We start from the raw sequence: 190,821 nt of genomic DNA, 5'->3' as shown, positions 1-190,821 counted from the left end.
CGATGGGCAGCCAAACGGAAAAGGGGAGGAGCACTGGGACGAGGTGAGGGTGGAAGTGAGGCCTATGAATGGGACAGAGTTAAAACAAGTAGGCTTTGAATGCAACGATCCTGAATTTCACTGGGAGGACATAGAGTACAAGGCCATGTTAGTGTGCAGGGCGTTTATCTATAATCCTGCGCAGGAAGCTGTCTCTTTGAACTCAGTTAGCGTCAAGGAGTGGCATACCGACAACTCAGAGTTCATGAGCTCTCTTGATTCCTCATGGACGGTTGAGTATCCAGAGGTAATACAGGGTTCTAAAACTGCTACGATAGTCTTCAAAAATACAGCGCACACAGGACTCATAACTCTTGAAAAAGACCTGTTTGGAGCTCATGTCTTGATATCGCTGAGGTACGTAATATCTCCACAGAATGGAAACGACATTATATTCACGGGCACTGACACAGTAAACATAAAGCAGGATAATAAGGACGTGACAGTAGACGTTGGGACTAACTTGGCCCTTATAGGGCTTGATGTTAAGGCCGGAATAACCATAATAAGGCTGGTGCGCAGTAGAGAAACAATGAAGGCCCTCAAAAGCGCTTGGCCCTACGTGGTGAGCTTCTTCAGGTGGGCATGGCCAAAACTCGATAGCTGACGGGGTGATGGAAGATGTTAAGTGAAAAGCTCTTAGTCCTCCTCTTTTTCGTCTTTTCCATTATTTACGGGAGGTTTATTTACGTAGGAAAAACAATAAAAGGCATTAGAGTATCTCTCACGTTTCTCTTAACTCTGTACATAGCAGGAAAAGTGCTTTTGGAGTCCGATACTGGTTTTTGGGGTTTACTGGTGCCCGTTTTGGTGTTCTACCTGACGGCCATCAGTTACTATTCGTACCTCGAAGTTACAGGACGCCTAGATTCATTTCTTGAGGGGAGAAAAAAGAGAAAGTGGGGCTTAAGTGATGCCCTTGCCCTTGTGGTCCTCATTTTACTGTTCGAAGTCATTCCACTTGTGGCAGTATACTTAGCTACCCGGAGCCTTTTTCTATCTATCGTAGTGGGATTTGGGTCTGGCCTTTTCCTCTTCACTCTGCCTGAGATTGATAGAGGCCTCTTTAGGCAGGTTTTTAACATTTACACAATTATTACAGTCATAATAGCTGTGACGCTTGCCTTGGGGGTATACGTATAAGGGTGGGGGAAATATGAGAGTTAAAAGCTTAGACTTGTAGTTTGCCTTTATTTTTTATCTAAAAGGTAGAATCAGGGATATCGCAGTGCTAGACGACTACTCAACTGAGGCTGGAGAGCATGGGTGGATCGTTTATCTTTATGAAAAGATAGCCAACAATAGGTTTGTGCGGAGGGACAGTGCAGATGGGATTGTTGAGGTAAGTGAGGAAAATGAAGTGATATTGGGTAAGCTTGTTGTGGGAAATAGGGAAGGTAGTGAAGTAACGTTTGATGTTTATTGTGGAGAACAGGGGGCAGGAGATCGTTTATTATCCAGTTGTTAGGGTTTATTATTCCTATGAAGCCCCAGATAGAGAATTCGGCAAGCCAATACTTGTCTTTGAGAGACAACCTAAGGAGTTGTTTCCGGGAGAAACTTACAAGGATTGGTTTAAAATGACACTAACAAACCCAGGAAAGCATCATTTCACCCTTTATGTCAATGGTAAGTGGGAAGACGAGGAGACGATAACAACAACATCAAAGGCAAACATAGAGGCATGGATGGAATGTGCTCCAGAATTAGTTAGTGAGGACGTGGATTCAGTGACCTGCAAGGTTAACGTTAAGAATTCCGGCAGTGCTTCAGCGGAGGTTTGGGTAACAAATATTTATTTTGCTGGAGGGGAAGTATATGACAGGAGTAGCGATAACAATCTAGTAAATCCAAATCCGAGCAGTCTAAGCTTAGACCCCAGCTCTTCAGGAGCATTCACGTTCACAATTCCAATTAATGATGAATTGCAGGAGAGGATTCCGGTGGATTTAAGTAACATAAACCCCGGAACACCAATAGCAATCAAGGCATACATAAACCAACTAAAAGAACCAGTAATGAGCGTGATAGAAATGAACCCAATAGATCTTGGAGATTTTTCATTGCCAGAAAAAGAAATCGCAAGTGGTATTGGGGGTGGAATAGCAGGAGCTTTAACATACCTTATAACGAATGAAGGAGCTACCCTCGCAGAAGCTCTTACAGCTGCTGGAATGGGGGCTTTGAGTGCATATGTTTCTTTAGGCTCCATTCTTGGATTTTGGATTTACTTAGCCTATGAAGGTACCAAGCCGGTACCTTCAAGCGATCTTGGAGACAATAATTTAATAGTGGGTGATGAGTCATGAGGCTTAAAATCCCTAAAACTCTTCTTAAGTGGCTTATTATCCTTTATATTTTTGTATGGTTTATTGCAATGATAAATACAGACGGATTCAGAAATACAAGTATCCCTGAAGTATTATTTAGGGTCCACTTTATCTTCCTCATATTTGCTGGACTGATAATAGTTGCATATCTGCTAACACCAGTTGATTAAGAAGGCAGATTTAATTTCAAACTTTAATTTCAAAACAAGCGAACGCTCAAAACTACACTAACAATTTACAAGTTATTTCTGGATAATTATGATGGGAAGCCAAACGGGAAGAGCGAAGAACGCTGGAGTAAAGTTCACAATTCCAATTAATCCTAGAACACCAATAGCAATCAAAGCGTACTTAAACCAGCTGGAGGAGCCAGTGATGTATGTTGTGCACATTAATCAGATGAATCGACTAAAAGAACCCTCTCAGTGAGGATTATACCTAACGTCTTCTTGCCATTAATCTTTATTTTGGCTTTATGAAATTGGCTTATTGGTTGGAGATTCCAAGTAACCCAGGAGATCGCAATATTAATATTTCTATTATCAGTAGATAACTTCAACCCCAAAATATATATAAAATCTAAAGTCATCAATATAGTAAGCTACTTAATTACGACAAATAGTCCCAAGGACGGCATGGGGGAGTTATCATGAAAATTCGTCGGTGCTACGAATTCTCCTTTCGTTGTATTCTGCAGACTTATGCCATTTCCGTCCTCCTTCTATCTCCTTATAGATTTCGAGGGATTGTCGGGTCTAGCTATCCTCGCACTCTTGCTCATATTATTCATAGTAACCATACTCTTCATGTACCTCTGGGCATTGCTATATCCCGCGGAGGATTTCATTGCTCTAGAAAGGGAAGAAAGAAGGAGGTAATAGACTATGAACCTTGAAGAACTTCCCGTCTTCCTTTTACTTCTTATTCCAATGTTACTATTAGTTTTCGTGCTAGTGTACTTTGCTACATTTAGTATCCTTGAGGAGAAAAAGCTTAACTCTTTATTAAATACATACCTCAGTTTGCCCTATTTTCTCCTATTCTGGACTACGACAATGAAAGAAACAAAAAGTAGCCTATTTGGTTGGCTTATGATCTTTGGATTTATATTACTTACCGAGAACTTTAGACCTATTCACTTGGTCAATGGATTAACTCTTGGAGCACTAATGCACTTAACATTTTCATCTAAAATAGTCCTAGTGAACTTAGCATTATATCTGATTGTACAGCTTACGGCCAAGTGGAGAGAGAATGTAATGACTTACGTTCTATTATTCTGGGGTGGGATGTTACTGGCATTCATAGGTTCGCGTATCCAAATCTTGGGAGTTTTAGCTTTTGGCACCATACATCTCCTTGGAGCGTTAAAGCTCGTAAGGGCAGTAAATCACCAAGTTTAGTTTAAGACATCCTAAACGGATGAAGATGTTTAAAAACTTTAACATATAAGCTTCAAACATGGAAGACGTAGCCAGACCGGAAGAGAGCATGAGAAGAAAAATCCCCATATCCCTTGTGACTATTAGAAAAGCTAGGTTATTCGATATTCCTTATATAATGGAAATTGAGCGGCTGTCGTTTAGGGAAAAATACCCTAGAGGATTGTTCCTCACTTTCATGGAGGCAAATCCTGAAACTTTCTTAGTTGCCGAATACAATGCCAAGGTCATTGGTTACGTAATGGAGTACCTCAAGCCCGACATGGAAGGGCACATAATGAGCATAGCCGTTCATCCTGATTATAGGGGAAACGGGATTGGGAAGGCTTTGATGGTAGCCGTTATCGACAGGCTCTTTAAAAGGGGGGCAAGGTGGATTGGGCTCGAGGTTAGGGTTAGCAATGAGAGGGCGATAAACCTCTACAGAAAGCTTGGCTTTAAGATAGTTAAGAGGATTATAAGCTATTATTCGGACGGCGAGGATGCCTATTACATGATCCTAAGGCCGGAAGATTGGGAAAGGGTGAGAATGGCATGAAAAAGGTCATAGAGTTCTTCTTAAGCGGGGACAGAGTCTACAGCGAGAGGGAAAAGGCCATCAATCAGCTACATCATAACAGGGGGTATGGAGAGCTAAAGGGGAATAGGCTTTTTCTCTCCTTAATTGAGGCAGCCTACCTAACGGAGAGAGGTTGGATAAAAGTTCTCGACGGAAATAAAGAATTGAACTTCCAAGATCTAGTTGAGCTTGGAAGGAGAAAAGATGAAGATTTTGACATTAAGTACCTTGTCTACAAGGACCTTAGGGACAGGGGGTACATAGTTAAGTCAGCGTTGAAGTTTGGCTCCCACTTCAGGGTTTACAGGAAGAATGCAGAACATTCCGACTGGTTGATATGGGTTGTAAGGGAGAATCAAAAGCTTTCTCCTAATGACATCACGGCAAGGGCTAGGGTGGCTCACGGAGTAAGAAAAAGCATGATAATGGCCATTGTCGATGAGGATAATGACGTTGTTTATTACAAAGTTGAATGGACAAAGTTTTAATTTTAACAATAAGAGAAAAAAGAAGGTGTCACTTCAAGAAGCCGGTCTTCTTTCCTAAGTCCTCAAAGGCGTCAATTACAAGCTTCAGATCCTCCTTTGAGTGGGCCGCTGATGGCTCTAGCCTTATCCTTGCGGTTCCAAGTGGGACGGTTGGATAGACTATGGCCTGGGCGAAGATGTTGTACTCTTCGAACAGCCTCCTTGAGAATTCCTGGGCTAGCTTCTCATCGTACAGCATTACTGGGGTTATTGGGTGCTTGGTGTTACCCAAGTCATAGCCGAGATCCCTAAGTCCCTTCTGGAGGTAGTGCGTGTTGTCCCAGAGCTTCTTGACGAGCTCATCGCTCTTTTGGAGAATCTCAACGGCTGCAATTGCAGCTGCAACGTCTGGTGGGTTCATAGCGCTTGAGAACAGGAATGGCCTTGCCCTCTGCTTTAGGTACTCAATCGCCTCCTCGGGCCCCGCAACGTAGCCACCGATAACTCCAAAGGCCTTGCTCAGCGTACCCATCTCGAAGTCTACCCTATCATGAAGGTTGAAGTGGTCCACTATACCCCTTCCGTGGTCTCCTAAAACTCCTTCACCGTGAGCGTCATCAACGTACACTATAGCGTCGTACTGCTCGGCCAATTCAACTATCTCCGGGAGTGGAGCGAGGTCACCGTCCATTGAGAACACTCCGTCCGTGACAATTATCTTCTTCTTTTTGTCCTTGTTCTCCTCAAGCTTCTTCTTCAAATCTTCCATGTCAAGGTGCTTGTAAATAACCTTAGGAGCACCGCTCAGCCTCATTCCGTCGATAATGCTAGCGTGGTTTAGCTCTTCACTGATAAAGACTCCATCCTCTCCCTTCTTGAGGAGGGCGCTAATTGCTCCAAGGTTTGCATTGTAACCGCTCTGGAAGAGGATCGCAGCTTCCCTCTTCTTGAATTTTGCCAGCTTTTCTTCAAGCTCAACGTGGAGCTCCATGGTTCCGGCTATCGTTCTTACCGCACCTGCTCCAACACCATAGTCGAGAATGGCCCTTATTGCGGCCTCCTTAATCTTTGGATGTGCTGCTAAGCCGAGGTAGTTGTTTGAACACATGTTCAAAACTCTCTTCCCGTTCACAACGATCCACGGACCTTGGGCGCTTTGAAGGACTCTAATGGTTACATAAAGGCCCTTCTTCTTTAGTTCCTCAAGTTCTTCCCTAATCCAGTCGAGCTTGCCCATGAGGATCACCAGCTGATATTTTACATTTTATGCATATAAAAGTTTTCGACAAAATTTCAGATTTCAGAAGGTTTTTATTTTGGGTTTGGATAGAGGCAGAGGGAGATAAAGATGATAGAGAGGGTAAAGGGAACGAGGGATTTTCTTCCGGAAGAGATGGCGAAGAGAAGATGGGTGTTCGAAAGAATAAGGGAAGTTTTCGAGAGATATAACTTTAAGGAGGTTCTAACTCCAGTAATGGAGTACACTAAATTGTTTGAACTCAGGAGTGGGGAAGAGGTAGTGAAGCAGCTGTATGCGTTCAAGGATAAGGGAGGGAGGAATGTCTCTCTAAGGCCGGACATGACATCAAGCGTTGCTAGACTTTACGTCAACCAATTTCAGAATGCTCCAAAGCCCATAAAGTGGTACTATATAGCCAACATGTTCCGATATGAAGAGCCTCAGAGCGGTCGCTACAGGGAGTTTTGGCAAGCTGGGGTTGAGCTTATAGGGAGCGATAGGGTTGAGGCAGATGCCGAGGTGATTTCTCTCTTCGTCGAGAGCTACCTCTCCGTTGGTTTGAAAGACTTTACAGTGAACATTGGAGATAGAGTTTTGCTTGACGAGTTCGCAAAGATGCTCGGGGTTAAGGATGACATAGGCCTAATGAGGATAATAGATAAGAAGGACAAGCTCACCCAGGAAGAGTTCATAGATGAGCTCAAGAAGTTTGGGCTTGACGATGCTGAAGTTGAGAAAGTTCTCTCGCTTGTGGAGATAAGGGGCAGACCAGATGAAGTTTTACCGAAGGCCGAGGAGTTGTTTAAGAGCGAAAAGGCCCAGGATGAGATAAAAAAATTGTACGAGCTTGTTGATATCCTAAATGCTTATGGGGTTTCATCCTGGGTTGTGATAGATCTTGGGATTGCAAGAGGATTTGATTACTACACGAGTGTCGTCTTTGAGGCTATTGCACCCAATGAGCTTGGAATAGGATCTATTGGTGGGGGAGGAAGGTACGACAACTTAATCGAGGTGTTCGGTGGGAGGCCTACCCCGGCGACTGGCTTTGCGATAGGTGTTGAGAGGCTTATTCCGATCTTAGAATGGAAGGGGGTAATTCCCGAAATAGATCTCTCACCGGACGTGTATGTCGTTTCAGTAGGAGACACAAAGAGAGAGGCAATTTCGATAGCTTCAAGGCTTAGAAGAGAAGGTGTTAAGGTTGAAGTAGAACTCATGGGGAGGAAGCTGAGGAAGGCCCTCGACTACGCAAACAGGATTAAAGCTAAGATAACAATAATCGTTGGAAGGAAGGACTTGGAAAGGGGGGTTATAACGATTAGAGATATGGAAAGTGGAGAGCAGAGGGAGGTAAAAGTTGAAGAAGTTGCCAAGGAGGTTAAAAGGTTTTTAAAGGTCTGACTAACTTACCCAGTGTGATGAGCGCCATCCGATGCTGAAGGGTGATGACCGGATTCCTGGCTGACCTTATTTTTCTTTCCATTTGGAGGTATTTGAAACAGTGAAAAGGTAATCAAGATCATTGGAAATTAGCCGAACATGATTAACTTCGTTTAATAGGGGGGAAAGAGCCTTCATGGGTTTATTTGGACTTGGTTAAGGTTTTCATGGACATAAAGATTTGTTTTAGGTACTTAGTTGGGCTGTTTAAAGAGTTAAAAATCCCAGTCATAACCCTTAACAAAGGAAGCTAACCTTCTATGCCTTTATAGTTCCCTTAGAGAGCCTGTTCATGGAGCTTGTCTATGGGGTTTGTTAATGGCCTTAATTATGAATTTACTAAAGAAAAGAGAGGGGAGTTTCTGTACAACAGTTACTTCAAAGGAAAGCTCAGCTACTTAATCCAAGCGAGAGGGTACAGAGACGCGTTACAAAATGATGCAAGGAGATTTTAAAGCAGAGAACCGTAAGGGAGTATAGAAGGGCTCTGGCCATGCTTTTGATAAAATGAAAAGGTTAATATAAGTTAAACTAAGAGCAAATGTCCCTTTTGTATGACCCGTTAGCAGGTCCTCTAAGACCCTGGGGAAGCTAGAGCTGAGCGCGATAAAGAAAGGCTTTATTTCTCCTTTAGACATCTTTCAAGGGTTTCAAGTATCTCTTCCTCGGATTTAAATTTCATAACTATGAGTAGCAATTTTTTTGTTGTCTCGTTCCTCCTTATGGCCTTCTTTATTTTTTCTTTTATCCTTTGGGCTTCCTGGGTTTCCTCAGTTATTTCACTTAGAGCCCTCAGGAGGTTTTTGCGTGTTTCTTCTATATCTCGTAAAATGTTCTCGTAGAATGCAGAGCTTCTCCACTCTCCAAAGTTTTTGGTTGTAATAAAGTACGCCTTTCTGTCTCCGGGCTTTTTTATTCTCTGAACTAGACCAACTCCCTCGAGAACCTTCATAGCTGAGCTCACGTGCGATAGTGAGTATCCGGTCATCTCGGCTATCTCACTCAAGCTGAGAGGCTTATCGGATAAGAAGAGGGCTCCATAAATGTACCCAATGAGCTCGCTCTGCCCAAGCCTCCTCGCGGTGTTAGCGAACGTTTCCATAATTATCTTCTTGGCCTCCTCAATACCCACAAGTGACCACCATAACACTTTTAAATTTCTGAAATTATAAAACTTTCGAAAATTTCCAAAAGTTTGGTGGTTAACATGCTGAGGAAGATCGCGAGGGTGATAGTTGCGTACAGGCACTCGCTCGCGATAATAACATTATTCCTTCTAATTCTATCGGCTTATGGCTTAACTCAGCTTAGGTTTGAGAGTGATCTTTCTAAGCAACTTCCTGAAGATTTGGAGGCCGTGAAAAGCTATTTCATCTTGCAGAATGAGTTTGGAACTGGGGATTCTGCTCTTATATACGTAAAGATAAAGTCCACTGAAGAAGTTTCGGACATAAGGGATCCTAAGTTAATAGAGGCAATGTACAATTTGGAACAGGAGCTGAAGCAGAGGGAGTACGTTACTGATACTTTCAGCATCGCTGACCTCTGCGTTCAAATCCTGGGAAGGCTCCCAAAGAACAGGGAGGAGGTAAACTTTGTTCTCAATGTTCTTCCTGAAAATGCTAGAAAAGGGCTAGTGAGTGGAGATTACTCCTCAACAATTATCATAGTTAACATAAACAGGGAGAGAAACCAGAAAGCCCTCGTCAGAGTCTACAACGACATGGAGGGATATGTAAAGAGGTCAAACTTTCCCCATGGAGTAGATGTGGTTCTCACTGGGGATCTCGGGATAACGTACAAAGTTCTTGAAATGCTTCAAAATGACATGAATAGGACGATGGCCGTTGCTGGAATAATAGTAGTACTAATTTTGTTGTACTTCTATAAATCCCCAATTAGAATGCTTGTCCCACTGATTCCTTTAATATTTGGTGTTGTAATGACTTTGGGCTTCATGGGTCTCTTGGGGATTCCTCTGGATATCGCCACTAGCACAGTCGGTGCTATGATAATAGGTATGGGTATTGATTACGGTGTTCACATCACGAACAGATACTATGAGGAGAGGGCCAAGGGAGAACCTCCAGAAATAGCTGCGGAGGAGGCTATAGCTGAGACCGGAAAGGCCTTGTTGGGTGCGGCCCTCACGACCATAGCTGGATTTCTTGCATTATCAATTTCAACGCTTCCATCACTCAAGAGGCTCAGCATAACCCTAGTTATGGGTCTTGGCCTTACCGCTTTAAATGCCGTCATAGTAACACCAGCTCTTGCGATACTTGAGGAGGACTTCAGGAGGGTGGTTCTGAAGAAGGAGGAGATAATATCCATAGGTGGAGGAGAAGGAAAAATAGCCTTCATCTTTAGCAAGTGGGGAGGGTGCATTAAGAGGTTTCCCTGGGGTGCTTTACTGGTAGCCTTAATAATTTCTGGAGTCTCATTTTATGGGCTAACAAAAGTCACAACAGAGGTCAGGCTCGAAAAAATGATTCCAATGGATCTTCCCGAGATAAAGGCTCTTGCAGACATAAGATCGGAATTTGGGGGTCAAGACGAAGTCAACATTTTAATAAGGGCTGAGGATGTAAGGGATCCTACCCTCGTCAGGGCAATATTGCGATTCGAACGAGAAGTTAAGGCGGACTCCCATACGAATAATGTCTTCTCTGCGGAAAGCATAGCCGATGAGGTGTTGCAAAAGTATGGCTACATACCCCAGGACAAAGAGAAGATAAGCGAGGCATTGAAAGATTCTTCCCTAGTTTCTTCGGATTACTCGATGACGATTGTGAAATTTAAAGGTAACTTCATGGGTGTAACGCAGAGGAAGTTTAACAGAATAATGGAATATTTTGAGGAACAAATAAAGCAGGCTAACTTCCCACCAAGCACCAGGGTTGAACTTGCCGGGAGTGCGTATTTGAATTACGTTCTTGGTGATCTTGTGGACAAGGAGATCGGAAGGATATCGACAATAGGAACCATTATAGTTGTTCTCGTTGTATTTCTCATCTTTAGAAGGCCCACAGTTGCAGTAGCCATGATAATGCCAATGTTCCTTGGAGCTTTATGGACGATAGGATACATGGGACTAGCAGGAATCCCGTTCTCTCAAACCTTAGCTGGTGTTGTATCTATGATAGTGGGGCTTGGGGTTGATTATGGGATGCACATAACTCACAGATTCTTAGAAGAGTTAAGGGAGGGTAATAAAACGCCGATAATAACTGCGATGGAGAGCGTTGGTCCTGGCATTTTGGTGGGTGCGTTGACAACCGCGGGTGGATTCCTCGCTTTGTTAACTGCCCAACTTACTGCGATTCATGACTTTGGTAAAGTTCTTGCGGTTGGAATATTCGCTTCAATGTTTTCCGCTTATCTCGTAACTCCAGCTATATTGCAACTTGAATTTGGTAGAAAACTAGGGAGGGATGAAAGATGAAAGAGGGTAAGCTAATTGCTATTTTGATGATAATAGCCATGCTAATTACCCCGGGTTGGGCTCAAGGTCCTGAGCTACTGTTCGAGGGGTACGTGGATAAAGGAGACTATCTCTTGGTTGGTCCACTCACGGTTATTGTGAAGGACGTTGTATACGATATCAATGACAGAGAGTGGAAAGTTTTGTTTATAGTCCTCGATGAAGACATGAACCCGATTGGTCCAAATTTAACGAAGATATACGTGCCAGATCCTGGAAAAGTTCAGCAACTCCTTGCAAATCAAACTTTCCTAAGAGCCATGGCGGAGACCTTGGGTTATGATCCAGATAACCCAATCGAATATGTCAAGTTTTTGAGATGGTTGTCCTCTGCATCCCAAATGGAAGTTTGGAACGCTATAGTTAAAACTATTGAAGAGCATCCAGAGCTAGGGATCTCGCTAAATGACATAGCTAAGCCAATATTAGTACCAAACGCTAGGCCTGTGGGTGTAAATGAGACAGTAAAGATTGAGTATCATGGCGAAACTCTCTACATCACTCCCCTCTTCGTTTACCCGAATGGGGCCAAAATTAGCATAAGTGGCCCGATAAAATGGAGAGTCTCTATGGTTCAGGGTTTACTCCTTTCAAAAATAGAAGTTAAAGGAACGGTACGTCCAGGTGAAATATTCTATGTGAACGTTCACCTAAAGAATATAGGATCCAGACGAGTAAGATTCGTGACCGTGATGCTATCTCCAACTCCCCTAATCCCAGAGGTCACTAGCAGGGAGGAAAGTGCTGTTTCAGTGCTACCTCAAACACTTGCTCAGACTGGAGTGGCTCAGGGTAGCCTATATCCATTGGGAACTACGATGAAATTTATTGACTACATTGAACCTGGGGAGGATAAGGTGATAACATTTAGCTACAAGGCGAACGAGAACGCTAGGCCTGGAGACTATCCCCTGTACTTAACCGTAGTTTACTTCTCCTATACAACAGGGGAGAACTTGGAACAGAGGGTGCTCTATGATTCCACGGCAGTTACGATAGCAAGGGATTACGAGGCAACGTTTATCGTTGAGAATCAATCAATCCCCAAGGTAGTTTATCCTGGGGAAGACTTCACAGTAAAAGTTGTGCTCAAAAACTCAGGTTCTGATACTGCGAAAGATGTTTTGGGCACCCTAATCCTTGAAGATATAAAGGGAAGGCCATTTGCTCCAGTATCATCAAATTCATTTTACGCTAAATTCGTTGAAAGTGGCGAGACTATTGTTAAGGAGTTCAAATTACACGTTGATGAATCAGTGAAAACAGGTACTTACATTTTCAAATTAAGGGTTACATATTACTCCGGAAATACTAATGAGCAGATAACTCAAGAATTTACGTTCTCTACTACGGTTATAAGGCGTAGGGCTGCTTTTATAGAGATTGAGAATGTCACGATAGAGCCAAAAAAAGTGGAGCCGGGAATGACCTTTAGAGTTACGTTAACGCTAAAGAACGTAGGAGAAGGTTATGCTAAGGGATTAAGAGTTAAAATAATACCTGTAGAAGTTTTAATTAGGAGGGAAATTCAGAAAATTGATTTATCTCAGCTATCCTCACTTCCCATATCTCAGAGCCAACAGATCTTGGAGAATTTACAGTCAGCAATAAACCAATTAATAGGGGAAATTGCCATTGAAAGAATGCCAGCATTCTTACCCGTCGGAGAAGACAACGTCAAATATGACGGAATTATTCTTCCAAATCAGACAATTCAACTGAGTTTCGTGCTCAAGGCTAATGACAGATTAGAGAATAATGTTTATCCTCTCAAGGTATCTTTAGCTTACCTGTCTTCTCCCGATGATATGGAATTCTCTGATGAACGAATAATTGGTATAGATGTTACTGGCGCTGAAATGATCGTAATTAGTGGGGTTTCTACGTCTCCATCAAGAGTATTACCTGGAAATTCAGATGTTGAGGTGGCATTCACTGTAGAAAACATTGGAAGTGGGGAAGCTAGGTACGTGTTGGTTAAGCCTATGCCATCGTATCCTTTCAAGTTGAGCAAAACCAGTGACCAGATTATAAACGTTGGCACCCTTAAGCAAGGTGACTCTGCGAAAGCATCTTTTAAAGTGGATATTGATAAGGATGCAAAACCTGGGACGTATCAAATACCAGTCGTTGTAGTGTATAAAGATCCTAGTGGGGAGTTTAAAGAACTGAACCTCTCTATCCCTATTATTATTGAGGAGAAGCCGAATATAGTGGTAGAGAGGGTTGAATTTAAGCCTGAGCCAGTTCAGGGAAAGGACGTGAATATCTACGTCACTGTAAAGAACATTGGGGGAGAGAAAGCAGAAAGTGTTGTTATTGAGGGGTTTGTTAAACCGTCTCAGCCATTTACCCTAGTTAAGAGGACGGACTATGTGGGCACCCTTGAACCGAATCAAACTGGCGAGGGTGTAATTACACTAACCGTAGATAAAGATGCTATACCAAAGGTATACAACGTACTCATTAGAATAAGAGCCGTGGGCGACAGGGATAAGGGAGATGATAATGTCTACATATTTGAACATACACTAAAGATTCCAGTGAAAGAGAACGTTGAAGGGAAAGAGGGATTAAAGAAACTTGCAATTGGGGCTGGGGTACTGGCAATTCTTGTTACCTTATTAACGTATCTCAGGATGAAAAAGTCCAGCTCTTGACTTTTTCTCTTAATTTTATGCCTGCCAAAATGCTTATTCCAATGTTTAATAAAATTAAAACTATGCCAAGTACTATATCCCCTGGATTCCTCTTTATTAAAGGATTTGAGTATTTTGTTATTAAGTCGATGACTTTCCAAAACGCAGGGAGCATTAATATGCCGGAAGTATAGTACCATATGTGGGGATTTTTCCGTAAATATCCTTGGATTGTTTTTCCGGCAAGTATTATTCCAAAGCCAAGGATAAAGTATGGATTGACGGCGTTAAGGTAAATAAGTAGAGCTATCAAATCACTGCTTGGTATCCCCCCTATCATTTTCGTTGATATAGTTTCAAGTGTAAGGTAGACGTTTATGGCTCCCCCAAGTATTACTATTAAACCTGTAATAACTCCAATGAATGTTATAAATCCTCTGCTTATCAATTCTAATGGCCTTATTTTCATGCCCTTTATGAAGAAGTATCCTCCTACAATAAGCATCACAACGCCAGTAACCGCTGAGGAAACTATTTGGGCGCTCGGTGGGTACTTCAGGGATATTAGCTTAGCTATGCCGTAGAGAAGAACTATAAGTCCCGGGATTCCCAAGACAACTTTTGACGCTTCCGGATCGTTCATAATCTCTTTTAGATACCTGACTATAATGTACCAGGTAGTCTCTATTCCTGGACTTTGCTTGACAACGACTCTCCTTGTACTCACTATTGGAACTTTTGATGTTATGAGAGGAAATATTTGTTCGTCTTCAGCGCCATCAGTTACAGGAATGACGCCGTCAGCTGGAAATATCTTGAGAACTTCATCTAGTTGTCGACTTAGCTCTATATCACTCCTGACACCCACGTTATGGTGACCGGTAATTAAAGCCACTTCTACATCTTTAAATTCCTTGCTTTCTTTAAGCTCATCATAGAGTTTTATCGCAGCAAATAAAGTGTTTGCATCACTATCTTCAGGATCAGCCAGGCTAAGCTTTATTGCTGCATCCAAACATTTATCTCTCCCAATAACTGGGCCCTTAACACCAGCTTTCACACCGAAATCATTATCTCTGTCAATAGCCAGAACTAAGACCTTCATTCCCTCACCTTCTCCATAACCGATTTGACTTTATCCTCCATATGCCTATCCTTATCCCTCCTGTCGTCTATCTTGATGTAAGTGACTACCCTTTTAATGCCGAGCTTGAACATGAGCTCATGTGCTTCTCTAACAACTTCCAGCCCATCTTTGAAGTCGTCAACCTCAATTATTGTCCCCATTGGAGTTAGTTGATATTTTACCCCTTTCTTATCAAGTAACTTAATAGCTTGGGCTATATACTTGCTAACACTAACCTCACCGAGGGGAATTAGCGAGAATTCTATGATTACTGCCATTTGCCCTCCCCAGGTTATTTACCACCTAATTGATTTAAAAATTGTGCTCTAAATCTTTAAATTTTAGACGAACCTAACTTTTAGGGGATGTGTAATGTTCAAAATCGACAGGTTGAGATTCGGAACCGCTGGAATACCATTGTCAACTCCAAAACCCTCAACGATCGCTGGAATTGAGCAGGTTAGGCAGTTGGGGTTGGATGCCATGGAGCTTGAATTCGTGAGAGGAATCAACATAAAGCCCGAACTTGCGAAGAAGATTAGGTACATTGCTAAAAAGAATGACATTGTTTTAACTGCCCACGCTCCCTATTACATAAACCTCAACGCTAGGGAGAAAGAGAAAGTCGAGGCGAGCAAAAGGAGAATAATTCAGAGCGCCGAGAGGCTTTATGAGGCTGGGGGATGGAGCTTAGTTTTCCACGCGGGTTATTATTTAAAGCAACCTCCAGAGCAGGTCTATAACAACATAAAATCCGCGCTGGAAGATATAGTTGAGGAGCTAAAATCAAGGGGAATAAAGGTTTGGATAAGGCCGGAGCTAACGGGTAAGCCCACACAATTTGGAAATCTTAAAGAGCTAATAAAACTGAGTCAGGAAGTTGATATGGTTCTGCCCGCGATAGATTTTGCCCATGCCCACGCTAGAAACAGGGGAGGGTGCAACTCTGAGGAAGAGTGGAGGGAGATGTTAACCCTAATAGAGAACGAGCTCGGAAAGGAAGCCTTAAGGAATATGCACATTCACATAAGTGGAATCGAATACGGGGAGAAAGGGGAGAAGAGGCACCTCAACCTGCGGGAAAGTGATCTAAGATGGGAGGATCTTCTAAGGATTCTGAAGGAGTTCAACGTTAGGGGGGTAGTAATTAGTGAAAGTCCGAACATCGAGGGTGATGCAATTTTAATGAAGAAGAAGTGGGAGGAGCTAAAAGTTTAAAAGTATTTGTCAGCCACTAACCCACGAGATTTCTCCCGAAGAAAATCCGAAGAGGGGGGAGTGTGAATGAACCCATTTCATGACCTCGAGCCTGGGCCAGATGTTCCAGAAGTTGTATATGCTCTAATAGAGATACCAAAGGGAAGCAGAAACAAGTACGAGCTTGATAAGAAGACAGGACTTTTAAAGCTCGACAGAGTGCTCTACAGTCCATTCTTCTACCCGGTGGACTATGGGATAATTCCAAGGACTTGGTATGAAGATGATGATCCGTTTGACATAATGGTCATAATGAGGGAGCCAACCTACCCACTAACGATCATAGAGGCAAGACCCATTGGGTTGTTCAAGATGATAGACAGTGGGGACAAAGACTACAAGGTTCTCGCAGTTCCAGTTGAGGATCCATATTTCAAGGACTGGAAGGACATTGATGACGTTCCGAAGGCATTCTTGGACGAGATAGCACACTTCTTCAAGAGGTACAAGGAGCTCCAGGGCAAGGAGATCATCGTTGAGGGATGGGAAGGGGCAGAGGCCGCAAAGAAAGAAATTCTAAGGGCAATTGAAATGTACAAGGAGAAATTCGGAAAGAAGGAGTAATTTCCCCTTTTATTAAACTTTCTTGGAGGAATACGATATGTACAAAATAGTTACGGTCAAGGATGTCGTGAGAATCCCTCCTAGGATGTTTACAATGGATCCAAAGGAGGCGGCAATGATAGTTCTGAGGGATACATACGAAGGCAAGTACGACAGAGATGAAGGGGTCATACTTTCAATAGTGGAAGTGAAAGAAGTGGGAGATGGGATAATAGTTCCTGGGGATGGAGCAACGTACCATGAGGTTGTTTTTGACGTCCTCGTCTGGGAGCCAAAACTTCACGAGGTCGTTGAAGGGACCGTTGTGGATGTTGTTCCATTTGGGGCATTTATTAGAATAGGCCCAATGGACGGCTTAGTCCACATAAGCCAGTTAATGGATGATTACGTGGTTTACGACGAGAGGAACAAACAGTTCGTAGGAAAAGAGAAGAAGTACCTTCTCAAGCTTGGGGATGCTGTTAGAGCGAGGATAATCGCGGTCAGTCCAAAGAGCAGGATAATTAGAGAAAACAGAATAGGACTAACAATGAGACAGCCAGGACTGGGGAAGTTCGAGTGGATAGAAAAGGAAAAGAGAAAGGAGAAGGAGGGTAAAAAGTGAGCGAGAAAGCTTGCAGGAATTGTCACTATATAACAACCGAAGATAGATGCCCAGTTTGTGGTAGTAGGGATTTAAGTGAAGAATGGTTTGATTTGGTAATAATAGTAGATGTGGAGAACAGTGAGATAGCAAAGAGGTTAGGTGCAAAGGTTCCAGGAAAATATGCAATAAGGGTGCGCTGATGATAGTTTTTAGGCTTCCTGAGAGCTTAAGGTACGAATTAAAAAGACCAATGGGTAAGTTAATAGAAGGCGAAATTCCAAGACCATATTTAGAAGTTAGAAGGCTAGTTTCAAACCCTCTAATTACTGTTGGAGATGTCGTTACTGAGAATACCCTAAAAGTCGGTCTCTCGCCCAACTTAGCTATATACGACCACAAAACTGAGAGAAGAGAGTATCACCCTGAAATAAATTCCGATGCAATTATTTTAACCGTTAAAAATCCGCCCGGAAGTATTACGTTACCCCTCTTACGAGTTATTAAAAAAGCGTATGAGTTAATTAGTAGGGGAAAAAGTGTGCATATAATAGTCAACGGCGAGGAGGATCTCGCCACAATTCCCGCAGTTTTGTACGCTCCATATGGGTCGACAATAATATATGGTCAACCCAAACAAGGCATAGTGCTTATAAAGGTAACACGTGAATGCAAACGCAGGTGCGCGGAGATAATGAGAAGGATGGAGGTGGTGAGGAATGGAGATTAGAATAACTGAGGTTAAGGAGAACAAGCTTATCGGAAGGAAAGAGATATACTTCGAGATTTACCACCCAGGAGAACCCACGCCGAGCAGAAAGGATGTTAAGGGCAAGCTTGTAGCGATGCTTGATTTGAACCCCGAAACGACCGTCATTCAGTACATAAGGAGCTACTTTGGAAGCTACAAGTCAAAGGGTTATGCAAAGTATTATTACGACAAGGAGAGGATGTTTTATATAGAGCCCGAGTACATCCTTGTGAGGGACGGAATAATAGAGAAGAAGGAGGGTGAGTGAAATGGGACAGAAGTGGAAGCTCTACATAGTTAAGGACGGAAAAGTCATAAGGAAGAACAAGTTCTGCCCTAGGTGCGGCCCTGGGGTCTTCATGGCTGATCACGGTGACAGGTGGGCCTGTGGCAAGTGTGGCTATACTGAGTGGAAGAAGTGAAGGTGACCTCTATTGGGGCTTTTCTCCAATCTAATTCTTAGGAGGTTTAAGGGTATTGCTCCAAGATATGAGGAGATAGTTAGGGCATATAGGGAATTCCTTCTTACGGAGGAGGAATTTGTAATACCTAAAATTGAGAGAATTTTGATTGCCCTTGATAGATACTCTGAACACCTAAATAAGGCCATTTTGGAGTACTTGTCTTCTTACCCCGGGGCTGAAATATTAATCCTCTACGTAATTGACCGAGAGGTGTGCAGATTAATAAGGGAAACAATTGGGGAGCGTGAAGCTGAGCTTTTTAGAAAAAGGGAGCTTGAGCAAGGTCATAAAGTTTTGAAAAACATAAAAAAGCTGATATTAGAAGTTGATGGAAGTTTTAGCATCCAATCAAAACTTAAAACAGGTAATAAAGCTGAAATCATCGAGAAAATCGCAGATCAATTTGATATTATTATAATATCAAGGCAGTACGGTGCGGAAACCACAAAAACTCATCCTGTGAGTCCAATCGTTCTTAGAATCCTTCAGAATGTTAAAATCCCTGTACTACTATATTAGGAGGTTAAATCCATGACTACACAAGAAATAATTGCCCTTGGGATATTTATAGCTGTTTACATTGCAATAATTAGTGAGAGAATTCATAGAACAGTCGCTGCAATGTTTGGAGCTTCAATAGTCCTCCTTGCGAGAATAGTCCCCTGGGAGAAAGTTCCTAACTATCTCGATTTGAACACTATCCTCTTGCTTGCAGGGATGATGATTATAGTTAACATTAGTAGAGAGAGCGGTCTTTTTGAATATATAGCAATAAAAACCGCCAAACTATCGAAGGGGGACCCAATGAAAGTCCTCCTTCTTTTCTCCGTGGTTACGGCCCTTGTAAGTGCTTTCCTTGATAACGTTACAACCGTTCTTCTCCTCACTCCAATGCTCCTGTATATAACTAGACAGATGAGGGTGAATCCCGTCCCCTATTTACTTGCCGAGATCTTCGCTTCAAACATAGGTGGAGCGGCGACCTTAATTGGGGATCCACCAAACATAATGATAGGATCGGCCGCAAAGCTCAGCTTTAACGAGTTCATAAAGAATATGACTCCCATAGCTACGGTGGATCTTGCTTTGATGGTTGTCCTGATATACCTCCTTTACAGGAAGGAGCTCAAGAAATCTGAAGTCTCTCTTGTGATTTCAGACCTCCGTGAAGAGGATGCAATAAGGGATAAAAGACTCTTTAAAAAGTCAGTGGTGGTAATTTGCTTAGTTATGTTGTTATTCTTCCTCCATGATATTGTAGGAGTTGAGCCTGCTGTAATTGCACTTTCTGGTGCATCTCTGCTCCTCTTATGGAGTAAGGAAGCTCCAGAAAAGGCATTAGAAAAAATTGAGTGGCCAACTCTCTTCTTCTTCGCTGGTCTGTTCATAATAGTTGGTTCCCTTGAGGAAACTGGTTTTATTGCTCAGATAGGAAAGTGGATAGCTGGGCAGATACACTCTGAGATTGAAGCAATATTATTAATTTCATGGCTTTCGGCGTTCTTAAGTGCAATAATTGACAACATTCCCTTTACGGCAACTATGATACCAATAATAAAAAGTATGGGATCTATGCTAAACATTTATCCCTTATGGTGGGCCTTAAGCTTAGGGGCATGTCTTGGGGGAAATGGAACTGCAATAGGTGCTAGTGCAAACGTAGTTGTCCTGGGTATAGCGTACAGGGAAGGTATAAAGATAACATTTAAGGACTTCCTTAAGGTTGGTATGGTAATAATGACAATAACAGTGGGAGTCGGATCTCTCATCCTTATAGCAAGGTATGGGTGATGATATGAGGATTTTAGTCCTTATTGATGGGAGTAAGTGGAGCCAGAAAGCGGCATTATATGCCTATTCAGTAGCTAAAAGAAAAAACGCCAAGGTGACATTATTTTCTGTCTTAGATAGGAAAGAGGCAAAGGCCCTGGCATTTCACCTAAGCATGAGAAGTGAGAGTTTGGAGAATATAAAAGAGTTTGAGGAAACCATATGGAGGGATATGAAGAAGAGCGTTAAAGAGGTAATAACGACACTCCTTGAAGTTGGGCAGAGGGAAGGCATAAACTGTTCCTTTAAGATAGTGGAGGGCCGGGCAAAAGATAAAGTTCTGGAAGAAGCTAACTCAGGAAACTATGATATGGTCGTGATGGGAGCACATGGGAAGAGTGGAAAGACAAGGATAGGTTCACTGCTCGAAGATGTCGTTGGTCAGATAAGAATCCCCGTTATGATAGTCCGCTAGCGCATATTTTCAACATAAAGGAATAGGCACTTAAGGTACTCAGTATCTTTGGAGGCCATTAAGATTGGATGATCTGGAGCTTGAGTTCTGTAAGGCTCAAGCATCTTGAGGAACTTCCCAGCCTTTGCACCCGCAGCAATTATCATATCCTTAAACATCTGTAAATCAACGTGTTGGGAGCATGAACACGTTACTAGAATTCCTCCGTCCTTAACGAGGTTCAGCCCAGCGAAGTTTACGTTGAAGTACGCCCTTAGCCCTGCCTTCAAATCTTTCTCGTGCTGAACGAAGGCAGGAGGATCGAGGATCACTATGTCAAACTTTTCTCCTCTCTTCTGGAGCTTCTCCATTTCCTCAAAGGCACTTCCAACGATGAACTTTACCCTGTCTTCAACTCCATTCAGCTTTGCATTTTCCTTAGCGGTTTCTATAGCCCTTGGTGACTTGTCTATAGCTATAACTTCCTCCGCTCCAGCTATAGCGGCGTGAATTGCGAACCCCCCAGTGTACGTGAAAACGTCGAGAACCCTGTCCCCAGGCCTCACCCACTTTTCTAACGCTAACCTGTTTTCCCTCTGGTCGAGGAAAAATCCAGTTTTCTGACCGCGCATATCAACTATGAACTTTGCCCTGCCCTCCTCTATTATGGTCCTGTACTTCTCCTTCCCCAGGAGAACCCTCTCGATCTCTGGCAGGCCCTCCCTTCTCCTGCTCCTCCCTGTGTTCTTCTCGAACACGGTTTCTATTTCGGGCTCGACTTCCATTATAGCTTCGGCAACGTCGAGCTTGAACCTCTCCATTCCAGCGCTTGATATTTGAAGGGAAGCTATGTCATTGAACCTGTCAACTATTAGTCCGGGCAGATAGTCAGCCTCTCCATAAACCATCCTGTAGACGTTGGTGTACCTGAGAACCTTCTTCCTGTACTCGTTTGCCTTCCTTATTCTCTCTCTAAAGAGATCTTTGTTTATCTCTACATCCTTTTCCTTCGTAACTATCCTCACCATTATGTTGGAGTGAGGATTAGCGAAGCCTTTTCCCAGGAACTTCCCGCCCCTCGTGTAAACCTCAACTATATCCCCAGGCTTTATCTCGCCCTCAACTCTCACGACTCCCTTCTTAAAAACTATCATCGCACCTTTCCCTATGGCCCTCGCTGCTTGAGCATCAACTACAACCTTTGCCATCTCAACCCCCAAGGTGGAATAGAAAAGGGGATTTAAAAGGCTCACCTAACCTCGCGTCATCACCGCTCAGCAAGGAGAACGACGATCATCGCCTAAATTTCCTCTTTAACGGTAACAAATGATACCATTGTTACAGTCTGTCCTACCCCTTTTATCTCCCTGAGCTTATCAATGACTATCTTACCAATTTCCTCAGCGTTAGATGCCCTAACCTTCAGGAGAAGATCCCATTCCCCTGCTATTATATGCACTTCATAAACACCAGGGATCTTGGCTATTTGTTCAGCGACTTCTCTCTGGGTTAGACCCGAGTCGGGGTCATATCTAATTAAGATGAATGCAGTAGTTCCTAAATTTAATTTCTTATAATTTGGCTTTATTGTGAACTTGTCTATTACCCCTTCTTCAACGAGTCTTTTTATTCTATAATGGACGGTTGTTCTTGGTATCCCCAACTTTTTACTTAACGTTGCAATATTTTCTCGCGAGTTATTTTTAAGCTCTTCAAGTAGCCTCTTATCTATTTTGTCTAAGATTTCAGCCATTATCATCACCTTTCCACCTTATTGACGTATGTTCAGTATTTAAGGTTTTCTTTTAGCCATCTATGAAATTCCTTTAAAGCTTTTCCCCTATGGGAGATAGCATTTTTCTCATCCGTTGTCATTTCGGCAAAGGTTTTATTATAGCCATCAGGAGTAAATATTGGGTCGTACCCAAATCCGTGAGTCCCTTTTTTCTCTTCTGATATTACCCCATGGACAACACCAGTGAACATGTGGATATCTCCATCGTAATAGCCAATAACACTCTTAAAATATGCTCTTCTATTTTTGGCATTTTCCATAAGCTTAAGTATCCCCTCTAATCCTATTGTCTTATAGGTATAGGCCGAGTATACTCCAGGGAAGCCGTTCAGTGCTTCTATGAATAGCCCTGAATCCTCTATAAAGAAATATTTTGGAACTCTATCTTTTAGCCATTCTATGCCAAATTTCACGACCTCTTCAAGAGAGTCCGCTTGAATTTCGGGATAAGTGATCTTCAATTGCTTGACCTTTATACCTAAAGGTTCTAAGAAGGCCTTGGCCTCTTTGACCTTTCCTCTGTTTGATGTTACAAAAAATATTTTCATAGGGGGCCCTCAGTCTATTTTATATCCGATTTTCTCAACGAGCTCTCTTCTTTCTTTCTTCTGTTCTTCTGTTTCTATCTTATTAGCTGCTTTTCCATCAACAACTCCAATTACAGCTCTTCCTAGCTCGGTCTCGGCCACTATTACCTGGAATGGATTTTCACTAGCCCCATAGACCATTGCAACTGCTGGATGGTTCTTTATAGTGTTAAGGACATTTATTGGGTAAGCATTCTTCATAAGTATTACGAAGACATGGCCTGCCCCTATCTTCATGGCATTCTTTGCTGCTAGCTTTTCGAGTTCTGGATCGTTTCCAGTGTACCTTGTAAGCTGGGGCTTAGCTTCATTCATTGCAATACCAAACTTTATCCCAGGAACTGTAGTTAAAAGGTCTCTAGCCAAGTCATCTACTGTGAATATCGAGAAGTTACCTTGACCTATAATCACCTCCACGCCTTCTGGCTTCTCTATATCAATGACTTCAATCCTCACCATTGAGCATCCCCACCTAAATTTTCTACATCCAGCTAAAAAACTATTCTGTTTTCAAACTACTATTTAAAAAAATAGATATTTGTTCCTTGCTTCTCTTACTGAAACCATAATTGTTTTTAGGTTTAAGTAATAAATTCTACCGATGTCATATGGCCTCCATTGATCAAACTGAGCTTGAGTGGCTACTAGATATCCTTAATAAATATCCCAGGGAAAGCCTTAGAAAAATCTCAGAAAGGGAGGGCATAGAATATCATCGTTTAAAGAGAACATATGACAAGTACTATGGGAAATATGTGTTTGTCAGTGCAGTATATGACATCATAAAGCTTGGCCTTAAGAGTTACGTAGCTTTTCTCTCTGTGCCAAAAGTTGAACTTTCAAGTAAAGCTCTTGAGCTACTGAAGAATCCATTTGTTGCGCATATAACTCCAATATTTGGATTTAAAAATGGGATACAGGCGATACTGCATATTCCAGTAGAGCAGGAAAAGTACATACCGGAGATGCTATCTAAGTATTCCAACGATTTCGAATTCTATGAAGTATGGTCAAGAGAAAGGGAGGAAAAAGTAAAATTCGGGAAATGGAGTTATTCATATGAGTATGCTATTCTCATGGATATCTTAAAGGTGGATGCGAGAACACCGATGAAAGAGCTTGAAGCATTAATAGGGAGGAAAAGGCCGACAATAAAATTCATGCTCAATAAGTTAATCAAAGATGGAATCATAGTAGGATTCTATGCCTATGCGGAACATCTTGAGCCTGTATACGATAGATCCTTTATAGGAATTACTACCAATGTAGATATCAATGAGTTCCTGGGCAGATTTAGAGACATTGAGATAAAGGTAGGGGTTTTAAGACCGAAGGGGTACTATCTGGAGTGGTTCTTCTCATCTAAGGATGATATGGGTAGCAAAATTCTGGAATTTAGTCCATATGTAGAGAAACTGGCAATAGGGTATCTGGACATGTTTAGAGACTTAAACAATGAGCACCTAAAGACAAGATTTTCAAGAATGGTAAGAAAAGATGGTAAGGGATACAGATCAATTCTGGAATTTTAGGCCTTCATTTCCTTAAGTATCTTCTGGAATTCAGAATAATTAGTTACAACTTTTACACCATCAAGTGTCTCGAAGTAGACCTTCTTAATCTTTATTTTCTTTGCTTCGGTATACTTCATCTCTGGTGGCTCATATTCACCGGGCTCGACTATTTCATCCTCTATTACGTACGTTTTTAATTCTGGCTCTCCCACGTACTTCCAAACCTCATAAAACACTCTAGGCTCGAGGTGTATTTCCCCCTCGAGTTCGATGTAATCTGCCCCAATGTCTTCCAAGAACTCCTTAACTACTTCAGAATTCATGCAGAACCACCTCCAATATTATTTAGTTTAGGACGTTAAATACCTATCGCAATCCAAAAACTTTAAATTGAGTATTCTCCTTTTAACCCCCATGCTTGGTGGTGGCTTTTGGTTCATCTGAATTCAACAAACTGTTCTCTTCTTGTTTAGCTACGAATTTGGGAGGTGGTTCTAATGCCAGAGGAGTTTAAAGTTACACCCTGGGACGTAGAAGGGATTGTAGACTACGATAAGTTGATTGAACAGTTTGGAACGAGTCCACTAACCGACGATCTCCTTGAGAGAACTGCAAGGCTAACAAAGAGCGACCTGCCAATATTCTTCAGGAGAAGATTCTTCTTCTCACACAGAGATTATGATAAAGTCTTAGATGACTACGAAAGTGGAAAAGGTTTCTTTCTATATACTGGTAGAGGTCCAAGCGGCCCCATGCATATAGGCCATATAATACCCTTCTTCGCCACCAAGTGGTTGCAAGAGAAGTTTGACGTCAACTTATACATCCAGATAACGGACGATGAGAAGTTCCTGTTCAAGGAGAAACTCACCTTTGAGGACACGAAGAGATGGGCATATGAGAACATACTCGACATCATCGCGGTAGGCTTTGATCCGGACAGAACCTTCATCTTCCAGAACAGTGAATTTACGAAGATATACGAGATGGCAATTCCAATAGCTAAAAAGATAAACTTCTCAATGGCAAGGGCAGTGTTTGGATTTACGGAGCAGAGCAAGATAGGAATGATATTCTTCCCGGCAATACAGGCGGCACCCACTTTCTTCGAGAAGAGGAGGTGCCTTATTCCAGCGGCAATAGATCAAGATCCATACTGGAGGCTTCAAAGGGACTTTGCCGAGAGCCTCGGCTATTACAAGACCGCAGCCTTGCATTCAAAGTTTTTCCCGCCCTTGACTGGGCTTAAGGGAAAGATGAGCGCATCTAAACCCGAAACCGCAATATATCTTACAGATGACCCTGAGGAAGCAGGAAAGAAGATTTGGAAGTTTGCATTGACGGGAGGTCAGCCAACACTTAAGGAGCAGAGGGAGAAAGGGGGCAATCCTGAAAAGTGTGTGGTGTTTAAGTGGCTTGAGATATTTTTTGAGGAGGATGACAAGAAGCTCATGGAGCGCTATCATGCATGTAAAAACGGAGAGTTAACCTGCGGAGAGTGCAAGAGATATTTAATTCAGAAAGTCCAAGAGTTCCTAAAGGAGCACCAGAAAAAAAGGAAAAAGGCGGAAAAGCTAGTTGAAAAGTTTAAATATACGGGCAAGTTGGCCCAAGAGCAATGGAACAAGGCAATTCCAGAACCACTCAGAAAGTAGAAAAACTTTTTAGCATATCCCAAATAGTCAACATTGGGGGTTTAGTTACCTTGAGTAAATGACTGGGGGTGATATCAATGACAGACGTCGAGGAGAGGATCAATCAGATCATTCAAGTTCTCAGGGAGCAGGTTGTTCAAGATACGGTTGTTCCAAGGAACATTAGAAGAGCTGCTGAGCAGGCTATTGAAGCTCTCATGAATAAAGAGAAGGAGCCCGCAGTTAGGGCGGCCGATGCAATAGCAATACTTGAGGAGATTAGTGAAGATCCAAACATGCCTCTCCACACAAGGACAATAATCTGGGAAGTCCTTGGAGCTTTAGAGCAGATAAAGTGATCCTTCTTCTTTTCTCCTTATATAATAGTTGAATTTATATAGATGGCATCTCCTCTCTTCTCTGGGAGGAATATGAAAGGGCTAATAGTGAGACAACCCTACGCAAAGTGGATAGTGGAAGGTAAAAAGGTGTGGGAGATTAGGAAAACCCCTACAAGAATCAGGGGAAGAATAGTCATAATCTCCGAGAAAAAGGCCCTTGGCACCGTTGAGCTTGTCGAGGTTCTTGGCCCATTTACCCCCGAGGAACTTGCCGATCATGAAAGTAAACATCTCGCAAGCTACGACTTTTTAAAAAGGTACTCGAATGGGAAAAAACTTTATGCATGGGTCTTTGCAAATCCAGTAAAGTTCGACCCTCCCCGTGAAGTTGAGATTCCCAATGGTGCTCAAATTTGGGTTAATTTAAAGAACTGGAGGTGATCGAATGTTTGTAGTTGGAAGTGGAGCTTTCCATTTAAGGGAGGAGCTCTCGAAGAAAGCGGAAGTAGTTGAGGTTGAGATAAAGAAGTTTCCAGATGGCGAAAAGTACGTGAGGATTCTTGGAGAAGGGGAAGAGGCTATAGTAGTTCAGTCAGCGTACTATCCCCAGGATGAGCATCTGATTGAGGCACTTCTTTTGGGAGATGCCTTAAAGGAGAGGGGATTTAAGAGACTGAAGCTCATAGTTCCTTACTTAGCCTACTCAAGACAGGACAGAGTTACTAAGGAGGGGGAGCCGATAAGCGTTAGGGCAGTTATGAAGATGCTCGGGCTTTACTACGAAGAGCTTTACGTTTTTGACATTCACAATCCTAAAACCCTCGAGTTCTTCCCAGGGAAAGCTCACAACGTTTCTCCTGCAAGGGTGATAGCTGAATACTTTAAGGACAAGCTTGGGGATGGAATTGTCATGGCTCCAGACAGGGGTGCCTTGGAGAGAGCTAGAAGTGTAGCTGACATCTTAGGCCTAGAATATGGCCACTTTGAAAAGAAGAGGATTTCTCCAACTGAAGTTCAAATGACACCTGTGGATGTTAACGTTAAGGGAAAGAACGTGCTTATAGTTGATGACATAATAAGCACAGGAGGAACAATGATAAAGGCTGCAAACCTTCTGAGGAAGCTTGGAGCGAAGAAGATATTTGTTGCCGCTACCCATGGAGTGTTCGCAGAGGGTGCCATTGAGAGGGTCAGTAAGGCAGTTGATGAGCTTGCTGTAACGAACACTATACCAACTCCTGTCTCGAAAATAAGCATAGTGCCTGAAATACTCAACGTATGATTTTTGTATTTCTTGTAATCTAATTTATAATGGTGAAGTTAATGAAGGCCATTATCTTGGCAGCAGGGAAAGGGGAAAGACTAAGGCCGCTAACTGATGATAGACCGAAGGTTGTTCTTAAGGTTGCAAATAAGCCGATTATAGAGTATGTAATTGAAAGCCTTGATCCTTTCGTCGATGAGTTTATAATCATAGTTCGCTATATGAAAGAAAAAATTATTGAGGTGCTGGGAGATGAGTTTCATGGAAAGCCAATAACGTACGTTGACCAAGTTGAGGGAGAAGGAACGGCAAGGGCTATATATTCTGCTAGAGAGTATATTGAGGATGGCGAGGCTTTCTTTGCTGTGAATGGAGACATATATTTTGAGGAGGATGCCGTAAGGGGTTTACTGCATGTATTCAGGAAGAAGAATGCAGATGCAGCATTAGTCGTGAAAGCTTTTGATGACTTAAGTCAATTTGGCCTAGTTGAAGTTGGGGAGTCTTTTGTAACAAGAATAAAAGAAAAACCGGGCAAAGTAAGTGGATTTGCTAACCTTGGAATTTACTTATTTAAGGATGATGTTTTTGAGTTTATAGAAAAGACGGAAGTCAGTGAAAGAGGTGAGTACGAAATAACGGATACACTAAATCTAATGCTAAATTCAGGAAAGAAGGTTGCATATTATGAGTACAAGGGATATTGGAACGATATAGGAAGACCTTGGAATCTACTTGAAGTCAACGAATATATCCTAAAGACCAAGCTAAAACATAATATTAAAGGACAAGTTGAGGAGGGAGCTGTAATAGTTCCCCCCGTTGAAATTGGTGAAGGAACTATTGTTAGGTCTGGAAGCTATATAATCGGGCCTGTGAAAATAGGAAGGAATTCAAGGATCGGACCAAATTGCTTTATAAGACCTTACACCAGCATAGGGGATAACTGCCATATAGGTAATGCAGTAGAAGTAAAGAACTCTATAATAATGGACAACTCTAACGCTCCCCACTTAAACTATGTTGGAGACTCAATAATTGGGGAAAACACTAATTTAGGGGCAGGAACGATAACGGCTAACCTTAGACATGATAACAAAACGATAAAAGTTGAAATTAAAGGAAAACTTGAAGATTCTGGTAGAAGGAAACTTGGGGCAATTATCGGGCATAACGTCAAGGTGGGGATAAACGTTAGCATTTACCCAGGAAGGAAAATTGGAAGCAACACATTTATTGGTCCTGGGGTTATAGTTGATAAGAACGTTCCTTCAAATGTCCTTGTTGTTGTTAAACAGGAAAAAACGGTGATAGAAAGATGAATTTTATTCCTTACCTAAACTTCTTCTCAAGGCTAATACTTTTCATAGTTGCAGTCTATAAAGCTACAAAGACCCGGGAGAAAGGGTGGGTGATCCTATCAATATCGTTTTTCATATCTATTATGGATATTGAAAATTATATTCTAAGACCTCTTGGAATAACGATTAACCCTAATATCTACCCGATAGTTAGCAAGATTCCCAATTTCTATATTGGGATATTGACACTTGGAGCGGCCTTTACACTAAAGCATGGGAGTATAAAACCAAAACATATCCTCATAGTAGGGATGACCCTCATAATATCATACATATGGATCTTTGCTATGGCCATTGGAGTATTCCATGGGAACTTTACACTTGCTTCTCTGTGTCCCTCATGGATACTAGGAGGATCCCTGCTATACCTATCTTTTGTTCTCTGTGAGTACGTTATTGAAAAGAAGAGTCTCCAGATTCTTTTTCCTCTGGGTTTATGTGGAGTGGGTGCATTAAACCTCACATATCCATTTACAAGGGGGATAGAATGGTTTTATCCACTGGCATTCTTTAGCGCTGCGATATTTAGGGTTATGGCAGCTATTGGAGCTTTGAAGATGATAATATTCTCCCCAAAAGTTCCGGAGAGGAGAACAGTCAAAACCCTAGAACCCGGAGCATATTGGACTGAAGATGAAAGGAAGGCCTTGGAGATAGCATCTAAGATGAACACTGTCATGATAACAAGGAGGTATCCGGCAAAAAATAATGGAAATACCCTCATTTATTGGATAACAAAAGTTAAAGAAGGAAAGGTAAAGGAGAACACCTATGCAATATCCCCAACCAAGATAGATATACTGACGGATCTTATAGCAAGGGCATTCAAGGTTGGATATAATTTATTGTACATAGATGCCGTAGAGTTCCTAATTTTGGAAAATGGCTTTAAAGCTACCGCAAAGTTCCTGTACACCGTAAAGGACATTGCAATAGGAAATAATGGAAGCATTCTTCTTGTTTTGAATCCTAAAGTTCTGCAGGAGAACCAACTAAAAATAATAGAAAGGGAATTCAAGAAGATTTAGAGATCTTTTAGATACAGTCCATACTTTACAAGAGCATACACAGCATCAACGCCATCTTCAACGGTTTCGAATACTGGAACTCCTTTTTCTTCTATTCTTCTTGCCATTTTCTCTGAAAATTCTCCACCCGGAGCAACGAATACAATTGGTTTATTGTACTTCTGCACTTTCTCCATTACCTCAACTATCCCTTCATCTAGAGCTGGACTCTGGAACAGTGCTATGACTACGAGAACATCAACGTTTGGATCTTCTAGGGCATATCTTATTGCAAGCTCGTATCTACTAGATGGAGCATCCCCTATCACGTCAATTGGGTTCTTGTAGCTCATATGTTCTGGCAACTTTCCTTCTTCAATGGCTTTCTTAAATTTCTCTCTTGTTTCTTCGCTAAGCTCGGCCAGCTTTAGACCAGCCTCAAGGAGTCCATCACTCATAATGACTCCAGCTCCACCGCCATTAGTCACTATGGCGACTCTGTCTCCCTGGGCAGGTTTCTGCATTGCCAGGGCTTTAGCGTAGTTAAAGAGCTGTCTCATACTCTTTGCTGAGAGGACTCCGCTCTGTTCAAATGCTGCTTCATATATTTTATAACTTCCAGCGAGAGAGCCCGTATGAGATGCAGCGGCCTTTGCTCCTGCCTCTGTTCTTCCAGCCTTAAGGATTATCACAGGTTTAACTCTGGTTGTTTCCCTTGCTGCATTAAAAAACTTCTTTCCATCTTTAACTCCTTCTATGTAGGCTGTTATAACCTTAGTCTTTGGATCGTCTTTCAGGTAAAGCATGAAGTCACTTTCATCCAAATCGGCCATATTTCCTAAGCTAATGAACTTGCTCATTCCAACCTCGTGCCTAGCAGCCCAGTCCAATATTGCAGCCCCAAATGCTCCGCTTTGGCTCATGAAAGCTATTGGTCCAAATTTTGGTCTTGCCTGCCTTTCAGGGGGATTAAAGTTACAGTCGAAGCCATTCTCTAAATTAGTGACTCCAAGGCAATTGGGACCAACGATCCTTATTCCCCACTTTCTTGCTCTCTTTATAAGGTCTTCTTCTAGATCTACTCTTCCTGCTTCCTTAAATCCTGCGGAAATGACCACGGCACCCTTGACTCCCTTTTCTCCACACTCATCAATTACATCAGGAACGAACTTTGCTGGAACCGCTATTACTGCAACATCAACTTCGTCGGGAACATCTTTTATGCTCTTATATACTTTGAATTTCTTTCCATTGATTTCAATTTCGCCACCTTTGATGTTCACCGCGTAGACTTTTCCGTTAAAGTTGGCGACTATTGATCTCATTATTGCATTTCCTATCTTCCCTGGAACGTGTGAAGCTCCTATAACTGCAACGCTCTTAGGGTAAAATAGGAAATCGAGCTTTCTTGCCATATCAATCACCTAACGAAGGGGAGATGCTTTACATATATAAAACTTTCCAACTTGGATTAAATATCCAATAATTTAAGTAATTCCCTTGACTCCTCCACGTACTTATGAGAATATAGGAAAGTTAGGAAATTTAAAAAATGGATTAGGGTTATTTCATCCAGATCAACCTTGGCTATCTTCTCTATTAGGGGCTGTGAGTCAATTTCTATAGCGTTAAACACATTTTTGAGGATACTCGAAAACTTTTCTTTGTCTTTAATCTTAATCCCTACTCTTTCAAGAACACTGATAAGTTTTGCCGTTTCTCTAATCAAATAAGTCCTTCTGAACTCTTCAACATCCTTACTAGGCCCTACTCTAACTAGAAAAAGCAAGGCTACCCTTCCATAAACTGTTTCGTTTCCTAATTTTTCCACCTCTTCAACGAGGCCAGCTTCTTCAAGGGCTTTTATGTGTCGATATATCGTTGATCTATCCTTACCAAGAGCCTGGGCAATTTCAGATATCGTCATAGGATGATTCCGAAGAAGGCCAAGGATTTTCATTCTTGTTTGATCTGAAAGAGCCTTCAATTGTTTTGGATCTGAAATTATCATCACGTCTTTCCTACACATTAGTACTCCTCCAACTTGTCTTGAGGAGTCTCACCTTCCTCAACTATCCTCTTACCGGCAGCAACCATGTCGATGCTATGAACTACTCCCCCAAATTCCTCTATCGTTCTAACGATCTCGTCATAATTAAGGTTGTCTCCAACTATTGTTATCTTAACGTTTTCAGTCTCTTTGTCAATTTCTACAAGTGTAATGTTAACTCCTTCGACCCCTTCTAGCTCACTTAGTCCTAGTGCCAATTCTGTGACGAGGGGTTGATGGGGTTTGAGAACATCCAAGACAAGTAATCTTATACCTTTCGCCATTCCCCTCTCTCACCTTTTTAAGATACGACTTAGTCTTTTAAGTAATTCTATATATTCCTCATCCCTACCTAACTCGGCCATTGCAAGCCATTCAACCGCATGTATTATGTCCTCATTCGAGAAGTCTCTAAGTTCCTCTTCTTTCTGCTCCATCTCTTTAGAGATTTTGACTTTGACTTCGTGCTCTTTCATGAGCATCTTGTCCATTATATCAAGAAGTTCTTCGTCGTTAAATTTGTATCCAAGTCTTTTAAAAATATCGAGCTTTGTCTTCAGCCTTGATCTTGCAAAATACCGGAGTTCCTCATCACCCAAGTAGAGATTTATATAGAACACGTCTGCAGTTCTCCCATAGTATTTCTCAACCAAGTTTCCTTTCATTTCTGTTCTCTTCACTTCAACAAGCCCAGCTTCCTTCAACTTCTCGATATGATGATATATAGTTTGGGGTGTTTTTCCAAGAATTTCGCTGAGTTGAGAGATTGTCATCTCTTTATTCCTAAGTAGTTGAAGTATCTTTCTCCTGGTGTCTTCGAGCGTGACCTTAATGACTTCTGGGTCTGTGATGACTTTCACTCTCTTGCTCATCTTGGCTCCCTCCAATTTTAACGTTCTGATTTATGTTTACATGAGCCGTTAAAACTTTTTCTCCTCAGCATCTGATATTTTGGGAAATTATTCAGATAGACTTCTAATCGTTCTGACATTCAGACTACTAAATTTTTATCTATTTGGATCAAATTTTCATTTTCAGGCTAAAAGCTTACTTTTTCTTTTGAAAGCCTCGCCGTTCACGGCGGGGATGCAGGGATTCTAAAACAAGCCTTTTAGCAGGAAAGCGACACTCTTTTAGGGCTTAAAAATCCATGCCATACTTTGAAATGAAGTGGTTAGTGATTTTTGGGTTCTAACTTTAAGGGTTATGGCATCTCAGCTTTAGTTAATGAGCCCTTAAGGGAGTAATGAGTAACTGACCTCCTCCCCTTTGTGGGGGTTCCCGTAGCTCCGCACGGTCGCCCGTGATTCATCGGGCAGGCTGGCGTCATCGGGCACGGCCAGAGTGCCCTCACTACTAGGTGAAAATGCATAAAAAACCTTACGTAGCGGGCTTTCCTCCCCTTAAAGGCTTCCGGCCCACGAAGAAGGTGAGGCGCATGTTATAGAATTGGCGGGCCCGGCGGGATTCGAACCCGCGACCTCCGGCTTAGAAGGCCGGCGCCCTATCCTGCTAGGCTACGGGCCCACACTCGGAGTTAAGTTATGGACTCAGTTTATAAATTTTGCTTGAGCATCCTAATCCAAATCCCACTTCTCCCAACCTTCTTAAATCCGAACTTCTCGTAAAGCTTCATTGCTCCATAATTCTTCTCACCAACCCAAAGCTCTATTGTGTCATTAAACTTCCTTAAGAAATCCAAACAGGTAATCAACAGCCTTTTCCCAATTCCCTTGCCCTGGTAGGATTTATCAACGACGAACTCATGAATTGCTCCTACGATTTTTCCTTCGTACTTGCTAAACCAATCCTTGTCGCAAACAATAAATCCGACTATCTTATCTCCAATTTTGGCGACAAAGAAGCCATCAGGGGCCCTTTTCCAGCACCATAAGATGTAATTCCTGGCGTAATCTTCACCCTCACCACCGTACTCCTCAAGCCCCTTGTACCCTTCCATATAAACTCTTATTAATTCATTTAGTGTTTTCTCGTCGAGTGACTTTAGCCTCTCTATCTTGATTTCGCTCATCGAAAGGGTGTAATCCCGGGATTTTAAAAAGGTATGGTGGTCAAAATGCTTGAAGATATCTTGGAAAAGTACTTTGATGAAATACCTCCCTCAGTAATTAGGGCATGGAAGTTTGCCAAGGAAATGCTTGGAGAAGGAAGCCATGGGCTTTCACACACTTTAAGGGTTCTAAAGCTCTCTCTGTACATTGGAAGTCAGGAGGGAGCGGATTTAGAAGTCTTAGCACTGGCTAGCTTATTACATGATGTCGCTAGGCCACTGGAAGATAAAGGAGCTATTGAAGACCATGCAAAGGAGAGCGCAAAGATTGCTGGCGAAGTTCTTAAGGGACATCCGAAGGTTAGGGAAGTTGTCCACGCGATAGAGGCTCACCGCTTTTCAAATAAAATTAGACCCAAGACGTTAGAGGCAAAGATCCTTAGTGACGCCGACAAGATTGACGCCCTGGGAGCTGTCGGTGTCGCTAGGGTTTTCATGTACTCAGGGGAACATGGGAGGAGTATAGAGGATTCAATAAAGCACTTCAAAGAGAAAATCCTTAAGCTTAAGGACTTGATGTACACGGACACTGGAAAGAGGATAGCTCAGGAGAGGCACAAGTTTGTCGAGATGTTCCTTAAGCAATTAGAAAAAGAGCTTAGTGAATTTTGAATTCGACGATCCCCCTCAGGAGATCAAGAATTTTTGAATGTATGCCCATAGGGAGACCATCTACGCTGACTTCCCTCTTCTTGCTTATCCCGTCTATGGCTCCAGCGTTGACAAGGGCCTTAACGACTTCAACTTCGTCATAATCCTTAAGGAGATTGACACCCTCCCTTATCGACAGATTGGCAACTAGGCCGTAAGCCCCCCAGTTAGAGACGCCTGCAACTATTAGTTCGGTAGTCTTGACCGTTGAGTAGTACTTCCCTTCGAGGTTTAAGTTGCCCATACCGATCTCATTGCCTCCATCTCCAATTCCTATCGTTGGGACTGTAGCTCCAATGAAGAGCTCATCGTACGGCCTGACCTTAATCTCCATCCCGGAAAAGGAGTAGTACTTGCCATCACGCGCCCTTCCTGGAGTTTCAACGCTAACTAGACAAGAAAATTCCTTCCTTGGAATTTCAGTGGTAACGTCTGAGTAGAACTCTTTCAGTGCATCTGCAATTGTATCTTCCGTGAGTATCGTTGCCTTCTTGCCCACTTCATTTAGTGCCAAAGCTAAGGCAAGAGCCCCAGGGGGGCCATCCGTCTCGGGAATCATTGAGGGAGGGATTGGAAAATCGGCAACTATCAGCACGTCCTTTGAGGAGAGTAGTATATCGGTTGCGTTGTCCATGTACTTCGGCCTAAGGGCCTTGTACCTGAAGTACAGCTCCTGAACTCCTCTGCCCCCTATGTCTGTGGCTATTAGATGATCAATCACTTTCCTCGACCTCGTAAACAACTATTTTAACCCTCTTCCCCTTAATCGCCTCCTTCAGCTCCCACCATAGCCTTGTGGGGTTTTCCTCTCTGTGCACGAGCACGTCATTCCTAGCTGTTTCTACCCTCCTTTCCTTATATTCGACAAATACCCCTTCCCTTTCAAATATCTTCTTCATTTTCAAGCACCTCCAGAGCTCTCTTCAGTTCACTTATTGATCTTATCTCAACGTGGGGAACATTAAAACCATTCTCACCCCTTTGATTTATCCATACCCCCTTCATGCCTACGGCTCTGGCCCCTAGTATGTCCTGCTCCAAGTTGTCACCAACCATGACTGCATCTCCTGGTCTTACTCCTGCCCTTTCGAGGGCCATTATGAATATCCTAGGGTTAGGCTTTATGGCATTTGCATCGTCCCTCGTAACGACTACATCGAAGTAGTCAAGTATCCCGGTAACTTCCAACTTTTTCCTCTGGTATCTCGGCCCGCTGGTTATCACCCCAAGAATGTACTTCTCTGCCAAGTCCTCAAGTAACTCTTTGACCCCAGGGTATAACTCTACCTTGTGGGGATACTCCTCAATAAGATCTTCAAACCTGTATGGGATGTCAAATTTACGGAAGAAGAAATTCCAGTCGTGCCAGTCGTACGTTCCCTTCCTCACCTCTATCTCCCTGAGAAAGATCTCTCTCGCTTTGTAGACTGGAATTCCGAGCTTTCTGCTTATCTCCCAGTATACCCTGGGGAGTATCGTCATTATTAGGGGCCACTCCGTTAGCAAGGTTCCATCGATATCAAAAAACACGGCCTTCACCATTTTCTCACCAAAAGCGCCAGTACTTCCATTCCCCTTATGGTTCTATCCATTTTAACTCCCCATATTATATCTTTCTCCCTCAAAATATCCTGGAACTTCTGAAGAACCTTTGTTACGTCTTCAAGGGATGTCTCTTCACTTGCGAGGATGTTGATTAATCCCCTCTCCCAGATCCCCCAGTGCCAGTTAAAGTCTACGGAGGTTAACAGCCTCAATATCCCGATATTGCACCCTTTAACTATCTGCATGAAGTCAGCTAAGTCAACGTTAACCAGCATTTGGTTGTTGAGGTACTCATACAGCTTTGTAAACATCTGACCTATTGAAGTGGAAGCCTCAAAGTAAGCCTGCCAGATTGGTTTCTCTTCTCTTTCCCTTAAAAATTCCCAGAAAGAATCGTAGAACACTGTCTCAAAATTTCTAGCCCACCATGGCTTATTCTCAAAAACTAGCTCTTTCCCAGGGGATAGAACGTATGCAAGCTTGAATAAATCAGAGGGGGAATTATCAAGGATATGCGTTAATATCTCCATATTAATGGGCTTATTGTCAAAGATCACCCATACGTGAGTTCCCTTTTCTATCCTCCACATTATTTCCTCGAGCTTTTTTAAGAATATCTGCTTGTGGAATAGGTACGAAGTTGGATCGAGGAACAGCTTCCTTGCATTTCCGTACTTTATTCCCCAAACTACCTTCATTCCATTATTCCCAATACCAATAAATACGGGTTTCATCCTCCCTCCTCCAAAGTAAAAAGAAGGAAAATTACTCGAGAGTTGCGTGCTTCTTCCTCATCTCCTTCTCAGTCTTCTGGAAGGTTGCCATCAATAGAGCGATGATACCATCGAGGAATATCATCGTTGAGTCCTCAAATAGCGTTCCCATTGGGGCGGTCCACTTGTACTGGGTAAGCATCTGCCTTGCTATGTAGTCTGTCGGTAAATCAGTCTTCGTCCTCCCAGGAATTTCAACAACGACATCAGCGAGTTTGCCTAGTGTTGAGTCCTTATAGGAAGTTATCGCAACAACCTTCCCTCCCTGTTGCTTTGCTATTTCAGCTGCATCCACTATGGTCTTGGTCTCACCGGAACCGCTGATTGCTATCAAAAGGTCTCCAGGCTCAAAGGCTGGGGTTATAGTTTCACCAACAACGTAAACGTTAAAGTCAAGGTGCATCAGCCTCATGGCAAATGCCTTACCAACTAGGCCGCTCCTCCCAGCCCCATAGATGAATATCTTGTTTGCCCCGATCATAGCGTCTACTAGCCCTCTTACCTCCTCAAGTTTCAGCTTATCGGCGACCTCTTCAACGTGCTCGGTTATGTCCTTCATGGCTTTCCTTATCGTCTTCATGTACTCATCCCAGAATAAGTCGATTATTCTCCTTGTGACTTCTTCAGGATCCTTGGCCTTGGTTATCGCGCTTCCCACGATGATTATTGTCGCTCCAAGCTCAATAACCTTTGGAATTGTCTCTAAATTTAATCCGCCTGCAACCGCAACTGGAACTTTAACGGCTTTTACGACCTTCTCTAGATCTTCAAGCGGTGATTTACCCTGGGCCTGCTCGTCTATTCCAGTGTGAACTAGGATATAGTGAACTCCCATCTTTTCAAGTTCCTTGGCCCTCTTAACCTTATCCTTGACTCCTATAAGGTCAACCATGACCTTTACCCCGTACTTCCTCGCAACCGCAAGGGCATCCTTTATAGTCTTATCATCGGCAACTCCAAGTATTGAAACAACATCTGCCCCATGTCTTGCGGCCATTTCAACCTCAAGTGCGCCGGTGTCCATTGTTTTTAAGTCCGCAACAATCTTCCTGTCTGGGAACCTTCTCTTCAAGAGCTCAACGGCCCTCATTCCCTCCTTCTTTATAAGGGGAGTTCCAACCTCGAGCCAGTGAGCACCGCCACGAGCAGCTTTTTCTGCGATAGAAATGGCCTGCTCTATGTCGGTTAAATCGAGAGCAACTTGGAGGATCATCCCTCACACCCGCTGATGAGTAGGGAAACCCTCTTTTAAACTTTATACTAATTATAGTTTGATGAAGATGAGGGTAATTAGGAAAATTTATTGGAGCAAAGACTTCGACAGTAGCCATTTCCTTGTTCTGCCTTACGAAAGTAAATGCCTTCGGATCCATGGGCACACGTACAAGGTCGAGGTGGAGATCGAGGGTGAGGTCAACGAGAATGGGATGATATTTGACTTCAATCACCTCTCAGAATTAGCCAAATTGCTAGATCATAGGCTGATAGTTAGCGAAAAGTGGATTAAAGAAAACGGGGAGACCATTATTATCGAAAAAAACGGTAAAAAGCTTGAACTACCAAAGAGTGAAGTCGTTGTTATTGACAAGTCAAATGTCACCGCAGAGTACCTAGCAGAGTGGTTCGCCGAGAAAATTTTAGAAAAAGCCGGTAAAAACATTAGGGAAATTAAGGTAAAAGTGTGGGAAGATCCGAGGAGCTACGCCGAGATCACTCTAGAACTTCAAGGATCTTAGCCTTTACTATTCCCTTTCCGCCCGTTGGCTCAACGAGGGTTGCTCCACAGACCAAGCACCTAACCCTAGTTGCGGGGTGGCTGAAGACTATCTGCTCATTGCCGCAGTCAATGCACTTAACCCTGAGGAATCTTGACCTTGGCATTGGAATAATGTTCTTGGGCAACGCCATGGCATCACACCTCCACGAGCTCGAACCTCTTTACCCTGAAGCCCTTACCTCTCGTATGGGCCTTTCCGCAGACAGTGCACCTGAACCTTAAATCAAGCTTCTTCACTGGCTTCTCTCTTCCCTCTGGTTTTGGTCTTGGGAATCCTCCGTAGCCCTTAAGGATTCTCCTGAACCTCCTCTGGCCAGCACTAAGCTCGCTCCTTGGCCTCTTCTTTACCTTCTCGACCTTGTGAATGGTGTGCCTCTTACAAAACGGGCAGTAGGTTCTTATTTGCTTTGGATACTTCATCTCCTCCACCTCCTCACGGGGCCCGGTGGGCTCCTTTCTCGGACACCCCCGAGCCATGCCCAGTGATCATGCAATCATGGGTGAAGAGTGTGAGTTTAAAAACCTTTACCAAATTTCTCGTGATGATAATCTTAGCCTCTGCAAGTCCAAGGAGGAGGGAAATCCTTGAGAAGTTCTTCGACATAAAGGTTGTTCCAAGTAATGTGAATGAAGAAAGTCACATCAAAACACCAGAGAAAAGAGTGGTTGAGATAGCTAGAAGGAAGGCGCTCTCTGTATCCCTAAAGTACCCTAACGGGACAATAGTTGCCGCTGACACAGTAGTAGTTTTTGAAAATAATATCCTGGGAAAGCCCAGAGATGAAAGTGAAGCTCGAAAAATGCTTAGAATGCTAAGTGGAAGGGTGCACAAAGTTATCACGGGCTATTGCATAATTCACAGAGGAAAGAGCATAGAGAGTTATGAAGTCACGGAAGTGAAGTTCAGGGAGTTAGACGAGGAACTCATCGAGTGGTACATCAAAACGGGCGAATGGAGGGACAAGGCTGGGGCTTATGGGATTCAGGGCTATGCCTCGGTATTCGTTGAGCGGATCAAAGGGGACTACTATAATGTTGTCGGTTTGCCAATTAAAGTAGTTGTTGAACTGATGAAGCTCGGCATCAAACCAAAGACATGATTTTTAAGGCTTAACGGAATATCACCTCTGGTGATTGCCATGGAGAATCCTTACGAGATTACCGCAGTTGTAGCAAGGGAAATACTTGACAGCAGGGGAAACCCAACCGTTGAAGTTGATGTTTACACTAACGTCGGCATGGGAAGAGCTGCGGTGCCAAGCGGAGCGTCAACTGGAACCCACGAGGCCATTGAGCTAAGGGATGGTGGAAAGAGATATCATGGAAAGGGTGTTAGGAGGGCAGTGGAGAACGTGAACAAGATCATTGCCCCTGAGCTTATTGGAATGGATGTGAGGTGGCAGAGGGAAATTGACACCCTCCTCCTAGAGCTCGATGGAACCGAGAACAAGAGCAACCTTGGAGCGAACGCAATCCTCGCGGTTTCTTTGGCGGTGGCAAAGGCCGCAGCTGACTCCCTAGACCTTCCGCTGTACAGGTACATAGGCGGCGCAAACGCCTACGTTTTACCGGTTCCACTAAGTAACGTCATAAATGGTGGAGTTCACGCTGGAAACGAGCTCGACTTCCAAGAGTTTATGATAATGCCCATTGGCGCTGATTCATTCAGGGAGGCAATAAGGTGGGTATCCGAGACTTACCACGTCCTCAAGAAGGTAATCATGGAGAAGTACGGCAAGAACGCAGTTAACGTTGGTGACGAGGGAGGATTTGCCCCCCCGATGAAGGAAGTGACCGAGCCCTTGGACGTTCTCGTAGAGGCCATTGAGGAGGCAGGATACAAGCCTGGGGATGAAATAGCCTTGGCCCTAGATGCGGCATCAAGCGAGTTCTTTAACGCCGAGATTGGCAAGTACGTTGTTGGGGGTAAGGAGTACACGAGGGAAGAGCTCCTCGAACTCTACAAGGAGCTGACTTCAACATATCCGATAGTCTCAATTGAAGATCCATTCCACGAGGAGGACTGGGAAGGTTTCGTCATGATAACCAAGGAGCTCGGAAAGAAGGTGCAGATAGTAGGTGACGATCTCTTCGTTACAAATCCAAAGAGGCTCGTCAAGGGAATCCAGATGGGTGCAGCTAACGCACTTCTGCTGAAGGTTAACCAGATAGGAACCCTAAGCGAGGCCATTGATGCAGCCTACACTGCATTCAGGGCAGGCTACGGGGTTGTAGTTTCTCACAGATCTGGAGAGACTGAGGATTCAACGATAGCTGATCTCGCAGTTGCCCTAAACGCGGGTCAGATCAAGACCGGAGCTCCTGCAAGGAGTGATAGGAACGCGAAGTACAATCAGCTCATAAGAATCGAAGAGGAGCTCGAGGGAGTCGCAATCTATGCCGGGAAGAAGTTCAGAAAGGTTTTCTTCTGAATGTTTTTTAAACCCTCTTTTCTTTTCAACTTCCATGCTTCCAAAGGCAGAAACCTTCATCGAGAAGTTCAGGCTTGAATCAAGCTTGAGGGCTCTTGAGAGGGTGAAAGATGAGTTACCCCAGGAAGCCTATCTCCGGCTAAAGCACCTTGCCGAGTCCAGGCTTTATGGAAAAGACTTCTCGCGGGAACCTTTGAAATTTAGGATTGCCGTTGCCTACTCTGGAGGAAGTGACAGCTCAGCAACCGTTAAGGTACTTAGCTGGGCTGGATTTAAGGTGATTCCAATTACAGCAAGGCTACCCCAGATGGGAGAGAAAACCCTTGGAAGGGTGAGATCCCAGGGAGCAGTTCTAGTGGAAGTCCCAGGATACATGGAAGAAATGAGAAGGCTCATGGAGAAGAGGGCTCCAATCTGCGGCAGATGTCACTCAATGGTCATGAGCGCTGTTGAACGGAAAGCTAGAGAGCTGGGCATAAAAGTTGTCGCAAGTGGAGACATGCTGAGCGTTGGTAGCGGCTCCATCTATAAAAAAGATGGCATGATCGTGCTTAATCTGCCGGCTTTTTTGGCACTAAACAAGGCACAACTCTTGGAGATCCTTGGTTGGAAGGAGTACGAGCTCAAGTTTGGTTGCCCCCTATGGAGGGAAGCCGTGAAGAGGGCTCCGATAATGAAGAGGTTTGCAATCCAGAGAATACTGAGGGAGTTGAGAGCAGGTGTTTTGACTGAGGAAATGGCAAAAGAACTTATAATGGACGTTCTTAGGGCTTAAACGAACCTTGCAGGTCTTAATGTTTTCACGCTGATTTCCTTCCTAATCGTGACCCTGAAGCCCTCCTTGGCAACGTACGTTTTAATCCCCGTGATGTTCTGAATGAACTCGGCCTCCTTATAGGGGCCCGCGAAGTGCATTTTCATCCCTGCGTGAGTCATTATCAATACTTCAGGTTTTTCCTTCATGGCCTTCAGCATGTAAATTATATCCTCAGTGCATAGGTGATAGGGGATTCTCATGTCCCTGGGCCTCGTAACTGAGGCTATTAAAACCCTGGCCCCTTCGTGCCACTCGACGAGCTCGTCGAAGTACTGGGTGTCTGGAATGTAAGATATATCCCCGTAAGCCGTCTTCAAGCGAAATCCTATCGTCGTCGGATCGCTATGTATGGAGGGGGTAATTATCATTTCCTCCTGCCCTATCTTGAACCTGTCCCCAGGATTTGGGGTGTGAACCTCCTCGAGGGCGTCGAGGTGATACTTGCTTAATGCGGGAGTGTGGTTCTCATCCCCATGAACAACGCTTCTTGAGCCAATTAAAATCCCCCTCTTCTTGGTAACTCCATAAGTCATTCCCTCAACTAAAACCTCAGCATCGTTGCAGTGATCGGTGTGCCTGTGGGAGATGAAGAGAACGTCGATCTTCCTGGGATCTATCTTGTACCTCCACATCCTAACTAACGCTCCAGGCCCAGGATCAACGTAAATATTCTTACTCGCCCTTATAAAGAAACCCCCGGTAGCCCTTGCCTGTGTTATCGTGACGAATCTTCCGCCACCGCCGCCAAGAAAGGTTATCTCTATCATCTCACACCTCCCCCATAACATCACCTAATCAATTTTTAAGCGTTCTTAAAGGCTTAAATACGTGAATTTAGCGTAAGTTATTGAGGGATTAGGTATGATACTTGACGCTGACTATATCACCGAGGATGGAAAACCGATTATAAGAATTTTCAAGAAAGAGAACGGCGAGTTTAAGGTTGAATATGACAGGAACTTTAGGCCCTACATCTACGCCCTCCTTAGGGATGACTCCCAAATCGATGATGTGAAGAAGATAACCGCCGAGAGGCATGGGAAGATAGTGAGAATTATAGATGCCGAAAAGGTAAGGAAGAAGTTCCTGGGGAGGCCAATTGAAGTATGGAAGCTGTACTTTGAACACCCCCAGGATGTTCCCGCAATAAGGGATAAGATAAGGGAGCATCCCGCAGTTGTTGACATCTTTGAGTACGACATTCCGTTCGCGAAGAGGTACCTAATAGACAAGGGACTAATTCCAATGGAAGGCGATGAAGAGCTCAAGTTGCTCGCATTTGACATAGAAACCCTCTATCACGAGGGGGAGGAGTTCGCGAAGGGGCCCATTATAATGATAAGCTATGCTGATAAGGAAGAAGCCAAAGTCATAACGTGGAAAAAGATCGATCTCCCGTACGTCGAGGTAGTTTCCAGCGAGAGGGAGATGATAAAGCGGTTCCTCAAGGTGATAAGGGAGAAGGATCCCGATGTTATAATAACCTATAACGGCGATTCTTTCGACCTCCCCTACCTAGTCAAGAGGGCCGAAAAGCTCGGGATAAAGCTACCCCTGGGGAGGGACGGCAGTGAGCCAAAGATGCAGAGGCTTGGGGACATGACAGCGGTGGAGATAAAGGGAAGGATACACTTCGACCTCTACCACGTGATCAGGAGAACGATAAACCTGCCAACGTACACCCTCGAGGCAGTTTATGAGGCAATATTCGGAAAGCCAAAGGAGAAAGTTTACGCTCATGAGATAGCGGAGGCTTGGGAGACTGGAAAGGGACTGGAGAGAGTTGCAAAATACTCAATGGAGGATGCAAAGGTAACGTACGAGCTCGGTAGGGAGTTCTTCCCAATGGAGGCTCAGCTTTCAAGGTTAGTCGGCCAGCCCCTGTGGGATGTTTCTAGGTCTTCAACCGGCAACTTGGTGGAGTGGTACCTCCTCAGGAAGGCCTACGAGAGGAATGAGTTGGCCCCAAACAAGCCGGATGAGAGGGAGTACGAGAGGAGGCTAAGGGAGAGCTACGCTGGGGGATACGTTAAGGAGCCGGAGAAGGGACTCTGGGAAGGGTTAGTATCCCTAGATTTCAGGAGCCTGTACCCCTCGATAATAATCACCCATAACGTCTCACCGGATACGCTGAACAGGGAAGGGTGCAGGGAATATGATGTAGCTCCAGAGGTCAAGCACAAGTTCTGCAAGGACTTCCCGGGATTTATCCCCAGCCTGCTCAAGAGGTTGTTGGATGAGAGGCAAGAAATAAAAAGGAAGATGAAAGCTTCTAAAGACCCAATCGAGAAGAAGATGCTTGATTACAGGCAACGGGCAATCAAAATCCTGGCAAATTCATATTACGGATATTATGGGTACGCAAAAGCCCGTTGGTACTGTAAGGAGTGCGCAGAGAGCGTTACGGCCTGGGGAAGGGAGTATATAGAGTTCGTAAGGAAGGAGCTGGAGGAAAAGTTCGGGTTCAAAGTCCTATACATAGACACAGATGGGCTCTACGCCACAATTCCTGGGGCAAAACCCGAGGAGATAAAGAAGAAAGCCCTAGAGTTCGTAGATTATATAAACGCCAAGCTCCCAGGGCTGTTGGAGCTTGAGTACGAGGGCTTCTACGTCAGAGGATTCTTCGTGACGAAAAAGAAGTATGCGTTGATAGATGAGGAAGGGAAGATAATCACTAGGGGGCTTGAAATAGTCAGGAGGGACTGGAGCGAAATAGCCAAAGAAACCCAAGCAAAAGTTCTCGAGGCTATCCTAAAGCACGGTAACGTTGAGGAGGCCGTAAGGATAGTTAAGGAGGTAACTGAAAAGCTGAGCAAGTACGAGACACCTCCAGAAAAGCTAGTCATTTACGAGCAGATCACGAGGCCCCTCCATGAATACAAGGCTATAGGCCCGCACGTTGCCGTGGCAAAAAGGTTAGCCGCTAGAGGAGTAAAGGTGAGGCCCGGCATGGTTATAGGATACATAGTTCTAAGGGGAGACGGGCCAATAAGCAAGAGGGCTATCCTTGCAGAGGAGTTCGATCCCAGGAAGCATAAGTATGACGCTGAGTATTACATAGAAAACCAAGTTTTACCTGCCGTTCTTAGAATATTAGAGGCCTTTGGGTACAGGAAAGAAGATCTCAGGTGGCAGAAGACCAAACAGACAGGTCTTACGACATGGCTTAACGTCAAGAAGAAGTAATGTTTATATACTCGTAATGCGAGTATTAAGTGGGTGATGAAATGGCAGTATTGAGCATAAGGATTCCGGATGAGCTGAAGGAGAAGATGAAGGAGTTCGACATAAACTGGAGCGAGGAGATCAGGAAGTTCATAAAAGAGAGGATAGAGTACGAGGAAAGGAAGAGAACCCTTGAGAAAGCTCTAGAACTCCTAAAGAATACTCCAGGATCAGTCGAGAGAGGATTTTCAGCAAGGGCAGTGAGGGAGGATCGTGATAGTAATTGATGCCTCTATCCTGGTCAAACTCATCTTAAAAGAGGAAGGGTGGGAGCAAATAGAACTCACTCCAAATACGGTAACTCTAGATTATGCTTTCGTTGAGTGCATAAACGCTATATGGAAGGCCGTTAGGCTAAACAGAATCCCAAGGGAGAGCATCACCGAGAGACTGGAAGTTCTTAAGCTGGTCAGGAATTCAATCATAGTCGCCAAGGTTGATGATTTCTTCGAAAGGGGGCTAGAGATAGCGCTTGAGGAAGGAATAGCAGTGTATGATGCCTTTTACATAGCCCTAGCTGAGTCCTTGGAGGCAAGGTTAGTTACGGCAGATGAGAAGCAGTACAATGCAGCTAAAAACTACGTTCCTGCGAAGCTCGTATGAACCTGTAGATATCGACCTTGATCCTTTCAAGCCTTTTTCTGTGGAAGAAGAACTGTGCAGGGATCTCGATTTCAGTTGTTATCCTATGACTCATTACAAAATTATTTTCCTGGGAGAATCTCTCTATAAACTTCCTAACCTCGGGCTTTGCTAGGTGGATTGAGTACACCACGTTAGATACTTCAAATGCCTTCAATAGGAAAGGCTTGTCAGCATGCTTCCGCTGGCTTCCAAAGGGGGGATTCATAACTACGGTATCGACCTTTTCGCTGAACTCGTTAACGTCCCCAACGATCACCTTAACGTTATCAAAACCTTTAACGTTCTCCTTAAGCACCTCAACCGCCTCAGGATCAACTTCAACTGCATAAACCTTCTTGGCACCGAGCAATAAAGCGCCAACAGTCAAAACTCCAGTTCCGGCTCCTAAGTCAGCAACAACCTTGCCTTCAATATCTCCCAGGGAATATGCAAGCCAGAGGAGTTCTGATGCCGCATTTCCTGGAGTTCTGTACTGCTCCAGCCAGGGCTTTGGATTTTGAAAGCCCTTCAGCTTTGATAAAATAATGGCTAGTTCTTTCTTCCTCATCACCGCGCAATAATTTTTGATCGTTTAAGTCTTTTCTTGAATTATTTCAATAAATTAACTAAAATTTTGCCGTTATTACTATTTTAACTGCGTAATCTTCTTAACTGTGAAGTTCTTCTTTCATAGGTGGGGGTGGTTGAATGGCAAAGATAGTCCTCAGCACGGATGAAACATTAACGAGCACGTATCACGACGTTCCACTCTTGGACTTTCTAGGGTGTGCACCCTATGATAAGCTACCGAAGTGGGTGTTCAGGTTACTGGACAGCCAGTTGCCAGATAACAATGGAGTACTAACCCAAGCTCCCTACGGACTCAGGAAAATTGAGGCCGCTCTGCTGAGGTGTTTTTCAAGGGATGAGGTTGTAGTGGCTCACCCTAGGAAGATAGAGCAGTTCATTGACGAAAACACTGAGATGGTAGCTCTTTATGAGATGGATCCCCTTGGCCTGGGCCCAGTAACAATGATGTTCACAAATGGAGGACAGTGGAGGAGCTACACAAGTGTCAAGTTCAAAGAGCTCGTGACCAGAATAAATTCGCTCAGGGATAAGAAGAACCTCAAGTTCAAGTTGGTTGTTGGGGGGCCAGGATCATGGCAACTTGAAACTAGAAGGGATGAGAGGGAGAGACTAAGAGTAGACCACGTGGTCATTGGCGAGGCAGAGCACGTAATATGTGACATAATTCAGGCGATAATCGAGGGTTCCGCTGATGAAACGATATTCATTAGGGGATGGCCTAAGGTTGAGGAGATACCAACTATAGTTGGCCCTTCTTATAAGGGATTAGTTGAGGTAATGAGGGGATGCGGAAGGGGATGCAGGTTCTGTGAACCAAACCTTAGGGTTGCACGTTTCATTCCGCTGGAAAAGATAGAGGAGGAGATAAAGCTGAACATAAATGCGGGAATTGACCATGCATGGCTACACAGTGAGGATATATTTTTGTATAAGGTCGAGGATAGGAAAAACTTCTACCCAAACGCCGAAGCAGTAATCGAGCTGTTTGAAATGGCTAGGAAATATACCAAGCACGTCAACCCAACCCACGGAACGGTAGCTGGAGCCTTAGCGGTTCCAGGAATGATAGAAGAAATCTCAAGGATAGTTGAGGCCAATGACACTCATTGGGTAGGTATACAGGTTGGAATGGAAACGGCCGATCCAGAGATTATTGGAAAGCTTATGAACAACAAGATGAAGCCCTTCTCACCCGAGGAGTGGCCGTGGGTTCTGCTTAATGGAACCTACGTTTTCAACAAGAACTACTGGTTCCCGGCTTACACTACAATTCTGGGGCTTCCTGGGGACAATGATGACGCTGAGATTATGACTGCTCAACTGATAATTACAATGGAGAAGGAGTTGGAAGAGAAACTCGGAAACAGGGCCCACTTTACTGTCACGCCTTTAGCCTTCGTTCCTATGGGCGTTCTGAAGGGTGAAGAATTTTACAGAGTAGATGATATGATAACCTACGGCCAGTTCCTTCACCTTTATTACGCATGGAAGCACATGGCGAGGGAGGTTCTGAAAGGCCTACCCAAGGTCATGAAGGATAACCTATTCCTAGTTCCATTTTATCCACTGGCAATGGTGGGAGTTAAGGTAGTTATTAGGCAGATAGAGAAGTGGGGCAGGAAGAGGGGATTTGAAGTCAAGAAGCTCGAGCCCCTAGATATAAGGATAGAGGTTGAAGAGCACAGATGGAGCTACAAGCCGATCTTAGCCGAGGCGTACTAAGACTATCATTGCCTGCCGTTCTCCCGTCCTGTATCGTTGTGATACAGGGCGGGTCATCACGGCGATGCCCGGGCCCCCTCACGGCAGAAACTCCACCCCCGTCGCCGGAGGCTTCATCGCACTACCGTTGACGGAAACCCGAGCTCCATCCACAACCACACACAATGAGACTAATAAAGGTTTCTGCCTCTCCGCGGGAAGCTCATGAGGAGCCCGCTTTATTCTTATATTCTTGTATTCTTATATTCTTACCCTAAGGCTTATATTCTTACCCTAAGGACTTGGGGGATTCTCAAAAAGGAATAAACTTAAATCATGCCAAGCCTTCTCTTAGCCTCATCGCTCATCCTATCTGGTGTCCATGGTGGATCGAAAGTAAGCTCAACCTCAACATCTTTAACCCCAGGGATCTCCAGGACTTTCTCTTCAACGGCCCTTAGGATCCACAGGGTTAGGGGGCATCCTGGGGTGGTCATTGTCATTTTTATGTATACTGTGTTATTAGGATTTACCCTTACCTCGTATATCAGGCCTAAATTGACAACATCAATCCCAATCTCGGGATCAATGACTTCCTTAAGCTTCTCTAGAATCATCTCTTCGGTTAATTTAACATCCTCTTCACTCTTTTTCTCTCTCACAAACCCAATCTCGACTTGCTTAACCCCCTCGAGCTCCTTTATTCTGTTGTAAACTTTCAAAAGCGTTGCATCATCAATCTTCTCCTTAAAAGTTATTTTAACGGTTTCATTCTCAACTTCTAAGTTTTCAATTATCTCATTCTTTCCTATAATCTCTTCGACGACTTTCTCCACTCCTTCTTTCGTTACCAAATCTCCACACCCGGTGGTAGTTTTGATAAACAGATTTAAACCTTTTGGGTCAGAATTGTTCCATCAATTCTTTTACACTTGCCTAGTTGATAAACTGACAAAATGGATTCAAAAAATATGTATTTTAAGCCAATAAATTTAATAATGTCAAAATGCACACGTTTAAACAAGGGTGAGAAAAATGGAGAACGCTCTCAAGAAGCTTAAAAACTTCCTTGAGAAAGAGCAGTTCGAAAAAATTGAAAGAATAGATAACCCTTATCTCCACGAATTCTTGGCGGAGTGGATTGAATGGCTCCAACCGAGCAAGATATTTGTTTGCACCGATTCACCTGAAGATGAAGAGTACGTCCGTTGGAAGGCCCTCTATTATGGAGAGGAAAAGATGCTTGAAATGCCTAGGCACACCGTCCATTACGACAACTACTACGACCAGGCGAGGGATAAGGCAAATACTAAGCTCTTGGTTCCCAAAGGAGTAACATTGCCGTTCCTTAACACTATGGACAGGGAGGAAGGCCTTAGGGAAATCAGGGAAATAATGAAAGGGATAATGAGGGGCAAAGAACTCTTTATATGCTTTTTTGTACTCGGCCCAAAGAATTCTGTCTTTACGATTCCTGCAGTTCAGTTAACCGATTCGGCTTACGTCGCACACTCTGAATTCCTATTGTACAGGAAGGGTTATGAGGAGTTTGTAAGGATGGGGCCAACAAGAAACTTCCTCAAGTTCGTTCATTCTGCTGGAGAGCTCGATGAGAGGAAGACGAGCAAGAACCTTGACAAAAGAAGGATATACATTGACTTGGTAGATGAAACCGTTTACTCAGCGAACACTCAGTATGGTGGAAACACTATAGGGTTGAAGAAATTGGCATTCAGACTTACAATTCAAAGGGCCGTTAGAGAAGGCTGGCTAAGTGAGCACATGTTCCTGATGAGAGTTAATGGACCGAATGGAAGGAAAACCTACTTTACAGGAGCTTACCCAAGCATGTGTGGAAAAACATCAACGGCAATGATACCATGGGAGAACATAGTTGGTGATGACCTCGTTTTCATAAAGAATCTAGATGGGAGGGCTAGGGCAGTAAACGTTGAAATTGGTGTCTTCGGAATAATTGAGGGAGTAAACGAAAAGGATGACCCAATTATATGGAAAGTCCTTCATTCTCCAGTCGAGATTATATTCTCTAATGTCCTTGTCAAGGACGGCAGGCCTTACTGGAATGGAATGGGAATTCCAATTCCTGATGAGGGAGAGAACCACAGCGGAAAGTGGTGGCGTGGGAAGAAGGATAAGGAGGGCAAGGAGATACCTCCAAGTCACAAGAACGCTAGGTTTACGGTTAGGCTTGAGGCCTTTCCAAACCTTGACAGAGAGGCTTTGGAAAACCCATGTGGGGTTGAGGTTGGCGGAATGATATTTGGTGGAAGAGATCCAGATACGTGGCCTCCGGTTAGGGAGGCGTTTAACTGGCAACACGGTGTAATAACGATGGGAGCCTCACTTGAGAGCGAAACCACAGCAGCAACCCTGGGCAAAGAAGGAGTCAGAGCCTTTAACCCAATGTCAATCCTTGACTTTTTGAGTGTGCACATAGGTGATTACATCAGGAACTACCTAGAGTTTGGGAGGAAGCTAAAGAAGACTCCAAAGATATTTGCAGTAAACTACTTCCTCAGAGAGAACGGTCAATGGCTAAACGAGAAGCTTGATAAGGCGGTATGGCTCAAGTGGATGGAGCTCAGAGTTCACGGTGACGTAGAGGCTATTGAAACTCCAATAGGATACATTCCAAAGTACGATGACCTTAAGGTTCTCTTTAAGCAGGTATTAAACAAGGAGTACAGTAAAGAAGATTATGAGAAGCAGTTTAAGATAAGGGTTCCCGAGTTGCTCGCCAAGATAGAGAGGATATGGAAGATCTACGAACCTTTAGACAATATCCCGGAGGAGCTCTTTAAGGAGCTTGAAAAGGAAAAGGAAAGATTGCTGAAAGCAAGGGAGAAATACGGGGATTATATAAGTCCTTTCATATTACTCAAGAGTTAAAAATCTTGAGCTTGCGATGAGTATCCCTAAACTAATGACTATCGGGGCAGTATCCTTAAGGTCTGCTCCTAGCATAACAGATATTCCCAGCATCGTGCCCACAGCAAGGGACATCAGCCCTATCTTGGCAAGGGCTTTTCTTTCTCCCCCTTTTGCATGAACCCCCATTCCCACTAATATCCCTGAATAATAAAGTGGCCTATAAATAATTCCCGCAATTAGTAGGGCTATAATAATTATGTCCTTGTGAGATGGTCTGTACTCTGTTAGTATTTCGTATAAAGCAAAAATTGAAGGTATAACAAACATAAAAATACCTTCGAGGATCTCTGTGCTTATTGTTCCCATCGCAACTATGGAGTATACTACATATATGAGTAATTTTATATCCTTATTTTTAACGAGATAGCTAGGGATTAGAAGTAAAGGAGCGGGATTTTTTAACATCAGACCTGCTACTAATAAGGCTGCGAGACCTATCATTTTATCACCCTAAGGACTTCTTTTCCATAGTCACTTGGCCCTAGGTCTATCGTTGGGACAAGGGCGTTAAATTTTTTAATTAAGTTTTCTCTCTCTTTCATTCTCCTGTAAAGCTTTCTTAGTGTCTCCTCATTGAGCTCTCCTTGATAAAATAAAACAGGATTTGGGGATAAGATTATTATTCTGTGCTTCTTCCTAATTATTGATAATAAGGCATAAAGTCGTGATGTTTGACTTGTTAGGTCAGAAATTATAATTATATATGAAGGAGTTTTTATTTCAAGGAGGGCCTCCCATATTCCTTTTCTTTTTCTGAAGGATTTCCTAAGGAAATTTAGAGCTTTTGTGCTTACCTTTTTTATCTCTGCCCTTAAGCTAAGAATGCCTCTTTCCCTCTTGTATTTTATTTCCATTCTTATCTTGTTAAGATGACCTTCCCCCCTTCCTGGGGGGATCCTCTTATATCCTCCTTCCCAGTATTTTATAAGGCCAACATAATATCCGTTCCGAATTAACATTGTTGCTATGTATAATGCTAGGGCTGATGCATAGTCAATTTTTCCTTTTCTCATTTCTCTACTTTGGTCTAAAATTATGTAGACCTCACTCTCCTTTTCTTTCAAAAATTCCCTTATTATGAGCTTCTTTAGTCTAGCTGAGGCCTTCCAGTCAATCTTCTTGATATCATCCCCAGGAATATACTCCCTGAGGCCGTAAAACTCAAGGCTCTCGGTTCCTATAACTCCTTTCTTGTACCTTTCCTTTAATCTAAGTCTATACTCTTCTTTTGCAGCTTCTCTTATTGAGTCTACTGAAGGAACGACTTCAACTCTAACTCCTGAAAATATCTTTTCTTGAACTTGTAAACCCAAGAAATCCTCTACCTTTACTTTAAGATGGAGCTCGTATATTCCCTTTCTTTTTGGTCTAATTTTAATTTTTACATCCTTCTGTCCTTTTACTCTTACTCGTATTTTTTCGCTAACTACAGACTCCCCCTCAAATTCTGCATTTACTATTCCTTTCCCCCTGAAGAAAACAGGAATTTCGATATCTTTACCCTCCTCTATGGATACTGAGTTATTACAAATCCTGACTTCAATATTCGGATTGAATGTTAGCTTTGAATAATACATATATAAAAATAATGTAAATGCGAAAATTGCTGGCGGTATATCCCCCACAAGGTAAGAGTGAAAGATTCCCAGGAATATAAGCGTCCAGATATAAAGCTCTCTCTTCATATGGGCACCTCTACCTTTTCTAATATTTCCCTCACAATAGTTTCTCCCTTCACACCTTCTACTTCATATTCTGCTTTAACCATTAATCTATGTGCGAGAACGGGAATTGCCAAGCTCTTCACGTCATCTGGAATAACGTAGTCTCTTCCCTCAAGAAATGCTTTTGCCTTAGATGCGTAGAGGAGATGCTCCGATGCTCTGGGAGATGCTCCAATTAAGAGTCTTTCATCTGTTCTCGTTCTTGTAACTATCTCATAGAGGTATCTCAGCACGTCATCACTAACTTTTACATTTTTAGTCTCTTCTATAGCAGTTATTATTTGAGCCTTTGTAAACACTGTCTTGACTTCACTGAATTCTCCTCTGTCCTTCCTTCTAAGCATTTCAAGTTCTTCCTCTTTATCTGGATATCCCACCTTGATCTCCATCATAAACCTATCAATCTGAGCCTCGGGTAAATTATACACTCCCTCAAATTCTAGTGGATTTTTTGTTGCTATAACCAAGAAAGGTCTGTCAAGCTTGTACGTTTTTCCTTCAATTGTAACTTGTCTCTCTTGCATTGCCTCTAAAAGTGCAGACTGTGTTTTTGGTTGAGCTCTATTTATTTCATCTGCTAACACGATATTCGCAAAGATTGGGCCTTTCTTTATTTTCCAAAGCCCGTCGATTTGATCATAGTACACCGTTCCTAATATATCAGCGGGTAACAGATCTGGTGTTAACTGGATCCTTGAAAATTTTAGGCCAAGGGCCTGAGCAAAGCTCTTGGCTATTGTAGTTTTTGCGACTCCGGGAATTCCTTCGATTATTACGTGCCCCTCCGCTAGTAATGCTATTGTTAGTAGCTCTATAACGTCATCTTTTCCTACAACTGCCTTGTGTATTTCCTTTTTGAGGATGCTTAGGAGTTTTCTTCCGTCCATTTTGACCACCTACTAATTTCACTCATTATCCTATTTAGCACTCTACCATCATATCCTTCTCCTTCAAGCTTCTTTATAACATCCTGAATGCTTTTCTCTTCCTCTTTAAACAGTCTTTCTAAGATTTTTAGCGCGGCTTTAAGGATTTCCTCAAGTGTCCTAAGGGCAAGTCCACTTTCTATAGATAAAACAAGGACTCCAACAAGGGCTGTAACGTAGAAGGCTTTTTTCCTATCTAGGGATCTCCTGATTACTAAGGTTCCCGCTTGATAGAAATTCATGTTTGAATGGTGAGCCTCGTCTATATATACGGGATACTTTACATACAAGGATATGAAAACATTTATGAATTTTGCATTAAATTTTATCATATCGTTTATAAAGGCACTGGGATCTGAGAATAAGATTATTCTACCTTTTTCATATTTAAACTCTGTCATTATTGGGTATTCTCTAAAGTTCCTCCCAAGAAGTGTTATTCTGCTTGTAAACATGGATCCATTAGTTCCAATAATCACGGAGGGCATATTTAGTACAACTTTACTTACGTTGGCACTTATGTTTGGATCTTTGATTTTCACTATCACAGGAAAGTAAGAACTTTTAATATAAAACACCTCTTTTGGTGTTTTTGGTGAGAATCTTATAGAGAGATTAAGCCCTTTCAATATCTGGTTACCTGTCCCAAAGTCATCAATTAATATAAGGGTTCCACCATTCTTTAGGAACTTCTGAATTTCTACAATTTCCAACTGAGAATAACTCATATCAGGGCCTATTATAATTAGTGTTCCTTTCTTGTCTTCAAGCTTATAGGAGTTAAATGGAGAAAAAACGGGAATAACATCTCCTTTTTTATACAGGAGTTTTGCAAATTCGGAGCATCCATTCCACCCAGTGTTAAATATGCTGAATTCTGCATTTGTAAGAAATATGGGGATTGATACTGGCATTATTAACATCGCTATCCCAATTGCGAGTAGGGTGAAGTAAAATGCTCTCTTCATAGTTTTTCACCTATTATAATTGTCAATATTGTTCTAGCTATTGACCTGAAGAATCTTGTAATCTCGATACTTGTGGGGATCTTCATGCCGTAAACTGTTTTTTCGTGGACTTCGGTGGCATCTTTGAACTCTCTTCTAACTTCATCATCAATTTTAGCTAACAGCTCTCTTGGAGTAGTGCTTCTTTTTAGTTTGTACCTTTCTATAAGCTTAAGGTAGGTTTTCCTGTACCACTCTCTGAGGCTCTTTCTTTCTTCATTTTCTTTTTTCTTTGCTATTTCAGGTATCTCATGCTCCTTAATCACTATTCCCATTTTCTTTTTACCTTTTTGAGGCCTCAAATAAAGTAAAAGGCCAAGAAGAGTTATTATTGCCATACCTGCTATTTCCTCATATTTTACCACATAGACGCTAACAGTTAAAACATTACTTTCGGCGGGGGCGTACAGGAAATTTCCGGGGAACTTTGCCACTATCTCATGCTTTCCTGGGGAGGATAGCCGAAGTGTCATCTTAAACTTATGCAGAGCTGTAAATTTCTTGACTTCTTTCCCATCGACGAGTATTGAAATGTTAATTCCTGGAACGCTAGTATTTCCTGTTATCTCTATTAGCTCCCCGACTCTAGCTTTACTGGGCCCTTCTATCCTTATTTGAACAGGCATTTTGAGTACATTAACTTTTGTACTCCTGGAGCATTTTTCATGGACATTATCTCCTGGATAAAAAATGGTTACTGGGTAGGTTCCGGGGTTCTGAAAAGTGTAGTGTATGGAGAATTCTCCTTTTTCATTCGTTTTAATTTGGATATTGTTTGCATATATTATCGCGTTGGGAATAGGAAATCCAAGAGCATCTCTTAGTACTCCATTGAGTACTATCGTTGAATTCGGATAACCTGAGGGGGAATTCACGATGATTGAACATGGTATCTTAGATACATTGATTAATACAGTGTTTGACTTTTTGCCTTTTGCAGTTAAATAGACCCTATAAGAACCAATTTTAGTAAATTTATAAGTTATAGAGAAGTTTCCAGGCACCTGGACGGAGTAATTCCCAATGTGAAGAGTCACTTCTGGGAAGATGGAGTATCCATATATAGTCACGTTTTCAAATATGTAGGGATTTTTCTTAGAAACGTACACGGCAAGTGTTGTGTTATCTCTTGTTATTTTACTTGATACTATTTTTAGGTAATATCTAAGTAGCCTCTCAATATCGTCAAGGGCATCTTCGACTTTTGAGGTATCTAAAGCTTTAGTATTGTTGTTTACTATAAATTTCATATTCTTGATGCTCTTAATGGTCTCATTAGCGTCTCTCAGGTTATTAAATGCAAATTCCAGGGATAGCTTAGCTTTGGTATACATTCCAAGGTTATAGAATTTTTTAAAATCATTAATACCTTTGATTATATTCCCTACCTCCTTTGAGAGCTGTACGAAGGGAGGTAGGTACATAGTTAATGTTATGTTAACCCCTCTCGCTCTATAGAATTCCTCCTCTTCTTTTGTCCAATTAATTATCAGTTGAAGTTTACTATATTGGGTCTGATTTAAATCTTTAAGAGCTGAGGCTGAGATATCTAAGATTGTCGAGAAAAACTCATACAACGCGGAATCATCTCTAAGGGCACTTTCAAATTTTACCTGTCTAATTTGAGCTAGTGTTGGGGTTATAAGGAGTAAGACTATTGCCAGTGAAGTAAGGACTTTCCTCATCGCTCTCACTAACATATAACCCTTTTAAATATTTGGGGGTTAGTGATCTTGGGTCTGACGATGAAGAGGGTTTTAATCTCTGGGTTGGCGATCATTGGAATTGGAATATTTGTGACTATAATTTCAGTGATTATGGGCACAGACACCCTTAACATTGGACTAGCTGCTTTGATAATTGGCGCCGTTGTTCTAGCCTTTAAATCTGAGGAGTACGTTCGAAGGGATACTTTAGATCTCGTTGTTACTTCGGTTCAGGAAAGCTTGAAAAAAATGATTAACGATCTTGGATTAGAGGGAAATGCTGTTTACATACCGCCTTATGAAAATTTACCGGAAGGTGGCATCTTTATTCCCTTAGTTCAAGATTATAGAATAGACCTAGGTAAGTTAAGTGAGGATTCTGTGTTCTTAACTGAAGTAAGTAGTGAACGTGAGATGGGCTTATTAATAAAGCCTCCTGGGGGTAAAATTGTTGAAAAATTTGAGGAGCACTTAGAGGGGGAAATAACTAGTGTTTCAGAAGTTGAAAGTGTTAGCACTGCGGTTCTTAGATTCCTAGAACTTGCTGAAAGTATCCATATAGAAGATGCCGGTGATACATTTTACGTCTATGTGAAGCCTAGAAATATGGAATTTTGCAAGAGGCAAGTTAAGAACTGTAATCAAGTTGCATGTCCAATATGCTCTTCAGTTCTCTTGGGGTTGGCAAAGGGCAGTGGGCAACTACTTGAAAGTGAGAGGTTTGAGATTGTTGGTGAGAGAGTTAGAATTACCGTGAAAAAACTTGGAGGGATTAGCGAATGGATGTGAGTGACTACATTCTATCTTTTATTTCAGTTTGGATCGTTCTATCTGCCCTCTTGACGTCTAAGGTGGATGTTTTTCTAACACTGTCCTTGATAGGAATTCTGGTAGCAATAACTGTTGGTGGGGAATACATGTCAAAAAAACAAAAGGATAATATCACTCCAATAGTGGAAGTTCTCCTTGCAACATTTGTCGTGATTGTCCTAAAGAAAGTATATGAAGTGCTTAGCGGGTGATACCATGAGGGTCAAGTATAGATATATGACAATCCTAGGTATAGTTTTAGCTTTAGTAGTTAGACTGGTTCCTTTAAGGATGAAATATATGTACGGTTACGATCCTTATTTCCACTTAAAGTACATCCTGTATTGCATGGAGAAAGGCCAGTGGGTGAACTTTTTCCCCTATGCCCTTGGCCCATGGGGGATGAAGGTAAAGCTCTTTCACCCTCTTGGCCTCTGGGCAACTCCAGCCTACCTTTCTAAAATACTTCCAGGCTCCATTGATTTTGCTTTTAAAGTAACCCCTGTAATATTTGGAGTTCTAACGATTGTATTCTTTACGTACGCCCTAAGTAGGGTTTATGGGTATAAGACGGCAGCACTGTTTTCACTTCTCTTTGCTTTTAACTTCGGACACATTATGCGATCTATGGCCAATTACTATAGAGGCGACAACTATATGTTGTTCTGGTACTCAGTTACGTTTTTCGGTTTTTCCCTTTTAATATCATCTAGAAACACATGGGAAAGGATTATCGCTTATTCCTTAATTTTTATATCTCCCGCCTTGGCCTCAGTTTTTTGGCAGGCGTATTATCCGATTTTCATTTTAGTACTTGCGAATGCAGTATTCCTATTAATTGGTTCGTTTTTGTTATCAAAAGATGATATGTTGCCCCATGCTTTTATTTCGATAAGCCTCATCTTACCCTCTATAATCTTGGCAAGTGTTCTGGGTGAGAAAGTTGGCTTCGGAATGCTTGGGGAAAATAAGGGAACGGGAAATTACCTATCAAAGAAGTTTGGGCTGGAATTTGGATTCTTGCATGACATATTCCTTTATTATCTCTTCAAAATTGTCCTCTTGGTACTCCTTCTGGCTGTAATCGTACTTCTTGCCTCAAGATTCCTCAAAGACGTAAAGACGAGGGCAATAACGCTAACGGTTTTAGTCGTGGTTGGTGGTTTAATACTATATTCTAAGTACTACTCAATATTTTCAACCCTTTTAAACAAAATATTTTTAACCTCTCCAATTTCCGAGACCCAGAGGACTACATTAAGAGACTTCTGGATAGCATATGGTCCTCAGTTTGCGTTGGCTTTCCTATATCCGCTTAGGTTTAGGAGACTAAACGTATTTACCCTGTTGACATTGGGAACGGTATTAGTACTAGTTCCCATGGCTATTATTTGGACGAGATTTCTTTTCCTAGCCTCAGTTGCAATATCCTTAATGGCTGCCCTTGGTCTCTCTTCTCTTAAGTTAAGTAAAAGTAAAAGGAAAATTGCCATCATAACATTAGCGACTGTAATTTTAATTTCTTCAGTGCATGGAATGTATGAAACGCTTAACCTCAAGCCGGAAATGAATAAATATTGGGAAGATGCTCTTTCGTGGCTGGGAGAGAATTCTAATGTAAACGACATAGTTCTAGTGTGGTGGGATTATGGCCATTGGGTAACCTATTACTCTACAAGGGCCCCCGTAGCCCAGGGAAGCCCAAGCAGGTTTGTTGCGAGGTACTACTTGGGGTTAGTCAATAATAAGAGCCTAATGAATATTGGTGTGGATTACGTGATAGTATCGTACAATATCTTATATAAGTTCCAAGCCGTGGTTAAAACTGCAAATGTAACAGGTTACAGGCTTCTTCTCCTGTATAGATCTGAGAAGTATACTTTTACAAGAGGGGACATAACCATTGTCGCAGTGCCATCTCGTAATGGTTGGGATGTTCGTATTACTGCAAATGGAATAGTGGGGCGGCCAAGGGAAGCGTACGTTGAAATGGGGGACAGAATTTATAGGATTGAATACAATTCTAATGCTGACTTGTACGCTTACGTGAACTTTAACTATGGTTACGCTGTGTTAGCTGATTCAAAGACTTTTAACACTCCTATGGTTAAGATGATGGCGACTAACTCTTATCCTGGGTATAAGTTGGTTTATTCTGACGGTGGTATGGTGAAGATATTTAAGTTCATCCATCCAAACGTTGTCGTTGAAGGCTCTAATGGACGCATTGTACTTAGATTCCTTGATCCGAAGGGAGTCAAGCTGGGGCTATATGGTTATCTTGACAACGGGACTTTAGTCTATAAAGGAACATTTAACGTTAAGAATAAGGACAGCTTTTTCATGCCTCAAGATCTCAATAATAGCGTTGTGGTACGATATGTCTACTTTGGGAAGAATGTTTTTGATAGGGGGATATTTAGAATAGATGACATAGCAAGGGAAACTCAATAGAACAGGATTTTCATATGAAGATTTTTCACCGGCATCTCCCTTAGACTTTGTCTATCTCTTGGCCAAATATTATTTTTCATTTTTGACTTATATTCAAAGATAGGGATAGCAAGATATAATAGCTAAGCCTCCAACTTTTTGGGTGCTGATGATATTACAGTGATTACTACCTTTTAAAAACAAAATGACAGGGGTGTGCCTATGGCAGTTGAAAAAGTGATGAAACGTGATGGCAGAATAGTTCCCTTCGATGAGTCACGTATAAGGTGGGCTGTACAAAGGGCAATGTGGGAAGTTGGAGTCAGAGATGAGAAGAAGCTCGATGAGGTCGTGAAGAATATAGTCAAGAGGATCAACGAGCTCTATGATGGAAAAATACCACACATAGAGAATATTCAGGATATAGTTGAACTGGAGTTAATGCGTGCAGGACTCTTTGAAGTTGCAAAGGCTTACATCCTTTATAGAAAGAAGAAGGCTGAAATAAGGGAGGAAAAGAAGAGGATCCTCAACAAGAAGGAGCTGGATGAGATAGACAAAAGGTTCTCAATAAACGCCCTTAGGGTTCTAGCATCGAGGTACCTAATGAGGGATGAGAACGGGAACATAGTGGAGAGCCCCAGGGAATTATTTGAGAGGGTTGCAATCCTCGCGGTAATTCCTGATCTCCTGTACGATGAGAGGGTTTTCGACAAGGACGGTAATTATGAGCAGGACTTAAAGAGGGTTGAATACTATCTCGAGAACTTCGAGAAGTTCGATAGGAAGTATTCTATCGGGAAGTACAAGCTGAACAAGTACCATTTCGAGAGGATGGTCAACCTCTACAGGGAGCTCGCGGAGAAGGGCAAGATGAAGGTTTCTATTGACGAGTTCCTGGGAATGCTTGAAAGGGGAGAGTTCGACAAGTACGAGAGGGAGATAGAGGAGTACTTCAGACTGATGACAAACCAAGTCTTCATGCCCAACACTCCCGCGTTAATTAACTCGGGAAGACCCCTTGGGATGCTTTCAGCCTGCTTTGTCGTGCCGATAGAGGATGACATGGAGAGCATAATGAAAGCTGCTCACGACGTTGCGATGATTCAGAAGGCTGGTGGCGGTACTGGAATGAACTTCTCCAAGCTCAGGCCTGAGGGTGATATAGTTGGAACTACAACTGGGGCAGCATGTTTTACTGGCGATACCAGGATACTGACCGACAGGGGATTCATTCCTATCGAGGAACTCGTGAAAACTAACTCTACTCCAAAGATAATTACCCATAAGGGAGTCAAGAGAGTAGTGGAGAAATACGACAATGGGGAGATGGAGGTCTTTAGGATTATTACTGAAGATGGATATGAAGTTAAAGTCACCAAGGAGCACAAGTTCTTAGTCTTTGATGAAGATGGTAATCCAGTCCTTAAACCTTTAATGGAACTTAAAGAGGGCGACTATATCTACATCCTAGCGCCTGATGAGTTTGATGCTCCATATGTAGAGGTCAACACGAACGTTGAGCTAAAAAGCAATGGTCACGATGTTAAGCTACCAAATATCCTCGATGAGAAGCTGGCGTATCTAATTGGAATAATCTATGCAGACGGTCATATAAGGCATTACTATGAGAACGGTAGAAGGAAGAACTCGAAGATTGAAATATACCTAAACACGAGCGAAGAAGAAATTAAAGAAAAAGTAAAAAGGTACTTCGTGGAGATCTTTGGTATTGAGCCAAAGGAGTTTGTTAGAGAAGATCAGCATAAGGTAACACTTGTAATACCTTCTACAAAGATTGTAAAGTTCCTTGAGGCAAATGGGCTTAGCAAAGACAAATCAGAGAACATAGGGGTTCCCGAATTAATCTTCCGGAGCAAGCCAAGCGTCATGGCAGCATTCTTGGCTGGGTTCTTTGATGGAGATGGAACCATAGACCACCACTATAGGATTGCCATTAAGTCTATTTCAGAGCGTTTCATTAAGGAGGCTCAGCTTCTCTTCATGGCACTTGGAATTGTTACGAGCATACAAGAATATGAGCCTAAGGAGAATGGTCACAGAAAGGTATACACCCTCAGAATCCAGACTAGGGATATGAAGCTAAAGGCTTTTGAAAAACTTACTGAGTCCGTTAAGCTTGCAAAAATCAGAGAAAAAGCAGTAGCAGAGCTGGGAGAGAGTGGAAAGAACAAGAAGTACTCCTTCCCGTTTAATGCCATATACAAAATTAAAAGACCCGAAATTCGGGCTAAGATTCAAAATACCTACAAACTCCTTTCGTACAACTCTAAAGTTACACACAGAGCATTCATAAGGAGAGTACTTGAGCTAAAGGATGAGCTTGGCCTTGATGAGGAGGAAGTCGAGTACTTTACAATGCTATCAAAGCTCTACCCAGTAAGGATATCCAAAATAGAACCTCTTGGAGTCCAGAGAGTTTACGATATCCAAGTTGAGGATGTCCACCTTCTCACAGGGAACGGCATTTATACGTCCAATAGTGGCCCTGTTTCGTTCATGCACCTCATAGATGCCGTTAGTGACGTAATCAAACAAGGAGGAGTTCGCAGGGGCGCAAATATGGGCATTCTGGAGATTTGGCACCCAGATATCGAAAAGTTCATCCACGCTAAGGAAAAGAACATTGGGACGAACGTTTTAGCTAACTTCAACATAAGCGTTGGCATCTGGCAGGACTTCTGGGAGGCCCTTAAGGAGGGCAAAAAGTACCCCCTAATAAACCCCAGGACTGGGGAGGTCGTTAGGGAGGTAGATCCAAAGTCCCTGTTTGAGGAGCTAGCGTTCATGGCCTGGAGCAAGGCTGACCCAGGAGTTATATTCTTTGACGTGGTAAACAGGAGAAACGTGCTTAAGGAGGCTAAAGGTGGACCGATAAGGGCTACTAACCCGTGTGTCGTCGGAAGCACTAGAGTGCTCACAGAGAAGGGAGAAATTGCAATCGAGGAATTATTTACCTTGGCCAAGAATGAAAACATTGAAAGATTGGAGGTCATTGACAAAGGGGCCTTAGGAAGGGACGGGGAGGAAGTAGCGTATCTGAGCCCTATTAAGATTATAGCATCAAATGGAAGGCCAGTCGAGGCTTATGTATGGAAAGTTGGAGTTAAGCCAACAATAAAGATAGTGCTCGAGGATGGGAGGGAGCTCATAGGAGATGAAGATCACGAGGTTAAAGTTAACGGTAATTATGTAAAGCTCAAGGAATTAAAGGAAGGAGACTGTGTTGAAATTTACGGCGGTGAATGCAGAAAGGTCATTAGCGTTGAGAAAGCGGGAGAGCAGATGGTCTATACTCTTACCATGAAGGAAGTCCACGAATATGTAGCCAACGGAATAATAAGCAAGAACTGTGGAGAAGAGCCTCTCTACGAGTACGAATCCTGTAATCTCGCGAGCATAAACCTCGCGAAGTTCGTTAAGTACGATGAAAACGGAAAGCCGTACTTCGACTGGGATGAGTACGCTTACGTCATTCAAAAAGTTGCGAAGTACCTTGACAACTCTATCGATGTTAACAAGTTCCCTCTCCCAGAGATCGATTACAACACCAAGCTCACGAGGAGAATCGGCGTTGGAATAATGGGCCTAGCCGATGCATTGTTCAAACTCGGCATACCCTATAACAGCGAAGAAGGCTTCAAGTTCATGCGCAAGGTTACCGAGTACTTAACCTTCTACGCTTACAAGTACTCAATTGAGGCAGCAAAGAAGAGGGGGACCTTCCCACTCTACGAGAAGTCTGCTTATCCAAGGGGCGAACTCCCAGTCGAGGGTTACTACCACCCGGAGATCTGGAACTTACCTTGGGACAAGCTGGTTGAGGAGATAAAGAAGTACGGCGTTAGAAATGCAATGGTAACAACCTGCCCGCCGACAGGCTCAGTTTCGATGATTGCAGATACCTCAAGCGGAATTGAGCCAGTGTACGCTTTAGTCTACAAGAAATCAGTTACCGTGGGAGAGTTCTACTACGTCGATCCCGTTTTCGAGGCCGAGCTTAAGAGGAGGGGCCTCTACAGTGAAGAACTTTTGAAGAAGATCAGCGACAACTACGGCTCAGTGCAGGGAATAGAGGAGATTCCCGAGGATATGCGGAAAGTATTTGTCACGGCCTTAGATATTCACTGGCTCGATCACATCTTGGCCCAAGCGAGCATCCAGATGTGGCTTACGGATTCCGCAAGCAAAACGATCAACATGATAAATGAAGCCACGGTTGAGGACGTAAAAGCTGCGTACCTCTTCGCGTACTTCCTTGGTTGCAAGGGTGTAACCGTTTACAGGGATGGTTCACTCTCCGTCCAGGTGTATAGCGTTGAGGGTGAGAAGAAGAGGAGGTTCAAGCCGAAGCCTAGTGAATATGCAAAGAAGATCCTCCTCCAGATAGTGGAGAAGGAGCCATGGATAAAGAACTTTGTGAACATAGACAACATACTCAACGGCAGGAGCGAGCAGTTGACTTTCTCACTCCAGCTGAATAAGCCAGTCTCGAGTAAGGTGGAGCAGAGGCAGGCTAAGCCCCAGGAGATTCCAGAGGAGAAGATAAAGGAGTTATTGGGGGTAGTCTACTGTCCAGTGTGTTACGAGAAGGAAGGAAAGCTGGTTGAGCTGAAGATGGAAAGCGGCTGTGCAACCTGTCCAGTCTGCGGATGGAGCAAGTGCGTTATTTCCTGACTCCTTATTTCTTCTCGATATTTTTGTTAGGGGAGTTCTCAAAGGTTGAGGTATGTTTTAAGGGCTGAAGTTCCTGAGGAGTTTTAATATCACCGGTTCTTCGGAGTCCAATTAGTTTTAAAGTTTTTGCCCTGAGTTGCGTATTTTGAGTTGTTATGCCTTTCAAGTATAAAAATATTTAAAACACGAACTTGATGAACTAACATGAACATTCCAGAGATGCTCTCCTTAATCTTCTTGGGCTATTTACTTAAGCGAGCGATAAAGAGTGAGAGGTTCTTCTATATTCTGAGGAGACTTATAAACGAAGTTTTCTTCGCTTTATTCGTCTTTGGAAACGTCGCTAGTAAGGATCTCTCTTACCTGCTAAAGATAAAGATAGTTTTCCTTTACGTTTTCTTGATTATAGGGATAAGCCTCTCAACATCTTTTCTTTATTCGAAATTATTCGTCAAGGATGAAAAATGGAGAGGTGCCTTAATAGTCCTCTCCTCCTATCCAAATACTGCCGCATTGGGGTTCCCAATAGCGAGCCTTTTCTTGGACGATATAACCCCTGCAATCCTATACTCCACAACGAACTCCCTGATAATCCTCCCCATAGTCACTTTTGTAGCGGCACATTACTCTACCGGTGGCGCCTCAATAAGGAAGAGCTTCAAGAAAACCTTGAGGTTTCCCCCAACGGTCGCTAACTTATTGGCTCTAACTTTGGTAATAGCCGGAATAAGGTTGCCGGACTGGTTTATTAATCCAATAAAGACCATTGGATGGACTAACATCCCTCTCCTCCTCGTGTACTTTGGCTCTAGGATATCCCTGGGTAAGTTCTCTGTGAGGAAGTTAATAGAGGTTGCAACTTTTAGGAGCTTGATCCCCTTTGTATTCGTCTACGCAACCCTGCATGGTTACCCCAGGGAGATATTCTATGCGATATTGGTTGAATCTTCGATGCCTCCGGCTATAGCGGCTAACGCGATCTTAGCCCAATACGAGCTCAAGGCTGAAGAGGCTATAAGCGTGACCTTCGTGTGGACGCTAATAGTTATGGCTTTCTTCTCCATATTGGCTTGGAGGTGGTGAGATGGAGAGAAAGAAGGTTTACAGACTGCTCCTCGTTTTGGTTTTGATCCTTACCGTTGTGTACACCTTAAGCGTCTTAGGCTACCTTCCCTACTTTCTAGCCTACTACATCGTGGTATTCTTCATAATCCTGTTTCTAGCCTTAAGATGGCATGAGAGGCTTAAGGGCTGGAGATGAGAATGGGTACTACCTTAGTCTCTATATTATATTTAGTTTGGTCATTAGATGGGCTTGGATTTCCGTCAAGGGTAGTACGGCGAAGTGCTGGTGAACGGGCTGCAGCGAGGAACCCTAACTATAGAGCTTTGGAAATAACCTCCCTCACAACTGGATCAATTATCCTGTATCTTCCTTCTTCCTTTTTTACCCATCCCATCTTCTCGAGATTCCTAAGAAGGCTGGCAAGTCGTGAGTTTGGAACTTCTCCAGCCCTAACCTCGATGTATTCCTTTATTAGTTCCCACCTGTCTAGGCCTAGGGATATTGCCTTAAGGATTAAGGAGTATCTTGGGCTTTTCTTTTCTAGCTCTTTTATCTCCCCCAGGATCATTGCCTCGGCTTTTCTTAGCACTTTCTCCATAGCCTCCTTGAAGTTTTTAGTGTGAATGTAGCTATAGCCGAATTCAACGAGCCAGCCGGGGATTCCATCAAGGAATTCAACTGCCTTTTCTATTTCCCCTTCACTAATCCTCACTTCTGCTTCCTCAAATCCACTCTTCAAGAACTCCTTGGACAGATCCCTCGAGAAAGGCTCAACTGTGACCTCTTCGTAAGCCCTTCCGTAAAGTGGAGAGGTATAGTCGTCTATTCTCAGGAAGTCGTGAAGCAGGCCTACTTCCGAGCCTGAGAATATGAAGGAGAGGTTCTCAAGGTTGTCGTAGGCGTATGCAACTAACGCTAGAAACTCTTTACCGCCTCTTGCTCCATAAAACCTTAAGTATTGGGCTTCATCTATTGCAATTACTGCCCCTATTTCATTAAGGCCTAGAAGTACGTCAGTAAGGGATGATTCTCTGCTCAGCTTTATCTCAAGCCCCGATACTTTAACCCCTTCTATCCTTTTAAGAATCTCTGCCAACTCTTTTCTCCATTTGGGCTTTGTTGCATTTAAACTCCTCTCTATGGCCTTTTTTAATGAACTGCTGCTTATCCAGCCTCCAGATTCAAAGTATAGTTCTCTTACATCTATGTAAATGCCATTTAGTTCGTTTAAGGCAACTCTGAGGATCGACGATTTTCCAATTCTCCTGATCCCTAAAAGCAGAGTTAGGGGATACTTTTTAGTTGCTTCAATTAACTCTTCCAGCTCCTCCTCTCTGTCAAACAGCTCCTCTCTTCTTGTCTTCGGTCTTGGATCAAATAACATGTAATGCCCCCGTTACTTAGTAACGGTGCCATTACTTAAATAAATTTGGTGAAAGCTAAATCACGTCAAACCTCAGCCAATAGTATCTCTCATCTTCCTCGATGCTTATTGGCTTCAGCTCGAAGCTCCTCGTGTATAGTGGAGACTTAGTAACCACCGTATGGAACTCCCCGTACTCTCCTAGCGGATCTATTCCTGGGTTCTTGGCTAGGAACTCTTCGAGATCTCTTTCACTTCTGAATGTGTACCCCAGGAGCTCCCTTGGGAGTTTTCTCTTATCCACGGCTATTATCGAGTATTCAAATCCCTCTTTCAGGATTTCCTTGGCCAGCTCATGGGTGTCCATTCCAAAAAGTGGCTCCACTAGCTTTAGCCCAGCCTCCCTTGCTATTCCCTCAAGCCACCTGTAGTGATCCTCTATCTTCACGTCTCCTGCTATTATCGCCTCCACAGAGAGGGCCTTAAGGTTCTCGATGAGCTTTTCCGTCCCTTGGCTCATGTCGAATGTTAGCATAGCTTTCCCCATTGAATTGGCTAGCCTCCTCAGCGAGTGTAAGTTCTCATAATGGGGAGATAGTCCAATGGTCGTCTTCAATACCAGCAGGTAAATAACGTCATATCCAAGCTTTTGTGCTAGATAGATAGCATAGAGGCCGTCCTTTCCTCCTGAGAACAGGGCTATCGCCTTCATGCTTGCATGCTCGATGTTGCTACTTATAGCGGTTTTCTTTTAGGATTTGGCATGCTATTAAATGTCTCTAAATATTCAAATAATTTTAACCCTTTTGCAGAAAAATTTTTAATACTTTAACCCGCAGTATTAATAGACACTCTTTCCTGTTATCCATACCCTCAAATTTATGGGGGATGGTTAATGTACGAGGTTACGTTTGAATTGGAGAATATTACTCCCCTTTTCATGCACGGTGCCGATCAGAGCACGGCAGAATTTCGAGCTACCAGCGTGAAGGGAGTAATGAGATGGTGGTTCAGAGCCTTGGCTGGAAATTACTTTGGAGATAACATCCCTGGGCTGAAGAGAGCTGAGTGCAGAATTTTTGGGTGTGCTGAAAGTGAGGGAAGGAAAAGCCTCGTCACTGTAGTAGCTTCAGCATCTGGTCGTCCGAATAGTTATATTGATAAAACTTCTAATAGCTGGAAAAGTGCCATCGCATGGTCTGAGTACGTAGACTACTTCTTCTTTTCGATGCTCGACAAAAAGAAAGACAGGGAATCTAATACGATAAAAATTAAAAGTAAATCAAGTTTCTTCCCGCCACAATCAAAATTCCGAGTTATTCTTAGATCACCAGATAGACGAGCGTTGGGACTTGCAGAGGCCTCTCTACTATTAGCAATACACCTTGGTGGTTTTGGCCTCAGGGCAAGAAGAGGGGCTGGTAGCCTAAAGATCTCGAAAGTTTCGGGAGATTGCAGTTTTGATGATTGCAACTCTTACGTTGTTGAGACTCCTGATGAGCTAAGAGATATTATTGATACGATATTGGAATTTAGTGAGCAGGCACTCGCGGGGCTTGGAGATGAATTATCTCGTACGCCCATTGAAGGGTATCCTAAATATCCTATACTTCACCCTAAGTATGCTGCTATCTTTGTGCTTGACAATGAATGTCCAACAGATTGGATAGGGGCCTTAGATAATTTTGGGAGATGGTATCTTGGCAGGAAGGTAGGTAGAAAATTTGTGGGTGGTTTCAGATTCAAGTTTGCTGATTATAATCTATCCCATGATCTTAATAGGGGTACAAGAGGCTCCTCAAGCAAGGAAAAAAGATATTACCTGGGGTTGCCTCTTATCTATGCAAACTATAAAGTTACCGTTGAGGGCGTGAGAGGAGCCCTCAGTAATTGCCCCAAGAGAAGTGATCGGCTTATAAGAAGAAGGGCTTCTGGTTATTGGTTATCTCTGTCTCAGTTTGGAGACGCAGTATACCCAGTGGTAACTGTCTTTGCTTATCAGCTGTATCCAGAATATCAAGGAAGGTTCTGCTTTAGGAAGAAAATTGATAGGCAGAGGGATAGAGTTGGACTAATAACTCTTGAGAATCCGATTTCTCATAGAACCGAAGATAACGAGGCTGTTGTTAATTTCTATAGGGAGAAGTTCATTGGTGATAAAGGTTTAGCTGGATATAAGGTCTGGCCTGGGAGGGTTTAATATGGGAAGACCTTGGGAAGTTTATTCAGATGCATTCCTAGAAGTTGCTCCTTCAAGGATCCTTGGCTCTCTATTGGGCCTCAATGACCTGCCGGAGGAGTGGAAGAAGCTTTCGAGCTATTCCCCTAAGGATTCTCGCACTTTAACTAAGTTCGTTCTCAAGCACCCAATAAGTGCCAAAGAGAAGGAATTAGTTCACCTATCTAAGTTCTGGAGAAACTCCTCACAAAAGGAAAAAGAGGAATTTTTGAATGCACTTAGGAAAGCTGAAGAGGATGTTGCCAATAAGCTGAAAAACGCTGGTTCCATGGAGGAGTTCGCGAAGTTGTGGAATAATCTGCCCAAGATGCTTAAAGATGCCTACGAGAAGGAACTGAAGCAGTTAAACCTAAATCCCGAAATTGCAGAAGAAATAGTTAATCTCCCGGCAGACCCCTTTGTTCCAGATCATGACTGGCTCAGCAGACTTGACATCTACGCCCAGCTAAAGGCTGGAAATGGGGAAGTAACCCTGGTAAGGTTTAAACTCTCCCCCGTTCAGGGATTCATAGGCAACGCGAGAACCGAGAGGGATCTGTGGGCGGGCAGTCACATACTAAGCTTCCTCACGTACCTAGCTATATCCAGGCTCTGGAGGAAGTTTGGCCCAAATGCCATTATAGTTCCCCACCTTAGAGGCCAGCCGTTCTTTGAGCATGAGCTTAAGATACTGAAAGATAAACAGAGGGACAAGCTGGACATAGCTAACATGCCCAACAAAGTCCTTGCAATAGTCCCGGGAACTGTCGATGTAAAGGGACTAGAAGAAGACATCAGGTGCGAGATTAAGGGGTTCCTTGAGAAGTTGTTCCAGGCAGCTTGGAGCTTTTATGGCCTTGGCAACATTTTCGAGGATGATCCAGTTTATAATGAAATCGTTCACAATTACTTCTCAATAACGGTTGAAGCGTTTCCGCTTTCTAAGACTCTCGGCATTGAAAGTGCCCTAAGGAAGTACCTGAGCATTATTGAGGAAAAGGATGACGTTCACTACTACTCTGAGGTTTTTGCAGTTCTCGATCAGCTGACTGATTTTAAGTCCGCAGAGCACTTCCCGCCTGAGCAGCCTAAGGGCTTTAAGTGCACGCTCTGTGGAGAGAACTTGGCGGTGGGGGGCAGAGATAGAGATAAAGTCAAACACAACTGGAATACTCTGCGAAATAAGCTCAGGGCCAGGAGAATATATGACCTCAAAGAAAACGAGAGGCTATGCCCCCTATGTCTCGTTAAGAGGTTTTATCCGAGGTTCTACTCCCTCTGGAAGGTGGATTACTCGTGGGTTAAACAAACCGCAGAAGGTATCTCTGAGGGAGTAATGAAGCGGAGCGGCCAGCAGGGGCCAAAGGGCTTTATGTCTGTCAGTGAAGTTGCGATGAGAAGAATTACAAAGGAATCTCTAGACCGGTTCAATAAAGACGGGCTGTTCGTGGTAGATGACTCTGGATCAAAGGTTAGGCCTGTAACGTGGTATGACATTTTCCTCCACCAGCTCTTTTACACGGGCGCTAGAAGCGAGTGGAGGGGAGGAGTGAAGCCTCCGAAGTTTGGTGGAAGTAGGAAACAAGAGTTCGAAGGCATCCTTGGTCAGCTTGCAGGCTACTTAAGGCCCCTGTTCCAGGGGCTTGAGCCGGACTGTGAGGTTTTATACAAGGATAACTTAAGGAGTGAAGATGCTGTTGCGAAGGTCTTTGGCGTTCACAGGTACTCGTTGCCATCTGGAATTAACCTTGAGGGCATGAATGCTGAGGTGTCTAAGCTTGAAGATCTGGTGGGTGAGCCCCCTAAGTACCATTCCCTGCTTAAGATGGATGGAGACAACATGGGCAAACTCCTGAGCGGTACAAAGAGCGTTAAAGACGTTGGCGAGTACATGATTAATGGTAACAGGTTGGGTGTTAGGAGGCCCTCAACGCCAACCGTTCACGTGGCAATAACCCGCTCCCTCAGCAACTTTGCGGTGAATCACGTTCCGAAGATGTCAAAGGATTATGGTGCTGAGCTGCTGTATGCTGGTGGCGATGATGTCTTTGCCGTCGCTCCGACGGATACGGTGTTCTCACTAGCTTATGAAATCCAGAAGAAGTTCCGTGAGGACTGGAATGGATTTGAGTACCTCCAAGGAAGCACTAGGAGCATGAGCGCTGGGATTTTGATAACCTACTATAAGGAGCCCCTCTATATAGCGGTGAGAAGGGTTGCAGAGCTTGAGCATTTTGCAAAGGAAAGCGGTAGAAACGCGGTTGCAATAGGATACAGGAAGCACAGCGGTACTTACTATTGGGTTGTAGCAAACTGGAGCGTCTTCTCTGGGGAACACCTGAGGAATTTCCTTAGAGAGATGAGAAGTGGCAAGATAAGCAGGAAGTTGCTTTATGAGCTGGATACTAAGCTATGGCCGAACGATCCCCTGGCGGTTCTGAATTTAGTCAAATACGAACTGTCGAGGCATTCAAGTTATGGGGAGAATGAAAAAGAAGCCTTAGTTGATAGGTTTGCTGAGTTCCTGTGGGTCGTGAGGAACATAAGGGTGAAAGTTTCAGATGGGGATGTTCCTGGGGTAAATGTAGGGGTAGTTAACGATCTCGTGGCTGAGGTTATAGTGGATGACCCTGAGAACCCCAACAACGATTCCTTTGAGAAAATAAAACAGGTAGCAGAAGCCGTATGGCATGGACATGATATTAAAAATTCATGGTTCATCGAGTTGCAGAACAAATTGATCCAGAAATTTGGTGAAGAACGGGCCAAGATGATAACTGGACTTGTTCTCAAGAAGCAGGTTTGGGGAGCTTCGGTTCTCCTCAAGATTCTCTTGGAGGCGGGGTGGGCCCTATGGTAATGGAGATCCTCCCAAATGACGTTCTAATGTTTAGGGAAAGCAGGGAGTTCTCCGCCGGCGAGTACCATGTTGCCGTGACTAGGGAACCACTACCTCACACGATAGCGGGGGCAATAATGGCAAACCTCTACCTAAAAGGAGGAGTGGACTTAATAAACTACAACAGTGATTTAAAGCGGTGGAAGCCTGGTTTCTCGATTCTCGGTGTTTTCTTCGCTAAAGGCGGTAAACCGCTATTTCCCCTTCCCAAAGATCTTGTAGCTATTGATAACGGCGTAGTTTATCCCCTCAAGCCCAGGGAAGTTTTTGGGAGAGTTATAGTAGTTGCGGGAAGTGAAGGTAATGAAACCCTCAGATTTAAGCCCGCTGGAGGCTTTCTTACATTGGATGATCTTAACAACTATTTAACTGGAAAGGGTGGCCCATTCACTCCTGTGCCTTCAGGAGATGTATACGTATTGGAGGAGCGGATAGGGATTGGCATCGATAGGGACAGGAGGGTCGTGGTGGAGGGCCTGCTGTACCGTACTGTAAACTTGAGGGTCAGGGAGGGAGTTTCGCTCAAAGTGTACTTTGAAAGGGGTGAAGACAAAGTTAAGGAGATCATCGGGGAGAAAGGCATGCTTAGGCTGGGAGGTGAGTCTAAGTTTGCCACGTACAGGTTCAATGGAGATGAGTTTCCAGTAAGGCTGAATGATGAGAAGAGTTCTCTTATCCGTCTGTACTTTGCGACGCCCCTAATACCTAGAGGCGGAATTGAGGGAGTTTTAAATGAATTAAAAATCGAGGGAAGAATTCTAAAGGTATTTACGGGAAGGAAAATTGCCGTAACTGGCTGGGACATGAAGGCTAAAATGCCCAAGGAGACTCTCTACGCGTATCCAGCTGGAACCGTGGTCTGGGTTGAGGCTGATGGGCCCGTGGAGATTGGGGAGCCCCTGAAGGCGGGCTTAATGAAGGAGTTTGGTTACGGACTAGTTCTTCCTGGGGTGATGGGTTAATGGGCGTGTATCATGTTTCTGGCCTGGGTCTTAGCCCAGGAGCCCTAACAATGCCCCTTACGTGTGTGTACATCCTCCAGGCGGCGGCAAGGTTTGGACATGAGGAGGCAAGAAAGTTCTTTGAGCTCTCCGGAGAGGCCCCCAGAAAGGGAAGCTATGAGAAGCACAAGGGTGAGCCTGAGGCTATAATAGTTCTGGACTCTAAGGAAGCTATACAAGGTGGGCTACCCCTTAGGTACGAATCTCGCTGGTTCAAGATGCAGTCTAATGGTAAGGAGCCGATTGAAAAGCCTATCGTGAAGTACATATGCAAGCTTCTCTCGCACCTAAACGGCATCCTGGAGAGGCAGGGACTCGATGGTATAAGTCCCCCTAAGTACCTATATTTAGTTACCGTTGACTATCAGGACTTTGAGAATGCCTTAGATACTGCTGGAGCTCTACTCCTTGGGTTTGAGAGGAAAGAGGTATGGGTTAACTTGATCGGAGGCTCGAACCAACTAAATTTAGCGTTGATGATAGCCGGTGATTACACGATGATTCCAGCCAGATACTATTACGTCTTTCAGAATTCGATGAGGCTGGAACCAGAGTGGCTAGAGAAGCTCCCCAGGAAAAGGGAAGACTTCATGAGATCTGCGGATGTAATACTGAATCGTTGGTACGATCTGCCTCCCCTAAACCTGGGCTACGGGGATATTCTGAGGAGGTTAATTGATGAATTTAGCTACAGGCAAGTGATCTCAAGAAGTGAGCTGGAGCAGATAATAGCGGACGCTGGTTATGGGAGGCCCAGCGAGTTCATTCCAAAGCTCATCAGCACCAGATACATCGTCCCCCTCGGAAAAGACGTCTTCGGTTCAGGAGGAATGCTTGAACGCGTGAAGACGCTGTTTGAAAAAATCGAGGAGCACAGGGAGAATCTGAGGAATATGGACATCAAGAGGTACCTCGGAGATAAAATGAAGGAGGTCGAGTTTTCATGCTGAAATTTAAAACAGTTGAGCTCGAAGAATTCACGGTAGTTCATTTCGAAATAGATGAAGTTCTTGAGCCTAAGGAGCTGAAGTCTCTTAATCCGCCGAAAGTTAAGGCAAATAAGGGGGTAGTTCTCAGCGGAAGGGGCCCAATATGGCTCTACGCCTTTCTCGTTCACCACTATCACCCAGTCGCTTGGGTCGGCACTTATGATCCTAGGATTGGAGTTGTAGTTGTTGAATCACATGTTCCTGGGGTTGAGCCTGGTGACGTTTACCAACTCAACATAGAGGAGGTGCTCTAGATGTATGAGAAGACATTAGTTCTCGGGTTGTATTCCATAACTCCTGTCCACGCTGGAAGCGGGGCTGAACTGAGTGTTGTTGATCTGCCAATTCAGAGGGAACGCCACACCGGCTTCCCAACGATCTGGGGCCAGAGCCTTAAGGGAGCATTGAGGAGTGCATTTGAGAGGGAGGGCAAGAATAAAGGAGTGATATACTCTATTTTTGGGCCAGATACGGATAAGGCAAGCGAACACGCAGGTGCAATTTCAGTAGGAGATGCGAGGATATTGCTATTTCCGGTGAGGAGTGCCAGGGGCGTCTTTGCCTACGTCACGTGTCCCATGGTTCTGAAGAGGTTTAGGAGGGATATGGAATTCGCTGGAAGGAATGATATTGCAAACTTTGAGGTTCCCAGCGTTGAAGATAAAGAAGCAGTTGTGCCTCAAGGCTCGATACTTACGATAAACAGGAACAATGAAACTCTGGTTGTGCTGGAAGATCTCCTCTTAACGGCTAAAGAGAATGAGCTCTCACAGATTATCAATGCGATAGAGAAAATTATTCCAGACGGCGTAGATGATCTAGGGAAGAGGCTTGTAGTAGTCAGCGACAACGTATTCACGGCCTTCGTCAAGTTCTCCACGGAAATACTCGCTAGAATAGCTATAGACCAAAGCAGGGGCACAGTTAAGGAGGGCGGTCTTTGGTACGAGGAATTCCTACCGGCGGATACCCTGCTGTACTCGATAATAGCGATATCAAAGCCCAAAGGCGGTTCATTAAATGATGCTGAGGCGGTTAAGAGTGAACTTCAGGGCTTCTTGGAGAGCAAGACTTACCTCCAAGTTGGTGGAGATGAGACTGTTGGAAAGGGCTTCATGAAAATAAAGGTTCTCTGAGGTGGTGTCAATGGACATCAGGACGCTCGAGCAGCAGAGGGCAGAGTTTGCTTACAATAAAGTCCTGGAGGTAAGCAAAAAGAGCGAAGATATTCAGAAGAAGTATAGGTCATACGTCAGAAGTGCACCCACCCTGATATTAACCAACGGTCTGGGCCAAACCTTGGCCTTTTACCTTTCAAAAATCGGAAACTCCGATGGCAACTACGAAAAGATAGATCCTGGCAACCTAGAAAAGGCTGACCAGAAGGCTCACGCCTACCTCTACAAGCACATAGCGGAGTGGCTTGATAAGAAAATAATTCACAGCGAGAATCCCATTGAATACTACATTAGGGCAAGCTCGACAGAAGTCTTGATGATGACTGAAGAGGTCATTGCCCTCCTCAAGTGGATGAGGCGTTTTGCCGATGCTATGCTTAAAGGGGACGAGCGAGGTGAAGGATAGTGACTCCAATTTACTTCCTTCCTAGGAACCTTCTTTCAGTCCTTAGGGATAGGAAGGGCAGAATTACTCCGCAAACTGTAGACAATCTTTCCCTCCTTCTCGATAGATTTGCCCCTTTTGTAAAGGGAGGTAAAGAGAAAACTGCAAAAACTGGTGGAAAGGTTCTAAAGGATGTGCTTGGGGAGATAGAAATTCCGGAATCCCTGGTCAGAACTTACAGAGTTTTTTACAACAGATACAAAGAAGGGCTTTTGAAGTCGATTAAGGCTGAATGGGTAGTTTTAACAACTAAGTCAAGGCTGGTCGTTGGCCTTGGGGACGAGAGCATCTACGAAACGAGCATAAGGCTTCTGAGAAACTATGGCGTTCCATATATCCCTGGGTCTGCAATAAAAGGCGTAACAAGAGCTTGGTCAATTGAAATGCTTGCAGAATTGCTTGAAGGTGCTGATGGATTTAGTAAGGATTTCTTTGAGAGGGCAGGTGAAGTTCAAGAATTGCTCTCTAAGGGGGACGCAGATGGATTTCCAGATAAAGCCAAAGTTCCCAGTCACGCAAGTGAAGAACTTAATGAATTTCTTAGTGCTTTTGGTGTCCGTGCTGATCCTGGGAGCGATGTTGACCTTAGGAAGATAGTCAAAGATCTTGTTGATATATTTGGAACCCAGGACAAGGAAGGCAGTATCGTGTTCTTTGATGCCCTACCAGACCCAGATAACTTAAAAAGCATATTTGAATGGGACATAATGAATCCCCACTATGGGCCATATTATCAGCAGAATGACAAGCCTCCAGGGGATTGGTATGATCCTGTTCCTGTGATATTCCTTACAGTGAAGAGTGGAGTTGAGTTCCTGTTTGCTGTTGCACAGTCATCAACAGCCAAGAAGGATCTCAAGAGAGTTGCACAGGAGTTAATGGTTGGAGCATTAAAGTACCATGGTGTTGGTGCAAAAACTAGCCTTGGATACGGTCGTTTTAAATTTAAGAATACCGCTAGGAGAGGACAGTGAATCTTGGTATGATACTTAGCTAAGCCCTTTGTTAAGTATTTTATCAACAAGAAGTACGAGAAAGTTTGATGATCTCTCTGTCTAATGAAGAAGAATATTGATGGTAGCCCCGCCGGGATTCGAACCCGGGTCGCGGGATCCAAAGTCCCGCATGCTTGGCCGCTACACCACGGGGCTACTCCCAATTTAAACCTTCCACCTAGCTTTTTAAACTTAATCTTTTCCAAATCGGAATAATTATTGTCAATAAATGACATGATGGTATTTAATTAACTACGATAAATTTAAATTCTCCACGTGGTACTTTTGGAGTGGTGGTTCCCATGATAGGTGCAGGTGGTATTGCCCTCATAATCCTGGGGATTTTCTTGCTGATAATGCTCTTGCTGAGCGTTAAGGTGATAAGACCTTACCAGAAAGGCCTAGTAGAAAGGCTAGGAAAGTTCAACAGGATCCTTGACCCTGGGATACACTTCATAATTCCCTTCATGGAGAGGGTAAAGATTGTGGATATGAGGGAGCACGTTATCGATGTTCCTCCCCAAGAAGTCATATGTAAGGACAACGTTGTAGTGACCGTAGATGCCGTTGTTTACTATCAGATCCTTGACCCCGTTAAGGCAGTTTACAACGTTAGCGACTTCTTAATGGCAATAGTTAAGCTTGCCCAGACAAATCTGAGGGCGATTATAGGTGAGATGGAGCTCGATGAAACCTTAAGCGGTAGGGATATAATCAACGCTCGTCTTCGCGAGGAGCTTGATAAGATAACGGATCGTTGGGGCGTTAAGATCACGAGGGTTGAGATACAGAGGATAGATCCGCCAAAGGACATTCAGGAGGCAATGGCAAAACAGATGACTGCCGAGAGAGAAAAGAGGGCAATGATTTTACTTGCGGAAGGTAAGAAGGAAGCTGCCATTAGGGAGGCCGAAGGGCAGAAGCAGGCCGCAATATTAAAGGCCGAGGGTGAGAAGCAGAGGCAGATACTCATTGCAGAGGGTCAAGCCGAGGCCATAAGGAAAGTCTTAGAGGCCTTGAAGCTTGCCGATGAGAAGTATCTAGCTTTACAATACATAGAAAAGCTTCCAGAGCTTGCTAAGTATGGAAACTTGATAGTTCCATATGAAACTGAAGCCTTAATAGGCCTTCTAAGGATACTTCAAAAGCTAAAGGAGGAACCTCCGAAATTGCCTCAAAAAGAATCTGAAAAAGGGAAACAGAAAGAATGAAGATGTCGAGAACTTAAGAAGCTGATGGGGTGATGCTATGCCCATCTTTCCAATTTTACTTTTAGTCCTTGGCTTGCTGGTCATAATCCTAGATATGATGGTTGCAGCGTTTATAACTCCCATAGGAATAGCGTTCGCCGTCCTTGGCCTGCTGCTAATGTTTGGAGTTAACTTTTACGTGTCGTTTATAATATCGCTGATATCGGCAGTGGTCTCTTATATGCTCTTTGCCCGCTTCATTAAAAAGGAAACCAAGGACTTAGGGAAGGAGAAGTACACTTTTGAGCTTAGGGGCAAGGTGGGTAAGGTCGTTAAGGTGGCAAAGGATCACTACCTTGTCGAGCTTGAGGGTGACACCTGGATCGCATATAGCGACGACAATTTGACGGTTGGAGACGAAGTTGAGGTGGTTGAAGTTGACGGCCTAAAGCTCAAGGTCAGAAAGAGAACTCCTCAGCGATAAACTCTTCCACCACCCTCTCGAACTCATTTACTGGAGCAAACTTAAATCCGCATTTATCGCACACTAAAATGCCTTTCTCTTCTCTCAGGGGAGAGAAGCAGATAGGGCACCTGTATTCTTCCCTATAAAGCTTATCAAAAATTTCATCGACCATTATCAACAATTTTAAGTCTTCCTGCCATTCTTCATAGAGGCTTCCCCAGTATGGTATCGAGATTGGTACTTTGTCCTCTATTATAAGGGGGTTTATGCCTAAGCTCCTTACCCCCTTGGGTAGCCTTTGCGCTGGCTCTATTGAAACTACCTCTTGATCATAAACTTCTATTCCCTCAACCCTGATTGTAACTCCCCTACTTATCCTACCTCTTAAGGGAAACACTTGGAGGAAGATTCTATCTTCCTCTATATCCCAGCTTGCCGTAATTCCCGTATTGCCTTTAATGTAAAACATTGTGAAGTACCTCTCGTCTTCTTCCTCGGAGGAAAAAGAAAAGCCAAGCTTGCCAAGCGCTCTTCTTATGAAGTTTGGTTTGGGGAACTTGTCGTAGTGTAAGATATACTCACCAATCCACCCTGCAAGGGCCATGGAGTAACCTACATAAACCTGCCTCTGAACTCTCAAGTATGCTATCCCAGGGATGAGCTTCATCACTTGGAGTTCTCACCCAGGTATATACACTTTTCCCTGAATCAGTAGGTAAAGGAAGTAGGCGTATATCCCTAATAGTACTGTAGCGGTTTTCCTTCCGACTTTGTGATTTCTAAATAAGGAAACCGTTAGGACGAGCATTACAATTAACGTTATTGGCATTACAACCCTTGTTATTGATTTATCGACAATTATAGGCCTTATAACTGAGGCTATTCCAATAACCATGAGTATATCAAGGATGTTTGCACCGATTATGTTGCCGACGCTCACGTTGGGTATCTTTTTAAGGGTCGCCGTAAGTGAGTTCGCCAACTCAGGAAGTGATGTTCCTATGGAAACCAAAGTCACACCTATTACGACTTCGGGAATTCCCATAACCCTTGCAATTTTCACCGCACTATCCACAACTAATTCAGCCCCAGCTATTACCATTCCTCCTGAGAGGAATAGGATAAGTATCTCTTTAGCTACGCTACCATTGCCCCCTTCTATCTCCTCTAGGGTAATATGCTTCTTGTACAGGTATCCCAGGAAGAGTAAGTACAGAATTATTAGGGTCATGCCATCAATCCTAGATATTACCCCATCCGCCATTAGGAGCCAGGCGTAGAGTGAAACGCCTAGCATTATAAGGGAGTTTTCACTGGCAATTTTATCCACTTTAAGAGGCATTATCATTGCAGAAACCGCAAGAATTAGAGCTATGTTTGCTAGGGCACTTCCTACGGCGTTTCCCAGGGCTATTCCGCTGTTGCCCTTATATGAGGAGATGGCTGAAACCGTAACTTCTGGTAAAGTGGTCGCTATGCTAGCCAAGACTAAAGCTATTAAAAACTCGCTAATCCCAAACGCCCTGGCTATTCTTGTTGCGGCTTCAACAAATATATCACTCCCCTTTATGAGAAGGATAAGCCCGACTACAAATATCACTATCTCAATCATTTTACCTCCCACTTTCGGTTTCATGGGTGGAATTTTAAAAGTTGGCGTGGCCTAGGGCTCAAAATTAATTACACCAAGCTCTAGCTTACCTGGAGAATGTTGATTACTACGGGGAACTTCCCTAAATACATTCAAATCCCTAAGTCTTTCAGTATCTTTTCTATGTCCTTTAACTTGTCTTCTTCTTTCTCTTCCTCAATTTCAATGTTTCCTAGGGTTGTTATGAGCTCCTGCACTTGCTTTTCAAGCCTTTTAAGTTCTTCGAATTGTTTCCTTAATTTCTCATAGAACTCTTTCTCTATTGGCGTAACTGGAATTGGACTCTCTATTTTTTCCGCTATTCTATCTAATTGACCTGTAAGCTCATATATTGCCTTGTGCACCCTTATAAAGCTTTTCTCTGGGCTTAATTCCTTTCCATCTTCGTTCATTGGTAGTTTTAACCTCTTTATTCCAACTATGACGGATGTTATAGTGGAGTATACTTCATCCTCCGGAACCGAAATTACTGCAAGCTTTCTTAGTTCCTTAAGCAGTTCTATTAGGGTTTCTTTCAGCTTTTCAAACTCTTCAACACCCTTTCCAGTTAGTACATAGACTTTAGCTAGGTCTCTTAGGGATAAGAGAGCTCTTTTTGCCTGTAATAGACCTTCTTGGATTCTTTCGGGTGGAAGGTCTATAGTTAGGGTGAGGAGATCAAGGAACTCTTTGAGTTCCTGCTCTTTTCTTTCTTCAAGCGTCTGCTCAAACTTCTCGATTTCCTCCTGTAGCTCTTTGAGAACCTCTTCTTTGAGGGAGTCTTTAACTTGTTCTCTCAATATTTCTGGATCTAACTCTCTCAACTTTTCCATGATCTCATCAAACTTAGAAGGGAGGGGCTCTAAGGCAAGGACTTTTGATCTCAATTCCCTATATTCTTTCTCAAGGGAGGAAATCTTTTCTTGCACACCTTTGAGCTTCCATGATATTAATTCATCGACAGATTTCTCTTCTTTCTTACTTTCTTCAATTATCTTATCCTTGAACTTTTTTAATTCATCCTGAACCCAGGATTTTATCTTGCTAATTTCGTTTTCTTGCTCATTTATTAAGTCTTTGACCTCAAAGTACTTAGAAGTGACCTTGTTTGTAATGCTGTTAACGTAATAAATGAGGAATCCGGAGATGCCAATGAAAAGTACAACTAAGGCAATGTACCCTAGCATTTTAGTCCTCCAAGCTCTATAGTTGGTGCACTTAAATTAAAATTTTGCTAAATGCTCTCTCCAAGTAACTTGTCTAAGTCAAGCATTATGAGTAGTCTTTCGCCATTGTTTATCTTTGCGATTCCCTTAATGAACCTCATATCAACCTTGGATGCCAGTGTTTTTGGTGGTTGCTCTATCTGATCCTCAGTTAGCGTTAGTACATCAGAAACCGCGTCAACGATTACTCCTACAATTTCCCCGTTAACTTCAGCGATTATTATCTTCTTGTTACTTAGATCCCCTTCGTCGTAGTAACCTAGGAGCTTCTTGAGATTTATCACAGTTGTTATCTGTCCTCTGAGGTTAATTACTCCCTCAACGAAGTCTGGAGCGTTTGGAACTCTGGTTATGGGCATCATTTCTTTTATTTCCCTAACCTTAGAAATTTCCAAGCAGAACTCTTCGTTCCCTAATCTAAATGCAACAACTTGAATTTCGGTCACTTTCCACCACCCCTCAATATCTCTATCTCCTCAATAGCCTTATCAAGCTCTTCCTTTAGCTTTTCTGCTCTATCTCTTATTGTATCTAAGGATTGTAGGGAGGATTTTATTGTCTCAACAAGCTGAGTTGCAAAGTTCAGGTTATCGGAAACGTCCTTTGATATCGAATCTATTTTCTCAACGAGCATCTGGACTGAATTGGCTTGTTCGTCTATTCCCTCAGACAATTCCTTGACCATGTTTGCGGTTTCGTTGGCTCTTCTAGCTATATCGTCAAAGGCCGCTATTAGCTCTTGGATTGCGTCTTTAACTTCCTGGGTTACCCTTGCGTTTTCCTGTATTGACTCTATAACCCTCTTTATATTTTCCTGCATTTCCCTTATGAGATCCCTTATCTGCTCTGCTGATCTCTTTGATCTATCAGCCAGTTCCCTTATATTCTCAGCAACTACTGCGAATCCTTTTCCAGCTTCTCCAGCTCTTGCAGCTTCTATTGCCGCATTCAACGCTAAAAGGTTTGTTTGCCCTGCTATAGACGTTATTACATAAACTATCTCATCTATCTTCTTTGAATAATCGGCAAGGATGTTAATTGCCTGTCCCATTTCCTCGCTTACCTCACTTATCCTTGCAACCTTTAAGGCTGCATTATCCGATATTTCCTTACCTTTTTCGGCCATTGATGCTGATTCTAGTGCGAACTCTGAAAGTTGCTGAGCCTGAACGTTCATTTCTTCTATTCCGGCAGAAAGCGTTTGGATATAATCATTTACCTCTGCAATTTTCGTGCTCTCATTCTCTAGCCTTGAGACTAGCTCGTTGGTGGTTTCTAGGTCTCCCACTTGGATTGATTCAAAATCTTTCTCGAGATCTCCTGCAGTTCTTTTTGCCTCTCTTACATGCCTTTCAATTCTTTCTATTGCCTCTGCAGTTTTTCTTGGAACGTATACTGGTCTTCTAACCTTCCGTTTGATCTCTTCAAGGACTTTAATGTCTTCATCTAATAATCCTAAGGGAGGTTTTGGGTCTTTTCCCTCAAGGACTTGTTTCAGGTATTCTATAATTTCCCTAGCTAAGTATCCTTCCCTATCCTTTTTTCCTGGGTTGACTAGGAAGATTCCGGTAAGTGGTATAAAAAACAATCCCAACCCTCTCGCCTCCTTGGAAAGTTTTTAATTGATAACTACCAATATTGGAGCAAGCGTAATTCCAGCAACTACGACTATATTTGGCCAAAATCTGATAAAAAGTTTTCGTTATGCTACATTCCTAGATCTGTATAGTTCTCTTCCTCCATTTAGCAGTTAGAAAGACCTACAAGGGTACCTACACAACTACATGCATAAAAATATTTTTATTAAAGATCAACGAGTATTGTATAAGGAACGAGAACCTCTTTAAGCTCTTGGATATCCCTCAACAACTCGGAGAGGGGCTGGTGATGCAATCTCAGAAAGGATATGAGCTAATTAAAGCTGAAATTTTCAAGCGGTTAGGAGTTAGTATGGAGGCTTATAAAGATTCCTACCTCCAAAGGAGGATTAGGGCTAGGATGAGGAAGCTTGGAATTACTGACTACATGGAATACTACAAATTGTTAAAAACTAACAAGGATGAATTCGAGGAACTCTTGTTCACTATAGCGATAAACGTTACCGAATTTTTCAGAGATCCAATCGTTTGGAAAACTTTCCAAAATAAGATACTTCCAGAGCTAATAGATTTCAAGAAAAAGTATGGATCGAGATCAATAAAGATATGGAGTGCCGCTTGCTCAACCGGTCAAGAGCCCTACTCTATTGCCATGACGTTGTATGAGGTCCTGGGTCAGAACCTTGGCGGGTTTAGAGTTTCAATACTTGCAACCGATATAGACAAAGAGGCACTTCAGGCCGCTATGCGAGGGGAGTACCCCGTGGATGCCGTTGAGAAGCAGGTTCCCAAGCATATGATCCTCAAGTACTTCGATAGAATAAGTGAGGAGAGGTATAGGATAAAACCGTTTGTGAAAAGGCTCGTGACCTTTAGATGGCTCAACTTACTTTCATCCCCTTATCCAAAGGGCTTTGACGTGATATTCATTCGGAACGTGTTAATTTATATGAACAGGGGGGCTCAAGAGGAGATATTCAAAAAATTATATGATTCCCTCGAGGATCATGGTTACCTAATCCTTGGCAAAACCGAGACTATCTTGGGAGATGCTACAAAGCTGTTTAAGCTTTACGATCTCGTCGCTAGGGTGTATAAGAAGAATTTGGAGGTGAAAGGGCATGGCTAGGATATTAATAGTTGACGATGCAGCCTTTATGAGAATGCTCCTAAAGAAAATACTGACCCAGGCAGGACACGAGATTGTGGGAGAAGCAAGCAATGGAAAGGAGGCAGTTGAAAAGTACAAGCAGTTAAAGCCTGATCTAGTGACTATGGACATAGTTATGCCTGAAATGGACGGAATAACGGCAGTAAAGGAGATCATGAAGATCGATCCAAACGCGAAGATAATCATGATCACCGCAGTTGGACAGGAAGCTAAGGTCATGGAGGCCCTGAAGAGCGGGGCCAAGGGATACATAGTCAAGCCCTTCCAAGCTCAGAAGGTTATAGAGGAAGTTAACAGGGTGTTATCATCGTAATAACGGTGGTAGTATGCCCCTGCTTAACAAGAAAATCAGGGTGTTAGTCGTAGATGACTCAGCGTTCATGAGAAAGATACTCAAGGACATCATAAACTCCGACCCAGAGCTTGAAGTTTGCTGTGAAGCAAGGGATGGTGTTGAGGCAATTGAGATGGTCCAGAAGCACAGGCCTGACGTAATAACCTTGGACATCGAAATGCCCAGGATGAACGGTCTTGATGCCCTCAGGATAATCATGAAGAAGTACCCCACTCCTGTAATTATGATCAGTGCATTAACCCAGGAAGGGGCTGAGGCAACAATTAAAGCCCTAGAATATGGGGCGATTGATTTCATCCCCAAGCCTTCCTCCTCAATATCCATAAACATGCGTGAAATGAAAGATGAGATCATAGCAAAGATCAAAGAGGCAGCAAAGGTTCCAAGGAGGTTCCTTGAGCTTAAGAGGATAAGACTGCTGAGGGCCCAGAAAGTCAAGAGAGCTAAGCCCTCAGTGCCGGCAAGAATAGCGGTTGCAATTGCAGCATCAACAGGGGGTCCTCAGTCCCTCTTAAGGATCTTCCCTAAGTTCCCTGAAGACTTGAAGGCCGGAATACTACTTGTGCAGCACATGCCCCCAGGGTTCACCAGATCTTTCGCGAAGAGGCTTGACAATGTTTCTAAGATTGACGTCAAGGAGGCCGAGGAGGGAGATGTGGTTGAGGAGGGGAAGGCTTACGTAGCTCCTGGAGATTACCACATGGAGGTAACTTTGCGAAATGGAAAGCCCGTGATAACCCTGAACAAGAAGCCCAAGATTCATGGAGTTAGACCTGCAGCGGATCCCATGATGATTACCGCAGCTCAAGTGTTTGGCAGAAGGACAGTTGGAGTCGTGATGACTGGGATGGGGAGGGATGGGGCCCAGGGAATTGTGGAAATAAAGAAGAGGGGTGGAATAACGATAGCTCAAGATAAGGAGACATCGATAATCTTCGGAATGCCCAAAGCTGCTATAGAAACTGGAATGGTTGATTACGTAGTCCCCTTGGATAAAATCCCCGAGACAGTGGTTATGGCCGTGAACAAGATACGAGGGGGTGGTGTCGTTGGAAGACCTTTCACAGTATCTAGATGAATTCCTAGCGGATGCGAGAGACAGGATTGACAGTCTTAGCAATGCAATCCTTACCTTAGAGAAAATAGTTAAGGAGGGGGGTAACGAGGAGGAGAAAATGGAGCTAATAAACCAGATATTCAGGGATGCCCACACACTTAAGGGTACCGCTGCTACCATGGGCTTCATGAAGTTGAGTGAGACAGCTCACAAGATGGAGAATCTCTTTGACGCGATAAGGAATGGTCAGGTTGAGCTTACACCCGAGCTAGTTGACCTTGTTCTTGAGTTCCTTGATGTAATTGAGACAATGGTTGATAATATTGAGGAGACAGGTAGCGAGGGAGATGTTGACGTTTCAGATTTGTTTGCGAGAGCTGACGAGTTTATGAGTGGTGGGGTTACCGGCGAGAAAGTAGAAAAGAAGGAGGAGACACAAAAAGAGAGAGAGGAGAAGAGAGTTGAAGAAGTCGAGGAGAAACGTGAGGAAAAGCTCCCTACAGGAGGGAAGGTATACCACATCAAGGTTTACTTCCAGAAGGATGCCCCACTCAAGGGAGTGAGAGCATTTCTGATACTCTCTGACTTAGAGGAGAGGGGAGAAGTTCTTTGGACGAACCCTGAGAGGAGGGTCATCGAGGAGGGGAATGCAAATCAAGATGTCATAGAATTTAAGGTCTCAACAGAAGTCCCTAAGGAAGAGCTTGAGAATGTAATAAAGAGACATCCAGAGGTCGAGAAAGTCGAGATACTTGAGGAGGGTGAGGAGAGAGTAGAGGAAGGAGTTGGGAGGGAGTACATAATTAGAGTCTACTTTCAGCCTGACGCTCCCCTTAAGGGCCCAAGAGGATTCTTAATTCTCCAGGATCTTGAGAAAATAGGGACAGTAATTGAGGCTAACCCAAGTAGACAGGATATAGAGAATGGCAACTTTATTGAAAACAAGTACTTCGAAGTGAAACTTAGAACCCAAGAGAACGTTGAGAAGATAAGGGAGATCTTGAAGAAACATCCTGATGTTGTGAACTTTGATATATCTTCTGGAAAAGAAAAAGTGGAGGAGAAGAAAGAAAAAGAAGAAAAGAAACCTGCAGTAGCTCCTCAACCACCTAAGCAACCGAAGAAGCCACAGAGAATAGAGACTCCTAAGGTTAAAGTCTCGAAGATAATAAAAATCGATGTAAGTCACTTAGATAAGCTGATGAACTTAGTTGGTGAGCTTGTAATCACGAAGGGTAGACTGGAGCAGATAGCCGAAAGGCTTGGTGATAGGGAACTTCTTGAGACCCTTTCCACCCTATCAAGGCTTCTTACTGAGCTGCAGGACGAGATAATGACGATGAGGCTAACACCAATAGCAGAAGTCTTCAATAAATTCCCCAGGATGGTCCGTGAGCTGGCAAGGAAGATGGGTAAGGAAGTTGAGTTCATAATGGAAGGTGCCGACATAGAAGTTGACAGAACGATCTTGGAAAAGCTTGGAGATGCTCTAGTTCACCTACTTAGGAATGCCATTGACCACGGTATAGAACCCCCGGAGGAGAGGGTAGCTAAAGGCAAACCAAGGACTGGTAGAGTTGAGTTGATAGCAAAGAGGGAAAGGAATCACGTAGTTATAATTGTAAGGGACGATGGTAGAGGTATAGACCCTGAGAAGGTCAAGAGAAAGGCAATAGAAAGGGGCTTGATTTCTCCAGAGGAAGCTGCAAGCTTGAGTGACGAGGAGGCAATTAACTTAATCTTTCTCCCTGGGTTCAGCACTGCTGACAAAGTCACTGATGTTTCTGGAAGGGGAGTCGGGATGGACGTCGTTAAGGAAGTCGTGAAGTCGATGAACGGTACAATTAGCGTTCAAACGGAAGTTGGAAAGGGAACTACATTTATCCTCAAGTTGCCAATAAGCATGGCGATAATCCAGGCACTTCTAATTAGGGTACAAAATGAGGTCTATGCAATACCAATCAATAACATTCTTGAGACAATTGAAGTCGATCCCTCAATTCTCAAGACTATTGGGGGTAGGCACGTTATAGTCCTGAGAGGTGAGATAATTCCAGTTGTAATGCTGCATGAACTCTTCGGCCTTCCGATACCTGAAGTTGAGAGATTCCCCGCTATAATCGTTGACTATGGGGCACAGAAGGTTGCAATAGGGGTCGATGAGTTGCTCCACAAGAGGGACATCGTAATCAAGAACTTAGGAAAGTTCCTATCAAATATCAGGGGCTTTGCAGGAGCTACAATACTCGGAGATGGAAGTGTAGTTCTCATCATAGACATTGGCGGTCTCCTTGGAGGTGGATATCATGGCTGAAAACTTTGAGGAGTACATTAAGAATTTAGATGAATTCGCCAAAAGTGCATTAGTCGAAACCTTCAACATAGGAGCTTCCCACGCTGCAACTGCATTAAGTCAAATGACGGGGAAAGAGGTCGACGTCTCAGTCCCAAACTTAAGGATAGTGGCCATAAAAACCGTTCCAGAGGTAGTTGGTGAGGACGTTAAGGTTGCGGTATATATAGAACTTGGCAAGGACTTCAGTAGCCATGCCTTCTTCATAGCTGACTATGATGATGCCCTAAAGATGTTCGACATGATGATAGGTAATCCCCCAGGCACTACAAAGGAAATGGATGAAATGGTAAAATCTTCATTCATGGAGATGGGGAATATCTTAATCTCAGCTTTTGCCAATGCCCTCAGTGAATTCCTCGGGATTACGATTGAACAAAGCCCCCCTAACTTGGCAATAGACTTCCTCCCCGCTATTTTGGACGTTGCCTTGGCAGACATAGGGAAGTATTGCGACTACACGATAATCCTCGAAACTAAGATCACGATAAGTGGTGTGGAATTTGAGGAGCATTTTCTCCTTTTCCCGAAGCCTGAAGATATGAAGAGGATCCTTGAGAAGCTGATGGGGGGGATTGGCATGAAGAAGAGCGAGTGGTATAAGGACATATTCAGAGAGGCCTCAAACATAGCGATCTCCCATGCCCTAACGGCATTATCACAGATGATTGGCGGGCCAATAGAAGTGAAGCCCCCCGAAGTGGAAATAGTATCAAGAGTTGAATTCCTCAAAAGATTGGCAGAGAGAGGAGTTTCAAACAGCTTCACAGTCATGTTTGATATTACTGAGGGTCTTTCGGGTTTAGCCATACTCCAATTCCCCAAGCAGAGTGCACTAAACATAAGTGCCGTCTTAATGGGCATGGAACCTGGGAGCGTTACGGAACTCGATGATATGGGCAAATCAGCGCTAATGGAAGTAGGTAATATTCTGATATCCGTGTACACAGATATTCTTTCAAATCTCATGGGTGAGTCTGTCTCTTTAAGTCCCCCAAAGCCTGCTGAATCACTTTATGATATAGAGAAGGAATTAGGGAGGCCTGATTTAAGGGATGTTGAGAGTATTATAGTCTTCAAATCTAGCTTTCACAAGCAGGATATTGGCGTTGAGAGCTACTTCTACATTGTACCAACTCCAGAATCCTTCACTAAGCTCGTGAAGAAACTAGAAAGCCAGGTAATCGAAGAGGTTGAGAAGCAATGATGCAGGAGATTAAGGTTGGGATTGGAGATTATGCGGTAGGAAAAGGTAGGGGGATAATAAGCACGTACGGGTTAGGTAGCTGTGTAGGAATTACCCTGTACGATAAGGTGACTAAGGTTGGTGGATTGCTCCACGCTCTCCTCCCTGAGGCCTCCAGATATGGAGGGAGAGGTAATCCAGCGAAGTACGTTGATACTGGGCTACAATTACTACTTAAAGATGTTCTTAAGCTCGGAGCTTCAAAATTCAGACTTGAAGCTAAGCTCTTTGGAGGGGCTCACATGTTTGAGAACGTTAGGAGTGAAGAATTAAAGATCGGAGAAAAGAACATTGAAGTTGCAAAGCGAGAGCTAAAGAGGCTCGGAATAAGGCTTGTGGCTGAAGATACGGGAGGAAAGGGGGGTAGAACAATCTATCTAGATTTATCCACAGGAAAGGTTCGAATGAGAAAAGTCTTGGAAGGTAAGGTTATCGAGAAAGTCTACTAGGAGGTGGAAAAATGGAATTCAAGAAGAAAATTATAGGAACCGTTGTTATAGGAATGCTTCTTTTAGCTGTGATATCGGGAATCTTGATGGTGTACAATTCAAAGAAGGCAGCGAAGAGCGCAGCTGAGGATATACTTCCAATAATGCAGGGGTTTGCACAAAAGGAAGTTATTGCGCAGGCTAACAGCGTTAGTGGACAGTTTGATGCATTCTTTGAGGAGATCATGGCTTTGGGCAGGGTAGCTCAGGGGGCAGTAATAAGCTCGATTGATGAGATGTACTCAATATATAGGGTGAAGTTCGGTGACCCAGGATATGAGCGCTTTCTCAAAGCGTTTCTACTAAAAAAGTTTGAAGTAATTCAGAAGGCTGAGCCTAGGGTGTACTATGTGTACTTCGGGGACATTAACGGCAACATGTATATGTATCCGGAGGAAGAGCTTCCTGAAGGGTATGACCCGAGGGTTAGACCTTGGTATAAGCAGGCAAGCGAGGAGGGACACGCTGTATTCACTGATCCTTATCCGGATGCAACAACTGGAAAATGGGTTATAACGTATGCTATTCCAATATACCAAGATGGCAAATTGATTGGAGTAGTTGGTCTAGATGTTTTCATCGACACCTTGGTAGAGGCAATAAAACAGTCTAAAGTTGGTAAGACTGGATACGCATTTATTCTTAATGAGGATGGTCTTACAATAGCGCATCCAAATGAAGATTACATAATGAAACTAAACGTAAACGACAACCCTCAACTGAAGCCAATAGCAGAGTTTCTTAAGAGTGGGAAGGAAGAAGGTCTTATAACATACGAATGGCAAGGAGCAAAAGTAATAGCAGCAGCTAGAAAAATAAAAGGGCCGGGCTGGTATGTATTTGTTAGAGTCCCGGAGGCAGAAATCACAGGGCCTATCATTGAGGCAATCTCTCTAATGGAGAAGGACTTGGAGAGGAGCTCGTTTACGACTGTTATAATATCAGTGATCCTTGCAATAGCGTTTGTAGTGGTAATTTATAAGGTCATTTCATCATCCCTAGGACCCTTAGTGAGCTTAGCTTATGTAGCTCAGGCATTGGCTGAGGGTAGGCTGAGTGAAGTCAGAGAGAGACTTGCCAAGATAAGGTATTTAGAGAATGACGAGATAGGAGCCCTCATAAGGGCGTTTGAGGCTGTAGGCAAAGATATGATCGGTGCTTTGCAGGCGATAAGCAAGAGGCTTGAGAGATTAGCTGAGGGTGACTTGAGCAACGGTCTAAGTGTTGAAGTCAAGGGTGAGCTTAGGGAGATAATAGAGGACGTTAAGACTGTAACCAAGAAGCTCAAGGAGACTGTGGGTACTCTCGTTGAAATGACGAACGAACTCGAGAAGAAGGCGAACGTTCTTGCCCAGGTAGCTAATGACGTTACCGAGGCTATTAACCAAGTCACGGAGGCCATTCAGCAGGTTAGCACAGAGGCCCAGAGGCAACAGGAGACGATCAACGAGATTACAGAGGGTGTTAGGTTAATGTCCCAAGTTAGCGAAGAAAATGTCAGGGCAATGGATGAGTTCGAGGCCGCGGTTAATGAAGTTGTTAACATAGCCAACGAAGGAAGTAAGAAGGGTGATGAGGCATTGCAGAGAATCACGGACATTCAAGAGATGATGAGTGCCATAGAAGAGTCGGTAAGCAAGGTCGCGGAGATGAGTAGAAACATTGAGGAGATCACTAACGTCATCACGAATATAGCAGAGCAGACTAACCTACTTGCATTGAACGCAGCAATTGAAGCTGCAAGGGCTGGAGAAGCTGGAAGGGGATTTGCAGTTGTTGCCCAAGAGATTAGAAAGCTAGCTGAAGAGAGCAAGCAGGCTGCTGACAATATTAAGAACATAATTGACCAAATAACGGATGAGATAAGAGAGGCCGTTGAAACCACTAAGAAGGGAGTGCAGGTTATAGGAGAGTCCTCTGACACTCTTAAGGATTCTATAAGCTACCTCAGCCACATAGCCGAACTACTACAGGAAACAAGTGAAAGGATGAGCAATGTTAAATCTCAGGTCCTCAGAACCCAAGAAGAAATTGAAAAGGCCCTTAGGGCCCTTGAAAACCTCGCTGCGAGTGCTGAAGAGACTACAGCTAGCGCTGAAGAGGTTAGTTCTGCAATGGAGGAGCAGACTGCTGCCATTGAAGAGCTAAGAAGGGCATCCCAGGATCTTAAGGATATTGTTGAGAGGGTGGAGAAGGTTATATCTAAGTTCAAGCTTTAGTCCTCTTTCATCAAAATTTTTAGGGGGTGAGGGTTATGGACGTCCTGACAATAATCCTCATGGTGATTGTGGTTGTAGTGGCAGTGCTACTTTCGTCAATGATAGTCTCTAGTATGCTCTCGAAGCAAATGAGGACAATTCAGGCAATGATAGCCACTAGCACTTTAGAAACTCCAACAAAAGAAGTAACGCAGGTTAAAACCTCAGAGGACAGGAAGGCCGAGGAAAGCTTTGAGAAAGAAAGGAAGAAAGTATTCCAGGGAGTTAATGAGGAGGAGATACTCAAGAAGCTTAAGCAGGTTATAAATGAAAAGGTGCAGAACGTCCTTAACGAAGCCAAAAAGAAGAAAGAGAGGCTACTTATGCTACTTGACGTTGCGAGGGGTTATGCCTTGGGGTTCATAAGTGAGGAAGAGTACAATGCCTTCCTGATGAAGGTTCTCTCTGAGCTGGATGAGTTTAAGAGGCTATGGCTAGCAAGATTTCCATCCCAAAATGATAGGGATAAGTTGAATCAGATGATAGGGTACGTTGCCAGAACGAAGTTGCCAATTGAAGTTAGAGAGAAAGGCAAAGAGGGAAAAATAAAACTTTCTCCTGATGAGGCTCTCATAAGGATAACCTCAAACATCAATAGTGCCCTCTCTATATTGGATGACCTTATAAGGAAGAGGGGTGAGAACCCAGCCGTGACGCCACTTGAAATCCAACTTAGTCAAGAAGTTGAGAAGTTAAGAAAGAAAGTTGAACAGTTAGAAGCGAGGCTCCAAGAGCTAGAGGCCCTCTAATGGGGGCACACCAATGGCGATAGCAGAAACTAGAGTTAAAGTGGCTATTCAGTCATCTTGGAAGAGCTTGAGGGGGGTTAGTTGGAGGGATGCTATTGCTCAGCTGGACTCGGATAGGTTAGTTATTAAGTACCTAAGGATGGGAGAGGTAGTTGGTGAGGATAGCTTTCCATTCTCAGCTCTTAGTGACATTAGCGTGAGGATTCCAGATGAAGTTAAACTGAACCCTGAGAAGGAGCATTTTGGAATAAAATTTTACATCCCAACGAGGGGTGAGATACTCCTCATACTGACGATAGAGGAGAATCTCCTGATATATGATGAGAAAAAGTTCCTTGACTTTATCCACAAGATATTTGAGACTTTAATCAATGGAAAGCCCGCCATGATACAACTTGCGAGAATCGTTGGTGGAGCTATAAACATGGAATCTAAGTGGCAGAAGGGTTGGCTTAGAGTAGTTAAAGTAAAATCTGCGAGAACTCAAAAGACTGAGAGGAGTGTTGTGGTCATAACCGAGGATAAGAAACCGATCTCAATATTCTCGGATATTGAAGACATAGAAGTAGAGGAAGTTGATATGGATGGTAGAAAGGTCAAGGCCTGGAAAATAAGGCACTACTATATAAATCAGAGTGTTACCTCCTACTTATATATCCCAGAAAAGCAGACCCAACTCTTCGTCCTGAGGTATTTATTAAAGTATAACCCAGGAACAATGGAGTTCATAATGAAAATAGCTGATGACTTTCCAGCTTTAAAAGCGGAGTTTCAGGAGTTCATGGAGAGGGAGTTAAGGGAGTTAGAGGCCCTGGATGAAATGGAGAAGCAGATACTTGTTGCATTGTACTCTGGTATAGATCCCCTTGAGCTACATCAATTCCTAGGTGTTAGTGAGAAGGAGATTGAGGAAATATATGACAGGATGATAGATAAGGGGCTCCTGAAAATTGTGATGATAAGGAAAGTGGTTGATTTAACTAATGAGGGAAGGAGGCTTGTGAATAAGTTGCTTAAGTACGGACTTGTTTCAATGTGAGGAGTAGGTTCATTATCGTGGGTGTTGTTATTTCTATAGTCCTCTTTATTATCCCCACTATAGGCATTTTCTCAACCCTAAAGATACCCGCCCCTTCCCTGGGCTCTGCTTTAACGACGGTTGTTGCTATTCTCTCTAGTTCTGGGAGTGGATCCAACGGTAGCCTTTTCGTTACACTAGTGTCCATAATATATATCACAATAGTATTTTCGTGTCCTAATGACTTCTGAATTTCCACAATTATTTGATAAAAGTCATTATACTTCGAGAGGAGAGCCATTAACCTTTCGCATCCTACGACTAAGACGATAATTTCCTTTTTCTTCTCCCTTAGATAATCTTCAAGAACTTCCCTATATCTCTTCACGTAGAGTATATGTTCTCCTGCTATGCCAACCCTTTTTATTACCTTTCCAATGTTAATCGTTCCTCCAACTTTTACAACTGGGATATCACTAAATGCATCCTTAAATCCAAATATCCTAAGGTGCTCCGACAGCACGTGTAGCGTGTCAAGCATGTCGACTATAACCAGTTCCTTCCCTCTGAGCTCCGAATATTTCTTTAGCAATATTGCAAAGAATTCTGGACCATAGGAGCTTGATTCTGCTTTCATAACCACTATTTCTCCCGGATTAAGGTTATCAAGTAAATTAAAGAGCTCATTCATTGACTCCATAAGAATCCCCGAAAAACCTAAAGGTAAAAGATATATTTAAGTTTTCTCAATAATTGCAATAACTATTGAATTCACATTCGTTCCCGTGGGTCCAGTGAATAACAGAGCTCCAACTCTCTTGAGGGCTTCATACGCATTATGAGAGAATAAATATTCTTCAACGTCAATTCCTTCGCTTCTTAGCTTTTCATAAGTTTTCCCATCCACTATCCCCCCAGCGGCGTCCGTCGGCCCGTCGGTTCCATCCGTATCAAAGGCAACCAACGTGACATTGAGCCCCCTTATTTTTCTTGATGCACTAAGTGCTATCTCCTGGTTTGGGCCCCCCTTACCGCTTTCTCCCTTAATTGTCACTGTCGTCTCCCCTCCGAATACTAAAACCACCGGCGGTCTAAATGGTCTTCCCCTCTCAGCTATCTCCTTCGCTATTGAAGCTATGAAAATACCTACCTCCCTAGCTTCACCTTCTAGAACAGTGGTTAGTATGTAGGCATCAAAACCTTTCTCCCTGGCTTTCTTGACTATTGCCTCGCAGGATTTAGAATTACTAGCTATTAGGAAGTTATAAATATTTGGAAGATCTTCTTTTAGTGTTTCATCAATCTCCCCCTTTATGCCTTTTTCTATAACAGCTCTGACGCTCTCTGGCACTTTCTCCCATATTCCATATAGATCAAGAATTCTCTTCGCATCTTTGAAAGTTGTTGGATCTTTAACCGTTGGTCCAGATGCTATTGCCTCCAGGTTATCTCCCACGACATCCGATATTATCAGGGCGATCCCTATTCCTTTAATTCTCTTTGCAAGCTTTCCACCTTTAACTTTGGAGATATGCTTCCTAACCGTGTTTATCTCATGTATTGTTGCCCCACTCGTTATTAAGAGCTCATTTGTTCTCTTTAGATCTTCAAGCGTTATTCCATCTTCCGGAAGCTCAAATAGGGCTGAGCCCCCTCCCGAGATTAATACAAAAATAATGTCATCTTCGCTTGTCTTCTCTAAGATCCTCAAGGCTTCTTCTGCTCCTTTAATTGAGTTTTCATCCGGGACAGGATGGCCAGCTTCTATCACCCTGATTTTCTTTAAGGGTCTTCCATAGCCATACTTGGTTACAGCTACTCCGTCTTCAACTCCAACGATTTCTTCTATGGCCCTTGCCATCTCGCAAGCGGCTTTTCCAAAGGCTATAACATAAATGCCTCCTTTAACTAAGAACTCTTTTCCATCCACTATTATTTTATTCCCCTGAACTTTTACGACTCTTTTCACGGCTTTGTATGGATCCGCTGCATTTATTGCTTCTTTAACGAGCTCTAGGGCAAATTCCTTCATAATGTCACCTCCTAATCTACGAATGCCTTCCCTCCAATTAGCTCCCTGATTTCACTCGTTGCATCTGAGTAAACCCTTTTGAAAGTGACCCTCCACATACCATTGTTCAGCTCTTCTATATCCACGATCTCTATATTTAATCCAAGTTTCTCAAAGTGAGTGACCATTTTATAGGCCGTTTCGATTTTCTTAACCCTAATTTTGAATATTTCTGCAATATCATCCCCCTGTTCTACATCTAATATGCTTTCAACCAGAGGCTGAAGTAGAGCCATTCCCAAGTCTTCGGCGAGCTTTCTCAACTCCTCGCCTTTGATTCTCTTCTCTGCCACGTAGAAGGCGAGCCTAGAAATCCTACTTGTGAAATATCCTGGAGATAGTTCATAAAAAACCCTGGCCCCGATCCTTACATCGTTGATGTTTGCAAATGGTGTAACGTATTTGACTATCTTCTTCATGTCGGGACTTTTCATGACTATGCCTTCCCTTCCTTCCCTGCTTAGCTTTTCTATTAGCTCGTGCAACTCTCCTAAGTCATTTCGCGTGAACTTTCCGAACACTTCCACATGTGGAATTCCGTATTCTTCTGCGAGCCTTAATCTTTCCTCTACAGGTAAACTCTTTCCGGTGATCTTCTCTTGAATGTCGAACAGGAAAAATTTTATGTCCTCCTTAACATAGGGGGGTCCCTCAACGAGATATGGACTCTCCGGCCCGGCCATTTCTCCAACAAGAACTAGGTTCGGATGATCTTTGAAGAACTCCTGGGGCACGAAATCTGTAATTCTTTCTGTTGTAAATGGACATATGAAGCCACCTCTGGTTATTGCAACTATCCTATCCATTACTTTGGCAACCCTCACATTGTAACCATCAACTTTCTCTTCCACGTAGAATTCCCTATTTCTAAACGCTCTCCTTATTCCTTCCTCCAAGTTTACAACCCTCTTTATGTGTGGGAATCCGAGAATTATCTCTTCTTCATTGAAAACAACGGTACCTCTTCTGAGTTTCCCCGCTGAATCTTTAAATCTTAAATATCTAATCCCCTCGAACTCATCTTCGACTATACCTCCCTTTGTCTCTAAAGTTTCTATCCTATCCTGCGGGACTCCAAGCTTCAAAAGGATCTCCTTAAATTTGGTACTAACCACATATCTCCACCAGGTAAAGTTATCCTTCAAGGTATTTTAACTTAAACTATAAACTGCAAAAGTTTTATTAATATAGCTAGGTTTATAAATAAGGAGAATTTGTAGGAGGTGCTAAAATGTTTGAGGAGATAAACGATTTTGAAACAGCGTTTAGGAAGTTGCTTGATGATGTTCTTGACTTTGATATCCAAAATCTTCTAAAGGATGTAAAAAAGGTTCTCTGTATAGAACCCCATCCGGACGACTGTGCCATAGGAATGGGCGGAACAATTAAGAGGTTAGCAGACAGGGGAGTTGAGGTAATTTACCTCTGCATGACCGATGGTTACATGGGGACTACTGATGAAACAATGACGGGACACGAGCTGGCTCAAATTAGGAGAAAGGAGGAAGAAGAGAGTGCTAAAATATTGGGCGTGAAAAAGATTTATTGGCTAAACTACAGGGATACTGAACTTCCATATACGAGGGAGGTTAGGAAGGATATAGTTAGAATCATTAGGAAAGAGAAACCTGATGGGGTGTTCCTTCCAGATCCCTGGTTACCATATGAGGCTCACCCTGATCATAGAACAACTGGTTTCTTGGCTTTAGATGCAGTGGCTTTCTCTCAGCTCCCGAACTTCTCAAATATAGATCTTGACATGGGGTTAAGGCCTCATTCAGTATCATTTGTAGCCCTTTACTACACCCACAAACCCAATTACTTCGTTGATATTACCGACATCATGGATCTAAAGCTCAAGGCCATTAGGGTTCATAGAAGTCAGTTCCCCGAGGATATTTGGGAAATTTGGGAGCCCTTCCTTAGAACGGTGGCCCTCTATTATGGACAAAAGGCAGGTGTCAAGTATGCAGAAGGGTTCAGAATAATGCCCAGCCTATTCTATCACATCACACCCTTCGCTGAGCTCATATGAGCTCCTTTTCTACCATTAATTCTACCTCTTTTAGGAATTTCTCCAGTGGCATTGTATCAAGCCCAAACCTTCTAATCGGATCGTACCTCTTTGCATCATCTGCTATTAAAAGGCTGCCCGTTTGGATCGCAGTTGCCGCTGTTAATATATCCTCAATATCCATGATTATTCCTTTTCTGAGTAAGTTTGCCTCGATTTGGGCTGCTTTAATTATTATGTCCTCAGTTAGTGGGATTATTGTATATATATCTTTTAATATGTCAAATTCAAGCTCGATGTTCTTCTTAAGGTATGCTCTCGCCGTTAAATACCTGTATATTGTGATTATTGAAATGTTGACGTTGAACTTTGCTAGGGTTATCTCAAGTAACCTTTTCCTGCTCTTTGAGTGCATCTTCAGAAGAGCAGCGCTATCAAAAGTAATTTCAGGGGGCAACGGCATGTTTCAACTCTCCTTCTTCTTTTTAATGATATTAATTAAGGTTTCAGCTTCATCATCACTCATTACGACCTTGTCCACCTTTTTATCGAGTTCAACCAAATGCCATGTTTCTATTAGCTTTTGTAGTACTTCATCGTACGACCTTGCTTCAAGTTTATCCTTGAGCATTTTAATTTTCTTCCAAGTACTCTCGTCAACGGCTATCGTCTTCATTCTATCCCCTCCCTAACGACTTTCTTATAAGTTTCAACGCTCCTTCTTCTTGGTATCCTCTCCTTTGTTATCAAGTCAACTTCGTAAAGCCCGAATCTTATCTTAAATCCCATCGCCCACTCGTAATTATCCGTCAAGGCCCAATGGAAGTATCCGCCGACTTTTATTCCGTTCTCGATGAGGTTTTTGACTTCTCCAATATGATCCACTATATATCTTGGCCTCAGGATGTCCTTAGAGTCGGCAATCCCATTTTCCGTTATGAAGATGTTCTTGCAGTATTCGTATGCCTCTGCCGTGGAATCATATAGGCCTTGAGGAAATACTTCCCATCCAAAGTCGCTTGTTGGGTTATTATCTGGGGAGACGCTGTTTGGATTCCCTGAATATCCATAGCCTTCGGCTCCAACGAATGTAACAAGTGGCAATTCTTCGTACTTAGGTTCCACGTACCTTACGACTTCCCTTGTGTAGTAGTTGTTCCCTATCCAATCGTTCCTCTTTAAGTGTGCTACCTTGACGTATTCCCCGGATATCTCAATGTCAAGTCTTCCTCTGTTTACGGCCTCTAAGAATATCCTATTGTGGAAGAGGTCATAATTCTCAGCGGCTTTTTGGTCTTTCGGGTTGTTTGGATCGAGGGGATAGGCTGGTATTATATTTAGAATTATCCCAACGGGTTTCTTGGAGAACTTCTTAATAGAATCATAGGCTCTCGCATGCGCTATTACTTGATTCAGGATTACCTTTTTTGCTGCCGTTGGGTTGAGTATTCCTGGGGGCCATCCAACGTATGGGCCCAAATATCCTAATTCGGCCGTTACCATAGGTTCGTCAAAAGTTGCCCAATAATCTACGTACTCATCGAACTTCCAAGCAATATAAGCGACGAACTTAGCGAACTCTATTATTGCTCTCTCATCTACCCATCCCTTAGCTCTGGCCTTCTCTATATTTGCCCTGACCTCGAGGGGATCGTGAAGCCATATTGGATTAGTCTGATGATTCAAAGTAACGAATGTTGTGAATCCTAACTTCTTTAGGTTTCTAAGGACGTCTAAATAGTGTTGAACTTCCCTCTTATTTGCTAATTCATCAAGTTGTTGCAGGTGCTCTCTCTTTATCTTAACCTTCTTTATGAATCCATAACCATCTTGTTCAACACTTACTTCAACGTTAAAGGTGGGGCAGGGAAATATTCTGCTCCATTCTATCGTCAATTGGTAGGCGTTTAAACCAAGATCCTTGGCGAGTCTATGATCGATTTCGTATAAATCGTAATTGTTAATCCCCTCTTCAGGTAGATCTCCACTAACTAATTCATTTTTAATGTTGTAAGGGTCACGAACCCATGCCCACCAGTCACTTCTTGAGTCTATATTCCTCCTATAGGGATCTCCCATCTCAAATTGAAATGCCGATTGGACTACGCCCCAATAGAATTCCATCGTCTCTCCCCAAGTTCATTTTATAGATCCTTTAGTTTTTATAATTTTCCACATGTGGAACTTCATCAAGGAGTCTTTGTCTTTTTAATGATAGAGGCGATTATATCAGAGCAAATGTAAAAATAAGTCCACTACTGCTTTAAATTTTCCACCAAAAACCTTATATATATTGGCCATATTTTACAAATTTGAAATGAATTATAATGGGGTGGTCTGCTATGAAAAAGTACATAGCCACAATATTGATTGCCCTGTTCTTCCTTAGTACCATTGGAGTAGTTGCCGCCCAGGAAGAACTTCCAAGGGAACAAACCTTGTACACGGCTAACTCCGCTCCACCAACAAATGCAAATCCAATTCAGGGAAGCAACATAATCCCAATGGCTGGTTTGGTCTTTGAGCCATTGTTCATGCTCAACTTCATGAAGACCGAACTCGTTCCATGGCTTGCTGAATACGGAAAGTGGGTCAAGCCAAACGTTTTTGAGGTCAAACTTAGGGAGGGCACTAAGTGGCAGGATGGAAAGCCACTTACAGCTGAAGATGTCAAGTTCTCATTTGAGTACTACCAAAAGGTAGGGCTTAAAGACTGGTCAAAATATGGTCTCCAGGAAATAAAGGTTCTTGACATGAGAACCGTTCAGTTCATATTCAAGAGCACTCCAAACGTCTGGGCTTGGAGAAATGAGCTCTACAGCGTCCTAATTCTCCCGGAGCATATATTCAAGAACATCGACCCACAGAAGGTTAAGACTATGACATTCCTTGGTGATGAGCAGAAGTACCTTGTCGGTTCAGGTGCCTACAAGCTCTACAAGGTTGTACAGCAACAGAAGGCAATTTTCGTGAGGAACGATGAGTGGTGGGGTGCAAAGTACTTTGGCCTTCCAGCTCCAAAGTACATCGTCCAGCTGTACGTTGGCTCAAACGACCAGGCTGCAAACATGTTCCTCAAGGGTGACCTTGACGTAGGTACCTACTACGTCGATATAGTCGAGCTCAAGAAGAAGAACCCGAACATAGTTAGTTGGCTTGACAGGCCACCGTACTTCCCACCTGTCGTTCCAGTTATAATGTACTTCAACACCAAGCACAAGCCACTTGACGACCCACTCGTCAGGAAGGCCATAGCCGAGGCAATCTGTCCAGCACAGATCGTCAAGCAGGGACCAATAAGCGACCTCCCAGACCAGACCCCACTCGGTAACGTCATGAAGCCATGGAAGGAGAAGATTGGAGTTAACCAGCTAATCAAGGAGTACGGATGGAAGTACTGTGACCCAGTTGATGCAGCAAAGCTCCTCGACGAGGCTGGAATTAAGGACACCGATGGAGATGGCTGGAGGGAGTACAACGGTAAGGATCTCGTCCTAACGTTCGCTGCATGTGGTCCATGTAGTGACTGGATGCAGGCGGTAGAGATCGTAGTCAACCAGCTCAAGGCTATCGGAATTAAGGTTGACGTTAAGAAGTACGACTGGGCTACAATGGTCAGCAAGCAACAGGCTGGAGAGTTCGACTTAACAATGCACTGGGCTGGAACATTCAAGCCAGATCCCTATAGTGTCTACTACGATTTAATGTACTATAAGGATGAGAATAACAAGGGTGGGGCAAACTTCGGTAACTACTACAACCCAGAGGCTAATAAGTTACTGGACGAACTTGCAAAGACATCTGATGAGGCTAAGCAGGTTGAGCTCCTCAGGGAGCTAACCAAGATCTGGCTTAAGGACGTTCCAGCAGTTCCACTCTACATGGGTACCTTATTCTATGAAGCAAACACCCAGTACTGGGCTAACTGGCCAAACGAGGAGAATCCATACGGTGTTCCAATCTTCTGGCCAGGCTTCGGTACCTGGGGTACAGCACTTGCATTCCTTGGTGTCAGGCCGGCTAAGGCCGTTGGTCCAGGGACAACCACCGTAGTCCAGACCCAGACTGTCGAGAAGACACAGACAGTAGAAAAGACTCAGACCGTCGAGAAGACCGTTACAGTTACGGCTTCACCAACCGAGACTAAGGGCGGCATCTGTGGTCCAGCGGCTATCCTTACCTTAGCGGCAGTTCCACTCATCTTGAGAAGGAGGAGACTCTGAGCTTTCTCTTATTTTTTTATTGATAAAATCGAGGAGGGGGAAGAAATGGGATTTAAGCAGTACCTAAAGAGGAAAATTCTCATTTATTTTTTAACGTTCATATTTGCTGTAACCCTGAACTGGTTGTTGCCTAGATTAATGCCCGGTAACCCTATAGAGATCATGATAAACTCCGCCCTGGGCTTATCCCCCCAGGAGAGGGAAACTCTGTTACAATTTTATGAAGAGCTGTACGGATTAAATAAGCCACTTTACGTTCAGTTCATAAGCTTTTGGAAATCCCTGCTAACCGGTAACCTTGGGTATAGCATACTTTACAGAGCCCCGGTTTCGGATTTAATCAAGCACGCGCTTCCATATGACATAGCGATCCTATTCCCCGCTATAGTTCTGAGTTGGATCATAGGCAATTGGCTCGGTGCATTGGCAGGGAAGAACAAGAAGTACGACAGGTACGTGATGCCCCTCTTTTACTTCTTGGCGAGCATACCGTACTTCTGGTTTGCCATGCTCCTCGTGTACGTAATCGGAGTTAAGCTCGGCTGGTTGCCATATCAGGGAGCCTATAGCCCGGACTTAGTTCCGAGATTTTCTTTAACGTTCATTGTAGATTTCTTGAAGCATTGGATACTCCCGTTCCTAAGTCTGTTCATAGTCATGATCGGTAGCTGGGCCATAGGGATGAGAAACATGATAATCTATGAGCTTGAGGCTGACTACGTCAGGTACCTCGAGGCCCTAGGTGCAAGTGAAAAACTAATGACTAAGCACGCCTACAGGAACGCAATCCTCCCCCAGATAACCGGACTCGCCTTGCAGTTGGGCCTAATGGTTGCTGGGGCAATTGCAACTGAAATAGTCTTCAACTACCCTGGAGTTGGAGTTCTGCTGATGCGTGCGGCTTTAAGTCAGGACTACTTCCTCTTACAGGGTGGATTTCTGATGATCGTCATTGCCGTCCTAGTGGCCAACTTCGTGATAGACATAGTCTACGCCCTCATTGATCCGCGTGTTAGGGTTAGCTACACGGAGGGATGAAGATGGAACTCATAAAGCTCGCATTCAAGAACAACAAGTTCAAATTTGGATTCGGTCTTATCGTGTTTTTCATACTCTTCGGCTTAATTGGGCCTCTGTTCACGCCTTTTGCTAGCGATGGCCTGTACTACGAACAAGTGGGTAAAATCAAGCTTGCATCGTATTCAACAAAGACCCTCCCTCCAATGACCAGGGAGAACATAACAACGTACACTGGGAAGACCGTTGAAGTCCTTCACATCCTGGGAACGGATAAGGAAGGGAGGGACGTCTATACGGAGCTCGTTTATGGCTTGAGGACGTCACTGTGGATAGCATTCCTTGCGGCAATAATTGGAACAACCCTGGGAATAACGATAGGTTTCGTCTCCGGTTACAAGGGTGGACTCGTAGATGAGCTATTGATGATGTTCGTCAACATAATGCTCGTCATTCCTTCAATCGTTCTGCTGATCTTGGTTGCAGCGTACCTTGAAGCAAGAAGCCCAGCGGTTCAGGCCCTGATTATAGGTCTAACGAACTGGCCCTGGGTAGCGAGGTCAGTAAGGGCCCAAACTCTCTCCCTGAAAAACAGGGAATTCGTCAACCTCTCAAAGCTTGCAGGTCTCTCAGATCTCAGGATAATCTTCGAAGAGATAATGCCCAACATGATATCGTACATAGTCATGGTTGGTATTCTCCAGATCAGTGGAGCTATCCTAGCCTCTGCAACCCTTGACTTCATAGGTTTAGGCCCAACGACAATGATCTCTCTGGGAACAATTCTGCAGAAGGCAATAATGCACAACGCCCTCCAGTTCGGCTGGTGGTGGTGGTTCATTCCACCGGGGTTAATTATCACCCTGATAATCACGGCATTGTTCTTCATCAACCTCGGAATGGAAGAAGTGTTCAATCCTCGTTTGAGGGGTGAGTGATATGGTTTTGCTTGATGTTAGGGGTCTTCGTGTTTACTACTCTACCCCGTTGGGTTTTGTGAAAGCAGTGGATGGTGTTTCGTTTGAGGTTAAAGAGGGTGAGGTTTTTGGCATTGCTGGTGAATCCGGTTGTGGTAAGTCAACCCTAGTCCACTCCCTAATCCTGAGAAAACCTCCAATGAGACACATTTCAGGGGAAGCAATATTCAAGGGCAGGGATTTAATGAAACTTTCTAGGGAGGAGGCAAGGAGAATCCAGTATACCGAACTCTCCATCATCCCACAGTATGCAATGAACGCGTTAAACCCCACGAAGAGGATTAGGGATATTGTCTGGGATCTTGCTAGGGAGCATGGGTATACTGACAGGGGGGAGGTCGAGAAACTCTTGAGGGAGAGGCTTGCTATGGTTAAACTCTCGCCTAGGGTTGCTGACATGTACCCCGTAGAATTGTCTGGTGGAATGAGGCAGAGGGCAACAATGGTCGTCTCCACACTATTAAACCCAGATTTATTAATTGCCGATGAAATAACATCAGCCTTGGACGTTACAACCCAGAGGGTTGTGATTGAGTTATTACACTACTTCATGCAAGAGGGCATTGTAAAGTCAATTATCTTCGTTACCCATGACCTAGCACTTCTAAAGCAGATTGCTGATACTGTGATGATAATGTACGCTGGGAAGGTCGTGGAGATTGGGCCAATGGAGGAGGTGATTGACGATCCAGCCCATCCATACACGCAAATGCTGCTAAACTCTCTGCCAAGGATGGGTGTTCATTACAAGAGGCAAAAACTCCATGGGATCAGTGGTTATCCAATAAGCCTCCTCAACCCGCCAAAGGGTTGTAGATTCTATACACGGTGTCCTTATGCTATGGATATCTGCCCAGAAAAAGAGCCTAAGATGATTAGGGTTGGTGAAAACCACTATGCTGCTTGTCACATGCTTGGGGGTGGTTAGTGTGGAGCTTGTGAAGGTTGAACACTTGACTAAAATCTTTACCTCTGGCCTTATTGGTGGTTTTGAGGTTAGGGCTGTTGATGATGTTTCCTTCACTATTAATGAGGGTGAAATCGTCGCATTAGTGGGGGAGAGTGGTAGTGGTAAGACTACTATAGGAAAACTTATCTTGAGGTTGATCCAGCCAACTTCGGGTAGGATTTACTTTAAGGGTGAAGACATTTTAAAGTTTGACAAGAGGAGGCTCAAGAATTATTATTACAAGCAAGTACAAGCAGTATTCCAGGATCCCTTTGCCTCGTTTAATCCATTACACAAGGTTGATCGTGCCTTTGACTTGGTCTTTAGGACTTTTTTGAGGGGTGTTTCGGGGGATGAGCGGAAAGAACTGGTGGAGAGGGCTTTGGAGGGTGTTGGTCTTAATCCTGGGGAGGTTTTGGGTAAGTATCCTCACCAGTTGAGTGGTGGGCAGTTACAGAGGATCTTAATTGCTAGAGCGCTTTTGGTTAGGCCTTCCCTGTTGATTGCTGATGAGGCTGTGTCAATGCTTGATGCTTCGACGAGGATTGATATTCTGAACCTCTTAGGGGAATTTAGGGATAAGTATGGTACGTCAGTCTTGTTCATCACGCATGATTTGGGCTTGGGTTATTACATTAGTGATAAGGCTATCATAATGTATAGGGGGACGGTGGTAGAGTGGGGGGATACTGAGAGGGTGTTTCGTAATCCTTTGCACCCTTATACGCGGATGTTGTTGGAGAGTGTTCCTGATTTGAGTGTGAAGTGGGAGTTTAGGGGGATTGAGCCTGAAAGAGAAGAGGGGAGAGTGTATGAGATTAAGGGTTGTAGGTATGCTCCTAGGTGTTCTAAGGTTATGGACAAGTGCTTCAAACTAAGACCCCCAATGGTTGAAGCCGAAAAGAATCATTGGGTAGCATGCTGGCTCTATGCAAAGGCTTGAATCAGGAGGTGGTTAAAATGCATGCCACGTTAAGGGAAATTAGAAAGACTCCTGAAGGAATACTCAAGGCCCAGGAAGCATTTGAAAGGATAAAGGAAGAAGTAACACTGCCCAGGAACATCCTCTATACTGGCTGTGGCTCCTCTCACTTCCTATCTCAATTGCTGGCAATGGCAACGAACGCCTTGGGGGGCAAGGGAATAGCCCTTCCGTGCTCTGAGCTGATGTACTCAAGGAATTACTATGCAATAAACTCCCCAGAGCTTATCGTCGCGATATCAAGGTCTGGGGAAACAACGGAAGTTCTAAAGGCTATGGATGTCCTCAACGTTAAAAAACTGGGTCTAACGGCCTACGAGAGCACTCTCTCCAAGAAAGCTGACTATGCTTTGATCGTGGACACGCCTGAAGACAGCGTTGTTATGACTCACTCATTCACCGCTTTTTACTTTTCGTACCTCCAGCTGTTAAGGGAATCTTACGGCCTTCAGGTGTTCAATGCCAAAGAAGTCTCGAAGTTAACTAGAGATGTCTTGAAGAATGAGGGGTACATTAGGAAGCTCGTTGATGAATTTGAATTCTCCAATGTTATATTCCTGGGTTCGGGAATTCTTTACCCCGTGGCCCTTGAGGCAATGCTGAAGATGAAGGAGATGGCAATATTCTGGAGTGAAGCCTACCCAATGTTCGAGGTGAGACACGGATTCAAGTCCATAGCCGACGACAACTCCCTTGTCGTCATGCTCGTTAGCGATCCCTTTGAGTGGCATGAAAAACTCGTGCGGGAGTTCCAGGGTCAAGGGGCCAAGGTCATGGTGGTAAGCGAGAAAGAGCTGGGCTCGGAATATTATCTCCAAGTGCCTAAGGTGGATGAACTCTTAATGCCTGTCGTTACCCTGCCGATAATTCAGCTTTTGGCCTATTATAAGGCCGTTAAGAGGGGGATGAACCCCGATAATCCAAGGTTTTTGGAGAAAGTTGTTAGGTGGTGATTCGTATGCAGGTTACCCATAACGGTAAGCTATACCTCTTAGATGGGAAAGAAATAGTGATTTATGGGGGAACCCTTCACTTCTTTAGAGTTCCCAGGGGCGTCTGGCGAGATAGGTTGGAGAAGATGAAGAGGCACGGCCTTAATACCGTTGACACGTACGTTGCATGGAATTGGCATGAGCCCGAAGAGGACAAATTTGACTTCACTGGGGAGACGCATCCCCAGAGAGATCTGGTTGGCTTTCTTGAGCTTGCCCAGAACCTTGGTTTTTATGTCATTATAAGGCCTGGCCCCTATATCTGCGCTGAATGGAAGAACGGTGGTATTCCACAGTGGCTCATTAACAAACATCCTGAAATACTTGCTAGAAGCCCGAACGGTCCCTTACCTAGGGACATTTACTATCCGCCGATCACCTACCTTCATCCAACGTACCTAGAGCATGTGATGAACTGGTACGAGCATGTGCTTCCAATAATAAGGGATTATTTATACACGAGAGGAGGGCCGATAATTAACGTCACGATAGATGATGAGCCCTCGTACTGGGAGACGATATTCCAGGCGTTCCTCACGGATTACAACGATGTTGTAGTTAAGGAAAACGGTCTCTGGCATAGGTGGCTTAAGGAGAATTTCACCTTGGATCAGCTTGAGGAGAGGTACAAGGTTAAGCTTTCGGACTATGTAGAGATAGCTCCACCTAAGGCCTTCTCTGAGCCCCTGCCAAAGATATTAGACTGGCACCACTTCAAGATATGGATGGTCAACGAGTACGTAAAAACACTGTACCATAAGATTAAGGGGTACGTCGATGTCCCGATTAGCATACTTGATCCCTACCTTCTTTTAGCCGCTTGGAGGCACTTCTACAACTACGTAAAGAAGAATAAGCTTGATATCCACCTCTGGACAGAGTTCTGGTATTCGTTTTACAGGAGCTTTGACTTTAAGGAGGACAAGCTTGGGCACATCTACTACAAGGTTGGAATCTACAGATACTACGTTGACAAGCTAGGTACTCCCCCATTGAGCATTGAGACCCAATCTTCATTGGCAAACGTTATAGAGAAGGATGAGGCCGAGCTCCTCTACGGCCTGTTGCCTTCCCTAGGAATCCACAACATAAACTACTACCTCTACGTCGGCGGTGAAAATCCGAGGGGTTATGAATCTCACAACGGAGTTACTTGGGACGTTTACTCTCCAATTAGCTTGGATGGAAGTGAGAGGCAGCACGTAGAGCCAATAAAGTGGATTGGAAAGTTCCTTAAGGCCAACAAGGACTTTGCATATTCACCATTCCATGCAAAGGTTGCCTTCGCAATGTACGAGCCTTATGAGGCCCTAAACCTCTGGGGTTATAGGCCTGAGAACTTCAAAGAGAGCGTTAACCTAAATGAGTATCTCTTCGGCGAGAGAGGCCTCCTCACGTTACTCGCAATGAGCAACGTCCCCTTTGACGTAATCGACTTAGACAATACCACAGTTGATGAGATGCTCAAGTACGAGCAGATCTGGGTTTACAGCCTCGACTTCATGGCCAGGGAAGCCCAGGACAAGCTTGCGGAGTACGTTGAGAAGGGTGGGAACTTAGTTATCATGCCAATGCTACCGTACTTGGACGAGAACATGAACGAGTACAGGAAGCTTGAGGAGTTCTTGGGAGTTAAGGTTGGAGGGGAGGTTGCAAGGGACAACTACAGGTTAATCCCCTTCGTAAGCGTTGACGCCGAAGGAATAGAGAGGATGATCGTTAGGAACGTCGTTAGGGAGGTCAAGGGAGGGGAGCCAATAGCTTGGGTTGGGGATAAGGTCGTAGGTGCCCTCGTCAAGAAGGGGAAAGGTTCCGCTGTGATCCTGGGTTTCAGGCTTCAGTACTACTCAAGCTATCATGACATGCACAGGAAGTTCGTTGACAAGATCCTAGAGTTGCAGGGAGTTGAGAGGGACTTTAAAGTTACGGATAGGGATATCATAGTCATTCCAAGGGGTAACTACCTTGCAGTTATCAATCCGAGGGGCCACACCGTTAAGGGCAGGATAAGCTACAACGGCATCGAGTTTCCCAAGCTTACGGAGCTTGAGATGAGGAATAGGGGCGTGCTTTTCCTTCCCGTGAACGTTAAGCACGGTAATTACGAGATCGTCTACTCAACCGCTACGGTCGTTGGTTACGAAGATGACAAGATAACGTTCAGGAACCACCTAAGCGACACTTCCGAAGTCGCCATTAAAGCGGAGGTTGTGGGTATAGAAAGCGGGGAGGTGCTAAAGGAGAAGAGGGAAGATGGCATCACAACGATAGTCATTAGGCACTCCGGCGAATTTACCCTTCTCCTTCGCTAACCTCTTTCCTTCCAGTTAGCCATGCTTCATAAAATCTTTTCCATTCTTCCTCAAACTCCCTCTTCACTCCCCATCTTCTCCTGAAGGCATTTAACAGGACGGTTATGTCCCTCTTTAGCAGATTTAAGCTTTCGGGATTTGCGCAACTTAAGTATTGGGCCCAATCTATTATCAGGATATCATTATCGTCGGTTAGCACAACGTTGAACTCACTCATATCCCCGTGGACTATCCCGAACCTGACTATCTTTTCATACTCATCAAGAACTTTCCCCAGGATTTCACTTGCTTCCTCTCTCGTAAGGTCGGTATCCCTTAGATCCGCAAGTTCAACTCCGCTGATGAACTCCATAACTATTGCATGTCTGTTCCAAGCTATCGGCTTTGGAACCTTCGCGAATGGGCTTAATAGGACGAGGGCCTCGTGCTCCTTCTTTGCTATCAACCTTGAAACGTACAGCCAGCTCTTATGATGCTTATCCGCGAATACATCACTGTGGTAGCCTGCTTTCCTTGCGCTCGTCCTCTCCCCTATCCGGTTGAACTTAACAGCAACCTTCTCTCCGGAGGGAGTTAGGGCAACGTATACGTCTGCATCCTTTCCAACCCCTATCTGGGTGGTTGATATGGCCTCGATGACGCCCTTCTTTGCGAAGGCCCTAATGGCGAGTGCATCGTATCCATGTATCGTTAGTTGATAACCTATGTACCCCATGTCGCTCCTCCTAATTACTAGTCCCCAATTGTCCAGCCTCCCAAGTCTATGGCTTGCGCTTTCTACGTCCATCCTGGCAAACTTGGCGATTTCCTCTAGGGGAACCCATTTATAATACCTCATCTTAAGCTCTATACCCCTGAGTAACCTGAAGTCTATGTCCTTAAGCTTTGGATAAGCTTCAAGGGCTAAGAGTTTGCTGACCATCGGTACTACCTCGGTCGGGATGTTTTAAACCTCTCCCTTTATCCAGAAATATTTATTAGTTTAAAATGTTACAGTTTCCCTTTGACTTAGGAGGAACACGTAAGGTGGGTAGGTATGGACGTGTTAACCATTGTTAGAATAATAACGATATTGGTAAGGGTGGCCGGTGCATTTTGGTTGATACGCTTATACCGCCAAGTTGGAAGGAAATCAGCTGTTGTTCTTGCTCTTGGGTTGCTTGCGTATTCTTTCCACACCCTAAGCGACATACTTGAGGCCACTTTAATGAATGAGATATCGATAGCCATAACATCTACCTTATTTATGCTGATGGCAAGCGTAATTACAATAGAGGAGGAGGGAGAGTTCCCATCATTCTTCACGTTTGCATTGTTCTCTCTAACTCCGCTTATATTGATTATTTACACAATAATAGTTGGAGAGATCTTTGATTCAAAGATGCTCACGATCTTAGGCGTTGTTTATGGAATCTCGGGATTCTTCATCTTTTTCTCTGGTGTCATAATATGGAGGTTAAAGGAGATATTTGGGAGGAAGATGCTCGTGCTTTCAGGCTCCCTGGCCTTGATAGGACTTCATCAAATGGACTATCCCTTCTTAAGGCCAATTCCTTGGTTCGCCCCGATAGGGTTTACTATAGCCACGGTACTAACTCTAACGCTCTTGTATGGGATTGTTGCCGTCTTTAAAAGCGAAATTTATTTCCGCCGTCATCCTCCTACAACATCTGAGCTTAAGGAGGGGTCTTTTCTTGTTAGCTCTGACTATTTTAACAAAGCAATGATGCCAAAGCTCCAAGAGTTTCCGGTATTAGCATTTGTGAGGAATATTCAGGGTTCCGACGCTTGGTATAAGTACTTCGTGACCAGGGCTGTATCCAATTATGAAAAGGACATAAGCCCTACGGATCTCCCTAGAATGCTTGAACTTTCAAAGAGATATCTACAAGCGTCTAAAGGAGGGGTCATCGTTATTGATTGTCCCGAGTACCTTGCCCTGTACAATGGCTTTGAGGCTTTACTTAAATTCCTGGCGACCCTGAGGGATATGGTTGTTGTTTATAAAGGAACGCTGATAGTAATAACGGAGAGAGGGGTGTGGGAAGATAGGCAATGGGTATTGTTGACGAAAATACTTCAGGAAAAATCCCTCTAAATTTTACGCGAATATGGAGAAAATTAAATTTTCCCGTTATGTCAGTAAGCTTTTAATGTTTGCATTGTGAGAAAGGAAAATGATGATAAGAAACTGGAAGGTAGTTGGGTTAATCCTGGCGATTGTCATCTTGACATTGTCACTCGTCGGCCTAAACCACTCTAACGTTCCATCCGGGGGAGGAGAATGTCAAGCGTACGTAGTCTTAGTAAGTGAGGATGGGTATTTTGAACTCGCGAATTTTAATTTATCCCTTGGAAATATTAGTGTAACTCCCTTTGACGTGAATACCCCCCTTCTTTTAAGCTCACCTGCCTGCAATGTTACTGTCTCCGGAACTGGAGTTGGATGGAGCGGAGTAAGGTTTGAGATAGTAGGAAAATTATCCTTCCATCCTAAGGCAGTTACATTTATCAAGCTTCACCATTATCCTGGCAGATTTGTCGTGTTGGAAGAGGGTCACGTTCCGTTATCAACTCTTCCCAAGACATTTTTTACCGATTGTAATAAGTTGGAGGAGATAATAGATACTTACGGTAATGATGTGGTAAAGGATTTCTTCAGGAAGAATAAAGTCCTGAGGGAGAAGTACCTTGGCTTGTGGCTTAAAACTGGTAACCTTACGTATTTACAGGCTTACAGGGATCTCTCCTACCACTTAGATATGCTAGTTTTCTTGTACAGGCTGGGTAAATTAGATGAGAGGAGTTTTAGGTACATTTCGCTGGGACTCATAGCAACTACATACTACTATGAAGCCTTCCAAAGGCCTGGGCATAAGGACATGTCTATGGTCTTCTCCAATTGGTCTCCCTACTATGGGACGATAAAAGTTGTGAATGGCCCGATAAATTTAACCCTTCCGTTTGTTTATTACAGGGCGAGAGGATTTAATTTATATCCCGTCTCTGCGGTTCATTGGGCAGAAGAAAGCTGGAAAAGAGGGAAAATAGATGTTATGCTCTCTATATTAAACGATATAATTCCGTTCATACGGGAAAGAGAGTACCGTGGAGTTAAGTACGCCTATCTCCCCATTTACTTCCACTTTCAGAACTCAAGCGTCCCCTGGATTTCTGGATACTCCCAGGGAGTTGCCTGTGGTATGTACGCCATTGCTTATAATGTTACAAAGGACGAAAGGTACCTTAGGCTTGCAACCCTGTTCTTTAACTCGTTTAAGGTGCCGCTTGAGCATGGGGGCTTTGTAACCGAAACTAAGTTTGGGCCATGGATACTTGAGTATCCCTACTATCCCGAACAACTGGTTCTTAACGGTCATATCATCTCGGCACGGGGGGTTTATTATTACTATATGGTAACGAAAAATCCGAAGGCATTAGAACTTTTCTTGACCTACGTGGAGTCAGTTAAAAGAGCTCTACCCTACTTCGATACTGGGAGTTGGAGCAGATACGCCATCATTTATAATTCTTCAAGTGTTTTCTATCACAGGCTCCATATAAGACTCCTTTACTGGCTCTACAGGGTAACTGGGGATGAAACGTTCTTAGAGTACGCGAAAAAGTGGAATGATTACCTAGTTAAAAGAGGGTTAAAGCCGGAGAATCTTGTATAACTTTTCCCTCAACTCTTCAATGGATCCCTCATTCACTATTATGAAATCCGCGATTTCCTTGAGCTTTGATGTCTGATATAACTTCTCCTCCCATTCGTCAAACCTTAATAAGTCTTCAAGTGTCTCTATAGCTTTGTCCTTCTTTGCGTTCCTCCTTTTCAGCCTTTCAAACCTTATCTCAGGCCTAGCTTCGACGTATATGAGTACCCCTTTCATCTCTTTGATTTTCTTTACCTCCCCTATGGATCTAACTCCATCTATTGCTATGTTCTTGCAGTGCCTTAGCTTATCAACGGCAAGCCTGATTAGTACATCCTCTCCGTGCTTCTCCTTTAGTATCCTACCCAACTCAATTAAGTTTTCCCTCGTTGGCTCTCCCTTGAACTCCACTTCGGGAACCCAGGAATAATCTTTAGTGTTACCCGTGAGTATGTCTATTAAGGGTTCACTACAGCTTATCCTACAAAAACCACGCTCTTCAAGTAACCTCGCTACTGTGGTTTTGCCAGCGGCAATTTTACCGGCTATACCCACTATCATCTCTTCCAACCCCATCTAATTATCCTCGCCCCATCCGTTGCTTCCATAAGCCCTTCGGAGACCATTTCAACTACGTACTCAAGTAAATCAACTTTATCGAATACTGCGGGCCTTGACTCCCCGAAGAGGTACTTAAGTTCAAAGTACCCTATTCTCAGGAACTTTATCGGGTTAATGAGGATAGCCTTTTGAACCTTTGCGGGGGACTTAAACTCCGATAAAATTACCTCTCCCTCCTGGGCTAAATTAGTCAGGAATTCCTCGTTTGGAAAGAACACCTCCCTGATGGGTCTATCTACGGGGATGAAGTTCAGCTTTGGGAAGGAGTATCTAACGCCATAGATATCTCCTTTGACTCCAAATGAGTTGGCAAAACCTAGGAGGGCTTGAGCGTTGAAAGTCAAGAACACTATTCCATTAACAGTTTTCTTAGATTTGGGCCACTTCCTGGGGGGAAAGTTGAATTCAGCCTTTATAAAAGGGATAAGGAAGTCGAGGCCATGTTCCTCGGCAAAGTTTAGACTTTTTTCAAGTTGCATTCTCTTAAGTATTAAGTCCAGGGTCGTGTAAACGCTAACCATCTTCACGCCCAGGATCTCCTTAAGCTTGCCTATAACTAGGCTACTCCCGATTATGACGCTCTTGTCCGTTCTGTCGTGGGCTATTATGAACAGCTTGTCCTCTTCCCTGTCGTACCTCACCTCATCTATCTCAAAGGGAGTAACCGGCAGTCCATGCTCCCTTCTTATTTGAATGACTAACTCCTCAATCTCCTCCTTGCTGAACATCTCATGGCACCTCAAAGCCGAGCCCTTTTAGTATCATCCTTAATGCGAGAATCACCATTACCACGGCAAAGGCATTCTTTAAGCTCTTAGCCTTAATTCTCTTCGCTATCCTAGCTCCAAGCTGAGCTCCAACTATTAACCCAGGAACTAGAAGGGGGAGCCATTGTACTTCAACGTTGCCAAGGAGGTAGTGCTTTATTGCGCTACTCGTCGATGTAAAAACTATCGTGAAGCTTGATGTGGCAACGGCGTAGTGTATGGGCATTCCGAGCCAAGTTAAGAATGGAACGTTTATTATCCCTCCTCCAACTCCCAAAAGTCCACTCACTACCCCGGCAAAGAAGCCTCCTAGGGGAATTACTTTTTCGTTTACCTTAACGTCCCTAATTCTAATTTGAGTTGGTTCTACGGGCTTCTTCTTGTAAATTCTGTAGGCCACGGGAATGAGGGCGAGCCCAAAGATGACCTTCAGTTGCCTCGCCGGGATGAAGGAGGTAAGCCAGGCCCCTATGTATGCACCTACTATTGCGGTGCTTGCAAGTAATAGGCCTGCCTTATAGTGTATCCTTCGCTGCTTATGGTAGGCGTAGGAGGAGCTTAATGCGGTAAACACTATGCTCGCGCTTGAAGTCCCTATTGCGTGGTGAATTTCAACCCCGACTATGTTCAATATTGGAACTAGGAGGAAACCCCCACCGAGGCCGAATAAAGCTGCAAGGGCTCCAACGAGAATTCCAACTCCAAAGTAGCCCAGGTACTCAATCATTAGTGGCCCTCCTAGAGTTCGAAGGTTATCGCCTCTATGAGCTTTATCAGCGCTTCAAGATCCCTTAAGTGAAGCATCTCAACCTCGCTGTGAAGGTACTTTATTGGAACGCTTAAAGCGAGAACCTTTGCCTTGTGCTGGAACGCTGAGGCATCTGTTCCTCCCCCTGTAACGCCGATCTGTATTGGAATATCGTTCTTCTCAGCTATCTCAAGCACATTTTTGACTAGATCCCTGGAGTAGATTGCAGAATTATCAACGGCCCTTATAACCGGCCCCTTGCCGAGAGCAACATCACCCGTCAATTCATTACAGCAGGCGAAGGAGTCTATTGCGAAGGCGTACCTGGGGCTGTAAGTGTTCGCTAGGAACTTCGCGCCTTTAAGCCCTACCTCCTCCTGAACAGTAAAGGCAAAGATGACCTTCTTTTCAAGCTCGTGGTCTACGAGGTCTTTTATTGCCTCAATTAATGCAACAACCCCAAATCTATCGTCGAGGGATCTTGTTGAAACGTACTTGCCGTTCAAGACCGCGAAGTGTTTCTTGAACACCGCGTAGTCGAGGGGCTTAATTCCTAGGGCATCAACTTCTTCCCTGCTCTCAGCTCCAACGTCAATAACCAGATCGTGCCAGGGCTTAACCCCTTTATCTCCCTTGATGTTTAGGTGGGGAGGGATTGCCCCAATAACTCCATCCACCTTTCCATCTTCGGTTATAACATCTACATGCCTTCCGTACAACAGCCTGTCATCTATGCCTCCGATCTTCCTGAACCTTAGCTTTCCATCCTGGGTTACACCCGTGATTAAGAGGCCTATCTCATCCATGTGCGCCATGAAGAGTATCTCCTCCTCTCCTTCCCCAAGCTCCACTATCAGGTTTCCAATTCCATCGATCTTGTAATCGGCGAAATCTTTTAGCTCCTCTATAATTACCTCCCTAACCTTTTCTTCGTAGCCTGAGATTCCTGGGGTTTGGGTCAGCTTTTTCAACAACTCTATCATCTTCATCCCTCCAGCATCTTAACCTCCTCTATGGACCTGACCTTAACAACATCCCTATTCACTAAATCTTCGGGAATTTCTCCCCTAAGGATAGCGAGAAGGTTTTTAACTGCTTGAAATCCCATATCCTCCAACGCTTCCTTTGCCAGCCCGGCGTAGTGCGGTGTTAAGACGGTTTCCCATTCGTACTCAAATAGTTCGTGCTCCTTAACTGGTTCCTCCTCGAATACGTCAGTTGCATAGCCTTTCAGCTTTCCCTCCCTCAATGCTTTCGTTAGTGCTTCCTCATCAACTAAGGCTCCTCTTCCAATGTTGACGAGGTACTTTCCCTTTAGCTTCTCGATTCTCTCGGCGTTTATTATATGGTACGTCTCCTTGGTGAGCGGTAAAGCTAGGATTACTATGTCAACTTCCTCTAAGAGATCATCTAAAGGTAGATACTTCACGCCTTCCCTTTCAACTTCCTCCTTCCTGTGCCTCGACCAGTAATACAGGTCAACTCCGAAGGGGATCAGCCTTTTGGCTATGGCCCTTCCGATGGCTCCCATTCCAACTATCCCAACTTTCTTGCCGTAGAGCGTTTCTATTTCCTTGAACCCGCTCCAGACTACCCTGTGGCTCTCCCACTTTCCTTTCCTGATGAATTTATCGGCGTAGTGTATCTTTCTCATGAGGTTTATGAGGAGGCCAACGGTGAACTCCGCCACGGCCTCGCTGAGAACCCCGGAAACCTTGGTTACGTATATTCCCCTTCTCGTTGCTTCCTCAACGTCGACGTTGTCGTAACCCGCGGAGTGGCAGCTTATAACCTTCAGCTTCTCAGCCCTCTCCAAAACCCTCTTTGTGACCCTGTTGAGGGGCGAAACTATTATCCCATCGTACTCCTTTATCCTCTCGGCGAGCTCATCCTCGCTGGGGTAAAGGAGAACGTCAACGTCAGCGTACCTCTTCAACTCCTCAAGTGGTCTACTTTTCATCTTGAAAAGAACGGCTACCTTAGGCCTCATGAAACCACCGTTAAGATACTCATCGAAAAGAGATATAAGAAGGTTTTGATGAAGGAATTTTGGGTGGTTCTATGGGCGTTGAGGAGCACAAAAAGGAGGCCCCCAGGACGTTTAAGTTCGGAGTAATAACGGTCAGCGATAAGGGAGCTAGGGGAGAAAGGGAGGACAGGGCGGGACCATTAATCGTGGAGGAGCTCTCTAAGCTCGGTGAAAACGTCCACTACAAGATAGTCCCAGATGACAAGCTTGAGATTCTGGTAGCCTTGTTTGAGGCTGTGAACAAGGGAGCAGATGTCGTCGTGACGACAGGAGGAACTGGAATAACGTCTACAGATGTAACGATAGAGGCCATAAGACCTCTATTCGACAAGGAGCTTAGCTTTGGCGAGATATTCAGACTGAAGAGCTATGAGGAGATAGGGAGTGCCGCAATCCTGACGAGGGCCACTGCAGGCATTATTAGGGGCAGGAACAGGATTGTCGTAGTGTTTGCCCTCCCAGGGAGCGTTAACGCGGTGAAGACCGGGCTGGAGATAATAAAGAGTGAGGCCTTCCACGTCCTCAAGCATGCCCGCGAGTGATTTTTCGAAACTTCTTTATATATAATCATGGTTATATATAATGGTGATTAGATGGAGTTCATTGACAGGGAGCTTGAGCTGAAGTTGCTTGAGAAGGAATGGGGGAATAAGCCCTCGTTCGTTGTAGTATATGGAAGGAGAAGGGTCGGGAAGACGAGGCTACTCCAAGAATTTGCAAAAGGTAAGGATGCATTTTTCTTTACTTTTCCTCAGGCCGTTAAGGAGGTTCAAATTAGGGAGTTCCTTAGAGAGCTCTCCGCCTTCCTGGGAGATGAGACGGTACTGGAAATGAAACCGGATAGCTGGTTACCCGTCCTTAAGTATATGGCCAAGGAAGTCGACGATGTATTGATAGTTCTCGATGAGTTCACGTACGCGATAAAATCTGACAGGACAATTTTAAGCCACCTCCAGCAGGTTTGGGATCACTATCTAAGCAACAAGGAGGTTATGCTCGTCCTCTCTGGCTCCCTCCTCGGCATGCTGTGGGATGACGTCCTCTCATATGCCTCTCCCCTTTACGGGCGGAGGACGAGGAGTATTCACTTAAAGCCCCTGAACTACGTTAATTCACTTAAATTCTTTGAGGACAATTTCTATGGTGTTGAAGCCTACATGCTGGTCGGCGGAATTCCTTCCTATCTGAGGTTAGCCTCCCGATATTCCTCACTTGAGGAGTTCGTTAGAGAGGAATTCTTGAGTGATTACGGCTTCTTCTACGATGAGCCCTACATCATCCTGGGGGAGGAACTTAGGGAGCTTAGGGTTTACTTTTCAATTCTAAGGGCGATCGCTGAAGGGAACAGGAGGCTTGAGGAGATCGCCAACTATCTTGGGCTTCCCGCTAGGAGCGTTTATCCCTACATTGACACCTTGATGAGGCTCGGTCTCGTTGAGAAGGAAACTCCCATCCTGGGTAGCAGGAGGGTTAGCCTGTACAGAATAGCCGATCCTGTGTTGCTGACTTGGTTCACCTTAACGTACCCGCAACTTGAGGAGATATCCCAGGGAACTGCAAGCCTTGCGAATCTGTACAAGGTTCTCTCGAGGAGGTTTGAAGACTTAGCCAGGGAGTTTTTGATATTAAAAAGGCCCATAGATTTTGAGAGAATTGGAAGGTGGTGGTTCAAGGGGGAGGAGATAGATATCCTCGCGTTGGACAAAAATGTTGCCTATCTAATTGAGGTTAAGTGGTCGGATTTAAGGGAGAGGGACGCTAAGAAAGTCCTGTCTTCTTTAAAGGAGAAAGCCAAGAAAGTCAAGTTTGAGGGTGACATTAGGCTTGGGCTGATTGCGAGGAGCGTGGAGAAGAAGGATGAGCTTAAGAGCGAGGGCTTCCTTGTTTGGGATCTCTCTGATATAGTTGCCTCTCGATAGCCTTGAGAACATCTTCTAAGGAGAGTTCTGTAGATGGATAGATATTTTCAGAGGATTCAATATGTTTATGATGTGGGAATGTTTTCTATTTGTTTATGATGTGGAGCGTTATCCCATCGAATTAACATCTTATTTCCCTTTTGCCATTGAAATGAGTATTTGTAGTCATCTTCTGATACAAACTCCCTAATGTATAGGACACTTCCATCAATGAGTTCTGCTCTAATTTTAAAGAAGTAATAATTTTAAAGAAGTAAAAGGTCTCTCCATCTTTATAATCTAAAATCTCCATAGTTAGTTACTATGCGACTCTTTTCAAGTAATTCTAACTCTCTGAGCATTTTGTATCTCCTCAAGTCTTCTTTGTAATTCCTCAAGTTTCTTACTATATGCTTTCCATTCTATGTAGTCGTCCCATGTCTCAAATGATTCTTCTCTTGAGTTTTCAAGCCATTTTTCAAATTCCTCAAGTGTCATTCCATATTTATTTTCAAATGCTCGTATTTTTCCCTAATTGGGGCTAGCTCTGATATTATCCTCAATCTCTCATAGAATAGGATGTCTTTCTTTGAGACTTTTATCTCTTCCACTATCTAATCCCCCATAACTCTATTTGTCCATTTATTCAAAATACTTTTTGTTAGGCTTTGATGAAGTTAATGCTTTTAAAGCGTGAGCTGGGTTTTGTTGGGCAAGAATGGACCTTGAAAGGATCGCAAGAAATTTGGAAAAGGGTAGAGTGATAGTTTGTTGAATGTTCCAAATTGACATTAAGCTAACAGCATATTTATATACTCCTTGACACTATAGTATCAAATATGATCGAAGAACTTGCAGTCCTCCAGAACCCATGGTGGAAAGATAAAGACGCAATATATGAAGATGAAAAAGTAAAATCCGCAACATCCAAAGATCCAAAAATAATATTTGAGCCCTTAACGGAAAATGCCGTGATTATAGGACCAAGACAAGTAGGAAAAACCACGTACATGAAGCTCGCTATTATGCAACTGATAAGCAGGGGAGTAGATCCCAGGAACATCCTGTATTTCTCTTGTGATCTGCTTAAAGATTACCGGGAAATCGTTGAACTGATAACATGGTTCCTGAGAAGGAGGAGAGGGCATGCCTTTGTGTTTTTGGATGAAGTAACTTTCTTGAATGATTGGGATAGGGCTATTAAATTCCTGCTGGATTCTCCCCTATCCCCCCGGATGACCCTTCAAGTTACCGGTTCCACTTCTGCAGGCCTTAAAAGGGAGAGCTTCCCTGGGCGGAACATAAGAATAGTTGAGTTTCTTCCCCTTAGCTTTTCGGATGTAGTAGATCTACTTTATCCAGAGCTTAGGGAAATTCCATTGCCCCATCCCAATCCAACAACCTCCAAAGACTTCTACGAGAATGCTGAGGAGTTGTATCCTTACTTCGATGAGCTGATGAGGGCCTTTGAGGTCTACCTTGAAGTCGGGGGATATCCTGGTTCTATAAAGGGCAAGAACCTGAAGGATGCAGTAAGGGAATCAATTTTCTTGGACGTGCTTAAACTTGGCAGGAGTGAGAGGATAGCACTTTCAATAATCCTTGGCCTTCTTAGGAGGTATGGAGACAGAATAACCCTTAACTCGCTAGCAAAGGAGCTTGAAATAGGTTCCCATGTAACGATCAGGGACTACCTTGAGCTCTTTGAGGAGTTAATGATTGGGAGGAACTACTTCCAAGTCCGGCCAGAGAACTTCACTCCGCTATTCAGGAAGGAGAGGAAGTTCTACTTCATTGATCCTCTTGTAGTCTTCTCTCTTTCAGAGATGTTTGGAATAGCAATCCCTACTTCAAAGATCGTTAAGGGCATAGTTGGTGAGCATTTGAGCCGGGCCTATCCAACGTACTATCTGGTAGCACGCAAGGAAGTTGATTTCGTAACCAAGTATTTTGGTGTCGAAGTTAAGTGGCAGTCCACCGTTACTCCCTCTGACTTCCCCAGGGTTCCAATCAGGGAGAAAATCCTCCTGTCTAAGCATGATTTGGCTTTCCATGAGCCCAGGAACCTCGCCGTGATTCCTCTCCCTCTGTTTCTCTACCAGATCCGAAAGTCCCATATATCAATTAGGTCAACCTAACTCAGGTGGTGAAGGTGAAGGAGAAAATATTAATCCTCATGCTAATCTTTGTCCTCCTTACCCCGGTAACTGCTCAGGAAAAGCCTCTCGTAGTGACAAGCCTCTCCCCACTGGCTTCAATAATTAAGGAGGCCCTTGGCGACAGTGTCGATGTGATCTACCTTGTTCCTCCAGGAGTCGAGCCTCACCAGTACCAGCTTTCGCCCGATCAAATTAAGTTGCTCAAGAGGGCAGCCGTTATCGTAACAACGGGGCACCTTCCAGCCGAGATGAAGATAGTCGAGCTCAAAAAGGAAGGAGAGATCCCTGGGGTAGTCCTCACAATTGAAGATTACAGGAAGTACGGCTTTCACTATCTACCCGAGAGGTGGTACACTGGCAAGAACAATCCCCACGGAATATGGCTCGATCCCGTGAATGCCTTGGCAATGGCCGAGGCCACCGCAGATGCCTTAAACCTTCACCCGAGGAGCTTGGACGAGTTCAAGCTTAAACTCAAGGCAATAATGGATGCCTACGCCGGCGTCCTCAACGGGACGAAGGCCGTTATAGAGCTCCCCTCCCAGCAGTATGCATTGGAGTGGCTTGGCGCTGAGGTCATCTCCTCAATAAAACCTGAAGCAGAGGTTCCGGCGAAGAGCGTTGATGAGCTTTCCTCGGTTAAGGCGGATATCGTAGTCTATGACCAAGGCACTCCAGAAACCTTAAAGAACGCCGCTTTCAAGCTCTCGGAGAGGCTTGGAGTTCCCGTCGCAAACGTAACCGTCCTGTGGGTTGACAAGCCCTACACCCAAGTTCTCACCGAGAACGCTAAATCTATAATAAGCGCGCTAACTAAGGAGAAGAAAGTCGTTATTAGGGAAACTTCCTACGGCTACCAGTATTCGATCCTCGCCTTGATAATAGGTCTCGTTGTGGGGATTTCAGTTGGCGTTGTTTTGAGAAGGTGCCCCGTGCTCTAACCTTTTATACCTCCACGTTAATTCTTGAAGGGGGATAAAATGGAGATAGGTGTCGTCGGTAAGCCAAACGTTGGGAAGTCAACTTTCTTCTCGGCGGCAACGCTGGTTGATGTTGACATAGCGAATTATCCATTCACTACTATAGATGCAAACGTTGGGGTTACGTACGCCATAGCGGATCACCCATGTAAAGAGCTGAACTGCACTCCAAATCCCCAGAACTACGAGTACAGGGATGGGAAAGCACTCATTCCAGTAAAGATGATAGATGTTGCCGGTTTAGTCCCTGGGGCCCACGAGGGCAGGGGACTCGGTAACAAGTTCCTTGATGACCTGAGGATGGCTTCAGCCTTAATCCACGTCGTCGACGCCACCGGGAAGACCGATGCAGAGGGACAGCCCACGGATTACCACGATCCCGTTGAGGACATAGAGTTCCTTGAGAAGGAGATAGACTACTGGATCTATGGGATACTCAGCAAAGGATGGGATAAGTTCGCTAAGAGGATAAAGCTTCAGAAGATGAAGCTTGAGACGGCTATAGCTGAGCATTTGAGCGGAATAGGAGTTACGGAAAATGATGTTTGGGAGGCCATGCACAGGCTCGGCCTGAGCGATGACCCAACTAAGTGGGGTGAGGAAGACCTCCTTTCGTTTGCGAGTGAAATAAGGAAGATAAACAAGCCCATGATAATAGCTGCAAATAAAGCTGATGCCGCGAGCGATGAGCAGATTGAGAGGCTGAAAAAGGAAGGGGAGAAGAGAGGCTACATAGTGGTTCCAACTTCTGCTGCAGCTGAACTTACATTAAGAAAAGCCGCAAAGGCGGGTTTCATTGACTACATCCCTGGGAGCCCCGATTTTAAGATTCTAAAGCCAATGAGCGGCAAGCAGGAGAGGGCCCTTAAGATGATCAAGGAGAAGGTGCTAGACAGGTTCGGCTCTACTGGGGTTCAGGAGGTCATTAACAGGGCTGTCTTTGAGCTCCTCCAGCTAATCCCAGTTTATCCGGTTCAAGATGAGAATAAGCTGACCGATCAGTTCGGTAACGTTCTGCCCCACGTGTTCCTGATGGAGAAGGGTTCAACGCCCAGGGATTTAGCGTTTAAGGTTCACACAGATCTTGGCAAGGGCTTCCTCTATGCGATAAACGCAAGGACGAAGAGGAGGATTGGGGAGGACTATGAGCTGCAGTTCAACGATATAATCAAGATAGTTGCAGTAACTCGCTGAACTCGTAAGCATTCTCGACCTTCCCCTTTATCCTTTTGGCTATTAGATAATAGTGCTTCCTTCTCCTGTTCTTTATGGCTTCGCCTTTCTTTTTGAGGAGTTCAAGTTCTTTTTCTGCCTCTCTTCTGTCTAGTTCTTCCCATTTAACTTCGAAGAATGCGATGTCATCCTTCCCTAAAGCCACTACATCTATTTCGAAGGGGCTACCATCGGGGAACTTCCCCCAAAACTTTCCCGTTCTTATAACTTCAAAGCTTACTATCCTGGGGACAAAAACCTCAACGAGCTCCTCAAACCTCTTTCCAATGAAGGCCATAACTTCCCCCCTATCAAACTTTAGCTCGCCCCTCTCTACCTTGGATGAGTTCCTGTAAAGAAACCTAAACCACGCGTTGATAAGATTCTGGGAGATATAGTACCTATACCTTCCCTTTCCAAACACGTCCTTCCTCTTGTACACCAGCTCGTAGTCCTTCTCCAGGGCGTGGAGGTACTTGGTTAGGTTGGTGCTTTTGGTTGATAAGTAAGAGGAGATCTCTCCCAGGGTTATATGTCCCTCACTTATCGCCTGAAGGATGCTGAAGTACATCTTGTACTCCTTTCCAAACTCCTCCTTGAGCATCATCATGACCTCTGGGTACATTGGGTAGGGATCCTCGAAGAACATGAGCCTTATAAATTCCTCAACTTCAACCCCAAACCTTTCGAATGTCTCATAGTACTTTGGCACGCCTCCAAAGAATGCCCACATTGTGACGGCCTCTTCAACTCCATATCCCAGGTCGTTCATTATTTCAAGGACTGTTTCAAAGCTTAACTCCCTGAGTTTTATCACGTAGTCGAACCTTCCGTAGAGTGGAGATTTATAGTCCTCAAGTAGCTTTTTGCTCATGCTGATAAGGGAGCCAGCGACTACTACCTTTGAATTCCTGTATTTGTCGAGTAGCCTTTGAAGGTCGTACAGGAAGCTTGGATTTACCTTTAGAATGTTCTGGAATTCGTCTATGAATATTGTTTCCCCCTCTCTCATGAGGAACTCAACGATGTCTCTCATTGATCTCAGCTCTGGGATGTACCTTCTCTCCCTGATTTCCCTTATCCAGTCATCGCAGATAAGGGCTTCATTCTTCTCGGCTGGGACAAATAACGTAATTGGATTAAGGGCCTCTTCCACGAGCCTGGTCTTTCCTACCCTCCTCCTTCCAATAACAGCGACTCTCAAGGCCCTCCTTAATAGTTTGATCTCCTTCTCCCTATCGTAGAACTTCATAATTTATACCCGCTAGGTATAATACCTGACAAGTATAAAAATTTCACTGCCCCAGAAATGAAACTAAAAGGGGGTCACTTCTTAACGGAGAAGCTCATTGCCTGCTTCCGCTGAAGATCCTGAGCCTTCTTTGCAACCTCTCCGACCTTCTTTTCGAGCTCCGCTAGGGCTTCCTGGGTCTTTCTTATGGCTTCATCGTACTCCCTAATCCTCTCCTCGAGGAATGCAATAGCATCGTCGATGTTCTTCTCTACCGCGTACCCGCTACCAACGCTAACTATCGCATTGTTCTTGTCAACTATAACGCCTTTCAGGAAGGAGCCGGCCCCTATGGGAACCAAGATTTCCGGCCTTTCCTCCTCAACCTTCTTCAAGTTTTCAAGGGTTTCCTTAACCGTCAGAACCTCGGCCCTAGCTAAGTTCAAAAGCTCAAGGTTTTGAGCTAATAGTTGAGCCTGGGCTTGCAACACTTGGTATTCGTAAGCTAGCTTTTCCAACTCTTTCTGGCTCATCATCCTCACCAAAAATAATGTTAGAGCTCGAGGCTGAGCCTCCTAACTACGATGTCTTCGGCTTCCTCGGGCTTTATCTCCTTGATCTCCTTGATGTATATCTTGTTCCTCTTGACCTTGTGCTTGCTTCCTATGTCGGAGTAGACGAGCTCCTTTACGTGCTCCTCCTTAACTGCCCTGTACTCCTTGGTGAACTTGAACTTCTTTCCGTTCTTCTCAAAGTACCCGAGGACGCGGAAGACCTTAACATTCATTGGCCTCACCTCCTCAGATTAAGCCAAGGGCTTCCTCAATCTTAACTATTTCGGGACCAGTCGTGAGGTGACCAACGACGACACCATTTGAGTTCGCCAACATGCATGAGCCGACGTAGGGAACACCCATGTTTGCGGTTCCAACGTACACATCAACCTTAAAGAGTTCGCTTAACCACTTTAGCTCCTCATCGCTTGCCTCGGGGTGAACTAATCCGCCCTTGTTAGTTACAACCCCGGCGCTTCCAACAGCATGCAGGCCAGCTATAACTCCCCTCTCAACCTCAACCCCCAGGATGTCTCCTATCTTCTTCGCCTCTTCCCTCGAGAACTTGGTGCTAACGAGGGCAGCCTTATCATTAGCTAAGACTAGGTTTCCAAGTGCTGTATATTTGGTCTCGAATGGGACTATCTCAGTGTCAATTCCGTACTCCTTAAACTTCCCCCTTATCTCCTCAAGCTCGGTATCCCAGATGTACCAGGGGACAATTATCGCGTTCGAGTTGCCGGCCGCGAGGATTCCAATAATTCTTGACTTCATAATGCTCGCTTCAATGACGGGAACTTTCAAAACTTCCCTGATAACATCTAACTTCTTCTCCTGAAGGCCTTCCCTAATCAACACTACTCTATCGGTTGCTACTCCAAATACGCCCAAATATGGGGAGTTTTCAAAATCAAGTCTCTCTATGTGCATCCCTTCCCCTCCAAATTAAAGGGGGAAAATCAGGCAAGGGTAACGTAGGCTATCCTGACCTTGCCCTCTTCCCTCTCTTCCTCCTCAACCTTAACTTTGACCCTGAGCTTGCTTGGGGGCTTTTCAATTCCCCTCTCCCATATCTTCTCGTTGACCTTTGGGTCGATGATGACTTCTTGGGCCTTTGCGTGCCTTGCCACGAACTCCCTAACGAACTTTACTGCCCTCGGTGCCCTCTTCCACCTTGGTACTATCTTCTTTACCTTCCTAATCGGGACGGTGAATATAACCTCCTGACCAGCCTCAATAGGCATTTTTCTCACCTCACTCCTTCAGCTTTGTTCTCCTCCAGTACCTCCTCTTTGGATGAGTGAGAACTCTCCTGTTGGTTTTAACTATAACCCAAACTGGAACTCTCCTATTCTGCTTAAGGGCCTTCGCGAGCCTGAGCTTCTTTGCGAGTGGCTTGTTCCTCGCCATTTTGATCCCTCCATAATTAGAATGCCTGTTCACCTTAGCGGAGGGTGACTTAAAAGTATTTCGCAATGTTCATGTTTAAAAGTAGACCAAAGAAAAGCCTTTGGGAGTTAAGGATGATAGGGATAATCTTCGATATGGATGGGGTTTTGTACAGGGGCAACAAGCCGATACCTGGAGCCAAGGAAGTTGTGGAGTTCTTGAAAGAAAAAAATGTACCCTTTCTTTTCCTCACAAATAATTCAACGAAAACGCCGGAGATGTACAGAGAAAAATTGGCTAAGATGGGAATAGAGGTCTCTGCGGATAGAATTGTTACATCCGGCTTGGCCACTAGGCTATACATGGAGAGGCACTTTACCCCAGGAAAGGTGTTTGTTATCGGTGGTGAGGGCTTAGTTAAGGAGATGGATGAGCTTGGCTGGGGTCTCGTTACGGTGGAAGATGCCCGAAAGGGGGAATGGAGGGAAGTTAAGTACGTGGTAGTTGGCCTCGATCCTGGGCTAACATACGAGAAGCTCAAGTACGGAACCCTTGCGATAAGGAATGGAGCTAAGTTCATAGGGACGAACCCTGACACGACGTTCCCGGGGGAAGAAGGTATTTATCCTGGGGCAGGCTCAATAATTGCCGCTTTGAGGGCCTCCACCGAGAGGGAACCCCTGATAATCGGCAAGCCCAACGAGCCCATGTACGAGATAGTCAGGGAGAAGCTCGGGGTGGAGGAGATCTGGATGGTTGGGGATAGGCTCGACACGGATATAGCCTTCGCCAAGAGGTTTGGTATGAAGGCCATAATGGTTCTAACTGGAGTTCATACCCTGAACGACATTGAAAAGCTCAACATAAAGCCTGATTTAGTCTTGGACAGCGTTGCAAGGTTAATTGATTATCTGAAGGTGATAGAATGAGGGACGAGCTCGTGGCAATAGAGAGGAAGCTCTACAATCTGTACAAGCTTGGTGAGATGTTCGCGAGTCAGGAGGATCCCTCTCTTGTAGATACTTTCCAACTCTTGGCTGAGGAAAGCCTTAAGCATCAGAAAATCCTATCCACGGTTAATCTTAACTTAAAGGGGGAGCTAGTGTTTCCCGAAATAAAAGATAGGCCATCTTCCCTTGAAGAGCTTATGAGGGAGGCTATAATTGCCGAGGAGCTGTTAGCTAGAATGTACCTGGAACTCTCGGCCCAAGAAGAAGGTAGCGTTAAGGATATTCTAAGGATCATGGGTGAGGAGTGTTTGAGACACTCTTACAGGCTCAAGCTGATGTACGCGAAATGACAACTCCCGTTCCCCAAAGCTTTAATACGTTTTATGGATTTAAAATAGTGGTGGTCGTCATGGGTGTCGAGAAGGTTCCTAAGTACGACATTCCAGTTAAGAAGGTTGAATACGTATTCATCGAGCTTGACAAAATGAAGCCACACGAGCAGCTCGTTCAGAGGGAGCTTGAGGACTTCATAGAGAGCGTTACCGGTAGTGGCATATTCTGGAAGCCAATGCTTCTGGCTAAGATCCCAGGAACCGATGAGTACTTGATAGTTGACGGTCACCATCGTTGGGCCGGCCTCCAGAAGCTTGGTGCAAAGAGGGCCCCCTCGGTAATTCTTGACTACTTCGATGAGGGGGTTAAGGTCTACACATGGTATCCGGCATTCAAGGGAGACGTTAACAAGGTCATAGAGAGGCTAAAGGCTGAGGGCCTGGAGGTAATTGAGGATCCAGAGGCTGAAGAAGAGGCTGAGAGGGGAGAGATAGCCTTTGCCCTCGTCGGCGAGAAGAGCTATGCGATCCCAGGGAAGCTTGAGGAGCAGAAGAAGGTGAGCAAGGTTTTGGACGAGATGGATCAGGCGAAGGAGATAGAGCTCGTCTACTACGGCCTTAAAGAAGACGCCAAAGCGGATATGGAGAAGGGGGAGATAGATTACGTCTTCATTAGGAAGGCCCCAACGAAGGAAGAGGTCATGGAGCTCGTAAAGAAGGGTGAAGTGTTCTCACCCAAGACAACGAGGCACGTCCTTCCATTCATTCCCGACAAGATCGACGTTAAGCTCGAGGATCTCTTCTGAGCGAAAGCCGTATATCCTCCTTTCCTTACATTTTCTTAGGTGGAACGTCATGAAGGTTTCTAAGCTTGCAGTCAAGATTCTGGAGAACGAGAGCGTGGTGTACTATGACCCAATATATCATGGAAGGACCCTGAAAGTGATAGGGATAGACGATGATCCCGTCGAGGTCATGGAATATCTCTTGGCCCAGTACAAGGAGAAAGGTTACTCTATAGTTGTTTTTGACACCTCGGGCCACTTCCCAACTGGGCTCTTCGAGAGCGTCCTTAGAATAGAAGAGGGGAACCCGGCTGGATTGGATCCGTTAAAGATGGCGAGGATGGGAATGATAAAAGATCCATACTCGGCCGTTACCATAGTCCAGACGATTTACGAGCTTGATTCCGCCTCAACCGATAAGCTCTACGCTGACTTTGTGACCGGGAAAGTTAGCTCGATAGCGGATGCAGTCAAGGCCAAGAAGAACTACAGCGAGGTAATCTTAGAGGGCTACACCGATCTTGACGAGATGCTCTTTTCTGGAGATCCGGTTAAGATTCCTGAGAGTGGACTTATAGACCTCAGCGGGCTGAACAGCGTGACGCTAACCGGAATGGCCTTTCTAATCCTAGCCGCGGCAATGGAGGGGAGGAGGAGAGTCGTTTACGGTCTTTACGACGTTGCCGTTTTGACTTTCACTGGGGCCGGCAACGCTGGGTTGCCCCTCCTGACGAGGCCTGCGAGGAGAAGGGTTGCGATATTGGGGACGAGGTATCCTTTGGATCAAGTTCTCTCAATCCCTGGGCCTACCTTACTCCTGTACAACGATCCTGACGTTCAGTCGGCAATATACGAGAGCCAAGGTGTTCCAACTGGTCTAAGGACGTTCATAGACAAGGGAGAAGGGGCCTACATCTGGAGGTCTCCGGAGACGATAAACGTAGAGTTCGGTAAGGTTCTTAAGTTGCAACCTTAACATAGGCTGGGGGTGTTGAAATGCAGAACGTTCCTCCCCAGGTTCAGGCCATGCTTGGCCAGCTTGAAAGCTATCAGCAGCAACTTCAGCTTGTGATCCAGCAGAAGCAAAAGGTTCAGGCTGATTTGACGGAGGCAAAGAAGGCTTTGGAAGAGATAGAGAAGCTGCCAGATGATGCTATCATATACAAGACAGTTGGAACTTTAATAGTTAAGACGACAAAGGATAAGGCCATTCAAGAGCTCAAGGAGAAGCTTGATACCCTTAATGTCAGGCTCAACGCCCTCAACAGGCAAGAGCAAAAGATCAACGAGAGAGTTAAGGAGCTAACCCAGAAGATCCAGGCAGCTCTGAGACCGCCAACTGCTGGCTGATTTCTTTTATTTTTGGTGATCCTGATGAGGAAAGTTGTCCACATAGGCCTTCCGAAGTTAAGTGAGGAAGAGCTGATTGAAGTAGGTAGCATAGCCCAGGAGGTCATTATTGATTATATATTTGATCATCTTGCGAAGAGCGAAGTTAGAGACATGGAAGTTACGGCGAGGATAAACCAGGGTGAAACCCTCGATTTGGAGATAGAGGTTTTCATTGAAGTCCCGATATTCATCAAGGTTGACGTTGATTCCTTGATTGAGGAGGCCATAGACAAGGCTTATGAGGCCGTTGAGAGGTACCTAAGGAGGAAATCAAATGAAAGGAGAGAGGAAGCTAAAGAACTTCCTGAAGAACTTGGGGAGAGATGAGAGAATAATACTTTTATGCCACCACAACGCCGATCCCGATTCTTTGGGCTCCGCAATAGCGTTCTCAAACTTCCTCCTCTCCCTGGGATTTACCCGAGTTAGGATTGGTGTTGCCCAGAGTGTGGCGAGCTATTCTAGGCGTTTAATGGCTTTCTCTAAGGTTCCAATAGAGAAGAACCCCATGATAGATGAAAGGGTCGTGTTCATCTTCGACACATCGTCCCTTGAGCAACTCGAGCCGATCGAAATTCCCGCCTCCTCCACGATAGTTGTCATCGATCATCACGTCGAGAAGGAGAATCCCATTCCTGCGGACATAGCGGTCGTTGACCCAATGAGAACTTCTACGGCCGAGATAGTTTGGGAGCTCTTCAAGAAGTTCAGCTACAGGGACGAGGACTCTGCAAGAGTTCTCCTTGCTGGAATAATCTCGGATACATCGAACTTTAGGTATGCAAACGCCAAGACCTTCAAGACCGTGTACGAGATACTAAACCTATACAACTTCTCGATACCTGAGATCTCCCAACTTGTCGCTCCGGTTAGCGATGAGAACACCGAGCAGGCGAAGAGGATGGCTATCCTCAAAGCTTGTCAGAGGATGGAGATCCACAAGGTTGGGAGGTTCGTCGTTGTGACGTCTAGGGTTTCCGCATATGAAGCCTTGGCCTGTAAGGTCTTCCTCCAGTTGGGAGCCGACGTTGCCATAGTCGGGAGCGAGAAAGGTGGGGTTAGAATTTCTGCGAGGGCCAAGGATTACCTCGTTAAGAGGGGACTTCACCTCGGCAAAATTATGGAGAAGGTTGGGCCAATAATTGAGGGTTCCGGCGGAGGGCACGCTGGGGCCGCGGGAGCTAATGGCAAAAAGAACTTAAACGAGGCGATAAAATTCTTGGTTAAGGAGATTGAGAAGTTTCTAAGGAGTCTATCTTAGCTAGCTTCACCTTTAGAACATCCCTGTAGTACTTGAATCCTTCATCATCAACTATGTGGAACTCAAACGGATGATTGTCGGGAAGTTCGGCGAGCTCTTCAATTTTCTCCTTGATATCGTTTTCATCTGGAAGTTCCTTGACCTTTATTAGAACATCAACGTCGCTCCCCGCGGTGAATTTTCCAGTTAGGACGCTTCCGAAAATATATATCTCACACTCTCCAAAAATCTCCCTGCATGCCCTCTCTATGGCGGGGAGGTACTTGCGGTAGTTTTTAATCATGATGTACCTTTCCCTTCCCCTCTTTATCATCTTCTTCACTAATTCTTCTCTCGAATTCATCAGCAAGAGCCTCCACGAATTTAATGACGTCCTTTGCGAGCTTTAATAACTCTTCCGCCTCCTCCTTCTCATAAACCCTGGGCTCGTACCTCGCGAGGATGTACGCTGATTCTAGCTCCTTTAAAATACTCCTGTTTTCTTTTATGAACTCGCTTATTTTATCCTGAGCTTCTATTGCCTCGCCGGGAAACCCAAGTAGCTCCCTCAATGAATGCGTCTTGGGCTTGATGTTTGAATACTTCACCAATAGGGCTTTGAGGTACAGCTGAAGCCCCTGCTCAGCCAAGAACACCGCGCTATCATATTTTTCCCTGGCTAGTGCAACTTCTGCAAGTTCAAGGAACTCGGCGGATTTATTTAACAGCACTTCGACTTCATCGTAATGCATTCCACCACCTAAAATTTCCTATGCCAAATAACGTTTTTAACGTTCCCTTCGAAATTCCTCGGGGTGAGGTTATGGCGAAGTGTCCGGTTTGCGGTTCGCCCCTTGACTGGAGGGAGCTCATCGATCAAATGCTAACCCTTGAAAACTTCAGCGAACTACTCAAGAACAAGAATGAGTTCATTAATGCCTTGGAGAACTTTGCATTTAAATGTCCCCGTTGCGGCGAAGAGTTTTACGGTAAGTTCCTGCCCAGGGATGAGGCCGAGAAGGTCTTTGAGTTGCTGAACGACTTTAAGGGTTCGATAGACTGGGAGAACAGGAAGGTAAGGATAAGGCTGAATCAGCTGTTGGCTTTGGATAAGATGCTTGAAGAGTGGGATAAAAGGGTTAAAGAAAGGAAGCTTTAAGGGGATTTGTCCTAAGATCCACTATAACGTACTCCCTGCCAGCCTCGTTTAGGGCTATTCTAAGAAGTGATGTTTTGCCCAGTCTCCTAATCCCGGTTATAACTATTAAGGACCTGTTCTCATCTATTAGGCTTAGTATATCCTCGATCTCCCTCTCCCTATCGTACAAAAGGAGACTTTAAGGTGTGGCGCCCCGGCGGGGATTTGAACCCCGGACCTCGAGGTCCGCAGCCTCGCGCCCTGTCCAGGCTAGGCCACCGGGGCATCCCAGGGTTACCTAAAAGCTTCCCGCTTATAAACCTAATGACCTTCAGCTCAAGCCTCCCTTGGGGCCTTATAACTCCCCTGACGGGATCGATGAAAATCACGTTTTCCCTGGCGAGCGTGAGCATGTCCTCAGTCAACTCGTCATACTCTAAAACTTCCCTTTCGCCGAGGTCAATTAAATAGATGGATCATTTAACTTTCTCACCACGGGCTTTACCTGATTTAGCCTCACCATGAACTGCTCCCTGCAGTACTCTTCTATGTCCCTTCCGGCCCTCTTCTCGTTAATAGCTTCAACTAAATAAACTGGTTTTCCCCCGAAGTATTCAATAACGATTCTTGACTCTTCCTCGGTTAGCCCATTGCTGAGGAGGAATGCCAAAGCGGTTTCCTCGTCGAAGTCATCAACTAGGAAGTACTTCGCCCTCCCGTGGAGTGAAGCATTCGTATAGACATCAGTGAGGAAAAGGCCGTCCGAAGTTGAAACTATCACGTGGGCAAGTGGAGCTCCTTGGTTAGGTGAACGAAGAAGTTGAACAGCTCATATATTAGTGGCCCATTAACTTTCAGATCCTTCAACACCTGAAGCTCATCGAAGACTATTATTGGGAGTCTACCCTTCCTTCTCAATTTGCCCAGGAAATCTGTTATGTGGTCGAAAGCATCCCTGGGACTTTCAATTGTTTCCCAGATTTTCTTTGGCACTGGAATTCCAAAGATAACTTCCATGGAAGCTAACACAATGGACAACACATCTTTTGACTTCGTGCGTGAGAAAAGCAGATCTTTGAAATCATAAAATCTTAATATGGGTCTTGATCTGAGGTTAACATAGATTCCAATTCCTTCCTCTCCCAGGGATTCGAGGAATTTCAAGAGTAAAGTAGTCTTTCCCGAGTTTATGGGCTCATAAATGAAGAGGATCCGGTTTGGCTCAGAGTTCAGCAGGCTCCTTAAGTACGAGAGCTCTTTCTCCCTGTCCCATTTGTATTTAGGACTGTTTACAAAAAAGTTGTGGTGCGGTGGCCGGGATTTGAACCCGGGTCTCCACCTTGGCAGGGTGGCGTCCTAGGCCAGGCTAGACTACCACCGCACGGGCCGTTATTTAGTCATCATTAGTCGGTTTATAAGGGTTTCGCCGTGGACAACCAAAACGGAGCTTTTATACGATTTTATGAAACTAAGCTTTAGCTTTCCTAAAATATCCTTTTGAGTTCTGTTTTATCAAAATCTTTGTCGTTGGAAATTATACTTTCACATCCTGTCCTAATTGCCACGAGAGAGATGCAGAGAGTCTTCCAAATCTAGCTTATACTTTTTTGCAATGCTCAGGGCGTTCACAAAGTCTTGCTTGAGAAGGGGCTCTATTCTTAAATTCTGAATCTCAAGAAGTGGTGTCAATGTTTTTTCTAAAAATTCTCTATCTCTCAACGACTTATTAACCAAACCAGAAATTATTACCGCAACTTCATAAAGCGTTAATGATGATGTTATGTACTCTCCTCCTCTTTCCATCCTCTTTATCCACATTTTTGCCTTCTTTCCAAATTCTGGATGAGAAGTGAGCCAATAAATAAAAACATTCACATCGTACATACTTTAGTCTCTTAACCATTTTCTTATTACCTCCTTCTTTAAAAATTCGTCTATGTCATCAGGATACTCCTCAACCTTGAATATTCCAAAATATTTATCAGCAATAGATTCAAGGGGCTTTATTATTATCGCGTTTTTATTGTAAACTTCAAGCTCCACATAGGAACCCTCAGTTATCCCTATTTTTTCCCGCATCATTACAATCCCCCTCTTTATATATACTTTATAATGCTTTCCCAGTAGAATCCCACCTCGTCAAGAGGAACTTCCAAAGCGGGATTATATTCACAACAAAGGAGCCAACCTTTATCTCTCCCTCTTCATCCAGCGTCACTATCGTCAAGTTCCTACATCCTAGGTTCTTCCCAGCTTTTATTAGGGCCGAAACTTCCCTCTCGTAGCTCTCCTCCAAGCTCAAGGTCACCTGAATTAACTCCACGACTTTTTTGGTCTAGTTAACTGAACCAACTAAAGTGCAGACACGAAGAGTTGCCAGGGATAGAAAGCAATCCTATCCCCGACCTCGTACTTCCTTCCCACCACTATTCCCTTCTCAGCCCCAACCCTTTCCATAGTCCTCTCCACTTGACCCTTCTTCTCCTTCCCGAGCCCAACTTCAACGACTATCTTCTCATTCCCCAGCTCGAGCACGAAGTTGGCAGCTCCTTTGCTTGGCTCATAGCTTAGCCTGCCGTTCCTCTCCCTTGCGATGAGGTAGAGGTAAAAGGCTACGACATCCTCGAGGAGAGAAGCGAAGACTCCCTCCCTATTTATATTTATCCTGTAGAGCAGGGCGGACTTTATGGGAACCGTTAGGAACTTAACCTTGGGGCTTTTGCGGGTGGCCTTGGATATTGGGCCATGAATCGGGATCTTCTGAACGATGCCTGCTTTCTCAAGGGCATCGACGAGCTTTATAACCGTCCCCTTAGCCAAGCCCAAGGTCTTTGAGAGCTTTTCATAGCTGAACCTTTCTCCCTTCGGGTTCGCGAGTAGGTAGAGCAGGTTGAAAGCCTTGTCGAGAGTTTCAGCATCAAAGTCATAGACCTCCCTGAGGTCACGATAGATGACCCTGTCGAGCATCGTCACGAGCCTCTCGTAGACCGCCCACTCCTCCATTTCAAGGGATAGGGGCATCGAGCCAACCTTCACATACTCGACCACATCATCCAAAACAGCTAGAGGCACCTCCTTCAGCTTGAGGATTTTGGGCATGAGCTCAGGGAGAGAGTTGCCCGTTTTAAGCCGATGATACTCCCTGAAAGTCATTGGGAAGAGTTCCCTGTGGAGGGCCCTTCTAGCCAGGTCGGGACTCTCCTTAAGCTTTATGGCGGAAGATCCCGTTGCAATTACGAGGAATCTCTTTTCATCGTGAAGTAGCTTAAGCTTCAGATCTCGTGCTGGACTTCATCAACAAGCAATATTATCGCCTTTTCCGGCTTTACAATCCTTTTATACGTCTCCAAAACCTCTAAAAGATCTAAACCGAAGGTCTGAAGCCGATCCAATGATAAGTAAAGGACGTGATTCTGGGGCATCTTTGAGGTCGCATAGAAGTAGAGCTGGGCTAGAAGAGTAGTTTTACCGACGCCCCTAACACCAAGAAGCAATATGGTGTCGGATTTTCCTCTCTCGATGTACGAGTCAACCCTCGATATTAACCAACGGTACAGATCCCTCTTTTCGGGTTTGTTGTAGGGTTGGAGGAGTAATGGTTGGGTTAACAGGTGTTCCACAATTATAGTCATCTGGATGAACCATAAGCCCACCTATTTGGTCATTAGGATGACCAGCTTATAAATAGTTGGTGCCCATAGAATACTCCTTTTGAACCTATTCCGTTTCGACTGGCACATTCATTAAAGATCAAAGAAAAGTTGTGGTGCGGTGGCCGGGATTTGAACCCGGGTCTCCACCTTGGCAGGGTGGCGTCCTAGGCCAGGCTAGACTACCACCGCACAAGCCGATACATACTCACCAACACCCATTTTATAAGACTTTCGTCAGAAATTCTTAATCCCTGGGGCCTTTGGCCAATGATTAGTTTCCCAATTTGAAACCTCTGATAACACTTTCCTTATAATTCCTTCAATATCTTCCGGTGAAAAATCTCGACCAAGGTCTATAGTTGGCCACTCCAGATTAATCTTCCTAATAACGATCTCATTTCCCCTTAGCTCTACTCTGAGATACTCTCCCTCTCTTATCCTCAGGGCATTTCTAATTTTAGAAGGTATCGTTATTCGATAGTTCTTTGTGACTTTTACGAGCGGCATTTGAAGACCCTCCTCTCTAAAGCCACACCGTATCTTCCCCGCGGTAGTTCATCTTAACCACGAGCAACTTGAAGGGCTCATCGCTTTCGTTAATTACCCAATGAACCGCCTCTGGGGTGACGAGGTAAATTTCCCCAGGCTTTGCTTCAAATTCTTCTTCCCCTATTCCCAGCCTCGCTGTTCCGGAGATTATGTAGAAGAGCTCGTACTGAAACTTGTGGTAGTGCTTCCCAACCTCAGCCTTAGACTTTATCTCAACTATCTGAGCATAATTGCCCTCTGGAAGTTTGCCCTCAAACAGTGGTATCTTAACGTAGCTTCCCCTGTCAATCTTCTTCTCGATCTTGGCCTTCACCTTGGATCCCCTCTACCTTATCCTTGACAAATTTAATAACCATTTCAGCTAAAGGGATAGCCCTCTTCGCATCGGACTCATCAAAAGCCTCATAAGGAACTCCCCCAGGGAGCCCATTTGGATACCTGGTGGGGATATAATACTTATCCAGGACACCTGCCTTGCATATTCTCTTAAATTCCTCGTCGTACTTCATAGCCCTCTTGCAGAGATCCGACACGGAATTCCCAGGCACGACCTCTTCCCCCATATAGTAAAGGTAAGCTTTTAGTGCTTTCTCAGCGGCCTGCTGAGCCAAGAAGCACGCTAAGTTGTACCTTTTTCCATGGAACACGAATTTTGCATCTTCAAGATCCCTCACTGCCTGCCCCAACTACCTTTCAGCCTCTTCCCTGGGATCCCTTCTCATAAACGACGATACCCTCCCTTAATGCCCTCTTAATAAAGGGACTCTCTTTCATGGCCTCAACTCCTCTGGAGCAACTGCAACTTCAACGATTTCATAGTACTCATCCAACCTGTCAAGGAACCTCTCCTCAGTTTCCTTCACTATTATCAAGTAAGGTCACTTGTCTCCCTAACTTCCCCTCTTGCAAGGGAACCAAAGAGCATGACTAACCTAACGGATTCATCCTCCTGAACTTTCCTTAGTATCCTATCTAAGCTCTTTCTCCCTGTTCATCCCTTCAAGAACGCCTCCACGAGGTTTCTTGTTTCATTCAACGCTTCCAAGGGAATCCCCTTGGGTAAACCACCTACTTCACCCTTCACATCCTTGAGGACTCCCTGCCCTGCCCCCAGGAACATTCCCTCACTCACTATCCCGAAGAAGCTCCTCGGGGGCAATAACGCAACGGCAACCCTGTTCCCTTCCTTCACGGTGAGATCGTTGGTAACGACGGTTACAGCCCTCTCCCCGATGTTCACGTTGGTGACGAGTAGCTTATCCGCATTAGGATGCTTTCCCACGCTCATCACCTCGCCAACAACTATATCGACGGCAATTACTGGATCGTTGATTTTTCCAAGCTTTAACCTCCTGTCTAGCCCCAGGATCGTGTTGAGGAAGAACCTTATCTTCGCAACCTGCTCCTCAACTTTTTCCCTCTCGTCCTTGCTGGCCTGGCTTACGAACTTGTGGTGCCAGTCTTCTCCGCCCAGAGCTTCAATTATTCCCTGGGCCTTCTCCTTGAGGGCCTTCATCTGGGGGGTGTCAACCAACTCCTGGGGGTCGAGGTAGCTGTACCTCATGGCCTGTATCTCGGGGATCATTTCCTTAGCGAGCTTAACGGCCTTCTTCTTGTCCCACTGTCCCCTGAACTTTGCCCCCTCTATAGTCCTCAAGAACAGCTCAACGGCCTTCTCAGCGACCAGCAACCTGTAATCCTTACTGGTGTCCCACATGATGCTCCCCCTTCCTACTTCCCTGGCGAACTTAAAAACCTATATAAAAACGTGAAGCTGACTACATATTTAGGTGTCTTCAATGGGAGCGGAAAAAGGTGAAAGGATTTGGATATTGGTAACACCCGATAAATGTAGTGGTTGCAGACTCTGTGAGATAGCCTGTTCAATAGAGCATGAAGGTATAATATGGCCAGAAGCCTCACGAATAAGGATATATGAGATCTTACCGGGAGTAACCATTCCACACACATGCGTTCAATGCCCTGATTATCCCTGCGTCGACGCATGTAACTTCGGTGCTCTAAAAGTGGATGAGAAAACAGGGGCAGTTATCGTTGAAGAAGATAAGTGCACGGAGTGTGGCGCTTGTGTCCTTGCTTGTCCTGGGAACGTCCCAAGGATCCCGAAAGGAAAGGGGAGTGTTGTAATTTGCGACCTGTGTGGTGGGGAACCCAAGTGTGTTGAAGTCTGCCACGAGGCTGGGCACGACGCCCTAACACTTGTCAGAGGGGAATACAGGTCAATATACAGGACCTTTGCTAAAGATCCCATAGAAAAAGGCCTCGAATTGGCAAGAAAGATGTATGGAAAAGAGCTCCTAGGGTGAGAACCATGTACGGATATGCGGGAAAACTTCTCGATATAGACCTTAGCACAGGAAAAGTAAGAACAGTTGAGCTAAATGATGATATGGTAAAGTTCTATGGAGGTAGGGGGCTAGGGACGTATTTGCTATGGAAGGAACTTGGCAGAGAATGGGAAAAAGTTGATCCTCTGGGAAAAGAGAACCTGCTTCTCATACTTACTGGCCCTTTAACCGGGTATTATCCTGGAATAAAAATCGCGGTGGTTTCAAAATCACCCGAGAGTAACGGCGTTGTTGGTAGCGTTCTAAGTAGTGAGGTTGGAGTAGAACTTAAAGCTAGTGGATACGATGGAATAATAATTCGTGGCAAAGCCGAGGAACCAGTTTATTTACTCATAAACGACGACAATGTAGAAATTAGGGATGCATCAAGATATTGGGGAATGGGTGGAATCGAGCTATACAAGACGCTGGTAAAAGAAATCCACGAGGAGTTAAAGGAGAGATCTAAGCTTCGTGGTATACCAAAGGAACCAGCTGTTATGTATATTGGAAAGGGAGGAGAGAACAAAGTTAGATTCGCTTCCATAATGAGTAAATGGGTACACGCTGCTGGATACGGAGGATTTGGGGCGGTCATGGGAAGCAAAAATCTAAAGGCAATAGTCGTAAAGGGAAACGGGCCACTACCAAAAGTATACGACAGTGAGAAATTAAAATCCATGCTTAGAGAGATACAGAGGGAGCTCTTAACCCTAACGACTTTTAGGCAGTGGGGAACTGGAGCGGGAGGTTACAGTGTTGGTAGGGACAGGTCGAGTCAGCCAATAAGGAACTGGCAGGAGGAGTATCATGACGATGAGAGGATAAGTGTTCTGAATTTTGAACTCAAAGCATGGATAAAGAAGTATTGGGCAGATTACGGTTGCCCAGTGAACTGCATGAAGATATCATACCTCAGGTACGGGGAGTACAAAGGAGCGATAACGGATGCTCCCGATTATGAATTGATGGCTTACCTGGGGACTAACCTTGGAATTTTTGAGCCGGAAAAGATAATTTACCTATCATACTTGGTAGATGATCTTGGCCTGGATGGTATAAACGCCGGAAATGTCTTAGGATTCGTCGCAGAACTTTACCAACGCGGAATCTTAACTGACGAAGATTTGGGAGTTAAGGTGAATTGGGGAGACGAAAAGGCCTTTGCAGAACTACTAAAACTGATAGCTGAAAGAAAGGGTATTGGAGATGTCTTGGCTGAAGGTACCTACCGCGCAGCCCTTAAGATTTCTAAGGAGAAGGGAATCGACGTGACGAGGTATGCAATTCAAGTCAAGGGGATTGGAGTAGGGGCTCACGGAATTAGGAGCAACCTAGATTACACGAAGGACATAAGCTACGCTGTATCGGTTCAGGGTGGGGATCACACATCAACGGCAAGTTTACCACCGAAAAGCTACGAAGGAGAACTCATAAATGCCTTCTATGATTCAGCGGTAATTTGCATGTTCACGACAAAACCAGGATTTGAGAAGATTCTTGAGTTTGGAAATGCAGTTACAGGATTTGACGTTACTCCAGAGAAGTGGATTAATGAGATGGGATTAAGGATAATCCATCTCCAAAGAATACTCTTGCTATTGGGAGGGCCTGATGTATATTGGGATCCAAGGAAAGATGATGAGAACCCACCAAGGTTCTATGAGCCCCTGCCCACTGGGCCCATGAAAGGTAGGGCGCCAAACAGAGAAGACGTTAAGAGAAAAGTCCTCGAGTACTATAGGCAAATCGGCTATGATGAATACGGGATTCCTAGGGAAGATATTTTGGAAAGCCTAGGACTAGGGGAGGCGAAACGGGAGATTAAAAGGATAAGGAAGAGACTTGGAGTATAAGACTACCGTGGAAGCTCAGGTTTCTAAACCACAACAAGCTGACCTCCTTTTTGTCCTGAAGGGTGAGGGTTCCTTTTGGGCGTCATGACCTTTAGGGCTTTCATTGGTTTGCCCACCTTTGTTTCAGCCCGCGGGCCCGGCCTAAAGTTACCCCTACCGCAAAACGGCTCGGGGTTATCGCCAAGAGGCCACTCCAGAAGTTTAAACTGCCGAGATCTTGAGAGGACGCCTACCAGCATCCCAACGGGGAGGGACACGAGTGAAACCCCCTCATCTCATCGGCTTTGATAACCTCTCCGAGGCCCTATTGCAAGAGTTCAAAGAAAGGTTTCGATCTATAAATCTCAATTACTGCATCCCTGCCCTAAAGGGCGAGGCTTTCAAAGAAAAAGGTACAGGGATGACATACGGAAGCCATGCAGTTTACGTCAGGCGCCAAGTAATCACGAGGATGCTTGAGGAGTCATCTAAGCTCGTTTTGAAAGAGTTAAACTCCTTCCTAGCGAAAAGGTGTGGATAAAGGAAGAGTACATGGAGCTATTAAGGGCCATAGCCCAGGGTAAGGGCACATGGGATGAGCTCAAAGAGACCTTGAGAATAGGGGATTCGACACTCGCTAAGCTGTTGAACAACCTTACAAAGGCCTCCTTCATAGAAAAAGTTGGAGAGAGGTATAGAATTCAAGACCCAGTTCTTAAGTTCAGCCTGTTATCGCGATGGCCCTAACCGGACTTCCAGAACCTCTCTCAATCTTCAGGGGCAGTCCTATGAAAAGGAATTCCTTCCCTACGAGCTTGTCAAGGTTAACGAGATTCTCGTATATGGGCACGCCCGCCAAGAGGAGGATCCTGTGAACGTCCTCGCTTCCTATGCTCATGGCGTCGGTTCCAACCGCCTTCACCTTACCCCTAATAAGCTTTTCTGCAGCCTCTCTCGAGAGCTCCCTACCCCCGGTGAGGAACAGGACTATCTTCCCACTAACTTTATCTGGAACCTCCTCGGGCTTAATGGAACCATCTCCTTTCCGTACATCGACGACAATGCCAATTCCCATGAACCTTTCGAGGGGAACCTTATCTATGGTTCTCCCTCCCTTAATAAAATGGGCTGGTGCATCAACGTGGGTTCCGGAGTGCTCCCCCATCTTTATAACGTTCATGTAGAAGCCATTACCCTCTATCTCAGACCAAGGAGTAATCTCGATTTCGGGGTCTCCGGGAAAGGTGGGGGTTTCTTTTCCAAGCCGCATAGTTAGATCGACTATACCCATACATTATTTGTTCCACACTTTAGTTTATAAGTATGATGTCCTTTGATCAACACCTTTAAATAGGGGAAGCCCCTTCCCTATGGAATGGGATGTCCATGTTCTTTAAGGTGAGGCCCATAACGAAAATTGAGGAGTTGCATGGGGAGGGGCATAGGAGAGTTGTCAAGCTGTTAAAGGAAAACGTTGAGGCAGGGATCTTCACAGCCCTTTTGGGGCCAAGAAGGGTTGGAAAAACGAGCATTTTGAGAGTTTTCCTCAACGAGTATGATTATAAGTTTCTCTACTATGATCTCTCCCCCTTCATCGGGAGGTTTGGTGTGAGCTACCTTGAGCTAACTCCTGCTATAATCAACGTTGATCCCAAGGATCTCTCCTATCGTGCCCAGCTCAGCCTTGGAATAGTGAGGCTGGATGTAAAGCCTGAGAGCTCCATTAGGTTCCAGAATGAGCTGATAAACCTTCTTAGGGAGCTGAATAGTAAGTACGAGAACGTCCTTCTTGTTATAGATGAGGCCCAGGTAATGCCAAGGATAAGGGGCCTTAATATGCTTGGGGTTCTTCAGCTGATAAGTAACACTCTCGATAACGTGACCGTCATAATGACGGGCTCAATGCCCGGGCTCCTTGAGAAGGTTCTGAACCCTTCAGCCTCCCAGCCAATGTTCTCAAGGTACGTTGATAAGATACACGTCGAGAGGTGGACACTTGAGGAGAGCGTTGAATACCTCAAGAGGGGATTTAAGGAAGAGGGGGTTCCATTTTCGGAACCTGAGCTTGAAGAAGCCGCCGAAGAGCTTTCAAACGTTCCAGGGTTTTTAGCTTACTATGGAATAGCCAGAGTTAGGGGCCTAAGTCATGAGAAAGCCTTGGAGGAGGCTTCGGAGCACGCCGTTAGGGTTTGGGAGAAAGACCTCGAGGCATTCCTAACGGTCTATAACAGCAGAGCTTACGTGACTATTTTGTCGCTCATAGCAAGCTCGAAGTTTGGAATCAGCAGGAGGGAAATCCTGAATGAAGTTCGGAGGAGGGAAGATATCAGCGAGAGGAGCGTCACGAGGATACTCCACAATCTTGTCATGTCGGGAATGGTCGTCCGGAGAAGCGGGAAGTACTTCATCCCGGAGAGACCATTGGCGAAGGCAATTCTTAGGGTAGCAGGGAGGCATAGGTCATAGGTTTTAAACCTTGAGACCTAAGCTTACAGGGTGGTAGTATGGACTGCACGAAGGATTACTGCGTTAAGGACATAAAGCTTGCCCCCGAGGGCTGGAAGAAGATTGACTGGGTCTCAAGGTTCATGCCGGTTCTCCAGCTCATAAGGAGGGACTTCGAGAAGAGAAAGCCGTTCAAAGGGGTAAGGATTGCCGCAACGTTGCACCTCGAGATGAAGACTGCCTTTCTCCTGCTAACGCTTAAGGCCGGGGGAGCGGAAGTTTCTGCCACTGCCAGCAACCCCTTGAGCACCCAGGATGACGTTGTCGCAGCGTTGGCGGAGGCCGGGGTTAAAGTTTACGCGATAAGGGGTGAGAGCAGGGAGGAATATTACGAGAACATGCACAGGGCCTTGGACATTAGGCCGAACATAATCATAGACGATGGGGCTGACATGATAAGCCTAGTCCACAGGGAGAGGCAGGAGTTGATAGAGGAAATATGGGGGGCAAGCGAGGAAACGACCACTGGAGTGATAAGGCTGAGGGCGATGGAGAGGGATGGCGTGCTGAGGTTCCCGGTTATTGCTGTGAACGATTCGTACACAAAGTACCTCTTCGACAACCGCTACGGGACGGGGCAATCTACCTGGGACGGGATAATAAGGACTACTAACCTTTTAGTTGCCGGAAAGAACGTTGTTGTAGTCGGCTACGGCTGGTGCGGCAGGGGAATCGCCATGAGGGCGAGGGGCCTTGGTGCAACCGTTATAGTGGTCGAGGTGGATCCAATTAGGGCATTGGAGGCTAGGATGGACGGATTTTTGGTTATGGACATGAAGGATGCAGCAAAGGTTGGGGATATATTCATAACCGCAACCGGGAACATAAAGTGCATAAGAAAAGAGCACTTCGAGCTGATGAAGGATGGAGTAATCCTCGCCAACGCCGGCCACTTTGACGTTGAAATCTGGAAGCCCGACCTCGAGGAATTGGCCGTTGAGATAAATAATCCGAGGCCGAACATAACCGAGTACAAGCTTAAGGACGGGAGGAGGTTATACCTCCTTGCCGAGGGTAGGCTTGTCAACCTCGTCGCCGCCGACGGTCATCCGGCGGAGATAATGGACATGAGCTTTGCCCTGCAGGCTAAAGCGGCCGAGTACATAAAGGAGAACCACGAAAGGCTGGAGCCAAGGGTTTACGTACTCCCCAGGGAGATAGACGAGATGGTGGCCAGGATAAAGCTGGAATCTATGGGGATAAAGATAGAGGAGCTCACCGAGGAGCAGAGGAAGTACTTGGGGAGCTGGGAGCACGGGACTTGAGTGATCTTATCGCGAGCAGCTCAAGCCTGCCCTGGGGGGAGAGGGTTCCTTTGAGGGGATCGTAGAAGAGGACGTTTTCCCTTATTAACTTCCTCTCCTCCTCCCCCAACTCGTCAACTTCCACCTCCTCCCTCTCGAGGAACTTATCTAGTATTTTGTAGTCCTTGAACTTCCTTATTTCCCTAATCCTGAGCCTCAGCTTTAGCTCGCACCACTCCCTAACCTTCCCCCTCCTCTTCGCTCCCTCTATTAGATAGCCCGGCTTCCCTCCGAAGTACTCCCATAGGAGTTCAGCTTCCTCCCCGCTAACGCCAAGCGTCCTTAGGAGCTCCATTGATGCTTCCCTTGAGAGATCGTAGACCGGGAAGTACTCCGCCCTTCCCGTTAGCTTTGCATTTCCATACACTTCCCCAATGAAGAGGCTGTCCGAGGTTACCACGAAAACGTGGGCTAAGTGAATCTCCTTCGTCAAGTGGATTAAAAAGTTGAAGAGCTGGTATATCAGGGGACCATCAACCTTCAAGTCCTTTATCACCTGGATCTCATCAAAAACCAAGACTGGCCTTTTGCCAGATTCAATTATTTCAAGCATGAGGTCTTTCAGGTAGGAGAACGCGTTTATCGGTTCTTTTTCTTTTAATATTACCTCCAAGATCTCTTGAGGAATCGGTATTCCGGTGTTGATCTTGGCCAGTCCCTTTACGATTTCTTTAATTGTTTTCTTGATTCCCCCGTACTCGGTAGAGAATAAAACCCTCGAGAACTCTTCGTAAGAGCTGACTGGGGTTGCCCTAAAATTTACGTAAAAGCCAACGTGATCCTGGGGCAGCCTCTTCAGGAATTCGAGCATTAAAGCTGTCTTCCCGGAGTTCATCGGGCCGTAGACGAAGTTTATGACGTTGGGCTCGAACCTAATTAACTTAAGGAGCTCTCCAAGTTCCTCCTCCCTATCAATGAACATTCGACCACCAAACATTTATTTTTTGAAGCTCGGATTTTAAGGTTAGGGGTGTGGGAAGTGGAGGAAGAGTTGGACATAAGGGAGTCATTGGCGAACAGCGAGGACCTCGATAAAATACTGATAATGGCCAAGTACGATGAGGAGGTTTTGAATGAGCTTATAGGATTGTTGGATGATGACCTCTGGACCGTTGCTAAGAACGCCCTCTCCATAATCTTGGTAATAGCCAAGAGCAAGCCTGAATTGTACGAGCCCCTGATAAAGAAGCTGTTTGCCATGATAAAGAAGAGCGAGGCGATCCCGCTAACCCAGGAAATCGCTAAAGCCTTTGGGCAGATAGCCAAGGAGAGGCCCGAGCTCATAAGGTCAATGATCCCAGTCCTCTTCGCCAACTACAGGATAGGGGATGCGAAGACGAAGATAAATGTGAGCTACGCCCTTGAGGAGATAGCTAGGGCCAATCCCGAGCTCATGGGGGTAATAGCGAGGGACTTCGCCGAGATGCTTACCTCAAAGAGGAGGGAGGACAAGCTTGCCGCGTTGAACTTCATAGAGGCAATGGGCGAGAACAATTTCAAGTTCGTCAGCCCCTACCTCCCGAGGATAATAAGCCTGCTACACGACAGGGACGAGATAGTTAGGGCGAGCGCGGTTGAGGTTCTGGTTCACCTGGCGACGTTAAACGATAAGCTCAGGAAGGTCATAATACGCAGGCTAGAAGAGTTCCAGGATCAGAGCAAGTTAGTCATGAAGGCCGTCAGGGAAGGGCTTTCAAGGCTCACCCTTCTTGAGAGGTCTCGGCCTCAATGATCCCCTCTTCAACTAGCGTCTTCACCGCCTGAGTAATCCTCTCAATCTCTTTCTTTAACCTCTCGTTCTCCCTCTTCAACTCCTCGTTCTCCTTCATTAAGCTCTTGACTGTCTTAGCTAGTTCCTCGACCTTTGACCTGGGTATGTAGTTCCTCTCTATTATCCTGAGGGCCTCCCTCGGATCGTAGCTCCCGGTCATCTTCGCCAGCCTCGCCCTTATCTCCCTCAGCTCCTCGGCGAGCTTCCCGTACTCCTCGACCTTCCTCTCTATGGCCTCCACCTCCTTGACCCCCTCCTGAAGCTTCGTCAGCTTCTCCCTTAGATCCTTGATTATCCTCTCCCTCGCCTCGAGCTTCCTCCTAAGCTCGACGTTCTCCCTGACGAGGGAGTCGTACTTCCCTATTATCTCCCTTACTACCTCAGGATTTACAGAGTTCATCCTCTCCTCGAACTCCCTCATCTTCTCCTCGACTATCTCCTCCACCTTCTCCTCTATCTTCTCCCTGAGCCTCTTCTCTATACTTTCAGCAACCTCCAGCGGGTAGGAGAGCATCCTCTCCTCCATCTCCGTTATCCTCGGAAGGACCCTCTCGAGGTTCGAAACCACCAGCGTCCTCCTGTCGAGTTCGTCAATTGCCTCCTTTAAGGATTCGATTTCCTTCTCCACCCTCTTGAAGTTGTTGTCCGTATCGGTTTTTAGTGCATCAAGCTTTGAGAAGAGGGAGTAGATCTTCTCCCTGACATCATCCATGTCCTGGTTTATCTCCCTCTTCATGGCGACCAAAGCTGATAGGGCTAGGATCGAGTAGTCCCCAAGCCTCTCCGAGTCAGCTAGTGCACTCTTAACGCTCTCCCACTCCTTTAGCTCCTTCAACCCCTCAACTACCTCCGGGTAGTGCTCTTGAAAGAAGGTCCAGTTTGCCCTCTCCTCCTTCTTACCGCCGAACATAACCTCTCCCATTGTAGATAGGCCAATGTTCTATTTAAGGCTTCCTGGGGCATCTAGGGATCATCCCGTAGATTGTTGATATATTCTGCAATTGTGAAATATTCAATAATGTTGCGAAACCTTTATTAATTCTGCAGTCATTATAGTACGGGGGTAAAGATAACTCAACAACGTAACACGGTGATGCCCAGTGCCGCCAGTGATAGACCCCCACGTTCTCAGGTCTTTGCACAGGAGCGAGCTCAGGAGGAGGATACTCCAGTACCTGTACGAGATTTATCCCTCCGCGACTTATCTGAGCGAGATAGCTAGGGTAGTTGGCTCCGATCCCTCCAACGTTAGAGGTGCCCTCGTTGGTTTGGGCAATCGTTATAACGGTGAGAGCTCCCTCGTCTACTTGGGACTGGTTGAGGAGATAGTTAATAACGGCTTCAAGTACTACCGATTAACCGAGTACGGGAAAAAAGTGGTTGAGATGCTCAAGGACTACCAGGCCTACTACAGGAAGTTCATGTGAGGTGGTAGCATGGGGAGGACTGAAGAGCTAATCAAGGTCATCGATACCAACATAAACCACATGATCAGCCTAAGCGTCCTCCACTTGGCCCAGCTCGGAATAAAGTACGGGATATTCAAGATAGTCGCCGGGAGGCCGAGCTATTCCGAGCTGCTCTCCCAGGTAAGCGTTCCGAACAAGTCCCTCCTGAAGAGGCTGGTCGACCACCTGGAGGCCCTCGGGATAATTGAGGAGACCCCCGGTAGGTTAGTCCTCAACGGCTTCTCCTACGAGCTGAAGTTTCCGAAAGAGGAGTACATGCTTCTCCTCCCGGACTGGATCCCGATATTCGAGGAGATCTACAAGATGGTCGACTTCGCGCTGATTTCTCCAGATCATCCCTACGTGCTTATGGACTTCGATAAGGACGCTGACTTCTGGGACATGAGGCTGTCATCATCCTTCCACTCCGCGTACAGGGAGCTCGTGCTCAGGCTGACCGGGCTTAAAGAGGGGAGCTACGTCCTCGACCTCGGCTGCGGCTCGGTTTCACCGGCCTACTTCGGAAGGTTCATAGGTGAGGACGGGAGGTACCTCGGTGTTGATTATTCGCCGGCTTTGCTTGAGATTGCAAGGGCAAGGGTAGAGAAGATGAACCTTCCCGTTGAGTTGAAGGAGATGGATGTAGGCTTGATAAAGCCGAGGACATCATATGATGTGGCTATAATGACGTTTACCATGGAGTACTTAACCAACAGGAGGGAAGTCCTGAGGAAGGTCATGGAGAGCCTGAACCCGGGAGGGAAGCTCGTAGTTGTGGACGCCTTCAGGGACGAGTTCAAGAACGTTGAGGCGTTGGAGTTCTTCGAGGGGCTAAACGATTCCTTCGTTGGCTTCCCGAGCAGGGCTGAGGTTAAGGAGTACATCCTTGGGGAGGGCTTTGATGTAAGCTTTGAAGAGCACGGCAAATCGGTTCTCGTGGTCAAGAAGCTTTAGGGCTTTCTTTTTTGTTGTGTACCTACATATGCACCTACATATGCACTTCAATTTTTACAAGCACTTCCACACACAAAAAATCGCTTTATATCCAGCTATTTTTAGAGATTATTGAAAAAACTCCAAGGGGGTGTGTGGTAGTGGCAAGAAGGGGTGCAGTGGGTATAGGGACCTTGATCGTATTTATTGCCATGGTGTTGGTGGCTGCAGTAGCTGCAGCAGTACTCATCAACACGAGCGGATTCCTCCAGAGCAGGGCTTCAACTACTGGACTTCAGACAACCAAGCAAGTTGCTAACGCACTAGATATTGTGGGTGTTTATGGAGGTTTCAATGACGGGAACCTTAGCAATATCACGATTTACGTGAAAGTCGTACCTGGTTCAGACCCAATAGACTTGAACGCCACTAGGATCCTTCTCAATGGAAAGCCAGTTGGCAAGAGCTTTGCGATTATTAGCACTAATGGAACAGCAACAAGTGAGACAGGGACTCTTAGACCTGGGGAGCTGGGGAAGATTGTAATTACTGATGTAAATGACCTTAAGAAGGGCACCTATGTAAGTGGTGAGATTGTGCCACAGTATGGCTCACCAGTGCACTTTGGGTTCTACTATCCAAATTCAACATCCCTCAATGGTACAGTTAGGCTTCAGTGATTTTTCAGTAGCCCTTTAACTTCTTCTTTCCCTATATAACTTTTTCATTATTGTTTAACGTCCTCATGGAAAAGCGTTCTCAGAGGTGGTAGCAGATGAGGAGGGGAGCGATAGGCATTGGCACGCTCATAGTCTTCATAGCAATGGTGCTAGTGGCTGCAGTAGCCGCAGGAGTTATCATTGGAACAGCGGGATATCTCCAGCAAAAGGCTCAGGCCACTGGTAGGCAGACGACCCAGGAAGTCGCTAGCGGAATCAAAATCTTGGATGTCTATGGGTACGTCAACTCCTCAACTCCAAGTAACGGCACGATAACAAAGCTAGCAATTTTCGTTGCACCGAACTCGGGAAGCAATGGAATCGACTTAAGCAAGGTTAAGATAGTGTTAACGGACGGGAAGAAGCTTGTAGTTTACAACTATAGTGGGAAGCTGTACAACGGGACTATAACTGACCTGTTTAGCATAACCAAGGTCTGGGAAAACGCCACTAACACGTCCTTCGCCGTCGTCGTTATCCAAGATGGAGGTAACAAGATGACAGAGGATCACCCAGCGCTTGAGTGGGGGGATGTAGTTGCGTTGTGCCTATCTACTGAAATATTCACGGATCAGAAGACGGGCGAGAATGGTATTGGCTCTAGTGTTAGGCTTATAGGGAAAGTAATTCCCGAAGTAGGTGCCGCTGGCGTGATAGACCTCGTAACACCCTCAACGTTTAACTCAAATGTAATATTACTGCAGTGAGGTGGTAGCAGATGAGGAGGGGAGCGATAGGCATTGGCACGCTCATAGTCTTCATAGCAATGGTGCTAGTGGCTGCAGTAGCCGCAGGAGTTCTCATCTCAACGGCAGGAAATTTGCAACAGAGGGCCTTAAGCGTTGGCAGGGAGACAACTATTGACGTTTCAAGTGGTATTAGGTTGATCTCAATTTGGGGATATGCTCCAGAAAACTCAACATCAAAAAAAATCAGGAGTAACATAACTAAACTTGTTATATATGTCAGCCTAAATGCTGGTAGTGAACCAGTAAATTTGAACCAGACAAGGATAATACTAACTGTTAAGGACCAGATGGCAGTGCTTTCCTATGGGGGGCCTGACGTCTTCAACTCATCAACTAGCGGAGCAAGCAATATCTTTACCCTAGGTATATGGAATCAGTTATCAAATACGACATTTGGGGTTGTGGTTCTACTGGACACAGACAAGAGCATGACTTCAAACGAGAATTCACCATCATTGACAACGGGCGATTTAGCAGCATTGCTAGTAAATACTGGAAAGGTATTCTCAAAATACAATGGAATCCCGCCATCTGTTAGGGTTATAGGGAAGATAATACCGCCGCACGGTGCGGCAACGGTGATAGACTTCCTAACTCCACCAACGTACTCAAGCACTGCAATAGAGCTACAGTGAGGTGGGGCCTATGGCCCTCGAGTTCCTTTCGTCTTTGTTCAAGAAGAAAAAGAAGGAGGAGCAGAGAACTGAAGAGACATTTGAAGAGGTTACAGTCGAGGAGCTAGAGGAGAGGGTTGAGAACAGGGAGCAGGAGGAGCAGATAAGCCAGATAATGGAGAGGCTCAACGAGATCGAGAACGACCTACCTAGGGTGAAGATAAGCATCGACAACGTAAAGAAGCAGATCCAGGAGCTCAGGGAGGAGATAGAGAGGCTCGACAAGACGATAAAGGACATCATGATGCTGTACGAAGTAGTTTCCCAGGAGATAAACCCCTTCAAGGAGCAGCTGAGCCAGGAGTCATCGCTCAGCAGTGAGATACAGGAGCTCAAGAAGCAGATTGACGAGCTAAAGATGGAGCTCGCCAAGGTCAAGAACGACATAAAGGTGCTCGCGGGTTATGGTGTTGATATAGACTCGATCTTGTATGATGTCCTCGCGGAGGTGTGATGTATGGAGGTCGGTTACGTCACGGATGCAGAGATCAATGCAAAGCTATCTGAACTTAAGGGCAAGGTTCCCAGCGTCGTCATTGAAGAGCTGAGGGAGAAGCTCATGGCAAAGAAAGATTCCTTAACCCCACAGCAGCTTGACGAGATAGTCAAGAGGGTCCTTGATGCCTACGGAAGCCAGGCTGCAAAGTACGAGCAGATAAGCAAGAGGGTTGACGAGCTCGGCAAGAAGCTTAGCGACCTGAGTTCCCAGCTCGCAAGGCTTGTTGAGGCTTTGGAAGAGAAGAAGTTTGCCGTCCACGAGAGGAAGGCCGAGGCGGTTGCCGAGAAGGCAGCTGAGGTCAGCGAGAAGATAGAGAAGATTGAGGAGCTGCTCGAGGAGAAGCCAAAGGAAGAGAAAGTCCCCAAGGAGATAACCGAGAAGATTGAGGAGTTGCATGAAAAGTTGGAGAAGCTTGAGGCCAAGATCGCTGGGGAGAAGCTTGAGGAGGCGAAAGCAAAAGTTGAGGAGCTCGAGGAGAAGATTGAGAAGGGGGAGGAGGTCAAGCCCGAGGAAGTTGAGGAGTTGCATGAAAAGTTAGAGGAGCTTGAGGCTGAAGCCGAAAAGCCCGCTGAAGAGGAGGTCAAGGTTGAGGAAGTTAAGCCTGAGGAAGTTGTTATAGAGGAAGAAGCCAAGCCTGAAGAAGTTGTTGAAAAAGAAGAAGTTGTTGAGGAAGTTAAGCCCGAAGAAGTTGAAGAGGTAACCCCTGAAGAAGTTGTTGAAGAAGTTGAGGAGGCTCCTGCTCATCCTGAAAAAGTTGAGGAGGGTGGTGTTGAGATGGCCGAAAAGATGAAGATCCCGGAGGACATTGCGAGCATTCTCTTCGAGGAAGAGCCCAAGAAGGCAAGGCTCGAGGAGATACCTGAGGATGTGGTTTCCATAATGATAGCACTGAAGTGGCTCGGCTTCCTCATAGACAGGGTCGGCATGCAGAACCTTGAAAAGGTCCTCGAGTTCTACTACGACATCGGCTGGATAAGCGAGAAAGTCCTCAACCAGCTCTTGAGGTTTGCAAGGGGAACGAGGCCGCACCACAGGGATCCAGAGTGGAAGCCGGCTGAGAAGCTCACCGTTCAGGACCACCTGATAAGCCTGCTGTTCATAGAGAGGCTTAGGGGCCTGAGGATTACGAGGGACGTCCTCGACAAGCTTGAAAGAGAGGTCAAGATGCTAGAAAAAACCTTGGATGAGTTCTACGGTGTCTGACCGGAGGGGTTACTATTGGGGTTCAGCGTTTCAGCGAGTGCAGCGATAGTCTTTATATCTTTTTTAATCGCGGTAGGAACCCTTTACACGGCATGGGACAACACCTACAGTGAAGTCCAGGCTGCCAGGGAGTTTTGGTATTCCCTCAAGCTTTCCCAGCTAAATTTTAAGATTGGGGATGTTTCGATTTCCCCCTCTACAAATAATAGTAATGTTGACCTTACCTTCAAATTCCTGGGTCAGACTATTCCTGGGAGGGTTGATGTCTTACACAACGGGACTTACGTTGGTTTCGCTGATCTCAACTATCTGATCCCCGGCAACGATTACACCGTTACAATACCCGGTGGTGCCGATATGAGTGGTAGCTCAAATCAGGTCGTCTTGGCCTTTGATAACGGTTGCACCTTACTTGTCACCTATCACTATAATGGAACCGAGTACGTTGTCGACTCAGCCTCAACCCAGTGCCCAGTGGAGGTGAGCTGAATGGCTGCAGGTGGGCCAGCGAGTGAGCTAATCATGTTCATCGTTGCAGTGATTGTGGCAGGGAGCGTTGCGGGGGCCCTGGCTTACGTCACCAACGACATAGCCAACAGCATGAAGGTGAGGGGGGTTGAGCTCGCCGATAACCTTAGAATCGACTTCGCGATAATCAACGATCCCAACGCGGTAGTTGAAGAAGGGACAGGTCCTTATTATTACACGTTTTACATCAAGAACATAGGCCAAGAGCCAATCCCATTCAACGCCGAGTCAATTCAGGTTTTTATAGACGGTAACCTGATCCCCTCCTCAAACCTCACCTTTACTGATACGGCTGGAAATGCGATAACCAGCCTTCAGCCCTACCAAGTGGGCGTCATCAAGGTTACCCTTGGAAAGGCATTGAATACCACAGTCCCACACAGGATCCAGGTGGTGCTTGAGAACGGTAAGAAGAGGGTCCTGATATTCAGGGTCAAGAGTTAAAATCAGCAACTGGGGGTGATCATCTTGGTCGAGGAGCTACTAAGGATCGACCTAAAGGGCGATGAGCTTCACAGGAGGCTTGGCGGTGGCATTCCCGCGGGTACAATAATGCTCATTGAGGGGGACAGGGGGACGGGTAAATCAATCTTCTCCCAGAGGCTCCTTTACGGCTTCCTGATGAATGGGTACACCGCAAGTTACATCTCCTCCCAGTACACGACCGTGGAGTACGTGAAGCAGATGATGTCCATTAACTATGATGTTATCCCTTTCCTCATAAGAAAAAAGCTCGTTTTCGTCTCGCTCTACCCTTTACTTAGTGGGGTGAGCGAGGAGAGGAAATTTCTGAGCAGGTTGTTGGGCGAGCCGAGGTTATGGGAGCAGGATATTGTCGTTATAGATTCATTCTCATCTGTGCTCTCTCGAGAGCAGGAGGTTAGGAGCGTCAGGAACTTTCTCATGTACATAAAGAGGCTCTCAAGCCTGGGGAAGGTCATAGTCCTCACGGCAAACCCAGAAGAGCTCCCCAGGGATGTGTTATTTCTCCTCGAGGAGGCATCAACCCTACTTATGCGCCTCAACGTTAGGGTCTTTGGTGGTGACCTGAAGAATTCGGCGACGATAGTGAAGTACAACAACGCCAAGGGTGTATTCCAAAAGATTATACCCTTCAGGGTGGAACCTAAGGTGGGGCTCGTGGTTGAGATTGCGGCTGTGGTGTGAAGCGAGAGGGGGTGGTGAGGATGGCTGAGGCTGTTTCCCAAACATTGGAGGATGCAATGAGGAGGAACCCCCACCTTAGGAAGTACGTGGAGCAGTTTAGAAAGAAGTACGGTAAAGTTCCCGAGTTTCACGTTCAACTAAGTAGGGACATGAAGGAGATTCCCTACCCAAACATAATTTATCCAGTTGGTGATCCAATATTCATCCACATCTATGGTGACCCTCAGACCGAGAAGCAGTACATAGTTATCGAGCCCAGGATAGAGACGAGGGAGGAGGAAGAGAAGTACAGGATGATAAAGGATAGAATCCTTGAGCTCGCCCCTAATAGGGACATTCCCGAGGAGCAGGAGGAGTTTGAGAGGTTTCTTGACTCGATTTTTGAGGAGGCTGTTCTCTCCCTTGTTAAGGGTAGGAAGGGGATCACGATAACTAAGGAGGAGATGGAGAAGTTCCGCTACCTAATCAAGAGGGACATCATTGGAATCGGCCCCCTCGAGCCCTTAGCTAGAGACCCCTACATCGAGGATATCCACATAATAGGCGCCCACTATGTATCATTAGTCCACAAGATATTCGAGCACCTGCCGACGAACATAAAATGGAAGGACAACGTTGAACTGGCTGACTACCTCAAGAACCTCTCCGAGAGGATTGGAAGGCCTGTGAGCGATAGAAATCCTATCGTCGATGGTGCCCTTCCCGATGGGTCGCGTATAAACATAATCTACTCCCCAGACATTTCACTGAAGGGTCCAAGCGCGACGATAAGAAAATTCGCAGCAACGCCACTGAGCATTACCCAGCTAGTTGCCTGGGGAACGATGAGTGCCGAGATTGCGGCATACCTCTGGCTCGCCATAGAGTACGGCATGAGCATATTCGTGTGCGGTGAGACTGCTTCGGGTAAGACTACAACCCTCAATGCCATAATCCCGTTCATAAAGCCCGGCTCGAAGGTGTTTACAGCCGAGGATACTCCCGAGGTTCAAGTACCCCATCCAACATGGCAGAGGCTCGTGACGAGGGAGAGGGGGCCCGAGGAGAGCAGGGTAACGCTGTTTGATCTGCTTAAGGCAGCATTAAGATCGAGGCCGAACTACATCATCGTCGGTGAGATCAGAGGTGTCGAGGGTGCAATTGCATTCCAGGCCATGCAGACAGGCCACCCTGTCATGAGCACCTTCCACGCCGGTGACATTAAGAAGATGATCCAGCGTTTTACCGGTTCTCCAATAAACGTCCCGATAACCTTCATAGACAACCTCAACATCGCCCTATTCCAGCAGGCAGTGTACGTTAAGGGCAAGTTCCTCAGGAGGGTTCTTACGGTTGTTGAGATTGAAGGTTACTATGAGGAGCTCGGTGGAGTCGCAACTAGGAACGTCTTCGAGTGGGATCCAGTAAATGACAAGCACATATTCAGGGGCATGAACAACTCCTACATCCTCGAGAGGAAGATAGCCGAGATTGCCGGTTACGAGGATCCGAAGGATATCTACGACGAGCTCTTCCTTAGGGCGAGGATAATCCAGAGGATGGTTGAGCTGAAGATATTCAACTACTGGGACGTGTACAGGGAGATCAAGGCCTTCTACCAGAAGGGTATCGAGGGCCTGAGCTTCAGACTGTGAGGTGATGCCATGCCCAAGGAGAGGGTCAGCATATTCGTCAAAGCGGACGTTGACCCCAAGGAATATATAAAGAAAATTTTGATTCCGGGGTTAGCTGGCTCTGCTGTAATATTCATAGTTATAAGCATCTTCAACAGGCTGATAGCTCTACCCACGGGCTTGAGGCTGTTCATGTACCTCATCCCCATAATCTTGGCACTGTACGTCGTTGCCTATCCCTACTTGATGGCCGACTCCAAGAGGATAAGCATAAACTCCAAACTGCCCTTCTTCATAACGTACTTCGCGGTTCTCTCGACGAGCGAGATAGGTAGGAGTGACCTGCTTAGGGTTCTAGCGAGTGACCCAAAGCTTGGGGCAATAGCTAGTGAGTTGAAGAAGGTGTACATTATAGTTGACAAGCTCCACCGCTCGATGCCCGAGGCATTTAGATTCCTCGCGAGGAGAACCCCAAGCAGAGTTTTTGCTGATTTCCTTGATAGGCTCGCATATTCTCTTGATAGCGGTGTCGAGCTTAAGGACTATTTATTCCAAGAGCAGCAAACGGTCATGGACGACTTCCAGACATTTTACGAGGGTGCGCTCTACGACCTTGACATATTCAAGGAGATATACGAGTCGATCATAATCTCGGTGGTATTCGCGGCGGCCTTCATAATCATCGGCCCCATCATCACAGGACAAAATATAGGGAGGCTTGCCCTCTACCTAATCTTCCTGATCTTAGCTGCAGAGATAGGAACGCTACTCGTCATAAAGTACAGGATGCCAGAGGATCCCATATGGGCCGAGGTTAGGGTCAAGACCCCGAGGCAGGAGAAGATAAAGAGGGCTTTAGTTACATCCATTGCTCTCGTTCCCGTGGTTTTCCTAGTTTATATGGCATTCATAAGGCCGAGGTTCTCCCTTCCAACTCCGTTCGTTATAGCCCTAACATTAACTCCCCTGATGTACGTTGGCAACGTCGTTAGGAAGGAGGAGGCCTCGATATTCAGGAAGGATGAGAACTTCCCAGCTTTCATAAGGAGCTTTGCATCCTCCCTTGCGGCAAGTGGCGCATCCCCATTACTCGTCCTCAAGTACCTTAGCGCTCACGACTTCGGAACTCTAACTGAAGACATAAGGGCCCTCTACAGGAGGTTGGCCGTTAGGGTCGACTCCCAGAGGGCCTGGGACTTCTTCATAGCTGAAACCGGTAGCTGGCTCATTGGAATATTCTCAGAGATATTCAGGGAGAGCCTGAGGCTCGGTGCTGAACCGGACTACGTTGGTAAGGTCATAAGCAGGAACTTCGAGAGGCTCGTTCGTCTTAGGAGGAAAAGGCAGCAGAGCGTTTCAAGCTTCATCGGAATAATACTCGGTTTAACCGGTGCATTCGCCTTCGCCTTAGCTGCATCGTTCCAGGTTGCGGTGTCAATTAACGATCTCTTCAGCAAGCTTCAGGTACCAACCGAATACATCGGGGAGATAATCCACATTATTCCCCCATCAGGAATGCAACTACTCACGATCTCCATGTTGGTCATAATGGTAGCCCACTCCCTGCTTTCGGCCATGGCCATAAAGATTGCGGATGGGGGGCACATACTCGGCTCCCTGTACTACTTCGTGATCCTGCTTTGGGTCTTTGCTACTGGAATGTACGTAGGTCAGGAGTTGATGGCGAGGTTCATGCAGCTTGGTAGCAGTAGGTTAGCTTTGCTATTGATGGGGTGATGGGCGATGAGGAAAGTGCTTGCGGTACTGTTGATGCTAACTTTCCTTCCCCAGGTTCTTGCATCTTCATTCGTGGGCTGGGTGAGCCTGGGAGAGGGGGTAAAGTTTGGGAACGTTACCTTAGGATTCGTGGACGTTGACATGGGCGGGGAGGTTTACGTTCAGGAAGAGTTTAACGGATCCATAAGCTCCTACTCCATCCCGCTCGGTGGGCTCTACAAATTTGCCCACTCCAACGTCACCGTCCTTAGGGTCTTCTTTAGTGAACCTCCAATGCTGTACGTGAACATGACCTTTCCCCCAATTTTCGTTGGCGAGAAAGTTGAGGTTGGCAACTTAACTTTGAAGGTTGAGGATGTTGATGTGGACTCTTTTGAGGTTCTTGCCTCGTACAATGGTGAGGAGAAGACGTTTAAGGATTCAAAGTTTGACTTCGCCAATTATTCGATAACGATAACCCCGAGGCCCCTCTTGTTCAGGGGAGAGGTTAAGGTGGGGGACAACGTAACCTATGAAAACCTCAGGCTTGAGATCAAGGGAATAAACATGACCCTTGTAAACAATAAGACCTCGAGCGTCATCTCCGTAGAGTACGGTGGGAAGGAGTACAAGATCGAAGAGGGAGAGAGCGAGGTAATTGGTAAGTTCATAGTGAAGTACATCGGCTTCAGGTGCATCATGGTCAACAACATGTGCGATCCGAGGATATCCATCGAGGTCTACCTGAGGGCCCTTCAGATCAACGTTTCCTATGACCCATCGAGGGAATTCACGGTTTATGAAGGCAAAGATTACGCCCTTGGTCCCTACATAGTTAGGGTGAACGGCATAGCCGATGGCGTAGCGTACATCTCCATCCTCAATTCCTGCCACGACGAGCTTAAGGACGGAGTAGTCAGGGCGAGCTCCCAGTGGATAAGCCCGGTAACGTACGATGGGATAAGTGTAGGCCTTTTGAACACGAGCGAGGATTCAAGCGGTAAGAAGGCCACCTTCATAACCTTCTACAACCCAAGGGAGAAGCCGAGGTACCTTGCCCTGCTAAACGTAACCATCATTCCCCAGGAGAACTTTACCGCACTCGTTCCTGGGGTTGTCAATGTAATAATTAAGAACGTGGGGACAAGTCCAGTTTATAATGCCCTCCTAACGTTTTCCCCAGGGAAGGACTTTAAGGTTCTTGGTGGTGACGAGGTTTACATAGACAAGCTGGAACCAGGAAAGGAAAAGACGCTTAAATTCAAGGTCGTTGCGTTAAGGAACGGAACGATTTCCCTAGGTAAAGCAGATGTTGTAGCCCCAATCCCCTATCCTTTGGCCTGCGGTGGCCTTAAGGTGATTAGCTTCTCCTCAAACGAGCCCCTCGTCAGCGTTAGTCCCGTAAACGTCAACTTCGTCGTGACTTCCCCAAGGGAAGTTCCTGCTGGAGTTCCTTTCGAAGTAAACGTGTCACTGGAGGCCCCAGCGGGCTTCCTGGGGAACTTAACCTTGGAGCTTCCCGATGGCGTTGGCTTAATATCGCAGGGGGAGGTCTTGGGAGGGGAAGTCAAGGTTCCGGTAGTTAAAGGGAACTCCACACTAAAGCTCGTGGCCGTTACCCCAGGTAACTACACGCTAGTCGGAAAGCTTGAGGCATTCGGCAGGCCGATAGATGAAGTCAAGCTTAAAATCAGGGTTCTTAAGTCAAGCGGTGGGGTTTCCGTAGTTACAAGCACGGAAACGGTGACAAATGAGGTTACTAAGACAATAACGATGAGCGTTGGCAACATCACGAAGACCGTGACTCAGACGATAATCACGACGAAGCAGATTCCAGTAACCTTCACCGCAACGACAACGGTTAAGGAGGTGGTAACAAAGTGGAGCTGGCTGACCCTAATAATAGGAATAGCGATAGGGGCGGGGATCATAATCCTCATTGCCTGGATTCAGGCTCAGCGCTCTTGAGGCTCCACCACTCGTATATAACGCTCCCATCTATCACCCCGTAAACGTCGACCCCGTCAAGTGTGTAGTGAATAATTGGGCTTCCAATTATCTTCGCTATTTTCTTAAGGCTCTTCTCGTCGTTGACGAGAACCCTTGAGCTTATTCCTTTTGGCATGCCCTCTATTGCATTTATCTTCCTCTTCGGCTTAGGCCTCCACAGCACAAGGAGGGCTATCCCCGAAACTAGTGCCAATATGGGGAACACAACCCTCGCGGTCGAAACGTTCATGCCAAGCAGCTTATTGTTCACGGTACTCGTCTCTACTATGTTCCTCTTCTTCTCAAGCTCCGTGTTCTTGATGTACGTCAGTCCGCTAGTGTCCTCGACTATCGGCATCTCTTGGACGAACTCTCCCTCCTTCGTCCTGACCTTAGCAGTAACCTTGACCTCGTACAGTATCCTTGGAAGCTGTAGTGCCTCGGCGAGTTCTCTCCTTCTCTCTCCAACTTCCGTCAAATTTATGCTGAAACCTTGGCTGAAGGTTCCGTTAAGCAACTTCCCCTTGGTCGAGAACAGCGTCTCGTTCACGAGGTATATCCTGTCCTTCCCCTTGGTTACGTAGTACGAGGCGGTGCCCACGAGGTAATAGGAACCGCTTTCGCTTGGCTCTATCGAATATGTGTAGTTCCCATGTATTGCCTCGAGTATCTTCGTTGGGTAGTACTCAAGGCTCGCAACCCTTCCGTACACCGTGTCGTTGGCTAAGTACCCTGAGTGCTTGAGCTCCCCCCTTTGAACCACCTGTTCGATTAAAGTTGTTTTCTCGTATCCCTCCTTCATCAGGTAGGATGCGAAGCTCATCAGGAGGAATGCTACGAATATGCCTCCTATCAAGTACTCTTTCCTAATCATCCTTTACAACCCCTTCTATGATGGTGGCAGTGAGGAATGCAGCATCCTTTTATCTTCGCTCCTCCTCCGTCCCACTTTGCCTTGATATAGTAAAATAAACACACGTCAATCATCTTCTCATCCCTCGGTAGCAGAGTGAAATCCCTGGGCATTATGCAGGGAAGGCAGAAGACCCTGAAGTCAACTGGAACGTTCATGTTGTTCGTTATGATTATACTCCCATTCTCTAGGCATTCAACGTCTATCAGCGGATCCTCTCCGATCTTCACGAGAACTTCCCTTTCCGCGGTGTAACTCCTAAACGTGGATGATGATCCTGAAATAGATAATGCGGCGAGTGCTATGAGTAACAACCCAAATATCTTCCTAATCATCTCTTAGATCTCCTAACCATTATTACCTCGGGCTCCCCGAGGAGTGGTTTTATCGCGAGCATGCCGAAGAACACTATCAACCCCTCAACGATGAGTGGCAGGTGCGGGTCTATGGAGTAAAGTCCCTCCACTATCGAGGGGGGAAGTATGGGATAGTAGGAGTATATGTTTATCCTCTCCGTGTATATCCTTGTTTCCTCGGGAACCTCTATCCTGATTGGAACCGAGACTTCTTCGTGCCCGCCCAAAATGAACGTTGTTCTCTTCAGAACCTTCCCTTCAGCTATTATGAGCATTGGAATGTACGTGGGGTTACTCACGGTAACGTTCTTCTCTACCACGCTCCCTGGGAGATACCAGCCCTCTCTTTGGCCTCCAGCCAACGTGGAGGCATAGGTTACGTCAATTCCTCCCCAGCTCATCGAGCCGACGAAGATTATGGCCATAGCCAATAAGCCCACAAGTCCAACGTACAACTGTTCCGTCGTGATTATAACCCTCTTCCTCCTCCTCTTAACCTCGGAGGAGTCTGAGAGTATTGAAAGCAAACCCGCAGCACCAAGGAGGGCCATTCCAAGTGGCGAGTTTACGTGCTTTCCAAGCCCCGGAATCTTTACCGGTTTTCCTCCTACAGTTATCACCTTCCCAATAACTTGATCCCTCGGAACTGGCGGGTTTTTGCCGTCTTGCTGATCCGTGGCAACGTTGTTATCTCCCTTGGTTATGTAACCCTCTTCGGTTATCGCGTACACCCTGTGAACCGTCCACTTGCCCGAAAGGTTGAAGACTATTATATCACCGACGTCCCCCTTGGATAGGGGGTTTATGAAGAAGACATCCCACCTCTTAAGGGTGGGGTACATGCTATCGGAATAAACGTACGAAACGAACACGGGCCTCCCCAAGAAGAAGCCAACTATTGAGGGAATTATTAGGGTAAGGATGACAATTGAGAATAAAATTTCGGAGGCCCTCATAGCTTAAACCACCAAGATTTAAAAAGAAGGGACGGAAGTCCCTTCATTGAGTGCATTCACCCGCTACCGCGGTCACGTCAATTTGCACTTGGTGACCTCCAAGTCCCTGTCCCGTTGTGTTGAAGATCATTCCTATCTTTACTGGGTCTCCGTGGTACACTGTAACCCTGATAGTTCCTGCCGGTCCTGCTGTTGGGTTGTCATATGAGCCCGCAAACAACTTAACTCCATTGTCGGCCTTTAGAGTTACACAAATTGGGTAGTCTTCGTTTTCATTTTCCCACAGTTCGTTGCTAACTTCAAACATTTCCTCAAACACGTAGATACTGTCCGTGCTAAGGCCTGCTCCGTACCCTGGGTAGTCAGGATGGTTTGACGAAATTTCCACAGTTAGCTTTCCGTTGTTCAGGTAGACATAGGGTTGCAGTGGTGTTAAGTCAATAAGCTCGGTGTCATCCGACACTATGGCTACTGTAGCATCCCTACTTGCTTCAAAGTACCTGAAGTTGGCTCCAGCGCCAACCGCTAACATTAGCCCTGCGAAGAACAGGGCAAACCCAAATAACTTATTCATTTTTCATACCTCCTTCATGGCACCGGCTGCCCGCACTTGCCCGCTAAGTAAGCAGGCTCAGTGCCAAGCCTGTATGCCTTAATAACTATATTTCCGGTCCAAAAGTCTCCGGGGCTGTCTCCATCGGCTGAAAGGTCAATTCCTATCTTTACCATGTTGTTGTGAGGAACGACAAAGCAAATCCAGTCCCTAGCTGAGTCGCTGGCTGTCGCAGGGTTGCCATCATCCACTGAATAAACGCCCCCATCTGCTCCGTACAGCTCTATGTTGCTGTTGGTGGACTTAATTTCCACGACAATATCCACGTCCTCCCAAAGGTGGTTGCTGACTCCGAAAACCTCGTCGAAGTTGTACTCTGCACTTGGGCTAATTCCGTCTCCGTACCCTGGGTAGTTGGGATTGTTCGCTGAGAAGTCAATTACTAACTTTCCAGTGGTTTCGTTGATGTACGAGTACGGCTGGATTGGTGTTAGGTCAATTAGCTCGGTGTCATCAGTTACTACGTCCCAATGGACGCTTCTGCTTGCGTTGTAGTCCCTAAAACTGGCCCCGGCCCCAAGAACGAGGCCAAATATGGCCACTAGACCAAATATGGCTAGTCCAAATTTATTCACTTTCTCCATCTCCACTCGTTCTGGGTCTCATGGTGAGACCCAATCATGGATTTTGACGACCTAGTATATAGGTAGTTCCGAATTAAGATGTTGGTAATGGGTAATTACCATTGTTCAGAAGCTTTAATCCAGTGGAAAATTGCCACTCCAAGAAGGAGGAGGGATATTATGACTCCCTCGCTACTATTCCTAAGTAGGGAAGCTATCAGGGCAACCCCCGAGAAGGTTACATAAAGAAGGGGCCAGGTGATTGAGGTTTTCTTGATCTTCATGTACCTATCAACTTCCTGGGGTACATCTAGTAGCTCAACGGTGCCCCTATTAACCTTGACTATCCCTTCCCTTTCCATCCTGGGAAGGTGGGTCTGAACCAGGCTTACGTAAATACTCTTCCTGTGCCTCCTTGTGTTATTTCCTTCCAAGTTGGCTATGTAATCAACTATCTCTCCAATCTCGGCCTTTCCATGATTTTTTCTTAAACATTCAACAACCCACATTCTTCTATCATTTCCTAGAATGGTCTTAGAAGGTTGGGCTTGGGTGAAAAATATTGGAGGTATCATAATATCTCACCTTTCATTCAACTTCTTCCTTCCCTTATATTAACCTTTTGGAGACACTTCCAGTTTTTATCTTTCTCAATAGCACCGTAAAGTTTAAAAATCCCGATTATCGAGAGAAAAATGGCCATAGCCCCGTGGTGTAGCGGCCAAGCATGCGGGACTCTGGATCCCGCGACCGGGGTTCGAATCCCCGCGGGGCTACCATCTTCTTTTCCTACTCTGATAAAGTTTATAAGGCATATCCATCCTTCTCATAATTGAGCAAGAGCGGGGGTTGCCGAGCCTGGTCAAAGGCGGGGGACTCAAGATCCCCTCCCGTAGGGGTTCCGGGGTTCAAATCCCCGCCCCCGCACCAACTTCCCAATTTTCTCCACGAATTGTTTAGCTAACCTTAATGCATCCTCAGCTTCATCTTTTGTAGGCGAGTAGCTGACGTCGTACTGGTCGGCATGTCTAATTTCTCTCATTCTGTCAAGCAAGTCTACCCATTCTTGTTCTAGTTTTCCCGTTTTCACATAGAATTCCTCAAGGAACCTGGCCACACAGAAGTGGCTCTTTTCTCTCCACCCATCTTTGAAAAGTAAAGCCCTCGCAGAATGAAACATGGCAAGGTATGACGCAATTAATGAAGTTCTGTATGAACCAATTTTAAATTCATTTCAGCTTCCACAAGCCACTCTCCGGCCCTTTTTAGACTGAGAAAAGCTTTTTCAGTTGAAGGAGGAACTCTTCTCAGAAGTCCTTTCTCTACACAAACTTTAAAGTTGTCCAAGGTTTTCCCCCCATATTATTATCGACCCATAGATCAAGCTATAGTAAAAAATTGGATCTTCTTTTTTTAGTCTTTCGATTTTTTTCGGCGTAAGGACAAGCAAATCAACCTCCCTTTTTAAAGTGTCCCTGAGCTTCCTTTGGAACTTTGCTACCCTTATCATATCTTCTCCTTGGGTGTATATCCAGATATCTACATCACTACCTTCTTTATTCTCTCCCCTTGAGAAACTTCCGTATATGCCTAAACCCTCTATCCACTCTTCTCTTAGTTGCGAAAGTTTTGGGTATAGGGTTAAGAAGTTTAGAAATCTCTTGAGTTCCCTTGTTTTTGGGTTCAGGATTACTTTGAAATACCTCCCCTCTTTTTTTACAATACCTTCCTTTTCTAACATATGGAGAAGCTTTGATACAAGACCTTTACTAACTCCGAGCTTTTTTGCCGTTTCCTCTACCCTAATGGTATCTCGTTCGAGAATGTACCTCAAGATTTCAACTCGCTCCTTTGTTGAAATTAGCTTGTACATATTGGGTGAATTTCGTTCACAATTTATGAACTTTTCTTTCACATTTTGTGAACGAATTGTTCACGAATCGTGAACGTGCATAAATATTTAACTCTCATCGAAACTTTATCATGGTGATTGCATGAACTTGGTTAGATTTGGAGTTTCCATACCTGAAGAGCTCCTAGAAAAGTTCGACAGGATAATCGAGGAGAAGGGCTACACCAATAGGAGCGAGGCAATAAGGGACCTAATAAGGGACTTCATAGTCAGGCATGAATGGGAAGTTGGAAATGAGGAGGTTGCAGGAACGATAACCATGGTCTACAACCACGATGAAGCTGACGTCGTAAAGGAGCTCCTTGATCTGCAGCACGAGTACCTTGATGAGATAGTTGCAAGCCTGCACGTTCACATGGACGAGCACAACTGCTTGGAGGTGGTGGTCGTTAAAGGGGAGGCCAAGAAGATAAAGAAGATCGCTGACAGGCTTCTAAGCCTCAAGGGAGTTAAGCACGGTAAACTAGTGATGACGACTACGGGCAAAGAGTTAGTGTGACGAAAGTTTTATTAACCTTTTCTTACTAAAATCTTATCGGAGTCAATAGGTTTAAATTGAGCGAGAACCAAAATAATAATTGTCAGGAGGTGGCCAGGAATGGTCGGAATACAGGTGCAGGAAGTTATGACGGACAAGTACGCGAAGATAGATATAAGTGCGCCTCTTTCTGAGGCAATTGGAATTATTGAGAAGGAAGACCCAGATCTAATTCTCGTGTTCGATGACAACGTGTACAAAGGCGTCCTAACCCAGGATCTAATTATAAGATCCCACCTCAAGTGGGATCCAACTAAGGCGAAGGTTAGGGACGTGTATAAGCCGGCTCCCGTTGTTAAGCCTAACGATGATCTAAGCCACGCAGCTAAGCTAATGCTTGAGACCGATTTAAGATCCCTTCCGGTTGGTGAAAGCAAGGCTGAGATAATAGGTGTAATAAGCGATATAGCTCTGCTTGAGAGGGTTGTTGCTGAGGAGTTCGGTAAGAGAAAGGTGGAGGAGTTCATGACAAAGGATGTTATAACACTAGGGCCAGATGACACCGTTGCGAAGGCCTTAGCTACTATGAGAGATCATGCCATTTCAAGAATTCCAATAGTTGACGAAGAGGGGAAGCTTGAGGGCCTCGTGACGCTACACGATCTAATAATAAGATTCATCAAGCCAAGGTTTAGGGCCCAGACCGGGGAGCTGGTCGGCGAGAAGATACCTCCGTTCAGCATGAAGCTCAGGGAGGCGATGATAAAGGGAGTCATAACACTCCTTCCAGATGCAACGGTTAGAGAGGCCGTAGCGACGATGAAGGACAACAACATAGATGGTCTGGTCGTTGTAGATGAGAACAACAAGGTCGTTGGAGTGCTCACAGTTAAGGATCTCCTGCTACCAATATCAAGGATGGTCGAGAAGGAGGCTAAATTCTACCTACAGCTCGGTGGTGACGCTTCAGCCCTAAGCGAGTTCACGAGGGAGAGGATAATCAACGACATAAAGAGGTTCGTCGACGGCTACTCTGACCTTCTGGGCAACGAGGGGATAATCTACCTGTACATAAGGAGGTTCAACGAGAAGTTCAGGGGAGTCCACCTCTACCAGGCAAGGATGAGGGTGGTTACCGATAAGGGAGTGTTCGTGGCTAAGGGAGAAACCTGGGGTGCCATTCAAGCTGTACACGATGCCATAAGGGCAATTGAGAGGCAACTCCTTCAGAAGGCCGAGCTTGAGAGGGACATCCGCTACGCCAAGAGGTTCATTGAAAAGCTCGAGCTCTGGCGCTGAGCCTCCTTGAATAGCTTTCTTGACTTTTCTATCAATTTTGGATTGTTGAGCATCTTTCCTTCCTCTAGAAGCTCAAAGGAGAAAAATTTTAGTAGTCTTATGAACTTTCCTGGATTTCTGGATCTTAAATCCCTGAATATGAGCTCAAGCATTGGGAAAGAGTCCTCTTCTGGGAGCAGGAGTAATAATCTATAAGCCAAGAGAACCTTATCTATGGGCCTAACGACCTTTGTAACATCGTGATTCTTACCCAGGAAAAAGAGTAGCCTAGGTAGAGGCCCTCCGACCTTTATCCTCTCCAAGATTTCAACTGCCTTATCAACCTCTCCCTCGTCAAGGTACTCAAGGCCGATATGCTCCAGGAGCGATGATCTGAAGGGCTCGGGGAGATTTTCAGGGGTAACATTTTCCTGGGTTAGCTCGTCAAACTCTGGACTCTCCATCTCTCCAATTTCATCGCCAACCTCAACGACTTCATTGTGAAACTCTCCGCTCGCCTTAATGATCTCGGCATCTACAAGGAACTTCCCGTCCTCGTACTTGATTCCCCTTGGGAGAGGCTTAAGCAACTCTACATCATCCTCATCCAATCCCAAATCGCTTAGCTTTACTTCAAGGATGTTCTTACTCTTTAGGGCATCGGCTATAGCAGAGCTTATCCTCTTTAGGGCTTTCTTCTTCGTGTAAGAATCCGGAATGAGCTTGGCACTCTCAACGGCATCCTTAAACCTTTCCATCTTTGAAAGCTCGTAAGATAAGTAGAGGAGGGTTTCGCTCCTGAGTGAAGTAATAGGGATCGAACTCGCTATCTCCCTCGCCTTTTTAGGGTCTCTCTTAGCCAACTCCTGGGAGATCCACTTTAGGGCGTAAGAGCGCCAGTATTGGTCCTTTATTTTTTCAGACAATTGCAGCGCTTTATCAATATCCCCACTTTCAATTGCCTCTTTTACCTTCAGTAAATCTTCTATCATCATGATTTATTTGTCCTCCCAAGAATAAAATTTTTGGTGGTGAGGGTGAAGCCGAAGGTCTTCATCACTAGGGAAATTCCCGAGAATGGAATAAGGTTGCTGGAGAAGGAGTTTGAAGTTGAGATCTGGGAAGAGGAAAGGGAAATCCCCAGGGACGTACTCTTGAAGAGGGTTAAAGACGTTGACGCATTAGTCCCAATGCTGAGCGAGAGAATCGACAGGGAAGTGTTCGAGAATGCCCCAAGGCTCAGAATAGTTGCAAATTATGCCGTTGGCTACGACAACATCGACGTTGAAGAGGCCACGAAGAGGGGGATCTACGTAACTAATACACCTGACGTTCTCACCGACGCAACGGCCGACCTAGCGTTCGCTTTACTGTTGGCAACGGCAAGGCACCTAGTCAAGGGGGATAAGTTCGTTAGGACGGGGGAGTGGAAGAGAAAGGGTGTAGCTTGGCATCCGAAGTTGTTCCTGGGTTACGACGTTTACGGAAAAACGATAGGGATAGTGGGTTTTGGGAGGATAGGGCAGGCCGTAGCCAGAAGGGCTAAAGGCTTTGGGATGAGAATCCTCTACTACTCAAGGACGAGGAAGCCCGAGGTGGAGAAAGAGCTGAATGCAGAGTTTAAACCCTTGGAAGAACTCTTGAGGGAGAGCGACTTCGTTGTTCTTGCGGTTCCCCTAACGAAGGAAACGATGTACATGATAAACGAGGAGAGGCTTAAGCTGATGAAGCCCACAGCAATCCTGGTGAACGTAGCTAGGGGCAAGGTTGTCGATACTAGGGCGTTGATAAAGGCCCTGAAGGAAGGGTGGATAGCCGGGGCTGGCCTTGACGTCTACGAGGAGGAGCCGTACTACAATGAGGAGCTCTTCAGCCTTGAGAACGTGGTTCTAACTCCACACATAGGGAGCGCAACCTTCGGGGCTAGGGAGGGGATGGCCGAGTTGGTTGCTAGGAATTTAATAGCATTCAAGAGGGGAGAAGTTCCCCCAACCTTGGTGAACAGGGAAGTTATAAAGATTAGGAGGCCTGGTTTTGAGTTATGAACTTTTTCTCTGAATACTCTCACTTGTGCTTCTATCTAAGAGAGATGCGCTACTAACTTCCACATGACCCTAAAATTATATAAACCTCGGAGATAAGGATGTTCAGCTATGAAGACAATAAACGTGAAAGTTCCTGATTGGGTTTCAGAACAAGAGGCCCAACTTTGGATAGCAGAGGGGCTTGGAAGAAAGATATCCCGGCGAATAGTTCTTGAAGCTCTTGCTAAGGGTATCCCGCTAGATGAAAAACCCTTTGAAGAAACAAGAGAAGAAGTTTGGAGTGAGATTAAGCGCAAATACATAGAGATGGGATTGATATGAATGTCGTGGTTGATAGTAACATCCTGTTCTCAATAATTGTGTCTGGTAGGAAATCAAAAGCGTTCAGGCTTCTTGAAGAACACGAAATTACGCTCTTTGCTCCGGAAGAGATAATTTTTGAGTTCAGACGGCACACTTGCAAACTCAAAAAGTTCGCAAAGGACTTTGAATATCGCACATTCTTGGCTTTTTCGCTTGTTCAAATACTTCCCTTAGAGTTCTACTCAGATAAAATCAAGGAGGCCTATGAGGTAGCTTCTAAGTTTGATGAGAAAGACACCGCATCACTATCGAGTAAGAAATTCGTCGCGTTGGACACGTTAGCTTTGGAATCTCTTTTGGCTGGAAAAAGCCTAGAGGAAGTATTGAAAGACATGGAATCCCGTCTTAGGTCATAGTTTAAAAATTGGTGAATAATAAAAATCAACAAGCGATGATGAGCTCCATCCCTGTCTGAAAAAATGATGAATGTAGCGCGCTCTGAGCTACTCCTTCATTATCTTCTCCACGTCAAAGCCTTCCTCGTACTTCTTGAGCTTCCTCTCGAAGAACTCCATGAATAGCTTGTACCTCTTCATCCTGTGCTTTGGACTCCCTGTGACGCTGTGGCCGTGTGGACCGCGCTTGAATATCGCAATGTACGCTTCCTTCCCTAAGTCCTTGAGCACGTGGTAGAACATAACTGACTGATCGAGCGGACAGCGGTAGTCCTCGAGGGAGTGGATCAGTAATATAGGGGCTTTAACGTTCTTTGCATAGAACAGTGGGCTTAGCTTCCTAAAGTTCTCGTTCTCCAATGGATTCTCTCCTATTACTTCCTTATCGAACCATAGACCTATATCGGAGAAAGCGTAGCTGGTCAGCCAGTAGCTTATGCCGTTCTCGCTTATTCCTGCCTTGAACAGCTCGGATTGAGTCAAGGCCCAGTTAGTCATAAACCCTCCGTAGCTTATTCCAGTAATACCAATCCTCTCCCTATCGGCTTGAGGCTCAAGCTTGAAGAACTCCTCTATCCCGTTCATTATATCTTGGAAGTCCTCTAGACCAGTTCTGTTTAAAACCCTCAGCGCGAAGTCCTCGCTGTAACCGTTGCTCCCCCTCGGGTTGACGAAGACTATGTAGTAACCTTTACTCGCCATTAGCTGCATCTCGTACTTGAAGTAGTAACCGTACATTCCCTTTGGCCCACCGTGGACGAAGACTATTACTGGAGCCTTCTCTCCCTCCTTGATCTCCGGCTTTATGTACCATCCGTCTATCTCAAGGTCGAGCGACTTAAAGCGGAAGTGCTTTGGCTCGAACGTCTTAAGCTTCTTGAATATCAGCCCGTTATAATCCGTTAGTTGCCTCTCCCCTCCGTCCCAGACGTAGAGCTCCCTTAGCCTTGTGGCAGTTTCCTTCAGGTAGACGACTACCTTATCAACGTCAAACCCCATTATCCAGTGCTTTCCTTTTGCTATCTCCTTAACCTCTCCATCCCAGACGTAAAGATTAACGCTACCCTCCTCGTAAAGGGTGAAGTATACCTTTCCGTCCTTAATCTTTGCCTGCCCTGCCTCCCTGTCGATTTCGTCCATTATTCCAGTAATTTTGCCGTCCTCGTATATGTAGAGCTTGTCGTGCTCGCTCATGTACTTCTTCTCCGGCTTTCCGTACAGGAGAATCCTCTTGCCGTCGGAGTCTATAGCTTGGAACGAGACCTTCTCAAGCACCTTTTCTTCCTCTCCATCTTTCCAGATGTAGATGTCCCAGAACTTGAAGTACTGTGGGATTCCCTCCCTGTGCGGAACACTAATCACTATCGAATCTCCATGCCATATTCCCGAGGAGAACCTTGGCTTCTCGAACTCCTCTATTACTTCCTCAGCCTCGGTATCTAAGATCCAGAATGTAGTCTTCTCCCCGTCGAAGAAGCCTAGCCTGTCGAACCACACCGGAACGTCATCGTCAAACACGAAGTCTTCATCGTCCCTCCTCTTGAACCCTACAACTAGAAGCCTCCTTGAGTCTTCGTTCCACTCTATAGATCTCACGTTCTTGGCCTCAAGAACCCTCTTTGCGGTAAGGGTTTCTATGTCGGCAACCCAAATCTCACTCTTCTTTTTCTCCTCGTTGACTCTCATGAATGCTATCCTCTTTCCATCTGGAGAAATTCTGGGCATTGAGGCGTTCTCTATGTACCTCTTCTTTCCTGTTTCTAGGTCTTCGATTACTATCGTGTTCTCGTACTTGTTGCTCTCAAGGTTCGCCTTCGTCAGTACGTAGGCCACCAAGTTACCCCTAGTCTTGGGGTCGTCCAAATATGCAAACTTGGCGAAGGTCTTCTCGTTCCATTCGATACTGCTCATAACGGTATCACCAAAACTTAATTGCATCAGTTCCTATTAAGCTTTTCTTTGTACAACTCTATCCATATCGCCGACATTATTAGGAGTGCCCCTAGGTAGCCTTTTACCGAAAGCACCTCCCCCAGGGTTACCAGGGAGAACAAATGTCCGAATACGGGCTCAGCAGAGTACAGTATCGCAGCCCTGTAGGCTTCAACCTTAGGCTGGTACTTGACCTGGGCAAAGAAAGCTAATGCCGTGGCGAATATTCCTGTGTAGAGGATAGCGAGGAGAACGCTTCCCTCTGGCATTGGCAGGCCTTCTGCAATTAGGGCATAGGTCGTTGAAAGCACCGCATTCCAGAAGACTTGCCAGAAGGCTATTCCTATTCCGTGCTTGCTGAAGTACTCCACGAGAACTATCTGGAAGGCGAAGCTTAATGCCGCTATTATTGTAAGTAGATCCCCATAGTTTAAGGACAGCCTCGCGTTGGAGATTAGGTAAAGGCCCAAAATTGCAAGGATCAACGCCACTGAATCTTCAACCTTTATAATCTTTCTTAGGATTAAATAAGCGACGAAAGGAGTAAAGACCACGTAGAGGGATGTTATAAAGGCCGAATTTGATGCTGTGGTGTACTTTAATCCGACGATCTGAAACCCATGCCCCAGGAAGAGGGCAACTCCCAAAATTAGCCCAGGGATTATTTGATCTCTCTTCAGCTCCTTTTTGAGGAAGAGAAGCATTAACAGGGAAGCTATCGTGAATCTAATGGCTATGAACGTTATTGGGGGAAAATCCTTGACCGCAACCTTCATTACGGGAAACGTTGAGCCCCAAATCACCGAGATTCCAAGGAGCACAAGTGAGGCCTTGGTTTTTTCCTTCATGTTATAACTTTGATAGTAGTTCTTTCTTAACTTCTTCGCTTTTTATCTTTGGGATGATCAGTTCCCTTAGTTCCCCAACCTCTCCCAACTCTATGAACCTTTCCCCTATAATTGCAAGAGCTTCATCTCTTACTTTTCCATTCCTTATACTCTCTGCAAATTCTATGGCCTTTTGAAATTTCTCTAACTTAACCAAGACTTCCACTGCCCTTTTAACTTCCTCATCACTGAGCTTTAATGGTTCTATCTCCTTAAGTGCTATTTCCAACAACTCTGTTCCCTCGGGCATATTATTTTCATTCGCCCAGAGTGCTATCTCCAACACGGCAAGGCCCCTCTTTTCTCTCTCGAATTTCTCATGCACCTTGTACACCGCCTGCCTGAACCTACCCTCGTACGTTAACTTCCTTATCTCGGGATCCTTCGTGAATGAGAGAACCTTTGATAACCTTATCTTCTTCTCAAGCATCCCTGCCCTGTGACCAACCTTTAGCTTGTCGAATATATCGTAGGCCCTTTCATAGAACTTGAGTGCTATATCTGAAGTTAACTCATCCCCAGTTTTCTCTATTATGTCGGCAAGGCTTAATATCAGGTCGGTTTTCTTCGATACATCAATGTCGAGGTCAATTATCATGTCGAAAGAGTCCTCAAAGGCGTCGAAAGCTGAATCATAAAAGCCTGCCCTTGCTAGTCTCGTTCCGAGGAACATTGCGGAGATCGCGGCGTCGTACTTGTCGAGCTTGTTGAGGAGCGAAATTGCCCTGTTAAAATACTCGGTGGCCTCTTCGTAGTACCCAATTTTAGCAAGGGCCAAGGCTATCTCCGAATATCCGATGACCTTATCTTCCGACCTCTTAACGTGCTTTTCCAAGATGTAAATTGCCTCATCAATAAAATCCGGATTCATAGTGACAACGGCGGCCTCCGATAGGACTATTACCTTGTCAATATCCTCAAGCTCCTCAAGGTGCTGGAGGGCCTCATCTATGAGCCCTCTCCTCACCAGCTCGATTATCTCTTCAATTTCCATAATTTTCAGTTAGTTGTTCTAAGTATTAAACACTTTGCCTGGGATTAACTTTAAGTCTAAAATTGAAATTTTGAATGATGCTCACAATAGCCCTCTACAACACTTACGATGTCCGAAGGCTACATGAAGCTCACATAAGGGCGATAGCAAGGGCAGCCCCAGTTGCCTACGCTTTCGACTTCCACTTAGCTTTAGTGGGGTTTCCCTTTGAAAACGATGATCCGAAAGTAGTCGCTGAGGAGGTAGCCTCAACCACGACGATTGGAGAGGGAGGTAGATACCTACTGGAACTCTCGAGGGCCAATAAGTTTCATCTATTGGATTTTCCTAGGAAGGGCTTTCCCCCCAGTTCGGGGTTCCAATAGCCACCACATCAAAGCCATCGAGGGAGAAGTTTGTAACCACAGAAGAGGTAGCCAAGATGGCACTTGAGGGAAGGAGTTTGCTACTGATTATAGGGCTTGGTAGGCATGGGCTTCCGAAAGATGTTTTAAAGATATCAAAATATCACCTTGATGTGACGGACGGTATGGGGGTAAGCTTGGAAACCTGTACGGCAATAGGCATAATTCCAGCTAAATTAAGAACGTTGATGGAGGCGCTGAAATGGAAAAGGCGATTAAAGAGATAATTTCTACTCTCTTGATAATCCTCTTAACCCTTGCCTTCTACCAGGGGCTTAAGCTTGTCCTCCACACTGACATACCCTTAGTGGTCGTCGCTAGTGGGTCTATGGAGCCCGTTTTCTACAGGGGAGATGTCGTTGTCCTTAAGGGTGTTAAACCTGAAGATATTAAAGTCGGAGACGTTGTAGTTTATAGGAGCCCTTTAGCCAAATATCCCATAATCCATAGGGTTAGGGAGGTCAGGAAGGTTGTTATTGGAGGTAGAGAAAAGCTCTGCTTTGTAACTTGGGGTGATCACAATCCAGTTCCTGATATCTATCCTACATTCAACGGTGTTTTAGACTGTGTCCCTGGGGATGCCGTAGAGGCTAAGGCTCTCTTGGTGATTCCTAAGGTAGGTTGGATCTCCATAAAGTTCAGGGAGCTTCTCGGCCTTGGTGGATGAAGAGAGGGTAGGTAGCTGAGCTGTGATGACCTAATCGGCCCCTGACACCGAGCAAAGGTTTAAATTTTTTCCTGCTTTATCCCTCAGGGTGATACACTATGACGGAGTGGGAGGGTCTGTATAAAGGTGCAATTGAGAAGGCAATAAAATCAGTTCCAAAGGTTAAAGGGGTTCTCCTGGGCTATAACACGAACATAGATGCCATAAAATACCTAAATTCTAAAGACCTTGAGAAGAGGATAGAGAAGGCCGGAAAGGAGGAAGTATTGAAGTACTCTGAAGAGCTTCCAGAAAAAATTACCTCGATTCCACAGCTCCTTGGCTCAATTCTCTGGAGCATTAGAAGGGGGAAAGCAGCGGAACTCTTCGTTGAGAGCTGTCCTGTCAGATTTTACATGAAGAGATGGGGCTGGGACGAGCTCAGGATGGGAGGTCAGGTAGGGATAATGGCCAACCTCCTAGGTGGAGTTTACGGTGTTCCGGTTATAGCTCATGTCCCTCAGATCTCAAGGCTACAGGCAAGCCTCTTCCTTGACGGGCCAATATACGTTCCGAAGGTTGAGGATGGTAAGGTTAAGCTTGTCCATCCCAGGAAATTCCAGGGAGACGAGGAGAGTTGCATACACTTCATCTATGAGTTCCCCAGGGGATTCAAGGTATTTGAGTTCGAGGCTCCCAGGGAGAACAGGTTCATTGGGGCTGCTGATGACTACAACACGACGCTATTCATAAGGGATGAGTTCAAAGAGGGCTTTAGGGATATAGTAAAGAACGTTCAGCTGGCAATAATCAGCGGGTTGCAGGCCCTCACAAAGGAAACGTACGGGGAGCCCATGGAAACAATAAAGGCGCACCTTGAGATCCTCAATGAAAAGAACATCCCAGCACACTTAGAATTCGCGTTTACACCAGACGAGTTAGTCAGGAAGGAGATCATAAAGATCCTGGGCAAATTCCACAGCGTTGGCCTGAATGAGGTCGAGCTCTCTTCTATAATGGAGGTGATGGGAGAGAAGGAGTTGGCTGAGAAGTTACTAGCCCATGATCCAGTTGATCCAATAGCTGTAACCGAGGCCATGCTTAAGCTTGCCAAGGAGACGGGAGTTAAGAGAATACACTTCCACACCTATGGTTACTACCTTGCATTAACTGAATACAAGGGAGAGCACGTTAGGGATGCACTGTTGTTCGCCGCATTAGCTGCCGCTGCAAAGGCAATGAAGGGTAACATAACGAGCTTGGGGGAGATAAAGGAGGCCTTAAGCGTCCCAGTGAATGAGAGGGCCGGGCAAGTTGAGGAGGTTCTCATTAAAGAATACGAGATGAAGGGTGGAATTGCAGAAGTTGAGGGTTACCAGCTGGCCTTTGTGCCCACTAAGATAGTCACTAAGCCTAAGTCAACGGTTGGGATTGGGGATACAATCTCAAGCTCAGCCTTCATTGGAGAGTTCTCCTTCACCCTTTGAACTGTTTTATTCGAAAACTTTTTAAATCGGTTTTAGGGGAGATGCTAATGGGTTGCCCCGGTGGTGTAGCCCGGTCAAACATGCGGGCCTTTCGAGCCCGCGCCCCGGGTTCAAATCCCGGCCGGGGCACCAGAATTCTCTCAATAACAACTTCTGGGGGATCTTCTCCAAAGAAAATCCACCTCAACGTCTGATTAATAAATTTGGACTTGTTTAGAGCAAAACTCTCCATGACGCCGGTCACCTCCACATCAAGCGTGATGTGAATGCGTTTCTTTCGCTTCTTTTTGCCCAAATCTCTTTGGTGAGAGCCCCTTTTATTAGTGGCCACTTTGCCCATTGTGACCCACTATTATCAGCAGGACCTATGGAGTATATATTGACTACCATGGGGATCACCTCTGGAATCTAGGTCTTTAGCCATTCTGAATATTCTCTTCCTAGTTTAATCATCCGGCTTGAGAAGCGCTTTGAGAGGACTATGTAATCCTTGCCGTTGACGATTGCTTCCTCAAGAATACCGAGCTCCTTTAGGCGTCTAATCACATAGTAAACCGTGTTTGTGTGAACGCCCGAGGTTTTAGCTACTTCTTGAACAAATTTCTTCAAGTTTCCCCTGAATAGCTGTCCATCATATTCATACTTGAGTTTTTCAAGTATGTTCTCAACTACGAGCTTTTCCCTCCTTAGCATACCATACCTTATGACTTTCTCAAGCCAGTTCATATTCACTACCTTTGTGTGGGCACAAATTCTTTTGTGTGAGAGTTGAGCATTTCGGAAAAAGAAGGTTTCTGAGAGCGTTTTTCTCCCACGAACCGTGGAGCTTATAGCACAAAGTTTTTTTGTGCTTTTAAATACTTCCCCTCATACAAGGTTGCTTGCAAGTCAAAGAAAATATCACAGAAATCAAGGCACAACTGTGACCTCAGCATGTTAGTATGCCCACTTAATATCATACCCTAACACCCCCCAGCCACACCTCCAAATTAAGATCCTTCTTCCTGGGGAAGAGCTTTGAAAACTCCTCTTCAACCTTAATCTTAACCGCTCTCTCGATCATATACTCAAGAGAACTTGCTGGAGAGTGATACTTAGCTGAGACAATCATCTTAGCAAAGCCCTCCTCCCAAACCACCCATCCAATCCCATAGTAACCCATGACAAAAAGATCTTCACAGTCAAGCGTAACCCAGGATCTAGTGGCGATGTACATGTAATCAACATAAGGTTGCCTTGCAATTGCTTGGGCAAGAACCTTCTTAACATCCCCTCCTTAAACTCAACTCCGATCCTCCTAGCATGCCCCTTCCTATTTCTCAAAATAATTAGGAGATCAAACTCAAGCTTTTCATTGTTTCCATTAAGCCATACATGAGGATGAACCTCCTTAAGAGTCTCTTTCATCTCATACGAAGCATCATAAGTAGATTCAGGTACATGGGCTTGAAGTTTCTTTAAATCTTCCCCATACTTTCGGGGCCTTCCTGGCCCAGGGCGCCTACTATACCTCATTTTAGACACCGTTCCTAAAGTGGCTTTTCCAAAACGTCCAGAGTTCCCAAATAAATTCGCCCCAGGACTTCTTTCCTTTGGCTTTTTCAATCTCAGCAACTCTATCTGGAGGAAGTAAGAATTCAACGCGCCTTATTGCCTCATATTTCCTTCTCCTTGCCATTTTCATCACCTTAAGATTATGGGACTTATGGCCATGTATGGAACTTAGTTCCATAAACCATACGGAAGGAAAACTTATAAGCTTTGTTGTGGTCAAACTTGTTGCATAATGAACACAATTGACCAAATTTTTGGATACATAAACTCAGAACAAACACTATTAGGCAAGATAATTTCATCAAGTCTGATATACAACTTCTTAGCGTAATAGAATGAACAAAAATAAAAACCCTTTAGAGGGCTTTTTTCTACAAAATATGCATTACTTTAGGCAGTTAAATCAGCTTGAATTTTTGGATACATGAATTAACTTCACAAAAAAATCGCCTGTCTGAGGGAAGAAAACATTGGCAAAATACTTTCTTCTTTCTTCTTTTTCTCGAATTAATATATACATGTATATATTAAACGTTCAAAAAAACATACTTGAATTGAGTGTTTTCATCAGGAACTTTTCTCTTGTAGAAGTCAAGTAGTATAACCTCAACAAGTTCGTCTGGCTGAATGTTTAAGTCCCCCCTAAGGTCATTTGGGATGTGAACTGCTCCTTTTCTTCCAACTTTCGAAATTACCTGAGCCTGGTTAAGTACATATATAGTCCTTTCCTCAAGGTTTACATTGATTTTCCTTAGTATTATCTTGACATAATCGCCCTGTTCGATATTCAAGGCATCTCTGATGTACCTCGGGATAATTAGCCTTCCATCCCTATCTATCCTAGCCTGAAACTTCGCTAATGGTTCTCTTGTTTCTTTCCCCTGTTCTTTGTTAGTGTCCATGTGCTCACCGCCTTTGCTCCTTATGTTTTCTAACATGTTTATGTTTTTTGTTTAAAACGTTTTTAAACGTCTTAACTTTTGCGTGAGCATGCAAATGAGTTACTTATAAAAGTAGTAAAGAATAGATTAAGGAGTGATGAATAGTTAGTGATATTCAAGTACTCCTATTTCTTCGAGTCTGATAAGGAGGTCTTTGATTATTTCGTATTTTCTTTCTTCGAATTCTTTTTTGGGGCTCCATATGCGCCCACTACTAGAAAGCATGATTTCTAGTCCGCCATAGTCTATGAAGAGAACAGAAAGGTAGCCGCCGTATTCTTCGAGGAATCTACGGTAATCGGGAGAGTCTTCTAGACGTATCCCTCCGACTGCGGCGTTTTTTACTAGCTCATGATCCATGTCTCTTGTGTAAAATCTGCTGAAGTTGCCAAACTCTCTTCTAAGAACTTCTTCATTTTCGTGGATGTTGAACGTAACGTCGTAATACCAATCTGTGGTTCCTAAGAGTTTGCTAATTGTAGCTATGAGGCCTTTGAGAAGTTTGCCTTTCGTAAAGATGGCCATAAAACCTTCAACTTTCTCTGCAGTGTATATAAAGAATGTGATCTTGTTAGCAGGTTTTAGCGCTATTAATCTGCCTGCGCTTTCTACTGTCATCCAGCTTTCAATTTTTGCTTTGAACTCTACTCCCAATTCATTGTATTCTTCCCTAGATATTATCTTTGTGTAAAGTTTGGGGTCATTGTTGATTAGGCTTAAATCCAAGTCGTTTCTCTGTATGGGGATTTCGTCATAGTCAATAGTCGTTTCGGGGGCAAGAAGGTCTAAGAGGTTCCCAAGGTGTAGGGGTTTTACTTTTACTATTTTGCAACTTTTCCCCATAGGGGGAACCTCCTAAACTTTATAGAGAATAAAGCTTCGATTACTCCAGCGTCAGCATTTCGGATGTTTATCTCTACAGTTTCCATTGTACGGGTCGGTTCAGAAATGTGTGCAAGTGTAGCTATATTTTTTGAGGAAATAACTTCTTTGAGTTTAGTGTAAACTTCCTTAGCTGTTTTTTCGTCCTCAAATTGGAGTTTCAGTCGTATGATGCTTTTTTTAACTACAAACTTTTCTTGGAGTTTTGATTTCAGATTTTCTAAGATGCTTAAAATGTCTCTCATGACTCTTTTGCTCTCTTCTTTTGAGAGTTTCCTTAGATCCGGAATTATGAAGACTGTTAAGTCTGTGGCAATTGCCAAATCATATATTTCCTCGGCCAAATCTTCGTAGTCTTCTCCAGATATGGGAAAGATACTCTCATCAAAAGGTAGTAGGAAGTTCGTCTTAATTTGATATTCAACAGCACATTCAACTTTTCTTCCAGAAATGTCCAATGTTAGAGTTCCTTTACTCTTGTTAAAGTTATATTTGTGAAGAACTTTTATTACTTCATCCTCAACTTCTTTAAATTTTGGCCAGGATCTCTCTTTGAATATCGTGACTAATACAAAAGTCACATATATATCTTTTCCAAGAGGCAACTTTGAAGAGCGTCTAAAATCATCCAGAATATCTTTTCCAAGTTTATATCCATAATACGCTCCCTCCATGGCTTGAGCAAATGTAGTAATTGCCATCTTTCACACCATCTTTATATTGATTTGTTGTGTATTTAATCTTACCTCCAGCTCCAAGGATCTTTATTAAATTTTACACCTTTGAAATATTATTGGCTTTATAGTGTTTGCACCCTCATGCACTTCTCTTACCTCTTTTGCTCGTAATTTTCGACGATTTTTCTCGCTCTCTCGTTCTCGCTTTTGAGAATTTGAGCCCTCTCATAGCCTTTTGAATATGCAGCCCTTTTGGTTCTCTCCAGAATCCTGGAGTAGATCCTATCACGCTGCGTAAACGCTGCATTTGAAGAAGCCCTCCCCTCGCTTCTTGCCTGTCCAAATATGTTCATTCATTTGGCTAAAATGAACAGGGAGTGGGCTTTCGGCGGGTGTCGTGGTGGCAGGTGGCTGGCAGAATGTTTATATATCCCTAGTATATACCAATATTGAGCCCGTGAGAATTGGTAATGAGCGGGCGATGAGCCGCACTGGCATGAAGCCCCGTTGGGGGCGGAGTTGGCGGCTTCTCACTTCCATACTGGTTCTAAGCTCTTATTGAGCCTTAAGTAATTGCACAGGTTATCCGCAAGTTCCATGATCTTTTTCAGCTGTTTATCTGTCAGTTTGCCTTCTATTAGAACCTTGTCCTTTCCATACCTCTTTTGGAAGGCTTTCACTAGTTTGTCATCAACGACTATTATTGTGAAGTCGTCATAATACTTATCAATTTTCATGAACACAACGCTTGGAATTTGGGATCCTTTTTTGTATGAATACGCTCTTGAAACCTCTATCAGTGGGAGTAAGGGGGAATAGCGGTTTGAGAAGTCGTTAAAGTACTTAGTCTTCCTCTTCCCAAGCTTTCTACTGTGCTTGACCCACTTGACTATATTGTTGTACACCTTCCCCTTATTTGAGTCCCTGATTATTAGGAGGGATATGTAGGAATAATTTCCCTCGTCCGATTTATCAACGAAGATCAGCCAGCTCATTCCACCACCAGCCACTTTGGCCTTCTCTTTTCTGGAATTAGGCTTAGTATCTCCTGGAGTTCCTCTGGAGTTAGGATGTAAACTTCCTCTCCAACATTAGCCTTTGAGGGGACGTAGATTATCTTCTGCTCGACGTTGTAAACCTTACCTTTCTTCCTTTGCCTCTTGATGTGCTTGTGAACCTTCACCCTCCACACTAACACCACCATCATACAGCAGAACTTCATCCCCTATAAACTTTTCTACTGTAGAACTGCAATATTAGCAGAGATAAAATAACGTGAAGTTGCCAGATAAAGTTTTTATTTCGCCCCGTTAATTACCTTTCAGGAGAAATCTTGGCAACGGGGGGGGGGCGTGAAGGAGAAGAAGTTCAGTCTGAATAATATTAGTGGGATTATTAAGGTTTTATCTGGCGAAGTAATAGTTGGAAAGATCAAGTGCCTTGATGACAACTTCATCCTAGTACTCACCAAAGATGGGAAAGTATTCATCGTGAACAAGAAAGCAATCGCCTACATTGAGGTTCAACAAGGGAATCCGGTTTAGTTGTCAGACGAGCATCCTCAGTATCATGGGGCTTATCCTTATAAGCTTGGCAAGAAGTCTTGGGCTTTTTAGAATAGCTTTTACAGTTTGGACGTGATCGTCAAAGTTCGCGCTCCTCTCTATTATCTCCCTTGCCTCTTCGCTTGACAGCACGTCGAATACTTCCTCAATGTTCTCCTGGGACATTTTCCTGAAGAGTTTCCTCACCCTCAATCCAAAGCTTATCTGATTTCTAACCCAAGAGCACTCCCTCTCGTACCTTGAGATGTCCCCATTCAATATACCCTTCGCCAAAACCCTCGCACAGTACGCTCCAAAGACTATTCCACCGGCGGTTGTTGGCTTTATCTGAAGGGCGGCATCCCCTAAGAGGGCGACATTCCCCTTAACCCATGGCCTCCTCCATCCTAGGATCACGGCCCCCGTTTTGAATTCAAGTATCCTACCCCCATTCAACCTTCTCAGCTTGAGGAACTTTGCCAAGGAATCAACAGAACCGAAAGTCCCTACTCTTGCCTCCTCCTCGTTTATAGGGGCAACCCAGAAGAAGAACTCTGGATTGAGATCTTTATTCACCCATACTTCAACTCTATCTCTCCTAAAGTTTCCCAGGACTTCTACTTCCCATCCCTTCAATACTTCTCCATCAGTTCTCGCCCCAATTTCTCTCGCTACGGTGCTGTTCATTCCATCTGCTCCAACGTAAAACTTTGCCTCTATCTCAAATTTGGAGTCAAGGTGTTGCACTACTGCCTTCCCATTTCTAAATCCTAGGAAGCTTGTCGCCATGTAGTACTCTGCCCCCCTCTTCATGGCTCTCTTTGCGAGTTCTCTCTCTAGGATCTTCCTATCAACCAAATATGCTTGGGGAGTTTTCCTACTTACCTCGAATACGGTCTTTTTTGATATGAAAAATGCCCCATTAAACGCATTTAAAATGGCCTTTTCGGGCAGTCCTAAGCCTTCGTACATCTCCGCTCCAATTATGCCCGTGCAGGCCTTACCTCCGAAGTGGCCTTTTCTCTCAACAACGGCAACGTCCATCTTTCCTGCCAACAATGTTGCCAAGTAGTTTCCCACCGGCCCTCCACCAATTATAAGGACTTCGTACTTCATTCGCCTCGCCCCTTGGCATAAACTATTTTAGCTTCTATTCTTCAGAGATTAGTTTGGAGGGAAAGTAATGAGGAAGGTTCTATTTATACTTGTCCTACTCATTTTAATGCCTTTCGTAAACGCCCAAGTCGGTCAGTTTGAGAGTGAAGGTAAAGTAATTGGTCTCGTTAACTCCGTGACATCGGGAGAGTTTTACCTGACAAATCCGCTCAAGATTAAGTTCGCTCACGTGTCAATTAGAAGTGCGAAATTTTTTGACGAAGAGGGAAATGAAGTTGAGGGCTTCAACATTGAATTCCAGGATAGTATCTTTAGATTCTGGGGTTCTGGGGAGAAGAAGGTTGTTAAATATTCCCTTTACGCCAAGAACGTTACTCCTGGGGAATATCTCCTGTACATATTTATGTGGGGATTTACGGAGACTAATCAGTTGTACCTTCTCTCGGTTTACGTTCCTGTTGAGGTTAGAGACAAACCCCTGATATTTCAGGATGCTGTGTCTTTTATAAAAGACAAGCCCAACGCGAAGGTTGCATTGAGTGGAGACGTTATAGTTGTCTACTCCCATGTTACTAACCTTGCAAGCGTTCCCATAAACGTCACTGCTAGGGCTGAAATAGTTTCGCAATCGGGCAAAGTTGTCACGTGGGAGGAATTTAATCAGACGATGAATCCTGGGGATAACTTAATTAGGTTCGAGCTGAGGTTGCCTGATCCACTTAGGCCAGGGGTTTATAAATTGAAGTATGAGATATCCTATGAGAGAGGGGTCTATGAGTACTCAAGGGAATATTGGGTTGATGTAGGAATTTCCTTCGTTGATATGTCAATAGAAAGGACTAACGCCTTGCAGGGCGAAGATAACTTTGCATACATAGTAATATCTTCGGACAGATCCGCACTCATCGATGTTAACTTAACGGTTTATGCCCCGGATTACTCCCTTGAAAACTCAACTAAGTTTAGGATAACCCCGGGTTCAAACATCCTCAAGCTCAAACTGCCAACTGAGAAACCTGGAAGACATGAAGCTGGGGTTAAGGTTTTCTACAAGGGATTTGAAGTGGGGGAGGCCACCGGAGATTACCTTGTGATTGGATTCCCAACTTTGAATGCATCGGTTAAGGATGGAAGGATAGTAGTTGTAATAAACAATCCAAACGCCATCTCACTCACGGCTACGGTTGAGTATAGGATCACCTGGGACGATGGTTCTTTAGTTAGGGAGGCTAAGGAGCTCTTACTTCCTTCGGGTAACTACACGTTCTCCATAGGACTCCGGAGGGAAGGGGGTTTCAAGTACGTGGTTTCACTTAAGACCCTTGGGAGAGAAGTCGAAGTAGAAGGTGTTGGGGTTGTGGGGCCTTCTTCAATAACCTCAAGCACGACAAGCTTTCCACACTCAACTACCACATCCTCACTAACTACCACGACTCCTTCGGAAAGTACAACCTCCTCGGCAACTCCCACGACAACCCCTCCTAAGAAGAGCAATACTTGGGCGTTCCTCTTGTTGCTCTTGGCGTTAGTTGGAATTGCCGGTGTTGGCGGATACTATTGGCTTACTGACTCAAGAAGGAAAAGGAGAAAAAGGAAAAAGCCTAAAAGGAAGTCGCCCCTCGGGAGGAAGTAAGAAATGGAGAGGATTGAGAGGATAATTGAATTCGAGGTAGCTAGAATAAATTCCCATCTACCTAGGAAAAGGGAAAGTTTATCAAGATTACTCCTAATGGATGATCCAAAGGTAAAGCTGAGGGACGGCAGTTATCACTACTTCAAACGGGACGAGCTATTGCTTCTGAGGTCACTCCTTGAAGAGGAAGATGCTGAGAAACTTAAGCTCCCAATAGTCCTTGAGATAAGCACTGTAGATAGGGGGAGCTTCATAGTTAGGGGCAAAGTTGAGGTTAAGGTTATAAAGAAAATCCTAGAAATTGAGGAGGGTTACGAGGAGGAGACAATGCTAAGGCTCCCAAGGTATTACCTTCCAAGGATAAGGAGAAAACTCCCCACGACAACGGTTCACGCCTTCATAACGGAGTGGTAAGCCATGGACAAGACTTTACTAAGGTACTATGCATTTACAATTCCTCACGTGACGATATTTGCGGGGGCCGTCTTCGGGATTCTCCTGCTAATGAGGATTGACCTTAAGCTGGCCGTTGGTATATTCTCGGCCCTATATGGCTTGATGCTTACGATAGTTGCCTTGGTAGTTAGGGAGCACTTCTGGAATTCTCGAATATACAAGTTAAGTTTACTTGCCTACGTCTCCCTCTTCTTGGCGGGAATTTTTATCACATATTCGTCAATATTTGGATGATAGATAGTTAATTTTGAACATATTTTTGTTTAGTGCAACCTCAACGTGCACATTTTGTCTATTATTTAATGTTCACGACTAAAACCTTATATTGGGCAAGTGTTCATTGAATGTGGGGAGGGACTGGATAAATATTCAGAAAAGAGGTGAAATAAATGAACATTGCTGGGACCATTAGCAAGTTTAATAGGAAGCCCAAGTTTGTGCAGCTCATATTTGTTGATGTAAATGGAGTGCCTAAGGGAATGGAAGTGCCAATCAGTAGGCTTGAAGAGGCCGTGGAAACTGGAATAGCTTTTGACGGCTCTTCAATCCCAGGATTCCAAGGAATCGAAGATAGCGATCTCGTATTCAAGGCCGACCCAGACACGTACGTTGAGGTTCCATGGGACAACGTCGCAAGGGTCTACGGTTACATATATAAAGATAACAAGCCCTATCCAGCCGACCCCAGGGGCGTCCTGAAGAACGTTCTCGATGAGTTAGCTAAAGATGGCTTTAAAGTTTACATAGGGCCGGAGCCAGAGTTTTACTTCTTCAAGAAGAATGGTACCTGGGAGCTTGAAATTCCAGACTTCGGAGGTTACTTTGACATATTAACCCTAGATAGGGCGAGGGAGATAAGGAGGGAGATTGCCGAGTACATGCCCGCCTTTGGCCTTACCCCAGAAGTGCTCCACCACGAAGTCGGAAAGGCCCAGCATGAGATCGATTTCAGGTACGATGAGGCCCTGAAGACGGCAGATAATATAGTAAGCTTCAAGTACATCGTTAAGGCAGTTGCGGAGATGCATGGGCTGTACGCTACCTTCATGCCTAAACCGATCTACGAAATGCCCGGCAATGGAATGCACGTCCACATAAGCCTCTGGAAGGATGGGGAAAACATATTTAAAGGCGAGGAAGGGTTAAGCGAAACCGCTCTTCACTTCATCGGCGGAATACTGAAGCACGCCAAGGCACTAACCGCTGTTACGAACCCAACCGTGAACAGCTACAAGAGGCTAGTCCCAGGGTACGAGGCACCAGTGTACGTAAGCTGGGGCTACAGGAACAGGAGCGTCCTTATTAGAGTTCCAGCGTTTTGGGGGAATGGGGCAAGGATCGAGTATCGCTGTCCAGATCCAAGTGCCAACCCGTACTTTGCATTTGCAGCGATTATTAAGGCCGGATTCGATGGAATCAAGCACAAGATCGACCCATTCGCGTACGTCGAGGAGAATGTCTATGAGATGAGTGAAGAGAAGAAGGCCCAGCTTGGAATTGACATCCTCCCAAGTAACCTAGGAGAAGCCCTTGAAGAGCTTGAGCAGGATAAGGTCATCAAAAAGGCCCTGGGAGGAGCGTACAAGAACTTCATTGAGTACAAGAGGGCTGAATGGGAGGAGTACTTGGACTACCTTGAGAGCAAGCACTTGTCGAAGGACACCAAAAGGATCACTGAGTGGGAACTTGAAAGGTACTTCTTCATCTGACGAGGAAAATTATTATCTCCCTATCCCAAATTAATATTCGATGGATCTCGGGAAGCACTTCTTAAAGCAAGCAATTGAGACGTTTAAGGAGATAAGGGAAGAGGATGTTAGTGAGTATTCTCTCCTTTTGCTTCAGTCAAACGTCATAAAGAGCCTAGCCGATGCCTCCCTAATATTTTTCTCCAGGGAAGACGATAAAAAAGTTGAAAAAGCCTATTGCGAATTCTTGGATGTTTTAGAATTTTTAAGGGATAATGATCTCTTTTTAGGCGGTGGTCTTTTGCAATTGAATTTGCTCAGGGATCTGAATCCCCTTAGGGGATTTTCTCTAGATAGGAGATTCGGCAAGCCAAGGGAAATGCTGGTTTGGAGCAACAGGATAGTCAAGCCTCACTTGTTCTTGATGGCTAAATCCCCAAGGTACGAAGAGTTTAAGGATCCACTCTTTAATTTAGGTGCAGATATAAGCCCCCAGGACAGACTTTTCCCCTACCTTGTATCTTCCGTTAGGAGAATTCTCGAGAAGACGGGGGCACCGTGGAGGGTAGTTGGGGAGCTTATGAAGTGGGAGCTCTTCCTGGGCTACTTGAAAGATCCGCCTCAATGCATGGATGGCTACGTTAAGCTCATAGACTCCCTCCCAAGGATCCTTGAGGGGGCCTTCTTTTATTTCCTCTCTGACGACGTTGAAGTTTATGAGCTTGGCCCCAGATCTGGTCTTTTTATTGATGTTGAAAAGATGGTTTGTTTCTCAAAGAAGCTAAATAGGGGATTCATAGCTGGGAGGTGGTAGGTTGTTCGCCGTTTACCCCATAGGGTACATAAGGAAGGAAAATGGAGTGTTTATCGAGATCCTTCCCGAGTTCTTAGAGGCGGTGGATGGACTAAGTGAGGGAGACTGGATAAAGGTAATAGCTTGGCTCCATGAAAGCGATACTCCAGAGAAGAGGAAAGTTCTGAAAGTCCATCCGCGCGGCAATCCAAGAAATCCCTTAACTGGTGTCTTTGCCACTCGCTCTCCATTAAGACCGAATCCCTTTGCCTTGTATACCGTTAGGATAGAGAGGATTGAGGGAAATAAACTCTACATCTCCTGGGTTGATGCGTACGAGGGAACTCCTGTCCTCGACATAAGAATATTCGTTAAGAGGCTTGACTGTCCAAGTGAGATTGAGAGGAGGGAAGTGAATAAAGGTAGGGGAGTTCGGATTGGCGAGATCAACTTAATACCCAGGAAGTCCAATTATCTGGGTAAGCTTGAAGAAGTGTCTCCTGAGGAGTTCGAGGCCTTGACAGTTGAGATAGGCCCTAAAACTGCCGTTCTTTCTGCTGAAGAGCTGTGTACATTGATTAAAACCCTCAAAAAGATTTATGAAGAATTGCCCGTTGAGATTAGGGGCAAGCTGGGGTGTTTGGAGTGAAAATCCTAATGGTTGGCCACTACCCCCCGCACAGGGGAGGGGTTGCAAGGCACGTTAAGGAGTTGGTTGAATGCCTTAGGACTAGGCACGAGGTTCACGTTTTAACTTATGGAACGGTCAAAGTTAGGGAGGGTGGGGTTTACTCGATCAAAGTTCCCAACATCTTTGGCCTTAGGGGAATATCCTTTGTCTTGCTTGCTTCGAAGGTTATAAGGAGGTTACATGAGAAAAATAACTACGATGTAATCCACGCACATTATGTTGGAACCACAAGCTACTCCGCGATTCTCTCAGGCGTTAGGCCGGTGGTAATTACGGCCCACGGGAGCGACCTTGAGTTCATGTCCAAGCTTCCACTGGGCAGGTACTTCGTTAAGGAGTCCTTGATCAAGGCCGATAAGGTGATAGCCGTCAGCCACTACTTGGCCAAGAAGGCCTTAAGGCTGGGCGCGAGGGAGGTTAAGGTAATTCCTAACTGGACGACCCTCAGTGGAAGATCTGAGAGGAAGGCAATTGTCTTCCTGGGTAGGATTGCCAGGTATAAAGGTATCTATGACTTCATAAGGCTTGCCGAGCACTTCCCTGAAGAGGAGTTCCTCGTTGCCGGCGAGGGCCCCAGGATTAAGGCTCCAGAGAATGTAAAATTCTTGGGGTACGTTAGGGCTGAAGAGGTTTTAAGCAAGGCGAAAGTTCTTGTTCTCCCCTCAAGAAGGGAGGGATTTGGTCTCGTCATTCTTGAGGCAAATTCTTTTGGGGTTCCCGTCTTGGGGAGGGATATCGGCGGAATAAGGGAGCTAATAAGGCACGGCAAGAACGGTTACTTATTCAACACCCTGGAGGAGGCAGTTGAGTTTTTAAATAGGCTACTTGAGGGGAAGGAAGGAGCTAAAAGGGGTGCAATTGGAAAGAGAATTTCTACATTATATTCGCTTGAGAAGGCGTGTAGAGAGGTTGAGAAGGTTTACGGGGAGGTGGTGAGATGACTATCATCATAAACATGAGGGATAAAATCGACGAGAAGAAGCTCAGGGTAGCCGCTAAACTAATCAGAGAGGGAAAACTTGTTGCTTTTCCCACAGAGACCGTTTACGGATTGGGGGCAGACGCCCTAAACGAGACGGCCGTGAGAAGGATATTCGAGGCTAAAGGAAGGCCTGCTGATAATCCCCTGATAATCCATATCGCGGACTTTTCTCAAGTGCACGAGTTGGCGAGGGAGGTTCCTGAGGAAGCGGAGATGTTAGCTAAGAAATTCTGGCCCGGGCCCCTAACCATTGTCCTTCCTAGGAAAGATGTGGTTCCCAAAGTAACAACGGGAGGCCTCGATACCGTGGCCATAAGGATGCCTGCCCACGAGATAGCCCTGAAGCTTATAAAACTCAGTGGAAGGCCAATAGCCGCTCCTTCCGCTAACATAAGCGGTAGGCCTAGTCCAACGTCTGCCGAGCACGTTATAGATGACTTTTACGGAAAGATAGAGTGCATAATAGATGGCGGCGAGACGAAGATCGGCGTTGAGTCGACGGTCATAGATCTCACCGAATGGCCTCCCGTGCTCCTCAGGCCCGGAGGCTTACCGCTAGAGGAGATTGAGAAGGTCATTGGGGAGGTAAGGGTTCATCCGGCCGTTTACGGGAAGAAGGTAAACTTGGCAAAGGCCCCAGGGATGAAGTACAGGCACTACGCCCCCAGTGCTGAAGTAATCGTTGTTGAAGGGCCAAGAGAGAAGGTAGAAGAGAAGATAGGGGAGCTGGTAGAGGAATTCAGAAGGAGGGGTAAGAGGGTCGGGGTTATTGGCTCTGGAAGATATAACGCGGACGAGTTCTTCTTCTTGGGGAGCACGGTTGAAGACATCGCTAGGAATCTTTTCAAGGCTCTAAGGTACATGGATAAGGCGGGAGTTGATGTGGTCTTAGCTGAAGGGGTTGAAGAGAGGGGATTGGGGTTGGCAGTTATGAACAGGCTAAGAAAAGCCGCTGGTTATAAAGTTATAAAGGTTTGAGTGACTGACCTCTTCCCCGTCCTGAAGGGCGGGGCTTTCAAAAGAAAAAAGTAACACTAAAATCTTAAATCTCTCCATGATAAAATTCCTCATGGTGAGGGTATGAAAGAAGTCACTATCACTGTGAAGGTTCCCAAAGAACTTGAGGGGAAAATTAAAGAGGAGATTTTGAGGATGAAAGCTAAAGTCAACGTGCGAGAAGCTCTAAAAAGAGCTAGAGGCTCATTGAAAACTGGAAAAACCTGGCAAGAGTTGGAGGCCGAGGTTTATGATGAGCTTGTTCCTTGACAGCAATGTTATAATTGAGTTCGCTAAAGACAATCCCAAAGCTGTGAAACTTTTAGAAACTCTTTTCAATGGGGAATTTAGAGTTTTTATCAACAGCATAGTCTATAGTGAGGTTTTCTTCATATTCTTATAAGGCAAAAACAGGGAAAGGTTACTGGGAATTGAAAAAAAGATAAAGAAATTGTGAAAGCCACAACTAAAGAGTTCTTAGAGACCATATTAGCAACATGCAAATACTATGGAATCCAAGGTCTGGTTTCTCTTGATCCAGACTTTGAGGACGCATGTAAGTCTGAGGGAGTTCTTTTGATAAATTCAGTTGAAAAATTAAAGTCATTGGTGTAAACCATGGCTGAGTGAGGACAATGCGAAACCCACAATTGAAGGGCTCACCCCGGCAATACAAGAGGGGTATTGAAATCCTTGAAGATAAAAAAAGAACCCCTCCTAATTTCCCGAGTAAAGCGAGCAATTGTGAGAATAAACAAAGTTAGTGAGAAGGAAGCAGAGGAGGCTATAACTTTTCTCAAGTCTGTGTCATTTGGTGTTGAGGGGGTCTTGCAGAATATTGGACTACTTGAAGGATGGCGTCTCAATCAAGGATGAAGAAACTGGTGAGCTAAAACGACTGATGCTCATAGATTATGAAAATCCAGAAAATAACGAGTTTTTAGTTGCAAACCAAGTTAGTTATCCCTTTAAAACAAAAATCCCAGACATAGTTCTCTATATCAATGGGATTCCCATTGTGATAATAGAGTGCAGGCTGTCCGATGAACCGAGATTGTGGAGGTGTTTCTTTGGGAGCTCTTGCTAAGGATGGGAGGACAGGCTTTCAAAAGGAAAAATGTAACGTTGTTGGTTCAGGTATAGTCAGAAGGTGAACTGTTATATATAGCAAGTGCGCTAACTACTATTCGGTGGGATTCGTGGGGTTTAGGAAGTGAATCCTTGGTTTTGACCCG

220 protein-coding genes, 8 tRNA genes and 5 pseudogenes are annotated in these 190,821 nt (G+C 44.9%); 130 read left to right on the top strand and 103 right to left on the bottom strand.

Annotated features, from left to right (window positions below; translation table 11 throughout):
• The 8 genes and pseudogenes from P8X24_RS10980 to endA form a co-directional block, all read left to right on the top strand.
• Positions 1-646 (top strand): annotated as a pseudogene (locus P8X24_RS10980) (hypothetical protein); the annotation flags it as partial.
• A gap of 14 nt (positions 647-660) precedes the next feature.
• Positions 661-1,182, top strand: a complete 522-nt coding sequence (locus P8X24_RS10975) for a hypothetical protein (RefSeq protein WP_372823389.1) — start codon at positions 661-663, stop codon at positions 1,180-1,182.
• 85 nt (positions 1,183-1,267) lie between these two features.
• On the top strand, positions 1,268-1,507 hold the full coding sequence (locus P8X24_RS10970) for a hypothetical protein (RefSeq protein WP_372916177.1): 240 nt from the start codon (positions 1,268-1,270) through the stop codon (positions 1,505-1,507).
• Positions 1,455-2,348 (top strand): hypothetical protein, encoded by an 894-nt coding sequence (locus P8X24_RS10965; protein ID WP_372916175.1) that lies wholly within the window; start codon positions 1,455-1,457, stop codon positions 2,346-2,348. Before P8X24_RS10970 ends, P8X24_RS10965 begins: the two co-directional genes overlap by 53 nt.
• A complete protein-coding gene (locus tag P8X24_RS10960) occupies positions 2,345-2,539 on the top strand; it encodes a hypothetical protein (RefSeq protein WP_372916173.1) in 195 nt (64 codons plus the stop codon). Before P8X24_RS10965 ends, P8X24_RS10960 begins: the two co-directional genes overlap by 4 nt.
• A 714-nt stretch (positions 2,540-3,253) precedes the next feature.
• The gene (locus tag P8X24_RS10955; protein WP_372916171.1) at positions 3,254-3,772 is read left to right on the top strand and encodes a hypothetical protein; all 519 of its coding nucleotides are present in this window, start codon (positions 3,254-3,256) and stop codon (positions 3,770-3,772) included.
• Between the two features lie 58 nt (positions 3,773-3,830).
• On the top strand, positions 3,831-4,349 hold the full coding sequence (gene rimI / locus P8X24_RS10950) for a ribosomal protein S18-alanine N-acetyltransferase (RefSeq protein WP_372916169.1): 519 nt from the start codon (positions 3,831-3,833) through the stop codon (positions 4,347-4,349).
• Positions 4,346-4,858 carry a tRNA-intron lyase gene (gene endA, locus P8X24_RS10945; RefSeq protein ID WP_372823385.1) on the top strand — a complete coding sequence of 171 codons (513 nt, stop codon included), beginning with the start codon at positions 4,346-4,348 and terminating at the stop codon, positions 4,856-4,858. The genes rimI and endA overlap by 4 nt, the downstream gene beginning before the upstream one ends.
• Before the next feature lie 28 nt (positions 4,859-4,886).
• On the opposite strand, the gene P8X24_RS10940 is transcribed toward endA, so the two are convergent.
• Positions 4,887-6,074 (bottom strand): glycine C-acetyltransferase, encoded by a 1,188-nt coding sequence (locus tag P8X24_RS10940; protein WP_372916201.1) that lies wholly within the window; start codon positions 6,072-6,074, stop codon positions 4,887-4,889.
• A gap of 111 nt (positions 6,075-6,185) precedes the next feature.
• Here P8X24_RS10940 and hisS point away from each other — a divergent pair, with 111 nt between their 5' ends.
• Complete coding sequence (hisS, locus tag P8X24_RS10935; protein WP_372916167.1) at positions 6,186-7,481, top strand: histidine--tRNA ligase; 1,296 nt, start codon at positions 6,186-6,188, stop codon at positions 7,479-7,481.
• Between the two features lie 344 nt (positions 7,482-7,825).
• A complete protein-coding gene (locus P8X24_RS10930; protein WP_372916165.1) occupies positions 7,826-7,975 on the top strand; it encodes a hypothetical protein in 150 nt (49 codons plus the stop codon).
• Positions 7,976-8,139: 164 nt separating this feature from the next.
• On the opposite strand, the gene P8X24_RS10925 is transcribed toward P8X24_RS10930, so the two are convergent.
• Positions 8,140-8,652, bottom strand: coding sequence for a GbsR/MarR family transcriptional regulator (locus P8X24_RS10925; RefSeq protein ID WP_372916163.1), 513 nt, complete (start codon positions 8,650-8,652; stop codon positions 8,140-8,142).
• Between the two features lie 75 nt (positions 8,653-8,727).
• On the opposite strand from P8X24_RS10925, the gene P8X24_RS10920 reads away from it, so the two are divergent.
• Both P8X24_RS10920 and P8X24_RS10915 read left to right on the top strand, forming a co-directional pair.
• Positions 8,728-10,965: a hydrophobe/amphiphile efflux-3 (HAE3) family transporter gene (locus tag P8X24_RS10920; RefSeq protein ID WP_372916161.1), complete on the top strand. Its 2,238-nt coding sequence runs from the start codon at positions 8,728-8,730 to the stop codon at positions 10,963-10,965.
• Positions 10,962-13,664, top strand: a complete 2,703-nt coding sequence (locus P8X24_RS10915) for a COG1361 S-layer family protein (RefSeq protein WP_372916159.1) — start codon at positions 10,962-10,964, stop codon at positions 13,662-13,664. The genes P8X24_RS10920 and P8X24_RS10915 overlap by 4 nt, the downstream gene beginning before the upstream one ends.
• On the opposite strand, the gene P8X24_RS10910 is transcribed toward P8X24_RS10915, so the two are convergent.
• Both P8X24_RS10910 and P8X24_RS10905 read right to left on the bottom strand, forming a co-directional pair.
• Positions 13,639-14,748, bottom strand: coding sequence for a DUF373 family protein (locus tag P8X24_RS10910; RefSeq protein WP_372916157.1), 1,110 nt, complete (start codon positions 14,746-14,748; stop codon positions 13,639-13,641). The genes P8X24_RS10915 and P8X24_RS10910 overlap by 26 nt on opposite strands.
• On the bottom strand, positions 14,745-15,047 hold the full coding sequence (locus P8X24_RS10905) for an MTH1187 family thiamine-binding protein (RefSeq protein ID WP_372916155.1): 303 nt from the start codon (positions 15,045-15,047) through the stop codon (positions 14,745-14,747). Before P8X24_RS10905 ends, P8X24_RS10910 begins: the two co-directional genes overlap by 4 nt.
• Before the next feature lie 94 nt (positions 15,048-15,141).
• On the opposite strand from P8X24_RS10905, the gene P8X24_RS10900 reads away from it, so the two are divergent.
• The 10 genes from P8X24_RS10900 (at position 15,142) to P8X24_RS10855 (ending at position 20,633) form a co-directional block, all read left to right on the top strand.
• Positions 15,142-15,987: a deoxyribonuclease IV gene (locus tag P8X24_RS10900; RefSeq protein ID WP_372916153.1), complete on the top strand. Its 846-nt coding sequence runs from the start codon at positions 15,142-15,144 to the stop codon at positions 15,985-15,987.
• Positions 15,988-16,053: 66 nt separating this feature from the next.
• Positions 16,054-16,590 (top strand): inorganic diphosphatase, encoded by a 537-nt coding sequence (locus tag P8X24_RS10895; protein ID WP_372916151.1) that lies wholly within the window; start codon positions 16,054-16,056, stop codon positions 16,588-16,590.
• A 37-nt stretch (positions 16,591-16,627) separates the two neighbouring features.
• Positions 16,628-17,194: a DNA-directed RNA polymerase gene (locus P8X24_RS10890; protein ID WP_372916149.1), complete on the top strand. Its 567-nt coding sequence runs from the start codon at positions 16,628-16,630 to the stop codon at positions 17,192-17,194.
• Positions 17,191-17,376, top strand: coding sequence for a transcription elongation factor subunit Spt4 (gene spt4 / locus P8X24_RS10885; RefSeq protein WP_372916147.1), 186 nt, complete (start codon positions 17,191-17,193; stop codon positions 17,374-17,376). Before P8X24_RS10890 ends, spt4 begins: the two co-directional genes overlap by 4 nt.
• A complete protein-coding gene (locus tag P8X24_RS10880) occupies positions 17,376-17,903 on the top strand; it encodes a GTP-dependent dephospho-CoA kinase (protein ID WP_372916145.1) in 528 nt (175 codons plus the stop codon). The genes spt4 and P8X24_RS10880 overlap by 1 nt, the downstream gene beginning before the upstream one ends.
• Positions 17,893-18,192 (top strand): 30S ribosomal protein S24e, encoded by a 300-nt coding sequence (locus P8X24_RS10875; RefSeq protein ID WP_372916143.1) that lies wholly within the window; start codon positions 17,893-17,895, stop codon positions 18,190-18,192. The genes P8X24_RS10880 and P8X24_RS10875 overlap by 11 nt, the downstream gene beginning before the upstream one ends.
• 1 nt (position 18,193) lies before the next feature.
• Positions 18,194-18,346: a 30S ribosomal protein S27ae gene (locus P8X24_RS10870; protein WP_014733531.1), complete on the top strand. Its 153-nt coding sequence runs from the start codon at positions 18,194-18,196 to the stop codon at positions 18,344-18,346.
• Positions 18,347-18,358: 12 nt separating this feature from the next.
• Positions 18,359-18,907, top strand: a complete 549-nt coding sequence (locus tag P8X24_RS10865) for a universal stress protein (protein WP_372916141.1) — start codon at positions 18,359-18,361, stop codon at positions 18,905-18,907.
• 12 nt (positions 18,908-18,919) lie between these two features.
• Positions 18,920-20,179 carry an SLC13 family permease gene (locus P8X24_RS10860; protein ID WP_372916139.1) on the top strand — a complete coding sequence of 420 codons (1,260 nt, stop codon included), beginning with the start codon at positions 18,920-18,922 and terminating at the stop codon, positions 20,177-20,179.
• Between the two features lie 4 nt (positions 20,180-20,183).
• A complete protein-coding gene (locus tag P8X24_RS10855; RefSeq protein ID WP_372916137.1) occupies positions 20,184-20,633 on the top strand; it encodes a universal stress protein in 450 nt (149 codons plus the stop codon).
• Here the strand turns inward: P8X24_RS10855 and P8X24_RS10850 are convergent.
• From P8X24_RS10850 to P8X24_RS10835, 4 genes are all read right to left on the bottom strand, one after another.
• A complete protein-coding gene (locus tag P8X24_RS10850; RefSeq protein WP_372916135.1) occupies positions 20,630-21,820 on the bottom strand; it encodes a class I SAM-dependent rRNA methyltransferase in 1,191 nt (396 codons plus the stop codon). The two genes, P8X24_RS10855 and P8X24_RS10850, sit on opposite strands and share 4 nt — an antisense overlap.
• A 92-nt stretch (positions 21,821-21,912) precedes the next feature.
• Positions 21,913-22,365: an Lrp/AsnC family transcriptional regulator gene (locus P8X24_RS10845; RefSeq protein ID WP_372916133.1), complete on the bottom strand. Its 453-nt coding sequence runs from the start codon at positions 22,363-22,365 to the stop codon at positions 21,913-21,915.
• 32 nt (positions 22,366-22,397) lie between these two features.
• Positions 22,398-22,955 (bottom strand): XTP/dITP diphosphatase, encoded by a 558-nt coding sequence (locus P8X24_RS10840; protein WP_372916131.1) that lies wholly within the window; start codon positions 22,953-22,955, stop codon positions 22,398-22,400.
• A 9-nt stretch (positions 22,956-22,964) separates the two neighbouring features.
• Positions 22,965-23,453, bottom strand: a complete 489-nt coding sequence (locus tag P8X24_RS10835; RefSeq protein WP_372916129.1) for an adenosine-specific kinase — start codon at positions 23,451-23,453, stop codon at positions 22,965-22,967.
• A 149-nt stretch (positions 23,454-23,602) separates the two neighbouring features.
• On the opposite strand from P8X24_RS10835, the gene P8X24_RS10830 reads away from it, so the two are divergent.
• Positions 23,603-24,526: a winged helix-turn-helix domain-containing protein gene (locus P8X24_RS10830; RefSeq protein ID WP_372916127.1), complete on the top strand. Its 924-nt coding sequence runs from the start codon at positions 23,603-23,605 to the stop codon at positions 24,524-24,526.
• On the opposite strand, the gene P8X24_RS10825 is transcribed toward P8X24_RS10830, so the two are convergent.
• On the bottom strand, positions 24,523-24,831 hold the full coding sequence (locus tag P8X24_RS10825; RefSeq protein WP_372916125.1) for a DUF5748 family protein: 309 nt from the start codon (positions 24,829-24,831) through the stop codon (positions 24,523-24,525). The two genes, P8X24_RS10830 and P8X24_RS10825, sit on opposite strands and share 4 nt — an antisense overlap.
• Positions 24,832-25,005: 174 nt before the next feature.
• Here P8X24_RS10825 and P8X24_RS10820 point away from each other — a divergent pair, with 174 nt between their 5' ends.
• The 6 genes from P8X24_RS10820 (at position 25,006) to P8X24_RS10795 (ending at position 30,136) form a co-directional block, all read left to right on the top strand.
• Positions 25,006-26,163 (top strand): tryptophan--tRNA ligase, encoded by a 1,158-nt coding sequence (locus P8X24_RS10820; RefSeq protein ID WP_372916123.1) that lies wholly within the window; start codon positions 25,006-25,008, stop codon positions 26,161-26,163.
• 77 nt (positions 26,164-26,240) lie between these two features.
• A complete protein-coding gene (locus P8X24_RS10815; protein ID WP_014733520.1) occupies positions 26,241-26,501 on the top strand; it encodes a UPF0147 family protein in 261 nt (86 codons plus the stop codon).
• A 72-nt stretch (positions 26,502-26,573) separates the two neighbouring features.
• The gene (locus P8X24_RS10810; RefSeq protein ID WP_372916121.1) at positions 26,574-26,924 is read left to right on the top strand and encodes an ASCH domain-containing protein; all 351 of its coding nucleotides are present in this window, start codon (positions 26,574-26,576) and stop codon (positions 26,922-26,924) included.
• Between the two features lie 4 nt (positions 26,925-26,928).
• The gene (locus tag P8X24_RS10805; protein ID WP_372916119.1) at positions 26,929-27,765 is read left to right on the top strand and encodes a ribose-phosphate diphosphokinase; all 837 of its coding nucleotides are present in this window, start codon (positions 26,929-26,931) and stop codon (positions 27,763-27,765) included.
• Between the two features lie 41 nt (positions 27,766-27,806).
• Positions 27,807-29,069, top strand: a complete 1,263-nt coding sequence (gene glmU / locus P8X24_RS10800) for a bifunctional sugar-1-phosphate nucleotidylyltransferase/acetyltransferase (protein ID WP_372916199.1) — start codon at positions 27,807-27,809, stop codon at positions 29,067-29,069.
• Complete coding sequence (locus P8X24_RS10795) at positions 29,066-30,136, top strand: DUF835 domain-containing protein (protein ID WP_372916117.1); 1,071 nt, start codon at positions 29,066-29,068, stop codon at positions 30,134-30,136. The genes glmU and P8X24_RS10795 overlap by 4 nt, the downstream gene beginning before the upstream one ends.
• Here the strand turns inward: P8X24_RS10795 and P8X24_RS10790 are convergent.
• From P8X24_RS10790 to P8X24_RS10765, 6 genes are all read right to left on the bottom strand, one after another.
• Complete coding sequence (locus tag P8X24_RS10790; RefSeq protein ID WP_372916197.1) at positions 30,133-31,530, bottom strand: acetate--CoA ligase family protein; 1,398 nt, start codon at positions 31,528-31,530, stop codon at positions 30,133-30,135. The two genes, P8X24_RS10795 and P8X24_RS10790, sit on opposite strands and share 4 nt — an antisense overlap.
• Before the next feature lie 56 nt (positions 31,531-31,586).
• Positions 31,587-32,144: an ArsR/SmtB family transcription factor gene (locus P8X24_RS10785; protein WP_372916115.1), complete on the bottom strand. Its 558-nt coding sequence runs from the start codon at positions 32,142-32,144 to the stop codon at positions 31,587-31,589.
• Positions 32,144-32,449, bottom strand: coding sequence for a DUF211 domain-containing protein (locus P8X24_RS10780; protein WP_372817891.1), 306 nt, complete (start codon positions 32,447-32,449; stop codon positions 32,144-32,146). Before P8X24_RS10780 ends, P8X24_RS10785 begins: the two co-directional genes overlap by 1 nt.
• A 9-nt stretch (positions 32,450-32,458) precedes the next feature.
• The gene (locus tag P8X24_RS10775) at positions 32,459-33,037 is read right to left on the bottom strand and encodes a winged helix-turn-helix domain-containing protein (protein ID WP_372916113.1); all 579 of its coding nucleotides are present in this window, start codon (positions 33,035-33,037) and stop codon (positions 32,459-32,461) included.
• Positions 33,038-33,615: 578 nt separating this feature from the next.
• Positions 33,616-33,692, bottom strand: a tRNA-Arg gene (locus P8X24_RS10770).
• A gap of 28 nt (positions 33,693-33,720) precedes the next feature.
• The gene (locus P8X24_RS10765) at positions 33,721-34,197 is read right to left on the bottom strand and encodes a GNAT family N-acetyltransferase (RefSeq protein ID WP_372916111.1); all 477 of its coding nucleotides are present in this window, start codon (positions 34,195-34,197) and stop codon (positions 33,721-33,723) included.
• A gap of 45 nt (positions 34,198-34,242) precedes the next feature.
• Between P8X24_RS10765 and P8X24_RS10760 the strand changes: the two genes are divergently transcribed.
• A complete protein-coding gene (locus P8X24_RS10760; protein WP_372916109.1) occupies positions 34,243-34,848 on the top strand; it encodes an HD domain-containing protein in 606 nt (201 codons plus the stop codon).
• On the opposite strand, the gene P8X24_RS10755 is transcribed toward P8X24_RS10760, so the two are convergent.
• Genes P8X24_RS10755 through hxlAB form a run of 5 tightly spaced genes read right to left on the bottom strand, consistent with a single transcriptional unit; the run spans position 34,835 to position 38,418 of the window.
• The gene (locus P8X24_RS10755; RefSeq protein ID WP_372916107.1) at positions 34,835-35,608 is read right to left on the bottom strand and encodes a glutamate cyclase domain-containing protein; all 774 of its coding nucleotides are present in this window, start codon (positions 35,606-35,608) and stop codon (positions 34,835-34,837) included. The genes P8X24_RS10760 and P8X24_RS10755 overlap by 14 nt on opposite strands.
• Positions 35,601-35,786, bottom strand: coding sequence for a hypothetical protein (locus P8X24_RS10750; RefSeq protein WP_372916105.1), 186 nt, complete (start codon positions 35,784-35,786; stop codon positions 35,601-35,603). The genes P8X24_RS10755 and P8X24_RS10750 overlap by 8 nt, the downstream gene beginning before the upstream one ends.
• On the bottom strand, positions 35,770-36,429 hold the full coding sequence (locus tag P8X24_RS10745) for a TIGR02253 family HAD-type hydrolase (RefSeq protein ID WP_372916103.1): 660 nt from the start codon (positions 36,427-36,429) through the stop codon (positions 35,770-35,772). Before P8X24_RS10745 ends, P8X24_RS10750 begins: the two co-directional genes overlap by 17 nt.
• Positions 36,423-37,166 carry a hypothetical protein gene (locus tag P8X24_RS10740; protein WP_372916101.1) on the bottom strand — a complete coding sequence of 248 codons (744 nt, stop codon included), beginning with the start codon at positions 37,164-37,166 and terminating at the stop codon, positions 36,423-36,425. Before P8X24_RS10740 ends, P8X24_RS10745 begins: the two co-directional genes overlap by 7 nt.
• 31 nt (positions 37,167-37,197) lie before the next feature.
• Positions 37,198-38,418 (bottom strand): bifunctional 3-hexulose-6-phosphate synthase/6-phospho-3-hexuloisomerase, encoded by a 1,221-nt coding sequence (gene hxlAB / locus P8X24_RS10735; protein WP_372916100.1) that lies wholly within the window; start codon positions 38,416-38,418, stop codon positions 37,198-37,200.
• A 67-nt stretch (positions 38,419-38,485) separates the two neighbouring features.
• Between hxlAB and P8X24_RS10730 the strand changes: the two genes are divergently transcribed.
• Positions 38,486-38,941 carry a 6-pyruvoyl trahydropterin synthase family protein gene (locus P8X24_RS10730; RefSeq protein WP_372916195.1) on the top strand — a complete coding sequence of 152 codons (456 nt, stop codon included), beginning with the start codon at positions 38,486-38,488 and terminating at the stop codon, positions 38,939-38,941.
• Here P8X24_RS10730 and P8X24_RS10725 read toward each other — a convergent pair.
• Together P8X24_RS10725 and P8X24_RS10720 are read right to left on the bottom strand one after the other, a co-directional pair.
• On the bottom strand, positions 38,916-39,107 hold the full coding sequence (locus tag P8X24_RS10725; RefSeq protein WP_172799795.1) for a 30S ribosomal protein S27e: 192 nt from the start codon (positions 39,105-39,107) through the stop codon (positions 38,916-38,918). The genes P8X24_RS10730 and P8X24_RS10725 overlap by 26 nt on opposite strands.
• Before the next feature lie 10 nt (positions 39,108-39,117).
• Positions 39,118-39,402 (bottom strand): 50S ribosomal protein L44e, encoded by a 285-nt coding sequence (locus P8X24_RS10720; RefSeq protein WP_068320254.1) that lies wholly within the window; start codon positions 39,400-39,402, stop codon positions 39,118-39,120.
• A 122-nt stretch (positions 39,403-39,524) separates the two neighbouring features.
• On the opposite strand from P8X24_RS10720, the gene P8X24_RS10715 reads away from it, so the two are divergent.
• Genes P8X24_RS10715 through P8X24_RS10705 form a run of 3 tightly spaced genes read left to right on the top strand, consistent with a single transcriptional unit; the run spans position 39,525 to position 42,189 of the window.
• Positions 39,525-40,082, top strand: a complete 558-nt coding sequence (locus tag P8X24_RS10715) for a Maf family nucleotide pyrophosphatase (protein ID WP_372916098.1) — start codon at positions 39,525-39,527, stop codon at positions 40,080-40,082.
• 39 nt (positions 40,083-40,121) lie between these two features.
• A complete protein-coding gene (gene eno, locus P8X24_RS10710; protein ID WP_372916193.1) occupies positions 40,122-41,414 on the top strand; it encodes a phosphopyruvate hydratase in 1,293 nt (430 codons plus the stop codon).
• 34 nt (positions 41,415-41,448) lie between these two features.
• Positions 41,449-42,189: an ATPase gene (locus P8X24_RS10705; RefSeq protein ID WP_372916096.1), complete on the top strand. Its 741-nt coding sequence runs from the start codon at positions 41,449-41,451 to the stop codon at positions 42,187-42,189.
• On the opposite strand, the gene P8X24_RS10700 is transcribed toward P8X24_RS10705, so the two are convergent.
• Positions 42,186-42,998: an MBL fold metallo-hydrolase gene (locus tag P8X24_RS10700; RefSeq protein WP_372916095.1), complete on the bottom strand. Its 813-nt coding sequence runs from the start codon at positions 42,996-42,998 to the stop codon at positions 42,186-42,188. The genes P8X24_RS10705 and P8X24_RS10700 overlap by 4 nt on opposite strands.
• A 94-nt stretch (positions 42,999-43,092) precedes the next feature.
• On the opposite strand from P8X24_RS10700, the gene P8X24_RS10695 reads away from it, so the two are divergent.
• Genes P8X24_RS10695 through P8X24_RS10685 form a run of 3 tightly spaced genes read left to right on the top strand, consistent with a single transcriptional unit; the run spans position 43,093 to position 46,062 of the window.
• Complete coding sequence (locus P8X24_RS10695) at positions 43,093-45,420, top strand: DNA polymerase (RefSeq protein WP_372916093.1); 2,328 nt, start codon at positions 43,093-43,095, stop codon at positions 45,418-45,420.
• Positions 45,421-45,461: 41 nt separating this feature from the next.
• The gene (gene vapB / locus P8X24_RS10690; RefSeq protein WP_372916191.1) at positions 45,462-45,686 is read left to right on the top strand and encodes a type II toxin-antitoxin system VapB family antitoxin; all 225 of its coding nucleotides are present in this window, start codon (positions 45,462-45,464) and stop codon (positions 45,684-45,686) included.
• Positions 45,673-46,062, top strand: coding sequence for a type II toxin-antitoxin system VapC family toxin (locus P8X24_RS10685; RefSeq protein ID WP_372916091.1), 390 nt, complete (start codon positions 45,673-45,675; stop codon positions 46,060-46,062). The genes vapB and P8X24_RS10685 overlap by 14 nt, the downstream gene beginning before the upstream one ends.
• On the opposite strand, the gene P8X24_RS10680 is transcribed toward P8X24_RS10685, so the two are convergent.
• A complete protein-coding gene (locus P8X24_RS10680) occupies positions 46,031-46,651 on the bottom strand; it encodes an METTL5 family protein (RefSeq protein ID WP_372916089.1) in 621 nt (206 codons plus the stop codon). The two genes, P8X24_RS10685 and P8X24_RS10680, sit on opposite strands and share 32 nt — an antisense overlap.
• Before the next feature lie 140 nt (positions 46,652-46,791).
• On the opposite strand from P8X24_RS10680, the gene P8X24_RS10675 reads away from it, so the two are divergent.
• Complete coding sequence (locus tag P8X24_RS10675; protein WP_372916087.1) at positions 46,792-48,396, top strand: B12-binding domain-containing radical SAM protein; 1,605 nt, start codon at positions 46,792-46,794, stop codon at positions 48,394-48,396.
• A 308-nt stretch (positions 48,397-48,704) separates the two neighbouring features.
• Here P8X24_RS10675 and P8X24_RS10670 read toward each other — a convergent pair whose 3' ends face one another.
• Positions 48,705-49,229 carry a metal-sulfur cluster assembly factor gene (locus tag P8X24_RS10670; protein ID WP_372916085.1) on the bottom strand — a complete coding sequence of 175 codons (525 nt, stop codon included), beginning with the start codon at positions 49,227-49,229 and terminating at the stop codon, positions 48,705-48,707.
• Between the two features lie 181 nt (positions 49,230-49,410).
• On the opposite strand from P8X24_RS10670, the gene P8X24_RS10665 reads away from it, so the two are divergent.
• Entirely contained in the window at positions 49,411-51,285 is a 1,875-nt protein-coding gene (locus P8X24_RS10665; protein WP_372916084.1) for a phosphoenolpyruvate carboxykinase (GTP), read from the top strand.
• Here the strand turns inward: P8X24_RS10665 and P8X24_RS10660 are convergent.
• The 5 genes from P8X24_RS10660 to P8X24_RS10640 are packed head-to-tail and all read right to left on the bottom strand — an operon-like array spanning position 51,271 to position 56,669.
• The gene (locus P8X24_RS10660; RefSeq protein WP_372916082.1) at positions 51,271-51,768 is read right to left on the bottom strand and encodes a hypothetical protein; all 498 of its coding nucleotides are present in this window, start codon (positions 51,766-51,768) and stop codon (positions 51,271-51,273) included. The genes P8X24_RS10665 and P8X24_RS10660 overlap by 15 nt on opposite strands.
• Complete coding sequence (locus tag P8X24_RS10655) at positions 51,765-53,012, bottom strand: DUF58 domain-containing protein (RefSeq protein WP_372916080.1); 1,248 nt, start codon at positions 53,010-53,012, stop codon at positions 51,765-51,767. Before P8X24_RS10655 ends, P8X24_RS10660 begins: the two co-directional genes overlap by 4 nt.
• Entirely contained in the window at positions 53,009-53,938 is a 930-nt protein-coding gene (locus tag P8X24_RS10650) for an AAA family ATPase (RefSeq protein WP_372916078.1), read from the bottom strand. The genes P8X24_RS10655 and P8X24_RS10650 overlap by 4 nt, the downstream gene beginning before the upstream one ends.
• Positions 53,917-54,945, bottom strand: coding sequence for a DUF4350 domain-containing protein (locus tag P8X24_RS10645; RefSeq protein ID WP_372916076.1), 1,029 nt, complete (start codon positions 54,943-54,945; stop codon positions 53,917-53,919). Before P8X24_RS10645 ends, P8X24_RS10650 begins: the two co-directional genes overlap by 22 nt.
• Positions 54,942-56,669: a hypothetical protein gene (locus P8X24_RS10640; RefSeq protein ID WP_372916074.1), complete on the bottom strand. Its 1,728-nt coding sequence runs from the start codon at positions 56,667-56,669 to the stop codon at positions 54,942-54,944. The genes P8X24_RS10645 and P8X24_RS10640 overlap by 4 nt, the downstream gene beginning before the upstream one ends.
• 60 nt (positions 56,670-56,729) lie before the next feature.
• Here P8X24_RS10640 and P8X24_RS10635 point away from each other — a divergent pair, with 60 nt between their 5' ends.
• From P8X24_RS10635 to P8X24_RS10620, 4 genes are all read left to right on the top strand, one after another.
• Positions 56,730-57,479, top strand: a complete 750-nt coding sequence (locus P8X24_RS10635) for a hypothetical protein (RefSeq protein WP_372916072.1) — start codon at positions 56,730-56,732, stop codon at positions 57,477-57,479.
• Positions 57,470-57,712 (top strand): hypothetical protein, encoded by a 243-nt coding sequence (locus tag P8X24_RS10630; RefSeq protein WP_372916070.1) that lies wholly within the window; start codon positions 57,470-57,472, stop codon positions 57,710-57,712. The genes P8X24_RS10635 and P8X24_RS10630 overlap by 10 nt, the downstream gene beginning before the upstream one ends.
• Before the next feature lie 4 nt (positions 57,713-57,716).
• Positions 57,717-59,954, top strand: coding sequence for an oligosaccharyl transferase, STT3 subunit (locus P8X24_RS10625; protein ID WP_372916068.1), 2,238 nt, complete (start codon positions 57,717-57,719; stop codon positions 59,952-59,954).
• Between the two features lie 201 nt (positions 59,955-60,155).
• Positions 60,156-64,631, top strand: a complete 4,476-nt coding sequence (locus tag P8X24_RS10620) for an adenosylcobalamin-dependent ribonucleoside-diphosphate reductase (protein ID WP_372916066.1) — start codon at positions 60,156-60,158, stop codon at positions 64,629-64,631.
• Positions 64,632-64,635: 4 nt separating this feature from the next.
• Here the strand turns inward: P8X24_RS10620 and P8X24_RS10615 are convergent, their stop codons facing one another.
• Complete coding sequence (locus P8X24_RS10615; RefSeq protein ID WP_372916064.1) at positions 64,636-64,797, bottom strand: hypothetical protein; 162 nt, start codon at positions 64,795-64,797, stop codon at positions 64,636-64,638.
• A gap of 38 nt (positions 64,798-64,835) precedes the next feature.
• Between P8X24_RS10615 and P8X24_RS10610 the strand changes: the two genes are divergently transcribed.
• A complete protein-coding gene (locus P8X24_RS10610; RefSeq protein ID WP_372916062.1) occupies positions 64,836-65,714 on the top strand; it encodes an AEC family transporter in 879 nt (292 codons plus the stop codon).
• Between the two features lies 1 nt (position 65,715).
• Complete coding sequence (locus P8X24_RS10605) at positions 65,716-65,892, top strand: hypothetical protein (RefSeq protein ID WP_372817845.1); 177 nt, start codon at positions 65,716-65,718, stop codon at positions 65,890-65,892.
• 118 nt (positions 65,893-66,010) lie between these two features.
• Here the strand turns inward: P8X24_RS10605 and P8X24_RS10600 are convergent, their stop codons facing one another.
• Both P8X24_RS10600 and P8X24_RS10595 read right to left on the bottom strand, forming a co-directional pair.
• Positions 66,011-67,081: an AAA family ATPase gene (locus P8X24_RS10600; RefSeq protein ID WP_372916060.1), complete on the bottom strand. Its 1,071-nt coding sequence runs from the start codon at positions 67,079-67,081 to the stop codon at positions 66,011-66,013.
• A 55-nt stretch (positions 67,082-67,136) separates the two neighbouring features.
• On the bottom strand, positions 67,137-67,772 hold the full coding sequence (locus tag P8X24_RS10595; RefSeq protein WP_372916059.1) for a diphthine--ammonia ligase: 636 nt from the start codon (positions 67,770-67,772) through the stop codon (positions 67,137-67,139).
• 183 nt (positions 67,773-67,955) lie between these two features.
• On the opposite strand from P8X24_RS10595, the gene cmr1 reads away from it, so the two are divergent.
• From cmr1 to cmr6, 8 genes are read left to right on the top strand one after another with little or no spacing between them, the layout of a single operon-like run.
• Positions 67,956-69,260 (top strand): type III-B CRISPR module RAMP protein Cmr1, encoded by a 1,305-nt coding sequence (gene cmr1, locus P8X24_RS10590; protein ID WP_372916057.1) that lies wholly within the window; start codon positions 67,956-67,958, stop codon positions 69,258-69,260.
• 1 nt (position 69,261) lies between these two features.
• Positions 69,262-72,138: a type III-B CRISPR-associated protein Cas10/Cmr2 gene (gene cas10, locus P8X24_RS10585; RefSeq protein WP_372916055.1), complete on the top strand. Its 2,877-nt coding sequence runs from the start codon at positions 69,262-69,264 to the stop codon at positions 72,136-72,138.
• Positions 72,132-73,139 (top strand): type III-B CRISPR module-associated protein Cmr3, encoded by a 1,008-nt coding sequence (gene cmr3 / locus P8X24_RS10580; protein WP_372916053.1) that lies wholly within the window; start codon positions 72,132-72,134, stop codon positions 73,137-73,139. The genes cas10 and cmr3 overlap by 7 nt, the downstream gene beginning before the upstream one ends.
• Positions 73,139-74,128: a hypothetical protein gene (locus P8X24_RS10575; RefSeq protein ID WP_372916051.1), complete on the top strand. Its 990-nt coding sequence runs from the start codon at positions 73,139-73,141 to the stop codon at positions 74,126-74,128. The genes cmr3 and P8X24_RS10575 overlap by 1 nt, the downstream gene beginning before the upstream one ends.
• Positions 74,122-74,421, top strand: coding sequence for a CRISPR-associated ring nuclease Crn3/Csx3 (gene crn3, locus P8X24_RS10570; protein WP_372916049.1), 300 nt, complete (start codon positions 74,122-74,124; stop codon positions 74,419-74,421). Before P8X24_RS10575 ends, crn3 begins: the two co-directional genes overlap by 7 nt.
• Positions 74,422-75,303 (top strand): type III-B CRISPR module RAMP protein Cmr4, encoded by an 882-nt coding sequence (cmr4, locus tag P8X24_RS10565; protein WP_372916047.1) that lies wholly within the window; start codon positions 74,422-74,424, stop codon positions 75,301-75,303. It abuts the gene before it with no gap.
• Between the two features lie 10 nt (positions 75,304-75,313).
• Entirely contained in the window at positions 75,314-75,751 is a 438-nt protein-coding gene (gene cmr5 / locus P8X24_RS10560; protein ID WP_372916045.1) for a type III-B CRISPR module-associated protein Cmr5, read from the top strand.
• Positions 75,751-76,764, top strand: a complete 1,014-nt coding sequence (gene cmr6, locus P8X24_RS10555; protein WP_372916043.1) for a type III-B CRISPR module RAMP protein Cmr6 — start codon at positions 75,751-75,753, stop codon at positions 76,762-76,764. Before cmr5 ends, cmr6 begins: the two co-directional genes overlap by 1 nt.
• A gap of 101 nt (positions 76,765-76,865) precedes the next feature.
• Here cmr6 and P8X24_RS10550 read toward each other — a convergent pair.
• A tRNA-Gln gene (locus P8X24_RS10550) sits at positions 76,866-76,941 on the bottom strand.
• Positions 76,942-77,087: 146 nt separating this feature from the next.
• Here P8X24_RS10550 and P8X24_RS10545 point away from each other — a divergent pair.
• Together P8X24_RS10545 and P8X24_RS10540 are read left to right on the top strand one after the other, a co-directional pair.
• Positions 77,088-77,996: an SPFH domain-containing protein gene (locus P8X24_RS10545; RefSeq protein WP_372916041.1), complete on the top strand. Its 909-nt coding sequence runs from the start codon at positions 77,088-77,090 to the stop codon at positions 77,994-77,996.
• A 37-nt stretch (positions 77,997-78,033) separates the two neighbouring features.
• Positions 78,034-78,459 carry an NfeD family protein gene (locus P8X24_RS10540; protein ID WP_068320317.1) on the top strand — a complete coding sequence of 142 codons (426 nt, stop codon included), beginning with the start codon at positions 78,034-78,036 and terminating at the stop codon, positions 78,457-78,459.
• On the opposite strand, the gene P8X24_RS10535 is transcribed toward P8X24_RS10540, so the two are convergent.
• The 5 genes from P8X24_RS10535 to P8X24_RS10515 form a co-directional block, all read right to left on the bottom strand.
• Complete coding sequence (locus P8X24_RS10535) at positions 78,434-79,108, bottom strand: hypothetical protein (RefSeq protein WP_372916039.1); 675 nt, start codon at positions 79,106-79,108, stop codon at positions 78,434-78,436. The genes P8X24_RS10540 and P8X24_RS10535 overlap by 26 nt on opposite strands.
• Positions 79,109-79,120: 12 nt before the next feature.
• The gene (locus tag P8X24_RS10530) at positions 79,121-80,053 is read right to left on the bottom strand and encodes a calcium/sodium antiporter (protein WP_372916037.1); all 933 of its coding nucleotides are present in this window, start codon (positions 80,051-80,053) and stop codon (positions 79,121-79,123) included.
• 131 nt (positions 80,054-80,184) lie between these two features.
• Positions 80,185-81,258 carry a hypothetical protein gene (locus tag P8X24_RS10525; RefSeq protein WP_372916035.1) on the bottom strand — a complete coding sequence of 358 codons (1,074 nt, stop codon included), beginning with the start codon at positions 81,256-81,258 and terminating at the stop codon, positions 80,185-80,187.
• Positions 81,259-81,305: 47 nt separating this feature from the next.
• Positions 81,306-81,743: a chemotaxis protein CheW gene (locus tag P8X24_RS10520; protein ID WP_372916033.1), complete on the bottom strand. Its 438-nt coding sequence runs from the start codon at positions 81,741-81,743 to the stop codon at positions 81,306-81,308.
• A complete protein-coding gene (locus P8X24_RS10515) occupies positions 81,740-82,891 on the bottom strand; it encodes a methyl-accepting chemotaxis protein (protein WP_372916031.1) in 1,152 nt (383 codons plus the stop codon). The genes P8X24_RS10520 and P8X24_RS10515 overlap by 4 nt, the downstream gene beginning before the upstream one ends.
• A 293-nt stretch (positions 82,892-83,184) precedes the next feature.
• On the opposite strand from P8X24_RS10515, the gene P8X24_RS10510 reads away from it, so the two are divergent.
• From P8X24_RS10510 to P8X24_RS10465, 10 genes and pseudogenes are all read left to right on the top strand, one after another.
• Complete coding sequence (locus tag P8X24_RS10510; RefSeq protein WP_372916029.1) at positions 83,185-84,024, top strand: CheR family methyltransferase; 840 nt, start codon at positions 83,185-83,187, stop codon at positions 84,022-84,024.
• The gene (locus tag P8X24_RS10505) at positions 84,017-84,379 is read left to right on the top strand and encodes a response regulator (RefSeq protein WP_372916027.1); all 363 of its coding nucleotides are present in this window, start codon (positions 84,017-84,019) and stop codon (positions 84,377-84,379) included. Before P8X24_RS10510 ends, P8X24_RS10505 begins: the two co-directional genes overlap by 8 nt.
• 13 nt (positions 84,380-84,392) lie before the next feature.
• Positions 84,393-85,499, top strand: coding sequence for a protein-glutamate methylesterase/protein-glutamine glutaminase (locus tag P8X24_RS10500; protein WP_372916025.1), 1,107 nt, complete (start codon positions 84,393-84,395; stop codon positions 85,497-85,499).
• Positions 85,471-87,792 carry a chemotaxis protein CheW gene (locus tag P8X24_RS10495; RefSeq protein ID WP_444851864.1) on the top strand — a complete coding sequence of 774 codons (2,322 nt, stop codon included), beginning with the start codon at positions 85,471-85,473 and terminating at the stop codon, positions 87,790-87,792. The genes P8X24_RS10500 and P8X24_RS10495 overlap by 29 nt, the downstream gene beginning before the upstream one ends.
• Positions 87,785-88,408, top strand: a pseudogene (locus tag P8X24_RS10490) (chemotaxis protein CheC); the annotation flags it as partial. The gene P8X24_RS10495 and the pseudogene P8X24_RS10490, both read left to right, overlap by 8 nt.
• A gap of 3 nt (positions 88,409-88,411) precedes the next feature.
• Positions 88,412-89,038 (top strand): chemotaxis protein CheC, encoded by a 627-nt coding sequence (locus P8X24_RS10485; protein WP_372916189.1) that lies wholly within the window; start codon positions 88,412-88,414, stop codon positions 89,036-89,038.
• Positions 89,035-89,526 carry a chemotaxis protein CheD gene (locus P8X24_RS10480; protein ID WP_372916021.1) on the top strand — a complete coding sequence of 164 codons (492 nt, stop codon included), beginning with the start codon at positions 89,035-89,037 and terminating at the stop codon, positions 89,524-89,526. The genes P8X24_RS10485 and P8X24_RS10480 overlap by 4 nt, the downstream gene beginning before the upstream one ends.
• An 11-nt stretch (positions 89,527-89,537) precedes the next feature.
• A complete protein-coding gene (locus P8X24_RS10475; RefSeq protein ID WP_372916019.1) occupies positions 89,538-91,784 on the top strand; it encodes a methyl-accepting chemotaxis protein in 2,247 nt (748 codons plus the stop codon).
• Between the two features lie 35 nt (positions 91,785-91,819).
• Positions 91,820-92,572, top strand: coding sequence for a hypothetical protein (locus P8X24_RS10470; protein ID WP_372916018.1), 753 nt, complete (start codon positions 91,820-91,822; stop codon positions 92,570-92,572).
• A gap of 13 nt (positions 92,573-92,585) precedes the next feature.
• On the top strand, positions 92,586-93,611 hold the full coding sequence (locus tag P8X24_RS10465) for a CheF family chemotaxis protein (protein WP_372916017.1): 1,026 nt from the start codon (positions 92,586-92,588) through the stop codon (positions 93,609-93,611).
• On the opposite strand, the gene P8X24_RS10460 is transcribed toward P8X24_RS10465, so the two are convergent.
• From P8X24_RS10460 to P8X24_RS10450, 3 genes are read right to left on the bottom strand one after another with little or no spacing between them, the layout of a single operon-like run.
• The gene (locus P8X24_RS10460; protein WP_372916015.1) at positions 93,586-94,290 is read right to left on the bottom strand and encodes a DUF257 family protein; all 705 of its coding nucleotides are present in this window, start codon (positions 94,288-94,290) and stop codon (positions 93,586-93,588) included. The genes P8X24_RS10465 and P8X24_RS10460 overlap by 26 nt on opposite strands.
• Positions 94,291-94,326: 36 nt before the next feature.
• The gene (locus P8X24_RS10455) at positions 94,327-95,622 is read right to left on the bottom strand and encodes a glycerate kinase type-2 family protein (RefSeq protein ID WP_372916014.1); all 1,296 of its coding nucleotides are present in this window, start codon (positions 95,620-95,622) and stop codon (positions 94,327-94,329) included.
• An 11-nt stretch (positions 95,623-95,633) separates the two neighbouring features.
• A complete protein-coding gene (locus P8X24_RS10450; protein WP_372916012.1) occupies positions 95,634-96,776 on the bottom strand; it encodes an RNA ligase in 1,143 nt (380 codons plus the stop codon).
• A gap of 116 nt (positions 96,777-96,892) precedes the next feature.
• Between P8X24_RS10450 and P8X24_RS10445 the strand changes: the two genes are divergently transcribed.
• Entirely contained in the window at positions 96,893-97,696 is an 804-nt protein-coding gene (locus P8X24_RS10445; RefSeq protein WP_372916010.1) for a PIG-L deacetylase family protein, read from the top strand.
• Here the strand turns inward: P8X24_RS10445 and P8X24_RS10440 are convergent.
• From P8X24_RS10440 to bgaS, 3 genes are read right to left on the bottom strand one after another with little or no spacing between them, the layout of a single operon-like run.
• Positions 97,689-98,138: a type II toxin-antitoxin system VapC family toxin gene (locus P8X24_RS10440; RefSeq protein WP_372916008.1), complete on the bottom strand. Its 450-nt coding sequence runs from the start codon at positions 98,136-98,138 to the stop codon at positions 97,689-97,691. The two genes, P8X24_RS10445 and P8X24_RS10440, sit on opposite strands and share 8 nt — an antisense overlap.
• 3 nt (positions 98,139-98,141) lie before the next feature.
• Positions 98,142-98,351: a hypothetical protein gene (locus tag P8X24_RS10435; protein ID WP_372916006.1), complete on the bottom strand. Its 210-nt coding sequence runs from the start codon at positions 98,349-98,351 to the stop codon at positions 98,142-98,144.
• The gene (bgaS, locus tag P8X24_RS10430) at positions 98,348-99,799 is read right to left on the bottom strand and encodes a beta-galactosidase BgaS (RefSeq protein ID WP_372916005.1); all 1,452 of its coding nucleotides are present in this window, start codon (positions 99,797-99,799) and stop codon (positions 98,348-98,350) included. The genes P8X24_RS10435 and bgaS overlap by 4 nt, the downstream gene beginning before the upstream one ends.
• Positions 99,800-100,017: 218 nt before the next feature.
• On the opposite strand from bgaS, the gene P8X24_RS10425 reads away from it, so the two are divergent.
• From P8X24_RS10425 to glmA, 7 genes are read left to right on the top strand one after another with little or no spacing between them, the layout of a single operon-like run.
• Positions 100,018-101,898, top strand: a complete 1,881-nt coding sequence (locus tag P8X24_RS10425) for an ABC transporter substrate-binding protein (RefSeq protein ID WP_372916003.1) — start codon at positions 100,018-100,020, stop codon at positions 101,896-101,898.
• A gap of 45 nt (positions 101,899-101,943) precedes the next feature.
• Positions 101,944-102,936 (top strand): ABC transporter permease, encoded by a 993-nt coding sequence (locus tag P8X24_RS10420; RefSeq protein ID WP_372916001.1) that lies wholly within the window; start codon positions 101,944-101,946, stop codon positions 102,934-102,936.
• A 2-nt stretch (positions 102,937-102,938) separates the two neighbouring features.
• Positions 102,939-103,853 carry an ABC transporter permease gene (locus P8X24_RS10415; protein ID WP_372915999.1) on the top strand — a complete coding sequence of 305 codons (915 nt, stop codon included), beginning with the start codon at positions 102,939-102,941 and terminating at the stop codon, positions 103,851-103,853.
• Position 103,854: 1 nt separating this feature from the next.
• Positions 103,855-104,820, top strand: a complete 966-nt coding sequence (locus tag P8X24_RS10410) for an ABC transporter ATP-binding protein (protein WP_372915997.1) — start codon at positions 103,855-103,857, stop codon at positions 104,818-104,820.
• Entirely contained in the window at positions 104,789-105,784 is a 996-nt protein-coding gene (locus P8X24_RS10405; RefSeq protein ID WP_372915995.1) for an ABC transporter ATP-binding protein, read from the top strand. The genes P8X24_RS10410 and P8X24_RS10405 overlap by 32 nt, the downstream gene beginning before the upstream one ends.
• 17 nt (positions 105,785-105,801) lie before the next feature.
• Entirely contained in the window at positions 105,802-106,776 is a 975-nt protein-coding gene (gene glmD / locus P8X24_RS10400; protein WP_372915993.1) for a glucosamine-6-phosphate deaminase, read from the top strand.
• Between the two features lie 5 nt (positions 106,777-106,781).
• Positions 106,782-109,127, top strand: coding sequence for an exo-beta-D-glucosaminidase (glmA, locus tag P8X24_RS10395; protein WP_372915991.1), 2,346 nt, complete (start codon positions 106,782-106,784; stop codon positions 109,125-109,127).
• Here glmA and P8X24_RS10390 read toward each other — a convergent pair.
• On the bottom strand, positions 109,108-110,049 hold the full coding sequence (locus P8X24_RS10390; RefSeq protein ID WP_372915989.1) for an RIO1 family regulatory kinase/ATPase domain-containing protein: 942 nt from the start codon (positions 110,047-110,049) through the stop codon (positions 109,108-109,110). The genes glmA and P8X24_RS10390 overlap by 20 nt on opposite strands.
• Before the next feature lie 114 nt (positions 110,050-110,163).
• Between P8X24_RS10390 and P8X24_RS10385 the strand changes: the two genes are divergently transcribed.
• Entirely contained in the window at positions 110,164-111,225 is a 1,062-nt protein-coding gene (locus P8X24_RS10385; protein ID WP_372915987.1) for a DUF835 domain-containing protein, read from the top strand.
• Between the two features lie 79 nt (positions 111,226-111,304).
• On the top strand, positions 111,305-112,804 hold the full coding sequence (locus tag P8X24_RS10380) for a D-glucuronyl C5-epimerase family protein (protein WP_372915985.1): 1,500 nt from the start codon (positions 111,305-111,307) through the stop codon (positions 112,802-112,804).
• Here P8X24_RS10380 and P8X24_RS10375 read toward each other — a convergent pair.
• The 5 genes from P8X24_RS10375 to P8X24_RS10355 are packed head-to-tail and all read right to left on the bottom strand — an operon-like array spanning position 112,781 to position 116,909.
• Positions 112,781-113,344, bottom strand: coding sequence for an AAA family ATPase (locus tag P8X24_RS10375; RefSeq protein WP_372915983.1), 564 nt, complete (start codon positions 113,342-113,344; stop codon positions 112,781-112,783). The two genes, P8X24_RS10380 and P8X24_RS10375, sit on opposite strands and share 24 nt — an antisense overlap.
• A complete protein-coding gene (locus P8X24_RS10370) occupies positions 113,341-114,132 on the bottom strand; it encodes a hypothetical protein (protein ID WP_372915981.1) in 792 nt (263 codons plus the stop codon). The genes P8X24_RS10375 and P8X24_RS10370 overlap by 4 nt, the downstream gene beginning before the upstream one ends.
• 1 nt (position 114,133) lies before the next feature.
• Positions 114,134-114,898 (bottom strand): sulfite exporter TauE/SafE family protein, encoded by a 765-nt coding sequence (locus P8X24_RS10365; RefSeq protein ID WP_372915979.1) that lies wholly within the window; start codon positions 114,896-114,898, stop codon positions 114,134-114,136.
• An 11-nt stretch (positions 114,899-114,909) separates the two neighbouring features.
• Positions 114,910-115,908: a M42 family metallopeptidase gene (locus P8X24_RS10360; protein WP_372915977.1), complete on the bottom strand. Its 999-nt coding sequence runs from the start codon at positions 115,906-115,908 to the stop codon at positions 114,910-114,912.
• The gene (locus tag P8X24_RS10355) at positions 115,905-116,909 is read right to left on the bottom strand and encodes an NAD(P)-dependent oxidoreductase (protein WP_372915974.1); all 1,005 of its coding nucleotides are present in this window, start codon (positions 116,907-116,909) and stop codon (positions 115,905-115,907) included. Before P8X24_RS10355 ends, P8X24_RS10360 begins: the two co-directional genes overlap by 4 nt.
• Before the next feature lie 71 nt (positions 116,910-116,980).
• Between P8X24_RS10355 and P8X24_RS10350 the strand changes: the two genes are divergently transcribed.
• Complete coding sequence (locus tag P8X24_RS10350) at positions 116,981-117,490, top strand: MogA/MoaB family molybdenum cofactor biosynthesis protein (protein WP_372915972.1); 510 nt, start codon at positions 116,981-116,983, stop codon at positions 117,488-117,490.
• A gap of 51 nt (positions 117,491-117,541) precedes the next feature.
• Positions 117,542-118,867: an ATP-binding protein gene (locus P8X24_RS10345; RefSeq protein WP_372915970.1), complete on the top strand. Its 1,326-nt coding sequence runs from the start codon at positions 117,542-117,544 to the stop codon at positions 118,865-118,867.
• Here the strand turns inward: P8X24_RS10345 and P8X24_RS10340 are convergent.
• From P8X24_RS10340 to P8X24_RS10330, 3 genes are all read right to left on the bottom strand, one after another.
• The gene (locus tag P8X24_RS10340; protein WP_372916187.1) at positions 118,812-118,928 is read right to left on the bottom strand and encodes a hypothetical protein; all 117 of its coding nucleotides are present in this window, start codon (positions 118,926-118,928) and stop codon (positions 118,812-118,814) included. The two genes, P8X24_RS10345 and P8X24_RS10340, sit on opposite strands and share 56 nt — an antisense overlap.
• 4 nt (positions 118,929-118,932) lie before the next feature.
• Positions 118,933-119,058, bottom strand: a complete 126-nt coding sequence (locus tag P8X24_RS10335; protein ID WP_372916185.1) for a toxin-antitoxin system TumE family protein — start codon at positions 119,056-119,058, stop codon at positions 118,933-118,935.
• A gap of 124 nt (positions 119,059-119,182) precedes the next feature.
• Positions 119,183-119,344 (bottom strand): hypothetical protein, encoded by a 162-nt coding sequence (locus tag P8X24_RS10330; protein WP_372915968.1) that lies wholly within the window; start codon positions 119,342-119,344, stop codon positions 119,183-119,185.
• A 341-nt stretch (positions 119,345-119,685) separates the two neighbouring features.
• Between P8X24_RS10330 and P8X24_RS10325 the strand changes: the two genes are divergently transcribed.
• Genes P8X24_RS10325 through P8X24_RS10315 form a run of 3 tightly spaced genes read left to right on the top strand, consistent with a single transcriptional unit; the run spans position 119,686 to position 123,179 of the window.
• On the top strand, positions 119,686-120,984 hold the full coding sequence (locus tag P8X24_RS10325) for an ATP-binding protein (protein ID WP_372915966.1): 1,299 nt from the start codon (positions 119,686-119,688) through the stop codon (positions 120,982-120,984).
• Between the two features lie 38 nt (positions 120,985-121,022).
• Entirely contained in the window at positions 121,023-121,946 is a 924-nt protein-coding gene (locus P8X24_RS10320) for a metal ABC transporter solute-binding protein, Zn/Mn family (protein WP_372916183.1), read from the top strand.
• Positions 121,947-121,985: 39 nt separating this feature from the next.
• On the top strand, positions 121,986-123,179 hold the full coding sequence (locus P8X24_RS10315; protein WP_372915964.1) for a redox-regulated ATPase YchF: 1,194 nt from the start codon (positions 121,986-121,988) through the stop codon (positions 123,177-123,179).
• Here the strand turns inward: P8X24_RS10315 and P8X24_RS10310 are convergent.
• From P8X24_RS10310 to P8X24_RS10285, 6 genes are all read right to left on the bottom strand, one after another.
• Positions 123,154-124,449, bottom strand: a complete 1,296-nt coding sequence (locus P8X24_RS10310; RefSeq protein ID WP_372915962.1) for an ATP-binding protein — start codon at positions 124,447-124,449, stop codon at positions 123,154-123,156. The genes P8X24_RS10315 and P8X24_RS10310 overlap by 26 nt on opposite strands.
• Before the next feature lie 74 nt (positions 124,450-124,523).
• Entirely contained in the window at positions 124,524-124,964 is a 441-nt protein-coding gene (pfdA, locus tag P8X24_RS10305; protein WP_372915960.1) for a prefoldin subunit alpha, read from the bottom strand.
• 17 nt (positions 124,965-124,981) lie between these two features.
• Positions 124,982-125,215 (bottom strand): 50S ribosomal protein L18Ae, encoded by a 234-nt coding sequence (gene rpl18a, locus P8X24_RS10300; RefSeq protein ID WP_372915958.1) that lies wholly within the window; start codon positions 125,213-125,215, stop codon positions 124,982-124,984.
• 13 nt (positions 125,216-125,228) lie between these two features.
• Positions 125,229-125,912 (bottom strand): translation initiation factor IF-6, encoded by a 684-nt coding sequence (locus P8X24_RS10295; protein ID WP_372915956.1) that lies wholly within the window; start codon positions 125,910-125,912, stop codon positions 125,229-125,231.
• 29 nt (positions 125,913-125,941) lie between these two features.
• Positions 125,942-126,226: a 50S ribosomal protein L31e gene (locus P8X24_RS10290; protein ID WP_372839399.1), complete on the bottom strand. Its 285-nt coding sequence runs from the start codon at positions 126,224-126,226 to the stop codon at positions 125,942-125,944.
• Between the two features lie 10 nt (positions 126,227-126,236).
• Positions 126,237-126,392 carry a 50S ribosomal protein L39e gene (locus P8X24_RS10285; protein ID WP_011011493.1) on the bottom strand — a complete coding sequence of 52 codons (156 nt, stop codon included), beginning with the start codon at positions 126,390-126,392 and terminating at the stop codon, positions 126,237-126,239.
• Between the two features lie 113 nt (positions 126,393-126,505).
• On the opposite strand from P8X24_RS10285, the gene P8X24_RS10280 reads away from it, so the two are divergent.
• From P8X24_RS10280 to P8X24_RS10250, 7 genes are read left to right on the top strand one after another with little or no spacing between them, the layout of a single operon-like run.
• Positions 126,506-127,300 (top strand): HAD-IIA family hydrolase, encoded by a 795-nt coding sequence (locus P8X24_RS10280; RefSeq protein ID WP_372915954.1) that lies wholly within the window; start codon positions 126,506-126,508, stop codon positions 127,298-127,300.
• A complete protein-coding gene (locus tag P8X24_RS10275) occupies positions 127,297-127,671 on the top strand; it encodes a ferritin family protein (RefSeq protein ID WP_372915952.1) in 375 nt (124 codons plus the stop codon). The genes P8X24_RS10280 and P8X24_RS10275 overlap by 4 nt, the downstream gene beginning before the upstream one ends.
• A gap of 59 nt (positions 127,672-127,730) precedes the next feature.
• Positions 127,731-128,459 carry an L-serine kinase SerK gene (gene serK / locus P8X24_RS10270; protein ID WP_372916181.1) on the top strand — a complete coding sequence of 243 codons (729 nt, stop codon included), beginning with the start codon at positions 127,731-127,733 and terminating at the stop codon, positions 128,457-128,459.
• Between the two features lie 49 nt (positions 128,460-128,508).
• Complete coding sequence (locus tag P8X24_RS10265; RefSeq protein WP_372915950.1) at positions 128,509-129,414, top strand: hypothetical protein; 906 nt, start codon at positions 128,509-128,511, stop codon at positions 129,412-129,414.
• 20 nt (positions 129,415-129,434) lie between these two features.
• On the top strand, positions 129,435-129,788 hold the full coding sequence (locus P8X24_RS10260) for a prefoldin subunit beta (protein ID WP_372915948.1): 354 nt from the start codon (positions 129,435-129,437) through the stop codon (positions 129,786-129,788).
• A 24-nt stretch (positions 129,789-129,812) separates the two neighbouring features.
• On the top strand, positions 129,813-130,157 hold the full coding sequence (locus P8X24_RS10255; protein ID WP_372915946.1) for a DUF3194 domain-containing protein: 345 nt from the start codon (positions 129,813-129,815) through the stop codon (positions 130,155-130,157).
• Positions 130,105-131,091 carry a DHH family phosphoesterase gene (locus P8X24_RS10250; protein ID WP_372915944.1) on the top strand — a complete coding sequence of 329 codons (987 nt, stop codon included), beginning with the start codon at positions 130,105-130,107 and terminating at the stop codon, positions 131,089-131,091. Before P8X24_RS10255 ends, P8X24_RS10250 begins: the two co-directional genes overlap by 53 nt.
• Here the strand turns inward: P8X24_RS10250 and P8X24_RS10245 are convergent.
• Complete coding sequence (locus tag P8X24_RS10245) at positions 131,054-131,434, bottom strand: nucleotidyltransferase domain-containing protein (protein WP_372915942.1); 381 nt, start codon at positions 131,432-131,434, stop codon at positions 131,054-131,056. The two genes, P8X24_RS10250 and P8X24_RS10245, sit on opposite strands and share 38 nt — an antisense overlap.
• Positions 131,367-131,822, bottom strand: coding sequence for a HEPN domain-containing protein (locus tag P8X24_RS10240; RefSeq protein WP_372915941.1), 456 nt, complete (start codon positions 131,820-131,822; stop codon positions 131,367-131,369). The genes P8X24_RS10245 and P8X24_RS10240 overlap by 68 nt, the downstream gene beginning before the upstream one ends.
• 71 nt (positions 131,823-131,893) lie before the next feature.
• Here P8X24_RS10240 and P8X24_RS10235 point away from each other — a divergent pair, with 71 nt between their 5' ends.
• On the top strand, positions 131,894-132,229 hold the full coding sequence (locus P8X24_RS10235; RefSeq protein WP_372915939.1) for a hypothetical protein: 336 nt from the start codon (positions 131,894-131,896) through the stop codon (positions 132,227-132,229).
• On the opposite strand, the gene P8X24_RS10230 is transcribed toward P8X24_RS10235, so the two are convergent.
• The 15 genes and pseudogenes from P8X24_RS10230 to P8X24_RS10160 all read right to left on the bottom strand — a co-directional run bounded on the left by P8X24_RS10230 (position 132,210) and on the right by P8X24_RS10160 (position 138,127).
• Complete coding sequence (locus P8X24_RS10230; protein ID WP_372915937.1) at positions 132,210-132,398, bottom strand: ATP-binding protein; 189 nt, start codon at positions 132,396-132,398, stop codon at positions 132,210-132,212. The two genes, P8X24_RS10235 and P8X24_RS10230, sit on opposite strands and share 20 nt — an antisense overlap.
• 17 nt (positions 132,399-132,415) lie before the next feature.
• A tRNA-Arg gene (locus P8X24_RS10225) sits at positions 132,416-132,493 on the bottom strand.
• Between the two features lie 178 nt (positions 132,494-132,671).
• Positions 132,672-133,420 (bottom strand): annotated as a pseudogene (locus P8X24_RS10220) (ATP-binding protein).
• A gap of 91 nt (positions 133,421-133,511) precedes the next feature.
• Positions 133,512-133,589 (bottom strand) — tRNA-Gly (locus tag P8X24_RS10215).
• A gap of 173 nt (positions 133,590-133,762) precedes the next feature.
• A complete protein-coding gene (locus P8X24_RS10210; RefSeq protein WP_372915936.1) occupies positions 133,763-134,092 on the bottom strand; it encodes a type II toxin-antitoxin system VapC family toxin in 330 nt (109 codons plus the stop codon).
• A 3-nt stretch (positions 134,093-134,095) separates the two neighbouring features.
• Positions 134,096-134,290 carry an AbrB/MazE/SpoVT family DNA-binding domain-containing protein gene (locus P8X24_RS10205; protein ID WP_372915934.1) on the bottom strand — a complete coding sequence of 65 codons (195 nt, stop codon included), beginning with the start codon at positions 134,288-134,290 and terminating at the stop codon, positions 134,096-134,098.
• A 25-nt stretch (positions 134,291-134,315) separates the two neighbouring features.
• A complete protein-coding gene (locus P8X24_RS10200; protein ID WP_372915932.1) occupies positions 134,316-134,516 on the bottom strand; it encodes a hypothetical protein in 201 nt (66 codons plus the stop codon).
• A 44-nt stretch (positions 134,517-134,560) separates the two neighbouring features.
• Positions 134,561-135,307, bottom strand: a complete 747-nt coding sequence (locus P8X24_RS10195; protein ID WP_372915930.1) for a DUF4143 domain-containing protein — start codon at positions 135,305-135,307, stop codon at positions 134,561-134,563.
• Positions 135,308-135,480: 173 nt separating this feature from the next.
• Entirely contained in the window at positions 135,481-135,840 is a 360-nt protein-coding gene (locus tag P8X24_RS10190; RefSeq protein WP_372915928.1) for an AAA family ATPase, read from the bottom strand.
• Positions 135,841-135,972: 132 nt separating this feature from the next.
• A tRNA-Gly gene (locus P8X24_RS10185) sits at positions 135,973-136,050 on the bottom strand.
• Positions 136,051-136,095: 45 nt separating this feature from the next.
• A complete protein-coding gene (locus P8X24_RS10180) occupies positions 136,096-136,368 on the bottom strand; it encodes an AbrB/MazE/SpoVT family DNA-binding domain-containing protein (protein WP_068320435.1) in 273 nt (90 codons plus the stop codon).
• A 16-nt stretch (positions 136,369-136,384) separates the two neighbouring features.
• Complete coding sequence (locus tag P8X24_RS10175; protein WP_372915926.1) at positions 136,385-136,723, bottom strand: cupin domain-containing protein; 339 nt, start codon at positions 136,721-136,723, stop codon at positions 136,385-136,387.
• On the bottom strand, positions 136,695-137,084 hold the full coding sequence (locus P8X24_RS10170; RefSeq protein ID WP_372915924.1) for a HEPN domain-containing protein: 390 nt from the start codon (positions 137,082-137,084) through the stop codon (positions 136,695-136,697). The genes P8X24_RS10175 and P8X24_RS10170 overlap by 29 nt, the downstream gene beginning before the upstream one ends.
• Before the next feature lie 194 nt (positions 137,085-137,278).
• Positions 137,279-137,377, bottom strand: coding sequence for a nucleotidyltransferase domain-containing protein (locus P8X24_RS10165; RefSeq protein WP_372916179.1), 99 nt, complete (start codon positions 137,375-137,377; stop codon positions 137,279-137,281).
• A 24-nt stretch (positions 137,378-137,401) separates the two neighbouring features.
• Positions 137,402-138,127 carry a tRNA-binding protein gene (locus tag P8X24_RS10160; RefSeq protein ID WP_372915922.1) on the bottom strand — a complete coding sequence of 242 codons (726 nt, stop codon included), beginning with the start codon at positions 138,125-138,127 and terminating at the stop codon, positions 137,402-137,404.
• A gap of 82 nt (positions 138,128-138,209) precedes the next feature.
• On the opposite strand from P8X24_RS10160, the gene P8X24_RS10155 reads away from it, so the two are divergent.
• From P8X24_RS10155 to P8X24_RS10140, 4 genes are all read left to right on the top strand, one after another.
• Positions 138,210-138,737 carry a 4Fe-4S dicluster domain-containing protein gene (locus P8X24_RS10155; RefSeq protein ID WP_372915920.1) on the top strand — a complete coding sequence of 176 codons (528 nt, stop codon included), beginning with the start codon at positions 138,210-138,212 and terminating at the stop codon, positions 138,735-138,737.
• A 5-nt stretch (positions 138,738-138,742) separates the two neighbouring features.
• Complete coding sequence (locus P8X24_RS10150) at positions 138,743-140,614, top strand: aldehyde ferredoxin oxidoreductase family protein (protein WP_372915918.1); 1,872 nt, start codon at positions 138,743-138,745, stop codon at positions 140,612-140,614.
• A 259-nt stretch (positions 140,615-140,873) separates the two neighbouring features.
• Entirely contained in the window at positions 140,874-141,134 is a 261-nt protein-coding gene (locus tag P8X24_RS10145; protein WP_372915916.1) for a hypothetical protein, read from the top strand.
• Positions 141,125-141,340, top strand: a complete 216-nt coding sequence (locus P8X24_RS10140) for a hypothetical protein (RefSeq protein WP_372915914.1) — start codon at positions 141,125-141,127, stop codon at positions 141,338-141,340. Before P8X24_RS10145 ends, P8X24_RS10140 begins: the two co-directional genes overlap by 10 nt.
• Here P8X24_RS10140 and P8X24_RS10135 read toward each other — a convergent pair.
• The gene (locus tag P8X24_RS10135; RefSeq protein ID WP_372915912.1) at positions 141,315-141,884 is read right to left on the bottom strand and encodes a cyclase family protein; all 570 of its coding nucleotides are present in this window, start codon (positions 141,882-141,884) and stop codon (positions 141,315-141,317) included. The genes P8X24_RS10140 and P8X24_RS10135 overlap by 26 nt on opposite strands.
• An 89-nt stretch (positions 141,885-141,973) precedes the next feature.
• Here P8X24_RS10135 and P8X24_RS10130 point away from each other — a divergent pair, with 89 nt between their 5' ends.
• Both P8X24_RS10130 and P8X24_RS10125 read left to right on the top strand, forming a co-directional pair.
• Positions 141,974-143,059, top strand: a complete 1,086-nt coding sequence (locus P8X24_RS10130; protein WP_372915911.1) for an AAA family ATPase — start codon at positions 141,974-141,976, stop codon at positions 143,057-143,059.
• Positions 143,060-143,097: 38 nt separating this feature from the next.
• A complete protein-coding gene (locus P8X24_RS10125; RefSeq protein WP_372915909.1) occupies positions 143,098-144,363 on the top strand; it encodes an adenosylhomocysteinase in 1,266 nt (421 codons plus the stop codon).
• Here the strand turns inward: P8X24_RS10125 and P8X24_RS10120 are convergent.
• Entirely contained in the window at positions 144,314-145,324 is a 1,011-nt protein-coding gene (locus P8X24_RS10120; protein WP_372915907.1) for an ATP-binding protein, read from the bottom strand. The genes P8X24_RS10125 and P8X24_RS10120 overlap by 50 nt on opposite strands.
• Before the next feature lie 57 nt (positions 145,325-145,381).
• On the opposite strand from P8X24_RS10120, the gene P8X24_RS10115 reads away from it, so the two are divergent.
• The gene (locus P8X24_RS10115; protein ID WP_372915906.1) at positions 145,382-146,134 is read left to right on the top strand and encodes a PH0542 domain-containing protein; all 753 of its coding nucleotides are present in this window, start codon (positions 145,382-145,384) and stop codon (positions 146,132-146,134) included.
• Here P8X24_RS10115 and P8X24_RS10110 read toward each other — a convergent pair.
• Positions 146,103-147,095 (bottom strand): hypothetical protein, encoded by a 993-nt coding sequence (locus P8X24_RS10110; protein ID WP_372915905.1) that lies wholly within the window; start codon positions 147,093-147,095, stop codon positions 146,103-146,105. The genes P8X24_RS10115 and P8X24_RS10110 overlap by 32 nt on opposite strands.
• A 178-nt stretch (positions 147,096-147,273) precedes the next feature.
• Here P8X24_RS10110 and P8X24_RS10105 point away from each other — a divergent pair, with 178 nt between their 5' ends.
• The 13 genes from P8X24_RS10105 to P8X24_RS10045 all read left to right on the top strand — a co-directional run bounded on the left by P8X24_RS10105 (position 147,274) and on the right by P8X24_RS10045 (position 159,390).
• Complete coding sequence (locus P8X24_RS10105) at positions 147,274-147,600, top strand: helix-turn-helix domain-containing protein (RefSeq protein WP_014733717.1); 327 nt, start codon at positions 147,274-147,276, stop codon at positions 147,598-147,600.
• A 9-nt stretch (positions 147,601-147,609) separates the two neighbouring features.
• Positions 147,610-148,575, top strand: a complete 966-nt coding sequence (locus tag P8X24_RS10100) for a class I SAM-dependent methyltransferase (protein ID WP_372915903.1) — start codon at positions 147,610-147,612, stop codon at positions 148,573-148,575.
• 158 nt (positions 148,576-148,733) lie between these two features.
• Positions 148,734-149,234: an archaellin/type IV pilin N-terminal domain-containing protein gene (locus P8X24_RS10095; RefSeq protein WP_372915901.1), complete on the top strand. Its 501-nt coding sequence runs from the start codon at positions 148,734-148,736 to the stop codon at positions 149,232-149,234.
• A 95-nt stretch (positions 149,235-149,329) separates the two neighbouring features.
• Complete coding sequence (locus tag P8X24_RS10090; RefSeq protein ID WP_372915899.1) at positions 149,330-149,980, top strand: flagellin; 651 nt, start codon at positions 149,330-149,332, stop codon at positions 149,978-149,980.
• An 11-nt stretch (positions 149,981-149,991) separates the two neighbouring features.
• On the top strand, positions 149,992-150,657 hold the full coding sequence (locus tag P8X24_RS10085) for a flagellin (RefSeq protein ID WP_372915897.1): 666 nt from the start codon (positions 149,992-149,994) through the stop codon (positions 150,655-150,657).
• Between the two features lie 10 nt (positions 150,658-150,667).
• Entirely contained in the window at positions 150,668-151,150 is a 483-nt protein-coding gene (locus tag P8X24_RS10080; RefSeq protein WP_372915895.1) for a flagella accessory protein C, read from the top strand.
• Positions 151,151-151,153: 3 nt separating this feature from the next.
• Positions 151,154-152,398: a FlaD/FlaE family flagellar protein gene (locus P8X24_RS10075; protein ID WP_372915893.1), complete on the top strand. Its 1,245-nt coding sequence runs from the start codon at positions 151,154-151,156 to the stop codon at positions 152,396-152,398.
• Positions 152,399-152,413: 15 nt separating this feature from the next.
• A complete protein-coding gene (locus P8X24_RS10070) occupies positions 152,414-152,887 on the top strand; it encodes a flagellar protein (RefSeq protein WP_372915891.1) in 474 nt (157 codons plus the stop codon).
• Positions 152,888-153,370, top strand: a complete 483-nt coding sequence (locus tag P8X24_RS10065; RefSeq protein ID WP_372915889.1) for a flagellar protein G — start codon at positions 152,888-152,890, stop codon at positions 153,368-153,370.
• Between the two features lie 24 nt (positions 153,371-153,394).
• Positions 153,395-154,093: an ATPase domain-containing protein gene (locus tag P8X24_RS10060; protein ID WP_372915887.1), complete on the top strand. Its 699-nt coding sequence runs from the start codon at positions 153,395-153,397 to the stop codon at positions 154,091-154,093.
• 20 nt (positions 154,094-154,113) lie between these two features.
• Positions 154,114-155,727, top strand: a complete 1,614-nt coding sequence (locus P8X24_RS10055; RefSeq protein WP_372915885.1) for a type II/IV secretion system ATPase subunit — start codon at positions 154,114-154,116, stop codon at positions 155,725-155,727.
• 9 nt (positions 155,728-155,736) lie between these two features.
• Positions 155,737-157,443, top strand: coding sequence for an archaellar assembly protein FlaJ (flaJ, locus tag P8X24_RS10050; protein WP_372915883.1), 1,707 nt, complete (start codon positions 155,737-155,739; stop codon positions 157,441-157,443).
• A gap of 6 nt (positions 157,444-157,449) precedes the next feature.
• Entirely contained in the window at positions 157,450-159,390 is a 1,941-nt protein-coding gene (locus P8X24_RS10045) for a hypothetical protein (RefSeq protein ID WP_372915881.1), read from the top strand.
• Here the strand turns inward: P8X24_RS10045 and P8X24_RS10040 are convergent.
• The 6 genes from P8X24_RS10040 to P8X24_RS10015 form a co-directional block, all read right to left on the bottom strand.
• Positions 159,359-160,285: a DUF5305 family protein gene (locus P8X24_RS10040; RefSeq protein WP_372915879.1), complete on the bottom strand. Its 927-nt coding sequence runs from the start codon at positions 160,283-160,285 to the stop codon at positions 159,359-159,361. The genes P8X24_RS10045 and P8X24_RS10040 overlap by 32 nt on opposite strands.
• Positions 160,282-160,659, bottom strand: coding sequence for a hypothetical protein (locus P8X24_RS10035; protein WP_372915877.1), 378 nt, complete (start codon positions 160,657-160,659; stop codon positions 160,282-160,284). Before P8X24_RS10035 ends, P8X24_RS10040 begins: the two co-directional genes overlap by 4 nt.
• Positions 160,656-161,636 carry a signal peptidase I gene (locus P8X24_RS10030; protein WP_372915875.1) on the bottom strand — a complete coding sequence of 327 codons (981 nt, stop codon included), beginning with the start codon at positions 161,634-161,636 and terminating at the stop codon, positions 160,656-160,658. The genes P8X24_RS10035 and P8X24_RS10030 overlap by 4 nt, the downstream gene beginning before the upstream one ends.
• Before the next feature lie 43 nt (positions 161,637-161,679).
• Complete coding sequence (locus P8X24_RS10025; RefSeq protein ID WP_372915873.1) at positions 161,680-162,210, bottom strand: DUF1102 domain-containing protein; 531 nt, start codon at positions 162,208-162,210, stop codon at positions 161,680-161,682.
• Positions 162,211-162,224: 14 nt separating this feature from the next.
• Positions 162,225-162,833 (bottom strand): DUF1102 domain-containing protein, encoded by a 609-nt coding sequence (locus tag P8X24_RS10020; RefSeq protein ID WP_372915871.1) that lies wholly within the window; start codon positions 162,831-162,833, stop codon positions 162,225-162,227.
• A 95-nt stretch (positions 162,834-162,928) separates the two neighbouring features.
• On the bottom strand, positions 162,929-163,387 hold the full coding sequence (locus tag P8X24_RS10015) for a DUF7344 domain-containing protein (protein WP_372915869.1): 459 nt from the start codon (positions 163,385-163,387) through the stop codon (positions 162,929-162,931).
• 128 nt (positions 163,388-163,515) lie between these two features.
• Between P8X24_RS10015 and P8X24_RS10010 the strand changes: the two genes are divergently transcribed.
• A tRNA-Gln gene (locus P8X24_RS10010) sits at positions 163,516-163,591 on the top strand.
• A gap of 63 nt (positions 163,592-163,654) precedes the next feature.
• Positions 163,655-163,742: transfer RNA gene (locus tag P8X24_RS10005), tRNA-Leu, on the top strand.
• A gap of 67 nt (positions 163,743-163,809) precedes the next feature.
• Here the strand turns inward: P8X24_RS10005 and P8X24_RS10000 are convergent.
• The 3 genes and pseudogenes from P8X24_RS10000 to P8X24_RS09990 form a co-directional block, all read right to left on the bottom strand.
• Positions 163,810-163,992 (bottom strand): annotated as a pseudogene (locus tag P8X24_RS10000) (HEPN domain-containing protein); the annotation flags it as partial.
• A 17-nt stretch (positions 163,993-164,009) separates the two neighbouring features.
• Positions 164,010-164,159 carry a hypothetical protein gene (locus P8X24_RS09995; protein WP_372915867.1) on the bottom strand — a complete coding sequence of 50 codons (150 nt, stop codon included), beginning with the start codon at positions 164,157-164,159 and terminating at the stop codon, positions 164,010-164,012.
• On the bottom strand, positions 164,146-164,727 hold the full coding sequence (locus P8X24_RS09990; protein ID WP_372915865.1) for a nucleotidyltransferase domain-containing protein: 582 nt from the start codon (positions 164,725-164,727) through the stop codon (positions 164,146-164,148). The genes P8X24_RS09995 and P8X24_RS09990 overlap by 14 nt, the downstream gene beginning before the upstream one ends.
• A 79-nt stretch (positions 164,728-164,806) precedes the next feature.
• Between P8X24_RS09990 and nikR the strand changes: the two genes are divergently transcribed.
• Entirely contained in the window at positions 164,807-165,223 is a 417-nt protein-coding gene (nikR, locus tag P8X24_RS09985) for a nickel-responsive transcriptional regulator NikR (protein WP_372915863.1), read from the top strand.
• 99 nt (positions 165,224-165,322) lie between these two features.
• Positions 165,323-166,501 carry a CBS domain-containing protein gene (locus tag P8X24_RS09980; RefSeq protein ID WP_372915862.1) on the top strand — a complete coding sequence of 393 codons (1,179 nt, stop codon included), beginning with the start codon at positions 165,323-165,325 and terminating at the stop codon, positions 166,499-166,501.
• Here P8X24_RS09980 and P8X24_RS09975 read toward each other — a convergent pair.
• A complete protein-coding gene (locus P8X24_RS09975) occupies positions 166,459-167,472 on the bottom strand; it encodes a hypothetical protein (protein WP_372915860.1) in 1,014 nt (337 codons plus the stop codon). The genes P8X24_RS09980 and P8X24_RS09975 overlap by 43 nt on opposite strands.
• A 45-nt stretch (positions 167,473-167,517) precedes the next feature.
• Here P8X24_RS09975 and gyaR point away from each other — a divergent pair, with 45 nt between their 5' ends.
• The 3 genes from gyaR (at position 167,518) to P8X24_RS09960 (ending at position 169,244) form a co-directional block, all read left to right on the top strand.
• Positions 167,518-168,525: a glyoxylate reductase gene (gyaR, locus tag P8X24_RS09970; RefSeq protein WP_372915858.1), complete on the top strand. Its 1,008-nt coding sequence runs from the start codon at positions 167,518-167,520 to the stop codon at positions 168,523-168,525.
• A gap of 108 nt (positions 168,526-168,633) precedes the next feature.
• Complete coding sequence (locus P8X24_RS09965) at positions 168,634-168,846, top strand: hypothetical protein (RefSeq protein WP_372915856.1); 213 nt, start codon at positions 168,634-168,636, stop codon at positions 168,844-168,846.
• Positions 168,843-169,244: a PIN domain-containing protein gene (locus P8X24_RS09960; RefSeq protein ID WP_372915854.1), complete on the top strand. Its 402-nt coding sequence runs from the start codon at positions 168,843-168,845 to the stop codon at positions 169,242-169,244. The genes P8X24_RS09965 and P8X24_RS09960 overlap by 4 nt, the downstream gene beginning before the upstream one ends.
• A gap of 87 nt (positions 169,245-169,331) precedes the next feature.
• Here the strand turns inward: P8X24_RS09960 and P8X24_RS09950 are convergent, their stop codons facing one another.
• Genes P8X24_RS09950 through P8X24_RS09940 form a run of 3 tightly spaced genes read right to left on the bottom strand, consistent with a single transcriptional unit; the run spans position 169,332 to position 173,096 of the window.
• The gene (locus P8X24_RS09950; RefSeq protein ID WP_372915852.1) at positions 169,332-171,194 is read right to left on the bottom strand and encodes a dipeptidyl-peptidase 5; all 1,863 of its coding nucleotides are present in this window, start codon (positions 171,192-171,194) and stop codon (positions 169,332-169,334) included.
• A gap of 26 nt (positions 171,195-171,220) precedes the next feature.
• The gene (locus P8X24_RS09945) at positions 171,221-172,063 is read right to left on the bottom strand and encodes a DMT family transporter (RefSeq protein ID WP_372915850.1); all 843 of its coding nucleotides are present in this window, start codon (positions 172,061-172,063) and stop codon (positions 171,221-171,223) included.
• 1 nt (position 172,064) lies between these two features.
• Positions 172,065-173,096: a hypothetical protein gene (locus tag P8X24_RS09940; protein ID WP_372915848.1), complete on the bottom strand. Its 1,032-nt coding sequence runs from the start codon at positions 173,094-173,096 to the stop codon at positions 172,065-172,067.
• 77 nt (positions 173,097-173,173) lie between these two features.
• Here P8X24_RS09940 and P8X24_RS09935 point away from each other — a divergent pair.
• The 4 genes and pseudogenes from P8X24_RS09935 to P8X24_RS09920 all read left to right on the top strand — a co-directional run bounded on the left by P8X24_RS09935 (position 173,174) and on the right by P8X24_RS09920 (position 175,765).
• Positions 173,174-173,727, top strand: a pseudogene (locus P8X24_RS09935) (DUF531 family protein).
• Positions 173,703-174,167 carry a signal peptidase I gene (locus tag P8X24_RS09930; RefSeq protein ID WP_372915847.1) on the top strand — a complete coding sequence of 155 codons (465 nt, stop codon included), beginning with the start codon at positions 173,703-173,705 and terminating at the stop codon, positions 174,165-174,167. The pseudogene P8X24_RS09935 and the gene P8X24_RS09930 overlap by 25 nt, the downstream one beginning before the upstream one ends.
• 98 nt (positions 174,168-174,265) lie before the next feature.
• A complete protein-coding gene (locus P8X24_RS09925; RefSeq protein WP_372915845.1) occupies positions 174,266-175,633 on the top strand; it encodes an ADP-specific glucokinase in 1,368 nt (455 codons plus the stop codon).
• A gap of 54 nt (positions 175,634-175,687) precedes the next feature.
• Positions 175,688-175,765: transfer RNA gene (locus P8X24_RS09920), tRNA-Glu, on the top strand.
• A 276-nt stretch (positions 175,766-176,041) separates the two neighbouring features.
• Here P8X24_RS09920 and P8X24_RS09915 read toward each other — a convergent pair.
• The 9 genes from P8X24_RS09915 to P8X24_RS09875 form a co-directional block, all read right to left on the bottom strand.
• Positions 176,042-176,359: a hypothetical protein gene (locus P8X24_RS09915; RefSeq protein ID WP_372915843.1), complete on the bottom strand. Its 318-nt coding sequence runs from the start codon at positions 176,357-176,359 to the stop codon at positions 176,042-176,044.
• Between the two features lie 229 nt (positions 176,360-176,588).
• Positions 176,589-176,849: a hypothetical protein gene (locus P8X24_RS09910; protein ID WP_372915842.1), complete on the bottom strand. Its 261-nt coding sequence runs from the start codon at positions 176,847-176,849 to the stop codon at positions 176,589-176,591.
• Positions 176,850-177,149: 300 nt separating this feature from the next.
• On the bottom strand, positions 177,150-177,311 hold the full coding sequence (locus tag P8X24_RS09905; protein ID WP_372915840.1) for a hypothetical protein: 162 nt from the start codon (positions 177,309-177,311) through the stop codon (positions 177,150-177,152).
• Between the two features lie 403 nt (positions 177,312-177,714).
• Complete coding sequence (locus P8X24_RS09900) at positions 177,715-178,125, bottom strand: AbrB/MazE/SpoVT family DNA-binding domain-containing protein (RefSeq protein WP_372915838.1); 411 nt, start codon at positions 178,123-178,125, stop codon at positions 177,715-177,717.
• A gap of 108 nt (positions 178,126-178,233) precedes the next feature.
• Complete coding sequence (locus P8X24_RS09895; protein ID WP_372915836.1) at positions 178,234-178,971, bottom strand: hypothetical protein; 738 nt, start codon at positions 178,969-178,971, stop codon at positions 178,234-178,236.
• The gene (locus P8X24_RS09890; protein WP_372915834.1) at positions 178,950-179,711 is read right to left on the bottom strand and encodes a hypothetical protein; all 762 of its coding nucleotides are present in this window, start codon (positions 179,709-179,711) and stop codon (positions 178,950-178,952) included. Before P8X24_RS09890 ends, P8X24_RS09895 begins: the two co-directional genes overlap by 22 nt.
• 128 nt (positions 179,712-179,839) lie before the next feature.
• On the bottom strand, positions 179,840-180,040 hold the full coding sequence (locus P8X24_RS09885; protein ID WP_372915832.1) for a hypothetical protein: 201 nt from the start codon (positions 180,038-180,040) through the stop codon (positions 179,840-179,842).
• Positions 180,041-180,217: 177 nt separating this feature from the next.
• The gene (locus P8X24_RS09880) at positions 180,218-180,682 is read right to left on the bottom strand and encodes a hypothetical protein (RefSeq protein WP_372915831.1); all 465 of its coding nucleotides are present in this window, start codon (positions 180,680-180,682) and stop codon (positions 180,218-180,220) included.
• Positions 180,679-180,891 carry a t26-17p gene (locus tag P8X24_RS09875; protein WP_372915829.1) on the bottom strand — a complete coding sequence of 71 codons (213 nt, stop codon included), beginning with the start codon at positions 180,889-180,891 and terminating at the stop codon, positions 180,679-180,681. Before P8X24_RS09875 ends, P8X24_RS09880 begins: the two co-directional genes overlap by 4 nt.
• Positions 180,892-181,039: 148 nt before the next feature.
• On the opposite strand from P8X24_RS09875, the gene P8X24_RS09870 reads away from it, so the two are divergent.
• Positions 181,040-181,231 carry an Hfq-like protein gene (locus P8X24_RS09870; protein ID WP_372915827.1) on the top strand — a complete coding sequence of 64 codons (192 nt, stop codon included), beginning with the start codon at positions 181,040-181,042 and terminating at the stop codon, positions 181,229-181,231.
• A gap of 3 nt (positions 181,232-181,234) precedes the next feature.
• Here P8X24_RS09870 and P8X24_RS09865 read toward each other — a convergent pair whose 3' ends face one another.
• Positions 181,235-182,347, bottom strand: a complete 1,113-nt coding sequence (locus P8X24_RS09865) for a geranylgeranyl reductase family protein (RefSeq protein WP_372915825.1) — start codon at positions 182,345-182,347, stop codon at positions 181,235-181,237.
• Between the two features lie 67 nt (positions 182,348-182,414).
• Here P8X24_RS09865 and P8X24_RS09860 point away from each other — a divergent pair, with 67 nt between their 5' ends.
• The 10 genes from P8X24_RS09860 (at position 182,415) to P8X24_RS09815 (ending at position 190,673) form a co-directional block, all read left to right on the top strand.
• Positions 182,415-183,980 carry a hypothetical protein gene (locus P8X24_RS09860; protein ID WP_372915823.1) on the top strand — a complete coding sequence of 522 codons (1,566 nt, stop codon included), beginning with the start codon at positions 182,415-182,417 and terminating at the stop codon, positions 183,978-183,980.
• A gap of 3 nt (positions 183,981-183,983) precedes the next feature.
• On the top strand, positions 183,984-184,394 hold the full coding sequence (locus P8X24_RS09855; RefSeq protein WP_372915822.1) for a DUF61 family protein: 411 nt from the start codon (positions 183,984-183,986) through the stop codon (positions 184,392-184,394).
• Positions 184,395-184,397: 3 nt separating this feature from the next.
• Positions 184,398-184,670: a hypothetical protein gene (locus P8X24_RS09850; RefSeq protein ID WP_372915820.1), complete on the top strand. Its 273-nt coding sequence runs from the start codon at positions 184,398-184,400 to the stop codon at positions 184,668-184,670.
• A gap of 155 nt (positions 184,671-184,825) precedes the next feature.
• Positions 184,826-186,145, top strand: coding sequence for a type I glutamate--ammonia ligase (gene glnA / locus P8X24_RS09845; protein WP_372915819.1), 1,320 nt, complete (start codon positions 184,826-184,828; stop codon positions 186,143-186,145).
• Between the two features lie 40 nt (positions 186,146-186,185).
• Positions 186,186-186,938 (top strand): hypothetical protein, encoded by a 753-nt coding sequence (locus P8X24_RS09840; protein WP_372915817.1) that lies wholly within the window; start codon positions 186,186-186,188, stop codon positions 186,936-186,938.
• A 1-nt stretch (position 186,939) separates the two neighbouring features.
• Positions 186,940-187,566, top strand: a complete 627-nt coding sequence (gene tsaA, locus P8X24_RS09835) for a tRNA (N6-threonylcarbamoyladenosine(37)-N6)-methyltransferase TrmO (protein ID WP_372915816.1) — start codon at positions 186,940-186,942, stop codon at positions 187,564-187,566.
• Positions 187,563-188,549: a glycosyltransferase family 4 protein gene (locus P8X24_RS09830; RefSeq protein ID WP_372915815.1), complete on the top strand. Its 987-nt coding sequence runs from the start codon at positions 187,563-187,565 to the stop codon at positions 188,547-188,549. Before tsaA ends, P8X24_RS09830 begins: the two co-directional genes overlap by 4 nt.
• The gene (locus P8X24_RS09825) at positions 188,546-189,568 is read left to right on the top strand and encodes an L-threonylcarbamoyladenylate synthase (RefSeq protein ID WP_372915813.1); all 1,023 of its coding nucleotides are present in this window, start codon (positions 188,546-188,548) and stop codon (positions 189,566-189,568) included. The genes P8X24_RS09830 and P8X24_RS09825 overlap by 4 nt, the downstream gene beginning before the upstream one ends.
• Positions 189,569-189,670: 102 nt before the next feature.
• A complete protein-coding gene (locus P8X24_RS09820; protein WP_372915812.1) occupies positions 189,671-189,856 on the top strand; it encodes a hypothetical protein in 186 nt (61 codons plus the stop codon).
• Positions 189,857-190,424: 568 nt separating this feature from the next.
• The gene (locus P8X24_RS09815; RefSeq protein ID WP_372915810.1) at positions 190,425-190,673 is read left to right on the top strand and encodes a type I restriction endonuclease; all 249 of its coding nucleotides are present in this window, start codon (positions 190,425-190,427) and stop codon (positions 190,671-190,673) included.
• The last annotated feature ends 148 nt before the right edge of the window (positions 190,674-190,821 follow it).

The sequence above is a fragment of the Pyrococcus kukulkanii genome (genome assembly GCF_041647995.1).
Lineage (GTDB): Archaea > Methanobacteriota_B > Thermococci > Thermococcales > Thermococcaceae > Pyrococcus.
Note: the sequence above shows the minus strand (reverse complement) of the source record. Positions and strands in the feature narration are given on the sequence as shown.

What these genes read in the sequence shown, in the direction of transcription:
- P8X24_RS10235 (WP_372915939.1), top strand. Translation starts at nt 131,894, where the DNA reads ATGGCGAAGTGTCCGGTTTGCGGTTCGCCCCTTGACTGGAGGGAGCTC.
- P8X24_RS09860 (WP_372915823.1), top strand. Translation starts at nt 182,415, where the DNA reads ATGAGGAAGGTTCTATTTATACTTGTCCTACTCATTTTAATGCCTTTC.
- P8X24_RS10280 (WP_372915954.1), top strand. Translation starts at nt 126,506, where the DNA reads ATGATAGGGATAATCTTCGATATGGATGGGGTTTTGTACAGGGGCAAC.
- P8X24_RS10315 (WP_372915964.1), top strand. Translation starts at nt 121,986, where the DNA reads ATGGAGATAGGTGTCGTCGGTAAGCCAAACGTTGGGAAGTCAACTTTC.
- P8X24_RS10630 (WP_372916070.1), top strand. Translation starts at nt 57,470, where the DNA reads ATGGATGTGAGTGACTACATTCTATCTTTTATTTCAGTTTGGATCGTT.
- P8X24_RS10940 (WP_372916201.1), bottom strand. Translation starts at nt 6,074, where the DNA reads ATGGGCAAGCTCGACTGGATTAGGGAAGAACTTGAGGAACTAAAGAAG.
- P8X24_RS10045 (WP_372915881.1), top strand. Translation starts at nt 157,450, where the DNA reads ATGAGGAAAGTGCTTGCGGTACTGTTGATGCTAACTTTCCTTCCCCAG.
- P8X24_RS10420 (WP_372916001.1), top strand. Translation starts at nt 101,944, where the DNA reads ATGGGATTTAAGCAGTACCTAAAGAGGAAAATTCTCATTTATTTTTTA.
- P8X24_RS10100 (WP_372915903.1), top strand. Translation starts at nt 147,610, where the DNA reads ATGGGGAGGACTGAAGAGCTAATCAAGGTCATCGATACCAACATAAAC.
- P8X24_RS09950 (WP_372915852.1), bottom strand. Translation starts at nt 171,194, where the DNA reads ATGAGCAGTATCGAATGGAACGAGAAGACCTTCGCCAAGTTTGCATAT.
- P8X24_RS10740 (WP_372916101.1), bottom strand. Translation starts at nt 37,166, where the DNA reads ATGAAACCCGTATTTATTGGTATTGGGAATAATGGAATGAAGGTAGTT.
- crn3 (WP_372916049.1), top strand. Translation starts at nt 74,122, where the DNA reads ATGCTGAAATTTAAAACAGTTGAGCTCGAAGAATTCACGGTAGTTCAT.
- P8X24_RS09855 (WP_372915822.1), top strand. Translation starts at nt 183,984, where the DNA reads ATGGAGAGGATTGAGAGGATAATTGAATTCGAGGTAGCTAGAATAAAT.
- P8X24_RS10620 (WP_372916066.1), top strand. Translation starts at nt 60,156, where the DNA reads ATGGCAGTTGAAAAAGTGATGAAACGTGATGGCAGAATAGTTCCCTTC.
- P8X24_RS10760 (WP_372916109.1), top strand. Translation starts at nt 34,243, where the DNA reads ATGCTTGAAGATATCTTGGAAAAGTACTTTGATGAAATACCTCCCTCA.
- P8X24_RS10890 (WP_372916149.1), top strand. Translation starts at nt 16,628, where the DNA reads ATGTACAAAATAGTTACGGTCAAGGATGTCGTGAGAATCCCTCCTAGG.
- P8X24_RS10915 (WP_372916159.1), top strand. Translation starts at nt 10,962, where the DNA reads ATGAAAGAGGGTAAGCTAATTGCTATTTTGATGATAATAGCCATGCTA.
- P8X24_RS10675 (WP_372916087.1), top strand. Translation starts at nt 46,792, where the DNA reads ATGGCAAAGATAGTCCTCAGCACGGATGAAACATTAACGAGCACGTAT.
- P8X24_RS10640 (WP_372916074.1), bottom strand. Translation starts at nt 56,669, where the DNA reads ATGAGGAAAGTCCTTACTTCACTGGCAATAGTCTTACTCCTTATAACC.
- P8X24_RS10030 (WP_372915875.1), bottom strand. Translation starts at nt 161,636, where the DNA reads ATGAGGGCCTCCGAAATTTTATTCTCAATTGTCATCCTTACCCTAATA.
- glnA (WP_372915819.1), top strand. Translation starts at nt 184,826, where the DNA reads ATGAACATTGCTGGGACCATTAGCAAGTTTAATAGGAAGCCCAAGTTT.
- rpl18a (WP_372915958.1), bottom strand. Translation starts at nt 125,215, where the DNA reads ATGAATGTTAAGGTCTTCCGCGTCCTCGGGTACTTTGAGAAGAACGGA.
- P8X24_RS09890 (WP_372915834.1), bottom strand. Translation starts at nt 179,711, where the DNA reads ATGGCAATTACTACATTTGCTCAAGCCATGGAGGGAGCGTATTATGGA.
- P8X24_RS10085 (WP_372915897.1), top strand. Translation starts at nt 149,992, where the DNA reads ATGAGGAGGGGAGCGATAGGCATTGGCACGCTCATAGTCTTCATAGCA.
- hisS (WP_372916167.1), top strand. Translation starts at nt 6,186, where the DNA reads ATGATAGAGAGGGTAAAGGGAACGAGGGATTTTCTTCCGGAAGAGATG.
- P8X24_RS10475 (WP_372916019.1), top strand. Translation starts at nt 89,538, where the DNA reads ATGGAATTCAAGAAGAAAATTATAGGAACCGTTGTTATAGGAATGCTT.
- P8X24_RS09975 (WP_372915860.1), bottom strand. Translation starts at nt 167,472, where the DNA reads ATGATAGAAGATTTACTGAAGGTAAAAGAGGCAATTGAAAGTGGGGAT.
- P8X24_RS10600 (WP_372916060.1), bottom strand. Translation starts at nt 67,081, where the DNA reads ATGTTATTTGATCCAAGACCGAAGACAAGAAGAGAGGAGCTGTTTGAC.
- P8X24_RS10040 (WP_372915879.1), bottom strand. Translation starts at nt 160,285, where the DNA reads ATGATTAGGAAAGAGTACTTGATAGGAGGCATATTCGTAGCATTCCTC.
- P8X24_RS10720 (WP_068320254.1), bottom strand. Translation starts at nt 39,402, where the DNA reads ATGAAGTATCCAAAGCAAATAAGAACCTACTGCCCGTTTTGTAAGAGG.
- P8X24_RS10920 (WP_372916161.1), top strand. Translation starts at nt 8,728, where the DNA reads ATGCTGAGGAAGATCGCGAGGGTGATAGTTGCGTACAGGCACTCGCTC.
- P8X24_RS10110 (WP_372915905.1), bottom strand. Translation starts at nt 147,095, where the DNA reads ATGGGAGAGGTTATGTTCGGCGGTAAGAAGGAGGAGAGGGCAAACTGG.
- hxlAB (WP_372916100.1), bottom strand. Translation starts at nt 38,418, where the DNA reads ATGATCCTCCAAGTTGCTCTCGATTTAACCGACATAGAGCAGGCCATT.
- P8X24_RS09880 (WP_372915831.1), bottom strand. Translation starts at nt 180,682, where the DNA reads ATGAGCTGGCTGATCTTCGTTGATAAATCGGACGAGGGAAATTATTCC.
- P8X24_RS10380 (WP_372915985.1), top strand. Translation starts at nt 111,305, where the DNA reads ATGATGATAAGAAACTGGAAGGTAGTTGGGTTAATCCTGGCGATTGTC.
- P8X24_RS10350 (WP_372915972.1), top strand. Translation starts at nt 116,981, where the DNA reads ATGGGCGTTGAGGAGCACAAAAAGGAGGCCCCCAGGACGTTTAAGTTC.
- P8X24_RS10290 (WP_372839399.1), bottom strand. Translation starts at nt 126,226, where the DNA reads ATGCCTATTGAGGCTGGTCAGGAGGTTATATTCACCGTCCCGATTAGG.
- cmr5 (WP_372916045.1), top strand. Translation starts at nt 75,314, where the DNA reads ATGGACATCAGGACGCTCGAGCAGCAGAGGGCAGAGTTTGCTTACAAT.
- P8X24_RS10965 (WP_372916175.1), top strand. Translation starts at nt 1,455, where the DNA reads ATGTTTATTGTGGAGAACAGGGGGCAGGAGATCGTTTATTATCCAGTT.
- P8X24_RS10150 (WP_372915918.1), top strand. Translation starts at nt 138,743, where the DNA reads ATGTACGGATATGCGGGAAAACTTCTCGATATAGACCTTAGCACAGGA.
- cmr4 (WP_372916047.1), top strand. Translation starts at nt 74,422, where the DNA reads ATGTATGAGAAGACATTAGTTCTCGGGTTGTATTCCATAACTCCTGTC.
- P8X24_RS10840 (WP_372916131.1), bottom strand. Translation starts at nt 22,955, where the DNA reads ATGAAAATATTTTTTGTAACATCAAACAGAGGAAAGGTCAAAGAGGCC.
- P8X24_RS10320 (WP_372916183.1), top strand. Translation starts at nt 121,023, where the DNA reads ATGCTAATCTTTGTCCTCCTTACCCCGGTAACTGCTCAGGAAAAGCCT.
- P8X24_RS10625 (WP_372916068.1), top strand. Translation starts at nt 57,717, where the DNA reads ATGAGGGTCAAGTATAGATATATGACAATCCTAGGTATAGTTTTAGCT.
- P8X24_RS10665 (WP_372916084.1), top strand. Translation starts at nt 49,411, where the DNA reads ATGGAGAACGCTCTCAAGAAGCTTAAAAACTTCCTTGAGAAAGAGCAG.
- P8X24_RS09905 (WP_372915840.1), bottom strand. Translation starts at nt 177,311, where the DNA reads ATGGCAAGGAGAAGGAAATATGAGGCAATAAGGCGCGTTGAATTCTTA.
- P8X24_RS10480 (WP_372916021.1), top strand. Translation starts at nt 89,035, where the DNA reads ATGATGCAGGAGATTAAGGTTGGGATTGGAGATTATGCGGTAGGAAAA.
- P8X24_RS09850 (WP_372915820.1), top strand. Translation starts at nt 184,398, where the DNA reads ATGGACAAGACTTTACTAAGGTACTATGCATTTACAATTCCTCACGTG.
- P8X24_RS10745 (WP_372916103.1), bottom strand. Translation starts at nt 36,429, where the DNA reads ATGGTGAAGGCCGTGTTTTTTGATATCGATGGAACCTTGCTAACGGAG.
- P8X24_RS09965 (WP_372915856.1), top strand. Translation starts at nt 168,634, where the DNA reads ATGAAGACAATAAACGTGAAAGTTCCTGATTGGGTTTCAGAACAAGAG.
- glmU (WP_372916199.1), top strand. Translation starts at nt 27,807, where the DNA reads ATGAAGGCCATTATCTTGGCAGCAGGGAAAGGGGAAAGACTAAGGCCG.
- P8X24_RS10160 (WP_372915922.1), bottom strand. Translation starts at nt 138,127, where the DNA reads ATGTGGGACACCAGTAAGGATTACAGGTTGCTGGTCGCTGAGAAGGCC.
- P8X24_RS09820 (WP_372915812.1), top strand. Translation starts at nt 189,671, where the DNA reads ATGAAAGAAGTCACTATCACTGTGAAGGTTCCCAAAGAACTTGAGGGG.
- P8X24_RS10020 (WP_372915871.1), bottom strand. Translation starts at nt 162,833, where the DNA reads ATGGAGAAAGTGAATAAATTTGGACTAGCCATATTTGGTCTAGTGGCC.
- P8X24_RS10125 (WP_372915909.1), top strand. Translation starts at nt 143,098, where the DNA reads ATGGACTGCACGAAGGATTACTGCGTTAAGGACATAAAGCTTGCCCCC.
- P8X24_RS10905 (WP_372916155.1), bottom strand. Translation starts at nt 15,047, where the DNA reads ATGGCAGTAATCATAGAATTCTCGCTAATTCCCCTCGGTGAGGTTAGT.
- nikR (WP_372915863.1), top strand. Translation starts at nt 164,807, where the DNA reads ATGAACTTGGTTAGATTTGGAGTTTCCATACCTGAAGAGCTCCTAGAA.
- P8X24_RS10035 (WP_372915877.1), bottom strand. Translation starts at nt 160,659, where the DNA reads ATGATTAGGAAGATATTTGGGTTGTTACTCATAGCACTCGCCGCATTA.
- P8X24_RS10975 (WP_372823389.1), top strand. Translation starts at nt 661, where the DNA reads ATGTTAAGTGAAAAGCTCTTAGTCCTCCTCTTTTTCGTCTTTTCCATT.
- P8X24_RS10595 (WP_372916059.1), bottom strand. Translation starts at nt 67,772, where the DNA reads ATGAAGGCGATAGCCCTGTTCTCAGGAGGAAAGGACGGCCTCTATGCT.
- cmr3 (WP_372916053.1), top strand. Translation starts at nt 72,132, where the DNA reads ATGGTAATGGAGATCCTCCCAAATGACGTTCTAATGTTTAGGGAAAGC.
- P8X24_RS10405 (WP_372915995.1), top strand. Translation starts at nt 104,789, where the DNA reads ATGCTGCTTGTCACATGCTTGGGGGTGGTTAGTGTGGAGCTTGTGAAG.
- P8X24_RS09885 (WP_372915832.1), bottom strand. Translation starts at nt 180,040, where the DNA reads ATGAACATATTTGGACAGGCAAGAAGCGAGGGGAGGGCTTCTTCAAAT.
- P8X24_RS10080 (WP_372915895.1), top strand. Translation starts at nt 150,668, where the DNA reads ATGGCCCTCGAGTTCCTTTCGTCTTTGTTCAAGAAGAAAAAGAAGGAG.
- P8X24_RS10455 (WP_372916014.1), bottom strand. Translation starts at nt 95,622, where the DNA reads ATGAAGGAATTTGCCCTAGAGCTCGTTAAAGAAGCAATAAATGCAGCG.
- P8X24_RS10370 (WP_372915981.1), bottom strand. Translation starts at nt 114,132, where the DNA reads ATGTTCAGCAAGGAGGAGATTGAGGAGTTAGTCATTCAAATAAGAAGG.
- P8X24_RS10355 (WP_372915974.1), bottom strand. Translation starts at nt 116,909, where the DNA reads ATGAGGCCTAAGGTAGCCGTTCTTTTCAAGATGAAAAGTAGACCACTT.
- P8X24_RS10275 (WP_372915952.1), top strand. Translation starts at nt 127,297, where the DNA reads ATGAGGGACGAGCTCGTGGCAATAGAGAGGAAGCTCTACAATCTGTAC.
- P8X24_RS10360 (WP_372915977.1), bottom strand. Translation starts at nt 115,908, where the DNA reads ATGAAGATGATAGAGTTGTTGAAAAAGCTGACCCAAACCCCAGGAATC.
- P8X24_RS10815 (WP_014733520.1), top strand. Translation starts at nt 26,241, where the DNA reads ATGACAGACGTCGAGGAGAGGATCAATCAGATCATTCAAGTTCTCAGG.
- P8X24_RS10695 (WP_372916093.1), top strand. Translation starts at nt 43,093, where the DNA reads ATGATACTTGACGCTGACTATATCACCGAGGATGGAAAACCGATTATA.
- P8X24_RS10025 (WP_372915873.1), bottom strand. Translation starts at nt 162,210, where the DNA reads ATGAATAAGTTATTTGGGTTTGCCCTGTTCTTCGCAGGGCTAATGTTA.
- P8X24_RS10870 (WP_014733531.1), top strand. Translation starts at nt 18,194, where the DNA reads ATGGGACAGAAGTGGAAGCTCTACATAGTTAAGGACGGAAAAGTCATA.
- P8X24_RS10790 (WP_372916197.1), bottom strand. Translation starts at nt 31,530, where the DNA reads ATGGCAAGAAAGCTCGATTTCCTATTTTACCCTAAGAGCGTTGCAGTT.
- P8X24_RS10845 (WP_372916133.1), bottom strand. Translation starts at nt 22,365, where the DNA reads ATGGCTGAAATCTTAGACAAAATAGATAAGAGGCTACTTGAAGAGCTT.
- P8X24_RS10365 (WP_372915979.1), bottom strand. Translation starts at nt 114,898, where the DNA reads ATGATTGAGTACCTGGGCTACTTTGGAGTTGGAATTCTCGTTGGAGCC.
- P8X24_RS10310 (WP_372915962.1), bottom strand. Translation starts at nt 124,449, where the DNA reads ATGAAGTTCTACGATAGGGAGAAGGAGATCAAACTATTAAGGAGGGCC.
- P8X24_RS10960 (WP_372916173.1), top strand. Translation starts at nt 2,345, where the DNA reads ATGAGGCTTAAAATCCCTAAAACTCTTCTTAAGTGGCTTATTATCCTT.
- P8X24_RS10195 (WP_372915930.1), bottom strand. Translation starts at nt 135,307, where the DNA reads ATGCCCAAAATCCTCAAGCTGAAGGAGGTGCCTCTAGCTGTTTTGGAT.
- P8X24_RS10440 (WP_372916008.1), bottom strand. Translation starts at nt 98,138, where the DNA reads ATGCCGTTGCCCCCTGAAATTACTTTTGATAGCGCTGCTCTTCTGAAG.
- P8X24_RS10055 (WP_372915885.1), top strand. Translation starts at nt 154,114, where the DNA reads ATGGCTGAGGCTGTTTCCCAAACATTGGAGGATGCAATGAGGAGGAAC.
- P8X24_RS09910 (WP_372915842.1), bottom strand. Translation starts at nt 176,849, where the DNA reads ATGTACATCGCCACTAGATCCTGGGTTACGCTTGACTGTGAAGATCTT.
- P8X24_RS10545 (WP_372916041.1), top strand. Translation starts at nt 77,088, where the DNA reads ATGATAGGTGCAGGTGGTATTGCCCTCATAATCCTGGGGATTTTCTTG.
- P8X24_RS10255 (WP_372915946.1), top strand. Translation starts at nt 129,813, where the DNA reads ATGAGGAAAGTTGTCCACATAGGCCTTCCGAAGTTAAGTGAGGAAGAG.
- P8X24_RS09960 (WP_372915854.1), top strand. Translation starts at nt 168,843, where the DNA reads ATGAATGTCGTGGTTGATAGTAACATCCTGTTCTCAATAATTGTGTCT.
- flaJ (WP_372915883.1), top strand. Translation starts at nt 155,737, where the DNA reads ATGCCCAAGGAGAGGGTCAGCATATTCGTCAAAGCGGACGTTGACCCC.
- P8X24_RS10260 (WP_372915948.1), top strand. Translation starts at nt 129,435, where the DNA reads ATGCAGAACGTTCCTCCCCAGGTTCAGGCCATGCTTGGCCAGCTTGAA.
- P8X24_RS10245 (WP_372915942.1), bottom strand. Translation starts at nt 131,434, where the DNA reads ATGAATTCGAGAGAAGAATTAGTGAAGAAGATGATAAAGAGGGGAAGG.
- P8X24_RS10650 (WP_372916078.1), bottom strand. Translation starts at nt 53,938, where the DNA reads ATGGACGGAAGAAAACTCCTAAGCATCCTCAAAAAGGAAATACACAAG.
- P8X24_RS10605 (WP_372817845.1), top strand. Translation starts at nt 65,716, where the DNA reads ATGGAGAGAAAGAAGGTTTACAGACTGCTCCTCGTTTTGGTTTTGATC.
- P8X24_RS10015 (WP_372915869.1), bottom strand. Translation starts at nt 163,387, where the DNA reads ATGATACCTCCAATATTTTTCACCCAAGCCCAACCTTCTAAGACCATT.
- P8X24_RS10635 (WP_372916072.1), top strand. Translation starts at nt 56,730, where the DNA reads ATGAAGAGGGTTTTAATCTCTGGGTTGGCGATCATTGGAATTGGAATA.
- P8X24_RS10910 (WP_372916157.1), bottom strand. Translation starts at nt 14,748, where the DNA reads ATGAAGGTCTTAGTTCTGGCTATTGACAGAGATAATGATTTCGGTGTG.
- P8X24_RS10135 (WP_372915912.1), bottom strand. Translation starts at nt 141,884, where the DNA reads ATGGGTATAGTCGATCTAACTATGCGGCTTGGAAAAGAAACCCCCACC.
- P8X24_RS10705 (WP_372916096.1), top strand. Translation starts at nt 41,449, where the DNA reads ATGCTTCCAAAGGCAGAAACCTTCATCGAGAAGTTCAGGCTTGAATCA.
- P8X24_RS10825 (WP_372916125.1), bottom strand. Translation starts at nt 24,831, where the DNA reads ATGAATTCTGAAGTAGTTAAGGAGTTCTTGGAAGACATTGGGGCAGAT.
- P8X24_RS10375 (WP_372915983.1), bottom strand. Translation starts at nt 113,344, where the DNA reads ATGATAGTGGGTATAGCCGGTAAAATTGCCGCTGGCAAAACCACAGTA.
- P8X24_RS10830 (WP_372916127.1), top strand. Translation starts at nt 23,603, where the DNA reads ATGGCCTCCATTGATCAAACTGAGCTTGAGTGGCTACTAGATATCCTT.
- P8X24_RS10470 (WP_372916018.1), top strand. Translation starts at nt 91,820, where the DNA reads ATGGACGTCCTGACAATAATCCTCATGGTGATTGTGGTTGTAGTGGCA.
- P8X24_RS09925 (WP_372915845.1), top strand. Translation starts at nt 174,266, where the DNA reads ATGACGGAGTGGGAGGGTCTGTATAAAGGTGCAATTGAGAAGGCAATA.
- P8X24_RS10680 (WP_372916089.1), bottom strand. Translation starts at nt 46,651, where the DNA reads ATGAGGAAGAAAGAACTAGCCATTATTTTATCAAAGCTGAAGGGCTTT.
- P8X24_RS10465 (WP_372916017.1), top strand. Translation starts at nt 92,586, where the DNA reads ATGGCGATAGCAGAAACTAGAGTTAAAGTGGCTATTCAGTCATCTTGG.
- P8X24_RS10860 (WP_372916139.1), top strand. Translation starts at nt 18,920, where the DNA reads ATGACTACACAAGAAATAATTGCCCTTGGGATATTTATAGCTGTTTAC.
- P8X24_RS10645 (WP_372916076.1), bottom strand. Translation starts at nt 54,945, where the DNA reads ATGAAGAGAGCATTTTACTTCACCCTACTCGCAATTGGGATAGCGATG.
- P8X24_RS10250 (WP_372915944.1), top strand. Translation starts at nt 130,105, where the DNA reads ATGAAAGGAGAGAGGAAGCTAAAGAACTTCCTGAAGAACTTGGGGAGA.
- P8X24_RS10155 (WP_372915920.1), top strand. Translation starts at nt 138,210, where the DNA reads ATGGGAGCGGAAAAAGGTGAAAGGATTTGGATATTGGTAACACCCGAT.
- P8X24_RS10190 (WP_372915928.1), bottom strand. Translation starts at nt 135,840, where the DNA reads ATGACTATAATTGTGGAACACCTGTTAACCCAACCATTACTCCTCCAA.
- P8X24_RS10390 (WP_372915989.1), bottom strand. Translation starts at nt 110,049, where the DNA reads ATGGTCAGCAAACTCTTAGCCCTTGAAGCTTATCCAAAGCTTAAGGAC.
- P8X24_RS10120 (WP_372915907.1), bottom strand. Translation starts at nt 145,324, where the DNA reads ATGTTCATTGATAGGGAGGAGGAACTTGGAGAGCTCCTTAAGTTAATT.
- P8X24_RS10810 (WP_372916121.1), top strand. Translation starts at nt 26,574, where the DNA reads ATGAAAGGGCTAATAGTGAGACAACCCTACGCAAAGTGGATAGTGGAA.
- P8X24_RS10730 (WP_372916195.1), top strand. Translation starts at nt 38,486, where the DNA reads ATGAGGGTAATTAGGAAAATTTATTGGAGCAAAGACTTCGACAGTAGC.
- bgaS (WP_372916005.1), bottom strand. Translation starts at nt 99,799, where the DNA reads ATGGAATTCTATTGGGGCGTAGTCCAATCGGCATTTCAATTTGAGATG.
- P8X24_RS10900 (WP_372916153.1), top strand. Translation starts at nt 15,142, where the DNA reads ATGTTCAAAATCGACAGGTTGAGATTCGGAACCGCTGGAATACCATTG.
- P8X24_RS10385 (WP_372915987.1), top strand. Translation starts at nt 110,164, where the DNA reads ATGGACGTGTTAACCATTGTTAGAATAATAACGATATTGGTAAGGGTG.
- P8X24_RS10210 (WP_372915936.1), bottom strand. Translation starts at nt 134,092, where the DNA reads ATGTACGATGTGAATGTTTTTATTTATTGGCTCACTTCTCATCCAGAA.
- P8X24_RS10660 (WP_372916082.1), bottom strand. Translation starts at nt 51,768, where the DNA reads ATGATAGGTCTCGCAGCCTTATTAGTAGCAGGTCTGATGTTAAAAAAT.
- P8X24_RS10835 (WP_372916129.1), bottom strand. Translation starts at nt 23,453, where the DNA reads ATGGTGAGGATTGAAGTCATTGATATAGAGAAGCCAGAAGGCGTGGAG.
- P8X24_RS10445 (WP_372916010.1), top strand. Translation starts at nt 96,893, where the DNA reads ATGTTTGAGGAGATAAACGATTTTGAAACAGCGTTTAGGAAGTTGCTT.
- pfdA (WP_372915960.1), bottom strand. Translation starts at nt 124,964, where the DNA reads ATGATGAGCCAGAAAGAGTTGGAAAAGCTAGCTTACGAATACCAAGTG.
- P8X24_RS10750 (WP_372916105.1), bottom strand. Translation starts at nt 35,786, where the DNA reads ATGAAGAAGATATTTGAAAGGGAAGGGGTATTTGTCGAATATAAGGAA.
- P8X24_RS09940 (WP_372915848.1), bottom strand. Translation starts at nt 173,096, where the DNA reads ATGGAAATTGAAGAGATAATCGAGCTGGTGAGGAGAGGGCTCATAGAT.
- P8X24_RS10435 (WP_372916006.1), bottom strand. Translation starts at nt 98,351, where the DNA reads ATGAAGACGATAGCCGTTGACGAGAGTACTTGGAAGAAAATTAAAATG.
- P8X24_RS10540 (WP_068320317.1), top strand. Translation starts at nt 78,034, where the DNA reads ATGCCCATCTTTCCAATTTTACTTTTAGTCCTTGGCTTGCTGGTCATA.
- P8X24_RS10875 (WP_372916143.1), top strand. Translation starts at nt 17,893, where the DNA reads ATGGAGATTAGAATAACTGAGGTTAAGGAGAACAAGCTTATCGGAAGG.
- P8X24_RS10530 (WP_372916037.1), bottom strand. Translation starts at nt 80,053, where the DNA reads ATGATTGAGATAGTGATATTTGTAGTCGGGCTTATCCTTCTCATAAAG.
- cmr1 (WP_372916057.1), top strand. Translation starts at nt 67,956, where the DNA reads ATGTACGAGGTTACGTTTGAATTGGAGAATATTACTCCCCTTTTCATG.
- P8X24_RS10425 (WP_372916003.1), top strand. Translation starts at nt 100,018, where the DNA reads ATGAAAAAGTACATAGCCACAATATTGATTGCCCTGTTCTTCCTTAGT.
- P8X24_RS10130 (WP_372915911.1), top strand. Translation starts at nt 141,974, where the DNA reads ATGTCCATGTTCTTTAAGGTGAGGCCCATAACGAAAATTGAGGAGTTG.
- P8X24_RS10505 (WP_372916027.1), top strand. Translation starts at nt 84,017, where the DNA reads ATGGCTAGGATATTAATAGTTGACGATGCAGCCTTTATGAGAATGCTC.
- glmD (WP_372915993.1), top strand. Translation starts at nt 105,802, where the DNA reads ATGCATGCCACGTTAAGGGAAATTAGAAAGACTCCTGAAGGAATACTC.
- P8X24_RS09895 (WP_372915836.1), bottom strand. Translation starts at nt 178,971, where the DNA reads ATGGGGAAAAGTTGCAAAATAGTAAAAGTAAAACCCCTACACCTTGGG.
- P8X24_RS10855 (WP_372916137.1), top strand. Translation starts at nt 20,184, where the DNA reads ATGAGGATTTTAGTCCTTATTGATGGGAGTAAGTGGAGCCAGAAAGCG.
- glmA (WP_372915991.1), top strand. Translation starts at nt 106,782, where the DNA reads ATGCAGGTTACCCATAACGGTAAGCTATACCTCTTAGATGGGAAAGAA.
- P8X24_RS10325 (WP_372915966.1), top strand. Translation starts at nt 119,686, where the DNA reads ATGATCGAAGAACTTGCAGTCCTCCAGAACCCATGGTGGAAAGATAAA.
- P8X24_RS10415 (WP_372915999.1), top strand. Translation starts at nt 102,939, where the DNA reads ATGGAACTCATAAAGCTCGCATTCAAGAACAACAAGTTCAAATTTGGA.
- P8X24_RS10785 (WP_372916115.1), bottom strand. Translation starts at nt 32,144, where the DNA reads ATGTGTAGGAAAGACGTGATGATAATTTCAGATCCAAAACAATTGAAG.
- P8X24_RS10180 (WP_068320435.1), bottom strand. Translation starts at nt 136,368, where the DNA reads ATGCCGCTCGTAAAAGTCACAAAGAACTATCGAATAACGATACCTTCT.
- P8X24_RS10525 (WP_372916035.1), bottom strand. Translation starts at nt 81,258, where the DNA reads ATGCTAGGGTACATTGCCTTAGTTGTACTTTTCATTGGCATCTCCGGA.
- P8X24_RS09825 (WP_372915813.1), top strand. Translation starts at nt 188,546, where the DNA reads ATGACTATCATCATAAACATGAGGGATAAAATCGACGAGAAGAAGCTC.
- P8X24_RS10955 (WP_372916171.1), top strand. Translation starts at nt 3,254, where the DNA reads ATGAACCTTGAAGAACTTCCCGTCTTCCTTTTACTTCTTATTCCAATG.
- P8X24_RS10265 (WP_372915950.1), top strand. Translation starts at nt 128,509, where the DNA reads ATGAAGGTTTCTAAGCTTGCAGTCAAGATTCTGGAGAACGAGAGCGTG.
- P8X24_RS09930 (WP_372915847.1), top strand. Translation starts at nt 173,703, where the DNA reads ATGGAAAAGGCGATTAAAGAGATAATTTCTACTCTCTTGATAATCCTC.
- rimI (WP_372916169.1), top strand. Translation starts at nt 3,831, where the DNA reads ATGGAAGACGTAGCCAGACCGGAAGAGAGCATGAGAAGAAAAATCCCC.
- P8X24_RS10930 (WP_372916165.1), top strand. Translation starts at nt 7,826, where the DNA reads ATGGGGTTTGTTAATGGCCTTAATTATGAATTTACTAAAGAAAAGAGA.
- cas10 (WP_372916055.1), top strand. Translation starts at nt 69,262, where the DNA reads ATGGGAAGACCTTGGGAAGTTTATTCAGATGCATTCCTAGAAGTTGCT.
- P8X24_RS10205 (WP_372915934.1), bottom strand. Translation starts at nt 134,290, where the DNA reads ATGATGCGGGAAAAAATAGGGATAACTGAGGGTTCCTATGTGGAGCTT.
- P8X24_RS09900 (WP_372915838.1), bottom strand. Translation starts at nt 178,125, where the DNA reads ATGTTAGAAAACATAAGGAGCAAAGGCGGTGAGCACATGGACACTAAC.
- P8X24_RS10500 (WP_372916025.1), top strand. Translation starts at nt 84,393, where the DNA reads ATGCCCCTGCTTAACAAGAAAATCAGGGTGTTAGTCGTAGATGACTCA.
- P8X24_RS09840 (WP_372915817.1), top strand. Translation starts at nt 186,186, where the DNA reads ATGGATCTCGGGAAGCACTTCTTAAAGCAAGCAATTGAGACGTTTAAG.
- P8X24_RS10285 (WP_011011493.1), bottom strand. Translation starts at nt 126,392, where the DNA reads ATGGCGAGGAACAAGCCACTCGCAAAGAAGCTCAGGCTCGCGAAGGCC.
- P8X24_RS10715 (WP_372916098.1), top strand. Translation starts at nt 39,525, where the DNA reads ATGATAATCTTAGCCTCTGCAAGTCCAAGGAGGAGGGAAATCCTTGAG.
- P8X24_RS10065 (WP_372915889.1), top strand. Translation starts at nt 152,888, where the DNA reads ATGGCTGCAGGTGGGCCAGCGAGTGAGCTAATCATGTTCATCGTTGCA.
- P8X24_RS10775 (WP_372916113.1), bottom strand. Translation starts at nt 33,037, where the DNA reads ATGAGCAAGAGAGTGAAAGTCATCACAGACCCAGAAGTCATTAAGGTC.
- P8X24_RS10075 (WP_372915893.1), top strand. Translation starts at nt 151,154, where the DNA reads ATGGAGGTCGGTTACGTCACGGATGCAGAGATCAATGCAAAGCTATCT.
- P8X24_RS10655 (WP_372916080.1), bottom strand. Translation starts at nt 53,012, where the DNA reads ATGAAGAGAGAGCTTTATATCTGGACGCTTATATTCCTGGGAATCTTT.
- P8X24_RS10295 (WP_372915956.1), bottom strand. Translation starts at nt 125,912, where the DNA reads ATGCACATAGAGAGACTTGATTTTGAAAACTCCCCATATTTGGGCGTA.
- P8X24_RS09865 (WP_372915825.1), bottom strand. Translation starts at nt 182,347, where the DNA reads ATGAAGTACGAAGTCCTTATAATTGGTGGAGGGCCGGTGGGAAACTAC.
- serK (WP_372916181.1), top strand. Translation starts at nt 127,731, where the DNA reads ATGGGTGTCGAGAAGGTTCCTAAGTACGACATTCCAGTTAAGAAGGTT.
- P8X24_RS10410 (WP_372915997.1), top strand. Translation starts at nt 103,855, where the DNA reads ATGGTTTTGCTTGATGTTAGGGGTCTTCGTGTTTACTACTCTACCCCG.
- P8X24_RS09915 (WP_372915843.1), bottom strand. Translation starts at nt 176,359, where the DNA reads ATGAACTGGCTTGAGAAAGTCATAAGGTATGGTATGCTAAGGAGGGAA.
- P8X24_RS10485 (WP_372916189.1), top strand. Translation starts at nt 88,412, where the DNA reads ATGAAGAAGAGCGAGTGGTATAAGGACATATTCAGAGAGGCCTCAAAC.
- endA (WP_372823385.1), top strand. Translation starts at nt 4,346, where the DNA reads ATGAAAAAGGTCATAGAGTTCTTCTTAAGCGGGGACAGAGTCTACAGC.
- vapB (WP_372916191.1), top strand. Translation starts at nt 45,462, where the DNA reads ATGGCAGTATTGAGCATAAGGATTCCGGATGAGCTGAAGGAGAAGATG.
- P8X24_RS10700 (WP_372916095.1), bottom strand. Translation starts at nt 42,998, where the DNA reads ATGATAGAGATAACCTTTCTTGGCGGCGGTGGCGGAAGATTCGTCACG.
- P8X24_RS09980 (WP_372915862.1), top strand. Translation starts at nt 165,323, where the DNA reads ATGGTCGGAATACAGGTGCAGGAAGTTATGACGGACAAGTACGCGAAG.
- P8X24_RS10090 (WP_372915899.1), top strand. Translation starts at nt 149,330, where the DNA reads ATGAGGAGGGGAGCGATAGGCATTGGCACGCTCATAGTCTTCATAGCA.
- eno (WP_372916193.1), top strand. Translation starts at nt 40,122, where the DNA reads ATGGAGAATCCTTACGAGATTACCGCAGTTGTAGCAAGGGAAATACTT.
- P8X24_RS09875 (WP_372915829.1), bottom strand. Translation starts at nt 180,891, where the DNA reads ATGGTGGTGTTAGTGTGGAGGGTGAAGGTTCACAAGCACATCAAGAGG.
- P8X24_RS10805 (WP_372916119.1), top strand. Translation starts at nt 26,929, where the DNA reads ATGTTTGTAGTTGGAAGTGGAGCTTTCCATTTAAGGGAGGAGCTCTCG.
- P8X24_RS10780 (WP_372817891.1), bottom strand. Translation starts at nt 32,449, where the DNA reads ATGGCGAAAGGTATAAGATTACTTGTCTTGGATGTTCTCAAACCCCAT.
- P8X24_RS10895 (WP_372916151.1), top strand. Translation starts at nt 16,054, where the DNA reads ATGAACCCATTTCATGACCTCGAGCCTGGGCCAGATGTTCCAGAAGTT.
- P8X24_RS10850 (WP_372916135.1), bottom strand. Translation starts at nt 21,820, where the DNA reads ATGGCAAAGGTTGTAGTTGATGCTCAAGCAGCGAGGGCCATAGGGAAA.
- P8X24_RS10330 (WP_372915968.1), bottom strand. Translation starts at nt 119,344, where the DNA reads ATGACACTTGAGGAATTTGAAAAATGGCTTGAAAACTCAAGAGAAGAA.
- P8X24_RS10460 (WP_372916015.1), bottom strand. Translation starts at nt 94,290, where the DNA reads ATGGAGTCAATGAATGAGCTCTTTAATTTACTTGATAACCTTAATCCG.
- P8X24_RS10535 (WP_372916039.1), bottom strand. Translation starts at nt 79,108, where the DNA reads ATGAAGCTCATCCCTGGGATAGCATACTTGAGAGTTCAGAGGCAGGTT.
- P8X24_RS10795 (WP_372916117.1), top strand. Translation starts at nt 29,066, where the DNA reads ATGAATTTTATTCCTTACCTAAACTTCTTCTCAAGGCTAATACTTTTC.
- P8X24_RS10880 (WP_372916145.1), top strand. Translation starts at nt 17,376, where the DNA reads ATGATAGTTTTTAGGCTTCCTGAGAGCTTAAGGTACGAATTAAAAAGA.
- P8X24_RS10345 (WP_372915970.1), top strand. Translation starts at nt 117,542, where the DNA reads ATGGAGTTCATTGACAGGGAGCTTGAGCTGAAGTTGCTTGAGAAGGAA.
- P8X24_RS10610 (WP_372916062.1), top strand. Translation starts at nt 64,836, where the DNA reads ATGAACATTCCAGAGATGCTCTCCTTAATCTTCTTGGGCTATTTACTT.
- P8X24_RS10765 (WP_372916111.1), bottom strand. Translation starts at nt 34,197, where the DNA reads ATGAGCGAAATCAAGATAGAGAGGCTAAAGTCACTCGACGAGAAAACA.
- P8X24_RS10240 (WP_372915941.1), bottom strand. Translation starts at nt 131,822, where the DNA reads ATGCATTACGATGAAGTCGAAGTGCTGTTAAATAAATCCGCCGAGTTC.
- P8X24_RS10820 (WP_372916123.1), top strand. Translation starts at nt 25,006, where the DNA reads ATGCCAGAGGAGTTTAAAGTTACACCCTGGGACGTAGAAGGGATTGTA.
- P8X24_RS09945 (WP_372915850.1), bottom strand. Translation starts at nt 172,063, where the DNA reads ATGAAGGAAAAAACCAAGGCCTCACTTGTGCTCCTTGGAATCTCGGTG.
- P8X24_RS10575 (WP_372916051.1), top strand. Translation starts at nt 73,139, where the DNA reads ATGGGCGTGTATCATGTTTCTGGCCTGGGTCTTAGCCCAGGAGCCCTA.
- P8X24_RS10510 (WP_372916029.1), top strand. Translation starts at nt 83,185, where the DNA reads ATGCAATCTCAGAAAGGATATGAGCTAATTAAAGCTGAAATTTTCAAG.